The sequence below is a fragment of the Streptococcus sp. Marseille-Q6379 genome, assembly GCF_965119505.1.
Genome location: NZ_CBCPLV010000002.1, coordinates 288,357 through 519,042 on the forward strand (window position 1 = coordinate 288,357; position 230,686 = coordinate 519,042).

Below are 230,686 nucleotides of genomic sequence, written 5' to 3' on the forward strand. Positions count from 1 at the left end.
GATTCTATCTGGGGTTTTAGGTGCTTTCACAAATACATTTTTCGTACTTATTGGCATCTACTTCTTAATCCCTAACTTCTACACAGCGGGTGGAAAAACACTAATGGCAACCATTTTCACAACAAATTCGATTGCTGAAATGATTATCGCTGGCCTGATAACCCTAAGTATCACACCTGTGTTATTAAGATTGAAAAAATAAAGAAAAAACATGGTGATTACCATGTTTTTTTCTTTTAATTATGGTATAATGTAAGCGTTTAAAAATATAAAGGAGATTGCTATGTCTTACACTGAAAATTATCAAAAATGGCTCGACTTCGCTGAATTGCCTGCTTACCTTCGTGATGAGTTGGCCGCAATGGATGAAAAAACGAAAGAAGATGCCTTCTATACCAACCTTGAATTCGGTACTGCAGGTATGCGTGGTTTGATTGGTGCTGGTACTAACCGTATTAACATTTACGTTGTTCGCCAAGCAACTGAAGGTTTGGCTCAATTGATCGACTCAAAAGGGGAAGAAGCTAAAAAACGTGGTGTTGCTATCGCTTACGATAGCCGTCACTTCTCTCCTGAGTTTGCATTTGAATCTGCTCAAGTTTTGGCTGCTCATGGTATCAAATCTTATGTATTTGAAAGCCTACGTCCAACACCTGAATTGTCATTTGCTGTTCGTCACCTCCACACATTTGCAGGTATCATGGTAACAGCTAGCCATAACCCTGCTCCATTTAATGGTTACAAAGTATACGGTGAAGATGGTGGACAAATGCCACCTGCAGATGCGGATGCATTGACAGATTACATCCGTGCTATCGAAAATCCATTCACTGTCCAATTGGCTGACCTTGACGAAAGCAAAGCCAGTGGCTTGATTGAAGTTATCGGTGAAAACGTCGACGCTGAATATTTGAAAGAAGTAAAAGGTGTTAACATCAACCAAGACTTGATCAATGAATACGGTCGCGACATGAAGATTGTCTACACTCCACTTCATGGTACTGGTGAAATGTTGGCTCGTCGTGCTCTTGCGCAAGCTGGATTTGAAGCAGTTCAAGTTGTTGAAGCTCAAGCTGTTCCAGATGCTGACTTCTCAACTGTTAAATCTCCAAACCCTGAAAGCCAAGCTGCTTTTGCTCTTGCTGAAGAACTTGGTCGTAAAGTAGACGCTGATGTATTGGTTGCAACTGACCCAGATGCTGACCGTCTTGGTGTTGAAATCCGCCAACCAGACGGTTCTTACCTCAACCTTTCTGGTAACCAAATCGGAGCTATCATTGCTAAATATATTCTTGAAGCTCACAAAACAGCTGGTACGCTTCCTGAAAATGCTGCCCTCTGTAAATCAATCGTATCAACTGAGTTGGTAACTAAGATTGCAGAAAGCTACGGCGCGACTATGTTTAACGTTTTGACTGGTTTCAAATTTATCGGTGAAAAAATTCATGAATTTGAAACACAACACAACCACACTTACATGCTTGGTTTCGAAGAAAGCTTCGGTTATCTAATCAAACCATTCGTACGTGACAAAGATGCTATCCAAGCCGTTCTTATCGTAGCTGAAATTGCTGCTTACTACCGTTCACGTGGTATGACTTTGGCAGACGGTATCGAAGAAATCTACAAACAATACGGCTACTTCGCAGAAAAAACAATCTCTGTTACCCTTTCAGGTGTTGACGGAGCTGCTGAAATTAAGAAAATCATGGATAAATTCCGTGGAAATGCTCCTAAACAATTCAATAATACAGACATTGCTAAGACAGAAGACTTCTTGGAACAAACAGCTACTACTGCTGACGGCGTTGAAAAATTAACAACTCCTCCAAGTAACGTACTTAAATACATCTTGGCTGATGATTCATGGTTTGCCGTTCGTCCTTCAGGTACAGAACCAAAAATCAAATTCTACATTGCTACAGTTGGTGAATCTGAAGCAGATGCTAAAGAAAAAATTGCTAACATCGAAGCAGAAATCAATGCTTTCGTAGGCGAATAATACTTAAGACTTAGAGCTAAGCTCTGAGTCTTTTTTATACATGACAATACTAGGATTAGGTAAGCAAGTCACCTTTTTCATACTAAAACCACGAAACCACCTATAGATAGATCTATAGGTGGTATTTTTATGATTCAATTATAGAGCACCAACTTGTGAATGATGCTTAAACAAAGAATGAGTAGCTTCATGAATCTGACGAGCAGTTTCTGCATTATTCATGGTATAGAGGTGAACGCCTGCAACATCTTGCGTAACAAGGTCGACAATCTGGTCAATAGCATAGGCAAGACCTGCCGCTCTAAGTGACTCAGGATCATGTTCATACTTATCCAAAATGGCACGAAACTTACGTGGCAAATGGATATTTTCACAAGTCTTAAGCAAACGTAGAGCTTGGTTACGATTCAAGATAGGCATAATCCCAGCATGAATTGGTACGTCAATACCTGCCAAGGTACATTTATCTTGAAAATCATAGAAACGTTCATTGTCAAAGAAGAGTTGGGTTACAAGACTAGAACAACCTGCATCAACCTTTTTCTTGAGGTTTTGGATATCAGAGATTTGATTTGCTGAATCGGGATGCCCTTCAGGATAGCAGGCACCGATGATATCAAATTGAGGAGCTTTGTCCTTGATAAACTCAATCAAATCAGTGGCATATCTAAAATCTTTAAGAGGTTCCACACCTGGAATAATATCGCCACGTAGGGCTAAGATACGGTGTACACCAACAGCATCCAAGTCACGTAAGGTATCAGCAACCTTTTCTTTACTCAAATAGATAGCTGGAAGGTGAGCAATCGTTGGGATAGCTAGGTCATTTTGAATATGATCTGCCAAAGGAACCGTCGTCTCTTTGATATTATATTTGTTATTACTAGCTGTCACACTGATAAAGTGTGGGGCCAATCCTTGCATATCCTCGAGGGCACGTAGAATTTTTTCATTACCCACTGCTGGGTTAGGTGGAAAGACTTCAAAAGAGAGTGATGGTGTTTGGCTTGTCATATTTTATACCTTCTTCTTTTTAGATTTTTGTTAAGACAAAAGCAGTTTTAAGTGTCTACTGACTTCATAAGTAGCGTACACTTGTTAATCATAGCCTGCTTGCAAAAATCTTTAGAATATTATTAGCTATTGAAAACCTTCTACACTTAAGGAAGAAGGTCTTCAACGTATGATAACTTCTGCTTACAAGTTTTCGCGAGCTGCTTTTGCAGCTTCTACAAGCTTGATCAAGCTTTCTTTAGTTTCTTTGATTCCGCGAGTCTTCAAACCACAGTCAGGGTTAATCCAGACTTTACCACTTGGTACTTTAGCCAAGATTGCTTCAATAGTGTGGTCAATTTCACCGTCTTGTGGGACACGTGGTGAGTGGATATCGTAAACCCCAGGTCCAACTTCTGTTTGGAAGTTTTGTGCTTTAAGTTCATCCAAGATTTCAAGATTTGAACGACTAGCTTCAAATGAGATAACGTCAGCATCCAAGTTGTCGATGGCTGGAATGATATCTGTAAATTCTGAGTAACACATGTGAGTGTGGATTTGTGTGTCTGGTGCTACAGTTGAGTGTACCAAACGGAAAGCTGGAATTGCCCAGTCGAGGTAATCCTCATACCAGTCACTACGACGGAGTGGCAATTTTTCACGAAGAGCAGCTTCGTCAATTTGGATAATTTTTACGCCTGCAGCTTCAAGGTCAAGCACTTCGTCTTTGATTGCAAGAGCAATTTGAAGAGTTGAATCCTTAATAGAGATGTCCTCACGTGGGAATGACCAGTTAAGGATAGTTACAGGTCCAGTCAACATACCTTTAACAGGTTTATCCGTACGGCTTTGTGCGTAGCTAGACCATTTAACAGTGATTGGGTTAAGACGAGTGACATCACCCCAAATGATTGGTGGTTTAACCCCACGCATACCGTATGATTGAACCCAACCATTTTTAGAGAAGAGGTAACCTGACAAGTTCTGACCGAAGTACTCAACCATGTCATTACGTTCAAACTCACCATGAACAAGAACGTCAAATCCAACTTCTTCTTGCCATTTAATCCATTCATCAGTGATTTCAGCAAGGAAAGCATCGTATTCTTCTTGTGACAATTCATTCTTACGGAAAGCCAAACGTTTAGCACGAACTTCCTTAGTTTGAGGGAATGAACCGATAGTTGTGGTTGGAAGCAATGGAAGTTTGAAGGCATCCTTTTGAATCGCTTCACGTTCTGCAAATGCTGGCAAACGAGTGTAATCAGCTTCAGTCAAACCTGCAATACGAGCACGAAGCTCAGCATTGTCACCAACACGCTCAGTCGCAAAGAGTTCTTTGTTAGCAGCAAGGGCTTCTGCACCTTGACCATTGCGGATGGCATCCAAGTCACGCAATTCACCCAATTTTTCAACCGCAAAGGCGAAGTGGTCCAAAATAGCTGGTTCAAAATCTTCATTAGCAGTTGTAAATGGTACGTGGAGAAGTGAGCAAGAGGTTGTCAAAACAACATTTTCAGCTGGAACTTGTTCAAGAATTGCGAGGCTCTTCTCATAGTTGTTACGCCAGATGTTTTTACCATTGACGATACCGGCATAGAGAATCTTATCAGCTGGGAAACCACCTTTAACCAATTCAAGTGTTTTCTTACCTTCAACAAAGTCAAGACCAATACCATCAACTGGCAAGTTCACAAGGTCATTGTAGACATCACGAACATCACCAAAATAAGTTTGAATCAAAACTTCAAGGCCTTTCTTATCAGCCAAGAGCTTGTTGTAGAGGTTCAAGAAGAGAGCTTTTTCTTCAGATGTCAAATCTTTAACAAGAGCAGGCTCATCGAGTTGAATACGAGTAGCACCAAGCTCTGCCAATTTTGCAAAAACATCTTGGTATGCAGAAACAAAGCTATCTACGAAGTCTTCAGCTTTTACACCATCTTCAAAGTCAGACAATTGAAGGAAAGTGAATGGTCCAACCACAACTGGACGTGTATTAAGACCCAATTCTTTTGCTTCTTGGTACTCATCAAAAATCTTGTGACCAGCAAGTTTAACTTCTGTTGTTTTTTCAAATTTAGGAACGATGTAATGGTAGTTAGTATTAAACCATTTTTTCATAGGAAGGGCACGAACATCCCCTTTTTCACCTTGGTAACCACGCGCCAAAGCAAAGTAACGTTCAAGATCTGTCAAATCCAAGTTTTGAACAGATTCAGGTACGACGTTGAAAAGGAAAGCTGCATCAAGGAAGTTATCGTAATGTGAAAAATCATTTGAAGGAATTTCAGTGATACCCTTCTCTTTAACAATATTCCAGTGTTTTGCACGCAAGTCTTTGGCTGCTGCTAAAAGTTCATCTGCAGTAATTTCATTTCTAAAGTATTTTTCTGTTGTAAATTTTAATTCGCGGAATTCACCCAAACGTGGGAAACCAATGATAGTAGTTGACATCTTGTGTCCTCCTCTTTGTTGTTGAACTTATCTTACCAAAGAAATGGGTAGCTGTATAATTGCTATTAGTTTTCTCTATATATAGTTTTAGACTATATCCTATAAAATGTAGGGTTTCCGACTTCTGTTATCTCCTTTTGCTTAGATATCGTTATAGCTAATAACTATATATCGACTTACTAAATCCCTTTTTATATCAAAAAATCCCTAGACTTTTGTCTAGAGACTCTATTATTTACTAGGATCAGAACACTAAGCTCTATAAGTGCTCAATACCCTCTCTTGAAGCCAAGATGATGTATAAGACATATTCTCACTATTGTAACTATTCCAAATAAAATAACCAAAAATAGCCAATACTAATAAGAAACAAATTCCCAAGACGGCTAACCATATGATTTGTTTCTTTAAGCTATCATACTCACTCATATAGCCATTATGAAGTTTAATGAGTTCATTTCTTTTTTTGTTACTTGACTCTTTAGCAATAGCTATTTCTAGCTCGTACATCTGGTGCTTCCATGAATTCTTAGAAGTGCCTTTTTTCATTTTATTGTTTGAAAGGTTGCTGTTGCCTTTCTCAAAGTTATTTTTTTCAGTCATATTTCCCTCTAAAATCTTCTTTTAGTCCCTATCATTATAACATATGTAAAACTGTCTGAAAAGTTCATTTTTGGTTAAAATTTTGAGAAAGATAATTAAAACATGAAAAAGAACCAGAGGGAAACTTCTTATGTTATACTCTAAGTATGCATAAGAAAACTGTTATTGATTTTAAAGAACTTGGTGGCAGACAAATCTTTACAGACGCCATTAAAGAACTAAAAACAAAGGACATTAAGGAAGTCAAACCCCTTTTAGATGAACTCGAAGCCTATCAAAATGAAGGTTATTATGCAGTAGGTTATGTTTCCTATGAGGCAGCCCCTGCCTTCGAGACAAAATTTCAGGTTATTGATGGTCCATTAATGTCTGAGTATCTCCTCTACTTCACTGTTCATGAAACTGTTCAAACAGAGCCTATTCCACTTACTTATGACCCTATTACCTTACCAAAATCTTGGCAAGAGCTAACTTCTGCTGAGGAATACAAGGCTGCTATTGAGCATATACACCACCATATTCGACAAGGTGATACTTATCAGGTCAATTATACTGTTCAACTTCAACAGAACCTGACAGCTGATCCCTTTGCCATCTACAATCGATTGGTTGTTGAACAAAATGCTCATTACAATGCCTTTATTCAGCACGATGATGTTTCTATCATTTCTATAAGTCCAGAACTCTTCTTTAAAAAAGATGGCGATAAGTTGACTACTCGTCCTATGAAAGGTACTACCAATCGAGGTTTAACAACTGAAACTGACCTTGCACAAGCAAGATGGCTAGCTCAGGACCAGAAAAATCGCTCTGAAAATATGATGATTGTCGATCTTCTTAGAAATGACATGAATCGTATTTCTAAAATAGGAAGTGAAGATGTCAAGAGCCTTTGCCAAGTTGAACAATACTCTACAGTTTGGCAAATGACTTCGACAATTGAAACGCAACTCCTGACAAATAGAAGTTTATGCGATGTCTTCCAAGCCCTTTTTCCATGCGGATCGATTACAGGTGCCCCCAAAATAGCAACCATGGAGATTATTAAGAAGGTTGAAAAACAGCCTCGAGGTGTTTATTGTGGGGCTATTGGAATCTTGGTGCCACAGGGACTTAGTATTTTCAACGTAGCCATTCGGACACTACAAATGGAAGAAACCAAGGCTATCTATGGTGTCGGAGGGGGGATTACCTGGGACAGTAACTGGGAATCCGAATACGAAGAAACCAAGCAAAAAGCTGCAGTTCTGTACCGTCAGAACCCAAAATTCGATCTCATTTCTACCGGTCGTATTCATCAAGGAAAACTCCTCTTTCTGGAGGAGCATATAAAACGTTTACAAGAGAGTAGCCGATACTTTGACTATCCTTTCAATGCAGAAAAAGCGCACAATCAAGCCACAGCTCTGTGCCAATCACTAGACCTTAACACAGACTACCGTCTTAAATTGTCCCTTAAAAAAGATGGTGAACTGAAGTTTGAACATAGCCAATTAACAAACTTATCTGATGACTTTTGCCAAGCAAGATTAGTTGAGCAAAGACATCCGTTGGATAGCCCCTATACCTTCTTTAAAACAAGTTACCGTCCTCACCTTAGTATCGAACCTCACGAACAAATCTATTATAATCACGAGGGACAACTCCTAGAAACCTCTATCGGTAACATCGTTCTTAAAATCGAAGACCAACTCTACACACCACCAGTTCACCTCGGCCTCTTAAATGGCATCTACAGACAAAGTCTTATAGCTGAGAATAAGCTGAAAGAAAAAGTCCTGACTGTAAAAGATCTGAAACAGGCTCAGGCCATCTACGGATGTAATGCGGTAAGAGGGTTGTATGAATTGAAGGTGGAGGGAGATAATTATATCTAAACAAAAAAAGCGAGTTCTTTGTTCTTTCCTACTCTTACTAAAGAAACTTCAATATTCTATTGGTAAAAAAATCAACCATTTAGTAGTAAAATAAAGTATAATACTTACTGATAGTTATTCCAGTTATCTTGACTGAAATGACGAACTATTTGGCTTTAAATTTATTAGACTTAAAACTGAGTAACAATTTAGAAAGGATACAAACCTTAAATGAAAAAATTTAAAGGCTTGACTTCTGCTGAAGTTCAAGCAAGTAAAAACGCTCATGGCGATAATAGGCTCTCTAGTAAAGAGGCTAACTCGCTCCTCTCAATCTTTATCGAAGCCTTCCAAGATCAATGGATTCTTATCCTCTTGGCTGCCTTAGGATTAAAAATCATCTTCAACTTTGTTGGAATGATTTTCCCTGCTATTGGTGAAGCTAATTGGTACGAGGCTATCTCACTAATTTTCGCCATTTTGATATCTACTGGATTCTCAGCAGTCTCACAATACCGCAATGAGCAAAAATTCAACACTCTTCAGGAAGAGGCTTCGAAAACTAATGCAAAAGTTTATCGTGATGGTAAACTTAAAGAGGTTCTCGTTGATGATATTGTAAAAGGTGATCAGATTCTCCTTCAATCAGGGGACAAGATTCCAGTTGATGGTATCATCTTGGAAGGTGAGTTAAAAGTCAACCAAGCTGTCCTTAATGGTGAAAGTGAAGATGCTAAAAAAATTCCTCTTGGTAATCAAAAAGAGCCAGACTCTTCGGATCTCTTTACAGAGCTCAAAGTCTTCCGTGGTACAGTTGTTACTTCGGGTGAAGCTGTTATGGAAGCTACACAAATTGGTGATAACACCGTTCTTGGAAGCATCAATACTTCACTTCAAGAAGATAGTAAAGATTCACCATCTAAAGAGAAACTTAACAAGCTTGCTGGTAATATCGGTGTCCTCGGTTATAGTGCAGGTGCTGCATACTCAGTAATCAACCTTGTATTAGGCTTTATTGCCCTTAATAAGGCTAATAACCTCAATGGTGGTTCAATCTTCCTTCTTATCATTGAAACGATTCTCTTTGCAGTTACAATCATCATCATGGCTGTTCCAGAAGGTCTACCAATGATGTTGGCACTCGTTTCTTCAATGAACTCAGGTCGACTTTTAGCACAAAATATCTTGGTTCGCCATCCTGATACCATTGAAACAGCCGGATACATGAATATCCTCTTCAGTGATAAGACTGGTACCATCACAGAAGGTAAACTATCTGTAGTTGACTTTTTCCTTGCTGATGGAACACTTTATGCGGCTACTGGTGAAACTGATGCACCTGATTTTGACACAATGTCAGATAGCCTTAAAGCTGAGATGATTAATGGTATCGGTCTTAACAACGATGCCATGGTAGCTGATGGCAGTGCTGTTGGTAGTAACGCCACTGACCGTGCACTTCTTGATTTCCTTATTGGTCGTTCTCAACTTGATTTCGATACGAATACAATTACTGAGAAGCAACAATTCAACTCAGCAACAAAATTCGCAAGTGTAACGACTAAGGACGGAAAAACTTACATCAAAGGTGCTCCAGAATTCATCCTAAATGACTGCTACTACTATCTTGATAAAGATGGTAATAAACAAAACTTTACAGATGATATTAAAGCTCGTTTCCAAGAATTGTCATTGGAACAAGCTAACCGTTCAATGCGTTTGCTTGCTATCCTAAATACAGATGGTAATGATAAAGTCTTGATTGGTATCGTATGTATCCGTGATAACGTTCGTTCTTCAATTAAACAAACTGTTGAAACAATGAACCGTGCGGGTGTTCAAGTAGTTATGGTAACTGGTGACCGTAAAGAAACCGCTGTTGCTATCGCTAAAGAAGCCGGTATCGTCACTGGAGAAAATGACCTTGTCCTTACTCACGATGAACTCTCTGCCCTCTCAGATCAAGAACTTAAACAACAATTGCCTCACTTAAAAGTGGTAAGTCGTGCCCTTCCAATGGATAAAAAACGTCTTATTGAGGCAGCTCAAGACCTTGATATGGTCGCTGGTATGACAGGTGATGGGGTCAATGACTCACCTGCCCTAAAATCAGCTGATGTCGGTTTCTCAATGGGTGATGGTACTGAAGTTGCACGTGAAGCTTCAGATATCGTTATCTTGAATAACTCATTGACTTCGATTGAAAAAGCCGTCCTCTATGGACGTACTATGAGTAAGTCAGTAAGTAAATTCATTATATTCCAGTTAACCGTAAACGTGACGACTATTGCCATGTCGCTTCTCTCACCACTTTTGGGCCTCAAAGAGCCATTTACAATTATCCAAATTCTCTGGATTAACCTTATCATGGACACACTTGCTGCCCTTGCATTTGGTGAAGAGCCTACGCTAGACCGTTATATGAATGAAAAACCAGTTCCTAAGAAGGCAAACATTCTTACTGGATATATGAAATCTGCTATTGGTGTAGCCAGCGTCTTCATTACTCTTGTATGTTTAGCCATTCTAAAAAATGTTGGTGGTATCCAAGACTTTATCACAAATGGAACTGGCAACTTTGAAATGGTAACAACATTCACATTTACAGTATTTATCTATGCTGTCATCTTCAACTCACTTAACACACGTAGTAATGGATTCAATGTTTTTGAACATATCAGCGAAAACAAGAAATTCTCAATTGTAATGATTTCTATTGCTGTCGTTCAAACCTTGATTATTCAATTCGGTGGTAAAGTATTTAGTACCGTTCCAATGGATGTTGAACACTATATCGTTGCTCTTCTTATCGCGGTTTTGATTATCCCTGCAGATTTAATTCGAAAAGCTCTAACTAAAAACAAATAAGATCTGTTTAAGGCAATACAAAACTTCAAAGTGACAAAAAGGGGCTCTTTGTCAACTGTAGTGGGTGACGAAAAGCTAACATCTAGAGAGGACCAGATAGGTCTTCTCTTTTTGTATATTCAGAGTGATGAAAACACGCTTCCTAAAGTTGATAAAATTTTTAAAACCGAAGCCCAGACGTTTAATATCTTTGATAAGCTTATTGGTCCCCTCCAATTTTGCATTTGAGTAATGTGTTTCTAGTGCATTTTTGATGTATTGTTTATGTTTACGAAAAGTCCTAAAGACTGTTTTGAAGTAATGATTGACCTTGCTTATATTCTCCTCTATGAGTTCAAAAAACTCATCCCCCCTCTTCTCCTGAAAGTGAAAAAGCAAAAGCTGATAGAGGTTATAATAATTGGCGAGTTCTTCTGAGAAATTCAGTGTCTTCTCAACGACTTCATGTGGACATAATGTTTGATGGAAGGTCTTTGAGTAAAAAGGGTTGAGAGATAACTTACGGCTGTCCTTTTGGAAGAGTCTCCAGTGATTTTTTAAAGCTCGATAAGGTAGTGACTTCTTATCAAACTGGTTCATAATCGCAATTCTTGTCTTTAAAAAGGCTCGACCAAGGTGCTGGATGATGTGGAAACGATCAATAATGATTTCGGCATTTGGAAAAAGTCTTCGAGCTAGTGGGATATAGGCTCCTGACATGTCCATCGTGATAAACCGTACCTTTTGTCGTACTTTCAATGGATACTTCAAAAAGTAGTTTCGAATCGTGGTTTGACGGCGATTATCAAGGATGGTTATGAGTTTGTTGGTCTCATAGTTTTGCGCCACAAAAGCGAGTTCACCTTTCTTGAACCCAAACTCATCCCAGGACATAACCCTTGGGAGTTTGTCAAAATGTTCCTTGAAAGTAAACTGATCAAGCTTACGAATGACAGTGGAGGTCGACACACGAAGTCTTCTGGCAATATCTGTTAGTGACACCTTTTCAGTAAGGAGTTGTGAGACCTTTTGACGGACTAGATTTGAGATTTGGCAGTTTTTCTCAACGATTGATGTCTCAGCCACCGTGACTCGTCTACAGCCTTTACATTGGAAACGACGTTTCTTAAGACGTAGTAGAGTTGGAGTTCCCGCTTGCTCGAGAAGAGGGATTTTAGAATGTTTTTGAAAGTCGTACTTGATCATCATTCCATGGCAATGAGGGCATGATGGTGCAGGGTAATCGAGTTTTGCTTGAATCTCGATATGAGTGTCAGTTTCGAAAACAAGTGAAATCTTGATATTTTGGTCTTTAATTCCGATTAATTCTGTGGTATTCTTAATAAGTCTCATAAGTTCTTCCTAATGATGGTTTGGTTGCTTTTCATTATAGTTCTTATGGGACTTTTTGTTTACACTCAAAAAGCTCTATAATCTCTACAGTGGTTTTACCCACTACAGAAATTATAGAGCCCAAAAAGGATTGGGTTAATCCCCAATCCTTTTTAATAAATTCTGAAGGTACCTATAAAAAATAATAAGAGCAATATTATTCTCCTATTACTCTATAACAAAAAGGCTTATTAAAGCCTATTTGTTATATCCTGATTTATTAAGTAACACTACTTAAACTGACTAGGAGCCCCTGTATAACCTGCCCAATCCTTACTATAAAAGCGGTCGTTCAAGTTATAGCTAGGTGCAGGTGTTGGATTACTTACAAATGGATCAACAGCCTTGTCAAAGGCTACCCATCCTTTCCATCCCATATGAATGGTGTCTTGCATAAAGTAAGGTTGATCTCCATCTTTTGAGAAGTCTGCAATATTGGTAAAGCCTTGACTTTCCAATTGATAACGGATTTTAGAAACCGTAGCATCATACATTTCTTGACTAAGTCCCGTATAAGCCATCCACTTGCTATTAACAGGTGGGATGACAAAAATGACATTAGTATTTGACTTAGCAAATTGATTTAGCACCAACTGTAGGTCACCGTATTCTTGTGAAACTTCATAAGAAAGATTTTTCTGGAAACCTTTAAGTTTACCAATCTTCTTAGACAAACGTTTCTTATAGAAACGGTCATCGATACCAAAGTCGTTTGACTTGGTATGGGCTTCTGCATCTCTTACAGCAACCTGATCAAGTGCCTCATAAGAGAGCTTGTCTGGCAACTCTTTAAGATAAGGAAGAACTTTCTTCTCGTAATTAGCGTTATTTGAGGCTGCTAAAGGACTAAACAAGGCATCTTCTCGCTTATTAAGCTCTGCCATAAATTGAATATAAGTCTTATCAAGTGAATTTAACTCTTGCCCCTTAGCCACTTTAGAAAGTTGAGATTTCATAGTAATCTCAGGCTTCATCTCTAAGATACGTTGAGCTGCATACTGAGAATTTGCATCCGTCTGAGTTTCACTTAAGAAACTACTAAGTTGGTCGTTATTGTAGAACTGCTGAAAAGCTGCAGAATTATACCCCTTTTTAGTAAACCATTGTGGAGACAAGACGTACACAGCTGTACCGTTGTGTAATTCTGGAAGCATTTGTTGCATTCCCAAATATTGGTTTAGAGATGCAGCACCACGTTGTCCAATAAAGTATGGGCGATAGTTACGGTCGTACTTTTCAGCTAAAACAGCTGGATGAAGAGCATCAAAACGCAACCACTCACTTGACCCAAAGAAAGGGACAAATCGATGCTTCTTATCTGAAAGAGCTGTAGTTTTGTTCATCCGACTCTTAAAGTTTTCATTTGTCAGTGTTACTGCACTACGTTTTTCAGCCACATAACTATGTTTTCTGCCTTGTGGGTAGGCATATATAACTACCACTACCAAGACCAAGGCACAAATTACTGGACCAAAAATCTGCCATAAACGCTTAAGCATTGCGAAGCTCCGTTACCCCTTCAACAATCTTATTAGCTGTGTTCCAGTCATCACGACCAAATTCTGAAACTGGTACACGAATATCGAAACGTGATTCCAATTCAACGATAAGCTCAACTGTTCCCATTGAATCGAGAACACCAGCATCGAAAAGGTCTTCGTCCATCATGTCAGAAACATCTTCCATGAAAAGTTCATCAATAATTTCAATAACTTCTGATTTTACATCCATTTTTATAATTCCTTTACTTATTTTTTAGCGAACCAGAGGTCATTCAAGAATCCAGAGAAAATCAAGAATGACAACATAACAGTGTTAAATGTAATAAAGATTCCCAAAGCCTTCGTCCATCTATTTTCAGGAAGTGGCTCAAGACCAGCTTTCTTACGTTCTTTATTAATGGTCTTCTTCTTGCGCAACCAGGCATCATTAAGGCCTAGACCAATACCATGGAAAATACCGTAAGCAATGTAGTACCAAGTAACCCCATGCCAGAATCCCATAACCATCATATTAATGACATAGGCCACATTTGAAGTCGTGTTACGATTTTTGAAAACTTTATTTCGCATCAAAACCATAACCAAACGCATAAAGATAAAGTCACGGAACCAGAAAGACAAGCTCATATGCCAACGATTCCAAAATTCTTTCAAGTCTCGTGAGATAAAAGGTTTGTCAAAGTTGATTGGGCTCTTAATCCCCATAAGGTTAGATGCTGCCAAGGCAAACATTGAGTAACCCGCAAAGTCAAAGAAGAGATCAAAACCGAAAACATACATGACACCAAGTGTTGGTAAATTAAAGATACCACCTTGAGCCAAAGCTTGTGCTTTCAGTGAAGGCAAGAGCATACTTCCGAAAATCTGCGCCAAAACAAACTTATAGAGGAAACCAAGCATGATATATTTTACAGCTTGCTCCAACATATTCATCAGCTCGTCTCGCTCAGGAATTGCTTGATAGTCTTCGTTAAAGCGTCTGAAACGATCAATGGGACCACTCGTAAAGGTTGGCATAAAGAGCATAAATCGGAGGAACTCTCCAAGTGTAAACTCTTTAAGGACACCATCCCGCATCTCGATAATCATTCCAACTGATCGAAAGGTCAAGTAAGAAATACCAAGAAAGTTTAAAAGCGACTGAGTACCATTTATCGCAGGCTCTACCTTAACAAAAATCAAGGGAAGGACTACAAGAAACGAGTGTAAATAGAAAACCCATTTATTATCCTTTTGACTGCGGTAATGTTTGTATGAATAAACCCAAATGATTTGCCAAACGATATAGAAGAGTAAGGCTAGTAATTGGCTAGCATGTGTTCCTGTCAGAGCGAGAACAATAAAGGCTAGACTTACCAAACACTCATAAATCGCAAAACGCTTTTTAAAGAAGAGACCCACAAAGATTGGCAATAGAGCTAATCCAAGATAGATAAAATAGAAGGGGTTACCGTAGGCTTCTAAATGGGGGAGCTGTTTCAAGAAGTCAATCATCGGTTGTTAACCTCACTGATAAGACCCTTGATATCAATTTTCCCATTTGGTGTTAAAGGCAAGCTCTCACGATAGAGGAACTTAGTAGGCATCATGTAAGACATCATGATATCTTCTAAGTCAGCCTTAATCGCCTTGGTGATATCAATTTCACGTTCAAACTGCTCACGAACACCATCCTTAAGAATCACATAAGCCAAGAGATTCTGAACCTTATGGTCTTTATTGTAACGTGGCACAGCTACTGCTGAATCAATATACTTAGACTTATTAAGGTTTTGTGAAACATCCTCTAGCTCAATACGGAAACCATTAAATTTAATCTGGAAGTCCATACGACCACCGTAAAGAAGGAGACCTTCATCAGTCATCGTTCCTACATCACCAGTATGGTAAGCAGGAAGGCCATTAAACTCGAAGAAGGCTTCCGCAGTCTTTTCAGGATTGTTCATATATCCTTTTGAAACTGCTGGTCCTGATACGATGATTTCACCCTGTTGACCATTTGGAAGGATATTGCCATCCTCATCGATAATATAAGTCGGTGAATCTTCCTTGGTATAACCAATCGGCAAGCGCTTAAGGTTAGCCAGCATCTCATCAGTTACTGCTACTGCTGATAAGGCGACAGTTGCTTCAGTTGGTCCGTAAGCATTAATAATACGTGCTTCTGGGAAACGTTGGCGAAGCTTTTGAGCAGTCTTGACAGTCAACTCTTCTCCGTCAAAATAGAAATGCGTAATTTCTGGCATCTTCTCTGCATTGAAGTCTTCTGACAACATTGCCATATCTGCAAATGATGGTGTGGATGTCCAAATGGCAATTGGAAGAGAGAAAATCGTTTCAAAGAGCTTCTTGAAGTCCTGTGTAATGGCTGAAGGAAGCGCATAAAGTGTTCCTCCAAGTGCCAATGTTGGTGCCCAGTACATTACCGATAAGTCAAATGAATAAGGCGGTTGAGCCAGCATTTGAGGACGTTTTGGAGTTGCAAATTCCTTGTCCGTAATCATCCAGTTAGTGAAACTGAGGAGATTATTGTGTGAAATTTGTACCCCTTTAGGCTTACCTGTAGTTCCTGATGTAAAGATGATGTAATAAGTATCATCCCCCTTAACAGGATGAGTCACTTCGTAGCTAGTCTTGCTTTCAAAAGCTGTTGTCACTTGGTCCAATGTTAAGATTGGAGCTTGGATATCCTCAAGTGGGAAGTCATTGATAGCAATAATCAGACTAGGCTCTGCTACTTCAACAATTGCCGTCACGCGCTCAAGAGCTGAGTGACTGTCAATTGGAATATAAGCGTGACCAGATTTAGTCAAAGCGACAAAAGTTGCCAACATTTCATACTCTTGACCACCATAAACCACAACAGGTGATTTTTCTGGAATATCAAGACTATCAATCTTGGCAGCTAGGCTATCCGAATCAGCTTTTAAGTCACCGTAAGTGTGAACTTCCCCTAAAATATTGTAAACAGGAAAGTCAGGTTGTGATTGGGCAAACTGCTCAATCGTTTCGATCATATCTTTAATTTTTGTATTCGTCATTATTCTTCCTAAAATTCGTTATAGATAAAATTACCTTGACCTTGTCCTAGGTAATTGTAGAGATAAATTAGGGCCATAAAAATGGCGAAATAAAGCAAGGTTTGTCCTAAAAATACCAGGACGTTTTTATGTTTTAACATTCTAATTTTCGATACTTTTTTTTATATAATATCCTCTTTAGTTTACCATCTTATCAGTATTTTTTCCAATAAAAAAGAAAAAATAACTAAATTTCATTTCTTTTTCATCAATAGTTTTTAGTGATAAATGGTTAGCTAAAATGATAAAATCATAACCACCCGTCTAACGGGTGGTTTGATCAAGGGCTATAAGCCCATATTACCAGCCAGCGCCTAAAGACGCTGGCTTTCACTTTGTTCAAGCCTTATTGCTTTTGACTCGTCACAAGCCTCTCAAAGAGGCATTCGCATTACTTACCATTATCCCTAAAGGGATTTTCATATTCTTTAACGCTTAATTTGTCCAAAGCGATATCATGCTTCTCTTGTTCCTGGATATATTTCTTAATTGTGGCTTCATTTAGTCCTACCGTACTTACATAATATCCTTCTGCCCAAAAATGTCTGTTCCCAAATTTATATTTTAAATTGGCGTGTTTATCAAACATCATTAAGGCACTTTTACCTTTTAAATATCCCATAAAACTAGCTACACTCATTCGTGGTGGTATACTTACTAGCATGTGAACATGATCTGGCATTAAGTGGCCTTCTATTATTTCAACGCCTTTATATTGGCATAGTCTATGAAAAATCTCTCCCAGACTACTCCTATATTGATTATAGATTATTTTTCGTCTATACTTAGGTGTAAATACAATGTGGTACTTACACATCCATTTTGTATGTGATAAACTGTGAGCTTTTTGCGCCATAGTCTTAACTCCTTTCGTTTTACAATTGGCTTGAACACCCATATTGTAACTCGTTTGGAGTGTTTTTGTTATGACGGTATAACCTTCGATGCGCACCCGCATAGCGGGTGGTTTATTTGTTTCGCACCTTCGGAGCGAAACGGACTTAAAGTCACAAAAAGAAAACAGAGCTTAAAAGCTCTGTTGGATTTAACTATTTTGTGTCTTTTGGGCCGTCTGCATACGATAATACATTCCCTTAGCTTGCATCAGTTGTTCATGGGTTCCGTGTTCAACGATATCCCCATTATTCATGACCAAAATTATGTCCGCATTTTCGATGGTAGACAATCGATGGGCAATGATGAAACTTGTTCGACCTTTCATTAATTTAGCGAAGGCCTCTTGAATGAGGAGCTCTGTACGAGTATCAATACTAGAAGTGGCTTCATCCAAGATTAAGATTTTAGGCACATTGACAAATATGCGGGCAATAGTCAAAAGCTGACGTTGTCCCTGAGAAAGGGATTGCCCCGCGTCATTCAAGTAGGTGTCATAGCCTTTAGGCAACTGCTGAATAAAGAAATCTGCATTGGCAGCCTTGGCCGCTGCTATGACTTCTTCACGACTGGCTTCTGGATTTCCATAGGCAATATTATCATGAATAGTGCCGACCTCAAGCCAAGTTTCCTGCAAAACCATCCCAATCTGTTTCCGAAGACTCTCACGGGTATAATCTGTAATAGGTCTACCGTCCAGTAGAATATTTCCCTTGTCCAAATCATAGAAACGCATGAGCAAGTTAATCAAGGTAGATTTTCCCGCTCCTGTAGGACCAACAATGGCAACAGTACTTGCGGCAGGGATATCAATGCTCAAATCCTTGATAAGAGGTTTATTAGGCAAATAGCCAAACTGGACATGGTCAAATTGAAAACATCCCTGCACATCTGCTTCTTCCAAGACCGCCTTACCTGTTTCTGTTATTTCCTCTTCATCCAATATCATATAAAGGCGATCAGCACAGGCCAAAGCACTTTGAAGTTCAGATAGGACAGATGAGATATCATTAAAAGGTTTCGTATACTGAGTCACATAATTTAGGAAGGTGGTCAATTGTCCCACTGTGAAAGCACCACCCGACATGATTCGATAGGCCCCAACACCTGCAATAAGAGCATAAATCAGACTATTGACAAAACGTGTAGCTGGGTTAACCGCTGACGAATAAAAGATAGCCCCCTGTGAATAATCAGCATACTTACCATTGACGTCTTTAAAACTCCTAACCATCTGGTCTTGAGCATTTAGACTCTGAACCAAAGCTTCTTGAGTTAAACTTTCCTCAATCAACTGAGTCTGCATGCCTCGCCATTTAGTTTGATTGCGATAGAGTTGGTAGCTCTTCTTTGCGATAAAACGTGCCACAAGCATTGAGAGAGGCGTCATCACTAGAACTAAGAGCATCATGAACCAGTCTAAACGAGCCATGGTAATGATTATGACAAAGATAGTTAAAAGCCCAACGAAAAATTGGTTAAAGACCATAAGAAGTCCGTTGTTTAACTGATCACTATCTGTAGTCACACGGCTAACCATGTCTCCAGTTCCTTGACGGTCAAGGTAACTAAGAGGCATAGCATGAATTTTCATCATGACTCGTTCACGTAAACTTTCGCTATATGAATAAATCAATCGATTATAAATCAAAGGGTTAAGCCACTGGATCGCACTATTAGCTAAGATAACTACAAGCATCTGCCAAATTAAACGTGACATCAATAGAACGGCGTTCATCTTAAGAACAGCGTCCACTGCATCACCAATTAAGATAGGTAAGTAAACCGTTAAGGCAACTTGAATAATGGTCCCAACAGTTGCTAAGGCAAAGAGGTAACGCTGACTTAAGATATCTCTACTTAAACGTTTAAGCGTTGATTTATTATTTCTAGCCTTCATCAGCGACCTCCTTTTGGTGTTGAGAATAATGAATGTCTTGATAGAGTTTATTAGTGTTAAGCAATTCTTCATGATTACCCAAGCCAACTTGATGTCCCTTATCAAGCACCAAAATTTGATCAACAGCTTTTAGACTATTTGTTCTTTGCGAAATAATAATCAAACTCATTGATTTAAGATTGTCTCTGATAGCCGCTAGTAGGCGGCTTTCAGTCAAGTAATCTAGGGCTGAGGTGGAGTCATCCAAAATCAAGAATGGTGCTGGTCTCATCAACGCACGCGCAATAGTCAAACGTTGACGTTGCCCTCCCGAAAAATTACGGCCAAATGACTCAACTGGCTCATCTAAACCAAGGTCCTTATCCCTTACAAAATCAGCAGCCTGAGCCATGTCAAGCGCATGCCACAGTTCTTGCTCACTCGGTTCATGGTCAAGTCCTAATGACAAGTTTGAACGAATGGTTCCTCTAAATAGCTCAGCTTTTTGCGGGACGTAGGCAACCCAAGAACGCCACTCTTTAAGGGTTTTTGGTGATTTTTGATCTTTGAAAATAGCTAGCGAACCAATCTGAGGCTGATATAAGTTCATGATTAAGTTCACCAATGTCGATTTACCCGAACCTGTACCACCAATAATACCTAGTGACTGACCTTGAGTAAGACTTACATGAATCTCTTGAAGTGATGGCTGACTAGCCGTAGGATAGGTAAAGGTCATCTGATCAATAGCTAGCACTGTTGAAGCCTGACTAGAAGTTCGGACTTCTAAAGGTGCCTCAATATCCTCATCTTGAAGTTCAAAAATAGCTTGTACCCGTTTTGCTGAAATAAAGCTTTGATTCAGATTGGTCAGCATCATGGCTAATTTAAGAAGCTCCGTCAAGATTTGCAAGAGATAATTGACCAGAGCAATCAGCATACCTTGAGACAAAAGGCCAGCTTGAATTTGAAGATTTCCTTGCCAAAGGATAGCAATCAAGGTCATATTAACAACCAAGAAAGTCAAAGGACTAATGAGACTTGCTATCACTCCTGTTTTGAGCTGCCACTTCTTCAAGTCTTTATTGACAGTAGTAAAGTTATCTAATTCACGCTCACTCTGATCAAAAGCCCGAATAACCCTCATACCTTCAAGTTGTTGACGCGTATTGGTAACAATTGATTCATTAATCAATCGAATCTTGGCATATAAAGGATTGACGATGCGACTGGCTAGTACAATAATAAGGGTCAATACCAAGACCATGCCAAGAAACCAAAGGGTCAAGCGTGGACTGATTCGGAATGCCATAATAATGGCTCCCGTCACGATAATCGGTGCCCTCAAAAAGAGCCTCAAAAATTGATTGATGCCCGTTTGGATTTGAAAGGTATCACCAGTCAAACGTGTCACCAAACTTGACGTTCCAATCTCATCCCGCTTTTCCTTTGATAAACGCATGATCTTCGCATACAAATCATTGGTTAAACCTCGGGCATAGCCAACGGCTGCTCTGGATGAAAAATACTGTGCTGAAATAGCAACAACAACCCCAATAACGGCAAGTCCGAACAAGAGAAAAATCATCATAAACAGATGATTTTGGTCTTTATTTGGAATAGTTGTGTCGACAATTCCAGCAATCACTAGAGGGACCAAGAGTTCGAAACTGGCTTCGATTAATTTAAAAACGGGTCCCAGGATACTGTCTTTGATGTATCCTCTAAAATACACTAATAATGCTTTCATTTGTCTTTCCTAAGTTTAACGTCCTTACTCTTAGAGGCGCGAGAACATACGCATCAGAAAGAGATTAAACTGTACTTCCTTAGCGTAGTAAATATTTCCGCCATTTGTATAAAGTTTTCCGCCACCATAATACATGGCAACTGGTTGGTAATAGGTGTAAGTTTCCCCACTGGTATTTCCTAGACTAGGAGCAACGACATTTTTAGAGTAAGCCTTTGCGAGTTCGACGGTGTTCACTCCACCATTATCAGCCACATAATCAATATAGGCCTTACCAAAATTATAGGCTTGTACTGCTGTCCAAGGATCCACCTTATGGTGGGCAGCTTCTTCCAGATTTTCCGACAGCACCGTCACCCCTTGACGAATACTTTCTTTTCGATCTGTTATGGAGTTGGTCACCCCTGTAGAACTTTCACTGGACTGCATCACGTCATCTGTCTTCCCCTTGGTTTCTGTGTAGATCATAGCCAGAACCAAATCGACATTGGTTGTATTATCAATGTCGTCCTCTGCCAAAACCTCCTTAACCATGGATTCATAGGTTAAGACATGTTGAATATTGGCATGGATTCGATAGCATTGGATACCTATGATGAGGACTACGACAAAAACCGCCAGACGTCTTATCCATTTAAACATATTATTTATTGATGATATCCTCGATATTTTTGATGAGAATAGAGTAGGTACCATCAGGATTTTGAATAAACTCAACACTATCAGCATCCTGATACACATTATTAGGCACGATTAACTCAATTCCGTTTGATAACGATAATTTTTGATTCTCCAATTTCTTAATTTGACGCGAATGGTCAATATCTGATACCGAGATAGGCTCAGGTATGGCCTCTTTGAGCTCATCAACGAAGGTCAAACGAGCTGTCAAATTGTTATCAAAGAGCTGGTCTGCCAATTTTTCAGGTGATAACTCTTGATCTTCTTCCAAATTATTGAAAATAGCAGATTTCATTTTCCCTTGGAAGTTAAAGTCATCCTGATTAAAATTCTCGGCAATCTTCTGGGCAGTATCTTCAACCATCTTAATCGATTTCTTGACAGATTGTTCAGGCTGGACTTGCAACAGATTTTCAGAGAAATAATTGGCAAAGCTTCCATTATGCTTGATTCGCTTTTCAATCAAATAATACTGCTTACTACTACGATTGATTACCAAAGCTTCATCAGGTGTCTGGGCCGCAGAAGGCAAATTATTTTGTGACAATTGAATAGGATGTTGGCTATCTCCCAAAGAATGAATCAAACTATCCTTGAGTGCAATACGCAAGAAAGCAAAATATTCTTGCCCTTCTTTGTCAAACTGAATAAAGACCAAATCATTGGTCTTTTGATCTTCAGAAATGACAAATTCTTCCTTCCAAAGTTGGGCAATCTTGACTGAGCTTTCCATCAAGTCATCTCCTAGATGACTGATAAAAACATTTTCCGCATCGAAATAGCCCCGTTTAGCCTCATCTGAGAAAACCTTAGAGAGTTTCTTTCGAAAATACTCATCTAAGCGAGGCGTTATTTCAAGAGGCCCTTCAGCTAAAACCAGCTCCGTATCATTTGGCGAAAACTGGTGAATGATAATGCGTTTAATATATAAATCTAACATAGTCTTTTAATAGAGTGGGAAGGCATCTGTAAGAGCTTTAACTTCTCCACGAATGCGTTCCAAAGCTTCAGGTTTATCGTGATTTTCCAAAGCTTCAACCATCCACTCCGCAATCTGACGGCTCTCAGCTTCACCCATACCACGACTCGTAATGGCTGGACTACCAACACGGATACCAGATGTCTTGAATGGAGACAACTGCTCGTAAGGGATACCATTCTTGTTCAAAGTAATATTAACTTCTTCAAGAACGTTTTGCGCAACCTTACCATTTTCAACAACCTTAGTGACATCAACCAAGAAAAGGTGATTGTTCGTACCGCCTGAAATAACGCGGAAATCTGGATGTTGATTGAAAACGTCAGCCATGGCAGCTGCGTTCTTGATAACATTTTCCCCATATTCCTTAAAGGCAGGATCAAGTGCTTCTTTAAGAGCAACAGCCTTAGCAGCAATAACGTGTTCCAATGGTCCACCTTGCAAACCAGGGAAAACCGCAGAATTCAATTTCTTAGCGATAGCTTCATCATCAGTCAAAATCAAACCACCACGAGGACCGCGAAGCGTCTTGTGGGTTGTTGTAGTTGTCACATGTGCATGAGGAACTGGACTCGGGTGATGACCAGACGCTACAAGACCTGCAATGTGAGCCATATCTACCATGAGGTAAGCACCTACAGCATCGGCAATTTCACGGAATTTAGCAAAATCAATGATACGAGAGTAAGCTGAAGCACCAGCCACGATGAGTTTTGGTTGCACTTCTTTAGCCTGCGCAAGAATGGCATCATAATCTAGGAGTTCAGTTTCCTTATCTACATTGTAAGCGACGAAGTTATAGGTCTTACCAGAGAAGCTAACTGGTGCACCGTGTGTCAAGTGACCACCCGCTGACAAATCCATTCCCATAACCGTATCACCTGGTTGGATTAATGACATGTAAACAGCAGCATTGGCTTGGCTACCTGAGTGAGGTTGCACGTTGGCAAATTTTGCTCCAAAAAGTTCTTTGGCACGCTCAATAGCAAGAGACTCAACCACATCAATCACGTCTGTACCACCATAGTAACGTTTACCTGGATAGCCTTCTGCGTACTTGTTAGTCAAGAGAGTTCCTTGAGCAGCCATAACAGCTTTAGATACTACGTTCTCAGAGGCAATCAACTCAATATTGTTTTGCTGACGTTCTGCCTCAGCATCGATGGCTTTCCATAGTTCAGGGTCAAATGCTTTGTAATCTTCTTTATCAAAAATCATAGAGGTCTCCTTTGAGGTCTAATGGGCTTTCAATCAACTCGCCCGCATATAGTCGAAAGTTATCTCACACTTCCATTGGTCTCTGTTAGTCATTTATTCTATGGTCAACTCTGGGAGAGCCGCCAATAGGTCTTCTCCTTTTGTCAATTTAATAAACCGTTTCTGCATCTTATCACAAGTATAACCTACTTTTTCATAAAATGCATGCGCACCCAGACGATGGTCTGCAGAATTTAAGCGAATAAACTCATAACCGCGTCTTTTTGTTTCTTGCTCCAACCCTTCAAGTAAAACTTTACCGATCCCCATCCTTTGTCTTTGAGGTAAAACTGCTAAGGCTAAGATATTAAATCCTGCATTGGAATAGAGAGATTCATAAACCTCTGCATGAACGTAGCCAAGGAGTTCATGACTAGCCTCATCCTCATAACCTAGTAGAAAATGATGTGAGTCTTTGGATAATCTGGCTAGTTGACTAGCCGTTTCTTCTGAACTAAAAGCATAACCTAAAGCCTCTTTGTTTATCTTACAAATTGCTTCAACATCTGTTGCTATCAAATCACGTAGCATGTTATACCTCCTCAAAAGGGATTTTGGGTAGCTTGGCAAGAATGTCTTCTTGAGTGATAGAACCTTGCCGTAAAATTTTTACCTTGTTGCCAGATAAGTCTAAAATCGTCGAATCTACACCTAACAAGGCATCATCATCTTGATAGCCAGTCACCTGAAAATCAAATTGTGCTCTAATATCGTTGAAATACCGACCACTAGCCTTCCCAGACTTATTGGCTGAGGGGCCAATCAAAGGCCCTTCCGCTTGGATCAACTCTCTAGTAACAGTATGATTCGGCATCCGAAATCCAACTGTCGTCAATCCTGAATTAATCCACTTAGGTACTTGATCATTAGCTTTTAAAATGATAGTCAAAGGTCCAGGCAAAAAAGCATCGTACAATTGTTTCAAATACTTGGGCTGATCTTTTGAATAGGACAAGATATCTTCATAAGAAGCGACATTCAAATTCATGGCTTTATCTCTGGGACGATTTTTTAGCTCATAAACATGGTCAACAGCTTGCTCATCTAAAGCCTTAGCAAATAGACCATAAACAGTCTCTGTGGGAAGGACAACCGCTCCACCGTCAGCCAAGATTTCTCTTAACACTTTATTACTTTTCATCATCCATCACGACCATTCTATCTTGCCCAAATTGGTCCTTAAGAACACGCACACGCTTATCAGGAAAATGTAGAGACAAGAGTTTCTTCAAATCACGGCCCTGCTTATAGCCAATTTCAAAGTAGAGCTTTCCTTTTGGAGTTAAATACTTATCTGCGTCCTCAATAATCTGTCTATAAATGGCAAGCCCCTCTTCATCAGCAAACAGAGCCATTTTGGGCTCGCTAGCCAAAACATTGATACCAACTTCGTTCTTATCATTTTCAGAAATATAGGGAGGATTTGACACAATGATATCAAAACTGCCAGAAATATTTTCGAAAACATCCGATTGAACAAAGCTAATGTCTACCTGATTTAGCTTAGCATTCTCCTTGGCAAGCTCTAGCGCATCCACTGATAAGTCACTAGCTGTTACTTGCCAAAGGGGGCGACTCTTTTTCAGGGATACCGAAATAGCACCACTCCCAGTTCCGATATCAAGAACCTTAAGCTCTGTGCTTGGATTTTCCGCTAAAATCAAGTCCACTAGTTCCTCAGTTTCAGGACGTGGAATCAAGACACGCTCATCAACCTGAATACGTAAACCATGAAAGTCTTCATAGCCCAAGATATACTGAGCAGGCTTGTGTTTCTTTAGTTGGCTAAATGCATGAGCTAATAGCTCAGCATCTTCCTCTGAAACTTCCTGACGCAATTGAAGAACAAAATGAGTCAAGTCCCACTGCTTCAAACCTCGATAAACAAAGGAAAGGGCCTCTGGCTCTTCTCCAACAGCCTCAAGCTGCTTCTCATAGTCAGCCAGAACATCCGCTAGAATCATTTGTTAAGCTCTTCCAATTTTTGAGTTTGATCGTAAAGAACAAGAGCATCAATGACTTCATCCATTTTCCCAGCCAAAATCGTATCTAATTTTTGAAGGGTCAAACCAATACGGTGATCCGTTACACGGTTTTGTGGGAAGTTGTAAGTACGGATACGTTCTGAACGGTCCCCTGTACCAACAGTAGATTTACGCTCAGCATCTTGTTCATCTTGAGCGATTTGTGCAAAGTGGTCCGCAACACGCGCACGGATAATCTTCATGGCTTTATCACGGTTCTTCTGTTGCGTACGTTCTTCTTGCATCTCTACTTTGATTCCAGTAGGAATGTGAACCATACGAACCGCAGTCGCAACCTTATTGACGTTCTGACCACCAGCACCAGATGCGTGATAGATATCGACACGAAGGTCCTTAGGATCAATTTCGTACTCTACTTCTTCAACTTCTGGCATAACCAAAACAGTTGCTGTCGAGGTATGAACACGACCTTGGCTCTCAGTCACAGGCACACGTTGTACACGGTGTGCTCCTGATTCATATTTGAGTTTTGAGTAGACTGATTGTCCTGAAACCATGGCAACCACTTCTTTGATACCACCAACACCATTGTAAGATGCTTCCATAACCTCAAAGCGCCAACCTTGTGTTTCTGCGTATTTTTGGTACATAGCTAAAAGGTCACCTGCAAACAAGGCAGCTTCATCACCACCTGCGGCTCCACGAATTTCGAGGATAATATTCTTGTCATCATTAGGGTCTTTTGGCAAGAGAAGAATTTTCAAACGTTCTTCATACTCTTCTTTAGCGGCTTTGGATTCTTTGAGTTCTTCCTTAGCCATTTCTTCCAAGTCAGGAACACCGCTTGCTTCCTTAATCATCTCTTCAGCATCTGAGATACTTTGGATGACTTGCTTGTACTCACGGTAAGCTGTCACAGTTTCACGAGTATTTGCTTCTTCACGTGACAACTCCATGAAGCGTTTAGTGTCTGAAACGACTTCAGGGTCACTAAGCAATTCACCCAATTCCTCATAACGGTCTTCAACCGCTTGTAACTGATCATAAATATTCATTTGTTATCTTTTCTCCTTATATAACTGATAGTCATTTTTAGGCCTTATTCAAAGGGATTATGTTTTCGTGAGGTGGATTAAACCAGTGCTTTCGGCAAACAGAGATATAACTCTCGTGTCCTCCAATTTGAACTTGTGCTCCCTCATAAACTGGCTTCCCATCTTCCATACGAAGAACCATAGTTGCCTTTCTCGAGCAATAATGACAAATGGTCTTAATCTCATCAATCTTATCAGACAAAAGCAAAAGGTATTTAGAACCTTCAAAGAGATTGTTCTGAAAATCATTTTTGAGACCAAAAGCCATCACTGGGATATCTAACTCATCAACAATTCGTGCCAAATCATAGACATTCGCACGGGTCAAAAACTGAGCCTCATCAACTAAAACACAGTAAGGTCGTGGATCCATATTAGCAATGTAACCAAAAATATCCGTATCATCACCAATAGGATATGCCTTCCGTTTCATGCCAATACGACTAGAGATATAGCCAACCCCATCGCGATTATCCAAACGACTGGTCAATAGTACCACTGGTTTTCCTTGTTCTTCGTAATTATAGGCAACCTTAAGAATTTCAATGGATTTCCCAGAATTCATGGTGCCATAGCGAAAATAAAGTTGTGCCAAACCAGTCTCCTCTAAAATATGTATTGTACTTATTTTATCATAATTCCAAGCGTAAAAGGGAGGGAGACTGAACAATTTTTGAAAAAAGTTCGCCTCACTCCCTTATTTTTATAATAGGTTTGACTTGTCTTTCAAATGGTTCAATCTTATCATCCTAATAACATTTCACCAGTCTAATAGCTTCTTATGAATAGGCTTTAGCCAATTTTTCTAGAAGTTCTTCTTTCTCCTCGTCACTAGCAAATGAAGCTTCGATTGCCGTCTTATTATGAGCATAAAAGTCTTGCACTGAGCTATCAAAATGCTTGTGATAGAGTTCGTATTCCTTGGTTAAGTTTGTATCAGAAACGGTACGATTGTCTGTATTAATCGTAATGTTAGCACCTGCTGCTTTCATTTTTAGATAAGGAAAATCAGCAACTGTAACGGCTGCTTTAGTCTGCAGATTACTTGTTAAACATAACTCTCCTGTGACACCATTTTTGACAAACTCTTCCAAAAGCTCAGGCTCTTGAGCCAAGATCGTTGCATGGCCATTACGCTTAATTCCCATGGCAATCGACTCAGCCAAAAAGGCTGGGCAACCACACTCACCAGCATGAAAAGTCATGGGACGGTTGTAACTTTGGACTTGTTCAATTAGAGGTTTAATCGCTTTAGGTCCATAATGATGCTCATCTCCGGCAAAATCAAAACCAACAAAGTCACTATCTTCAACCTTATTTGCTTCATTAAGAATACGAGCCGTTAAATCTTGATTTGATTGACGCATGCCACAAACTAGGGCCTTAGCTACAATTCCAAATTCTTCTTGAGCTTGACGTAAGCCTTGACAAACGGCATCAATGGTTTCAGCGACAGTCAACCCCTTATCCATTGACAATTCGGGAGCAAAACGCACTTCAATATAGATAACATTTTCAAGAGCAGCCTGTTTAGCGACATCATAAGCCGCAATGGTCAAAGCTTCCTTTGTTTGAAGCAAAGGACGAATGTAATCAAAAGCCTCTAGATAATCTAGGAGACTCTCACAGGTAGCCGGGGCTGTCACATGGTGTCTGAGCTCCGCATCGTCCTTAGGTAACTCAATCTTTGCTAAGTCAGCTAGGTGACGAATAGTTTCCAATGATAGAGAACCATCCAAATGGCAGTGTAGTTCTGTTTTAGCCAACTTATGAAAATCAATAGCAGTCATTCTTTTCTTCCTCTCTAAACAATATGTTTTTATCAGATAAAAATTAATTTTTACTATCTTATCATTCTTATAGAAAAAGTCAAGCTGTCGCGCTAATAGGACGTAGTAGATTCTTGAAATGCCATTTGCATTTTGTTAGGATGTAACTATCAAGAATACAAGGAGAAACTTTATGTCTGACTATATTTTACCAGAAGTTTGGCAAAATCCAACCTCTATGGGAGGTGCCTGGGGCGGCCTCAATCAACCTACAGCTGGTGCACGTTTTGAACAAACTTTACCTAAAGGTGACCAACCTTTCCAACTCTATACTCTTCCAACACCTAATGGTATCAAGGCAACTATCATGCTTGAAGAACTGAAAGAACTCGGTGTGACTCAAGCGGGCTATGACGCTTATCGTATTAAGATTGGTGATGGTGACCAATTCGGATCCGACTTTGTTTCGATCAATCCAAACTCAAAGATTCCAGCCATGATGGATTACTCTGAAGACCAACCGGTTCGTGTCTTTGAATCAGCTAACATCCTGCTTTACTTGGCTGAAAAATTCGGAAAACTCATTCCAACTGATTACGCAAAACGTACGGAAGTGCTCAACTGGCTCTTTTGGCAAACAGGTGCTGCTCCCTTCTTAGGTGGTGGCTTTGGGCACTTCTTCCACTATGCACCTGAAAAAATCGAATATGCCATCAACCGTTTTGCCATGGAAGCCAAACGCCAACTTGACTTGCTAGATAAAGAATTAGCAACCAAACCTTATATTGCTGGTGATGAATACACTATCGCTGATATCGCAATTTGGTCTTGGTATGGCCGTCTTGCTCAAGATAAGATTTGGGACAAGGCTGGTATTTTCCTTGAAGTTAAAGAGTACAAGCACCTTCAAGCATGGACTGAAAAAATTACCAACCGTCCAGCGGTTAAACGTGGACTTGAAGTCGACTATAAAGATATCTAATTTTACAGCGGTTTGCCTAGGCTAACCGTTTTTCTATTGTTTCATGATATAATAGAAAGAAAATCACAAGGAGACATTCATGACTGTATTTCAAGCTATTTTAGAAAAAATTAAAGCCTATGACACTATTATTATTCACCGCCACCAAAGACCTGACCCTGATGCCATTGGTAGTCAGGTAGGACTGAAGGAAATTTTAAAAACAAACTTTCCAGATAAAAAGGTTCTTGCGACAGGTGTCAATGAACCTACCTTATCTTGGATTGCTGAAATGGATAAGGTAACTGACCAAGACTATGAAGGAGCGCTTGTTATTGTTACCGATACAGCCAACACTCCTCGTATCGACGACGACCGTTTTGATAAGGGGGACTTTCTTATCAAAATTGACCATCATCCTAACGACGATGCCTACGGCGACCTCCTCTTAGTTGATACGACTGCTTCAAGTGCCAGCGAAATTGTGACTGACTGGGCTCTCACTCTTGGCCTTTCCTTGTCAGATGCCGCTGCTCGTGTTCTTTACAATGGTATTGTTGGCGACACAGGTCGCTTCCTCTTTCCGTCTACGACACCTAAAACACTTCAAATTGCGGCTAAACTTCGTGAATACGACTTTGATTTTGCAGCAATGGCTCGTCGTATGGATAGTTTCCCATTCAAAATTGCTAAATTACAAGGTTATGTTTTCGATAATCTAGAAGTCGATGAAAATGGTGCGGCTCGAGTTGTCTTGACACGAAAGGTTTTGGATGAATTCAATGTCACTGATGCTGAAAGTTCTGCAATTGTTGGCACTCCAGGTCGTATTGATTGCGTCGAATCTTGGGCTATTTTCGTAGAGCAGCCTGAAGGGCATTACCGTGTACGTCTGCGCAGTAAAAGCATTGTCATCAACGAGATTGCTAAACGTCATGACGGTGGAGGCCACCCACTTGCTAGTGGTGCCAATTCCTACAGCTTAGACGAAAACGAACAAATCTATCAAGAAATCAAGGATACCGTTGCCCATGCAACTCACTAATCGTCGTGTACGTCTCATGGGGACTGTGATTGACGTCTCTATCTATCATGAAGAACCAGAACCCCTGCTAGACCAGGTTGAAGCACTTCTACATACCTACAATAAGCGCTTCTCAGCCAATGACGACAGTTCTGAACTCATGAAAATTAACAAGGCAGCAGGCTTACATTCGGTGACGGTTCACCCAGAGCTTTTTGAACTTATTGCTCTTGGAAAATGGCATAGCTGCCAACCTGGAAGTCACCTTAACATTGCCATCGGACCTCTCATTCAGACTTGGCGCATTGGTTTTTCGGATGCCAAGCTGCCTCTGCCTGAAGAAATTCCTCCGCTCCTACAAATTATCAATCCCAATGCCATTGTTCTATCCGAGGAAAATCAAAGCGTTTTTCTCAAAGAAAAAGGGATGAAAATTGATCTTGGTGCCCTGGCAAAGGGATATATTGCAGATCGTATTGCAGATTTTCTTAAAGCGGAAAAAGTGACCAGTGCCCTAATCAATCTTGGAGGTAATGTTCTAACCTTTGGACCAGCTCTCCATAATCCTGATAAAAAATGGCGGATTGGTATTCAAAATCCCAAGGAGGCTAGAAACACAAATCTTATGGTGCTTGCTATAAGAGACCAGTCTATTGTCACTTCAGGAATCTATGAACGCACTTTTGAAATAAATGGCAAAACCTATCATCATATTTTCGATAGTCAAACTGGCTACCCTGTCTCTTGTGATTTAGCTAGTCTTACCATCATTTCATCCCTCTCAGTCGATGGTGAAATTTGGACGACACGTTTATTTGGCTCAAGTCTAGAACGCATTTTCCAGGAAGTTAGTTCACAACCAAATCTTGAAGCTATCATCGTTGATAAAGATAATCGATGCTTTCAGACAAGTGGCATTTACAAAATGCGAATTTCCTAAAAAATAGTAAAAAAGACTTGTCAAGAAGACCACCTTTTGATAAACTAAAATAGTTAAAAAAACTATGGTGCGGAAAGTACCATGGCAGAAAGGAAATATTTTAACATGAAAAAAGATATCCATCCAGATTACCGTCAAGTAGTATTCATGGACACAACTACTGGTTACCAATTCCTTAGCGGTTCAACTAAACACTCAAACGAAACAGTTGAATTCGAAGGTGAAACTTATCCACTTATCCGTGTAGAAATTTCATCAGATTCACACCCATTCTACACTGGCCGTCAAAAATTCACTCAAGCAGACGGACGCGTGGATCGTTTCAACAAAAAATACGGTCTCAAATAAGCAACATCTTGTTGTCAAGCCATTCCAATTGGAATGGTTTTTTTGTATTCTCTTGGCTATAATCTCTCCTACTCCCCTCCTTTAAAATAAAAAAACAGCTTCCATATGGAAACCGTTTAATCCTATTAACCTGCTTTACCAATAGCCAAAGCCCAGATAAAGAAGAGGGCAAATCCGAACAAGAAAATCAAACCTGCAATAGCAAGTCCTTTCAACCAAGTTGGAAGGTCTCTCTTTGCTTTTGTAACAAGTACATAATTCAAAAGCGCAAAGAAAGGTGTTGTAAGGAATGAACCAATCATGGCAAAACGAAGCATTGTTGCTACTTGACCTTGGAAGAAGAAAATAATGATGAGACCAAGAATAGCTGTCAATGTCATCCAAACATTCAATGGTGTTTGATTTTTCTCTTTTTGGTTAAACAAAAGACGAAGAGAAATTTCGTTAACACGTGAATAACCATCAATAACAGTAATCACAGTACCAAAGATACATAAGAAAGCGATAAAGGTAATCAAATAGCGTGACCACTCACCAAGCACTGAGGCATACATACCAACAAACTGAGCAATATACTTAGCTGATGCTGCTTCTACTGGTTTACCAGTTGGATACTGGATAAGAGCACCGAGTGCTACAAAGAATACTGCAAGAATAGCTGTTCCGATGAAACCAACGTTAAAGTCAAAGAGGGCATCATCAGTGTTAAAATCAACCGTTTTCTTTTTCTCTGCTGACCAAAGTGAGTTAATGGCTGAAATTTCAATTGGAGCTGGCATCCATCCAAGAAGTGAAACGATAAATGGAAGGGCTGCTAACTGCCATGGTGTTTTCTCAACAAAGTCAGCACTGTACTCTGGGTGTTTGATTGCTGCAATAATAACTGCTGCTACTGTTGCGATAGTCAAGGCTGACATGATCCATTTAGCCATGCCATCAAGAAGTTTGTAACCACCAAAGAGTAACATACCCCAAATGATTGCAACCAAAATGATTGACCATGTGGTAATACTCAAACCAAGCATTGGAAAGGCACTAGCAATGATGGCTGAACAAAGAATAGAAACACCTGCAGTATTAACCAAGGCTGAAAAGACATTCAAAATAAAGAAGACCCAAAGATAGAACTTACCTTTCTCAGCATAACCTTCAACAAGGGTTTTACCTGTATCTGCGGTATACTCAGCACCAAAACGGAAGAATGGGTATTTGAAGAGGTTAGCCAGAATAACCAAGCCTAACAAGGCCCATCCATAAGAACCACCCGCTTGGGTTGATGAAACGATGTGGGAACCACCTACGGCCGCTGAAGCCATTAGGATACCAGGTCCCATTGCTTTTATTTTACTACGCCAGGTAGACTGACTAGATATACTTGTTTGTGACATAAGAGAATCTCCTAAAACAAATTTTCAGAATAATCTGAATTGATGTTTACCATTTTACACAATTGTTGGAATAATTTCAATATAATTTCACATATTTTCTGAAAAATAGAAAAAAGCCATCCAAATGGATAGCTCTTTTACTATTTAGAAAATCCAGTAAAGAAATCTACAATCGCCTGCCAAATCTGTGCAAAAATATTTTTGCTATTCTCAAGTGTTTTGTTGGCATTGAAGTTTAAGTTAATTCCAGAGAAGCTATTACCAGCTTTCGAAACGATAGAATCCTTAAGTGAACTCAAGCTCGACTTGAAACTAGCACTATCAATGATTGAAGACTTAGACAAATTCAAAGCAAAATTCACCAGAAGATTAATTTGCGTATCTGAAAGATCCAAGTTATAGTTATTGACTGTTTGCTGAACAATCGTTTTAGCTTGGTCTTCTGTTAACTTATCCCCTTTATCAGCAACAGCTGACTTAATATCAGTCATAGCTACATTAAGCTTGTCTGCATCATAGTCAGTCTTACCAGAATTTTCCTCATTGATTTGAGAAAGGGTTTTAAGTTCCTCTTGCGCAAGCTCTTTGCTTTCATCTGAAACTTTAGCCCCATTTTGCTCAAGGGAATAGTAAATACCAGCCAAGGCACTTTCTCCTGTAACTGCAATTGGTGCTGCTACCGTAATCTTAGCATGTTCAATACCAAGTGTCGTGGCAGCATTACGGTACATATCTGGAGTGATTTTCGTGATATTTTGCGGTGTCACAATCTCTACACTCAAGGTTTCCTTAGCACCCAGCTTAGCAATCTTAACCGAAGAATATAGCTGAAGACTAGAATCGTCAGCCACATTCATGATATTGGCGTAAGCAGATGTCGTCAAGGTCTTGACATTAGTATCCTTACTACTATCATACCCTAATAAATTCAAGGTTTCATTTCGTTGCTCTTCCGACAATGAGTACCCCATCACATAGTCTGGTTGAACATAAGATTCATCAATAACCTTTTGGACTTGTGATGATGTTGCTGCTTGAGCAACCGAAGTAAAGGCTGTTACTGAAGCCAATATAGCCATCCCAGTAACAAGAAGTTTTTTCAATTTCATGTGTGTTTCCTTTCGAAAATAGAATAGTATTCCATAATCTCCTAAAGGACGACTGACTCTAGGCCCAGCCGCTCACCTATTATACCATGACTTAAAAAATTAAGGTAAAAAAACTACTCGTGCAACTCCAAAGGAAGACCATCTGGATCAGCAAAGAAAGTCATCTTTTCACCGGTAAAAGTGTCCTTGCGAATAGGTTGGCAGGAGATACCCTTTTGTTCTAACTCTTTGACGACCTCTTCAATATTAGTCACTCTGAAAGCTAAATGACGTAAGCCACATGCCTCAGGATAAGACCGACGTTTTGGGGGCTCCACATAGTTCGGATCACTGGTTTTATTGCCGAAGATTTCAAGTTCTATACCTCCACAGCGTAGGTCTAACTTATAATCATGACGTTCCGGACGGTGATTTTCCCGAATAATCTCAAAACCAAGTTTATTGACATAAAAATCTCGAGACAAGTCATAATCAGAAACAATAATAGCAACATGATGCACTGTATTTAAAAACATATTTTCCTCCATTGAAAAAGGCCCGAAGGCCCTTTCTTAACTTTGAAATTGATTGTATGACTTATTAAAGGCTTCAATAATATCTGAACTTGCCTTGTCAAAATCTACCTGTGATTTCAATTCACCTTTGACGATTGTACGCTGAGTTGCTTCGGCATCCGTACAAGTTACAAGGGTAACTTCAGACTTGCCAGGTGTATCATCAACTACTGCTACTTCAGTTGGTTGAACAACCTTCACCTCACTAATAACATAGGTATAGACTTTATTTTTATCCGTAAGATAAATCTTCATACCTTCCTTAGCCTTATCTAGCGGTGAAAATAGCATATCAGATGCACCGGCAATACCAAAGACGTGGTGGCTAGCTAGTGAATAGTTATTTTCACCACCCATGACTTGATCTTCTTTCATCGTTCCTGCACCGTAAGTCAACTCTGTATTGCCAAGTCCTTTGAAAATAGGGAGATTGATACCTACCTCTGGAATAGCAATACCACCAACGACAGGAAGCTCTTGAGCATCCATCTGTGCCTGCAAGACAGACTCTGTACTAATCGATTTAACGGTATCAAAGTCAAAGCTAGTCTTAGCTTCCTTGTTTTTCTCAATAGTCTTTTTAGAAACCTTGCTCACTTGATACTTATTTGTATTCCAAGCAATCACTGTGTTTCGAATAGACTTATTGAAAATCAAGGCTAGACCAACAACTAAGAGAACAACAATCAACACCCAGCGAAGAATATCAAGCCACTTACGGCGTTTTTTTGTTACGTTATTTTTCTTATCTTTGCTCATTAGTTGTCACCACTTTCTTGATTTTCGGAAGCTTGTTCAACTTCTTCTGGCTCAACTAAAGCAAAGGTTACAATACGAGCAGAGTCATCCAAACGCATGACCTTAACCCCTTGAGTGGCACGACCAGTTTGTGAAATATTAGCAACGGCAGTACGGATGATAACACCTGTATCGGTGATGACCATGATATCCTCATCACCAGACACTGTTACAATACCTGCTAGGTTACCATTCTTCTCTGTGATATTGGCAGTCTTGATACCTTTACCACCACGACCCTTCGTTGGGTATTCAGTAGCTGAGGTACGCTTACCGTAACCTTTTTCAGTGATAATCAAGACTTCTTGGTCTTCTGTAATGGCTGCTGCACCAACAACTTGGTCACCATCACGAAGAGTTACCCCTTTAACACCGGCAGCCATACGACTCATGCTTCGAATAGTATCCTCTTTGAAACGTACACTGTAACCAAATTTAGTACCAATGACAATTTCTTCATTACCAGTAGTCAAGAAAACATTGATTAGCTCGTCACCTTCTCTAAGTTTCAAGGCAATCAACCCATTTTGACGAATGTTCTTAAATTCCGCTTCTTTTGTACGTTTAACTAAACCTTGGCGAGTTACAAAGACAAGGTGATTATTTTCAGAAGCTTCATCACTCTTGGCATTAATAACTGTTTGAATGGTCTCACCTTCGTCCAACTTCAAGAGATTGACGATAGGTAAACCTTTGGCTGTGCGACCGTATTCTGGGATTTCATACCCCTTAAGACGGTATACACGCCCCTTATTAGTCATGAAGTAAAGGTGATCATGAGTGCTTGTTGAGACAATATCACGAACAAAGTCATCATCGTTAACACCAGTACCTTGGACACCGCGACCACCACGTTTTTGTGAACGGAACTCGTCTTGGGCTAAACGTTTAATATACCCTTTATTTGAGAGAGTGACAACAACATCTTCTTCCTCGATGAGGTCCTCATCTTCAAGAGAAATAACTTCTCCGACCATAAGCTCTGTGCGGCGAGCATCTGCAAATTTACGCTTGCTTTCGTCCAATTCTTCCTTGATGATAGCAATGACTCGTTCTGGTTTTGCCAAAATATCAGCTAAATCAGCAATCAGAGCCAAGAGATCATTGTACTCATTTTGAATCTTATCACGTTCCAAACCTGTCAAACGACGCAAACGCATATCAAGAATAGCTTGACTTTGACGTTCCGTGAGTTCGAAGCGAGCCATCAACTCAGCTTGAGCCTCAGCATCAGTTTGACTGTTACGGATAATCGTAATCACTTCATCCAAATGATCAAGGGCAATCAACAAACCTTCTAAAATGTGAGCACGTGCCTCAGCCTTATCCTTGTCAAACTGTGTACGACGAACCACAACTTCTTGTTGGTGAGCAATATAGTCAGCCAAGATTTGACGCAAAGAAAGAATTTTAGGAACACCCTTTTCAATGGCTAACATGTTGAAGCTGAAGTTAGTCTGAAGTTGCGTTAATTTGAACAAATTGTTCAAGATAACATTGGCAGAAGCATCACGACGCACTTCAATGATAAAGCGTACGCCTTCACGAGAAGACTCGTCACGGACTGTTGTAATCCCCTCAATACGTTTTTCTTGAGCTAAACGAACGATATGTTCATGAACCTTGGTCTTATTGACCATGTAAGGAAACTCAGTGACAACAATACGCTCACGACCTGATTTAGTTGTTTCAATTTCAGTACGCGAACGAAGAACAATAGAACCCTTACCAGTTTCATATGCACGGTGAATACCAGATTTCCCCATGACCAAGCCACCAGTTGGAAAGTCTGGACCAGGAAGAACTTCCATCAGTTCACGTGTTGTGACTTCAGGATTATCCATCATCAATTTGACAGCATCAATCGTTTCAGCCAAATTGTGTGGTGGGATGTTAGTCGCCATACCAACGGCAATCCCTGTCGCACCATTGACAAGAAGGTTTGGAATACGTGACGGAAGAACGATTGGCTCACGTTCTGACCCATCATAGTTATCTTGAAAATCAACGGTATTCTTATTGAGATCACGAAGCATTTCCAAGGCGATTTTAGACATACGCGCCTCAGTATAACGCTGAGCGGCAGCCCCATCACCATCCATAGAACCAAAGTTCCCGTGACCGTCAACCAACATGTAACGGTAGCTCCACCATTGCGCCATACGAACCATGGCTTCATAGATAGATGAGTCTCCGTGTGGGTGATATTTACCCATGACATCCCCGGTAATACGGGCAGATTTTTTATGTGGCTTATCAGGTGTCACCCCAAGCTCATTCATTCCATATAGAATACGACGTTGTACAGGTTTTAAACCGTCACGAACATCTGGAAGAGCACGAGACACGATAACACTCATGGCATAATCGATAAAGCTCGTCTTCATCTCAGACGTTAAATTAACGTCAATTAAATTATTATCTTGCACTCTAAAAATGCCTCTTTTCTTTCATTCAAATCATTCCAAACTCTAATAAAAGAGTATAGAAAATTTCTATAATATTATACCATAAAACGCTTTACTTTTCAGTTGTGTAAACGCTTTCATATATTATTTCCTTATTATTTCGTGACATCCATCACTTAAAATGGTAGAATAAGCAGTGTACGGGGTAACCCAATTAAAAAATAAGGAGATGTTTAGACCCATGACTGCAACTAAACAACACAAAAAAGTCATCCTCGTTGGTGACGGTGCCGTAGGTTCATCTTACGCTTTCGCACTTGTAAACCAAGGTATCGCTCAAGAACTTGGTATCATCGAAATTCCACAATTGTTCGAAAAAGCTGTTGGTGATGCGCTTGACCTTAGCCACGCGCTTGCTTTCACTTCACCTAAAAAAATCTACGCAGCTAAATACGAAGACTGTGCGGATGCTGACCTTGTAGTTATCACTGCTGGTGCTCCACAAAAACCAGGTGAAACTCGTCTTGATCTTGTTGGTAAAAACCTTGCTATCAACAAATCTATCGTTACTCAAGTTGTTGAATCAGGCTTCAATGGAATCTTCCTTGTAGCAGCTAACCCAGTTGACGTATTGACTTACTCAACATGGAAATTCTCAGGATTCCCTAAAGAACGCGTTATCGGTTCAGGTACTTCACTTGACTCAGCTCGTTTCCGTCAAGCACTTGCTGAAAAGCTTGGCGTTGATGCTCGTTCAGTTCACGCCTACATCATGGGTGAACACGGTGACTCAGAATTTGCCGTTTGGTCACACGCTAACATCGCCGGTGTAAACCTTGAAGAGTTCCTTAAAGACACTCAAAACGTTCAAGAATCTGAATTGGTTGAATTGTTCGAAGGTGTTCGTGATGCCGCTTACACAATCATCAATAAAAAAGGTGCTACTTACTATGGTATCGCCGTTGCCCTTGCTCGTATCACTAAAGCTATTCTTGACGATGAAAATGCAGTACTTCCATTGTCTGTTTTCCAAGAGGGTCAATATGGTGTAAGCAACGTCTTTATCGGTCAACCTGCTATCGTAGGTGCACACGGTATCGTACGTCCAGTAAACATCCCATTGAACGATGCGGAACAACAAAAAATGAAAGCTTCTGCTGACGAATTGCAAGCTATCATTGATGAAGCATGGAAAAACCCTGAATTCCAAGAAGCTTCAAAAAACTAATCTAACATTAGTTAAATAAAAGTCTCCAGTAGGAGGCTTTTTTCGTATTAAAAAAGAAAAAAACAGCTAATTCGACTGAATTAGCTGTTTAAGATTATTTAGCTGAGATAGCTGCTTTAGCAATATAGCTAAGCGGTTGGTTAAAGTGTGGCAAGAAGAACAAATCAAGCAATTGAAGACGGTCAATAGTTACACCTTCTTGGATAGCCAATGAGAACATGTGGATTCCCATAGAGATGTCCATGCGTGATACCATTTGAGCACCAAGAACTTTGCGTGTATCTTTGTCATAAACGATCTTGATTGTAACGTCTGCATTTTCATCTTCCATAAAGGCAGCTTTTTGAAGATCTGTTGAAGATACTACTGCTGGATTGAAACCAAAGCGTTTTGCTTTTTCTTCTGTCAAACCAGTTGATACCATGTTCAAACCATAGATTGAGATACCATTTGATCCTTGAACACCGTTTGATTCAACATCGCCACCACCGGCATTATGACCACCGACAATACCTGAACGAACAGCGTTTGAAGCCAAGGCAATGTAGTTCACATCATCAAGGGCATTGTCATAAACGGTAGCACAGTCACCAACTGCATAAACATCTTTGATTGATGTTTCTTGTTTCTTATTAACAAGGTAAGCGCCATTACGGAATGTTTCCAACTTACCAGCACCGAGAGCTGTGTTAGGACGGAAGCCAACAGCAAGAACAACCATATCGACATCGTAAGCATTTTTATCTGTAACGATGCGTTCTACCTTAGTTTCACCTTCCACTGCTTTAACAGTTTCACCAAATGCCAATTTAATACCGTGGCTTTCCATATTTTTAGCCATAAGGTCAGTCAAGTCATGGTCGTAGTAACCTGCCAAACATGTATCAACAACGTCGATAAGGATAACTTCTTTTCCATGACGTTGGAAAGCTTCAGCCAATTCAACACCAATGTAACCAGCACCTACAACCGCTACACGTTTGATATCTTGGGATTTGTCGTTCAACTTATCAATAACTTCTTGAGCGTTTTGGAAAAGTTTAACGAATTGAAGGTTTTCAAGCGTAGCTTCGAAAGTACGGCTACCTTCTTTAATTTCAGCACCTTGGTTTGGAGGCAAGATTGGTTGAGAACCTGTAGCCAAAATCAATTTGTCATATGATTCAACATGCTCTTTACCTTCTACGAGGGCTGTAACAGTTTTACCATCAAAGTCAATAGACTCAACTGGTGAGTTCATATAAACTTTAGCGCCTTTGCTTTCAAGTCCTTCTTTGTTGGCATAGAAAAGACCATCAGAACCTGAGATTTGATTACCGATCCAAAGGGCCATACCACAACCCAAGAATGAAATATTAGAGTTTTGGTCGAAAACAACTACTTCATTTTGGTCTCCGTAATTATCGAGAATAGTATTAATACTAAAAGTACCAGCGTGGTTAGCACCAACAACTACGATTTTTGACATAAGTTTGTCCAACTTTCTTTTGATAATAGTTTACTGTTTTATTCTACCATAATCAGAAAACGGTTACACCTTTTATGCTCAGACTTTGTTACTTTTTGAACAAATTAAATTTGTATGCTCAAAACCCAAATAGGTCACGACAAAATCTGTAGAAAAACACTTTATGATGATGACGACCTTCCTCTACACCATCTCCGTCTTATCAAGTCTTAGTAAGTCTACTCGTCTCTTTAACATAAAAAAAGAGTGAACAACTCTCTCTTTAGAGAATGCCAACACTCTTTTATCACTATACTAACTCATTAAAATCCCAAACATCTGTCCAACCTTCATAAAATTCGGGTTCGTGACATACCATGAGGACACTACCTTTAAAGGCCTGAAGGGCACGCTTCAATTCATCCTTAGCGTCAACATCCAAGTGGTTGGTCGGTTCGTCCAGAACAAGGACATTATTTTCACGATTCATAAGGAGACAGAAACGAACCTTAGCCTGTTCTCCACCTGAAAGCACCTGAATTTGACTTTCAATATGCTTAGAGGTTAATCCGCATTTGGCTAGAGCTGCACGAACCTCAGCTTGATTTAGAGCTGGGAAAGCGTCCCAAACCGCTTCAAGAGGTGTCTGACGTGAGCCTTCTGCTTCTTGTTCAAAATAACCTAGATCAATAAAATCACCTGTTTCAACTTCTCCTTCGAGTGGTTGAATAATACCAAGCAGGCTCTTAAGCAAAGTGGTCTTACCGATACCATTGGCACCGACAATAGCTACTTTTTGATTACGTTCGAAGGTAAGATTCAAAGGAGCCTTGGTCAAAGGGCGGTCGTAACCAATAACGAGGTCTTTGGTTTGAAAAATAAAGCGTCCAGGCGTACGACTTTCCTTGAAATGGAATTCAGGTTTTGGCTTCTCAGCCTGCAACTCGATAATTTCCATCTTATCCAATTTCTTCTGACGAGACATGGCCATATTTCGAGTAGCAACACGTGCCTTGTTTCGGTTAACGAAATCTTGAAGGTCTGCAATTTCCTTTTGCTGACGTTCATAGGCAGCTTCTAATTGAGCTTTCTTCATAGCATAGACAGATTGGAAATTGTCATAATCACCTGCATAGCGAACCAAGTCTTGATTTTCAACATGATAGACAATGTTAATCACATCGTTTAGGAACGGAATATCGTGCGAAATGAGGACAAAGGCATTTTCATACTCTTGAAGATAGCGTTTAAGCCAAGCAATGTGTTCAGCATCCAAATAGTTGGTTGGCTCATCGAGAAGCAAGATATCTGGTTTTTCAAGCAATAACTTAGCCAAGAGAATCTTGGTACGTTGACCACCTGAAAGGTCCGTGACATCTGTATCCATACCAAAATCCATGACACCTAGTGCACGCGCAACCTCATCAATCTTAGCATCTAGTGTATAGAAATCACGCGTTTCCAAACGATCCTGAAGCTCACCGACTTCTTCCATCAGAGCATCAACATCGGCCCCTTCATCAGCCATAGACATATAAATCTCGTTGATACGTTCTTCAGTTTTAAAGAGTTCATCAAAAGCCGTACGAAGGACATCACGAACAGTCATCCCCTTTTCAAGAACAGCATGCTGATCCAAGTAACCCGCTGTAACGTACTTAGACCACTCTACCTTACCTTCATCTGGCTGCAATTTTCCAGTAACGATAGACATGAAGGTTGACTTTCCTTCACCGTTAGCACCGACAAGACCGATATGCTCACCTTTGAGCAAACGGAATGAGACATTTTCAAAAATAGCACGGTCACCAAATCCGTGACTAAGATTTTTGACTTCTAAAATAGACATAGCATATCTGGGCTGAACCTGCCTTCAGCCCTTTCCTTTCTTGACATTAACTTTACTATTTTACCATTTTTTAGTGAAAATTTGGACCTCTGCTTCTGGAAAATTAAAAAGAAAAAGCAGGACTAACCTGCTAAATCTTTAGTTTCTCTGTAAAATACGTTTGAAGACAGGATATAGGAGAGGGACCGCAATGATCGTCACTACTGATGTTCCAAAGGTCCCACCAATTTTAGTAAGTGCCAATACCATAGCTGCATTGAGTGGTAAAGCCGCAACAACACTATTAATAATCGTATACTTAACAAAATTTAAAATAATTTTGGTCACTGCCGCTATGACTCCAATGATTATGATGTTAGCCATTTTGTCATTTGATTTTAAAAACTTTTTAAAAACAAGATAGAGAACATAACAAACAATCAAAGATTCTAAAATAGTAATCCAGACCTCGGCAGCATAACCATTGAAAATATCAAATAGCCCTAACCCTACTGTTGCGACTAGCGCACCTTTTCTGGCTCCGAAAATCAAAACAGCAATCACAACTAGGGCATTTCCCAGATGGACAAATTGAGCTCCAAAAGGAATACGAATAAACTGTACACTCACAATAATTAAAGCTGCATACAAACTTAATTCAACTAATTCACGTGTTTTATCATTTTTCATTTTTCTCCTCCAATAGGGCATTAAAACCACTGAATAAATAACCGATATGAGGCTCATAGCAAAGACCATATTTTAAAGGACGACCATCAGACAGTGTTGACGAAAGAACCCTATCCATAACATCCAAGGCCAAATCACAAACCTTTAGTAAATCAAGATTATAAAAGTAACCTGCTGATAAGATTGCCGTTAGCAAATCGCCGCTTCCATAAAAATGATAGCGATAACGTTTTTGCATGCGATAAATCGTTCGATTAGTCTCTTTATCAAAATAAGCCAGCCCAATTTTATCTGTCTTAAATGAGATACCTGTCAAAATAACTTTTCGAGGTCCAAGCTTGCTCAACTCTCTCAGAAGCTTTTCAATAGTGGCCTCATCATAGGAACCTTCTTCAAGATATGGAGTATCCGTCAACAAGGCAGCTTCTGTCAGATTGGGAATGATGACATCTGCCTGTTGACAGAAATCCTTCATGGCTTCTACATAGTTTCTATCAAATCCTTGATAGAGACGACCATTGTCACCCATAATAGGGTCAACAAATAGAGCTATCTGTTTATCGCGAGCCAATTGACCTACACGTTTTAATGCTTCTTCTGACTTAAAATAACCACTCACAAGGCCATCTACTATAAAATCCAAGTGCTCCCACTGCTTACAAAATCCCTTTAGATCATCCGTTAGATTCCGTACATAGATATTTTCAAACTCACCTGTATGCGAAGATAAAAGGACTGTTGGTAGGGGAAGGACTTCAGTTTGACAAGCTGACATGATAGGGAGGCTACTAGTTAAAGCAACCTTACCTAGACCAACCAGGTCATTGGCAACAATTACTTTGGTCATCTATTTTCCTTCCCAGGTCTTTTTAAACTGTTTAACAAAACCTGTGTGGAAATAAATGTAGTAGGCCACTCCTAAACCAAGAATAGCAGCTACAATGTCAAAAGGAATCTTCATAATAGCATAGGCAGGAGTTCCATAGATAAAGGCTCTTCCTAGGCCATATCCGACTAAGTCAATAATAGCCCCAATCAAGAGACCTAAAGCTGCCCTAGACTTACTCAATTTTCCTAAGCGTCCTCCAACAATGAGTGCAATAGCAAGAACTTGAAGGCTGTGTGTTACTAGAGTTACCCACATAGGAAGAGGATAAAAAAGAAAATCTCCAATAAAGGAACCTACTCCGGCAATAATAACTGCTTCTGTAGGTGGGAAAATTAAACCAACTAGGAAAATAATAATCCCGTTAAAATAGAAATGACCTCCTGGCACAGGAATAGATAAGAGACTCGAGCTCAAAATAATGACAAGTGCCATGAAAAATGCGGAAATGGTTAAACGTTTTGCTGACATACCTAAAACTCCTTAGTCAATAAATATAGTATAAGTTTATGAAAATTCTGACGATTAAACAAGATAGTATTTTCATTACTGTATGGGTACAGATTTAAGACAATAAAAAACACCACACATTCATGTGGTGATAAAACTTATTGAGCTTTTTTATCAAAGTATTTGACAGGTGCCTTTTCAAGATTTTGTAGTGAAAGCTTGGCAGTCGCATTTGCCTCAGTACCGTAATCAGAGAAATCAATGCTTAGATCATGATCAAAATCAGCAACGGCATAGTCAACAACGATTTCTTTAACTTCCTTAGGAGCAATCTTGGTCTTATTTGCAATCTTATCTCGGTCATCATCTTTAGAAAAGACCAATGTAGCAACCTTCAATTCTTCCTTCTCTTGTTTCACATCAAGGACCACCTTCATCAAAAGAGTGTAGGCATTCATTGTCTCTTTACTTGAGTTGCTAAGTTTATAGTGAACACGAACAGCTTTTTGACCTTCTGGTGATTCGATTTTAGTTGCAGAAAGAACTTGTACACTAGCATCTTGTCCTGTAAATAGCATTTTGTTTTTATCGTAGGTCCAAGTAGGCTCTTTCTCTGGTGTGCAAGCTGACAAACCGATAATGGTTAAGCATGCAAGAGCCAGAAGTCCTAAGATTTTCTTAAAAGTCATTCTTACAATCTCCTTAAACTTGTTTGGGATGGAAATTTAGTATTTCCTAATAACCTTTTTATTATGTCAAAATCTAATAATCTTGTCAAATGTCTCCAGACATCTTGCTCTCAGAGGACAAGTAGGGTACAATAAGGAAAAATCTGTAAGGGGTCAGTTATGAGTATTTATCAAGATATTGTCGAGACCATCATCAAAGATATCCAAAATGGGACTTTGAAAAAAGGGAGTAAGCTCCCCTCTATTCGTCAACTAAGCCAGACTTATGCCTGTAGTAAGGACACAGCCCAAAGAGCACTCTTGGAACTAAAGTATCAAAACTATATTTACGCCGTACCCAAAAGTGGCTATTACGTCCTCGAAGGTCGCAATGAAGTCGATAATAAGGTTCTTCTTAACCTTAACGACTACAATCAATTGGCCTACGAGGATTTTAAGCTGTGTTTAGATGAAAGTTTGGCGGGTCATCAAGACTATCTCTTCAACTATTATCATGAACAAGCCGGACTCAAAGATTTGCTTGAAGCCTTAAAGAGTCGATTAATAGCTGACGATATTTATGTCAATTCGGATCAGATTGTCATAACCTCAGGAAGCCAACAGGCCCTCTACATCCTTTCACAGATGGATTTTGGTAATGGTGGCTACAAAATTCTCTTAGAACAACCTACCTATCATCGCATGAACCAGCTCGTCAACCGTCAAAATCTAGCTTACGAAACGATTAACCGTGGTTTTGATGGTTTAGATTTTGACCGCTTGGAAGAGTACTTTAAATCTGGACAGATTAAGTTCTTCTATACCATCAGTCGTTACTCCAATCCTCTTGGATTAAGCTATTCTGCCAGTGAAAAAGAAAAGCTGGCCCAACTTGCCAATCAGTATAATGTTTATATCGTTGAGGATGACTATATGGGAGACTTTAGCGATAGTAAAAATCTCCCGATTCACTACTATGACACCCAAAATCAGACCATCTACATCAAATCCTTTTCCATGGCTCTTTTTCCAGGTTTACGTCTAGGTAGCCTTGTCTTACCTCCTAATCTTAAGCCTACCTTTTTGAGCCACAAGGGACTTATTGACTATGATACCAATCTCATCATGCAAAAAGCACTTTCCGTTTATCTCGAAAATGGCATGTTCCAAAAAAACATTAAAAAACTTGGTGACCTCTTCCAACAAAACATGAGTAAAAGTCAAGCCATCATTGACAAATCTAAGGTTAGCATTCCTTTTCAGATTTCCCCTAGGCATGTGACCTGGCAACTTCCTAAAGAGTTTTCACTAGAAAAATTCAAAGCCCACAAACAGATTCGCTTTTTAGAATCCTCATTTATTAGACCAACTTCTGAAACTTATCTGCAGATAGGTCATGGACAGGAACTGGAATCCTTTATAAAACTTTTAAAAAAGACAAAGTAACAATCAGACACAAAAAAAGCCATCGCTTGATGGCTTTTCTTATTTAGTCTGCTCAAAGCGTAGGTGGACAATGACCTTGTCACCATAACCGTTACGCTCCAAATCTCGTTGCAAACGGTATGAAATATAATGCTCAGCAATATTGATAAAGCCTGCTTCCATGAGACGATTTTCAACCAATGACTGAATCATGTTAATGGTTGGGCGTTCCACCTGAGCATCTTGAAGATCAAGCACTACTTTTTTCGTCACTTGAGCAAGGTTTTGGCGCCAAGTATCATCAAGAACATACACAGTCTGTGCTGCTTTTAAGATGGCTTGGTAAATTTTATCAGGATCAAATTCAGCAACTTGACCATTACGTTTAATAATTTGCATGGCTACCCTCTTTTCATGGCTTTTTCTTTTATTATGCAGAGAATTTACATATTTGTCAAGTGCAAATCCCTGAAAGAGCTATCCAGACTGCTTATTCCCAGAATTTAGAAATGTAAACTGGTTTGCCATGTTTATCAAAGGAAAGGGTTGCTGTGTAGGACTCTGACTTATGATGGCGCATATAATTAGCGATTCTCTTGTCACCGTTTATCAGGTGAATGTCATAAGTCTGCCCGTCAGAGCTTACAAAGTGAGCATTAATCCTAGCACTACTCGTTTTTGTCCCAACATGACTAATATCTATTTTTTCCACTTGACCATCAATGGTTTTAGCTATAGGACCTCTATAGTCTTTGTAAATAGTGACGGTAGCCAAAACATCTTCAACTAAAACATAGGTCATTCCGAAAACGAACAGATAAACTATTGGGATGACAATGAAAGATAATTTACTTTTACGGAACGTTTCTTTATGCCAAGCCCAAATATCCTGAGGTGACATGGTTAAAAATTTTTTAAAATATTGATGAACGAGTAACCTGTAGACTAATAATACAAATATTACTTGCCCCAAGGGATAAGCAAAACTGGGTAAACCATCAATCAGAACATTGACTTTATCAGATTCAAAAGTGTAATGTCCTAATACCCCATCAAAAAACTCTAAAAACAAATTAACTCCTTTTTGTAATATAGTCTAGTCACTTAAAAATCCATCTTCTCAGATGGATTTTTTAACTATTAACGTACTTCTGCTTCGACTTTCTCAGTAAGAGCTTTGGTGATTTTTTCCATGTATTTAGCAACTTCTTCGTCTGTGAGGTTGTCATTTGGATTTTGGAAGGTAAGGCTATAAGCCATTGATTTCATTCCAGCACCAAGTTTTTCACCTGCGTAAACATCGAAGAGTTTAACGGCAACCAAGCGTTTCACTCCTGCAGAGTAGATAGCATCAAGAACTTCTTGATGAGTGATTTCTACCTTGAGAAGAAGGGCGATATCACGTGATACTGCAGGGAATTTTGTGATTTCAACAAATGGTTGAGCCGGTTGCAAGGCTGCTTCTACAGCACTAAGGTTAATTTCAGCCACATAAGTTTCTGGAATACCGTAGTTTTTAGCAGTTTGTGGGTGAACTTGACCAAGGAATCCAATCGTTTGACCATCCAGGACAATAGCAGCTGTACGACCTGGGTGCATACTTGCTAGGTCTTTTGTCGGTACATAGTCAACTGAAACTTCAAGTTTATCAAAGAGAGCTTCAACAATCCCTTTAGCATAGAAGAAATCAACTGGTGTTGCTTTAGTTTGGAAATCTTTTTCAGCTACAAGACCAGAAATAGCGAAGGCAAAGGTATTGATTTCATTTGGCAATTCCTCTTTTGGATTACCATTTTGTTCAAAGACCTTACCGATTTCGTAAATAGCAACGTTACTATTCTTACGGTTAACATTGTAAGCAACAGTATCAAGCATGCCAGAAACCATATTCTGACGAAGAGCTGAACGGTCAACAGTCATTGGCCACATCAACTCAGTCAAATTACTTGGTGTCGCAGCAAATTCAACGGCTTTTTCAGGTGTTGTCAAAGCATATGAGATGATTTCAGTCAATCCAGCACCTTCAGCAATGCTACGAACCTTACGGCGAAGTGCTTGTGTTTCAGTCAATTCACCTGCTGTTCCTGCTGCTTCTGGAAGTGTCGTAGGCAATTTTTCATAGCCGTAGATACGTGCAATTTCCTCAACCAGGTCTGCTTGGATACTGATATCCCAACGACGACGTGGTACAGATACTGTGAATTTATCGGCATCACCTGTCAATCCAAAACCAAGTTTCGCAAAGACATCTTCAATATCTGCAAAAGTCAATTCTGTACCAAGGCGAACATTCACATAATCAAGACTTGTAGAAACTTGAACTGGCTCTGTATCAACTGATCCCGCTTGAACACGGCCTGCAAGCACCGTTCCATTTGCCAATTCTTGCAACATTGCTGCAGCAAAATCAAGCGCTTCAAGGACAGTATCGTTATTGATACCTTTTTCAAAACGTGATGATGATTCTGAACGAAGGTTGAGACGACTACTTGTCTTACGAATTGATTTACCATCAAATACAGCAGCTTCGAGAACAACATTTTTAGAATTGTTGTCAATTTCAGTTGATGCGCCACCCATAACACCTGCTAGGGCAACTGGTTTGTCAGCAACTGTAATAACAATATCTTCAGTAGTCAATTCACGTTCTTCACCATCGAGAGTCACCAATTTTTCCCCCTCACGGGCATCACGGGCAACGATTCGTGAATCTTCAAATTTGTCCAAATCAAAGGCGTGCATTGGTTGTCCAAAGTAAAGAAGAACATAGTTTGTCACATCTACCACATTGTTGATTGGACGGATACCAGCATTCATAAGAAGGTTTTGTAACCATTGTGGACTTGGTTGAACAGTAACATTCTCAACCACACGGCTAGCATAAGTAGCCACTTTATCGCTTTCGATAGCTACTGAAATCTTATCAGAAGCTGGCTTGCTGTCTTCTGTGACTGTTTTTTCTGGGAAGTGAACAGATTTGCCATAGATTGCAGCGACTTCATGGGCCACACCACGCATAGAAAGAGCATCAGCACGGTTAGGTGTGATTGACAATTCGATGATTTCATCGTCAAGGTCGAGATATGGGAAAATGCTATCTCCAGGTACAGCATCTTCAGGCAAAATTTGGATTCCATCTGCAAATTCCTTAGGAATAATGCTATCTGGAAGTCCAAGTTCTGCCAAAGAACAGATCATACCGAGAGATTCCATGCCTCGAATCTTCCCTTTTTTAATTTTGTAATTGTCCGCAATGCGTGCACCAGGAATGGCAACAATGACCTTGATTCCAGCAGTGACATTTGGAGCTCCACAAACAATTTGACGTGGACCTTCAGCATCTCCTGTATCTACTTGACACAAGTGCAAGTGTGTTTCAGGCACATCTTCACATGACAAGACATGACCAACAACCAATTTAGACAAGCCTTCAGCAGGTGTTTCAACACCTTCCACTTCAATACCTGTCGTCGACATTTTTTCAGCGAGTTCAGCAGTGGTAACATCCACATCAACCAACTCTTTTAACCATTTATAACTAACTAGCATAATTATGATATTAAGACCGTGTCCTTGCAGAGCAAGGACCAAAGTGACAAGATTTTAGGAAGTCGCCTGAAATCCTAATTTCAGTAGCGACTTATCTAAATCTCGAACTTTGAGGTCGTATTCAAATCCTTTCTGTAAAATTATCAGTTCAACTGATAAATGAGAGAAGAATCTAAACCTCTACTTAGGGCGGGTTCAAATCCTTTCTGTAATTTAGGAATATGTATAGCTGATATAAGAGGAAGACGAACTGACACGTTTAATCGCCTTATAAACTCCTCTCTATCAACTTAATAATCGGTTTATAGTTTTAATTTAAGCAACCAGTCACAGTCTACTTTACCGTCACCAACCGGAAAATTGTGTTCTGCAAATTTTTCAAAGCCATATTTATCGTAAAAAATCTGTGCTTTGAAATTTCTTTCCCAAACACCCAACCAGGCCCAATCACAACCTAGATCACGGGCTTCCTGCAATGCAAATTCAAAGAGTTGCTTACCCAAACCCATGCCTTGGAAGGCCTGACTGATATAAATTCGTTGAATTTCAAATGCATTGTCCAAATGCTGCTCTGTTTGAGCAGAACCAACATTGGTCTTTAGAAAACCTGCCTTTTCACCATCAACGAGAATGAAAAAGTATCGCGATTCTTCATGAGTGATTTCATCTAAGAGAACTTCTTCAGAAAGTGCGGAGTCGAAGTAACCTTGCAACTGGACCTCGGTATTATCATGAGCAAAAGTCTCTCTAAAGGTATCTTCGGAAATAACTTTTAATTCTGCTACTTCTTCCGGAAGAACCTTACGAATAACTACTGACATGACAACCTCCTAAATCTTATTTAAACTGTTCTGAGAAACGAACATCCCCTTGATAGAAACCACGGATGTCGTTGATACCATAGCGAAGCATGGCAATACGTTCTTGACCAAGACCAAAGGCGAAACCTGAATATTCTTCAGAATCAACACCTGACATCTCAAGCACTTGTGGGTGAACCATACCAGCACCAAGGATCTCAATCCAACCTGTCTTTTTACATACGTTACATCCTTTACCTCCACACTTGAAGCATGACACGTCAACTTCAACTGAAGGTTCAGTGAATGGGAAGTAAGAAGGACGCAAACGGATTTGACGTTCTGCACCAAACATTTTTTGAATAATCATCTCAAGCGTTCCCTTAAGATCACCCATTGAGATGTTTTTACCAACGACCAAACCTTCGATTTGGTGGAACTGGTGGCTGTGAGTCGCATCATCGGTATCACGACGGAAAACACGTCCTGGTGAGATCATCTTAAGAGGACCCTTAGAAAAATCGTGTTTATCAAGTGTACGAGCTTGAACAGGACTTGTGTGAGTACGAAGCAAAATTTCTTCCGTAATATAGAAAGTATCTTGCATGTCACGCGCTGGATGGTCCTTAGGCAAGTTCATACGTTCAAAGTTATAGTAATCTGTTTCAACTTCAAAACCATCAACGATTTGGAAGCCCATCCCCAAGAAAATGTCTTCGATTTCCTCAGCTGTTTGGCTAAGAATATGACGGTTACCGAGTTTGACTTGGCGTCCTGGAAGAGTTACGTCAAGACTTTCAGAGTCAAGCTGTGCTTGAATCTTAGCTGCTTCAACAATTTTAGCAGCTTCATCAAAAGCTTCAGTCAAAACGTCACGAACTTCGTTGACCATTTTACCAACTTTAGGGCGTTCTTCATTAGGAAGGTCTTTAAGACCCTTCAAAAGATCCGTCAAAGAACCTTTTTTACCTAAAACTGCAACACGCAATTCTTGTAATTCTTTAGAGTGTTCACCACGCATTTCAGCCAATTTAGCCTGCGTTGAGGTTTTCAACTCTTGCAATTGTGTTTGTAAATCCATGAGATTCCTTTCTGATGTAACAATTTCGAATCGCAAACAAAAACCACATGCCAAAACTCCAACCCGGAGCGTTGACACGCGGTACCATCCGTTTTTTATCTGGTTAACCAGACCTTGATTCGCCAGCCGTCTTCATGAGTGAATTCGCCAAACTTCCCTTGAGGAGGCTTCCAGTCCATGGCCCCCAATCCCTGTCAATTTCCATAAGGTTACTAGTCTCTACGACTTCTATTCAATTACCATTTATTTTACCAAAAAAGCAAAAAGCTTTCAAGAGCTGACAAAGAATCCTTTAGTTAATACCAAATTAAAATTATGTCTAAGATAATTGACATATCTATAGGAACTTGCTACAATTATGTCAGATAAAGTTGACATAATTAATAAATTGCGACTTACAGCAACACATTAGCTTGTCTTTCAGAAGGAGGCCCATTATGAATCATGTCAGGGAATTTAGAAAAAATATGGGGCTTTCGCAACTAGAACTCGCAAAGTCTATTGGTGTTTCCCGACAGACCATTAATATGATCGAAAACAACAAATATAATCCAACACTGGAGCTCTGTCTTAATCTAGCAAAAGTTTTAAATACAGACCTGAACAGTCTCTTTTGGGATGGAAATGGCGAATAAAGATAAAAGATAGAAAGAGGTAAATCATGGTTAAAGAAACCTTCACTGACAAACTAATCAAACGTTTTTACGGTATTACTGGTCCTTTAGATGAACAAAAGCGCCAACAGGTTGATCGAATGGGTAACATAGCTTTCATAGTTCTTTTCTTTACCTTACTTTGTGGTAATTGTATTGCCTTTCTTATAGGCTTTAAGTATCCCGAACTTGTAGCTCGTATTTATCCTATCCTCCTCTTGATTATCATTCTGTTAGTTAGCAGCATCCTTACTTATAAGTTAAAGATAAGTGCTGTTAATGCTTTTGACGAGGAAGAACTGACTGAGAAAGAGAAAAAACAACTTAAGCACGTGGGGCTTAAGTCAGGTTTATACTTTGGGATTAGCATGTTCTTAGGCATGCCCCTAGTTCACTTCTTAGTTGACAATAAAGACTATTTGACAGAATTATTCTCAATCCATAATATGCTATCAGGCATTTTTGAAGCTATCCTTTTTGGGGCTATCATGCAGGGCTTGGTCAATGCTGGTATCAAACAAGCCAAATCTCAAGCTGAAAAAGATGACCAATAAACTAAAACAGACAAAGAAAAAATCCAGGTTTCCCAGCCTGGATTTTTTGCTCGAAAGAAGACTTCTTAGACTTGTATATGCGAAGCCTAAATGTGTCCAGAAAATCGTATCTTAGCACATACACTATAACTAACTTCAAAAAACACCATATCCCCATATGACATTTCCTTAAATATTGTAACATGTCAGTGGGAAATGACAAGTCGCCCTCTCTCTCATAAACCCTAAAATCCTAATCAAAGCCTTTATTATAGCATTTTACGCAATCGATTGCGTAATTTTGAAAGCGCAAACTTAATTATTTTCTGAAAGTCCTTACAAATTTTTTGAGACTATGAAAAAAGATAGTGATAAAGCTATCAACTATCTTTCATGAAAATATAATCTATTTTTAGTCTAAATCAAGGTCTTTCAGTTTGACTGAAACGATTTTCGAGACACCTGACTCCTGCATGGTTACTCCATAAATAGAGTCTGCTGCAGACATAGTTCCCTTACGGTGGGTAACTACGATAAATTGACTTGACTTGTCAAAACGATTAAGGTAGTCACCGAAGCGTTTAACATTAGCTTCATCCAAAGCCGCTTCTACTTCGTCTAGGATTACAAATGGAATTGTCTTAACACGAATGATGGCAAAGAGAAGGGCCAAAGCTGACAAGGCTTTCTCGCCACCTGACATAAGGTTAAGCGATTGAATTTTCTTACCTGGTGGCTGAACTGAAATTTCTACTCCAGCCTCTAGGAGATTGTCTGAGGTCAAAATCAAGTCAGCTGAACCTCCACCGAACATCTGCGTAAAGGTTTGTTTAAAGCTTTCTCGGATAGACTCAAAGGTTGCTTTAAAGCGTGATTTCACTTCATCATCCATGTCATTAATGGTATTCAGAAGGAGACTCTTGGCTTCGAGCAAATCATCCTTTTGGCCGTTCAAGAAATCTAAACGTTGCTTAACCTCTTCAAATTGGGCAATAGCATCCACATTGACTGGCCCCAAAGCTTTAATCGAACGCTCAAGACCTTGCAGATTCTGGCGGGTTTGTTCGACATTGTCAAGAGGGCTAGCCTGACCTTTGGCTGCTTCGAGCGTCATCTGATAATCTTCAGCCAACTGAGTCGCAAACTTACGAAGTGATTGACTAATCTGACTTTCACGTTCTTCCAAGCGAGTCTGTTGACGAATCAAATCCTCGTTACGATTGCCAGCTTTTGCCAAACGCTCCTCCAAATCCTCCAACTGACCTTCGTAATCTTGCACCTGAATCTTAGCACGGACAAGAGCTTGTTCCAAATCGTCTTTACGTTGAACAGCCTCTTTATGCTGTGCTTGCAGATGGGGAAGGCGGTCAGTTTGGTCTTCATCAACATGGTTGTTAAGGAGCGCCTTAAGACTATCCGATTCTTTCATTAACTCAGATAAGTCAGTTTGAAGACGATTGCTTTCTGTCTTCGCAAAACGCAATTCTGCCTGCAAGTCACGTTCCTTCAACTGAAGTTCAGATTGCTTGTCTAGGAGAACCTGTTTTTGTTGACCAAGAGCATCTTTATCTTCCTTAATGGCCTCAATACGGTCGTTAATGGCCTCACGCTTGGATGCAATTTGCACTAACTCAGCTTTAAGTTGCTCAGCCTTATCTTGCAGATTTGCACCTTCAGATCCCTGAGAATCCTGTTTGAAACTATTTACTAAGACTTGATTTTTCTCTAAATCTGACAAGGCTTGTTGATGTTCTAAGCCTAGTTTTTGCTCTTGCAGACGAGCATTCTCACCATCTACCTTAAGATCTTCCAGCTCTTTCTGTAGAGCCTTACGTTTAACCTTAAGGGCTTCAACTTTGGCTTCACTATCACTTAATTGAGCCTTAATCTGGTTAATTTCAGCAGTCAATGCATCTAGTTCAGGCTTGATAAAGAGACTATTATTTTGTTTGTTGGTACCACCAGCAAAGGCACCACCTGGACGAATCTCAGAGCCATCAAGAGTAACCATACGCACTTGGAAACGAACCGCTCGAGCCGCCTTATTGGCATTGTCAATGGTATCAAAGATTGCTGTCACTCCTAGGAGGTTTTGGAAAATATTAGATAAGCGGTCCTCATAGGTAACCAAATCGGAAGCCATACCTATAAAACCTGGTGCATTGGCAAGACTTTGAGCAAATTGTCCATTAAGTTGACGTGGCTTAATAGTGGTCAAAGGCAAGAAGGTCGCACGTCCCTGACGATTTCGTTTCAAGTAGTCAATCGAACGCTTAGCAGCCGCTTCGTCCTCAACAATAATGTTTTGCCCGCTAGCTCCCATAGCAATCTCAAGAGCCGTCTGATAACGCGTGTCAAAGGTTAAGTGTTCACTGACTGCGCCAATAATTCCCTGAATGGATTGGGCATTTTGAAGGACAGCCTTCACCCCTGCATAGAAATTAGAATGATTTTTCTGGATAGATTCTAGACTTTGACGACGGGCATCTTTACTTTTAAGATAATCCATGAGGTCAAACATCTTCTTTTGAGCTTCTTGGTAGTCCTTATCAAGAGTTTGATAAGCCTGAGCCTTTTCTTTGTAGCTAGCTAAGAGGTTTTGAAGACTCGCTTGGGCTGCTTGATAAGCTTTTTGGGCTTCGCTAGCCACTTCCTGAGCGGAAAGTAAATCCGCTTGAGCTTGTTTATATTCTTCAGCCTGTGCCTCGAGCGCTTGTGTCTGACTGTCCATGTCGTGAGTGACCTGAGTCAAACTGTTGGAAACCTTGGCTTCCTCCTGCATCAGACCAACATAGTCCTCACGTAAACGTTCAATAAGCGTATCTGGATCATCAGAAAATTGCTCCAGTTCTTTTTGAATAGCAATCAGCTCTTGGGCAAGGCTATCCAACTCCGCATTCAATTCAACTTGGCCTTGATTAACCTTATTAAGTGCTGCCTGAGCTTCTTCTTTCAAATGCTCTAACTCACTGAGACGAGCTTCAGTTTCTTCTTTTTTCTCTGAACGCTGCTGACTCTCCATGGTATAAAGATCAATTTGACGCTCAAAATCACTAATAAGACGTGTGACATCCACCAAGGTTTGTTGGTCAGAAGAAATTTGTTCTGAAATTTGATGGCGTTTTTGCTTGAGTTCTTGATTTTCAGTCTCTAGACGATGACGTTCCTCATAATAGCTAGTTAATTTTTCCTTGACCGCTGCCAAACCCTCTTGGGTCTGGCTCAAATCAGATTTACCAACTTCAATATCGTGGACCAAAAGATTAAGCTGAGTCTGTCTACGTTCCTCATCTAATTCCAAATAACGTTTGGCAGTCGCAGCTTGCTTTTCAAGCGGTTTAACCTGACCATCTAACTCGTAGATGATATCTTCCAAACGATCAAGATTATCTTGGGTTTGATTAAGCTTGCTTTCCGTTTCTTTCTTACGTGTCTTATATTTGAGAACCCCTGCTGCTTCTTCGAAAATAGCGCGGCGTTCTTCAGGTTTGGCATTAAAAATAGCCTCAACACGACCTTGGGAAATAATGGAAAAAGAATCACGCCCTAAACCTGTATCCATGAAAAGGTCATGAATATCACGTAGACGAACCTTACGACCGTCAATCAAGTAATCATTGTCACCGTTTCGATAAATGTGGCGTTCCACACGGATGGTTTCGCCAGCACCTGCGATAAAACCATCACTGTTATCAAGTGTGACCGCTACTTCCGCATAGTTGAGAGCCTTACGAACCTCTGTTCCCGCAAAAATAACGTCAGGCATCTTGCCCCCACGCAAGCTCTTGGCAGATGATTCACCCAGTGCCCAGCGCAGACTCTCTGTAATATTTGATTTTCCCGATCCATTTGGACCTACAACGGCTGTTACTCCCTTGTCAAAGATGACTTGCGTCTTATCCGCAAAGGATTTAAAGCCCTGCATTTCAATTGATTTCAAATACATGCTTAATTTCCTAGTTGTTCAAGGGCAGCCTTTGCCGCTGCCTGTTCAGCTAATTTCTTAGATTTTCCAAGACCTGTGCTGAGTTCCTTACCATCAACAGCTACCTGCATAGTAAATTCTTTGGCATGAGCTGGTCCAGACTCGTCGATAACAGTATAAGTAATATCAACCGTACCATTGACCTGAAGACGCTCTTGAAGCGCTGTTTTATAGTCCGTGACGCGGTCAAAGTTTCCCTTTTCAACCTGAGGAATCATGACCTGATTCAAGAATTTCTCAACAGCAGGCAAGCCTTGATCCAAATAAAGGGCACCGAGGAAGGCCTCCCAGAGGTCACCTAGGATAGTGGCACGTTCACGTCCACCGGATTTTTCTTCCCCTTTACCAAGACGAATATACTGCTCGAATCCGCAAGACTTTGTAAAACCTGCCAAACTTTCTTCACGAACGATAGTACTACGCATCTTAGACATTTCCCCCTCTGGCTTGTTAGGGTAGCGATTGTAAAGATAAACGGAAATGACTAATTGCAGAGCCGCGTCTCCTAAAAATTCCAAACGTTCATTATGTGAAATGTTTAGGAGGCGGTGCTCATTGGCATATGAGGTATGGGTAAATGCTGTTTCTAAGAGGTCTTTTTGGCTAAAAACAATACCAAAATCCTGCTCAAGTTTTTGTTCAAGTTGATTCATGAAACTTCCTTTCTTTTTAAGCACACTAATTATAATTATATCAAAAAAAGCTGATTTTCATGATAGAAAACTGCTTTTAGAACCTAATCTGCTGATTTTGTGAGATTTAACCTATTCAACTAAAAAAGCTGAGCAATCTGAATCTGCTCAACTTCATTTTATTAATAATCTGGACGAACAACACCTGTAACTGTCTCACGTGTTGCTTCGACATCTTCTTCAAGGACAACCTTGATGATACGTTTAGCTTCTTCTGAAGTACATGCAACCAATGGCAAACGAAGTGGTCCAACTTCGAAACCAAGATGGTTAAGAACAGCCTTGACAGGTGCAGGACTTGGTACTGAGAAGAGAGCGTTAACTTTAGGAATAAATTTACGTTGGATAGCTGCTGCTGTCTTGAGGTCACTATTTTCAATAGCTTCAAGCATGGCATGCATCTCATCACCATTTGTATGAGAGGCTACTGAGATAACACCGTTAGCTCCAAGGTTCATAGCGTGGAAGGCATCCCCATCTTCACCGGTATAAACCAAGAAATCTTCTGGTTTATGTTCGATAAGGTAGGCCATATTAGCAAGGCTGGTACATTCTTTAACCCCGATAATATTTGGATGTTCAGCCAAACGAAGCATGGTATCAGGAGCCATTTCAACAACCACACGACCAGGGATGTTGTAGATGATAATTGGCAAATCAGAAGCATCCGCAATAGCTTTGAAGTGTTGGTACATACCTTCTTGTGATGGCTTGTTGTAGTAAGGCACGATAGCAAGACCAGCTGCAAAACCACCAAATTTGGCAACTTCTTTGGCAAACTCGATAGAGTCTCGTGTATCGTTGGTACCGACACCAGCAATTAATGGCACACGTCCATTAACGATTTTCTGAACAGCCGCAAAGAGTTCCAACTCCTCATCGTGAGTAAGTGTTGGACTTTCAGCTGTTGTCCCCGCCAAAAGAAGAGCTTCTGTATGGTGAGCCAAAAGATGCTCAATCAATTCTGGAAGCGCATCGTAATTGATAGAGCCATCTTCGTGGAAAGGTGTAATAAGGGCTGTGATCAGTTTGACATCTCTTAATTGATCAATTGACATAATATTCTCCTTCAACCGTTTTCTAATCCTTTCCATTTTACCATAATTTTGACCAGACAGACAGATAAGTTAACAATTTTCTGAAAACGGGAGGACTGACTGTTTCAATATGATAGTCAAAACACAAAAAAACAGAGAGAAGTCTCTCTGCTTTATAGGATTCAGCTTAAATTTAGTATTCAAATACAATACTAAATCCTTACTGATTCCTGAATCATAACGCAGTGTTTGATTGGAACTACTCATGTCTGCAACATTCGTACTTCCTAATTAACTGTGCGGGGGGAGTATAAAAGTCCGGTGGACTTTTATAGCCTGAGCCTTAAATTATAAAAGCGAAGGAGAAATCAAACTCTTCGAGTTACTGATTTCTGTTTCTCTCCCTATTTCAATTCAAATTTTAATTCTGAAGTTGGGCGAACCAAACCGCGTTCGTGAAGTGTTTCTGCGATTTGGACTGAGTTCCAAGCGGCACCTTTAAGGAGATTATCTGAAACAACCCACATGTGGATACCTTTTTCAGCATCCAAATCTTTACGGATACGTCCAACGAAGGTATCACGTGAACCTACAGCGTTAACAGCTTGTGGGTAGACTTGGTTAGCAACGTCGTCTTCAAGAACTGCACCAGGGAATTCTGCAATAGCAGCTTTCACTTCGTCAATTGGTGCCACTTCTTTTGTTTCAATATAGACTGACTCTGAGTGAGCTGACAAAACTGGGATACGTACACATGTTGCTGATACAGCAATGCTGTCGTCTTCCATGATTTTCTTAGTTTCGTTTGTCATCTTCATTTCTTCGTAAGTATAGTCATTTTCAGTGAAGACGTCGATTTGAGCCAAGGCGTTGAAGGCGATTGGGAAGTGTTTTTTATCACCACCACATGGCAAGATTTCAGCTTTAACATCATGTGGGTTAACGCCGTCATTCAAAACTTCTTTCAACTCACGTTGTGTTTCAAGGATTGCTCCCATACCAGCACCTGATACAGCTTGGTAGGTTGACACGATGATACGGTCCAAGCCCCATTTTTGACGAACTGGCTCAAGGGCAACCATCATTTGGATTGTTGAACAGTTAGGACAAGCGATAATACCGTTGTGAGCATCGAGTGCATGTGCATTGACCTCAGGTACAACCAATGGCACATCTGGATTTTGACGGAAGTAAGATGTGTTATCAACGACTACTGCACCGGCTTTAACAGCGTATGGTGCATATTTAGCAGAGGTAGATCCACCAGCTGAGAAAAGTGCAATGTCTACACCTTCAAATGCGTCTTCCGTCGTTTCTTCGATGGTCACGTCTTGACCTTTAAACTGCAAGACTTTTCCTGCAGAACGAGCAGACGCAAGGTAGCGAATTTTATCGATTGGAAGTGTTGATTCTTCCAACATTTTGATCATTTGAGCACCAACGGCACCTGTAGCACCGACAACAGCAACTGTGTATCCCATAGTTAAACCTCTTTCGGAATTTTCTATCAATTTAGTTTAGTGAATCTATTATACTACGTTTAAGTCCAGTTGAAAAGGGTAAAAAAGCCAAGAATAAAGAAAAATCCCCTACCAAAGGGCAAGGGATAAGAGGCATCTTTCGATGAGAGTAGCAGGTTCACACAACTACTCAAGGTCCGCTCCTGCGTTACAATCTAATGTAGACCTCCTCAGCGCAAAAGGCTCTAAAGAGCCAATCGACTCATCGCATACTCCTATTCTAGCATATTAAACGACAGAGTCAAGTACTTGATTTCTATAAATACTTACTTGCCTCACGAATGCTAAGAGATGCCATTTGACTAGCATGTTGATCAATAAAAGCCCGAACCCAATCAGGATTTACCTTTGAGTAATTGCGCAAACTCCAACCGATAGCCTTATTAATGAAAAACTCCGTCTGCCCAAAGTTGTTACAGATAACCTCTGCTAGGAGATCAGTATCTGTCAAATCTTTACGCATAAGCTGGTGGTCGATGGCAATACGTCTTAACCAAAAATCCTCATCAAGACTCCATTTGCGCATGATATTCTTGGTTTCTGGATAGTGAAAAGTAATCTCTCCGATGATAAGGTCCAATTGATCTATACTGTCCCACCATGATTTGGTTTGAGCCAATTCCTTTAGCTTTGGAAAATCTTCAGGTCTAAGCTCCTTCTTCTTTTTATCCAGATAATCCATAGCAATATATTGAAACTCACGGTAGGGTTGCTGCCAACACTCTTCTACAAAAGTCCAATCAATTGGATCCTTTATAAAAGGCTTAAAATACTCTCTTTCGATCTTTTTGAGAATTGGTTTTTGAACGCCAAGAAAGCTGAATTTATTTTTCATATAGGCTTCCATGGGTAGTACTTTAGCTGGATCAGCTTGGTCTTCTAACTGTTTCAAAAGAATTTTTGCATCCATATGAACACTCCTATATTACATCAAAGGTCCAATCAGAGAAAAGAGATAGCCACCTAGACGATGAGCCATAGGTATTTTAGACAAACTTTCCAGATTGACTTCCTCTGAGAGTGCCTGGGTTTTCTCAAAATCTTGTTCAATGTTAAGCACTTCCAGATTTTTATAGAGATAGACCCCATCTTCAAAATTTTGATAGAGGCTCCGGTAATCAGTGTTAATGGTACCTACCACAGCTTGTTTGGCGTCAGAAACATAAACTTTAGCATGGATAAAGCCTGGGGTATAACGGAAAATACGGACGCCAGCATCCAAGAGCACTTTAAAATAGGTAGTCGCAATATCAAAGGCATACTGCTTATCTGGAATCCCTGGCATAATGATACGAACATCTACACCTCGTCTAGCAGCAAAGGTCATAGATTGAACCAATTCATCATCCAAAATCAGATAAGGTGTCATGATATAGACATAATCGGTAGATGTATTCAGAAGATGTAAATAAACATTTTCTGCAACCTTGTGGTAGGTCAAAGGTGAATTGGCATAAGGGAGAACCAAACCCTGACTCTTGCTTTTTTGAGGTTTTTCTTGTAGATAGTGCTCCATATCTGTCTTGTCTTCTACTCCAGTCACCGTCCACATGGTCAAAAAGAGAGCTTTTAGCGTTTGAACTGCTGAACCATCTAGGCGAAGGGCTGTATCCTTCCAATGACCAAAGCGTTCACGTTTATTGACATACTCATCAGCGATATTTACACCACCAGTATAAGCAACTTGACCATCAATCACAGTAATCTTCCGATGGTCTCGGTAATTGTAATAGGTTGATAGGATGGGCTTGACTGGTGAGAAGGCTTGAGCTTTAATACCCACCTTGTGTAGTCGCTCAATATAATCGTAGGACAAGGTGGTCATCTCAATCATCCCATCAAACATGACACGAACGTCCAGACCTTCCTTGGCCTTTTCCTCCAAAATGGCTAAAATCTCACCCCACATGATACCTTCGTCAATGATGAAATACTCCATAAAGATATAACGCTCTGCCTTTTTCAAATCCTCCAACAGTGCTGGAAGCATGTCGTCTACAAGTGGAAAATAGGTCACCTCAGTATCTCTGTAGATAGAAAACTGAGCTGGACTATGCTCCAGAAAATAAGCTAAACGCTGTAGTTGACGATCACCATGAGATAAATAATCAGCTACTTCTGGATCGGTGCTTAAATAATTAGAAGCTTGCACTGTAGCATCCTCAAGTCGTTTCTTCAACCGTCTCACACCCAAATCAGCAAGTGAAAAGTAAAGCAAGGCTGTCCCAAAAATTGGGAAAAGAGCAATGATAATCAGCCAGGATAATTTGGAACGAGAATCCATGGAACGATTCAGCAAATAAAAAAAGGTAAAAACACTCAACAAGTGTTCCCATAAGATAATGGATGGAAAATGCTCTTGTAGACTGAGATATGAGAAAACGAGAAAAGCCAATTCCAGTAAGAAGAACAGGAAAATAGGTACCTTGCGATTAAGAAGACTTTTAGCCCATCTGGAGGGCTTTTGGGGTAACAGTCTAGCACTGGTTACTTGAGTCATATAGGTTCCTTTCATGTATGGGAGACCACCACAAACTTTTCGGTCTCTCCCAGTGATTTTATTAGTATCATTTTAGCATATGCAAAAGGCAGGGATAATTAGCCATTGTGATTTAAGATTGATGGGGCACCTACTGTATCTTTCTAACAGGTCCATCCAAGTTTTTTTGCATCCAGACGATATCGTGCCATTGCTCAAACTTGTAGCCAACTTTTGGAAAATGGGCAACTTGGACATAACCCCGCTTTTCATGCATAGCAACGCTGGCCTCATTAGGGACTGCAATGCAGGCTAAGAAACGCAAGAACCCTCGCTTCTCAAGTTCCTCCTCAAGGGCATCATAGAGCTGATTTCCCAAACCTCGACCACGCGCATCTTCATGAAGATAAATAGACAATTCTGTTGTCCAATCATAGGCTGTACGAGCATAATAGGTTGAAGCATAAGCATAGCCGAGAACTCGGCCATCCTCTTCTACCACTAGATAGGGGAATTTTTCAAGCGTCTTGCTGATGCGTGCTTCAAACTCTTGAACGCTGGGAACCTCGTATTCGAAAGTAATAGCTGTCTTTTCAACATAGGGTGCATAGATGGCCTGAATAGCTGGTGCATCGGATAACTTGGCTGGACGAATAGTTAACATCATTTTCTCCTTCGACTTCATTACCTTTATTTTAAACTATAAGAAAAGAGGGCTCAACCCTCTTCTAACACAAATTGTCACTACATCAACGGAGCAACTAATCTAGTCAATAATCCTAAAGCCTTTTGATGGAACGGCAGATTTTCAATCTCAGCGACACTAACTCGATGACACTTGGCTTTGGTCGCTTGGAAATCTTCCTCAATGGAAACCACTGATGACGTCCTATAAAGATAAGCCGCACACTCAAAGTGATGATAAAGACTGCGGTAATCCAAGTTGATTGTTCCTACAACAGCCCTACTATTGTCACTCACAAAGATCTTGGCGTGAACAAAACCGGGTGTGTACTCAAAGATCTTAACACCAGATGCTAAAAGTGTTGGGTAGTAAGTCTTAGCTAAGTAATAAGCTGACTTTTTATCAGGAATACCAGGCATGATGATACTAACATCAACTCCACGCTCAGCCGCAAACTTCAAAGCATGTAGTAACTCGCCATCTAAAATAAGATAGGGCGTCATGATATGAACAAAATCACGCGCATGATTAAGAATATCAATATAAACATTCTCACCAACCTTATCCTTATCCAGTGGGATATCCCCGTAAGGAACAACAAAACCAGGAGTATCAAAGGTCTCATGCTCAACCATATATGGTGTCACATCCAGTGTTTCATGTGAGTAAGTCCACATTTGAAGGAAGAGGACTAAGAAAGTATCAACCGCTGGCCCCTCAACCATGAGTGCAGTATCTTTCCAATGGCCAAAACGCTCAATCTTGTTGATATATTCATCAGCTAGATTAACCCCACCTGTAAAGGCTACCTTACCATCAATCAGCAAGATTTTTCTATGGTCACGGTAATTGTAATAGGTTGACAAGAAAGGCGTTACTGACGCAAAAACACGAGATTGAATGCCAATTCTCTCCAAACGTTTCTTATAGTCGAAACTCAAGGTTGAAAATTCAATCATACCATCATACATGACACGTACTTCCACCCCTTCTTGAACCTTCTGTTTCAAGATAGCTAGGATTTCACCCCACATCTCACCTTCGTCAATGATGAAATATTCCAAGAAAATGTACTTCTCCGCTTTAAGGAGCTGTTTCTTCATTTCCTCAAATTTGGCTTCTCCGCTTGGAAAATAGGTCGTCTTACTATGACGATAGACAGGAAAATGCCCATTAACATTTTCAAGATACTGAACCAAATTGTAGTTACTCGTGTGACGTTGCTTAAGCTCTTCGAGAGCTTTATCATCCTGTTTCAATATTCCACAACTGCGGTCAATATTGCTCTGAATCGCACGCTTCATCCCTGTATAGCCCAAATCTAGTTTTGTATAGGCTAGGAGTAAGGTTCCGATAATAGGGAAAGGTAAAACAATCAGTAACCAAGTATTAACAGCCGTTGATTCCATATCACTTTGGAAGAGATAGATGATGGCTAGAATACGAAGGACCACTTCTGTCACCTGCAGGTGCACTCTATACTGACTCAACCAAAGGTAAGACATAGCTACAACAACAAGCTGCAGTAAGATGATAAGGAAGATAATCGTAGCACGACTAAAGATACCTCGAAGAAAGCCACGACGCCCCCTATCATAAAGACGTTCAATTTTAGCTTCGTTTTTGATAGCAGGACTCCTTTCCTTTTTAATTATTCTTATTATAACAAAAAAATGGCTTAATGAATTTAAGTTTCTTTAATTGTTATCTTCGCCTAACTTATCCAATAGAGCCTGTGCTACTTTTTCAGGAATGCCAAGGGCTTGGATATCCTCAACGGTAGCTTTTTGGATAGCTGTCATAGACTTGAAGTGTTTGAGGAGTTTTTGTTTGCGCTTAGGTCCTAGCCCCTCCACTCCATCAAGTTTGGAACTGAAACTGTTCTTACTACGGACTTGTCGATGGAAGGTGATGGCAAAACGGTGTACTTCATCCTGAATACGGTGAAGGAGGAAAAATTCCTCGGATTGACGTGGCAAATCAATAATCTGTAAGGGCTCTCCAAAGAGCAATTCATTGGTTTGGTGCTTGTCATTTTTCTGAAGCCCCGCAACTGGGATAGATAGATTAAGCTCATTACGAAGTACGTCCTTGGCGACATTGACTTGACCTTGACCACCATCCATGATAATAAGGTCTGGTGGCGTTAAACCATCGCGTTTGACACGACTATAGCGGCGACGAATGACCTCACGCATACTGGCATAATCGTCAGGACCTTCAACAGTCTTGATTTTATATTTGCGGTACTCTTTTTTATTAGGTTTACCATTTTCAAAGACAACCATGGCAGAGACAGGGCTAGTTCCCATGATGTTAGAGTTATCGAAAGACTCGATACGGACTGGTGTCGGAATCCCCATGAGCTTGCCTAGATTTTCAATAGCTCCTTGGGTCTTAGCCAAGTCTTTTTCGAGGAGATCAAATTTTTGGGTCAAACTGACACGGGCATTTTTCGTTGCCAGATTAACCAACTGCTTCTTCTCTCCACGTTGAGGTTTAAAGACCTTGACCTCATCTCCGACTAGGGCTTCTACAGATTCTTGATCAATATCTCCTGGAATGAAAATCTCCTTAGGCTTGAGATGACGACTATCCAGATAAAACTGACCCATATAGGTTAGAAAATCCTCCTCGGCGTCATTATAGTAAGGAAACATATTGACATCACGCTGAATGAGTTTTCCTTGGCGAACAAAGAAAACCTGAACACACATCCAGCCCTTGTCCACGTAGTAACCGAAAATATCACGGTCCTGCATGTCTTGACGGATAACCCTTTGTTTGGTCCTGAGCGTCGACACTGCCTCAATCAGGTCTCGATACTCCGCTGCACGCTCAAACTCCATCTGATCAGACATGTCCTTCATCTTGCCCTTGAGCTGGTTAACGATTTTATCATCATGACCGTTTAGGAAATTCTTGACATCCTCAACCAAACCTTGCCAATATTCCTCAGTGGTGTGACAGATGGTGTGGGCATTACATTGACCAATATGGTAATAAAAACAGACCTTGTTGGCAGGATTTTTACATTTCTTAAAGGGGAAAATACGGTCCAAAAGCTTCTTGATTTCATTGGCTGCACCAGAGTCTGGGTAAGGGCCGAAATAAAGACCACCATCCTTTTTGACCTGGCGAGTAATCAAGAGTCTTGGATAGAGCTCCTTGGTAATCTTGATAAAAGGGTAAGATTTATCATCCTTGAGGCGAATGTTAAATTTAGGCATATTCTCTTGGATGAGGTTAATTTCCAAAAGCAGGGCCTCGATATTAGACTCGGTTACGATAAATTCAAAGTCTGCAATCTCAGATACCAAAAGTTCCGTCTTGGTATCATGGCTTCCACGAAAATAGCTACGCACACGATTTTTTAGATTTTTAGCCTTACCGACATAAATAATATTGCCGAATTTGTCCTTGTGGAGATAGCACCCCGGGTTGCTTGGGAGTAGTTCCAACTTATGTTTAATCAGATCATTCATGCTTTCATTGTAGCAAAAAAAGAGCTAAAAAGCTCTTCGGAATCATGGCTATCATAGCCTTACTTGGACAAAATCTTCAGGATTTCCTCATAACTTTTGACTTGATAGGTTGGAACTGCTGGAGTCTCATTGACTAGGTTACTTGGATTGAACCAGACACTATCAATACCCGCATTATTACCACCCTGGATATCAGCAGTTAGACTATCACCAATCATGAGAGCTGAGCTTGGGTGAAAATCATGGACCTGATTGGCAATTTTATCAAAAAAGTCTGTGGACGGTTTGTGGGCACCCACCTCATCAGAGATGAAAACATCGTCGAAGAAAGGTAAAATACTCGAAGCCTGCAGACGACCACGTTGGATATAGCTAACACCGTTAGTCGCTGCATAAATCTTGTGGCCACGGTCTTTAACGTTTGATAAGAAAGCATGGGCCTGAGGCAACTCCTGCCCCTGTTGACTCAAGAAATGTTGGTAACGGCCTGCTAAGTGACTACCATCAACCTCCTGTCCAAAATGGTCAAAAAGACGAGAAAAGCGCGTGCGAAGCAATTCCGGTTTAGTGATTAAACCATGATTGAGGTCTTCCCACATGGAACGGTTCATGGGAATATAGTGGTCCTTGTAAACTTTAAGATCTTGTGAAGCCACACCAGCCTCTTCAAGCAAGTAGTTTAAAGCCAAATCTTCAGCACGGTCGAAATCTAGGAGTGTGTGGTCAAGATCGAAAAGTAAATGGGTATAGGTCATGGCGTATCCTTTCTGATACTTGAATCTTTAGGCTCTATTTTACCACAATCTAGCTATATATGAATAAATAAAAAAAGACGACCCACAGGCCGCCCTCTCTGATTTATGAAAAATAAGTATTGCTTACTTAATAGGACATTATTATATCTATTGAACCTTAAAGAAACCTTAAAATAAGTTATTTTTTATGGTTTCAATAGATTTTTACTTAAACAGCGAATCTCTCTAATTCATGGTATACTGAAAATACAAGATTAATCAAACGAGGCGTGTTATGAAAAATTTAAAATTTCAATCCGTTTTTGACATTATCGGTCCTGTCATGGTAGGACCTTCCTCTAGTCATACTGCAGGAGCTGTTCGTATTGGAAAGATTGTTTCTGCCATCTTTGGTGATATACCCACTGAAGTAGAATTTCAACTTTTTAATTCCTTTGCAAAGACCTATCGAGGTCACGGGACTGATGTGGCTCTTGTAGCTGGTATTTTAGGAATGGAAACTGATGACCCTGATATTCCGCGTGCACTGGACATTGCATACGAAAAAGGCATTAAAGTCTACTGGAAAATCAACAAAGATAGTAATGCACCGCATCCCAACACCACTCGTATTACACTAAAAAATGCTACAAAAACTATCTCTGCCACTGGTGTTTCCATCGGTGGGGGAAATATCCAAGTAACCGAACTCAATGGTTTTGCGGTCAACCTCAAAATGAATACACCTACACTTATTATTGTTCACCAAGATGTTCCAGGAATGATTGCTCTTGTGACCGATATTTTATCTCGTTATGGTATCAATATCGCTCAGATGACCGTCACTCGAGAAAATGCTGGTGAGAAGGCCATTATGATTATTGAAATTGACTCGCACCAGTGTGATGAGGCCGTCAATGAAATCGCTAGAATTCCTCATCTACATAATGTCAACTTTTTCAGCTAAGAGGGGGATTGCATGTTTTACACTATTGAAGAATTAGTTCAACAAGCTGACCGAGATTACCAAGGTAATATCGCAGAGCTCATGATAGCTACAGAGACAGAGCTAACTGGACGGGAACGTCCTGAAATCCTAGCTCTCATGACTCGAAATCTTGAAGTGATGATAGAGTCTGTTCAGGCTGGTTTGTCCCCAGAGAAATCACCAACTGGCTTAACCGGGGGAGACGCTGCCAAGCTGGATGCTTATATCAAAAATGGAAAGACTTTGGCTGAGTCTGCTGTCTTAGGGGCTGCTAGAAATGCCATGGCCGTCAATGAATCTAATGCCAAGATGGGGTTAGTTTGTGCGACACCAACGGCTGGTTCAGCAGGTTGTTTGCCCGCTGTTCTAACAACAGCTATCGAAAAATTGGGCTTGAGCCAATCACAACAATTAGATTTTCTCTTCACTGCTGGCGCATTTGGTCTAGTCATCGCAAATAACGCCTCAATTTCTGGAGCAGAGGGAGGATGTCAGGCCGAAGTTGGCTCTGCCTCTGCTATGGCTGCTGCCGCTATCACAATAGCTGCTGGTGGAACACCCTTCCAAGCTAGCCAGGCCATTTGCTTTGTGCTTAAGAATATGTTGGGGCTCATTTGCGACCCTGTAGCTGGATTAGTCGAAGTTCCTTGTGTCAAACGTAATGCTATGGGAGCAAGCTTTGCCCTAGTAGCTGCCGACATGGCCTTGGCAGGTATCACATCTGCCATTCCAGTCGACCAGGTAGTTGACGCTATGTATCAGGTCGGTTCAGCTATGCCAACCGCCTTTCGTGAAACTGCTGAAGGTGGCTTAGCAGCAACTCCGAAAGGAAAAGCACTCGCAAAAGAAATCTTTGGTTGATTTTTTTAGAATAATCACAAAAAAACTTAGAAGTATGAGTGCTTCTAAGTTTTTTCTTCTTATATAGCCTTTTCAACGTTTTGATCTTAGCTGAATAACCAATTTGTCAAAAAGTGCCATGTTTCTTTGGCAATATTTGCAAGGAAGGTTGAGAGACTAAATGCGTTGAATTTTTTGAGGAGGTTCTCAACTAGTGGAGTGACAGTCTTAGGTGTTCCCACTGGAGTCTTATTTTCTTCTTGCTTATCAGTATTATCCTGAGATGGGGCTGGTACTGTACTTGTATTGTCATGACTATTATTTTGTCCAGTTGGTTCAGGCTCTGGAGCAACCTCAGGCTGATGCTCAGGTTCATCCGGTTTATTTTCCGGACTTGGTTCTGGACTAGGTTGTGGCTGAGAGTCAGGTTTAATCGGTTCGTCAGTGGTGTCACTGCTTGTGTTTGTCATTTTTTCAGTAACGAAGAAGTTTTTGAATTCTACTGCTCCATCCCAAAGACCGACACCTACATGGGCTTGATTGAAGTAATTATCCACGGCATCAAATTGATGATGGAGCACTTCCTTGCCATCGACATAGACTGTCATGGTGTCCTTGCCTTTCACAACCTTAACATGGTGGTACTGACCATCATTGATTGCCTTATCCAAGTGAGCTTCAGCGATGGTTTCACCACCAAAACGGAAGAGACGAACAGTATCATTGTCGGCAAATTGGACAGAGTAGGCACGACCTGGTTCTTCACGTTCCGCAGCTACAAAGAGGTTTACCAAACCATGTTGGTATTTGACATCGATGTCATAGTCAAATTGCTTGAAGCCATTACTTTCATAGGCCATGAAGAAGTCATTGGCACTGACATTGCTATCGTAAAGGGTATCGTCATCAATATACCAATTACCAGTGACAGCTTTCAAGCCTTTAAGGTTGGTCGCAAAATTGTTGAGCGTGATGGCAATATTAAAGGTTTTGGTCAATGAAGGATTTTCAACTGAGGTTGCTGTGACAGTTAGATGACCTTTGTGAAGGGCTTTGAGAGAAAGTTTATTGTCATGTTCAGTATAGGACACCAAACTTGGATCACTTACTGTCCATGTCACATCTTGCTCTTCAGAAGCCGGTGCGAGATAAACCTGCAAGTCCTTACTTTGACCAACTTCAAGAGCCAAATGACCTGCAACTGTGGTGTTCATGGCAACAGCCTTAGTGACTTCCTTCTTGTCAGTCCAAGTACTCTTAATTGGGTAGATAGCAATGTTTGCTTTGGCTGGACCACCTTCAACCAAGACACTTGCTCCAACGGCTCTTGGGCTTGGGAAAATCTGATTAGCACCAGCTACTGTATTACCCTTAGCAAAGACTTCCACACTCGCACGGTCCACATAAAGATGCAAATCAATAGAACCATCTTCATTGCGAGTCACTTGTTGACTATTAACCTTAGTAAAGGCATCTGAAAGGATAGTACCAGATTGGCTACGGTCAATAGACAAAGTTTCCTTAGTTAAATCGTAAATGACCTTAGTAGCTTGACCATCACCGACGCGTAGATTAAAGCCAACTGCTGTCGTATCCTTGCCTGGTACAAAGTGAGAAACCACTTCATAAGTGTCACCTTTAAAATCTTTAAGCAGTTCATTGTCAGAAGCTACTGTGACATTTTCAAAATACTGAGCGTCGTCTGTATCACGAAGGCTTTCGTAGGCCTTAACAGGAGTTTGGGTTAAGAGGTAACGGTCGCCTGATTTAACCAAACCAAGGTCAAGATTAAGGTTAAAGGTACCATTAAATTTTTGACCTACAGTATCTGCAACCAGATTGCAATAATCTTCCCAAGTGTTCATCCAGTTGATTTCAGTCAATTGTGGGATGTTTGGATGGTCAGCTGTTCCAAAATCATGAACATAATAAGTCATGGCAGCATAGGAATCCTTACCAAAATTCATGATTTCGTCATGATCTTGGTAAACATCATCAGCTACAAAGGCCCACTTGCCATCCACTTGTTTAAAATCACCAACCTTGTAAGAACGACCGCCACGTGAGAGAACCCACTTGAGTGCGCCATCATTGGCTACAATCGGATAGAGGTCAGGACATTCCGTATGCAAATCCTTATAGGTTGTTTCCACTTGCCAGTTCTTCAAGTCTTGTGATGAATAAATGCGGAGTGGACCACCTGCAAGGACCATAAACCATTGGTTATCCCAGCGGAAAACCTTAGGGTCACGGAAATCTTGGTTTTGAAGAGGATCCTGAGACCAGTCGGCAACTACCTTGTCATATTTTTGCCAGGTTCTACCCTCGTCCTCACTATAGGTGATTTCAATCCGTTGCCCATTACCATTTGAAGTGATAATAGCCACCAGGCCACCTTCCGGAGATTTGAAGAGGCCTGAGCTATTGGTACTATCAACCACGACAGAGCCTGAGAACATGTGACCTGTCGCATCTGGATAAAAGGCTATCGGCTCTTCATCCCAATGAAGCAAGTCTCGGCTGGTCGCATGGGCCCAGTGCATTGGCCCCCATTTGGTATCATCGTAAAATTGATAGAAGAGATGGTAACGTCCCTTGTAGAAGACTAAGCCATTAGGGTCATTAGCCCAGCCATCCTTGACAGAATAATGATACTGATCACGGTAAAGCTCGTTGTAATACACATCATCACTTTGTCTTCGGTGGATATTAACACGATAAGTCAAGGTCACAGGACGACCTAGTGAGTCAGTCACACTACTTTCAACAATAAAGTAATTGGCACCTACAGCCACTGGCAATTGTGAAATATCTGTGTAGACATTTCCCTTGGCATCTTCTACCTTGATAACAGCATTTGGATTATGCTTAGTGATGTCAAAGCCTACTGTCTCAGCATTGTGTCCCACATATTGGATATGGAGTGGTTCTTCAGAGAAGAATTGGGCTTGTTTTTCAACAGAACCTGTCTTTGAGGTCACCACAAGATTGTCAATCAAAGGAAGACTGGCATCATCAAGATTAACATAGCGGGTGTTTTTGAAAATGACATTGGCATTCCAATTAAGAAGTCCAAAGTAACCTTCTGGAAGGACTTGAGGTTGGCCCTTGTCACTTTTTTGAAGAACAGCGTCACCTGTACTTGCGACAAGCACATCATTGACATAGTAAGATAGCCACTGATTAGCCGCAACTACTCTAAGATTGTAGGTTTCATCGGCAGTTGGTGTCACATCTTTCTCATCTACAAGTTGAATATCATGATTATTGACCCAACGCCAAAACTTAACCTTATGGTTACCAGAGTCTACATTGACCCCGTACATATTTTTATCGCTACTATCATTGTTACCACGGAAAATGAGGGCAGCGGCACCACCAGCTTCCTTGAAGGTCACATCTGTTGAATAGATAAAATTCTTGCCCTCGGATTGAGAATAAAGGAAAGAGTCTCCCTTGTCTTTGGCTTCTGAATGAATACCGTCAGCCTGCATTTCCCAGTGACCATTTTGGTCTGCGGTCATCCCTTCAAGATTGGTAACTGCTTCATTATTAGGCAAATCCGTTTTTTCCTCTGTCACATGAACAGGACTGGTGCTATTCGTTACAACTGGAGATTGTTCTTGATTGGTCTGATTCAAATCGGCTTCTTGCGTTTGGTTAGTCACTTTCTCAGCCTCGCTAGCCTGTGTTTGTACTTCCTTTGACTGGTCAGGGATAGGCTGAGTGGGATTCTCTTGAGCTGTTTGAGCAGATTCGGAAACAAGAGACGGGCTCGGCTCTACCACTTGGGGGACTTCCTTGGTCGTGCTAGGAGCAAGCTCCGCTTGAGGGGCAACTTGATGGTCAGTTTGAGCTACCACTTCTTGAGGTGTTGGGCTCACAGTTGCCTGTTCCACTTGGTCCGCATAGACAGGACCAGCCAGAGCCAAGCCTGCAAAACTTACCAAGGCACAGCCATAGACCCATGTCTTCCCACTTTTACGCATAAACCAATTTTTACAAACAGTATCATTCATGACTCTTCTCCTTCTTTAGAGCAACATTAAATGTTAACTCAGTTTTCATGAAAATTCAAAGTCAATACATTCGCCTTTATTAATAAGCCTATCAAAGTTTCCGGAAATATCTCTAGGATTTAAATTAAAACGGTAAACGCTTACTTTTAATATCATTATAGCACTATAATCTGAAAATACCATCTTTTTCTGTAATATTTTTCATATAAATGAAAAACTTCCGAATTCGCCATTCGAAAGTCTCATACTTATGCTTAATCTGAGCCTGTTAGCAAGCTATTTCCAATAATACCAATGGTTACAATAGCAATCCCAAGGAATCCCAAAAGGCTAGGTAGACTATCTCCGAGGAAGAGGCAACCACCCAAGAGGGTAAAGAGAACTTCACCAGCCTGAGTAGCCTCAACTACTGCCAGTTGCTTATGGTTATGCTTAACCAGATTAGTCGCCTCGAAGAAAAGCAAGGTTGCGACAACTCCAGAAAAGACAGCTACAATTAAAGATTGTAAAATCTGTCCCCCTGATGGAAGTCCAGAATCCGTTACAGCAAAAACTGATAAGATCACCCAAAAAGGCGTACTCATCAAGGTCATCCCAAACACGCGCTGCGTCGTTGAAAGCTGATCCTCTTTACAGTGGACCATCATCTTACGATTGCCCAAAGGATAGGCAAAAGCAGCCAGTAAAATCAAGAGACTGGCACGGACCACACCGCTACCAAGACCACTACCAAAGTAAGGAATCTGGATGAGAATAATACCTAAAAGGATAACCAATGTCATAAGCAGTTGCTTACCAGGTACCCTCTGACCAAAGAGAGGTGTCAAGAGCAGACCAGCTAGAATGGTAATCTGCCAAGTGGCTGCCACAAACCAGGACTCGCCATAAATGGAGGCTAGAGACAGTGGCCCATAGAAAAGTCCAAAACCAACCGTACTCCAAATCAACCAAGTCAGGGGTGCTTTCTTAATGGCAGACAGAACACCTGCCAGCTCACCCTTACGCCAGGCCAAAACAGCCAGCATAGGCAAGCTAAACAAATAGCGTAGACTAGCACTCCACATCCAGGACCCACCTGAAAGGTTCATACTACGGTTGAAAATAAAAGTAAAAGCAAAAAAGAGAGCACCAAGAATACCATACCAAATCGCCCTCGCAAATTGAGATTGTTTCATAATTGTAAACTCCTGTAGATTCTATTATACAGTAATTGAAGCAATAGAAAAAGGAGGTCATTATGATGACTTCCTTAGTTTCATTTCAATTTTTACTTATGGACCAAGTAAACAATCTATATTTTATTCACCTTTTAGCTGCACTTGTGTATGTGCTAGCAGGTCTCCTAGATGTCTCTTATCTTTCCGAAACATCGTCATTGCCAGTAAGGAAACTGCGAGGAGTGTCGCCGAAATAGAGAGGATAATGGACAATACATCAAAATTACTATAGAAACCATGAATCGTGCCCATATGACCTATTTGCCAAGATAAAAATTTAATGGTATTTCTGATCAAGCTAGCCTGAACTGTTTTTTTCTGGTAGACCAGTTGAAGTCCCGCTTTTGCCTTTCCAAAACTGCCATTTTTTGCATAATCCAAGAATGTGAAAAGGAGCATGATTGGCAAAACAGAGGTGAAAAATACAAGCCACTGCGACTGAATTTCTGTAAACTCTGGGACGCCATTAAAAAAAATAATGTATATAAGCATAGAACCTAAAAACAGAAGACCTAAATAAGCTAGAATGAAAAGATAATCGAATAGAAATTCAATCATTCTTTTTTTAAACGAAATAGGATTGATTGCTATAATTTTCATCATCGACTCCCCCTTTCTCATCTCCTATTATAACATTTTTAATATTCTAAATAATATTTGAGAGGAAAAATTGAAGGCTATTGAGCTCGCAAATTGAGATTGTTTCATAATTGTAGACTCCTGTAGGTTTTATTATACACTACTTCTATTATGGCTTTTGGACTTTATTTCAATTTTACGTTATATTATTATTAAAAATCTAAATCATAAGGAATTATGTATGTCAGAAGATATTAAAATCAAGATTGGAAAAAGAATTCGTGAAGAACGTGAACGACTAGGTTTAACACGTGAGCAAGTTTGTGATACTGAAGATGAATTAACTGTCAAACAGCTGATGAGAATTGAGCTCGGTCGCTCATTACCAACTATTGTAAAACTTCAATATATCAGTGATAAACTAAATGTTTCCCTAAATTATTTGTTGGGAGAAACTAATTTAGACATTCCTGAAGACTATTATCAGGCTAAATATAAACTCATGAAGTCTCCTGTCTATGGCGACCCCGAACGTATCAAGAAGAAGCTAAAAGACATTGAGGAACTCTACGACAACTATATTGAGATTTTACCTGAAGACGAACTTTTAGCTATTGATATTATTGAAAGAACATTAAATTTCATAGCTAAAGGGGAGGGAGAAGACCTTGTTGAAATAGTATTTGAAGATTATTTAAATCAAGTATTGAAAAAGGAACAGTACACATTGAATGATCTTTTATTGATAAAATATTATTCTGTACAGTGCCAATCATCTTCATATGATGAATCTATGATCGAGAATTTTCGAAAAAAATTGATAAAACAAAGATTGCAAGGAGATGAATTAACCAATGTGGAACTATTGGGAGCATTATCAGCTATAGCTGGGATATATGTTATGCACCATGAATACGAACATATGAAGTCTCTCGTCGATAAGATGTATGAAATCATACATTCCATTATGCAACACTCATATCAGCCAGGTATAACAATGCTTGAAGCAAAATACTATCTCTTCTATGAGAACAATAAAGATAAAGCAACTGAACTTTACAAAATGGCTACCGTACTAGCCGAAGCCTTCGGTGACCAAGTCTTCATCAAAAATCTTAAAATGGAAATGAAAAAAGACTTAAATACGAAATAACAAATCTAAGTGACATAAATGTCCTTTAGATTCGTTATTTTTTTGTTTATACTCATTCATATAATCAAATAGGAGAAATCAAGATATGACAAACCTTATCGTAGCAAAACAGTTAACCAAAGAATTTCAAAAATATAAAGCAATCGAAAATCTAAACTTCACAGTCGAAAAAGGTGAAATTCTAGGTTTCCTAGGGCCATCAGGATCTGGTAAAACGACAACGATCAATATCTTAACAGGTCAACTCACTCCTAGTCAGGGAGAAACTTATATTTTGGGCAAATCATCCCTTCAGTTAAAAGAAGATGATTTGTCAAAGATTGGTTTAATCACTGAAAATAGTGGTTTTTATGAAAAATTGACACTTTATGACAATCTTCTATTCTTCGCAAAACTCTATAATGTTTCGACAGAGTATGTTGATGATTTGTTAAAACGTGTAGGTCTTTATGACCATCGTAAAACCTTGGCAGAAAAGCTCTCCACAGGGATGAAACAACGGATGCTTTTAGTGAGAGCTATCATAAACAAGCCAAAAGTTCTCTTTCTTGATGAACCTACTTCTGGACTAGATCCATCAACGTCTCAAACCATTCATTCTCTTATTGAAGAACTAAAACAACAAGGAACAACCATTTTTCTGACGACACATGACATGCACGAAGCTACCATTTTATGCGATAAGATTGTACTTCTAAATAAAGGAAAGATTGTCGAAGAAGGAAAACCTGCTGAGCTTATTCAGAAATATAATACAAATAAGATGGTAAAAGTGACCTACTGTTCAGGTCAAGAGAAAGTGATTCCCTTCTCTGAATTAAATCATATTACTGCAACTCAAGATATTCAAACCATCCATTCATGTGAACCAACTTTAGAAGACATCTTCATCCAACTTACAGGAGGAAAACTTAATGTTTAACCAATTGAAATCTTTACTATGGCTTAGAAAACGAGTTATCAAATCTAACAAAACCATTATCCTACAAATCCTCCTTCCTTTAGGATTTGCCTTTCTATATAAACATATCTATGAGATTCAAGGTAGTCTAAACAACTCAATGAAAGTCAATCTATTAGTCAATTGTTTAGCCTTATCTTTGAGTTTATCAGTTGGGAATCCAATCAGTACTATTGTTTCCGAAGAAAAGGAAAAAAATATTTTAAGAACTTTGTTTTTAAGTGGTGTTAACAGTACAAACTATATCCTTTCAGTTTTGTTTTACCCAGTGCTTATTAGCTTAGTGATGACAACTGCTATTCCGAGAATACTAGAACTAAATATTGAAAATAATTATGGTGCTTATCTTATCATCTTACTTGCTACATCTTTAGTAATGATGCTGATCAATCTTTTCATTGGCTTAATCAGCAAAACTCAAGTGTCTGCCCAAGTGATTAGTCTTCCAGTAACAATGATTAGTGTGTTTATTCCAATGCTTTCAGGGATCAGTAAAGGTTTTGATAATGTCACGAAGTACAGTTATATGGGATTGTTCTCAAAATCTATAAGCCAGCTTGAAACCTTTAAGTGGCAGGACCAAGTAGCAAGCTCACTATCCCTTCTAGTCTGGTTACTCCTATTTACTGCACTGACCATTCTACAGTCTAAGAGATTACGAAAAATAGCTTAATTCAAAACCATAACCATCTAAACTAAGTGTTAGATGGTTATTTTGTTTACTCTCCATCATTTGCTCTAACTAGAAACACAGACAGCTTCCTAGAGTCTTTTCATTCACATGATTTTAAGGTATATTATTATATAATTAAAACTCAAGGGGAATACAGATGTCTGATGATATTAAAATCGAGATTGGAAAAAGAATTCGTGAAGAACGTGAACGAATAGGTTTAACACGTGAGCAGGTTTGTGACACAGAAGAAGAATTAACCGTCAAACAACTGATGAGAATTGAGCTCGGTCGCTCATTACCAACTATTGTCAAACTGCAGTATATCAGTGATAAATTGGGAGTTTCCCTAAACTATTTGCTAGGTGAAACAAAACTAGACATTCCTGAAGACTATTACAAGGCTAAATATAAACTCATGAAGTCTCCTGTCTATGGCGACCCCGAACGTATCAAGAAGAAGCTAAAAGATATTGAGGAACTCTACGACAACTATATTGATATTCTACCAGAAGAAGAACTTTTAACCATTGATATCATTGAAAGAACCCTGAATTTTATATCTGAAGAGAAGAAAGAAGATCTTGTTGAGATTGTATATGAAGACTATTTGAATCAGGTATTAAAAAAAGAAGAGTACACCTTGAATGACCTTCTGCTAATAAAATACTATACCTTTCAATGTCAAGTTGGTGACTATGATAAAGAAATTGTTGAAAGTTTTCGATGTAAATTAATTAATCAAGAATTACAAGGGGAAGAGCTAGTTAATGTTGAGCTACTTGGAGCATTGTCAACTATAGGTGGAATCTATGTGATGCATCATGATTATAGAAATATGAAAACTATTGTCGATAAAATGCATACTATTATTGATAAGACACTACAACATGCTTACAAACCCGCTGTACTCATTTTTGAAGCGAAATATTATCTCTTCTATGAGAACAATAGAGATAAAGCAACTGAACTTTACAAAATGGCTACCGTACTAGCCGAAGCCTTCGGTGATGAAGTATTTATAAAAAACCTAAAAATGGAAATAAAAAAAGATTTAAACATAGAATAGAAAATATATCAACAATATTTTAAACGTGATTTATTCTATAAATAATACCTACCAAAGAAGCATCTGAAGTTAAACTCAGATGCCTCTTTTATTATTTCAATTTTTTACTTTCAGCTGATATTATGCTTCTTCAAATACTTTTTCCCATACCAGTCTTCTACTGACTTGCCTTCCCAGTCACGGTATTCTTCGGGATATTTCCATTTGTAGAAACCTTCTAAAAAGAAGGGCAACTCCATGAAGATAACCATTGCCAAGAATCCAATATCTATGATTATCCATGTCAAGAACATACCTAACAAAGTCATTCTTTGCGAGATGGCGATGCCCGTGTGCGATAAGATTATTTTGATGATTACAGCAAGCCCTAGCACTCCTGAACCATAGGTGGCGATTAGGCCTGCTATTCTATCAACAAGAGTTTCTCTCGCCTCTTCACCGAAAAAACAAGTGCTTAAACTTCTTTTCTCCATAAGAAGGAATATTAGGGCAATGATAAACAGGATAATGTAAATGAACCATATTCCAACTGAGGTTAGGGTAGGGAGGGCTATAGTTATTCCCAAAAGATTAAATTCAAGAAAGAACCAAATCATAAAGGTCTCAACATGAAAGCGAAATCTGTATGGTCGAAGAAATGGTTTTCGCACAAATTTTCCAATAAGAACTAGTGATAACCAAATAAAACAACAAATAAGGAATAATTCAGGGGTCAAGAGTGACGGCTTGTGAACTGGCAGAGTTAAATCCTTAGGCTCTGCAACATCCAAAGAAGAGGCAAATATGACCAAGAGAAAGTTACATCCGAATACAAACAAAATACTGTAGAGAATACTTTTTATTCTAAAACCAATACTTGGCTTTCCATTATTTAAGCCTTTTCCAAGTTTTTCGTAATAGTCTTTCTTTATATACTGAAGAGAAGCATCGTCTAATAAATTTAAACTCTCTTCAAAACTTGCCTTAAAAATTGATTTCTTCATTTTTACCTTATCAATAATTCCTTGTGTTTTTTTAGGCACTTTAATCTCTATTTCTATTGGTTAAATCATAAAGAGCGAGACAGACCTTTTTAGTTTTCTCAGCTAGTGTAGAGTCTGTGTTTAACTGAGCCTCTAGCTATTCTCTGGACAAATCAGGATCTATCAGCACGATTGAAAGAATGAGATAACTCTCAAAAAGTTCTTATATTTCTGCTTTAATTCCGTCTGACTGATTGCTTCTCTAGCATCCTTTATGACAGCATCAAAATCTCCTGACCTAGACTTTACGAGTGCCTTGCTCTACCAACTGAGCTAAATTGGCTAACACTTTTATAGTATAGCACTCTCAATTTTTTGTCAGGAAGTTTTAAACGATTTTCTTTATCAAAATCTGGCAAGGATTTTGGGGATCCCATAGTTGAGGAAAAATCTCTAATTTTTTAAAACCAACACTTCGATAAAAGACATTTGTTCGGTCATAATCTTTATTTGAACCTTCTGCCACTGTTTTTACCTGTAGGTAGTCCACTTGTTTGACTGCTTCTCTTTCTATAGTCGTAATTAATTCCCTTCCAATTCCTTGACCTTGGAATGATTTTTTCACGCCTAGACAGTCAATTTCAGCACAATCTTCACTCGAATATGATAAACTTATAAACCCTACTACATCACTTTCTTGATAAGCAGCCCAAACTCGTAAATCCTTGGCTCCTTCGGTGTAGGCTTGCGTGCTTTCAGGTATTCCAAACCATTCTGGCAAATCCTTTAAAACCTCATCAACAACTGCCATTTTTTGATCTTCATCCTTGACTTCTTCAATTGTAAACATCATAAGTTCCTTTCTTGATTTTAGTCTTACTTTAGCTCTTACGATCCCGCACTTTCGTAGGCATCCAAGCCCCTATCCCAGAGTTTGAGGGAAATGAAAAAGAAGACAAGGGAAATCAGAATCAAACCACCGATATTAAAGAGCCCATTCTTACCCTGCAAGAAATAACTGGCAGGATAGTAAGCCGTAAAGGCAAATGGCACGATAAAACTGATCAACCAACGAAGGAGCGAATTGTAAATGGAAATCGGGTACTTGGCAAAATCATTGAACATATAAAAAATATAAATCATGGCGCCTGACTGTTTAGTCCAAAAAGCGATACTGGCTGTCGCTATTTTCAAGGAAGTATAAATCAAGGTAGCAAATGGAATACAGACTAGGAAAATCAGGAATTTGGGAAGCGTCCAAGCAATGCTTGATACTGTTGTTCCCAATAGAATGCAGCCGACCAAAAGTTCCCCCAAGGCATCAATCTGAAAGGTCTCAACCAGAATATGAAAGAGAGGGTTGATAGGACGAGTCAAATACTTGTCAAATTCCCCTTTTCGGACTAGTCGTTGACCTAAGGCCCAGAGATTGTCAAAAAAGAGATGGTCCAATCCCTTGGGAATCAAGGAAAATCCATAGATAAAGGCAATCTCTTGAAAAGTCCAACCTTCTAGGGATGGGATATGTTGAAAGATAACATTGAGAAACAAGAGGTTCAGACCTTGAGTCAGAAAGACTCCCAAGACACCTACTACAAAATCAACCTTGTATTCCATGATTTGCTTGATGTATTGTCTGATAAAAATCAGATGCATGCGTTGATATTTTTTCATACTAACCTCCTTGAATAGTGATAAATGACTGGACTCGTTTCCAAATCAACTGAGACAAGCCCACCATCACTATAAGCCAGAAGAACTGGAGCAAAAGCGCTTGAAGAATCTGACTGGCATCGTATTTCCCAACAATGATCATAACCGGAGTGTAAATCAAGGATGAAAAAGGCAAGAAGGAGAGAATAGCTGAAACCACCTTTGGAAAAAACGTCAAGGGAATCAAACTGCCAGACATAAAGGCCACTATTGAAGTCTTGAGTAGATTAGAACCCCATAAATTTTTAAATACAAAGGCTGAAAATCCAAAGCAGATATTAAAGAAAAAGTTAATCAGATAAGCCAGCGTTAAGCTAAAGAGATAAAGGACAGTTAATCCCAGCACTTCTACAATACCTTGCCCAGATAAGATTTTCATCAAAACAATGACACTTAAAAATGGCAGTCCAACAGAGATAAAAATCAACCACTTGGAGCCAAGTTCGGTGAAAAGGTAAGAGGCCGCAAAATGCACTGGTCTCAGCAAGCGCATGATAATGGAGCCATCCTTGACCTCCTCCCCAATCATAAAGGAGCTATCAGACCTGGTCAAGAGATTGGTCACAAAACTCATGATGATGTAGAGAGTGATATCTGCCATACTAAAGCCCTGAATCAAAGGCTCCTGGGAGGAGTCAAAGACAGCCTTCCAGAGATAGAAAGCGACAAAAGCCCCCATGACATCACCAATCCGATAGAGAATAAAGTTGACTCGATAGGTAATCAACTCCTGAATCCCTGCATTGATAAAGGGTTTATAACGTCTCCACAATTTGACCATCTTAGAGCTCCTTTCGGTAGAAGCGACGGATAATATCTTCAATGTCCGTATCCACCATCTTCAAATCACGGATTTCAAAATCAGACAGGGTTTGCTTGATAATATCGGCCGACTGGTAGCGGGAACTATCGAATTCAATAGTCAGGCTATTTCCTTGCCTATCAATGGTCATATCAGGCAAGCCTTCATAGTGAGAGATGAGATGACTTTGACCTGGCATCAGATCGAAGGAAAGAGTCTTCATCTTGCCAAAGGTTTCCTTGAGCTGGCTAACCGTTCCATCAAAAATCTCTTGCCCCTTGTCAATCATAAAAATCCGATCACAGAGTTGCTCAATATCACTCAGATCGTGAGTGGTCAAGAGAATAGTTGTTTCTTCCTCTTGATTGATTTGAGTTATAGCCCGGCGAATGTTATCCTTGACCGACACATCCAAACCAATGGTAGGCTCATCTAAAAAGAGAACCTTGGGATTGTGAAGCAAGGAAGCCGCAATATCCGCCCGCATCCGTTGACCTAGCGAAAGAGTCCGCACGGGATCCTTGATAAAGTCCTTCAAATCCAAGACTTCATTCAAAAAATCCATGCGCTTGTGGAAGAGCGAATCTGGGACATCGTAAATCTCCTTCAAAACCGTGTAAGTCTCTTGCAGGGCCAAGTCCCACCATAGCTGAGTTCGTTGTCCAAAAACAACCCCAATATCCTTGACATAATCCTGGCGATTATCCTGTGGAATCTTGCCATTAATCCGACAAAAACCAGATGTCGGTTTCAAAATTCCTGTCAGCATTTTAATGGTTGTCGACTTCCCAGCACCATTTGCCCCGATAAAACCTAGAATCTGCCCCTTGGGCACCTCAAAGGTCAAATCCTTGACCGCTTCAAAGGTCTGCTTTTCAGGATGAATAAAGGAACGCAAAGCCCCCTTCAACCCCGGTTCCTTGACTGTCTTCACAAAATTTTTCTGAAGATGTTTCACTTCTATCATTGCCATATCTATCTCCTACAGTAAAAAATCAACAAACCGTGTCCTCTAAACACAAAAAGCCAATTTCTCATCTCCTAAAATCTGCCTTCTTTATCACAGCAGAAGACCTTAGTATTACTCTATTATAAAGCAGTTAAAAAAGGAAACCAAGTGTTATTCTCGAAAAAGAGAAAATAGTTTTGATACTTGAAAAAATCAAAACCACCCGTCTAATTCACTAAACAAAATGACACAATTCAATAATTCATCAAAGCCTCTACATATTCCTGTAGAGGCTCATTTCAACTTCTCTCATTCTTGCTTGTGAATGTTTAGATAGATTATAAGGTACAAAAAAGCCACCATATGGTGACTTAATGATAGACAATCTAAAAAGAATTGGAAATAATTCCTTTTTTGAGTGCTGTAAGTATAAATCCCTACTTTACACACTAAGTTCATTTATCACATCTAACAATAACTCTTTGTCATTCTTCATAATGGCTAACAATGCATCCTCGTCATCTTCCAAAATGGCTAAATATATCTTTCTTCGAGCTTCAAACTTTTCGATTTCTTTTTCAATCTCTTTAATCCGTCGAGTTTCTCTTAATTTCATAGAAAAAAGAATTCCCAAAGCCATAAAAGTTAATACATCAATTGTAGCGAAAAATATGATAAGATTCATGATAATTACTCTCCCTCTAAAATAAATTTTCTTAGTTCTCAACTAATGAATGGATTTCAACACTTCACACTAAAAAGATGTGTTTTCCCTGTCTATGTTCATTATCAGTGTTAACTATTAACAAACATATACTCTAGCAAATAAATACAAATCATCTAATTCATTATGTTCAGGTCTTGAGGTTGTATGAAATCCTGCACAATAATGACAATAATAAGTACGAATGGTTTGATCCTCACACAACATGACTGCACGAAGCGCTTTGGCATTAGTCTCATAAACTATTTTATTTTTTTTAGCTCCATGACAATAAACACCTTTTGTTGAGTGTCTGTTCTCCATTAGTTTCATTTTGTTTCTATAAATAATTTTTCTAATTTTAGACATTTTGCTTTCCTCCTTTTGGTAATAAATGCTGTACTTTTGTTTTGCATTATTTATTTACAACTATATTTTATCACCAGAAATACACAATACAAGTACCTTAAACATATCATTGTCCATCTGTTTTATACTTTCAAACAATACAACAAAAAAAGTACGTATAAAACGTACTTCTGTTTTTTTGCGAAATGCTATTTAAAAAAAGTGTCAATTTTACTTATTTATTTTTTCTAGTTCAAGTATAGTAAATACCCCATTAAATCGATCAATATAACGTTGAAAACTATCTCTGCCATAGGTTTCAATTTCATATATTACCCTAGGAACTGTACTCCTTGTATCTTTCTCGATAACTTTAAGTGCAGGGATATCATCTTCAAGTACTTCCCAAAACTGACCAACATATCTGAATCTAATGCGAAATTTTTCCGTATCTGAAAACATCAAGAAAGTATGATAACGAACATCACTATCTGACAAAATTTGAGTTAATTCCTCAGAACTTAATATTAATTCTGTATTATGCTTCGAACGATGAACAGTTTTAAAACGATCCAGTCGAAAATTACGCAGACTCCTTGTATCTATTTTTAATCTTCCATCTTTTTCTTCAACTTTATATGCCATACAATAAAAATAATGGTCATTAAACATAATCGAGACCGGTAACACATCATAATCGGCATCCTTACCTTGGTATTTCGTATACTTAAAAGAAAGAGGCTTCTGATTCTCAATAGCATCAAAAATAGCGGATAGATGAGGCAAGATTGATTTACTCTTATTGTCCCTGTAAATCGATAATTCCTTATACTCCTCTAGTTCCCGTTCCGTAAAGTTTCTAATACGCTGACGTTCCCTATCATCAACAGCTCTCTCTACAAAGGTATCAATGATTTCTCTAACTTCCTCAACACGTAGTGCTCTACTTTCTAAAAGAATCTTAGACAAGATGACGGCCTGGTTGTACTTTAAGTTACCATAACCATGGTTATATTCTGCCTCATAGGTTCCTGCAAGTCGAGAATACTTTATTTTCATGTCATCTCTAAGTATTTTTAGATTTTCCTTTAATTCCCTTAAATCATCTTTAAAGGTTCTCTCGGCGATATTAAAACGTTTAAGGTACTCAGTTTTATTAACCTTATGCCCCTTTTCCAATTCAGACATAAAATATAAGAGACGACTGGTTTTCCCTTGCAAATTATTTTCTTCTTTCATTAATCGACCTCATGCTTGATTATAACTTCTAGAATAGAATATCATTATCCTCATTCTATTCGTAATTATCTCAAGTCTTTTTTATACTAGCTTAAAATAAAAATTGAGATTTAATACACAAAGGCCAGTGTGAACTTCACTAGCCTTTGTGATAATATTAGTGCAATTTATTATTCAAGTATTCTGCTATATCCAAAAATGATAGCGTAGGATCAAAATGTTCTTCCTCTGCTTCTTCACCACCTATTAAATTAAGGCTAAAATGATTTCCTCGAAATCTGACTTCATATACTTCGTTTACATAAAGAATCCTATTGGTACTTTCAATCCCTTTCTCTCTTTGATAATAAGATTGTATTCCTAATTCCTTTAGTTTTTCTTCTAGGGCTATCAAATGAATATCATAGTTTCTAGCACTAGAGCTCTTATTGGGAATTAACAACATCTCTTCTGACCGATTAAGCCAGAACGGAGATTTCATTCTATATTGTTTAGGAGTCATTTTACTAAACATGGTTTCATAGTAAGCAATGAAGGCATAACGCCATTCTTGAGGAGATATATTACTAATATTTTCTTGGATAATACGACGATACTCACCATCTAGTGGCTTGGTAATATCTACTTCATCAAGTAATCTTTTGACATACTCATTTCGAGATGAAAATAAACTTTTAAGGCTTGGTGCATACCCAGAAGACTCATTTGAATTATCCCGATACAGCGTTTTATAATTATTAGCTGTAGTCATTGTGTAGTCTCCTAGAGACAGCAAAGCTGCTCGCATTAATAGACCTTCTTTAGGCTCTATTTCAGTAAACATTTTTGATATTTTATTCCAATAGATTGAAATAACATCAATCTTTCTGCTTGGCAAATCATCCGCTTCGAAGTAAAAGCAACTTCGAATCTGACCATCAAAATAGGGATGATTTTCAGCAACTTCTATAATCTCTCTATAGGAATCATCTGCAGTTATCAATTTAGCTTTTTCAATCTCTTCGTCAACTTGGTCAATACTGAAACCATTAATTCTATTTCCCTCGGCTAGATATTCTAGCAGGTCTGAAGTATGTTCGATTTGTTCATTAATCCCCTTGATTGCCCGTTCATATGACTCTTGAGAATCTATAACTGAGTTATTAATCAAGTTCCTAAAGATACGATACCAATTTTTATAGCTAGTATCTAATGAATCACCGTGATGTTCTAAGAATGTTGAAATAACGTGAAAATAAACCCTATCCTTCAGTTTTTTGTCGACTATTGAACCTTCTAAGATAGATGAAACCTCAGGCACTTTATTCTGAGAGAGAAAGTCAAGAACAGATACAATTATTTTTATATGACTTATTTCTACAGTTTCAAAGTCGATTTCAAGAGTCCAATCGTCGCGTTTAGAATAATCAAGGCTATCTAAATTATTGATAAGCACAATTTCAAATAAATTTAAAAAGTTGGTATCAAAGGCATTTTTATCAATATTCCAAATAACATCAGTCCATTTTGTATCAATATTTTGGGAAAATTCCCTTTCTAAATGACTATCTATTTTCTTTATTCTATCAATTAATCTTGCTTTAAAATTTTCAAAGTCAGTTAATGGGCGCCCTCTAGAATTCAGTTTGATATAGAGCTCATCTTCTGAACCAAGTTTATCAATATCTAGAAAATTGAAGACAAGTTTTTGGTTATTAGAATCTGATAAAACTGAAACATAATCAAACCCATAATCAAAAGAATCAGAAATGTCATCTAGTGTTTTCAAGGCACCTTGTACAGTTGGATCTAACTGCCATGAATCTGCAAACCATGGCTGATCTGTTATGATTTCTGAAGAACTTTCTGTTTCTGTAAAGATATTCTTTCTGTTCTCAAATAGACTCTTGAAAAATTGTGTAGAAGACTTTCTAGTTTTATAAGAAAAATTACCTAGAAAGTCACACTCGTCATTATCTCTATAGGCAAAAAGATAAACCAGAAATAAGGTTGTCAGACGTTGTTGCCCATCTAATGGAATAAACTTCCCATTAATTGATTTTCCATAAATAAAATTCAAATCGAGTGGTCCAACGTTTGTGTCAAGTAAGGCAGTATTTATATCCTGGAGTAATTTTTTTCGAACTTCTGTGGTTCTTTTATCCTTTCTTCCTTGTGCATAGTCTCGCTGAATCAATGGAATTACGACTCGATAATTTTCTAACAATGATTTTAAGTTATATTTTACATTAATCTCTTGCATGACTACTCCTCATAATCTCCAAAAAATTGGTTGAATTCCTGTTTTATCGCTTGAATATAACTGTCTTTATCCTTATCAGTCCAGTCGTCAAATCCATCTACCTCATTGCTATAGACTTTCAAGAACACATTGCGCGTACAAACAGGTACAAATTTTCCTTCCGCATCAACCTCAAGAATAATTCTACGCTTTTGGTCAAATGGGCTATTTCCATAAGAGCGATTCGTATTAGAGTCTAGCAAGGTTAAATTAGCTAGACTATCATCAGCCTCAGCAGTCTCATCAGCCGTAGCATGAATATGCTCGATATCCCATTTCTCTTTCTTATAAATATCAAAAGGAAATCGATATTGTTTTTCACTCTTATTAATCAAAGTAACGAGATTAAACAGTAAAAGTAGATCCTTAATTTCTTTTTTCTTACTACTGTAGGAAAAATCTTCGATAGAACCTATATCTTTTTTCAAAGTTTTATAAGCAATTTTTTTTAATTCATAAAAAGCTTCTGACTTTTTCTTCCCTCTTGTAGCCTCAAAGACCTTTTCAATATTCTTATCGTCAACCGATAAGAGATAGCCGATTAAATGGTACCTATTTAGATCCTTGTACCAATTGGTCAAATCTTCAAATTTTAAGTAGACTTCATTCCAGTACTCACTTATAAAAATCGATTTATTTTCAGCATTTTGATATTTTGCGTAGATTGAGTAAAAAGTTGCATAAATATCATTTTGAGGTATTTCTAAAGTTTCATGTTCAAGTAGGTTAAACAAAAGATCTATCCTAGTGACATAATTCTCACTATTTGTAAGAAACTTCCAAAATGATTCCTCTTGAAGTCTATGTTCAATAATATCCCATTCTATTCCCCTTTGAATCCTTTCACTATCATTTTCAGATTCATAATTAGTTTGATCTAACAATAGAGCCTTAATAAGTTCAGCATTTGTCAAAGGAATCTTACCCAAGTTAACTTTTGTAAATAGTTTTATAGGATCCTCTGTCTCATCAATTTCATACCAAATAAAGAAAACAGCCTCTGTTAAAACTTGATAAATATCGTGTAGAGCATTATCCGAATTAATGTCTTCTCGTTCCACCCATTTATCGATAGCAGCAAAAGCCTTACTGATATGATGTGCATCAATATCATAATCCTCGATTTCTTGATAAGTATCAAAATTTAATTCTTTTAAATATTTAGCACTCTGTTCTCTTGTTTCATAAACCAACTCAAAGTAATCATATTGATTACTTCTTCTACGGCCACTACTAAATTCAGCAGACATAAATTTCAAAAAAATAAAGATCGTTGTTAGCCTCTGTTGACCATCAACTACATCATAAGTATTATCTGAAACTTTCTTAACAATCAAGGGCTGCAAACAGTACTTATAATCTCTGTTTTGTTTACTATGTGTATAGAGGTCTTCTAAAAGAGTTGTAACCTCATGTTCAGTCCAGCGATATCCCCTTTGATATGAAGGAACATTAAATTTTAATCCTTTTAAGTCTTCAATTCGTTTTTCAGAAACTACCATTTGATATCTCCTTTTCATCCAAAGGTTGTTATTAGAATTGACAAAATTATTATCTACAATTATAGCACTATTATAAATCAAATTATTGAAAAAAATGTAAAATACTTTCTATAGAGTGACAGGATAATGAAAAAAGCCACCATATGGTGACTTCATTCTTATCTATTTCTCCTCACCCTAGCCAGTCTTTTTCTTTGGCAATGCGGACGGCTTCTGTTCGGTTGCCTGCATCGAGTTTAGTCAGGATGGCTGTCATGTAATTTCGGACAGTTCCATTTGAAAGAAAGAGGCTTTCAGCGATTTCTTGGTTGGTTGACCCTTGAGCTACCATGGCCAAGACTTCTTGTTCACGTTGGCTGAGTGGATTATTGTCAAAGGCGACACCTTCGACAAGCTCTGGTGAGTACTCCTTTTGACCTGCTAGGACGGTATGGATGGTCGCCATGAGGTCACTGATGGAACGCTCTTTGAGAACGTAGGCATCCACCTGGGCTGCAAGGGCTCGTTTAAAATAGCCTTTACGTTTGAAGGTGGTCACAATAACGACCTTCGTTTCTCTTTGGTTGGCTCGAATCCACTCAAGAACATCAAGTCCTGTTTTAACTGGCATCTCAATGTCTAAAATAGCCACGTCAACTTCTTCCTTTTCCAAAAGAGCAATGGCTTCTTGACCATCACTGGCCGCATGGACTTCTTCGACATCGTCCTCCAACATGAGGAGTTGGCAGAGGGCATCCCTCAACATTGACTGGTCTTCGGCGACTAATAATTTCATGCTTTTCCTCCCTCTTTCAAATGCACACGAATGATTGTTGGATGCGATTGAGACAGTATTTCCAAGTCTCCATCTACCAAACTGAGGCGCTCTCTGATACTGTGTAGTTCTTGTCCTGTGACCTCCTTAAAGCCACAACCATCATCCTCGAACTCAAGGACAATACCATGGTCACGTCTTAGACGAATCTGACAGCTCTCGGCCTGACTATGTTTGATAACATTATTGGCCAGTTCACGAAGCACCATGGACAAGGTAGACTGACTAACTGGTGACAGGCTGTCTAAGTCAAGGATACTATCCACGGTCAGGACGATATCAGATAGGTCAAAGAGCCGCTCAAGTTCCAGTAGCTCCTCGGCCACCGTTCGGTACTTGAGCTTATTGACAATCTCACGCACCTCGTACATGGAGTCACGGCTAATCTGGTTCAATTCTTCCAGATTCTTTCTAGCAGCATCATACTGCTCCTTGTCCATCTGTTTCAAAGCCAACTCAGTTTTGAGACTCATCATGGCAAAGGTATGCCCTAAGGTATCGTGCAAATCACGACCGATACGATTGCGTTCATTTTCAGCTGACAGGATATTAATGGTCCGGTTCTGCTCTGCAAGGGCTTCTTCCATCTTTCTCTCCTGACGTATACGGTTTTGAAAATAGTACATTCCCAAAGAAAAAAGAGTAATAGCCAGAGACATGAGGTGGGTGCTCAAATCGTCTGTCAGTTGGAAGGATGATGACGTCAAAATCAAGAGTGTCGCTAGAAAGGATAAGAATCGATAAGAAGATATGCTATCCTCAAAGTGCCAAACGAGAAGATTAACGTTGAAAAAGATAAACCACATCATGCCACCCTGGAAGGTCACTGACATAAAGATAATGTAAGCTAGAGTGTAAAACCACAGAAAGGGAATCCACTTGCTATAGGCTTTTTTCAAATACACTATAAGGAGATAAGCCAGAGTAAAGGCCAGCGTCAGACCTAAAGTCCAAACTGGGAAATCCCCACCAAACACTCCTAAGATCGGGAAGACTAGGAAAATCAGACTAACAAAATAAGCAAAATCATTTTTCTGGTATGTTCTAAACATGGTCACTTTCTCTGTACGATTTGATAAAAAGGGCTAAGCCTGTAGCTATTGTAGCATAGACCAAGATAAAAATGAGTGATTTCCATGAAAATTCCCCTTTTTTCGCAAAATTGACTACCAACTGATTAATATGATAAATGGGTGTCCACTCCGAAATGTGCTGAACCCATTTTGGAAACAAGGTTACTGGCATCCAAGAACCACCAATAATAGCTAGACCAAGAAAGACGATATTTCCGGCGATAGCCATGATTTGTTGAGACTTAATTTGGGCTAGGAGTAAGCCAAAGGATAGAAAGACTAGACTTGACAAGAGTAAAAGAGCACCTGAACCGAGCCAATGTGATAATGGCATCTTAACATCACGCACAAAAGCTCCCACACAGAAAGTTACGATGATAGCAACCATAAAGTTCATAAGAACTCGGAAGATTTTAGAGAGGTAATAGGCTTGAACACTGATTTTTGAATGTTCGATATAGGTTAACCAGTGCTCCGTTTGGTCCTCTCTAAGCATGTAGGGGAAGGTAAAGAAACCAAAGCTGGACATAGAGAATCCTGTCATGGTCAACATATAGGACAATATAAAGGCTTTTTGTGACTCTGGGTCAGGACTCATTTCCATTCCTGAATACAAGAGGAAAAATCCGACGGGCATTCCGATAGACATGATAAAGACGGGCCAACTGCGCCATGTTTTTATCCATTCGATTTTAAGTAGTGCTTTCATGACTTGCCCTCCCTTGTGCTATCAAATAGGCTATCTAAAAGTGTCTTATTTTGAATTTCAATGTCAGAAATGCGACAGCCTTGAGCTTGTAAACTACTCCATACACTTTCAATATCTTTAGTCATAAAGGTTACAACATCACGTTTTTCAGTTACTTCATAAATCGCCTCAAGTTTGTCAAGACTTGGAGCAAAGCGACTTGCTAAAGTGACTTGTTTTTCCTTTTCCTCGCTACGCATGGCATGTGGCGTAGTATCCCTGATGAGTCTCCCCTGATGAAGGACCAAAATGCGGTCAGCTGTGTGCTCGACTTCTTCGATATAGTGGGACGAATAAAGAATAGTCACACCTGACTTTTTCAGATCATTGATGATTTCCCAGAAACGTTGGCGTGTCGTAGTGTCCATTCCTGCTGTCGGCTCATCTAAAAAGAGAATATCAGGCTTGCCAATTAGACAGAGGACAAAGGCAAGAAGACGTTTTTGTCCCCCTGAGAGTTTGTTCGCAAACTGCTGATACTGATCGTCTTTGAATTGTAAGAGTGCTTGAATCTCTACTTTAGATAATCCATTTTCAGAAATATCTTGGAAAAAAGCAATCAGTTCCCTAACTCTTAATTGTGAAGGAATAGTATTTTCTTGAAGGAGAACCGCAATTTGATCTTGCGCTTTTCCCTTTTTACCCTTGATAAAGACTTGACCGCTACTGGCTTTCTTATCGCCAAGAATACAGGACATTAAGGTCGTTTTACCAGCACCATTTGGCCCAATTAAAGCAAGACAGTCGCCTTGTCCTACCTCAAAGCTAATATGGTCTAAAATCGTTTTTCCCTTAATCTTTTTGACAAGATTTGTGACTTGAAGGATTGTTTCACTCATGTTTGTGATTTCCTTTCTTTTGATAAAAAGCTAAAAAAACATAACAAGCTGCAACAGACACACCCATAACACTATAGAGAATATCACTGCTGCCATGAAGTAGGACATAAGCAAAGAGGATGGTCCAAGTTGTTGCTAGGAGCATAATGCTTAGTATTTTCAATAATTTCATACTGAGTCTCCTAGTTTTTCAATTCTTTAATGACAAGGTCGATAAAACTTTTAGCCATCGTGATGAGAATGTAGGCTGAGATAGACAAGCCAATAATCATGCCCAAATTTGAGAAGATAGCTTCAAAATTGCCTTTTTCAAAGATGTCAGTAAACATGCTAAGTCCAGCAAAGACAGTTCCGATGACAGCGTAGATAAGGTAAGATGTTTTGATTTTCATGAGATGACCTCTTTCGTTTTTTATTATTTCTAAGTTATGACTAAAGTATATCTTTTTGGTCATTCTCTTTTTAGCACCAGATGTCATGACATGACATGACATTTGTCATGTGACGTAAAAGAAAAAAGAGCTGACTTATCAGTCAACTCAACCTGAATTTATGGGCAAAAAGAAGTTCTTACGTAATCTTGACACTGCTAATGACATTATAATTTTAAAGCCAGCATGTTAACTGTCATACCTGCTGCTGTTCCCAAAAGGTAGACGACATCTCCTTCTTTAACTAATCCATGATCTAATGAATAAGCCAAACCAAATGGAACAGATACAGAAACCATATTTCCGTAGTCAGTAACTATATTAAGGTATTGGTCTTCGGCAATACCCAATTTATCCATAACCAAAGATAAGGCACGGCTAGCTTGATGGGGAATGATGTAGTCCACATCGGCGAGAGCTAAGTGGGTTTTCTCTTGGAATTCTTGGAACATATCAGGAAGCTTATGTGCTGATAAGAGGAGAATCTTCTTGCCCTTCATATCAAACATAAAGTCCGTTTTTGTCTTTTCTGAATATTTTTTAGGATGGTAAGAAGTCAAACCTCCACGGATTTCAGTATCATGGGCACCTTCTGACCAGGTATGTTGAAGACTTGCAATAACCCCTTTGTCTTGAGAACTTGCTTGGAAGATAAAGGCTGCTGCTCCGTCACTAAAGAGTTCAAAACTTTCTTTTTGTTTCGGATTAAGCCCCAAACTTCCAACTTTACTGGATACAATCAAAACACGATAGTATTCACCAGCCTCAATCAAATAAGACATTGTTGATAAAGCTGAGATAAAACTTGTACAAGTCGTATTGATATCCATGGCTGGAATAGAAAGTCCTTTTGCCACGCGCTCATGAATCAAGGCTGCTGTACAAGGAATAGGCTGCACACCAACTGCACTGGCTGAGACAAGACAATCAATGTCTTCAATTTTCAAATTGGCACTTTCAAGAGCTCGTTGGATAGCCACTTCAGCCAAATCTAACTGTGTTTCTTCATCTTCTACAACACGATAACGTGTTTGGTTTTTGAATTGTACGGTTTGTTTTGGAAGACAAACGCCATAACCTGCGATTTCAACATGTCTTTTTACTTCTGTCATTGTCATTCATCCTTTCATAAACGCTGAATACGTTTGAGTTTTCGACTGGTATCCCAATGATAATCGGAAAAATGGATTTCCGGAACCTTAAACTGTTTTTGCTGCGCCAAGAGTTGAAACTGAGCTGTGATAGCTGCTTCTACTTGTTCGTCTCGTTGGCTGAGGCAGACTTCAACAATCTTCTCTGAATGTTGCTTGACTTGATAGTCTCCAACATTTTCCACAAAGAGAATACAACGCCTGATAAAATCAGGATAGATTGTCACCTGTCCTCCATCCTGACCTTCAAAATAGAAGATGTCATCGGAGCGACCTTCGACCTTGTCAATCCTTGTATAATGATAACCACATGAACAAGGTTCAGGATTTTCAACCAAGATATCATTAAGTTTGTAGCGGTAAACAGGTTGACTGCTTCGCTTGAAATCCGTTATCACTGGATAAAATCGATGTTCATCCATATACTCTTTCTCAACAAAAATGATATCTTCATTGAGGTGAAGATGTCCTGCAGAACAAGTGCAGGCTAGAAAACCTTCCGTCGCTTGATAAACCTGGTCAATAATGGGGAGCTTAAAAGCACTCGAAATGCGAATTCTATCACTATCCTCTAAAATTTCTGCCACAGAGACAATTTTTTGCGGTGAGATAGACAAGTCTCCTGCCCTAAGACGCTTGCTCAACTCTATCAGCATGGAAGCTGGTGCCACAACAATCGTCGGTTGATAATGATTAAGACGTTCAATATGTTCATCAGTATTTTTGAAAATATCGAAGTATTCTAATCGTATCAATGCTGTATTGATAGTCTGGTAGAGTTCATTATCTGCTCTCAGGAAAAAGGCAATTCGGTGGCCAAAAAGATGACCCTTGGGCAACATCTTAGCTAAAATAGCTGCCGCCCACATGCTTCGCTCTTTCTCAGTCGTGATGAAGAGGCCACGATGTCCCGATGTTCCTGAAGATAAACCAACAGCTACTTCACCTTTAAGTTCGGTGAAGTCACGAGTCTTTTCACTCTCAATAGCTAAGGCTAAAGCCTCATCGCGATCGATGCCTTGAGTGTTTAACTCATTAAAATGCGCCATCATAAAGGTCTTATCCATATGGTCAAAGTCAGTAGGGACACCATTTTTGAAATAAGGAGACTCTCGCTTTAGAAAATCCATATAGTTAGATAATTGCTTTTTCTGATAAGCTTCTAAAGCTGCTCTCGTTTTGAAGTTGTGAAGCCATCTGGTTTGGATAAAGGTTTTAAGAAAGGTTATTTTTTTCATACAAGATACGCTCTATCCTTTCTACAGGGTCATGGCTAACTAGTACTTCCGTCCCATCTTTTAGGATGTCCTCCAGTAACTCAGTCCCCTTGATATAATCCGCCATATTATCCTGAACCAAGGACGGAATGATGTGCATTTGTTTAGTATAAGGAAGCAAATCGACACCCCAGCACAAGTCCGCTGCGATAAAAAGATTATAATCTGGAATATAGAGACAAGCCTGACCCTTGGCATGACCATCAACAGAGGCTACCAAGATACTTCCATCTCCAAATAAATCACAGGTCGGACGATAAGGAAAAGTTGAGTTTTGCTGATCAGCCTTGATTACTGTTACCTGTTTCTCAAAAGACGCTGGCAAAAATTCCTTAAAAATCAAATCCTTCAACTTAGGCTTCTGATAAACCTCATAAACCTCCTGAGTCAGAAGGAAGCTCGCATTAGGAAAGAAGCCAGCCCCTCCCAAATGATCAGGATGCAGGTGGGAAAGCATAACATAAGTAATGTCCTCAGGTCTAATCCCCTTCGCCTTCAACAAGTTTGAAATCTGATCCTTTTCTGTCATCTGCACCGGCGTTCCTAAACGATACAAGCCATAGCGAAGCTGGGTCTTAATATCGTAGTGATAACCTGTATCATAAAGCAGATAGCCTTTATCTCTGTGTTTGATTAGAAAGACACCGGCTGGAAAGGTCATCTTTTTATTCTTGACTTTCTTGAACAAAAGACCAGTATAGCTAGTACAATATCCCGCAGGAAAATAATCAATGCTTTCGATAATCTTGGACATATTGTTCAATCCCTTCTGAAATCGTTATTTTAGGCCTATATCCTAAGTCACGCTCTGCCTTGCTAATATCCAAAGTCTGACTATAGCGCAGCAAATAATAGGTATAGCGTGTTAGGGCTGGCTCTCCTTTAAGCTTTAAGCTCTTATAAATAAACTCCAAACTACTTGAAATAGCAGATACAAGTGGAGCTGGGATTTTGCGATAACGGATGGGATAGCCCAAACCTCTCAAGGTTTCTTCAATCAAGTTCCTAAATGCTCTGGGTTCTCCATTGGTAATATTATAAACCTCTCCAGCTGCTTGAGGAGTTTCCAAAGCCAGACGAATAGCCAAAGCAACATTTTCCACACAGGTCATATCCATCAGTTGGCGACCATCACCAATCAAAGGAATACCGATCTTCTGACTAAGATTAAGAACACGTGGCAAAATGCTGGTGTCTCCAATTCCAAAAAGTCCTCGAGGTCGCAATATGACACTAGACACATCAGGATAATCTTCAAATAGTTTTTCTGATGCCAATTTACTTCGAATGTAATTATTAAGCCTATTTTCCTGAGGGGCATCGCTTTCTTTGATACCAAGCTGGTCTCTAGGCGCTGCATAGATACTTGGAGACGACACATATACCAAGCGCTCGATATTAGCCTCACTGCAAGCTTCAAGGATGTATTTAGTTCCTAAGACATTCGTTTGGTAAAAGTCTTCCCAAGGACCCCAAACCGTTGACAAAGCACCGGCATGAACGACCATATCCATTTTCTGACAAGCCTTAGTCAAATCCTCTTGGTTTGTCAAATCTCCTTGAATAAAGGTCACAGAGGCATTTACCAGAGACTGGCCAATTGCACGATTACGACCAAAAGCTCGGACTTGATAACCGTGCTCAACCAGTTCTTCCACAACATATTTGCCTAAAAAACCTGTAGCCCCCGTTACTAAAACTTTCTTCATTGTTTTTTCTCCTTGTCTGCCAGCAGGCGAGCTATTTCACCCTCCACTACTTCTGTAGGATGATATGACTTGGCAGCATGACTTAAAGCCTCTAGCTCAGACCAATCTTTCTTAGCCAACAATGCTTCAAAAGCTTGCCCAATTGCCTTGTCATCCTCTCTTTTGGCAGTCAAAGCCACACCTGCCTCAAGTCCACGAATAGCATAGTCATACTGGTCATAATCGTGAGGAAGTATTAAGGATGGCTTTTTATTTATAATACATTGGAAAAAAATACCTGAACCACCGTGGTGAATGACATAATCCATCTGAGGAATGTATTCATTGTAGGGAAGATAAGAAACCACTGAAACATTATCCATTAATTTTTGGCATTGGAATTCTTGCCCTCCAAGACCTAAAGTTACAAAAAACTGGCACTCTGGATGAGACTTAGCTAACAGCTTCGTTTGGTAAATTAAATTGTCCTTTGCCCAATCCAATTGGGTCCCACAAGTCACAAAGACAATTTTACGATTTGCAAATGGCGACAAATCAAGAGGATAATCCTCACATCGCTCAACTGAACCTCCAGTAGGACCCACCCAGTGGTAATGTTCTGGGAACCCTTTCTTTATCTCCAACTCTTTCATTCCTATTCCTAAAATAGAATACGGTGAATAGATACTCTCTTGTCCCTTATGGTTGTACATTTTAAAACCATAACGCTTTAAACGATTTCGTAATAAAAAAGTGGCGGAATACTTCAAGAAACGAGTCAGTTTTCTGCCTAGCCATTGTTGAATCAATTGATTGCGATTCTTCGGACTTCCCATTCCTCCGAAGAAACAAGGAGGACCATCCGTCGTTTCAATAGCAAATTGTGTGGCCATTGTCGTTATCCACGGAATCCCCATTTGCTCTGCAACAAGTCCACCCGACAAACTGACATAATCGGCAATGACTAAATCAGGTCGGCTTACTTTCCATTCCGATAGTAATTGATCGGAAACAAGATTAATAATATCAAGACTAGCTGATAGTTGACGATAAGCAGAAAAAAGGCCCAATTGCTCCTTATTATTAGCCACCCTTTCAAAGTCCATTTCATGACCTTCAAGAATAGTAACAACCTTAAAGCCTGCTGCCTCAGCTACTGCACGTTTCTGCTGTCCCGTGAATAAACGAATATTATAGTGAGGATTTTTTAATAAAGGCATTAGCAGATTCATGGTTGGATAAAGATGCCCACTTAATGGAACGATAACCACATCAATTTTTAGTTTTCCCATAACACTAGAATAGCAAATTTTTTTTGAAAGAACTACTCAAAACCAAATACTATCTATACTCATTTTCTCTGAATAGATACACTTCTTCAGTAAGATTTTTCATCCATTAATCAATCAAAGCTTGCCACAAATACTTTAACATAAAACTTTTCAATATTTTTTAGCAAGAATCCCCTAACTTACCTCCATCATAACAAATATTCTTTCCAAAGGAATTGAGAAGTAGTTTTCTGTCTCAGTAAAATCTGATAAACTAGAGTTATGCAAACAACAGACTCATTTAGTAAGGCAATTATTTTGGGAGCTACAGGAGGGATTGGACGTCACCTAGCAAGTGAACTGGCAAAACATCTTGATTTTCTGGTTCTAGTAGGCCGAAATCCAGACAAACTAGTCCAACTGCAAAATGAATTAGCTGGAAGCAAGGCACAACTTTCAATTAAGGATTTAAATCTGTGTGATAAGGAAGCACTGGAGAATTTTGGAAAGGTATTAGATGCAGACCTTCTGGTCAATTGTGCAGGACTAGCTAGCTTCTCCATAGGAAGTGATTTAGCCACAGAAAAGGAACAAGAGCTCTGGCAGGTAAACTACCATGCTCCAGTCCAGCTAATGAAATTGCTAGTGCAGAAAAATCGGAAAATCCGGCTAGTCCAACTTTCTTCACTGGCAGCTCTTTTTCCTCATCCCTATCTAGCAGCCTACAGTTCCAGCAAGGCTGCCTTGCAGACCTACACTCTTGCTCTCCAGGAGGAACTAAGTCAATCAGATTCCCCAGCTCAGCTAGGTCTCTATATTCTTGGACCAGTCCAAACGTCCATTTTCTCTCAAAAACTAGTTGATGCTCTAGGAGGTAGTCGTTTGCAGATGAAGCCTGAGAAAGTCGCTCAGCAGTTGATTCGATTCATAGAAAGGGGTACTTCCTATGCTGTTATCGGCCTTCGCTATCGCTTGCTCGTTTTGCTAGGTCGTCTGCTTCCCCAAAGATGGATTATTCGTCTCCTTGCAAGGTATTTACGAAAGGGACTTATTAATAGATGAAATTTATATTTATATTTTTAGGCGTTGCTTATCTTCTCTTATTTCTCATCCGTTGGTTGTTGTCCTTCATTTATTATAAAAAAGGCCAGTCTCATATTGCGGACTTCCCAGAAGAGCTTTTTACAGTGGTCCAACCCATCCTCTCTGGGGATCCTCGTTTAGAGAGTGATTTGCGGGTCAATCTCCAGCAAACAAAAGTAGTTGAGTTTTACTGGTTAATTGACCAGTCTGACACAGAAGCTCAGCATGTAGCGAACAAAATTTGCCAAGATGAGTCATTTGCCCAACGTATCCGAATCTTTCTCATTGAAGACGTCCCTCAGGGAATTAATCCCAAGAGTTACAAGATTGAGCAGGTTGTAGAGGAGCTGACCCGGCCTTATCTGATTGTTTTGGACGATGATAGTGTGATTGATTTTTCTAAAATGGGTGAGCTGACTACCCATCTAGGTCAAGAGGTCATTCTGACAGGTATTCCCTATAACCAAGAAAGAAGTAATTTCTGGTCCAAGCTGGTTGCAGCATTCGTTAATGGCAATTCTTTTATTACCTATTTTACCATGGCACAAGTTGAGGCAAATCACTCCATCAACGGGATGTTTTATATCCTACCGGTAGAACTTGCAAAAGATCAGGGGCTCTTCACAGCGATTAAGGACTATCTATGTGATGATTTAGCTGTGGCCGATTTTTTAAGGAGTAAAGGAGTGTCCATTGTTCAAACTCGAGTTACCTGTAATGTCCGTACGACCATCAAGAGTGCCACACAGTACTTGCTCCAGATGAAACGGTGGCTTCTCTTTAGCTCTATCTATCTCAAAGAACACCTAGACTGGAAGGTCTTTTGCCTCATAGGTTTACCGAGTTTTCTACCTCTTCCAGGTTTGATCTTAAGTCTTATTTTAGGTTGGCCTTATCTTCTTCTAGCCTTAAGCTTACTGGTATTCAAGGCAGTTTGGATGCTCCTCTATCGACAAAGCATTCTAACCAATCGCTTACACTTGGATGAAGTCACCTACGAAGTGCTGAATAATCTCCTGCTTCCTTGGCTGTTTGTCTATGTTCTAATGACACCTCCTGTGATTAATTGGCGGGGGCGGAAGATTCGAGTGACGGATGGAAAGATTCGTTATGAGTAAGATGAAGTCCTATCTAGACCGTTTGTCTGCTTTGTCTCCTGATCAGACCATGCTAGACTCTGATCGCTTGGTTCTCTTTCTTAGTGGGAGCAGTGATATTACTTGTAACGGGCTGACAGCTGGGCAACTAGACCTCCTCCATGCAATTTGTCCATCTGGCTATTCAGTGGTAGCCAGTAATTTTCCCTTCAATCAAGATTTTGAACATATAAAGTCTCCACAAGTATCCCTCTTGTCAGCTTCTGCATCCAATATCATCTACTATTGGCATACGATTTTGAACCTTCGTTTCCAAAAGTTGTTACAGGAGCACTTGTCTCCCTTGTTGGAAGCGCAGGAAGTAGTTCTTGTTTGTAAGAGTTCAGGTGTCAATATGCTGACCCAGTGGTTGAATAATTTGGGTAATGAGATATCCCTTCCAAGATTTCGCATAATCGCACTTGGTCCTGTCTCCCAAAAACTCTTAAACAACAAAAAACTAGAGGTACTGGTGATTAAAGGAAAAAAAGATCCATATTCTAAATTCTTGGATTCCCACCAAGCGGATATCCTAGTGGATTCGGATCATTATAGCTATGAATACAAAGAAGATGTGAAAGGAATCATTCATGACTGGATTGAACAAAGTAATAAAGATAGATGTGATTAGCGTACCATTTAGTGGTCATTTATTTCCGACCTTGACACTGGTGAAACCCTTGTTAGAAGACCCTCGTTTTCAAATACGTGTCATCACAGGTTATCAAAAGAAGAAATTAGTTGAAAAAATTGGCTTTGACTGTGTTGCCTTATTTCCTGATCGTCCGACGGTGATGGAAGATATAGCCAATACATCAAAGCAAGCAAATTTATTTATCATGTATCAACAATTAATGGCTAATAGCAGACTGGTCCCTGAAGTTTTCGACGAAATTAATCGAATTTGGGACTCTGAGGGAAGACCAGACTTGGTTATTGCAGATTTTGTAGCAGCTCCTGCTGGTATGTTAGCAGATCATTTGGGAATCCCCTGGATTACGACCATTCCAAGTCCAGTAGCTATTGAGAGTCGCACGACCACTCCTGCTTATTTAGGAGGGTGGAAACCCCATCAGGGAATCCTCTACAAATGTAGAGATGCACTGGGTAGGCAGATTATCCGCATGGCAAAAAGAATTGGCTTTGCACTTGTTAAAAGAAATCTTAAATATTTACAAGATTTCAAACTTTATAGAGAGGATGGTACAGAAACCATCTATTCTCCTTATTCAATTCTGGCTCTGGGAATAAAAGAGTTGGAGTTTAGAGATGATTTTCCACCCCATCTTAAGTGGGTTGGTTATCGCTGTCTTTCTTTTGACAAACTCCCCAAGGAACAAGAACAGTATTTCACGACCTCTAAAAAACGCGTGTTAGTGACTTGCGGCACCCATTTAAAATGGGAAAAAGAAAGAATGGTGAAATTGGCCCAAATACTAAGTCAAGAATATCCTGACTATCATTTTTATGTCACACTAGGTAACCCAAGTGGTTTACAAAATTCGCCACATCATCTAAATAACAATCTTTTACTTTTTGATTATCTGCCCTACACAGACATTCTAGATAAAATGGACTTTGTGATACATCACGCTGGTTCCGGTATTCTAATGGGATGTATCGAACAAGGCATTCCTAGCCTTATTCTTCCTCAAGATTTTGATCAGTTTGACAACGCCTTACGAGCTGAGTTAGCCCAGGTAGGACTTGTCTCTCGAAAAAAGACAGATTCTGAAGTCTTAGATTTATTCCAAGCATTAATTTCTCAAAAAGATTGGCCTAAATTACACTCTCTAACTCAGATAAGCAAAGCCTATCAACCTACAGAAATACTTTATCAAGAGATTGAAAGACTCTTAAACATAGATAAATAATCTTATTTAACAAAAACTTAGGAGAGGACCTAAGTTTTTTTGTAAATTTTAGTCAGTATAAAAAGCCAACCCAAGGTCAGCTTCTTACTGTCTAATATCGCCCAGCGAGTTCATAGTAAGTACGGACAACACGTCCTTTGTAATGCACTCTGACTTTCCGTAGCCAAAGGCTATCACCTTTTTCAAGAATATTAAAGTTAGATTGGCTGACGAAAAAGTTACGCTTGGTTTCACCAACCTTAACCACTAGAAAATGATTAGCCCTTGTTCTTGGTGCTTTGGCAATTCTCTTTCCAATGATGACGCCAACAACCTTAGACCAATCCTCGCTATAATAACCCATCTTGGTTAAAATAAAGAGAAGAAATTTATCCGTTAGTATCCAAATACCAGAAGAAAGAGCAAGTACGAAAAAGACAAATATTCCTGTCACCAAGCCCAGACTACCACTCTCACGTCCACTGTCAAACCAGAGATGCAAACCTTTCTCATTTCCAAAATACAGCAGGGCTAGAAAAATACCTGTAAGAAGGAGAGAGAAGACTCTTTCACTATTTCTTAAAATAAAATCTTTCATGTCCTACTCCTTCTCTACCGTAGTGTAGCTACCATTTTCACTCTTGATAGCAATATCTGATGACATGGAAACTAATAAAGTAATTGGACCACGGACTTGGCCGTCACTATCTCTAAGTTCCCAATTGCTACCGTCAGTTGTTGTTGCAATCCCCTTGGTCTCTTGAGCATTCTCATAAACCGGCAAAACATAAACTTCTGTCACACCTGGTAGTTCTTGACGCTGTCCTGTCGAGCTATCCTCAATCACAAAGGTTGAACTGGCCTGGTCGTATACCACCTTTTTGGTGTCAGAAATGGGCTTGCCTGACTTTTTAGCCAAATCAGAAATAGCAGATGCTGCTTTATCTACCGTCCCCTGTGAGACCAGTTCATTTCCTGTAAGCCCTGTAATGACTTGTATCTTCTTAGGTTGCGATTTCAGCATTTCTCGGGTGAAAAAGCCATTGGCGAGGAAAAAGATACCACATATCATAATGAGAAAATAGACGACAATAATCTTTTGCCCTGTTCGGGTGGGCTCGGTCACTTCCGTCACTTGACGTATCGGACGTCCCTGCCAAACATCTTGCTTGTATTTCTTATCCAAGAGGTCACAAAGGTAGGCCTCCAACAATGTGAAATCAAACTCCTTGGCTAACGTTTCAAGCCCTTCCAAGGTCTCATATTTCAGGCCGCCTCTTTCGAGTATAGCTCCTATAGTCTTAGTCAAACGGTAGGCAAAATCCTGATCACCCAACCAGCCCAAATCAGAGCACTGATTGATATAACCTTTGAGTTTAGAAATAGTCAGAGGATTGCAAAGAAAATACTCCTCAACAACTTGAAGAAAACTATCCTGATCCTTAATAGCTAAATCTTCTCTAAGAACAGAGTCCTCGCTAGTCCTTGAATAAGGCTCACTATGATTGAACGTTTCATGAATATCAGATAAGGCTAACTCATCCAACTGTTCCTGTTCTTCCTCAGAGATCACCTGCTGAAAGTCATGTTCTGTCACTTGCTTGTCTTCGACTTCTTCCGTCGCAGAAGCCGTAAGCTCAAGTTCTTCAAAACTTTCTTGATTTTGACTAGACTTACTAGCATCTGCAGCTTGTTTAAAGGAAGCTTCTAGCTGAGAGGCAGATACCAGACCGACCACGCTGCCATCGGCCTGTTTATGGCCTATGACGGCATCCATATCCTCATTTTCAGAATGCGATTTTTGCCAGGCAAGGGCCTCTTGATAAGCCTTTTGCAGGCGTTGGAAATTTTCAGGGTCATCCTCAGGGTGATAGACCTTACTCTGTTTGGCATAGGCTCTCTTGATGTCTTTAAGATTATTGGTTGGTTGAATGCCCAAAATCGACCAAAAATTCATGCGTCACCTCCTATCTCCAGAAATTAGGGTCATCAGACCTATCAAAGGGCTCACCAGTCTCCTCATGGTCAGCTTCTTCTTGACGGAAAATATCCAAATCATCTAGTGACATGATATTTTCAATGCTATCAAGATAAGCTTGGTAGCGTTTCACGATTTCTTTTCGCTTCTTGATATTGTTAATAGCCAACTGATAGCCTTTTTCAAAATCTTCCATTTGCCACAAAAAATGTAATTGCATCTTATAAGGCATTTCCATGACTAAACGATAGGCCCGCTCAGACTGCGTTTTAAAGTCGGCCTCAAAGGACAATTGATCAGAGACAAACTTGATATTCTCCAGATGCTCACTCTTATCGACTTCTTCGATTTTACTTTGACTACCGATACGATACGTTTTAGTCTCGCCTGTTGACCCCAGTTTAACCTCTATATAGAGCATGGAATTAATATCGTAAGTAAAGGTGGTCTCAAAAAATTCTGTCTTAGTCGCAGTTCCAGGAACATCGATAATAAACTCATCCAAAAAGAGATTTGCCTCAGGGTCGAGTGATTCTCCCTGATAAATCATAAAGCGACACTGTTTCTGTCCCCGACTGGCATAATAATATTTACTTGCAGAGGTCGGAAGGACAGACAGCTTATTAATGACCTTTGAAAAGATATTTTTATCAAAGTCAGAGTCATAGGCACTGATTCCCAATGAGAAAGGACAAATATCTGTAATCACCAAATCTTTGACCTTCTCCTGACGCTCTTTGACCGCCAAGTAAGTCCCCAAACCACGCGCAACCAACTCATCCATATCCTTCAGACGCTTAATAGGAAGATTGAGCAGATTCGTGATATAAGATTGAACCAAAGGCATCATGCTAGACCCACCGACCAAGATAAAAGCATCCAGCTCATGTGCCTTGTAACCACTATCACTCACCGCCCTACCAATAACTTTCTTAACACGGTCAAGAACAGGTTGAATGATGGTCTTAAGCTCTGCCTGATTGTATTGTTTCATGTAATATTGGTCATCATAGGTCAAGGATACCGCAGCCACCTTTTCCTTTTGCAGCTTAAGTTTGCATCGCTCTGCGGATAAGAGGAGGCTAGATTTTTGCTTCCTATCTAATTTCTCCAAATCAATTCCTTGCGACTGACAAAAATCTTCAGCAATAGCCTTATCAAAGTCACTACCTCCCAAGAAGTTATCCCCTGCAATGGAAACAATTGAAATCACATTGTCAAAACAATCAACCACAGAGACATCAAGCGTCCCACCTCCAAAGTCGAAGACAATGAAAGACTCGTCCTTACCAATCTTATGACAAGCAATGGCTGCCGCAGAAGGCTCGTTAATCAAACGTTCTACCTTAATGCCCAATCGTTGTCCGATAGCCTTGGTCGCAGAGCGTTGCTTCTCGTTAAAATAAGCCGGCACACTAATGAGTACCTCATCAACCCTTTCACCTAAGTAGTTTTCAGCATCTGCCACCAACTGTTTAACCACCAGAGTTGACAAATCCGTTGCCGAAAAAGGGCTCCCATCAAGGTAAAAAATTTCATTGGTCCCCATTGAACGTTTAAAGAGTTGGGCCGTGTTATCAGGATCAGTCACTAAGCGTTCCTTGGCAATTTTTCCAACCGTCAAGACATCATCAGACACATGGACCACGCTGGGTGTCAAATATTCTCCAAAATCATTTGGAATCAGCTCAACCCCACCCTCACGATAGGTAACCGCTAGACTATTCGTCGTTCCCAAATCAATACCAATTGTTGCCATAACATTCTCCTAAACTGCTTTTGTCTTTCTATTATAACATAGTCAAAAATGTCCTTTTCAAGAAGTAAATCAACGTTTTCAAATACGCCATGAACTATGAAGGCCTGCATATAATGACATCACATTCTTTTTGAGAACAAAGTGAGTTTAACTGAGACTTTCCGCTGTGATAAAAACCCCTGAAGAACTTAAACTTCAGGGGTTCGGAAGTTTCGAGACCTTATACTCTAAGCTTAGGTATGGAACTTCCTTGACGTTCGCTGACGTCCATCATCACCTAAGGACAGTCTCGAAAAAGATTCTTTATTAGTCAAAACCACCCGTGAGAACGGGTGGCTTGCTCTTCGGCTGAAAGCCTCTGCTACCGGCCGAGGCCTAAAGGCCTACCGAATGGTTTCCCTTCAGCACCACCTTTGCTAGCTGACCCGTCTAGCGGGTCTCTTTAAGATTACTTTCTTTTATTCTTCTCACCTGTAAACGGATCATACTCCTCAAATAGACTTAGCTGATCTGCTATCACGTCTTCTTGTAATTGATTACGAATATATTCTTCAATTCGCTTCTGATTTCGTCCAACCGTATCAACATAAAACCCTCGACACCAAAATTTGCGATTCCCATATTTATACTTTAAATTAGCGTGTCGATCAAATATCATTAAGCTACTTTTGCCCTTTAAATATCCCATAAATGAGGAAATACTTAGTTTCGGTGGTATACTCACCAACATGTGAATATGGTCTGGGCAAGCTTCTGCTTCATGAATTTCAACACCTTTTCTTTCGCATAATAATCGTAAGATTTGACCAATACTTGCTTTGTATTTCCCATAAATTATCTGACGTCGATATTTGGGTGCGAACACAATATGATACTTACAATTCCATGTAGTATGTGCTAAACTATTATTATCCTGTCTCATCAGGGGTCCTCCTTTTGTATATTAGTTAGCGGTCGGGAAACCTTATCTAATATAACACTTTAGGGGGACTTTTTTGATACATCGCTAAAAGCTTTTCGGAACCACTAGCACAGCTAGTGGTTTTCGTGAGACAAGAAAAAATAAAAGCCAACCCAAGGTCAGCTTTTCATTTATCTTAATGACTATTTTTTGAATGGTTCTTCCACCATGATGAGAGGATAGAACCTGAGATATTGTGCCAAATACTAAAGATGGTTGATGGGATGGCAGCTTGTGGCACGAAATATTTCATGGCAAGAGTTGCTCCAAGACTTGAGTCTTGCATCCCCACTTCGAAAGTAATGGCTTTTTGTTGTGGTTCTTCCAAACCAAGGATTTTTGAAAATCCAAAACCAAGGGCATAACCACAAAGGTTATGAAGCATAACAACTGGGATAACAAGGGCTGTCGCTGCTGTGAAAATATTGGCATGGTTGGCAGAAACAACTGCTCCAACAATCAAGAGGATGGCGGCTTGTGAAATCAAAGGCATAATCTTGATGATGGCATCGATTTTCTTACCAAAGATTGAGTGAACGAGCACACCCAAGATAATAGGGACAACCACGATACGCAAGGTACTTAGGAAGAGGCTTTGGGCAGGGACACTCACGTACTGACCAGCCAAGAATGACAAGAGGGTTGGAATCATGAGTGGTGCCAAAAGAGTTGAGAGGGTTTCAATAGAGACATCCAAGGCAACATCCCCACCTGAAAGGAAGGCCATGACACTCGATGAAGTCCCACTTGGACAAGAGCCAACAAGGATAACCCCTGCTGCTGTCGCACCTTTCAGATGGAAAATCATACAAAGCAACCAAGCCAAACCAGGCATGATGACATAGTGAGCTACAGTCCCAAGAACAACTGGAATTGGACGCTTAGCAATACGTTTAAAATCTTCAGTTGTCAACGTAAGCCCCATACCAAAGAGAATCAAACCAAGCAGATAAGCCGTATTGGGAATGACCCAACTACTAGTTGCAGGAAGGGCGTAGTTAAAGGCCGCCCAGAGGATAACAGCTACAGTAAACCATTTGCTGAGCCATTTACTAAAAGATACAAGTGACTCCATAATGAAACCTTCTTTCTATTTTCACGATATAGTATAGCACTTTCATTTTTAATTTCAAGGTAAATTTCGAATTTTCTGAAATTAATTTTAAAAAATAAATCCTCACACTTAACATGCGAGGATTTTGTGATTTCTATAAACCTTAAGCCTTGTCTTGCGACTTTTCTTCAAATTGTTGAGCCCGTTCTTCTCCCCACCACAGTGGCAACAATTCGCCCAAAGTAATGGTCTGACGTGTTTCGTAGTCAACCATAAACTCTAAATTACGATTGTCGGGATGGAGTTCCATTAAAAATTCTCGACAAGCTCCACAAGGCATGCCAGATGGTCCACCATGAGGTGGCTGGTCACGAAAGGCGATAATACGCTTGACCTTAGTCTGACCAGTTTCTTGATACATATTGAAAAGGGCAGCCCTTTCGGCACATAGATGGAAAACACCACACGTCCCTTCCATACAAAAGCCTGTGAAAATTTGCCCATCTTCAGCCTCAACGGCAGCCACAACGTGCCTAGCATAGACAAAGTCTGAGACTTCCTGTGGCTGATACAAAGCTTGAGCCTTTTCATACATCTTCTGCCAAATATCCATTATTTCTCCCTTAACCTCGATCACTTTCTCTATGAGACTTGATAAAGAGTGCAAGCACTATTGATACTGCCGTATAAACCAAAATAAACAAAAGTGATTTCCATGAAAATTTCCCATTGATAGCAAAATTAACGACTAATTCATTGACATGATAGACAGGTGTCCACTCAGAGATACTCTGAACCCACTTAGGGAACATGGAAATAGGAACCCATGAACCACTCACTATAGGCAAGACAAGGTAAATAATATTAGCTACAAGAGACATGATTTGTTGAGATTTAATCTGAGCGATAAGTAAACCAAAAGCTAGAAAGAGTAGACTGGACAAGAGTAAAAGAGCACCTGATCCTAGCCATCTAAAGAATGGCATCTCTACATCTCGGAAAAAGGCACCTACACAAAAGGTCACAATGATAGCAACCATAAAGTTTAGAAGCACACGAAAAATTTTAGAAAGATAATAAGCTGCGATACTAACCTTTGAGTGCTCGATATAGGTCAACCAGTGTTCAATTCGATCCTCTTGTAACATATAGGGAAAGGTGAACAAACCAAAACTAGACATAGAAAAGCCAGTCATGGTTAACATATAAGACAGCAAAAACTCTTTTTGGGCTTCTGGAGTAGGCGCTGAGAAAATACTTGAAAAAAGGAGGAAAAATCCGACGGGTATCCCGATTCCCATGATAAAGACTGGCCAGCTACGCCATGTTTTTATCCATTCTATTTTTAATAATGCTTTCATGCCTTGTCCTCCCTTGTTGAATCAAATAGGCTATCTAAGAGTGTTTTATTTTGAATTTCAATATCAGAGATTCCACAGCCCGCTTCTTCAAGACTTTGCCAGACCTTTTCGATATCTTTGGTCATGAAGCTGATTACATCTCTCTTCTCAGTAATCTCATTGATGTCAGGCAACCCATGAACAATGTTAACAAAGCTACTTGGAAGAGTGACTTGTTTCTCTTTCTCCTCATGTCGCATAGCGTATGGTGTGGTATCTCTGATAAGTTTCCCTTGATGGAGGACTAAGATACGGTCAGCTGTGTGTTCCACTTCTTCGATATAGTGAGAGGAATAGAGAATGGTCACACCTGATTTTTTCAAGTCATTAACAATTTCCCAGAAACGCTGACGAGTGGAGGTATCCATACCAGCTGTCGGTTCGTCCAAAAAGAGGATTTTTGGTTTATCAATCAAACAAAGGACAAAAGCCAGAAGACGTCTTTGACCACCTGAGAGTTTGTCCGCAAACTGCTGGTACTGGTCTTCCTTAAATTGCAGGAGTTCCTGAACCTCTTGATTGGTCAAGGGATTATCAGAAATAGATTGGAAGAAGGCAATCAGCTCTTCCACTTTCAAACTATTTGGAATGGTATTTTCCTGAAGGAGAACCGCAATTTTATTTTTGGCCTTACCTGCCTTACCATCAATGAGGACCTGACCACTGCTGGGCTTTTTATCTCCAAGAATACAAGACATCAAGACAGTCTTACCCGCCCCATTAGGTCCAATCAAGGCGACACAATCTCCCTGGTTAATCTCAAAACTAATATCCTCTAAAATGGTCTTTCCCTTGATGCGTTTTCCAAGGGATGTGACTTGAATAACCGTTTCACTCATACCTGTGATTTCCTTTCTTTTATAGAAGCCATACTAATTGCCAATAGAGCTGATATCATTGGACTCCCTTAATACTCCACTTCCAGCTCAGTGCAGAAGAGACTTCCGCTCAGATGAAGCCTTGTTTCAACTTGCTCTAAATCAGATTCAAAACGATCCACCTTTACAGATGATAGGGGATGTGAGATTCCAGTGGTGTCCATGACACAGCCATGAGGAAGTCGAATATGAACTTCACCAAACTTAGCATCAAGATGAACTGCTACCTGACTTGATGCAAAGCTGGCTTGACTCAAATCCAGCCACAGCTCACCGAAAGCCATATTCATATCAACCGTTTCGACTTCTTGAGAATAGATGCGATACCTATCCTCAGCCATATATGTCTTAACAGAAATATGTGGTCCTTCTTGGTCGTTCTTATTGACCTTATAGTCTTTAGTGAGACCCTTCTTTTGCCTATTGCCATAGAGCAACTCTAAGGCCAAACCTATTAGAAAGATACCGCTAAAGAGATTCCACTGTGCAAAATCGAGGTCTAACAAGTCATGAACATAGGGCGATAAGAAGGCCAAACCAAGAAAAATGAGGAGAGGTCGCCTATTCAAGATACCAAAACAAAAGAAGGCCACGAAGAAGACCAGATTATAGTTGACCATGATCCAAAAATCTGGAATAAAGGCACTAGCGATAAAACAAGCTGCTAGTAAAAACAACAAGAAGGACCGAAGATTAAATCGTTCCATAAGAAAACTCCTTTCTAGTAAATGATTGCAATTTTCTAATTATTTCCACTACCAGTATAGCACTATTTGTAAGCGTATTCAATGTTATACAAGAAGGATTTGCAAGAAAAAAAGAGCTTTCGCTCTTTCATTATTTTCAATATTTGATAGTTACTTGTCCAAAGGATACCGAGCCTGTTAGAGCTACTGTAGTACTTGATAATTCTCGCTCTCCTAGACCATCATAGCCTTTCACTCCTGCTAGGCTAGTATGAAGTCCGTGGGTATCCACTTGCCAATCCTTGGGCACTCGAATGATAACCTGAGAAAAATTGGCCTGAACCACAATCTGAGGTCGGTCTGTCATAAACTGAGCCTGACACAAATCCAAGGTCAAACGCCCAAAATCAGCATTGGCATAGACAGTTTCGAGGTTTTGAGAAGTCACCACTTGCACAGACTCTGAAAAAAGAGTCTTAGCAAAAATCTCTCGCTCATGTTCTTTAGACACCTTGTAAGAGAATTTTTTCTTATAATTTGGCTTGCTCAAACGGTCCACTGCAATCCCCAAGATAAGAATTCCTACAAAGAGTGTCCATTCCGAATAGTCCAATCTAAAGAGGTCATGGATATAGGTCGATAGAAAAGCCATCCCCAAGAAAAAGAGAAATTTTCCCTTAGATTGCCAGCTCAAAAGCACAAAAAGCAAGGCTAAAATCAACTTATAATTAAAAGCCAAATACAAATCTGGAATAAAAGCTGTTGCGATAAAATAGGCAGCAATGATAAGTAAGGTAATAACACCTGAATTAAAGCGTTTCATAACAGTTCCTTTCTAAATCCTATCCTTGAGTTTTTCCACAAAAAGGTAGGCTGCTGGACAGAAAAGCGTATTTTTGATAGTCAGATGATTGATCTGATAGATTTTCTTACGATCCGTGTGAGGAAAGGCTGCACAGGCCTTAGGACGGACATCATAAATATCACAGAGATTATCAGGCCCTAAGAAGGGACAAGGCATAGACTTGAAGACCTTGTCGCCATCCTCATCTACCTGAAGGTACAGCTCCTCGAAGGCAGGTAATTTCATTCGAAAATGCTTGGCAATGCGAGTAATGTCCTGCTCTGTGAAGTCGGGACCAAGCGTCTTACAACAATTGGCACACTGAGTACAATCAATTTCTTGAAAGACTTCATTGTGTACCTGCTGAACAATCTTATCTAAATTTTTAGGAGCCTTCTTCTTGAGTTGTGCTAGAAACTTTCGGTGCTCCCCTTGCTTTTGACGTGCCAATTCCTCATAACGTTTGACATCAATAGTCTGTGACATGTATTTTCTCCGATAATTTATAATTCTGTCATCTATTATAGCATAAAAGAAATAGAGCCTAGCTTGAACTAGACTCTATGTCAGTTACATTGATACGATTCTACGATAAGAACGCGACGTTAGGACGAAAACCAAGATATAGGCTAGGAAGAATACGCCACAAACAATGATAGTAACCACTAACATAAGACTTGGATTAAGAACTCCAATGATACGCACAATCAAACTGATCATATGATAGGCAAAGGCCAAGTGAATAAAGGCAAAAATCAAGGGGAGGAAGAAGACAGTAAGGACTTGCTTTCCAATGGTTTGCTTGACTTGGAGGTCGTCCAAGCCAATCTTTTGAAGAATAACAAAGCGCTCACGATCCTCATAACCCTCGGAAATCTGTTTATAGTAAATCACGAGAACTGTGCCAAGCATGAAGATGATGGATAGGAAGATGCCGATAAAGAAGGTTCCACCAACAAAGCCATTTACCATGCCTTCTGCATCATATCGGCTATTTGCAGTGAAGTAAGACTTAGGGAGGCCAGTAGTTTGTCCAGCTAACTGTTGTGTTTCTTTATCCGTGATTTTGTCTAACAAATCTGAATTTTTCTTGGCATCATGTGAAGGGTCTTTGACATTAACACCAACATAGGTAGCTTGGGTGGTTGCTGTTCCTTTGATACTTTCTTGAAAATCATCCATATCAGGAACAACAAGGTAGCTATAATCAGAAACTATGATTGTGAAGAGGTTGGGTACTTTACCTTTAAGAAAGTCATTAAGGCTATCATGGATCTGGTAGGTTTGACTGTTGACAGACAAACTCTTTTGATCTTTTAATGTTTTATTTTTAGTAAATAAGCCAACTTGATTCGAAGTCAGATTGAGGTCTTTACCTGTTAATTGTTTATAAGTAGATTGTGAGAAGACAAGAAAAATTGACTTTAGTAGAACTTTTCTTTCATTCTCAGAAAAGATGGTTAGCTTGTTTTTTTCTTGTTCTTTGATACCAAAGTAGAGGTAACTTGCTTCCACTTTTCTATTTACCTGATTTCCCGTCTGTACTAAGAAATCATCTATAGCTCTCCGTGTACTTGTTAAATCTACATTCGTCCCTGTAACTGAGTAATCATGCGGAGCAGAACTCGCCAGATAGTCTTTTTTTCCAGCATAAATACTTGCAGCACCTACAAGTGTCACCAAAACAATACTTGAGAGAATGGCAATGGTCGCCAGCCCAACTGCATTTTTTTTCATCCGAAAGACAAGGTTGGAAATGGAAATCATATTATTGGGCTTGTAATAGTAGCTCTTCTTCTTTTTCAAGAGTTGCAGAACAACTGTTGTCCCGGCATTAAAGAGAAGGTAAGTCCCTAGAATGACCAGTAGAACAGCTAGGAAAAAACTCATAATAGCCGTTACTGGATTCTGAACAGAGAGAGCAAGATAGTAACCATACCCCATAGCACCAAGTCCCAAAAGGGTTTGAATAACTAGGAAACGTCCCTTTTTTTCACCCTTAAGGCCATCTTTAGTTAATTGTAAAGGATTAAGCCGTAGCAATCGGAAACCATTTACCAAAACCAACAAACCAAAAATACAAGCAAAGATGACAAGAACAATAGGAATTGTCATTACTTGAAAGGTCGAAACTAAACCAGTACTTTCACCGATAAGCCTTTGAAGAAAAGCATAAATGAGTTTATCGAAAAGTGCCCCCACACCTATACCTAGAAGCAAAGTCACAAAACTCATAATCACTGTTTCTTTTAGAATCATACTAAAGAGGTGACGCTTCTCTAAGCCTAGCACACTATAGAGACCAAGCTCCCTTGAACGATTTTTCATAACAAAGCTATTGGCATAAAGAACAATAATTCCAGAGGATAGGGCGACAATTCCAAGTCCCATCCCCAAAACCATCTTGATAGCATCTGCCCCAGTCAAGTCATCCAGATGTGGATTAAGCGTTAAAGACGTAAAAATATAGGTAATGGCAATAGCCAGAATTGTTGCTAAAGCAAAAGGATAATAAAGCTTACGATTTTTTATGAGATTGGACAAAGCCAGTCTATTGGTTAGACGAAACATATTAGTTCACCTCACTTGCCATTGCAGTTAGTGTATCGGAAATTTCCTGGAACATTTGATGTTCAGACTTATCTCCTTTGAAGATTTGATTATAAAGAATACCATCCTTGATAAACAAAACACGCTTCGCTCGACTGGCGGCCGCTGTCGAGTGAGTTACCATGAGAATGGTCTGACCGCTGGCATTAATAGCATCAAAGACATCTAAGAGTGCCGCTGAAGATTTGGAATCCAGAGCACCTGTTGGCTCATCTGCTAAGAGGATTTCTGGTTGAGTGATGATTGCACGCGCAACCGCAACCCTTTGTTTTTGCCCACCTGAAATTTCATAAGGGTACTTCTCTAGTAAGGAATGAATTCCCAGTTGACGACTGATTGCATCAACTTGTGTCATCATTTGCTTAAGTGGGCGACGAGAAAGAACCAAAGGTAGCAAGATATTATCTTTAACGGATAGGGTATCTAAAAGATTGAAATCCTGGAAAACAAACCCTAATCTTTCACGACGGAAACTGGAAGCATCCTTGTTTTTGATGGTTGCTGTGTCCATACCATTCAGATAGACACGCCCTGCTGTTGGTTTATCAAGCATGGCAAGGATATTAAGCAAGGTTGATTTTCCTGAGCCGGACTCACCCATGATTGCAACATAGTCACCTTTATCAACCGTAAAATGGATATCTTTAAGGGCTTCAACCTGATTTCCTTTGAAACGTGTTTTATAGATTTTTTTAACATGTTGAACATCTAGTAATGTCATAATAAGCTCCTTTATTTAATAGATATGGAAGAGATTTTAGGAACCTCTTACTTAACTTCTGATACCATTTTATAGAAAAAGCAAGGTCTTAACCATAACCCTTGCTTTCATTTCTAGCCTTATTTCTTACACTTTTGTAAGTTATTAATCAATAGCCAACTTCTGCTTTTGAAAATGAATGGAAACTGTGGTTCCTTGACCTACTTGGGAACTAATACTAATATCATGTCCAAGCTGATCAGCAATTTTCTTAGAAAGATAGAGTCCCAGTCCAGACGACTGCTGAGTCAAGCGGCCATTGTAACCTGAAAAACCACGCTCAAAGACACGTAAAATATCACTATCCTTGATACCAATCCCAGAATCTTTAAGATAAAGCCTATTATCTTTGAAGTAAATGTCAATGCCACCACTTTTTGTGTACTTCAAACTATTTGACAAGACTTGCTCTATGATAACCAAGAGCCATTTTTCATCTGAAACGACCTTAACATCCAAGTCATGTAGATTAATAGTCAATCCTTTTTGAATAAAGAAAAGACTATGCTTTTTAACAACTTCTTTAACTAAGGGGTCTAATGCAACCTGCCTCAACTGCAAATCATCATGAAAGTTTTCCAAACGTAAATACTGCAAGACCAGATTGGTGTAGGCATCAATCTTGAAGACCTCTTGCTCCAAGAGAGCCCTCGTTTTACTATCTGTAACATCCCCTAACAATAATTGACTGGCTGCTATTGGCGTCTTGATTTGATGCACCCAAAGGGTATAGTAGTCCATCAAATCTGTATAGCGCTTGCGCTCCTCCTCAGTCTGAACCATTTGACTCTCCTTAGCATTTTCCAAGACCTGAGCTAGATAAAACTCTAAAGGACTTGATGGTGTCATTTTCTCATAGAGATAGGCTAAGTTATAAGACTGATAAGAGCTAACCAAGTCCCAAATAACTATGATGATAGCCACAAATGTCAGTATGGTCAAGGCATAATGAAGAATATCTGCTGCCTCTTCAAATAAAAAGGCAAACAAAACCAAGATGATTCCATTAAAAATAAACAAAAGATAGAAAGGTAGACGAGACCTAATCTGATATTTGATAAATTGACGCTTATCCATCATGACGCAACCCGTAACCGACACCTTTCTTGGTTTCAATAAAATCCTTCAAACCAACTGCCTCTAACTTCTTACGTAAACGTGCCACATTGACAGACAGGGTATTATCATCAATAAAGAAGTCACTGTTCCAAAGCTCCTTCATGAGGTCTTCCCGACTAACGATATTTCCAGCATGGTCGAAGAGAACTTGTAAAATCTGAAACTCGTTCTTGGTCAAAGAAACGACTTCTCCCTGATAAACCAGATCCATGGCCTTAAGGTTCAGAATCACACCCATATATTCCAAAAGACTCTGATCCTTTCCAAACTCATAAGATCGGCGCAAAAGCCCTTGAATTTTTGCCAAGAGAACATTTTGGTCAAAGGGTTTAGTCACAAAGTCGTCCCCACCCATATTGATTGCCATAACGATATCCATGGCCTGATCTCTGGAAGACAAGAACATAATAGGCACCTTGGAGACCCTACGAATTTCCTGACACCAATGATAACCATTAAATAGAGGTAAACCAATATCCATAAGAACCAAGTGGGGCTCTACTTTTACAAAAATAGATAATACTTCCATGAAATCTTCAACAAGAAAAACTTCGTAACCCCACTGTTCTAGCATTTTCTTGACTTGTTGACGGATAACCTCGTCGTCCTCCACTAATAAAATCTTATGCATAACTCAACCTCTTTCATTTCCCACTATTATAACAATAAATACCCCAAGAAACGACCTTTCTCAGCAAATCTTACAATAATGTTAGATTAAATTTTCCAACTTTTAAAATAGTGCGTTTTCATAGAAAAAATCCTTTGAGTCTTCAAAGAAAATATAGTATTATAATAGAGTTGATGTTGGTTTATCACCAACCAACGACAGCTTCATCGAATAATGAGAACATTACTTATTTATGTCACGAATTGGCGTGACGTTTCTACAAGGTGCCGTAACACCTAACAATAAGTAAGTCATAAAGTCATCAAAAGATTTTACCGTCTTTTTATGATTTTAAAGGCTTGCTTGGCAGGCCTTTTTCTGTTATTCGATTGGTTTGATCTTTGTCAGAGTCTCAATGGAATCTGAGAAAATCAAAATACACTTTAGTTTTATTTTTTATAGGAGGTAATATGAAATTACTGGAAGACCGCATTCTCAAAGATGGGAATGTCCTTGGGGAGAACATCCTCAAAGTTGACTCTTTCCTTACTCACCAAGTGGACTTTGATCTCATGCGTGAGATTGGAAAGATCTTTGCTGAAAAGTTCAAGGATGCAGGCATCACCAAGGTGGTGACTATCGAGGCATCTGGTATTGCTCCAGCCCTCTATGCTGCTGAGGCTTTGGATGTCCCTATGATCTTTGCAAAGAAGGCTAAAAATATCACCATGAATGAAGGGATCCTCACTGCTGAGGTTTACTCCTTCACTAAGCAGGTGACTAGCACTGTCTCTATCGCAAGCAAGTTCCTCACTCCTGAAGATAAGGTTCTCATCGTTGATGACTTCCTAGCTAACGGCCAAGCTGCCAAAGGCTTGATTCAAATCATCGAAGAAGCTGGCGCACACGTCGAAGCGGTCGGTATCGTTATTGAGAAATCTTTCCAAGATGGTCGTGCCCTTCTGGAAGAAGCTGGTTACCCAGTCGTTTCACTTGCTCGTTTGGATCGTTTTGAAAATGGTCAGGTCGTATTTAAGGAGGCAGACATCTAATGCAAAATAAAGAGAAACATTCGCAGGCAGCGGTCCTAGGGCTGCAACACCTACTTGCCATGTACTCGGGATCAATCCTGGTTCCAATCATGATTGCTGGAGCCTTAGGCTATTCAGCTCATGAATTAACCTACTTGATTTCAACCGACATTTTCATGTGTGGTGTAGCAACCTTCCTCCAACTTCAACTTAATAAATACTTCGGTATCGGTCTTCCAATTGTTCTTGGGGTTGCCTTCCAGTCAGTAGCACCACTTATTATGATTGGTGAGAAACACGGTAGTGGTGCTATGTTTGGTGCCCTTATCGTTTCAGGGATTTATGTTATCCTCGTTTCTGGTGTCTTTTCAAAAGTGGCCAATCTCTTCCCTTCTATCGTTACAGGATCAGTCATCACAACTATTGGTTTGACCCTCATCCCTGTGGCTATCGGAAATATGGGAAATAATGCTGATAAGCCTACTGGTCAAAGCCTCTTCCTTGCAGCTATCACCGTTCTCATCATCCTTTTGATTAATATTTTCACTAAAGGATTTATCAAATCCATCTCAATCTTGATTGGTTTGATTGTCGGTACTGCCATCGCAGCAAGCATGCACTTGGTTGACTTCTCACCAGTAGCTGCGGCACCTATTGTTCACGTGCCAACACCATTCTACTTCGGAATGCCTAAGTTTGAGTTGTCATCAATCATCATGATGTGTATTATCGCTACAGTGTCTATGGTTGAATCAACTGGAGTTTACTTGGCCCTCTCTGATATTACCAAAGAACCACTCGATAGCACTCGCCTTCGTAACGGTTACCGCGCTGAAGGTTTGGCTGTTCTCCTTGGTGGACTCTTCAACACCTTCCCATACACTGGTTTTTCACAAAACGTTGGTCTTGTGAAATTGTCAGGTATCAAGACTCGCTTGCCAATCTACTATGCAGCTGGTTTCCTTGTTCTTCTTGGACTCCTTCCTAAGTTTGGTGCCTTGGCTCAAATCATCCCAAGACCAGTCCTTGGTGGCGCTATGCTTGTCATGTTCGGTTTTGTTTCTATCCAAGGGATGCAAATCTTGGCACGTGTTGATTTCGCCAACAACGAACACAACTTCTTGATTGCTGCGGTATCAATCGCTGCAGGGGTTGGTCTTAACGGCAGCAACCTCTTCAACAGCCTACCAAATGCTTTCCAAATGTTCTTCTCAAACGGTATCGTCGTTGCAAGTTTGCTTGCCATCGTCCTCAATGCCATTTTGAACCATAACAAAAAAGAAAAATAACACAAGAACACCTGAGTCACTTGACTTAGGTGTTTTCTTTGAAATTAAAATCTTCAAGTTGTAAAGCAAAAGAAAAGACTAAGCAACTACTCTGTCTTGCTTTTACTGAAAGTAGCTCATGCTATTTAATTCTTACGATTGACTTATTTTCAATTCTATAGACAACATCGTAATCTTCCAGTTTATAATGATGGGCAATTTCAATAATATTATTAGGCAACTGTTTCAAGACATTTCTTATTTCTCTTGAACTTGCTACATCTAAAGAAGCCATCATCTCATCCGCAAGTAAAACTTGCTTGCCTCTCAAAATAGCACGTGCAATCTCCAGTTTTATGATTTGACCACCTGAAAAGTTATCTCCAGTTAATTCATAGTCTAATTGGTGACAACAAGCCTCCCATAGTCCAACTTTTTTTAGTATTGAAATGAGCAATGAGTCAGAATAATCTTGATAAAGAGTTAGATTATGTCGCACACTTGTATGAAAGACATAGGGATTTTGATGAATAATTGCAATGTAATCTAAATTTGGAGTCAGCTCCCTTCCATCAAGGCTTTTAAAAATGATTTCCCCACTATATGCCTTATCTTGTCCTGATATTAACCTAAAAAGTGTTGTTTTTCCAATACCACTATCACCAACTATAAGGTTATGCTGAGACAATGAAAAAGTAACCGTAACATCTCGAAAAATCTCTTGATTATCATAAGATTTAGTGACGTTTTTTAACTGAATTTCTTCTAAAGTATGTATGTGAAGCCCTTTTGAAGGAATTTCTGACTCACTTCCAAATATCAATAATTTATCTTTTATCACTTGACTTGATTGAATACTTGCAATAGCCTCCAGAATCTGTTGTAAGGGGTTAATAAGATATGTTGAAGCAGACATCATAGCAATAAGTGTAGTAATTGAATTTTGTTTCATGACAAGACCAATCACAAATGGTCCAATCAAGCCGACAGCTTTCAGAGGTCCTGTCCAAAACATAACTAAATTCTGAAGCGTATAATACTTAAATTGTGTCGTCTCCATCTCACTAAGGGTTATGAGAGTTTGCTTTACATTCTCTTTTTCTGCTTGGTTGAAAATAATCGTTTCAATCCCTTTACCAAAGTCTGTAATAGCTCTTAAATTTTTCTCTTTTGAGCTACTTAGTAATTCTCCTGACTCTTTTAACTTTCTCTTAAATATAAACTGAGGCAAAATCATCAGAAAGGCACCTACAGTAAAAAGACTACCTACAATAATATTTTGTTTGAGCAGATAAATTACAGATACTAGGACAGAGGCGCCCCACACTGGCGAGATAAGAAAAGATTGGAGGAACTCCTGGTCTACAATTCCAAGATCTTGTGTCAAGAGTGAGCAAAGCTCAGAATCCGAGATGTTTTTACAAAAGACAGCATGATTCTTTAAAATATTTTCTGACAGTCTTACATTAAACGCTCTAATAATAGAACGAAGCAGAATATTCTCTATATACATAAAAGCGTACACAGCCACCCAAAGAGAGAGACTCGAAAATGTAAAAACTACTAAATCCCGACTATTACTACTATCTAAATGACCTGCCATCTGGATAATTACAGGAATAACAATGCCTTGACAGGAATAAAGAAGTGCAAAAATGATATAAAGTACCATTTCCTTCTTAGGAAGTAGCTTAAAAAATTTAACCATCATTGTGATACAGCAACTGATTTATTTTTTTCAATAATCATTGCTTTTACCTCCTTCCTTTTGATACTATTATTTTAGTTTATTAATAGTATCAACTATTGAAATTTCGGAAATCCGATAAGGAAATATTATATGGAACTAGGTCAAAAATTTAAACAGATTCGGAAACAGAGAAAATACACTATCCAGAGACTCGCTCAAGTAGCTGGATCTGTAGCGAGTCTTTCAGACTTTGAAAATAACAAAACATCACTCTCAAATGATACTCTTTTCAAACTTTTAAAACACCTAAAAGTCGAATATAATGAATTTTTCGGACAAGAATATCTTGTGGACGAAACCTACATAAAACTTGCTAATCAATACAATCAAGCTTCAAATAACCTAAATTTTGAAGCACTGGAGCAAGTCGCAGAAAAGTTTCGCATTTTAGGAGAAACCAATTATAGTGATTATCTGATTAGTCTTTGTATTGACTGTCAGGTTTCAAAACTTCAAAACCAGTCAGTTAACCAAGATATTGCTACAGAACTTCAAAACTATTTCTTTTCAATTGATATTTGGACACTTCTCGATATTGATTTACTGGATATGGTAAAGGATATCTTCACAGAAGATGCGCTAAAAATCTACATTAAGGAACTCCTATCAATACTCAATAAAAATCCTAGAAATAATTTAGATCGAATCGCTTTAGATGTTATCAGTCGTTGTATTTTCCAAATCATTCTTTACGGAAATCAAGAAGATAGTGACTACTATATAAACGAACTAAAAGCTATTCAATTACCAGACTATTTCATGTTACAAAAACTCTACCTTAAAGAACTAGAAGCCGCTTACCTTTATAAATTTATCGATAAGAACATGGGAAATTCATTACATAAAGAAGTTCTCCACTGCTTGGCTTTTATGGGAGATGACGAAAATTTGAGAGAGTGGACCCAAACTTTCCGTCGATTATAGACTTTATTGGATAACAGTTGTACAATGATTATATAATTTGAAAAATTTAGAAAGGAAAACAGAATGCACGAAACACACTCTCTCCGTGAGCGATTCCTTGTTTTCTTCAAGATTTTTGTGCCCATACTGATTTATCAATTTGCCAACTTTTCGGCAGCCTTTGTGGACACTACCATGACTGGTCAATACGATACCCTACACTTGGCGGGGGTAGCCATGGCAACGAGTTTATGGAGTCCTTTTTTCACCTTTTTAACAGGTATCGTCTCTGCCTTGGTTCCTATTATCGGACACCATCTAGGGGCAGGTCGCAAGGACCGAGTGGCACCTGATTTCTATCAATTTCTTTATATGGCTTTGAGTCTATCACTTATCCTTTTTGCTCTCGTTTTTCTGGGGGCTCCCTTGGTTTTGAATCATCTAGGTCTGGAGCCTTTGGTCAGAAAGGTAGCCCTTGGTTATTTACGCTTTTTGAGTCTTGGTATCATTCCCCTCCTACTCTTTAGCGTGGTTCGTTCCTTCCTTGATGCTCTTGGACTCACACGCCTTTCCATGTACCTCATGCTTCTGCTCCTACCTCTCAATGGTTTCTTCAATTTCCTCCTCATCTATGGCATTGCTGGTTTACCAGAGTTAGGGGGAGCTGGAGCTGGGCTTGGAACTTCATTGGCTTACTGGGCCCTTCTCCTTATTTCCATCGCGGTTATCAGAAAGCATAAAAAGATTAAGCCCTACCACATTGAAAAGGTTCAACCCCTTGATAAAGCAGCTCTGCTTGACGCCCTTAAACTAGGTCTCCCTATTGGTGGAACGGTCTTTGCGGAAGTCGCCATCTTCTCAGGTGTTGGTCTGGTTATGTCTAAGTATCCGTCACTAGTGATTGCTAGTCACCAAGCGGCCATGAATTTCTCAAATCTCATGTATGCCTTTCCTCTCAGCATTTCCAGTGCCATGGCTATCATTATTTCCTACGAATTTGGGGCCAGACGCATGGATGCCGTCAAGAGCTACAGCAAACTGGGACGGTTGACAGCCCTGGGATTTTCTATCTTTACCTTGATTTTCCTTTATTTCTTGCGTTATGATTTGGCTGAACTTTATGGGCATGAGCCTGACTTTTTGAGAATGACGGCCATTTTCATGACCTATAGCCTCTTCTTCCAAGTGGCAGATGTCTTTGCGGCTCCACTTCAGGGAATCCTGCGTGGCTATAAAGATACCAAGGTACCTTTTTATCTCGGTGTCCTAACCTACTGGGGCATCACCCTCCCAGTTGGCTTCCTGCTTGAAAAAGTCACTGGACTTGGTCCCTATAGTTACTGGATTGGCCTGATTACCAGTCTTATCGTCAGTGGTCTCTGTTACCAATGGCGCTTAAATAGAATCGTCAAACGATACGAATCACAACAGTAACACACCTGAAGCAGTCTTTTCCGACTGCTTTTTCTATGTCCAAATCTCGATAATACAGAAAAAACCTCCTGCATATTAAAAACAGATAAACTGTTATCAATACACAGAAAGCTTCTTTTGATGAGTGATTAATTAAATTCAGATTTTCCTGACCTATTACCAAACTGGATTCATTAATGAAAACATAGATGTTTAATATTGAAAAAAGTATCACAGAGACCAGCTGGATTAACTAGGGCAAAATAAATCATGACTAAACCACACAGAGCTAGGAAATGATAAAGATAAACTACTTTCTCCCCTGTTTTAGGAAGTAAAAGAAAAGACCAGAACCACAAGACACAAATGGCTATTAATATGATTAGTTTATTCATCCATTCCATAATAATCTCCGTCAAAAAGGTTTAGCACAATAAAATAGTCCTTAGGACTATCTGAATGTTATCACAAAATCTAACAAGCGCTGTCATTACTTCTTAAGGAAATATCTTAGTATTCTCTTGCTAGTCTTGTTTTGGTAAGTTAAGACATATAAAATCATATTGGGAGGTTGGGAAGACTCATTATTACACAAAGTACAATAATGTTTACAGACGCCAAAACCAGCAAAAGCCAAGGAGAAGGACACATTTACACTTGTCAGATTTCTCACTATTATAGTGTACTATTTTTTCTATATACGAAGTAAAACAAATTGGATAAAATTGTAAAAAAATGTAATGAAAGGTCACTTTTTTGTCCTGAACGGTTAGGTAACATGTTATGTTAGCTTTAAAGGGCTTTCAATAAATTCTTTTACAGGTAAAAGAGGCTGGTAGCAAGCAGTACCAACCTCTTATTTTATGATAAGCTTCTGCTAGAAAAACTCTTAATACTAGTGAATAATCAGTCTACTTGGTCAAGTAAGTAGGCGTAACCTTCTTTTTCCATATCGGCTTTAGGCACAAATCGTGTCGCTACGCCATTGATACAATAGCGTAAACCACCCTTGTCACTTGGACCATCTGGAAAGACATGGCCAAGATGAGAATCCCCCACACGACTACGGACCTCAATACGATCCATATTGTGAGAATGGTCTTCCTTGTAATTGGCTACCTCAGGACTAATAGGACGAGAGAAACTCGGCCAGCCACAGGCTGAATCAAACTTATCCTTGGATGAAAAGAGTGGCTCGCCAGTCACCACGTCAACGTAAATTCCAGGCTCAAATTGATTCCAAAGCGGACTAGTAAAGGCACGCTCCGTTCCATTTTCCTGGGTCACAGCATAGGCTTCTGGACTCAAGCTTTCCTTAAGCTCCTCCTGATTTGGCTTGTGATAAGCACTGGCATCAATGACCGGACTAGCTGCCTGATGGACATTGATATGACAGTAGCCATTAGGATTCTTCTTGAGATAATCTTGATGGTAATCCTCTGCAGGAATAAAGTGCTTCAGAGGCAACAATTCAACCGCCAAAGGCTGGCCGTATTGCTCAGTCATTTCTTGGAAAACTTGCTCGATAATTGGCAAGTCATTTTCATCGGTATAGTAAACACCCGTACGGTACTGACTACCCACATCATTGCCCTGTTTATTTTTGCTTAGAGGGTTGATGATACGGAAGTAATGTAGCAAAATCTCTCGCAATGACACTTTGCTAGCATCATAGGTTACCTGAACAGTTTCAGCGTGGCCCGTCTGACCAATAAGTTCATAGCGAGTCGTCTCACTACGCCCATTAGCATAACCCGAAACAGCATCTAACACACCTGACACACGAGAGAAATACTCCTCAACACCCCAGAAGCAGCCACCAGCAAGATAAATAGTATGATTATTAGGATTTGACATTTTTAACACTCCCTTCAATAGATACTTGCATCTCCACGCCTTAAGTGTAACGCTTTTGAGAAGATTTCGCACTTATGGTGACTTGGAGAGACAAAAAAATCCCACCACATTGTGATAGGATTCAAATAGATGACTTTATCACCTTTATTATTCTACAAATAAACAGATTGACTGGTAATCAATACATCAGGTAACAACTGGACAACAATACCTTCATCAGGATTTTCAGAATCATCAAATAGGAATGCTAGTTCTCCAGTTCTTTCGATGGACAATTCACTTAAACTAAATCTCTGTTTACTTTCAATACCAAATTCAGCTATCAACAAGGCTTGAAGCTTTTCTAACTGTTTATCTTTTTCCTCTAAAAACAGAGAGTATACCGATTCTTGTTGTTCTGTAATACCATCATTTTCATAGTATGCCGAAAAAGCCACTGGCACATTTTGAGACTGTGAAAACAAATTCACCTCAAGCTTGGTGTAATACCCAAAATCAAATTCTAATTCACCAAATTTTGACTCTATCATGATTCATTACCTTTCTTTTCATTTAATTCTTTACATTTAGCGATTCCACCTTTATGTGGAATTGCACCGTGGGCATCTATAGGTACCAGATCTAAGGTTTTCATGTCACTTCTTTCATGATAGGTAAGCCTATGTTCTTTTCTATAAGCTTTTGCCTCTTCAGGACTGACTCCCATTTTGATAGCTAATTGTAAATCAGCTTGTTTAAAATTTTTATCCCTATTTTCTGTAAAGTTTTTTATTGTAAAGCTTTCTTTAGCTATAGGTGTAAAATCTGGTTCCCCATTCTTAAAGGTAATTCCATCAATACCATATGGTTGAAATATTTCCTTAATCGTTTTCTGTTCTGGATTAGTTTGTGTATTCTGCGGAACATAGTTTGGATCAGGAATCCATTTCGAATTTCCAGGCTCACCAGTCCAGTTACCATTTGTGCTAGGAATAAATTGCTTTTCAATATTATTGTCATTTATTTTAAAAAGTGATTTTGTAAAACTTTTAATGTCTTGTCCAGACAACTTATCCTGTGGGAGAATACTCTTAAAATTATCGGCAGTATTTTTCACTGCTTCAAGAATTTTTCCTTCCATTAGTATACGCCCCCTTCTTTTGTTTGAACTTCAACAAAACGTTTAAATAGATTTTCGTAGGAAGAATCTCGAAACTGTTGTTCTTCAATTACCAATGCCAAGATGATATTAATGATTTCTTTAGAGTAAGATTCAATAGGTAGTTGGAAATTATGTACAACAGTATCAACCCAATCATGAATCTCGTCTTTATCCTTTGATTTTTCAATGGCTTGATTGGCATCTAGCAATTCATATACAAGTTCTCTAATACCCTTCAAATTAACGTCTCCACCAGCATCATTGACTTCCATAAGAAGCCGTTTAATTTTTGAGCTGATATTTGAATTTACAATCAATTCACTCACACTAGAATAATCTATATGATTACCTTCGGACATCCAATTTGTTATAAGATAATCTAAAATAACCGATTTGACATTATCGACTTTGAAGCTTTTAGGCGTAGCACTTCCTACAAACGTATTCTGAAATGTATTAGAGTCATACTCAACTTTTTCAACCTTACATAAAACTGGTTGAATCCATTCATTTTGATAGACTGCCGCAACTCCCTTTGGTAATTTGGCTAGTTCTATGATTTGGTCATCGTTTAGATTAGCTGACTTACCTACTAGCTCACGATCTGAAAAATCAGGTAATCGCATGATAATCTTAGTATTAGTATTTCGGATAACTGACAAATCCATTAGACCTGGTGCTTGATCAGCAATAATAAATCCTTCCCCATAAGTGCGCATTTCAGCAATGGCATTTGCCAACATCTCCACACTCTTACCCAAGAGATTAGCTGATTCAGACATTTGTTCTGTTGATGTGCGTTTTAAGAGATTATGCGCTTCTTCAAGCACAGTGATGTGTTTTAATTCTGCATTCATATCCCCATTAGTCATGCGATACTCTTGTAATTTCAAGACCAAAATACCCATTAGCAAAGATTTTGTCTCAGTGGAACCGACTCTACTAAGATCAACAATGACATTCGTATCAAATAGATGCTCATTGGTGAGTTCCTCATTTGAGAAGATAAGTCCATTAATACCGTTTGTAAGAGATTCGATTCGAGTTATTAATGCTCCCTTGTAAGCACCTTTATTCTCATCATCATATTCACTGGAATCAATTATCGTCTTAATATTGTCTGCTATATCATTGAAATTTGGATACAATCTACCATAAGGGTTGGTTGATTCAAGGAGATTCCATCCACAATCCTGATAAGATTGTTCTACAGCTTTTTTTAAAACCGCTGGCATAGCCGCATACATTGGCCAGCACACATTGAAAATTTCGACTAGCCTATCTAGATGCTCTAAGATATGAATTTCTTTAGGGAAACTAAAAGGATTCAACCTCAACAAAGGTGTTAACTGAGGATTCGTTCCATAAACTGAAACGTCGTCGTGATTACCAAAGACATGCTTATATTCTCCTTTTGCAGGTTCAACAACTAGAAATTTCAAGCCATTCTTTATACCTTCATTAAGAAGTTGATAAATCGTATTACTCTTACCAGAACCCGTACTCCCTGTCACAAAAACATGTGAAGCTAAAGAGTTTTGGCTCAAATTGACTGGTATATCTTCCTTATGATACATATGGAAAATATCACCTAAATGAATCGTCTTATCAGTAACAGATTCTTCATCAAATTTAGCAATATTTCGTCCGAATTCTGCACACTCTAAAATCGGTAGTCCTGGGATAGATTTTCTAGGAAAATTCAATGAAAAGGCCAATTCTTGACCAGTAAGAGGTACTGTTGGAGTCACAATAGATGGATAGACATTAAAGGTTGAATCAGCTAATAACAGATTAGGATTCAGTCCAAATAAGGGATGGCGTAATTCTCTTAGATAAGCAACTATTTCTTCTGCATCACCACTGCTCTCACCCAAATCTCCTCTCCATAAATTAACTGAAGACTGACTCATAAATGACTCTTCTCCTTGGGTCAAGGCTAGGTATGTATGAGCAACATTATTCGCAATATTCTGGTCTTCACTTAGTACATAGGCAGCAAACTCCCACATGCCCATAGCTGTTCCTTTTTCGAAACGTTTCATCTGTTCTTCAAGGACCTTAAGGGCGTGAGAAATATTATGATTGGTAAAGGACTGGGTAATGCCCTCGTTTTTACCAACAGTAGCAGTCACATTTGAGGCACGCGCAAAATTAGCACCGATATTAGAACCTAAGTTAACACCACTTGAAGAGCCCAAGGTCTGACCAACTGTTTGAGAAAAGGCACGACTAGCAGTTTTAGCAAGCGCACGGCTAACAGTTTTTGCAGTCGATTGACCAATAGAATCTGCAGTACTTGTCCCTTGATTCCAAGTATGATGACGGTCTAATGTTGCCTTAAATAATTTGCCATCAGCTCCAATACTACCACCAAAACTATCTGATGATCCTTTATTTGTACCATCTGTATGGGAAGTATTTGTACCCTCAGTCTGTCCAGACGAATCCGTTTGAGATTGACCACTGGTTTGTGTGTCTCCCGCAGATTGGTTAACTGACTGATTCTTACCGTGTTGAATACCTGCACTAGCTCCTACATTAACACCAAAAGTAGCCATAGAGGTCGTTGCATCTGAAGCAGTAAAAGTATAGTTGGTTTGCCATTTTTCATATGGTGCTAAGGCTGAAAATAGCTCAGATAAGCGCAACTTTCTATTTTCTATATCTTGGATAGGACTTGCTAAAAGGATTAAGGTATAGTTTTCGGATGGTTGTGACGGAATGATACCATCAATCAATTTTTCGATGGTTTGACTAATAAATTTTTCAGATTTGGCAGTGGGTAAATTAGACACTGTTGCCACTGAATAAGGCTTAGAGTTTGCTAGACAAGGAATCCTACCAATTCCCTTTTCATTTTGAACTGTAGATCCAGGAAAGTTACCTTTAATGGCTTCTAACAATCGCTTGCGATAATTTTCGACATTGACATTATCAGAATCATTCTTAGTATTTACTACAGCCAGAAATACTTCTGTATTAGTCTCGGTTCGATTGAAGACGAGAGCAATATTACAGTCTTCGTTAGAAAGTACTTCATAAACATTAACCAGTTTTTCTAAACTATTTTCTTTTTTGTCAACGACCCATTTTGTGATATTGAAATACCTAATATTATATGATTCCTGAAAGTCTGTACCAAATTCTACCTTATTTTCTATAGGAACATAGAGTTCTTTTATTTGTTCCAAATACGAATTAAAAATTTCTACTCCACATGAAGCTAATAAACGGTTCGTTAATTCCTCATCGCTAATATTAGGTTGATCTGCCAGATACTTCTCTCTTTGCTCCTCAACTTGTTTGAGTTGCTCAGGGCTCAAAGCTGAAAGTTTAGCAACTTTATCTGCGGCCTTAGCTCCAGCCTTATTAATAATGTTTTTTATTCCCATAAGATTCACCTACAAAAAAAATATTTCCAAGTAATCATTTGTTTAATCTGGTTAGTATAATTTTCAATTTGTTGCTGTTGCTCCTCTAAGCTTGCAACTTCATTTCTTGTTTTCTGAATTTTCGTATTCAAAGCACTTAATTCTGGACTAAATTCAATAATATTTTGAACAATTATACTTGTAAGATTTACTAGCCAAATTTTAAAAGCTTTCTCGTGTTCCGAACAAATACTTCCTGAAAATTCTGTCATCTTTGATTTAAATAAATCATTATAGGTCTTCTTAAGGCCAGATGCGTTAACTTTACTTGATTTCAAAGTAAAGTCTCCCAATCTAAAGACATAACTGAGTTCTTCTTTACTAAACTTTTCAAGATTCAATTGAGTAAAATCTATCTCTTCATAAGATAAAATCAATTGAGAAAGCTTTTGACGTTTTTCTGGTTCAAGCCCCATATCACCTGAAATAATACGCTCAAAATGAGATTTTATTTCAGAAGCATGATTTGACCAAAAACTGCTAGAAATACGTTCAAAGTCTACCCTTGAAAAATAAAGTTCTTCTACAAATTTATTTCTAAAATAATCGACTGTTTGTGCAGAAGCTAGATTCTCTAAATTGATTTTCTTTGTCTTGTTCTCACGTGTAACACTGAGATAGTTACTAAACTCATTACTGATATTGCCTAATTTTAGATTACTAATATCTATTTGTTGATGCTCAGTTAAATTTAAAGTTGGATTTAATGAGAGTATCTCTTTGTGTATTTCATTATAACGGTCTAGAACATCCCCTTTTTCAATCTGTTTCATTAGACGCTCTTGGAAAATCTTCATTTCTTTTGGATACTTGATCAAAAGGTCATTTTTTTGGGATAATGAAGTGGATTTCAATCTTTCAACAATGACAGATTTTTGGCCATCAAGATTAGCCTCTAATTCTGCCTCTCTACTACGTAAATCTTCGTTTTTCTCTGTAATTACTGCAATTGTTCTCAATAGTAGTTTATCTAATAAAGCTTTTGCCTGTTGACACTTGTCATAGTGTGAATAGCGGTCAACAAAAGTTTTTATGGTATCTTCAATAGTCAATAAACCACTGTTTGCATAGATGAGGTCTGAGCTTTTTTCAGCAGTTGCTCGAACAGTATTAGACATTTGTCTTGGAAGAATATCAAACTCATACAACTTCTTATAGTATTTCGTTTCAGGATTCGAGTATTTTTCTCTATAAGTATCAAATTGCTCAGAGTAGAATTCTCCCTCTAAATGCCCTTTTAACTTGGCTCCAAGTCCTAATATTGATGAAACATAATAAATACCTTGAGCATACAACTCTCTTGGAATGGCTTGATTCATGATTCTATCTCTAAAAGAATCACTTTTAAGATTAGTCGAGCTTAAAGCCGCTGCCTCGGCCTTATTAACCACAATCATGGTGAACCGTTCATCTAATCCTTCTACTGAAATTAGCTTTTCTTTTAAATTACTGTTGTCAGTGCTGTCTAAGGAACTACTGTCAGTAACAAAGACTGGCAAACCATTTGACATACCAGCCATGGCATTTACAAGAACTTCTGAATGCTGACTATTGGTTGATGAATTAGAACCCGGGGTGTCGAATATTGTAATTTTTGAACCTACATCTCCTAAAATACCTTTCGAAAATGGGACATGTACTTCGATTAAATCTCCAATATCTTTATCAGTAGAATCATTGATAGCTTCTAATATTGCATATAGCTTTGAAATAATTGAATCAAAAGAAGTATTCAAGATACCATCGACTTTCTTACCAAATGAATCATTCATATTTAATCCATCATAAAACACTTGATCATCATAGAAACTGAGAACAACTCTCTCTTCTTTATATACAAAAGAGATTTTAGCACGATCTTCATAAGTACTAGCCGTGATTTTATAGATTTTAGCGGTCACGGGAGTCTCAGCACTTGGAAGTAATTCCTGTCCAATCAAAGCATTAATAAAGGTCGACTTTCCTGCACTATAAGTTCCGAGCACACAGATAGGAACTGTATCTCCCGAAGCATCCGAAAAGCGTTTTAACTGTGCTTCAATTTCCTTGTTGCTCTCACCAATATTCTTTATAATCAGTGGCTCAAGATTTCTAAAAATACGATTAATTTCTGGCAGAACATCACGTGCATTCTCTAAATAGTTTGTTGATGATGACAAAATAATATTTGAAAACCGCTCATCTTTTAAAGCCTCTTCTAACTGTTGCTTCTCATCATTAGGCCCTTCAAAAATTAATTCTAGTTTTTCATCAGGAATAGAATATTCATTTTCAATTTCTTTTAAAATATCATATACCTTAAAGGGAAAAAAGCCACGTTGAAAAACGGCTGAAACTAGCTTGCTATTTGAGTTATTATCACTATTTATTGTCACCCAATTATCACTAGATAAGTCGTAGCGACTGAAAGTTACTGTCTTTTCGTAAGGATTACTTACCACTTTAATTTTATTCATAATTACTCCGATTATTTAAAAATACAAGTGTATTATATCACAGCAAATGGTTTTCTGTATGCGCTTTCTATAAAATCTAACTATTTTTATTTATCTAATTCAAATTTAATCTATCCCCCACACAAAAAAAATCCCACCACATGTTATGTGATAGGATGTCATTTTTATTCCATTTCGAAGCTTTCGCTCTTGATCTTATCAGGTAAGATGAGAGACAAAAGAATACACAAGATGGCTGGTATCAACCATGGCAGTGATGCTCCTGATAATGGGAGGAAGTTAATAAGGGCATTGAGTCCCGAAAGTTTAAACTGGCTTCCAATTACACTAAGCAAGGCAATCAGCGTGACTACTGCAACTGTCACTTGCATACCAGGTTTAGACAAGGCCACGAACTTGTTGGCAATCACAATCATAACAATCGTGATGGTGACTGGGTAGAGAATCAAAAGCACTGGCACTGAGAAAGCAATGATATTATTAAGTCCCAAGTTGGCAATCGCAAAGCCAATCAAGGTAAAGATAATGGCGTAAGCCTTGTAAGATAATTTCGGAAATGCCTTGTGGAAGAATTCCCCAGTCGCAACGATAAGTCCTGCGGTTGTTGTGAAGCAAGTCACTGTCACCATGATAGCTAGGAAAATCTGAGCCGCTGGTCCAAAGATGGCTTGTGTGGCTTGTGACAAGACACTTGCACCAATATTGGCATCTTTTGGTAATCCCGCCACTTGGAGTGGGAAATGATTCCCCAAAAAGGCTAATCCCAAATACAGAGCACCGAAGAGGATAGTCACTACGAAACCAACGACCCAAATCGTTGAGATATACTCTTTTTTAGACTTGAAGCCTAATTGGTTGAGTGTGACTACTGCTACTACACTGAAGGCCACAGAAGCCAAGGCATCCAAGGTGTTGTAGCCTTCCAAGAATCCTTTACCAAAAGCAGAAGCCTGATAGGCTTGACTTGCATCCTGAGGATTGTGACCACCATATTTAAATGCTCCTGCCACGATAACGACAACAATCATGATGGCAAAGATAGGCGTCAATATACGTCCAATACTATCTAGAATTTTAGATGGATTCATGGCAATCCAAAGCGCTAGAGCGAAGTAAATCACAGTGAAAGCAAAGAGCCATAGATTTGTATGTCCACTTCCAATCAAAGGCGAGAAGCCAATTGAAAAGGCGGTGGCCGCTGTTCTAGGAATGGCAAAGAAAGGACCAATGGACAGATAAAGTACTGCCAAATAGACTAGGGCAAACTTAGGCGAGATTTTTTGAGAAATCTCATGAATGTAACCCTTAGGATTTAAAGTCCCGATAACCAGTGTTAGGATGGCAATACCAACACCTGATAGGACAAAGCCGGCAATGGCTGGCCAAAAATGACCTCCAGATTCAAAGCCTAACTGAGGGGGAAAGGTCAGATTTCCCGCTCCAAAGAACATACCAAACAACAATAAAGCTGTAAGGCTTCCCTTTTTTAACATAAGTTTCTCCAATCTAAAACAAACAAGATCTTATGCCCCAAATAGACACAACTTGTTTATTATAATTTTAGTCAACTTATTTAGTATGACATGATTAGTTTGGAACTTCAAGCTATTGAAACGTATTTACAAAGGTTTTTAAAATTGCAAATTTTCTGTATCCTTGTACGAAAAAACTAGACAAGATTCTCATCTCGTCTAGTTTGATATTTTGATTATGGGTGACTGACAATTAGTTCAAGGTTTCCCTTAATTTGCCATGCTTCAACATCGCTAGGAAGAATAAAGTGGCTACCTTTTGCAATGTCATAATCTTGCCCATCTACTTTAAGGCTTCCTTGACCGTCAAGTACACTAAACAAACTGTAATCAGCAGTCTTTTCAAAATCAGCCTTACCTGAGATTTCCCATTTGTAAACAGCGAAGAAATCACTTGCTACTAAGAGCGTTGATTTGAGATCATCTACTTTTGTTGTGACTGGTCGACTGTTGGCTGGCTCACCGATAGTAAGCACGTCGATAGATTTTTCAAGATGGAGTTCACGCAGGTTACCTTGATCATCTTTACGGTCAAAATCATAGACACGGTAGGTCGTATCACTAGATTGTTGCGTTTCAAGAACCATGATACCTGCACCAATAGCATGCATGGTACCACTTGGCACATAGAAGAAATCTCCTGCTTTAACTGGAACCTTAGTCAAAAGATTTTCCCAATCCTTACTTTCAATTTGCTGACGTAGTTCTTCTTTTGATTTGGCGTTATGACCGTAAATGATTTCAGCGCCTGGTTCAGCAGCAATGATATACCAACACTCTGTTTTACCAAGCTCACCTTCATGTTCAAGTCCATAAGCATCATCTGGATGGACCTGCACACTAAGCCAATCATTAGCATCCAAAATCTTAGTCAAAAGTGGGAAGACAGGTTCCTTGCGATTGCCGAACAATTCACGGTGCTCTGCATAAAGAACATCTAAAGTTTGACCGGCATAACGACCATTCTTAATGGTAGAAACACCATTTGGGTGAGCAGAAATAGCCCAGTACTCTCCGACATGGTCGCTTGGAATGTCGTAGCCAAAGACATCACGCAAATGCGTACCGCCCCAGATTTTTTCTTGCATAACAGATTGTAAAAATAATGGTTCAGACATAAAAACTCCTTATATAAGAATGAATAGACTCAAAATCTATGTCTTAACATAGATGATTACTCACATCATGATAAATGAATCAGTTCCACTTTAAAGCGGATGTTCCAAAAATCACCTATAGCCAGTAAGCTCCATCATCAGCAAATCACAAACAGACTTTGACGAGTAATTACCTCAATTATAAGCATAATTTGTGAAAATATCAACAGAGTCCTTAAAGAAATCATAAGATTTTGGCTTAATGGCTGCAAGTCATTTCAATAGCAAATTTCCTTTAAGAATCCTACTCATTCCTTCATTTTTCGGATAGATTGATTGAATTTAAAGACTTTTTAACCTATAATGTTATTGATATTATGAAAGGAAATCTCTCAATGAAATTCTATTCCTATGACTATGTGCTAAGTCAGATTAGCCAACAAAACTGGGTTATGGTTGCCATTACTGCAGGACTTATTTTAGTGACCGGTGTATTTGCTTTTAAAGCCTTCAAAGAACGCCATGATACTAAGTTTCGTGAACTCTCTATTATTTCTATTTTAACCTTAGTTGCCGTGGTTCTAATTGCTATCAGTAATTTCCAAAGCAATCAATCTAACAACGACCAATTTAGAGCATCTCTTCACTTTATCGAGGTTGTGTCTAAAAATCTTGACGTTGATAAGAGCAAGGTTTATGTCAATACTTCTACTACTACAGATGGCGCTATCCTCAAAGTTGGAAACAAGTACTATCGTGCCATCTCAGGTTCAGAACCTGACAGCTACTTGCTAGAACAAATAAAACTTTACAAGTCTGATGTTGAACTCGTGGAGGTTAAAAAATGACATCTTTTTATCTTACTGTTGCAATTAAACTAGCTTTGGGGCTTATTTCACTCGTCTTTGTTATCAATTTAACAGGTAAAGGAAACCTAGCACCTAGCTCAGCTACTGACCAAGTACAGAACTTTGTTCTTGGTGCAATCCTCGGTGGTACAATTTATAGTAGTACCGTTTCAATCCTCCAATATATCGTGATTTTGATTATTTGGACGATTTTGATTTTACTTCTAAAATGGCTAATTACCAATATTCTCTTTATCAAACATTTGATTGACGGTAAACCAACTGTCATCATCAAACATGGTCAACTAGATCCTGAAGCTTGTCGCTCTAAAGGACTTTCAGCCTCTGATGTCGCTTTAAAATTACGTTCCCAAGGAATTTTTCAACTTAAAGAGGTTAAACGTGCAGTTATTGAACAGAACGGCCAATTGATTGTGGTTCGTGCGGGTGATGAAAATCCGAAATACCCAATCGTTACTGATGGGGTCATTCAAACAGAAATTCTTGATACTATTGGTAAAACGGAGGATTGGTTAAATGAAGAGCTTCAAAAAATGGGATATGACAACATTTCAGATATCTTCATCGCTGAATATGATAAAGGAAAGATTAATGTTGTCACTTATTAAACAAAATACTTGCATTACCGTTTAATATTGTCTACAATGGTCTCATCATAAAAAGGAGGTTCTATCATGGGAATCGAAGATAAATTGAATCAAGCTAAAGGTGCTCTTAAAGAGGGTGCTGGTAAACTGACTGGCGACAAAAAGACTGAAATTGAAGGTGCTGTTGAAAAAGTTGTAGCTAAAGCAAAAGATGGTTTCGAAGACGTTAAAGATAGCGTTGAAGGTGCTGTTGAAGGCCTTAAAAATAGTTTTAAAAAATAAGTAAAAAAACTGTATCTGTTCATCAGGTACAGTTTTTTTATGCTTTAAATGAGAGATTACTTACGAGAATGCTTGCTTCCCTTAAGTGCAAACGATGTTGTCATGAGTACAGCTCCTAATGCGCCTAGTCCCAAGCTACTCACATCACCAGTATTTGGTAGGCTAGATTTACTTGTTTGGTTCGTTTGTGAACTTTTATCAGACTGATTAGCCTTAGAACTTGTTTGGGTATTTTGTTTTTGTGCAAGATTCGTTTGTACGACTGGGCTTACATTTTCCTTTTGACTTGAAACTTCTCTTGGCTGACCTTTTGATGCTTCAGGAGTTTGATTTTGAGCTTGGATCTTATCCAACTTTTCAGCAGTCTCTTGACCTTCTTGTTGAGCACCACTTGTCGCATTGGTCATAGTTTGTGTCGGTTGTTCTTCTGCAGACTGGTTAGCAACTGTTGTTTGTAATTCAAGAGACGATACTTCAGGGCTTGAAGTTTTTGAAGTTGATGTACTTTGATTTGATAAGGCTGTGTTTGTCGCTGTAAGTACTGAAGCGTTGGTAGCTGGTTGACTAGCACTGTTGCTTGCTGTGGTGCTAGTATGTGTAGAGCTTGAGCTACTTGTTTGACTAGCAAAGTTTGGTGGGGTAGGACGTCCTGTATTAGTCGTTTGACTTGTTGAACTTGTAGTACTTGTGCTAGACGTATTCTCAGAACTGGCCGAACCAGATTGGCCCCATAGGGTGTTAATGCTACCAGTATTGGTAGAGCTTCCACCATAGCTAGTCGGTCCCCCATAGCCTCCGAAATTATCAGACATTGAGCTATTACCAAAACCTCCACCTGGGAAACCACCCATTCCACCTGCACCAGGACCGTTGTTTGTGCCTTCTTCAGTAGCTGTTGCAGTGGCACTTGAACCACTTGAGGTCGTGATGGTATAGGTTTCACCCGAAGTTAGACTCTCGGTACTAAAGACCACATTTCCAAATGAAGACGTCGCTGTCGTTGTGGCAATAACATTTCCAGAGCTATCAGTGACTGTAATGGTGTCCCCTGCACTACCTGAAATGTTGGCCATGATGTAAGATTGGCTTGAACCTGTTGTAAAGGCCTGAGCCATTCCTTGGTTACCAATGGCCCATACGGTACCGCCAGAGATAATACCTGTTCCATCGTAGTCGATAGCGGCATTATCTGCACTTGTCTGAGCGACATAGAGAGAACCACTTTTAACTGTCACATTCCCGTTACTGTCGATACCATCACCGTCTGCTTGGATTGTAACCGTTGCACCGTCAATATTGATGGCAACTTCATTTTCCAAGTCAGAAGTTGAGTTGGTTAGGCTTGAAGTGTCAGCACTGTCCTTGGTCGTCCACTCAGTGGCGTTAATACCGTCATCTCCAGCAGTGATGTCAACAGTTCCACCTGTCAAGTTAATATAACGTCCTTCAAGGCCTTCGTCTCCCGCCACGACCGTTACTTTAGAATTGCCTTCAACGGTTAATTCATCCGTAACTGTGATACCTTTATCAGTCGCATTAATCGTTACCGTTGAGTCGGTAATTGTCAAATCACCACTATTCACATCTGTTTCGTCTTCGACTTGAATACCATCATCAGTTGCTGTGATGTTGACTACGGCATTTTTAATGATTACAGCTGTCGTCGCATTGATGCCATCCTTGGCCTCAGAAGTCAAATCAAGCGTTACAGAGTCAACCGTTACACTATCAGCCTTAATGGCGTGCTTTTCAGTACTTGAAAGGGTCAAGCTACTTCCAGTACCACTGGTAATGGTCAATGCTCCCGCTGCTTCGATGGCATTGGCAGAGGTTGAAGAGATAGAACTGTCTGAAAGAACATTCACCGTCAATTCTGCTGAGGAATTAGAAGTGATTGAGGAATCTGTTAAGGTCACACCATCCAAGTAGATTGTAACTGGATCCGTCACACTACCAGCAACAATAATAGTATAACTTGAACCATTACCTGTTAGAGTATATGAACCTGATTGATTAATGGTAACGGTAGTGCCGTCAACTGTTACTGTGCTACTATCACTCGTTACCACAGTTGTCCCATTAAAGGTAATCGTGGTCGTCGTGCTTTCTGAATCAGCACTGCTAGACTCAGTTGTTGTTGTCTCAGACGTAGTATCTGAAGCATTGTTGGTTAAAACTGAAGCTGTCTCTGAAGCAGTCGCTTCAGTGGAGCTTGTGCTTGTATTAGTGCTACTACTTTCATCTGTAGTAGTTGTTGCCGTTTCTGAAGTTTCATTAGTTGTTGTTGCAGCATTTTCAGAAGAACTGGCTTCTGAAGTTGAAGATGTGCTTGACTGATCAGATGTTTCACTACTTGACGATGTATCTGTTGTGTCTGCTGTTGTACTTGTTGCTGACGAAGCCGTGTCGGATGTCGTAGTTGTAGTACTTGTATCAGTGTCTGTACTTGTCTCAGTAGTATTTGACGAAGATTCTGTCTGAACACTTTCTTCAATCAAATCGGCAGTGGTTTCACCCGTCGTAACCGTTGAGAGTGTTGATTCGGTGTTTGCCTCATCGGCTGAAGCCTTATTTTCATTTAAGACGACCGAGCTACCAAAAATTAAGCTCGCTACTAGGACTGAACCCGCTGTTTTCCATTTTGATGATTTTTTAATGGCGTAACGTTCTTGTGTTTGTTTCGTATCTTTGTATGTCATATGTTAGACCTCTTTCTTACTTTTGAGATGCCTCTATTAAACACAAGAAACCTAAGACAAGACTTAAAGAAAGGTTAATCTTTCCTTAAAGTAAAAAAAATCCCCAAAACTATGGGAACTTTCAATCTCTAGGATAGACCACTCTAAATTCTTCCAACACAACTAGACTGTCCTGACTAAAATGTAGTCCAACCTCATGCAACCATTTGCTAAAGAGGTTTTCATGAAGCTTTTGCCAGTAAGCTAGGGTTCGATCTCCTTCACCTTCCTTGTAGGCATGGTTTTCAGAAACCTCTTTAAATGGGATGACCTCAACTTTCGTCGTTTCAATAATACAAATAGCATTCTCCTTACTATCAAGAATGACGCTCAGTTCATTTTCCTTGGGCAATGGTTCATTCCCCACTGCATACAAGTCAAAAGCTGAACTGGTTGCTGTCTTTTGCCCCATCAATACGAGCTCTGCCAAATAATCTGCTTCCACGCCAAAGGCCCAGGCATCAATCTTATCTCCGATTGTCTGATTTAAAATCTTATAGGCTTGCCACATCTGGTCTGATTTCATCAATCTACTCCTGCTTTTACTTTCCTTCCATTATATCAAAAAATGATAGGCCAGATGGCACTATCATTTTCATCTTAATACTTAGAATGTTTGTAACCGTAAAAGGCATAGATAACTGAACCGATTAGCACTGCCAAACCAAAGGCTAACCATGTCTGCCAACTGTACTGACTCATAAAGGAGAGACAGACGATAATTGAGATAATTGGTAAGACCGGAACAAATGGAACCTTGAACTCGTCCTTCTGTGGCAAGCCCTTGTCCTTACGAAGAATAATGAGAGCAATAGCCAAGAGAACTAAGTAAGCCAAGGTCGCAATGTTAACCAAGGATGCCATGTTGGCCAAGGAGAAAATTCCTGCTGAGATAGCTGACAATACGCCTGTCAAAAGTGTCGCATGATGTGGAACCTTATTAGTCTTTGAAACCTTTTGGAAGGTTTGGGGAAGGAAACCATCACGCGCCAGGCTATAAACCATACGACTAAGGGCATAGGCCATTGAAATACATACCGTAATCAAGGTCATAATAGCAACGACAGAGACGTAGTTGGCTGCCCAAGAAATACCGATATAGCGAAGGGCATAAGCCACAGCATCGTCGACATTCAACTTGGTATAGTGAACCACTCCTGTCAAGACCAGCGAAACCACTACATAAAGTGAAGCCACGATAATCAAGGCAAGAACAATACCTCGAGGAACGTTCTTTTGCGGCTCTTTAATTTCGTCTACTGTCATAGAGATAGACTCGAAACCAAGGAATCCAAAGAACATGAGAGAGGCACCAGCCATAATCCCAGTTTTTCCTCCGTAAATCTGACCAAAGCCAAATGGCGCAAAATCAGCCCAGTTGCTAGGATTCAAATGGAAGAGGCCCACTAAGATAAAGACCGCCAAGGCTGAAAACTTGAGCACTACCAAGAGAGAGTTCAAACGTAAAGCCTGCTTAGAATTCATAAGAAGAAGGGCTGTCACCAAGACCAAAACCAAGACTGGCAAGAGGTCAATGTAAGTGCCTTGGCTGGGATTAAAAGGCCCACTGATGGCTTGAGGTAACTTAAGACCAAAGCTAGCCAGTAGCCCCTTGAGATAGGCACCCCAACCAGAGGCAACACTGGATACGGCATTCATAAAGACAATCATGGTCAACCAGCCACCCATCCAGGCAGGATACTCCCCCCAGACAGCATAGAGATAACCGTAGACACCACCGGCTGATGGGTAACGTGAGGCAAACTCAGCAAAGAAAATCGCTGACATCCCAACACACACGGCTGAAATCAAGACTGAAATAATCAGGGCAGGACCAGCCAGAGTCGATGCTGCGGTACCAGTAATCGTAAAGATTCCTGTACCAACCATGGCACCGATTCCCAGCAGGACCACATCCCTAAGGGTCAGATGCCGTTTCATCTCAGTCTGAGCGAGACCGACATCCTTTTTACGAAAAATACTCATTTTTATACTCCATTTTTTGCGAAATACCGAACTATTATACCATATTTCTTGGTCTAAATGGACCTTTTTCTGTATTTTTATACTTTTATTGGGGAATGCTATGTTGAAGATGGGGACTTCCAGTGCTTACTTTTTAATTTTCCATACATCTCGATTAAAAGAAGCTTGCTAAAGTAGTCCTTTAGCATTCTTTTTTGTTTCTCAAATCCTTATCTGGAAAGAATTTTCAATTTTTAGAAAAAAACATGAAAATCTTATGAATGCGTTTGATTCTTCTAATGAAAGATGTTAGAATGGGGTCATTAAAAAGGAAAAGGGGAACTTTTATGGAAAATAAAGTTCATTTTAAACTTCATAAAGTGAAAAAACAATGGGTTACCATTGCCGTATTTGGTTTGGCACTTGGTGCCTCATTGATTGGAGTTGGTGTCTCTGCCGACGAACAAGCTGCGAATCAAGTCACCTCAGCAAGCACACCTGAGAGCGTCAGCCAAGATCCTGATTTTGTCGTCACAGAAACAACTGTAGCTACGACAAAAGCTGATCAAGTCGCAACCAATAATGCAGCTGATACAACTGCTACTGTTACAACGGAAAAGCAGCCAGTCCTTAAAGAAGATCAAGCAAGTAGCACTTACAATTTGGCTAGTGGCGAAACGAGAACTGCAACTTCAGAAACAGCTAGCACAGTCACTGAAGTAAACAGTCAAGCACCAGAATCTGTTGAAACTACTGTCGTTTCTGGCGGTCAATTCAAGAGTGATGCTGAAGGCAACTGGTACTACCTTAAAGACGGGAAAAATCTGACAGGTGCCCAAAACGTTGACCATTTCGACCTTTATTTCCACGAGGATGGAAAGCAAGCCAAAGGTGAGATTATCACTGAAAATGGACAATCTTTCTACTATGACAAAGTCAATGGACGTAAGGTAACCAATACCTCTATCAACATCGATGGTCAAGCCTACAATGCTGATGCCCAAGGTCGTTTGACAGCAGTTCTCCCTGAAACGAACAAACGCAACCAGTTTATCGAAGATAATAACCACAACTGGTATTACCTCGGCAAAGATGGGAAACCCGTCACTGGTGCTCAGAACATCGATGGCTTTAACCTCTACTTCCACGAAGATGGTCGACAAGCTAAAAACGAAATCGTTACTATTAATGGTGATAGCTACTATTTCGATAAAGACAATGGACGTCGTGTGACAGGTCGCCGATATCTTGATTATGCAAACCATAAATACTTTGGTTACTACTACTTCGATAAAGATGGCAAGATGGTAAAAGATGACTTTGTTACCGAGAATGGTAATCTTTACTACTTCGACGCTACTGGTAATCAACCTAATTTTGTCTTTGTTTCGGATAAAGCTGGGAATTGGTATTACATGAGTGACTTCAAAGCAACTAAAGGCTTCTCAGCCCCATTTGGTTTCCAAACCGAATTCCTAGATCGTAGCCAAGCTGACTACAAGACAAGTGTTCAAAACCTAAACGGTCAACAGTATTACTTTGATCCTAAGACTGGTATCATGGTAACCAATCGTTATGTTTCTGATGATAAAGGGAATTGGTATTACTTTGGTAAAGATGGTAAAGCGCTTCACGGTTTTCAAACGGTGGACGGCAACCTTCACTACTTCAATAATAATGGACAACAAGTCAAAGGGAACTTCCTTTACTACGATAACGATATCTACTATCTAGATAAAGATAATGGAAATCCAGTAACTAACCAATTCGTTAATAGAGATAACTCTTGGTACTACTTCGGATCTGATGGTAAAGCCGTGTCTGGTTTCCAAACCATTAACGGTCAGAACCTTTATTTCCACGAATATGGTGTCCAAGCCAAGGGACAACTGGTTACCATTGACGGCAAAACCTACTACTTCGATCCAAATACAGGTGACAAGTGGGTTAATCGCTCACTTACCTTAAACGGTACGGTCTATAACTTTGATAGCAATGGTGTGGCGACTCTTAAAACTGCTCAAACCTCAAATCGAAACCAATTTGTTCAAGGTAGCGATCAAGAATGGTACTACTATGATGCTAATGGTAAAAAGGTCACTGGTTTCCAAACCATTAACAAGGACCTCTACTACTTTAACGATAAGGGCCAACAAGTCCGAGGTGCTTTCTTTACCCTAGGTGATAACCAGTATTTCGCTAACAGCGAAACTGGTGCTGTTCTTCGCAATGCCTTTTATCATGATACATCCACTGACCATTACGGTGACTTCTCTGAAACTATCTACTACGCAGGAAGTGATGGTGCCTTCAAGACAGGTTGGTTTGAAGTTGATGGCAACCGTTACTATGGTAGCGACTATTCTGATAATGATGCCTTTAAAGGAAGTCTCTACACAGGAGTCGTCAACTCCCAGCTCTTTAGCCCAGATGGAAAACTCTTGACAAACGGTCTCTATCCTGAATTCAAGCGTACTGGTGAAAATGCTTATGACCTTGAAGGCGTTTATATCACAGATTCCGATGGTAAAATCAAAGAAGGTCCTTATCAATATGATGGTAAGATTATTGGATCTAAATATAGTAACGTCCGCCAATCCCAATGGTCAACTTTTGACGAATGGGACATTCTTAACGGACACCTCTACCATTTCGACTCTACACCAATGACCTTCACAGCACCAAATGGTCAAAAAGTGACCACAAACGTTGCCATTGCAACAACTAACAAGGCCCTTACCTATCGTGGTGTAACCTTTAATTTTGATGCCAAGGGTATTGATGCGACAAAAGAAAAAGCCATCCACTTTGACCAATTGAAGACAGATCCTAGCGGTACAAGTTATCTCTATGAAAATGGCCAAAAAGTCACTGGTTTGAAGACCTTTGATGGCGTCAGTTACTATTTCTATGAAGATGGCCGTCAAGCCAAAGGCACAGAGGTTACAATCAACGGTAAGACATACCAATTTGACCAATTGACTGGTATCATGACACGCAACGCCTTTTCAAAATCATACAACTACGAAGGTTCTCCACGTTTTCCATACTACCCAACACGCTACTATGGCAATGACGGAGCTGCTCTGACAGGTTGGCAAACCATCAACGGCAAGGACTACTACTTCCGAGATAGTGGAAACCTTGAAACAGGACGTTTTGTCATCGGAGACAGAGCCTATAATGCTGATGACAATGGTGTAGTTGCTGACCGCAAGGGTGAACCAGCTTATCGCAATCGTATTGTCTACGATAAAGGTGACAACTATTACTACAATGATAAAGGTGAGAAAGTGACCGGCTTCCAAGAAGTTGATGGTAAGGTCCTCTACTTCGACGCTGAAGGCAAACAAGTCCTAGGACGCTTCGTCACAGTCGATAACCACACCTACTATTTGGACCCTAAAACAGGTGAAAAATACACAAACCGCTCTGTTCTCATCGACGGTAAACTCTATACCTTCGACAAAGACGGACATGTCGTGTCATAATATGGGATGAAACCGAGACGAAAGTCTTGGTTTTTTTGTGGGAGTTAAGGACTATATAAACTAACATTACATATAGGAAACATAAAATAGGCTGAGAAATAACCTCAGCCTATTTTATTTATACAAGAATTATATACTCTAATTACAACTTATTAATGATGGATCAAATCATATATTCCAAATCATAACTAGCATCAGAAAGAATACGTGCCAAAAATTGTTGGGTACGTTTTTCTTTTGGTCTGTAAAAAATGTCTTTTGGACTCCCCTCTTCGATGACATGACCACCATCCATGAAAACGACATGATTAGCTACATCTCGTGCAAACCCCATCTCATGAGTCACAACTACCATTGTTGTTCCTTCATGAGCAAGTTGTTTCATGACATCCAGAACATCCCCAACTAGTTCTGGATCAAGGGCCGATGTTGGTTCATCTAACAAGATAACTTCTGGTTTTACTGCTATTGCTCTAGCTAAACCAATACGTTGTTGTTGTCCTCCTGAAAGTTGTGATGGGTAGTAATCTTTAAAATCCAGAAGACCAACTTTTTTAAGTGCTTCTTCAGCAATCTCTTGTGCTTCACTTTTGGGAACTTTCCTAGCAATCACTAAACCTTCCAAGATATTCTCAATGGCAGTCTTGTTTGCAAATAAATTGTAATGTTGAAATACAAAAGCTGTCTTCTTTCTGATATCTAAAATATCTTTCTTTGATAACTTATCCAAAGAGTAGTCCTTACCTGAAATTGTTAATTGACCTCCATCAGCTTTCTCCAAATGATTAAGGCAACGTAAGAAAGTTGTTTTTCCTGAACCTGATGGTCCCAAGATGACAACCACATCTCCCTGTTTCACTTGTAGATTGACATCAACAAGAACCTGACGATCTCCAAATGTTTTTGATATATGTTTAGCTTCTAGCATAGTGACTCCCTCTATGTAAATTGCAATTTTCTTTCTCCAAAGTTAAAGAGAACTTGAATGATACCACAAATGATTAAATATAAAATGAAGATGACAAAATAAGATTCAAAATATTGATATCCATATGCTGCTTCGACTCGTGCAATTGCGGTAATATCTTTTATCGTCATAACAAAGACAAGTGACGTTCCTTTTACAATATTGATAACTAAGTTACACAAATTTGGAAGCGCAGCCTTAAGTGCCTGTGGAAAAACGATTCTAAGATAGGCTTGTCTTGTTGTTAAACCTATGGCTTGTGCAGCTTCTAGTTGACCTTTATCAACAGTTAGTAATGCTGATCGAATGATTTCTGATAAGCTTCCTGTTGTCATCAAGCTATAGATAATAAAGGCATAGTAAAGCGGATTAACTTTGAAGACATCTATGTGACTCCCAATACCTTTAAAAAACTGATTTAACAAACTAGGGAACAAACTATAAAAGAATAAAATTAAAAGAATTGGAGGTGTTGCACGAATAAACGCAAGATAAACAATTGAAAAAGTCTTAACACCTCGTACCTTATAAATTTGACCCAAAGCGAGAAATAAAGCAGGTAGAAAACTCAATAGAATAGCCACAACCATGATTCCCAGTGTTACCGGAACACCATATAAAGCCTTGATAAAGGTATCTATAATAAAAGTAATATTCATTTTTTACCTCTCTTTTACACTCAATTGTTGCTCTGCTATCCTAGAAATCAACGATAGAATTAATGCTATTCCCCAATAAACAAAGGCAACAGCTGTATAAGTCTCTAAAGAATAATTTCCTAAATGGCGACTAATCAAAAGGTTCCCTTTGCCCATAACATCAATAAAACCAATCGTATAAGCCAAAGCTGCATCACGCATAAGGTTAAGTATAGCTGTTGTAATATTTGGTAAAGCAACCTTAAATGCTTGAGGGGCAATAATTCTTACAAAGGTTTGTTCAGAAGTAAGCCCAATACTAAGCCCGGCTTCTAATTGTCCTTTAGGAATTGCTTGATAAGCCGCTTTAAACACTTCTGATATCATTGCTGAAAATAGGAGAACCATAGTCACAAGAACAAATATCAATTTAGACCAATCATTTATATCTAATCCTAACCACCAATTAAGAAATTCTGGAACTCCGTAAAATACCAAGAATAATAGCACAATAGGTGGGGTACAGCGTAAGATAAAAACATATCCCTTAGCTAAATTCTCTAAAGCTTTATCCTTAGAAAGGCTTGCCCAAGCAATTAATCCTCCTAATAACGACCCAAGTAAAGTCGTTAATAAGATAACCAATAATGTCATCGGTAAGCCCTTTATGATTTCAGGTAATGCTCCAAAAACTTTTGAAATGTCATAATTGACCATAATTTCTCCTAACTAAACTCACTTCAGAAGCTTATCAAAACATCCTACTTTACGACGTTACAATTACTTATTTGTCTACGTATGAGAAGACATCCTCACCAAAGTATTTTTTAGATAACTTTTCAAGTGTACCGTCTTCTTTTAGTTCTTTAATTGCCTTAGTATATTCTTTTGAAAACTCTTCATTCTTACTATCACGATGCAAAAGTGGATATGTTGGAATTCCTTTATAAGGGAACCAAGTCAATTTATCTGCATATTGATGATACGCACCATCTTTATCAGTTACAGCCTTTTCAAAAGATAATTTAATATCAAAGTAAGCATCATAACGATTTTCCAAAACCCATGCATAGGCATCTGAAACTTGGAAAGATTCCGCAGATGTCAACTCGATTGGTTGATCTTTATGCTCATCGTTGTAGTCTTTGATAACATTCCACTGAGCATTTTGTGGTGAAATTGGCACCAATCGACCATTTTGTTTTGCAAAATCAGAGATATTTTTATATTTATCTTTATCATCCTTACGAATGGTAAATCCAATAATACTTGCTCCAATTGGATCTTTAGGAATAATAAACTTTTTAGCACGTTCATCTGTATACCACGCGCCCTTAGTACCAATGTCATATTTACCTGACTCTAAACCAATCAAAAGGTCATCATCACTTGTTCCAGTATATTCAAATTTGTACTGTGGAAGCTTTTTATCAATTTCCTTTAATACAGCTACCTCATAGCCATCAGAATTACCATCCTTATCAACAAAATCATAAGGAACATAGTTTTGAGTATGGGCAACCTTTAATGTTGTTACCTTTCCAGAGTCTGATTTTGCTTTTTTATCTCCTGTTAAGCTACGTCCAATAACTGTAGCCCCAATAAGTGCTACAACAACTGCTCCACCAATAATCCATGTCTTTTTACTCATATTAATCTCTCCTTTTTCTTACAAAATTGCTGCTTCACGTACCCATTCAATACGCTCATGGTTAACATCACTTGGAATCGTGCAATCAGCACCAATGATTAACCCATGGGTTCCAGTATCAGCAATAATCTCCCTAACCTTTTCTTGAATAGCTGTTTTAGTTCCAGTATATAGAAGACCATCTTTTCCATTTTCAAACCCACCAAGAACTGTGCGACCTCCAAAAATGTTACGGCCTTTTGCCAAACTAATTCCTTCAGGACCAACCGCCCAATTAATTACCTGAGCAGAATAATCTTTAAAGAGTTCGATGTTATTACGAGCCCCTTCGTAACCGCAAATATGTAGAATATTGTGACCCTTGACCTCATTAGCTGCATCTAAAACCTTTAATTCACTTGGAGAAATGATTTCCTTATAAGTCTCAGCGCTAACACGATTATCTTGAATACTTTGAACACTTAGGTAAATACCATCAGCACCAGCTTCTTTAATCACTCTCTGACTAAGACTTGCGATGTCTTCTCCAATAACATCTAAAACATGCTTCAAAGCTTCACGGTTCTCCTCAATGTAATCTGCGATAGCGTCATCTCCACCCGAAACCTTTCCAACTAACCATTTAAAATAAGTAACCGGAGCGAAGATATTGTAAATTGCAACGATATCTTCAGGAAAATCAGCAATCAAACTTTTTACAAGTTCAACTTGGGCAGAAATCCAAGGATGATTTGCACCTAAAGGTTCAATTGTTTGCAAATCACTGATTGACTTAAAGTCTTTAAAAGCAGGTTGTGGGTATGCAAAGAAACCATCACTCATCAATTTAACAAAATCGGGTTTGACTTCTTCTATAAATTTTTTATGACCAGCCTTATTTTTATCAATAATTTCTGGATTTTCAAAACCATGTAACCACTCTGCTTCAGTAGTAAAATGATGCCAAAATCCCACCGGGACACGATCAACACTTTCTCCACGAAATGCTTTCAAAACTAACTCTCTTTTTTCTGACATAAGAATCTCCTTTTCTCTTATCCTAATATCAACAGCTAATGAACATACCTAAAATACTTTCAACTCCTATTATCACTAGCTGCTTCAAAACTGAATGACATTATCTTATCAGAGATTATCACATCCGAAAAATAAAGAAATTTTATCCCTAGCCATAAATAAAATTTATGATATAGTAACCCAAATAACGTTAAAACCTATTGTTAACTTCTTTTAAGTACATATCCTTACATAGTATTATTACCGTCAGCTATAAGTAATTCTTAACGCCAATATAAAGAATTACTATCACAAACACCATTTAATCTCTATTCTTCCTGAATAACCACTTCTCTAACTAACTTTGCTATAATAGTCTCAACTAAGCCAAAGGAGTTTTTTATGACAACCTTATACGATTTTACAGTTTCAGATCAAGCTGACCAGCCCGTATCCCTAAATGATTATAAGGGCAAGGTCGTCTTAATCGTCAATACAGCAACAGGTTGTGGTTTGACGCCACAGTATCAAGGTTTGCAGGAACTTTATGACAAATACAAAGACCAGGGTTTCGAGATTCTTGATTTTCCTTGTAATCAATTTATGGGGCAGGCCCCTGGTAGTGCTGAAGAAATCAATACCTTCTGCACCCTCAATTACCATACTACCTTCCCTCGTTTTGCCAAAATCAAGGTCAATGGTAAGGAAGCAGAACCACTTTTTGATTGGCTAAAACAAGAAAAATCTGGACCGCTTGGGGCTAGAATCGAATGGAACTTTGCTAAGTTTTTGATTAACCGTGAAGGTCAAGTCGTCGAACGCTTTTCTTCCAAAACTGAACCACTAAAAATGGAAGATGCTATCAAGGCTCTTCTTAGTAACTAAAAACAAAAAACGAGAGTGAAACTAGAACGACAATCTTTAACTGTCGCTAGTTCTGCTCTCGTTTTCTGCGTTAAGAAAAAAAGTATAGAAAGAAATTTTGCTTTATTTTAGAACAAAGCTGTCAATGCTGTAATTAAACCAAAGATAATACCTGGTGCATTGGCCGCAGCAAGGGGAAGGTCACGTTCTTTTTTAAAGAGACCATAGTAAACCCAAAGGCTACAGTTGACTGCAGCTACCAATGGTTGGATAAAGTTTCCTTTATGACCAGACAAATTGTCCATGATTTGTGGTACGTATGATACATACATCATAACTGACATGAAGGTTGCCACCCAACCAAGGGTTTTCATTTGTTTATCTGACATTCGAGACTCCTCTTTCATAAAATTCTATTTGCCTTATACATCTAGAAATATTTCAAGACATGTTTTAATGCACTAAAATTAAAACAGTGTCTATCTTACGCTTTAACAATAGAGAATGCAAGAATTTCGGGACAATGTTAAGAAGATGTAAACTATCACAAGATTGTGATAGTGCATTTAGTCTCTTATGTAGCGTTTTCATAAGAGAAAAAGACCTCTTTAAGAGGTCTAAAGTCAATGAATCTTCTATTTTTTCTCATTAAAAAACACTGATATTAAGGATTACTGTCATAAATCATTCAGCTAAAAGTACTTCTTTGATGGTTTGCTTTTGGAGTTTTCTGTTGGATAGATAAAACAGGCTTTCATAAACCACAGCAAAGCCAATCAAGGTCCAGAAGCAAACATTCCAATCAAAGCTATGCTCAATCTTTTCAGGAACTGTATCTTTGATTACACCAATCAAGATTTCCATGATGCCATATTGATAAACCGTCCCAAGAACAAATCCTAAATAGGCCCAAAAACGATAGGGAGCGAGAATATGATTTTGGCATTCACGATTGGTGTAGCCAAAAGCCTTCATCAAGGCTAAGGTTTCGCGACTTTCTGAGACGACAATCCCCAATGACAAAAAGAGAATCGAGAAAGAAAGAATTAAGCCAATCATAATCATCATGGTTTGGATGATGTCATCTGTGTAATCTCTTAAGCCAAAGGACAATTGAACCATGGCTGCAAAACACATGGAGCCAAAGACCACAAAGAACAAGATAGATTTTCTCCCCCAAATCAGTGACGAAGACAGCTCTTTTAAGAAGGATTTGTCTTTCTTGAAAGCCCTCTTTCTCCTTTTGACCTTGATCGGACTTGGGGACTTTTTCAATAAGCGAAGAGCCGGCGTTTGTAGTTGTCTTCTAGCATAACCAATCGCGAGAAGCATAAAAAATGCCGTTGGAAGGATCACCAAAGCAAGCAAAAGCTGCCAGTGAAAGTGAATGGTAATTTCTGGCAAAATCCTCTTCTCATTACGAAAGTCGTAAAAATGTCCCATCATAAGAAAAGAAGCAAAATAGCCAAGAAGCGCCCCAGCTCCAAAACTGAGCCCAAAAGCCCAAAATCGTTTAGCCAACTGGCCATTGCTGTAGCCCAAGGCCTTTAAAATCCCTAATTGTTCCTTGTGGTCATCAACAAATTGTTTGATATAAAAACACATGAGAAGGACCGACGTCAAGGACAAGACGACTCCACTGACCATGGCCACCATCCAGGAAAGCGAAACCTGGGCATCATAGTAGGTCTGAATCATGGGATTGGTTTTCGAAATCTCCAACTGCTCGATGTCCAGGTAAAAATTCAAGAAGAGATTGGCCACAAAGACCGCACAAGCCCCAATGATACTGACGACAACTAATTTTCGAATATCTTTTACTGAAAACATAGCTTACCATCCAATCTCATAAGCAGTCTGAGGCTGATCATTGGTCACAACTTCGGTAATCTTACCACTATTGACACGAATGATGGTTCTAGCCATATCCGCAATATTTTGGTTGTGCGTCACCATGATTAAAGTGAAGCCCAGTTTTTCCTTCAGTTTCCAGATATAGTCGAGAATCTTGCGTCCTGTTTCTTCATCGAGGGCTCCCGTAGGCTCATCTAAGAAAAGAATCTCTGGCTTTTTGGCCAAGGCCCGAGCAATGGAGACTCTCTGCTGTTCCCCACCAGACAATTCACTCGGATACTTGTCCAGCTTATCGCCAAGTCCCAAATCCTCGATAATCTGCAAAAAATCATGATTGTTTGCCAGGTCAGCTCCCATCTTTACATTTTGTCTAACCGTTAGATTAGGCAATAGATAATACTGCTGGAAAATAAAGGCAATCTTCTCCCGTCTAAAGGCTGTCAATTGAGCATCCGTGAGTTGTGATAAATCTTGTCCTTGAATAAGGATATGCCCCTCGTCTACCTTTTCTAAGCCTGACAGCACATTTAAGAGAGTTGATTTCCCCGATCCAGAAGGGCCGAGGATAACCACATCATCCTGGTCTTGAATCTGCAAATCAATCCCTTTTAAAACCTTGGTTTGGCCGTAACTTTTGTGCACATTTTCTAGTTGAATCATTTCTTTCCTACCATTTCTTTGATGAGAGATTGACAAACCTCTGTCAGTAATCCAATCACTTCTTCCATGCTGAACTGATAAATACCAGAAGCAACCATCGAGGCCATCCCGTGTGAGTAGATAAATAGATGCTGGTACAAGCGACTAGCCTCCTCTACAGTCAAAGGATAGTCTGCGACAATCGAATCCAGAACCATTTGGTAACTATGATCCTTCATGGGAAGAAAATCTTGAAAACGACGAATCGGATCTTTGCTAGGATTTTGGAAAAGCAATTGAAAGAGTTGGGGCTCTTTTGAGGCGAAAAGGATATAGGCAACCCCGACAGATCGGAAAGGTTTCTCATCTTCTAAGGCCTTGCGAATATACTCCACCACCACCATCTCCGCAGCACCAATAACCTCTGCTTGTAACTCAGCCATATTAGCAAATTGCCCAAAAATGACTCTTGGTGTAGCTCCCAGTTTCTCCGCTAATGCTCTAGCTGTCAAACTAGACATGCCCTGTTCGCGTACCAATTGTAAAGCTGTCCCAATGATAGTCTCTTTACTAAATTTAACCTTGGGTGGCATAAGACTCCTTTCACGCAACGTTCGTTGCGCAACACATGTTGCCTAAAAGATATCATAAAAAGGAAAGGCTTGTCAAGAAAAAACTGAAGACCACAAAACAAAAAACCAGACTACCGATAAGAGTGTAATCTGGTTTGATAACAAGATTCTAAGGCAAATCATTTCCTGCAGCTAGGTAGATTTGGTACCATTCCTTGCGCGTTAGGGTAACTTCTGCTGCTTTCCCTGCTTCAAGGACATGTTGTGGCTTGGTCGTTCCAATGACTGCCTGCATCTTACCTGGATAGCGAAGGACCCAAGCAAGGGCGATAGCTGTCGGAGTGACTTGGTATTTTTTCGCCAAGTCATTGAGGACGTGATTGAGGTCCGCAAACTCTTCATTGCCGACAAAATTTCCCTTGAAATAGCCATGCTGGAGGACAGACCAGGCCTGAATCACCGTATCGTATAAGCGACAATACTCAAAGACACTGCCATCTCTCACGGCTGCTTTTGACCCTTCCATATTGACATGAAAACCAGCTTCAAAGCTAGGCGTAAAGGCGGCACTCAACTGCAACTGGTTGACCTTGAGAGGTTGTTTGACAGCCGTCTTAAGCAATTCCATCATCATAGGATTTTGATTGGATACCCCAAAATGACGGACCTTGCCCGCTTGCTCCAAGTGATCAAAAGCTGCTGCCACTTCTTCCGGCTCCATGAGGACATCCGGTCGGTGAAGGAGGAGACTATCTAAGCGCTCGATCTGCAGACGCTCGAGGATGCTATTGACGGAGTCCAAAATATAGTCCTTAGAAAAATCAAAATAGGTAAAGCCATCTTTGCGAATCCCACACTTGGACTGGATCCACATCTGGTCCCGAAGATCCGGACGGCGCTTGAGAACCCTCCCCAGCAAGACCTCACACTGGCCATCGCCATAGATATCTGCCAGATCAAAGGTGTTAATGCCAATCGACAAGGCTGCCTCCACCAATGCCTCCACCTCATCTTCACTCATCTGACTGATCCGCATCATCCCAAGGACAATGGTTGATAAACGCTCATTTTCAGCAAAATCAATATACTTCATCTCTGCCTCCTTTTCTGTATCTCTATTGTAGTGAAAAGGGTTTCAAAAATCAATTGAGAAATAAAAGCCCCTCAGCTGTAACTGAGAGGTTGTTTGATTAGCGATAGCTGAGAGCACGTTTGATAGTCTTCAATGGTCCGAGGTCATCGGTCTGGAGGATTAAGCTCGCGTAGATTCGAGCGGTGAGAACTGTTCCCACGATGGTAAAGAGCACCGCAATTCCTAAGGAAACCCAAGATTCAAGACTAGTCGCATAACCATTGATGGTACGGAAAGGCATGAAGAAGGTTGAGAAGAAAGGAATGTACGAACCGATCTTCAATAAGAAGACATCACCGGCACTTCCCAAGGTGGTTACCCCAAGGAAGCTAAAGATAACTAACATCATTAGTGGAGAAATCGCTTTCCCTGAATCTTCAGGTCGTGCAACTGTGGAGCCTAAGAAGGCAGAGAGCACCACATACATAAAGATCCCAAGGATAATGAAGAAGACCGTATTGAGGGAGATTGACTCTGCTAGGTGCTGGGTAATTGGAGAGTTTGGAGCGAGAAAATCCTTGACAACAGGGATATCTTCTCTAAAGATCCAAACAGCTACTAAACCAATCACATAGACAAAAATATGAGTAAAGATCACTCCGAAGAGTCCGAGCATGCGTGCGAAGAAATAGTCGGTTGCCTTGATACTAGAGAAGACCACTTCCATGATCTTGGTTCCCTTTTCACTGGCCACTTCTTGGGCTGTGATACTAGAGTAGAAGATCAAAATCATATAAAGCAACATTCCTAGACCACCTGCAACCATGGTCTGCACCATTTTTAAGCCTTCTTTTTTCTCATCAATTTTTTCTTTGAGAGAGACCTGTTGAGACAAGGCTGTGACTTGCTCTTTACTTAGATTGGCACGCGCTAGATTAATCCCTTGTTGAACTTGGCTTAATTTTGCGGCGACAAGGGTTTTCAATTCTGTTTTCATGGCTTGGTCGCCCACATAAGTGGCTTCTAGCTGGCCATCTTTTTCATCGACCGTTAGGTAAGCAGCGGCTTTTTCATCCTTGATGGCTTTTTTAGCTGCACCTTCATCTTTGTAGTCTAAGGTCAAGCCATCGGTTCCTTTGAGGCTTTCTTTGACAGCTGGCACTTCGGTCACCAAGGCCACCTGATTCTTCGCATCTGTAGAAGAATCCGTTAGATAACCGATTCCAACGCCCAACCCTAAAAAGATGAAAGGGCCCAAGACCATGAAGAGAAAACTCCATGATTTCACTTGTCTGATATAGGTTTCTTTCATTACGACAAACATCTGTTTCATACTTCTACTCCTGATTCAAGTTTAAAGATCTCATCAATAGTTGGGGCTTGGTGGTCAAAGGTCGCTAGGTAGTGGCCCTTGGTCAAGCGGTCAAATAATTCTGGACCCGCTGACGCGTCATCCAAGATCAACTTCCAAGTTCCTTGCTTGGTCATGCTGACCTTGGTCACGTGTGGCAGAGCTTCTAGCTCTTCTTTGCTAAAGTCGTTAGAGACAAAGAGGCGAGTCTTGCCATAGCTATTCCGGACCTCTTGGACAGGCCCTGAAAGGACAACCGAACCATCACGGATCATTAGGATATCATCACACAACTCTTCGACGTTGGTCATGACGTGGTCAGAAAAGATAATGGTGGCCCCACGCTCTTTTTCTTCAAAGATGACCTGCTTGAGCACTTCTGTGTTGACCGGATCCAAGCCACTAAAGGGTTCATCTAAAATGATCAATTTAGGCTCATGGATCAAGGTGATGATCAGTTGAACCTTCTGTTGGTTCCCTTTTGAGAGGCTCTTGATTTTATCAGTCAATTTTCCTTTTACTTGGAGTTTTCCCATCCAGGTCGGTAATTTTTCCTTGACCTCGGCAGTGCTCATTCCTTTTAAGGCAGCCAAATAGCGGACCTGCTCAAAAATCGTGAGTTTTGGCATGAGACTACGCTCTTCCGGCAAATAGCCAATTTCTTTGTAAGTTTCTTGCGTAATCGCTTTGCCATCTAGGCGGATCTCACCGCTGTAGTCCAAAAAACGCAGGATGCTGTGGAAAATGGTGGTTTTCCCAGCCCCATTTTTCCCAACCAAACCAAGGATATGCCCTTGTTGAGCTGTCAAATCCACTCCAAAGAGGACCTGCTTATTCCCAAAACTTTTTTCTAAATTTCTAATTTCTAACATGAATGACTCCTTTACTCTTTATAATAACGTTTGGTAATCTTGTATTGTGAAATAAGGATATAAATATAGAGAATGGATACGACCAACAAAGCCAAGAGGATATCCGTCTGGAAGGCAATTCCAATGATTAAGAGAGCAATGAGAAGGCTCGGCAAGATATAATTGCTTAACTTAACCACCACTTCGAAATTTTCCTCGTAGCCAATCTGTTTTTCAGCTTCATCCATCCTACTCATCATAAATTCCCGCACTTCCTTGGCATTGGCATTGCGAGGGATTTCCATACCATAAATCAATTTAAAAGTCTTACGATAGAGTTGGTCAGCCACAACAAACATAGCAAATAGGCTAACAAAAATATAAAACATAGTGTAACTTCCAAAGATATGCATATACGTTCCTGTCATCTTATCATCAAGAGAGTACTGTTGAGTATAAAAGATAATCACAAACATATAAGGTATCAGCAGAATCCCTTTGAAAATCGTAGCCAAGTCGTAACATTTTTTCATCTGACTTTCAAATCTATAAGCCTTCCCATCTTCTGTTTCACTCATCTTGTAATAAGATTTTCGTGACATCAAAAGTAAGGACAATACAATCGCAAAAATGATTAGAAAAAGAATGAAACTCCCTACATACAAGTCCTCTTTATCAAAAAGATTTTGCAATTCAATACTTGTTTTCGATCCAAACATGCCTGTCAAAACTCCGATGACTCCTCCGATCAAACCAGAAACTGTAATGATCCCTACATTTCTCCAAAAACGGTAACGTGGAGATCGTTCTTGTTGTTGCTTTTTCATAATCATTCCTCTTCCTCTACAAGACTAAAAACATTTTCCACAGGCTCTTTAAAAACCTGGGCGATGGTGATGGCAATAATTACAGAAGGGGTATATTCCCCTCGCTCCAAGAGACTGATGGACTGGCGCGAAACCCCTGCTAGCTTAGCTAGCTCGGATTGGTTGAGCCCATCACGCGCCCTCAGCTCTTTCAGTCGATTTTTTAAAATCATGGCTTTCGCCCCCTTATAGTTGAATACCTTGAATATCTTCGATGCGGACTAATTTGGTTTCCCTCTGTTGTTTATGATTCACACGAGTCAGTTTGACCCAATCTTCATCGATATCTATAATTTCATACTCAAATCCAACACCATCTACTGTAACAGTGGCCGTTTGGCCTTTCAATTCTTCTAAAAGTCTAGACATTTCTTTATTTCCTTTCACTTGTTTTTCTAATCGTCTGATACGTCTGTTCAATCCTTTTATCTTCTTTTCTGAGCTTGCATAAAATATAACTATAAAAGGGATAAAAAGAATCCATATGGCTCCCATAAGAATACCTCTCCTTCTTTCGTCTAAAACTATTGTAACGCTTCTTTTTATTTTTGACAAGTATCTTTGTCAAAAATAAAAAGAATATTGTCAAAATCATTGGAAATATGATATAAATAACACAACTTTTCTAACATCTTATAGCACTTCTCCTTCAAAAAAATGACTTGGAAAAATTGATATGCAAGATGCCGTTACGCAAGCGCCCGAAACCAAATAGTTTCAGATACTCGGAAATTGGGAAAATTGTCTTAGCCCGAGCCTAAAAATTTAAAATCGAGGATTCAAACTTTACTCATAGAACTTCTTAGAAGGCCGCTGACATTTGCTATCACCTAAGGGAAGTTTTAAAATTCAAGCTATAACTTTCCTTGGGTATTACTATTTTTAAGATAAAAAAATAACAAGATTTCTCAACCCTGCTATTTTTTTGTCTTATCATTATGATTTTGTTCAGTCAGTATGTAGCCTACTGCCAAGCTGACTGACTAAATTAAAGTGATTATTTGTCGCCAAAAACTTTGAAACGACCTTCTGTTTGGATGTCTTTATCTCCTGCTGGTGCAACGATTTGACCAAATGGCGCTTGAGCACGGAGTTTCCAGTTAGCTGGAATGTCGTATTTTTCAGCCAATTGAGCATCAACAAGTGGGTTGTAGTGTTGTACGTTCATGCCGATATTCTTCTCAGCTAAAGCCAACCACGTCGCATAAAGGGCGATTCCATGACCCTGCTCTGACCAAATTGGGAAGTTTTCAGCGTAAAGTGGGAATTGCTCTTGAAGGCCTTTCACTACATCTTGATCTTCATAGAAGAGGATTGTTCCCTTAGCTTGGCCAAAACCTGCCAAACGTTCTTTTGTTGCCTCAAAGGCTTCTGCTGGCGTTACTTTTTCAAGCTCTGAATAAGCGATTTCATTCCAGAAAGCATCTGATTCTTCATCTAGCAAGATTACCACACGTGATGTTTGTGAGTTGAAGGCTGTCGGTGTGTTAAGAACAGCCCCTTGAATGGTCTCAATCAATTCTTGGTTAGAGAGCTCAAGGTCTTTTCCTAATGCGTAGATAGAACGGCGTTTTGTTTGTAAGTCTGTAAAGTAGGTCATAGTTATTCCCTCTTTCTTTGTGATGAATGTTAATTGTTAAAATTGTTAAGTTTATTTGTAATAACTTTGATTACAAAAACCATTATAGACCTTTCAAATGTAATGTCAATAGTTACGACTCAAAAATCACTAATTATTAATATTTTCTTCTTACCCGTGTCAAAATACCATCATTATCCTCGAAGATTAACGCATTAGAAGATAACCATTTGACCTCTGCTCCACGATTCTTAGCACGTTCAGCTATGGTAATCAAATCTTCTTTGTCTTCTACTTCAAGGACGTAGTAGGCAAGACCAATCATCCCTTTTTCACGTTTGGCTAAGTTTTTGCCACCCCATTCATTGACAGCCAAGTGGTGATGGTAATCACCTGAAGCAATCCAACTAGCACTTGGAATGGTATACTTATCTGCCAGCTCCAAAACATCCTGATAGAAAGCCGTTGCTAGCTGACTATCTTTGACCGATAAATGAATATGCCCCATGCGAGTAGCCTTAGCTATCACAAAAGGCTCAACCTTGCGTCCCATCTCGTAAATTTCTTGAGCTGATAGTTCTTCTGTTACACCAACGATGCGACCATCCTCACGAATATCCCATTCAGCAACAGGCTTGTCTCTATAGAGCTCAATACCATTGCCTTCAAGGTCTTCCAAATAAAGGGCTTCACTATAACCGTGGTCAGCTGCACCGACAAAAGGATAGTCCAGCTCGGCGATATGTTTGAAAACATCTGCCAAATCCTCGCGAGAAGGTAACAAAATCGCCATATGGTAAAGACCGTAACTGGACTTGACCACTTCCTTTCGATTGGTTTGAATCAAGTGGACCAAGGGCTTGTTTCCAGCTCCCAAGATAACCTCTTTTTCCGTTTGGGAGAGGATTTCAAGTCCTATAACCTGTGTATAAAAGGCTGTCTGGCGTACCAAGTCCTTCACATTGAGTACCGTCTCCGCGAGGTAAATCTTACTATTGTAGTCGTATGTCATATGTTTTTCTCCTTTGTTGTAATTATATGAATTACATTATAATTTTTTCTATTGTCACGTCAATTATTACAACCTGCAAATAAAAAAGAAACCGAATAGCTTTCGATTTCCTAGCGTTTACTGACTAAACAATCAATCACCCACTTCTTTCCAGTTTACCTTGGCATCTTTTAAAATACCAGCCAGTGTTTTCTTTTCAAGCTCTTTTTCCATCGCCATTTGAACGTCTTCTAGGCTTTGGTCCAAGATTCCATGAATATTTCGTCCTACTGGACAGGCTGGGTTAGGATTGTCATGGAAACTAAAGAGTTGACCACTTGGGCCGATGCTATCCACAGCACGATAAACCTGAAGAAGGTTGATTTCTTCTGGGTCCTTGAGCAAGCTAGCTCCACCTGTTCCCCTTTGAACTGAAATTAAGTCTGCTTTCTTTAGTTGCGACAAGGTTTTGCGGATAATAACAGGGTTAACTCCCACACTATCAGCCATAAAGTCACTGGTTAACTTAGTTTCATTTCCCTTATTTTGTGCTATAAGAGTCAAAATATGAACGGCAATGGTAAAGCGACTTGGAATTTGCATATCAGAACCTCTCATTCATCTTTTTCTTTTCAATCAATTATAACAAAACCAACGTTGTAAAACAAGGAGTTACAACAACTTAAAGAGTTAGTCTTACACTAAAAAAATAGAGCCATCGTAGACTCTATTCTTTTGTATTTGATAATAACTAACTAGACTAATAATACATAGTATTCTAGCCTATTGAGGTTCTAGATTGGTCTTTTGCTTCTTACGAACACCTTGTCCTTCGATATGTTGTTTGATTAGTTCCACTACTTCATCATTGGTTGGTAAATCCGAGTGTTGGGCATCTTCACCTGTAACAGTGATTTCAGTATAACTTTTTGCCTGATTCTGATAGATATACTTCCCAGCGGACACGCTACCATCTGGAACCAGCTCGTCCGAATCATAGGTGATGGTTCCCGCTACCGAATAGACATGTAGGGTAGTCGGAATATTCTCCTTAGCAGCTATAAAGTCTGCTAGCATGACCGATTTATTTTTAATATTGGTTTCAGTGAAATTATAGGGTGTTCCGATAGTCATCAAAGAATTTATCTTGACATCGTAGTTGCTAAGATAATTTTCAATAAAAGCCGTATAAATCAAGCCACCATTTGAATGCCCCAACCCTTTAAAATTATTGAAATTGTATTTATTCTGCAAGGCTTCAAATGCCTGATTTATCATCTTGGTTTGTTTCTTGATATTGTTATAGCCATCTTTGTTATTCTCAAATCCAATAACAATGACTGGCTCATTATCCTTATCCTTGATTTTACCCTCAAAGGTAATCCGTCCATTGTTCCAGACCTTGACTTTGAGAAGGCTATGCTTGACACCACGACGGTCTTGATTGAGTTTACGTACTAGGCCGTCGAATCTATTTTCTGTAGCGGAGCTCCCTGGAATCATGATAATGGGAGACAATTTTGAATTATAGAAAGTCTCTATTTCCTTGACATTTTTCCTAGTCCAACTATAGGATGGGACGGCTAGCCCAATGAGAAAGAAAGCAACAAGGATAAAGACCAACTTAGTTTTTTTATTTAGTTTCAATGCTCTCTCCTTCCTCTTTTAGACCGTGTTGGACTTTATTAGACAGACGCACAAATGGAATAAAGATAACAATGTCGACTGCAAAACAGAGCAGACTTACAGCAAGAGCTCGTAAACTACCCCCAGTTCCGATAAAGGCGAAAAGAAGACTTGGTGTACCATCTGGAACTGGATAAACCGCAGCTGGCATAAGATGAATAGCCAAGGCCACCGCAGCAATACCCATATTGATTATAGGTGCCAATAGGAAAGGAAACAGATAAACTAAATTAAGCAAGACTGGTATCCCCACCATAAATGGAGCCCCATTGTTAAAGAGACTAGGAAAGACACTTAGAAGACTCACCTTCTTATCCTTATAACTGGTTGATGCTAAAAGCAGAGCCACCAAGAGGGCTAGCCCTGAGCCAATGCCAGCAACCAAGCCATAACTATGATAAAGATTTGTTAGTGTGTAAAGGTGGGGAAGCCCAGTCGTCGTATGATGGGAAACAGCATAGGTCAAATTTTCCAAGGCAAAACTATCCTCGGCAATTGAATTTAGGGCAAAAGCCTGACTATTTCCAATCCAAGCAGAAAAAGTGTTCAAAAGTCCCATCATAAAGGTTGAGAACAGGTGATTATCAGTTACAGTAAAGGTAGAGGTAACCTGCCTAATCGTCAGAAAAACATTATCTTGCTCTCCAATCACAAAGAGAATGTTAAGTCCAATAGCTAAAATGAGTGACAAAAAAATGGGACGGACGGTCTTTGGTTGATAAATATAGTCCTTGTCCACAATCTGATCATCACTAGCTCTTGAAAAGCGAAAAATCTGGCCAACCAGATAGCCCACAAAGATAGCCAACATAATGTTGATTGAAGCCGGTAAATTGATACGAGTCAAAACACCATCGTTTAGCGGTGACAGCAACAACTCCTGCGATCCTATAATTAAGCTAACCAAAAGGGATGTCACACCAGCTGTACCAGTACTTCTACCATAGTGACCAGCTGTGTATTTTCCTGCAAAGTAGGTTGATAAGGGCCCGGCTAAGCCACCAAGAAAGTTGGAAAGATTAATGAGCACCTGCCCAGTTATCTTAAAGGCCGGTAACCAGTCAGAAACTGAAAACAATTGGTTAATATAACCAAGCTCCGAAAAGACAGATAGCGAAATCACCCGAATAATTCCTGAAAATAGGAAAAAGGGAAAGAGCGAAACCAAGGTTTTCTGCGTAATTTGGACGAAGCCTCGCTCACGAAACCAGAGAAACCTCTGGACCAAATAGTTTGTCATAAAAGACTCCTAGTAAAAGGCAAAATAAACTTTACATTCAACATTTTTCTTCATTATAACACAAAGAGAGAGGCCTTACCTTAATCGTGAGTTAAAGCACACACTATCAGAATTTAGTCACCACCATTTTCATGATTTCTTGAAAAATTTAAGAAATATTTGAGAATTTCTTGATGTTTATTTAATGACTTTATACTACAATAAAGATGAAAAGAAAGCGGTATCAAATAAGCAAAAGGAGGCTTATCATGAAAAAGGTACTTGAGGTCAGACATCTGACTAAACGTTACGGCCAACACCTAGCACTCGACAATGTAAACCTGACCTTAGAAAAGGGTGAGGTCTATGGCCTTATCGGAAGAAACGGGGCAGGGAAGACAACACTGATTAAAGTCATCACTAAACTCATCCGCCCTAGCCAAGGCAGTGTTTCCCTCTTCCACTCTACCTCCAAATCAGAGTGGACTCACGCACTGAAACGTGTTGGTTCTGTGATTGAAACACCAGTTGCCCTGAATCATCTCAATGCACGTCAAAACCTACGTTACTACTGCAAGATTCATCACGTTCCAAATCCTGACAAGGTCATTGATGAAATCCTTGATACAGTTGGACTTGGACACACTGGCAAGAAAAAATTTCGGAGTTTCTCACTGGGTATGAAGCAACGTCTAGGTATCGCTATTGCACTGATTGCAAAACCAGACCTACTTATTTTAGATGAACCGATTAATGGTCTCGACCCAGTTGCTATCAAAGAATTCCGCCAAATGATTAAAAAATTGAGCGAAGAGCAAGGTATGACAGTTCTCATCTCTAGCCATATCTTGTCTGAACTCTATCAAGTTTCAACCCGCTTTGGCATTATTGATCACGGTCACATCATCCGTGAAATCACTAAGGACGAATTCGAACATCTCAGCGAAGACTATATCGTTCTTAAGACAAATCAATTAGCCCTGGCTAGTCGCATTCTCCAAGACCAACTCCATCAACACTTCAAAGTTGTTAACAGCGACAATGAAATTCATATTTTCGATAAATCCCATGTGATTAAAGCAATTGTCAAAGAGCTGGTTAAACAGGAAGTCGATATTGATGAAATTTACTACAAACGCCAAGACTTAGAAAACTACTTCACACAACTGGTTGATTCAGAAAGGAGGTAGAGCCATGTTACACACTATTCACGCCGATTTCTATCGACTCTTCCGATCTAAAGGATTTTGGATTTCTGAAATTATCCTAGCCCTAAACATTATTTCTGGTGTCCTATTGGGAGGTACAGGGCATGTAGGCGTAGAAACTGGGGCAAAACAAGCCGTTCGAAGCGCCTCTTCATGGACTGGTGTCGGATCACTGATTAATTATTCTAGTAGTATCTCTATGACAGTCCTCTTCACTTTGATTGTAGTCTCTATTATATTGGGCGTTGACCTAGCGCAAAAGCTATATAAGAATAATCTCACCTCTGGTATTTCACGGAGCGGATTCTTCTTTGCCAAGGCAACAGTCATTGTAGCGATTACTTTAGGACAACTCCTCTTGTCTTACGGTCTTGCCTTCGTCCTTGGTACACTTTGCCATGGTCTTGGAACTGTACCTGACCACTTTGTTAGAAACTTTGCCTTGACCTTCCTTCTCCAATTCTTGTGTAATTTGGCTTGGGTAAGTCTGACAACTGTTGCCCTCTACCTCACACATTCCATCGTGACAACCTTTGTGACTTACACCCTTGGTTTGGTAGCTTTAACCGTACCAGCAGCAATCTTCCCTAAAGTAGAAATTTTGAAATACTTGTCACTCAACTTTAATTACGCCCTGACCGCAGATAAAACTATCATTCAAAATACTGCGATCGTGGCAGTAGGATTTATCTTAGCATTCACAGCTTTGGGCTTAATTACCTTTGAAAAACAAGATTTGTGAAAACAAAAATAACATCGTGCGAAAGCGATGTTATTTTTCTTATGTGACTTCAAATCCGTTTCGCTTCGAAGGAGCAATACAAATCATATTTTTGATGTAGAAATGTTTATTTACTTTGAAGATATCTATTTTATTTACGAGAGTTGATTTACATTTATAATTGCTTGCAAAGTTTAAAATATAAAAAAGTCACCAACAAAAGTTGACGACAACTAAAAAAGAGGACCAATGTCAGTAAGGGTTCTTTACAGTCCGAAGCTGAAGGTAGCACCGCACCCGTACCAGAAACTGGTACCTTTGAACGCTCTGTTACCAGTCGTCCTACGATATCCTCTCAACATCTTCATTCTATCACTGATTGCAAATAGAATCAAAGATTTTTTGCTAAATCAAATCTGTGGTTGAGTTGTTTTCCGAGCAATACCAATTTCTTTAAAGTCTCTCTTTGGCTAGGAAAAATGACATAACTGTCGCTATCAATGTCTATTCCTGCAACATAGGCATCCTCAGATAACCATTTTTTATCTAGGATATTGCACCATTGAGGAACAATTTCATCCTCATCAAACCATTCATCTGAGAGTTCCAGACCTGCTGCATCAACTAAAGGTTGAAAGGCATATAGAAAATCCTCCAGTTCGACTCTACAGTCTAACTCAACAACCTTTCCAGTCTCTAATAGTTCATCCACAATAGCAATCCAAACGATATCGTGTTCGTTATCATCTTCATCTATACCACGCTCATCAAAACGGTCAAAGTTAGAAATAAGATAACCCTTTGGAGATTCAAGACATTGTTCTAAATTTTCGTGAACGGTTGTATTGTCAGTTAGTAAATGTATAATATCACGATAAATTGATTTTTCTTTATCAGTCATTAGTTTGTCCCCCAAAATATCTTTTATAAAAATTAATACTTTTACAGATTAAATTATATCATACGATCCATGCGATAACATTTTCTATTAAGATAGGGAGCTCTGCATCTGTTCGGAAAATAGATATTTGTTGAATACACATATTAGTTATGAATAATGAATATTAAGTTTATTTTGATTATGATAGCGAAAACTAACTCAATTAAAAGTCACATGACAATTTGAAGGAATTGTAAAACCACTTGGTGATTTTGTTTAGATATAACTACTTCTAATTTTAGTTATTATAATCTCACAGTTAAATAAAACCATTCATTCTCATAGGCCAGATGCAACTCACCCTCTAAGACTTGAACTAAGTGTTCGGTGATATAAAGTCCTAGTCCAGAGGAATCTTCGGTGTCTGACAAGTTTTCAGAATAAAAGCGGGTCGTTAGTTGGTCCAGATGCTGTATCGGCTGTTGTACCATATTACTAACTGACAAATAAATGCCATCTTCCACTTTCTCTAGTGTCAGTCGAGCTTGAGTCTTACCATGTTTTAGAACGTTACTGATAATATTCTGAAATAGGCGGTCAAAAATATCAGGGTCCATTTCACATTGGATTTCAGGGTCTACTTGAATATCTAGTACAATCCCTGTCTCCTGAAACATGTCATAGTAAGGCAAGATAGACTTAACTACAAGTTGAGAAAAGTCCAGATCTTGAAATTGTGGTTGGATGGCACCCTCTGTTAATCGTCGATATTCCAACAAGGCTTCCAAACGCTTTGAAACAGTCAGTAGATTTTTAGAAATCTTCTCCATAGCCATGTCATCTTCACTACTACTGCGAAGACTTTGCTGAGCATAGCCGCTGGCTACTGTCAGTGGCGTTCGGATATCATGGGCAATGTTACTGATAGCCATGTCCATGGTTTTCTTTTCTTGAAGAGCGACAAGATTAGTCTTTTCAACTTGGTTAAAGAGAGACTCAACCTGATTCGTTAGGGTAACTAAAGATTTTGGCTGATTTTTCAGAGTAATCCTTCTATGGCTTTCTTCAACTAGCTTTTCTTCAATCTGCTTTGAGAGAGATTTTATAGCCAAATAGTAACGGGCGAGATAGGTAGTCACTCCCAAAAGGAGTAATGTTAATAGAATGAGTAGACCTTCCATCAGTCGTCTCCTTTAAGTCGCACACCTAAGCCCCAAATCGTTTCGATATACTCCGTACTCCCATCCACTTGGGCTAGTTTCTTTCGTAAATTACTCAACTGTGCATTCAATGTATTATCACCTGATAGATAGGGAGCTCCCCAAACCGTCTCGTAAAGGTCCTCTTTAGTAAAAATTTTCTTTGGATTTTCTAGGAGTGTGTGGAAGATTTGAAACTCTTTCTTACCCAAACGAATGACTTTTCCCTGGCAAGAGACTTCAAAACTGTCTGGATTTATCGTGATATTTTTGACTTGATAAATGTTATCGGTCGTACTACTCGGATGATTGTGTTCACGTAGTTGAACGGAGACACGCGCATAAACTTCTTCAAGATCAAAAGGCTTCACAATATAATCATTTGCACCATCAAGTAAGTACTGACTAATCAAGTGCTTATCACCCAAGGCTGTCAACATAATGACAGGTACCGCGCTTCTTTGCCTGATAAACTTAAGCACCTCTTCGCCACCCTTACCTGGTAACATGATATCTAGGAGAACCAAATCAATCTCTTGACTTTGAAACAAAAGCTCTCCTTCGGTCCCAGAGTAGGCTTGGATAATATCATGTTCTTCAGAAAACAAGTTAAAAAGAATATTCTGGATATCCTCATTGTCCTCAATCTGTAAAATACGTGCCATGTCATAATCCTCCAACGGTGCTACCAATTGTATACGCTCACTTTTTCTTTCATCTTAACAAAAAGCTCATTTAATAACAAGGTGAATCACTATTAATTAAATCAAAAAAGACAAAACAAAAACCATAAGTCTCCACTTCCGAGACCTATGGTCGATTATTTATTAAGCAAAAGTTGCCACATCAGAGGCGTCCAAACGAACAGACTCAAAGCCTTCTTCATTGGCTTTCCCAAGAGCAATGAGCAAAACTGGTACATGACGGTCTTCATCAAGTCCAAAGGCTTTGGCGAGACCTTCTTTTTTATAGCCACCAATGGCATTAGTATCGTAACCATAAGAACGAGCGACCAACATCAACTGCATAGCAGCAAGGCTAGCATCAATGTGGACAATTTCATTCATCATTTCTCGAGGAGCATTTTCATACATTGGTACAATGCTTGACAGTTGTTTTTCTTTGACTTCTTCAGGCATTTTTCCTTGAGCAACAGCCTTACCGTAGATATCTTCAGCTCTTTCTTGGCTCTTCAAATCGGCAAAAATAAGGACCATGGCTGATGATGTTTCATTTTGCACAACATTGTAGCTGACGAAAGGTGTCAATTTTTCCTTGCCCTCTTCGCTCTCAACAACAACAAAACGCCAAGGTTGCATGTTGACTGATGATGGTGCTGTAACAGTCTTATCTAGGATTTCCAACAGTTCTTCTCGCGGAATCTTAACAGATGGATCAAAGTTACGAATGGAACGACGATTATAAACGATATCTGAAAAATCATTGCATACTACAGGCATCTTATGTCTCCTTTTTTTGATTAAATGAAAATAATATAATCAAAATTATAACATAAGACAATTGTTATCAAAAATATTTGCTACAGACGACTAAAGATTAGTTTCCTTGAGCCCTAGCCGTTTCACTTCAGATGAATAGTAAACCATGATGATAATAAGACTGAGTGTGATTACCCAGATTGACTTAAGGTGTACAAAATGCATCAGAACGGCTGAGACGATAGCGCCAACGACAAAGCTCCCTACGATAAAGCTATAATTGACAGCCTGACGACGATATTCTCTCTGATCACCACTTCCCTGAATGGCATAATAGAGGGCCGTTAACATCCTTCGATAATTTCCTGAGGTCATAAATATCACGAAGGGATGATTCTCAATCTGACTGCCAGTAAAAGTCTTCATCATGATACCTGCAGAAAAAGCGATAATCGGGAGCTCAATCAAGGCATTTGAAGGTAGAAAAGGCAGGATAGCTGTCATCACACAAAGTGGAAGAAGACCATAAACTCGCCAATAGGCATTCTTACGCTGGTCTTTAAACCACATACCAAAAAGAAAGCCTAAAGAAAAGAATAAGATTGAAAAGCAACGCAACAAGTTATAGTACATACTACTGTTTCGCCAGTCAGCGACCAAGAGAAGGATATTCCCAGTCTGTGTAGCAACCAAACTATGATAGTACATATGACAAAAGACATCCAAAGCCCCTCCCGAGAAACTCAACAAATTAGCCATCAGACGCGTATTTTGAGGAAGAAGGTTCCGCGATTCCATAGCATAACTTCCCTTCTAATAGTAATTGATATGATAGCCTTATTATAGCAAATTCGGGCACACACAGTAGAAAAAAGCAACCCTCACGAGTTGCTTCTATCCTATTAAAAATTAACGGAATCTGGGATATTATAAGTCTTGATACTAATAGATATCACGTCTATGACCGACTTCGAGGGCAAGTATGATTAGTTCATTGTCCTGAATATTGACAATAACACGATAGGCACCAATACGATAGCGCCATTGTCCAGTGCGATTGGCAACCAAGGCCTTACCCTTGGCTCTTGGATTATCTGTGACACGATTGAGATAAGCCTTAATTTGTTTTCTGACGAAAGGATCCAACTTTTTTAAATTTTTGGCAAATATAGGGGTGGGTACTATCTTATAGGTCATCCCAATTTAGCACCTCCCCACCATTTTCAAGATAGTCTTCATATTCTACCAAAGCCAAATCGGCTACTCTAGCGTCATATTCATCCTCAATGGCTTCTAAAGTTTTGGTACGAATTAATTCTGACAAGGATACCCCTTCAAATTTCGCAATGGCCTGCATGAACTTCTTATCTGCTTCTGAAACCTTCAATGTAATTGTTGTCATATCCTTAACCTCGTTCTCTTTTGTAACACCATTGTATTACCACTCCTCCTTTTTGTCAATTTTGATAATAGGTTCATACTTTTATTCGTAAAACAATAGAAAAAGCAACCCTTACGAGTTGCTTGCAGTCCTATTAAAAGTTAACTGAATCAGGATCATCCTGAGTTTTAATGCCTTGAATCTTATCCAATACTGCCATATCTTCCTCTGACAAATCAAAGTCAAAGATATCCAAGTTGGCTTCGATATTTTTTGCTGTCACTGACTTAGGTAGTGGCAAGAAACCTTTTTGAAGGCTCCAACGTAAGGCAACTTGAGCAACAGATTTTCCGTTACGTTCAGCCACTGCTTCTACGTCTTCATTTCCAAAAATGCTACCAGTACCTAGTGGGCTATAGGCTTCAAGAAGAATATCACGCTCTTGGCAATAGGCAACCAAATCTTCTTGGGCACAACCTGGAGCCAAAAGAATTTGATTGACATGTGGCACAATTTCAGCCGTTTCAAGGAGAGCATCAAGGTGATGCTGCATAAAGTTAGACACACCGATAGCACGCACCTTACCATCTTTGTAGGCTTCTTCCATTGCCTTCCAAGCACCTGCATTGCCAACCTTCCAAGCATCATTCTCTCGAAGAGCCTTTGGATTAGGCCAGTGGATGAGCAAAAGATCCAAATAATCCACACCTAGTCTTTCAAGAGACTCGTCGATAGAGGCCTTAGCCAAATCGTAATCGTGCTTGTCATTCCAGAGTTTAGTCGTTAGGAAAATATCCTCACGCGCCACATCACTATCTACAATCGCCTTACCTACAGAAACCTCGTTACCGTAGATTTGCGCCGTATCAATATGTGTGTAACCCGCCTTAAGTGCGAAACTAACGCTGTTATAAGCTTCTTCCCCTTCCGGAATCTGCCAAGTCCCAAAACCAATTTTAGGAATCGTAACGCCATTTGAAAGTGTATATGTTTCCATCCTGTTCTCCTTTTCAAGTTGTAACAGAATTATCTTAAAGGATATAAGATAAAATTGCAAAGATTTGCTATGACTTGTTTGATAAATAGTTCCTTACTTCTTTTTCCGCTTCTTTTTAAAGACAACACCATTTTCTTTAAGGATTTCCATGCTCACCTTTCCAACTCCTCTAATCGCTGCTACTTCCTCTTCCGTTTTCTTTTTAAAATCTTTAAATTCTATTAAGCTATGTTGACGAAGTATACGCTCCACACTTATTGAAAGTCCTTGGAGGGCTTTGCTTGGTTCTATACTTTTTTCCAATTCTCTAATTAGTTTGTGCAATCCTGGATTTTTCTTTTTCGCAACATGTCTTTGTGGACGTTTTGCACGATATTTTTCGATTAACCAAGTAAAATAATATTCTGACTGGGACAGATCAACGACTTGATTAAAAACCATCAAAAGACTTTGCATACTATTGGCTTCAAATAAGACAGGGTTGACTTTAAGCGTTTCGGCAACTAGACGCTCTTCATCACCTTGTTCAATCATTTTTAAATAATTTTCGAACTCTGGATTTTTTGCATAGAGAAGATCAAAATAGAAATCCGCATCCTCAATATGTCCCGTCATTAGAGAGACCGTCATCATTGGTACTATCATCAAATCTTCTTCGTGATATTCCATTTGCTCACATTCGAAAAAGTTTTTAGCCTTATCATAGTCCTCCAGATTGCAATAGGTAGCCATCAATTCGTAACAGACTCCCATGTGATCTTGAACATCTATCTCTAGAATCTCTTCAAATTCCTTAATAGCAAACCGCTTCATACTGTTGCTTAAATAAAATTTAGCAAGATTATACTTCAAAGACAAATAAGGACGCTCGTCAAGATTAGCCCAGCCCATTTTTGGACCTTGCTCCCACTTGGACCTTTGCTCTTTTTCTAAAGCAATTAAGCCTTTTAGATGTTCAAGTGGACTTTGAAAAGTTAAGAGCATTTGTTTAGCATCAAGATTTTCAGGATCTAGTTTTAAAGCCTCTGTCAAAAATTCCTGACTTCTTGAAGGATCGTCCTCATAATAATGATAAGCCTCTTCAATAAGTTTCCAGGCTCTCTCCTGCTTTGAATCAGGGGAAGTAATCTCATCAAAAAGCCCTTGGTTGTATTGTCTTGCAAAATCTTCAAGAGCCATGTCCACACTGAGATACTCTGTAATATGTTCTTCTAAGAATGCTTCTGCTTTTTCTGTGAAGTCTTCAAAAGATGGTGTCATCAATCTACTCCAATCTATGTTTTATTCTCTAATTGCTATTGTACACGTTTTCATAGAACATTACTATAGTCTCAGTGAAATCAACAACCTCCTAAATTTTTATTGACAAGAATAGTCGCCAATCACAATACAGATAAGAATCCATAGAGTCTTATTTTGGGACATCTAAACTCAAAGTTGTATACTTATATTAGATAGAGTGCCATTGGATGATTAACGTCAAGGCATAATCTTCAAGTTTCATTTAAAGCTACAAAAAATCATTAACGTCTCGGGAGTGGTTTAGTCCCTTTTCTATATCAATAACTTTAACTCACTTTTTCATAATTTTACTTGACCACTCCTATTTTTAAGGGAATTGAAAACTGAGTTATATTTTAAAAGGAAACAGAGATCTGTTTCCTTTTTTCTTACTTCAAACCATGACAAAAGGAAACCCTTTCGAGTTTCCTTTATCAAATATATCGTTGGAGGCAAAGTCCAATAATACTTTAGTTGAGTGGTTCAATCACGAAGCTCAATTGATAGCTATCTGCTGAGCTAACCAAGAATTCGTCATGAACTGGAGCACCCCATGAGTCGTCACCACCGACACCCATTTGAGCAGCAAGAACTTTAATCCATGTAGCATCAGATTGTTGCAATTCATATTGATGACGAGCATTTTCAATTTGTTCAGTACTGTTACGCAAAGCACTGAATTCGAATGCCTTATTAAGTGCGGTGAATTTAAGACCATTATGGTTATCATCAGATACTGTAAATTCACGAGTACCATAGTGATTACCAGATTCTTGTGGCATTAGATATGGAGCAAATGTCTTTTCAACAGATGTTTCATATCGACCAAGATAGGCACCAGGAAGTTTATCAAGGTAGCTTTCTTCTGCACCGTATCCATAATAGCTTAGGTTTGTAAATTGTGAACCGATAGCAAATTCTAGACCAAATTCAGGGAAGTTTGGCAAACCTGCTTTACCATCATAGTTTGCAGTAACAAAGATTCGACCCTTGTAATCAACTTGATAAGTTACCTTAACTTCGACATCAGAAAAGCCAGGCAATTCATGAACATAAGTCACTTTAACAGAGTCATCTTCAATTTGAATTTGAGTATCTGTAACCTTACTATAGTTTCCAGCAACTTTCCAGCCTGCCATTTCGAATGGATATCCAGCACCACGATCGTTGTCAGTGTAAGCACGAGTAAAGTTAAGTTTAGGACCTTTCTCAATGAATTCAACACCGTTATACTTAGCAGATACTAGCGTATTTTGTGCACGTGAAAGCAAGATAGAGAAGTTTTGTCCGTGGATTCCGATGTTGAAGTCGCCTTCAACAACATTCAAAGGAGCCTTAACTGGTGTTTCAGTGCTAATCTTTTCAGCAACATATTGACCACGAACAATTTCATGTCCTTTTGGAGCCCATTCAGTTGCTTCATTCTGAACACAAGCAACTTCATAAATTCGTTCAGCATTTGAAGATCCAACAGCGAATTCTACTGGGAATGTTGCTTCTTCACCTGGTTTAACATCAAAGTGATATTCACTTTCGCTAACTTTTCTACCATCTTCGTAAACTCTAGCTAGGAAAGTATAAGCAGAAAGATCTTCAAAGACATTATCATTCTTGATAGTTACTGATTTTTCATCAACAGCAATCTTAATATTAGAGTAAAGATGTTTAACTGTTTGAAGTTTTGGAGTTAGGGTACGATCTGCGAAGACAATACCATTTCCACAAAATTCGTAGTCAGAAGGTCTATCATGCCAGTCACCACCATATGATAGGAATTCGCTACCATTTGGAAGTGGTTTGTAAATAGCTTGGTCAATGAAGTCCCAAATAAATCCACCTTGGTATTCTGGATATTTCTCTAAATCAGTGTAGAGTTTCAATCCACCACCAGAGTTACCCATTGTGTGCATGTATTCACATGAAATATAAGGTTTTTGAGGATTGTTAGTGAGGTATTCTTCAATATCAGCTGGTTTCGCATACATACGACTTTCGATGTCTGTAATGTAATCAAATTCACGACACCATGTAACACCTTCATAGTGAACTGGACGAGTATTGTCAACACTACGGAAGTAATCAGCCATGTCAGCAATATCTTTACCAGCATATGATTCATTACCACAAGACCAAATGATAACACTAGCATGGTTCTTATCACGTTGGAACATGTTATTGGCACGATCCAAACAAGCAGGCAACCATTCTGGTTCACTAGCTGGGATATTCCATGAAGGTTCGCTTAGACCAAGTTTTTGCCATGTACCGTGTGTTTCAAGGTTGGCTTCATCGATAACATAAAGTCCATATTCATCACACAATTCATACCAACGTGTTTGGTTCGGATAGTGAGAAGTACGAACAGCATTGATGTTATGTTGTTTCATCACTTTGATATCCCAAAGCATATCTTCTTCAGTGATACAACGTCCTGTTCTAGCGTTAAATTCGTGTCTGTTAACCCCTTTAAAGACAATTCTCTTACCATTCAAAAGCATGAGTTTATCTTTAATTTCAAAGTGTCTAAATCCAACCTTAACTGGAACGACTTCAACAACTTGGCCATCATCCAAAACATGAAGGGTCAAATTGTAAAGTTTAGGACTTTCAGCACTCCAAGGTTTGATTTGCAAATCTTCAAGACTTACAGATAGTTCACCGTCAGCATTAACAGATGCATCACCTTCTGTAACGATGCCTTCATAATCTGAAAGAACATATTTAATTTTCTTATCTTCGTAATCACCAACAGTCTTCAAATCAATATCCAATTGACCTGCTTTTGTTTGGTAATCATAATCTCCCTTAACAAAGAGATCTTGAACGTGAACTTTTGGAATAGCGTACAAGTAAACATCTCTGAAAATACCGTAAAGTCTCCAGAAGTCTTGGTCTTCCAACCAGCTTGCTGTAGAGTAACGATAAACAGCTACCGCCAACTTGTTATCACCTTCAACAAGGTAATCACTGATTTCAAATTCACTAGGTGTAAATGAATCTTCACTGTATCCTACGAAGTTACCATTGACCCATACAAAGATGGAAGTGGCAACCCCTTGGAATGAGATAAATACTTTTTTATCTTTTAAAGCATCATTCAAGGTAAAATGTTTAACGTATGATGCAACAGCATTTGATTCTTGAGGAACTTGAGGTGGACGAAGGAATTCTTTACCATCCCAAGGATATTGGGTATTCACATATTGTGGAGAACCAAAACCTTGAAGTTCCAAATGACCTGGTACATTGATGAAATTCAAATCAGTTTCATCAAATTCTGTTTTATAAAAGTCTTTTAAAACTTGATTTGTATTCTGAGCATAGTGAATTTTCCATTTTCCATTAAGAGATTGTCTTAACTTCATCTCCCCTTCAGAAAATTCTGCAAGAGATTCAAAATACTTATGATCTGAGTGAGCGTCAACAGTATTAACGCTAACAATCTTTGGATCGTTTAAGTAAGTTTGAATTTTTTCAGTCGTGTTCATAGATTATTCTCCTTTTTTGAAGGTAATAACTTCAGACAAAGCTTCTACCTTTTCTCCAACTTCTTGTTCAAGATGGAAAGCACTGAATTTTTCTGAATTGGTTACAGTGACAAGTACTGTGTCATCAAGACCGTTTTTCTCAATAATTGGTGACCAGAACTCAAGAAGTTTTTGTCCAACTTCAACACGATCACCTTGTTCTACGTAACTAATGAATCCTTCACCTTTAAGTTTAACTGTTCCGATACCAACGTGGATAAGAACAATGACACCATCTTCACTTTCAATACCAACTGCATGGCGAGTAGGAAGAACTTGACGAATGGTACCACTAATTGGTGCAAAGACAGCTCCATCAGTAGGTTTAATGGCGAAACCTTTACCCATGCTACCTGAAGCAAAGTGTTCATCATTAACACTTGAGAGGTCAACCAAATGGCCAGTTGTAGGGTTTACAAGAGATACGACGTTAGCTTTAACTTCATTTTCAGAAGTTGCTACGCTAAAGCGATGTTCCAATTCTTCAACAATTTCAGCGTGACGTGCTTCAGTCAAAGTGATTTTACGAGCAATAATGAAGGCTCCGATAAGCATTGCTGCTGCTGGGAAACCAAACATGCTAAGCTTAAAGATAGACTGTTGATGTGTTGTAATTGTTGATGCTGAGGCACCTGTTGTCATACCAGCAGCTACGGCAATTGTAGAAACAAGCCAGTTTGACATCGCACCACCAAGTTTATCAACAAGTGGACGAACTGACAAAGTAAGTGATTCATCACGGTGTCCCAATTTCCATTGACCATATTCTACTGAGTCAGAGATAATCATGAGGATAACAAGGAACACAAGAGGTTGTGGAATAAAGAAGAGTTCAGCAGCAGTCAAGATCATTGGAAGTGATGTTCCTGCAATACTAAAGATTCCGATACCACCGAGCATTACTGCAATACATCCATAGAACAAACGTTTACGGTTGAATTTACCAGCTAGGCTAGGGAAGAGTGAAACTGAAACCAAACCAACAACTGTATTCAATCCGTAAAGGATTGAGTATTTCCCTGGATCACCAAGGATAAATGTGAAGTAAAAAAGTTGAAGAGCATTAAGTGTATTAATACCAAGACCATAGAACCAATATCCGAGAGACAACCACATCAATTGGTCGTTTTTACCAAGAACTTTAAAGACTTGTTTAAGGCTAGTTTTTTCTTTGTTATCACGAAGTTTTGACTCAACTTCACGTGTACCAATACCAACAGCAATTGATGTAATCACACCAATGAGAGCAACGATAAATGCAAACCAGAACCATCCAGATTTATCTCCAGAGCCACTACTGTTCGTCATAGAGAAGAACAAAACGATTGGCATGATGGCAACACCTACAATATTGGCACCAATCGTAGAACCAATACGGGCAAAAGTTGCCATTTTTTCACGTTCATGACTGTCAAGAGACAAGGCAGGAATCATTGACCAGAAACCGATATCTTTAATTGAGTAGAAGACATCCATTACAAGGTAGATAATTCCGAAAAGTACAAGGTACAAGAAAGGATTTGTTTTATTCAAACCACCTAAATCGGTGAAGAGAAGCAACAAGGCGATAGAACTGATGATACCACCACCAACTACCCATGGTTTGAATTTACCATACTTAGTATGAGTGTTATCAATCATGTTACCGATCAATGGATCGATAAATACTTCCAAGATACGCAAAATAGCGATAATGTTAGTAATTAATAGTACGTAGTGACTATTTTGCTTTGGATCACCTGTGTTAAACAAGTGAGTTGTCACAAACATGATAAAGTATGTTGACAACGTTGCATAGAAGACGTCGTTACCAAAAGCACCAGCTGAATAGGATAGACGAGACTTCATTTGACCTTTAGATTTTCCCATTACGAAAACCTCCTGTTAGTTGTTTTTTGAATACGCTTACATTATATAAGTATTAGTTTAAACCGTCAATAGTTTTAGTTATTTTTTACTAAACTTTTACTAAAACATGATTATTTTGATGAATTAAAATATTGGAAACCGATTTCATAGCTTACACTATGACCCTCCTCCAAAATGATATCTCCAAAATATGTATGATTAACGGCATCTGGGAGTGTTTGAGCTTCCATAGCTATAGCTTCTCGTCCTTTTGCAATTGTTCCTCGATCTCTCGCAAAGTAAATATTATCCTCTATAATATCCATAGTATAAATAACTAAACCATTTCTGTTAGAGAAGATTTCAATACCATCTCCGCTTTCTTTGTCATGCAAAATAGCTACTTCTTTCACATGATCACAAGTTTCCCCTCCAACTACAAAGGCATCATCAAAACCATTATTTGCTTCAATTCGAGGTAGCAAGTCAGTTGTCTTTCTGAAATCATAATTCGTTCCATCTACATTAATTTTTTGTCCTGTTGGAATTAACTCAGAATCCAACTCTAAACGATAGTCTGAATAGATTTGTAACTCATGACTTGATAAATCCTGTTTGTCGCTAAGATTAAAGTAAACATGGTTTGTCGGATTAAAGACTGTTGACTCTGTAACATCGAAGGCTTCAAAGAGTATTGTTAAGCGGTTATTATTGTTAAGTCTATAACTAATAGAGACTGTAACATCACCAGGAAAGCCATCTACACTTGAATAAAGTCTTCTAATAAATTTTGTCTCAACATATTCATCATTCAGGTTTGTGACATAGTTCCAATTTTGAACCTGCATTCCTTTTGGACCGCCATGTAAACAGTTTTCTCCCTCATTCTTAGGAAGGCTATAAAGAACCATATTATGAGTATACGAAGCTTTCCCAATTCTTCCAGCAACCCTACCAATAGACTGGCAGGCACATAAATTATTCTTATAGTAATCCTCGTAAGCACTGAAACCAAGTACTATATTTTTAAGAGCACCAGTTTCTGTTGGAACCAAAAACTCCTGAAGTGTAGCACCTGTTGTGAGTGTGGAAATGACAACACCATTATTATTTTCCATTGAAATTTTACTGACATCGCCTGAATCAACTTTTCCAATAATTTCGCAGTTTATTTTCATACTATTTCCTCAAAAAACAAAGAGTACAATAATTATATATACTCTTTGACCCTTTTTTTATTATCCTCGATCATCGTACCCTTTTGGATGGCTAGAATGCCATGCCCAAGCACTTGCGATGATTTTTTCGATGTTATCAAATTGTGGTTTCCATCCAAGAACTGTACGTGCTTTTTCAGATGAAGCAATCAATGTATCAGGATCACCAGGACGACGATCAGCTTTCTCAGCTGGGATTTCTTTACCAGTTACCTTACGAGCGGCTTCAAGAATTTGAAGGTTTGAGAATCCCGTTGATGAACCTAAGTTAAAGGCTGTAGATTCATTACCTTTACGAAGATATTCAACAGCAAGGAGGTGAGCATCAGCCAAGTCAAATGGGTGAACATAGTCACGAACATTTGTACCATCAGGAGTGTTGTAGTCATCACCAAAAATCATGATTTTTTCACGAACACCTTGAGCTACTTGAAGGATAATTGGGAGAAGGTGAGTTTCTGGACCATGGTCTTCACCGATAGATCCATCAGGTTTTGCACCAGCAACGTTGAAGTAACGAAGTGGCACATATTTAATACCATAAGCTTTATCAGACCACTTCATGATAGTTTCCATCATCAACTTACTTTCACCATATGGGTTGATAGGATTTTGTGGTGTTGTTTCAAGAATTGGAATTTCTTCTGGGATACCGTAAGTTGCTGCTGTTGATGAGAAGACAATGTATTTAACACCGCATTCGTTCATAACTTCAAGCAATTTAACCATTCCAGCTGTATTGTTATCAAAATATTTGAGTGGTTTTTCCATTGATTCACCAACCAATGAATAGGCCGCAAAGTGAATAACGGCATCAACATCAGGATTTTCTTTGAAGACCTTTCTCATAAAATCTTGATCAGAGAGATCGCCTTGGTAGAAAATAGCATCTGGATGTACGGCAGCACGGTGACCGGTTACCAAACTATCTACTACTACTACTTTTTCTTGACCTTTTTCAACTAAGCGATCAACCATGTGAGAACCGATATAACCAGCTCCACCTAATACTAAAATTGCCATTTCTTATCTCCTTTCTTCAGAAAAAACAATTAATCAGCTAAATTTACAAAATCTACAAATGCTTTAAACTGATCTAAGCCTTCACTATTAGTCTTATAAACACCAGCATCTTCCAACACACGAGCGAAAATATCAGCAACTGATTGGCGAACAACTTTCTTCGCATCATCAGCTGTCACATTTGGATTTTCAGCCTTAAGTTTATCCGCCCATTCTTGGTGCATTGGAGCAACTTGGTTACCTTGACCTAATAGATAATCTTCAACATCTTTAAGTTCTGTTTTCAAACGAGGAGGAAGAATGGCCAATCCCATAACTTCAATCAAACCAATGTTTTCTTTTTTAATATGTTGAACATCTTTATGTGGGTGGTAGATACCGTCTGGATGTTCTTCAGAAGTTTGATTGTCACGAAGAACCAAATCTAATTCAAATTTACCGTCTTTTCTACGAGCAATTGGGGTAATGGTGTGGTGAGGTTGTCCATCAGACTCAGCCAAGACACCAGCTTTTTCGTCTGAATAACCACGCCAACAATTTAAAATTTTGGTTGCAAGAGCAATAAGTCTTTCCTTGTCTTCACTTCTAAGACGAAGAACAGACATAGGCCAATTAACGATACCAGTCTCAACATCAGAGTATCCATCAAAGCTAACTTTTTCTTTAATGCCTGCTACTTCCATTGGGAAAGTGTGGCGACCACCTTGATAGTGTTCGTGTGTAAGAATTGAACCACCTACAATTGGAAGATCGGCATTTGAACCTGCGAAGTAACCAGGAAATGCTTCAACAATTGATAGGAGACGACCAAACGTCAATGGACTGATGTGCATTGGTTCGTGCTTACCATAAAAGAAGATAGAATGTTCATTAAAGTAAGCATATGGTGAATATTGGAAGCCCCAGTCATTTCCTTCCATTTGGAAACGAATAACACGGTGATTACTACGTGCTGGGTGATTGATGCGACCTAGATAACCTTCATTTTCCATACAAAGTTGGCATTTTGGATAATCAGAAGCTACCGCATTTTTAGCTGCAGCGATGGCTTTTGGATCTTTTTCAGGTTTTGAAAGGTTAATCGTAATTTCCAAGTCACCGTATTTAGTAGGTGCTTTATAAGCAATGTTTTGTGCAATAGCTTTAACTTTTACATAATCATTTCGTTTACTTTGTGCATAAAAGTCAGCAATTGCTTGCTCTGGGTTTGATTTATAGGTATCCCAGAAGTTACGATTGACAGCACTAGGGCTTGGTGTAATCAAGTCCATGAGTTGAGCACCGATGATATCTTGTTCTTCATTAAGTTCACCTACAGAACCAGCTTTAACACCTGCTTGAAGCAACTGGTCTTTAAGGTCAATCAATTCAGAGCTTTCAGTTTCAACATCAGCAACTCCTTCTCCAACCAAAGCAAAAACTTTGTTTGTCAAATAGATACGGTCCAATTCCTCATAATCACTATTTTCAATAACCAGAGTTACAAAAGTGTTTACTAAATTTTCAGCCATAATCTCTACTTCTTTCTCATTAATCAAGTACTCGTGAACCGCCAGCTACTTCAGCAATATAGAAGCTTGGTGCATAACCAACGACTTCTTCATAACGTTGACCAACTGCTTTTTTGAAATCTTCAACTTTATCTTTGTTTACAAGTGCGATGGCACATCCACCAAATCCCGCTCCTGTCATACGAGCTCCAAGAACACCTTCTTGTTCCCATGCGGTGTGTGCCAAAGTATCAAGTTCAAGACCTGTCACTTCGTAATCATGTTCCAATGACACGTGAGAAGCATTCATAAGGCGTCCAAAGCCTTCCAAATCCCCTGATTCAAGAGCTTTACGGGCTTGAAGTGTACGTTGATTTTCAAGAACTGCATGGCGTGCACGTTTGATACGATTTTCATCTTTAATCAAGTAGCTGTATGCATCAAATGTCCAGAGGTCCAATTCACCAAGTGTTTGGATATCAAGTTTTTCTTGGAGTTCAGATACTGCTGTTTCACATTCAGCACGACGTTCATTGTATTTAGAATCAGCCAATTCACGACGTTTGTTAGTGTTCATGATAACAACAACATTGTCTTTAAGGTCAAGTGGTACCAAGTCATACTCTAAAGTATTTGTATCCAAGTAAATCGCACGTTGATCAGCTCCCATACCAATAGCGAATTGGTCCATGATACCAGAGTTAACGCCGATAAAGTCATTTTCAGTTTGCTTACCGATTTTAACCAAGTCAAGGCGTTCCAATTTAAGGTCATAAAGTTTTTCAGCAATAACACCAATCAACAATTCCAAAGATGATGATGATGACAAGCCTGATCCATTTGGAATGTTACCATAGATGTAAATATCCATACCTGAATCAATCGTATGACCAGCCTCTTGCAAGAAATGAAGAACACCTTTTGGATAGTTTGTCCAGTTGTGTTCTTTTTCAAAACGAAGATTTTCAAGTGGTACTTCGATGATGCCTTTATCCTCAAAGTTACCTGAGAAGAAACGCAAAACTTTGTCATCACGTTTACGGGCCGCTCCGTAAGTACCTAAGGTAATAGCTGCTGGGAACACATGTCCACCGTTGTAGTCAGTGTGTTCACCAATCAAATTAATACGACCTGGAGAAAAGAAAGTATGTTCTGCTTCTACACCAAAAACTTCTTTAAACTTTTCTCTTAACTGTGATGTCTTCATAGGATGTACCTCGCTTATTCTTTTTTACACTAACAGTGTAACCCCTTTCACAAGGAAAATCAATATTTTTACTGTTTTTTTTAGTAAAAAATAGGTAAAATTTTAGAATTTATGATATACTTTGGATGAAAGGAGAACAATATGGCTACATTAAAAGATATCGCAAAATTGGCTGATGTATCAATCGCAACTGTTTCACGTGTTCTCAACCAAGATGAAAACCTCTCCGTTACTGAAGAAACCAGGCACCGTATTTTAACTGCGGCAGATGAAATCGGATATACCAAACATCAGAAAATCGGAAACTTGAAAAAAGAAAAACATCAAGTGGCAATTATCCAATGGGTAAGTGAGGAAGATGAGTTAGACGATCTCTACTACTACAACATTCGGCTTGGAATTGAAACAAGAGCCCATGAGCTAGACTACGAGATGCTTCGTTATTTCAATGACATTCCTTTTAGTCTCGCTGAAGAAGTCATAGGTATACTTTGTATCGGAAAGTTTAGTCGTGAACAGATTACTGAATTGGAATCATTGGGTAAATCACTGGTCTTTGTAGATAGTGATACCCTACTTCAGGGACATCCTTGTGTGACAACTGACTTTGAAAATGCTGTTCAAACGGCACTAAGTTATCTCACTGAGCAAGGGTGTAAGAGCATCGGTCTTTTAACAGGGCAAGAAAAAACAACGGATTCAACTGAAATCGTTCCGGAGCCTCGTTTACGTTCTTATCGTAACTACTGTATTGAAAAGAGCATCTATGACCCTCTTTTGATTCTTTCAGGTAATTTTACAGTTCGATCTGGCTATGACCTTTTAGCCTCTAAAATAGCAAGTGGTACACCCCTACCAGATGCCTACTTTGCAGCTAGTGATAGTCTGGCTATCGGTGCTCTTAGAGCCCTTCAGGAAAATGGCATTAATGTCCCAGAAGATATCCAGATTATCTCCTTTAATGACACCAGTCTAGCCAAACAAGTTTATCCGCCACTTTCTAGTATTACTGTTTATACCGAAGAAATGGGACGAACTGCCATGGATGTCCTCAATAAACAAGTCTTGGCTCCAAGAGAAATCCCGACACTTACTATGTTGGGCACTAAACTGACTCTGAGAGAAAGTACGAAATAACAATCATTTAATAGACAAAAGGTGGTCGCCAACAGTTAGTTGGCAACCACTTTTCTTTTTATTTCATCTTCACACAAATAGCATCCCAGGCTTGGAGTTTGCCTTGGTCTGTAATTGGCTCTAATTCGGTATTTGCAATGACAACTTCTGCTCCTTCGAAATCATAACAGAAGTCTTGTTCTTGGTCTGATAGGTTGACTACAACCAGATAACTGCTATCTTTGGTTTTCCGAATATAAGCAAACACTTTGTCAGTTGTCTCCAAGAGTTCAAAGTCAGCATCTACCAACCAATCTTGAGTCTTACGAAGCTCTACGAGCTTCTGATATGTATAGAAAATTGATTCTGGATTGGCAAGGGCTGATTCAACATTTATGTCCTTATAGTTTGGATTAACAGGTAACCAAGTCTTATCCGATATGCTAAATCCAGCATTTTTAGACGTATCCCATTGCATTGGTGTTCGAGCATTGTCACGACCCACCTGACGGATTTGGTCCATGATAACTTCTATCGATGCCCCTTTTTCGAGAGCTTCTTTGGCATAGTTGAGAGATTCAATGTCATTCAATTCTTCCAAAGTTCTAAAAGTATAATTGGTCATGCCGATTTCTTCACCTTGATAAATGTAAGGTGTTCCTCTCATCAGATGAAGGAGGATAGCCAAGGCCTTGGCTGACTTCTCACGATAGACTCCAGTATCTCCCCACATTGAGAGAATACGAGGCAGATCATGATTATTCCAAAAAAGTGAGTTCCACCCTTGTCCCAACTCTAACTCGGTTTGCCATTTATTAAAAATAGTCTTAAGTGCTGAAACATCCAACTCCTTCTCATACTCCCATTTAGGACTATCTGGCTTATGCTGAAGTCCAATATGTTCAAACTGGAAAACCATGGAAAGTTCTTGATTATCTGGGTTTGAATACTGTTTAGCAATTTCAGGTGTTGCTCCCCAGGTTTCACCAACGGTTAGAAGGTCGTGCTTTCCAAAGCTTGCCTGGTTCATCTCCTTGATGTAATCGTGAAGTTTTGGACCGTTTGTATCAATCAGTTGATCTGGGATCTTACCAATCATATCAATCACATCCATGCGAAAACCACCGATTCCCTTATCAATCCAGAAATTCATCATGTCATAAACTTTCTGGCGCAACTGTGGATTTTCCCAATTGAGGTCTGGCTGTTTCTTACTAAAGAAATGCAGATAATATTGACCTGAGGTCTCATCATATTCCCAAGCAGATCCACTAAAGACAGATACTAACTCATTAGGTTCGTCTCGCCAGATGTAGAAATCACGTTCAGGACTTTCTGGATTGTCACGCGCTTCGATGAACCATGCATGCTCATCAGACGTATGGTTAACCACCAAGTCCATAACAATTTGAATATCACGCTTCTTGGCTTCCGCCAAAAGCTCATCCATGTCACTCATATCCCCAAAAATATCCGCAATAGCCTCATAGTTAGCAATATCATAACCATTGTCGTCCATTGGGCTATCATAAACAGGAGAAAGCCAAAGAGCTGTAATTCCGAGTTTTTGAAGATAATCTAGTTTACTTGTAATCCCCTTGAGGTCACCGATTCCATCACCGTTGGAATCCATGAACGACTTGGGGTAAATTTGATAAATCGTAGCTTTATGCCACCAATGTTTTTGCATATTTGTCTCCCTTTTGAAAATCATTCTTTAGTTGTTTTGACTGCTTACTAGCCAGATTAACTTTCTTGAGTTAAGGTAAGCATTTTTCATTACTAGTTATATTTTACGCTTCTTATCTATTTGTGCAAGCGTTTTCGTTTTTTATTTTGAAAAAGTTCTCCTGGAGATAGGGGAGAACTTTCATATATCTGTTATCAATCATCGATAACAAGGATAACATAATTAAATTGTGAAGACTTTTTCCTGACCATCTTCCGTGTAAGCCACACGTCCAGTTTTAGCTTTCAAATCAATGGTTAAACTTGCACGTTCAGCACCATTTTCCCAAGAGAGGACCAATTCGGTCGGACTTGGAGCTTGAGCAGTGAAATCACCTTCGAAGGCTGGGTGTTGATTTCGGAAGCGGATAAGGTTAACTAAACGTTTAACCACTTCAGTTTCTGCCGCTGCCGCGATTTCTTTTTCATCAAAATTATGACGGTTGATTTCACGACCATCACCTCGTGCTTCGACTGCTTCAATATCGTTCTTACCTGCAAGTAAACCAACGTAGTAAATTTGTGGAATACCTGGTGTGAAGACTTGTAGAGCTCGTGCAGCGAGATAAGTATCATCATCTTCATCAAAGAGAGAATAAATCGTTGAGCGAATTTGATGGACATCAAAGCCATCTTCATCCTTATGCTCATCCGATACGATAAGACTGAGGTTAGCACCACGATCCAATGCCAAGTCAACCAACTTACGGGCCTCTTTACTATCGATAAGTCCATCTAAGTCTGGTTTAACCGGAAGGCCATCATGGCAATCAAGCATCGTAAATTGACCATGTGGACGTGTTTGGAGATAATCAACAAGGAACTTAGATTCTTCATTACTAAGAGCCTCAAAAATACGGTACGGCAAGATAAAGTCATAAATCCAGCAACCATGCTCTGCCAATTTGTATTGAATAGAATAATGGGCGTGCACCTCTGGCAAGAGAGCAATATCGTAAGATTTCGCCACACCAAGAATCCAGTCAAGGAAATCATAGATATCAGGCTCTACAAAGAAACATGATGTTCCAAGTTTTTTCAAAACATAGCCGACAGCATCTAGTCGAATAATCTTAACGCCATTGTCATGGAAATGTTTGAAAATATCGACAAACAGTTGTTTTACTTGCTCTGAGTGTACATCCAAGTCAATTTGTTCAGATGGGGTTGTTTTACCAAAAGTTGTCCAAACTTTTTCTACTTCACCAGTTTTTTCAATAATGAACTCTGAATACGGTACTTTGCGACGCAAGAACATTTGATCGATATCAGATTGAACTGGCACACCATCTTCCCAGATTTTTTCAAGCGTCAAGAAATAATCAGCATATTGTGAATCACGGCCATTCTTCAAGAAATCTTGGAAATATGGAGATTTTTGAGAAATGTGGTTAACCATAATATCAAGAAGAATATCGTAATCCTCTGCTAGATTTCTCACATCCTCCCAGTCACCAAACTGAGGATCGATTTCAAAATAGGTTAATGGTGCGAAACCACGGTCCCCTGAAGAAGGGTAGGGGGGCAGAATGTGGATTCCACCTTCAAAAAGGTTAGGGAAGTAAGTATCTAGATTTGATAGGATTTAAAATTACAAAAAAGGCCTATTCTCCTAAAAAACACTATTCTGGCATAAAATTAAATACAAATAGACCTTTCAAATATAGAAAAATGCAGTTACCACTTCATCGTGATAACTGCATTTTATTCTTTCTATTTCACCTTCACACAAAGGGCATCCCAGGCTTGGAGTTTGCCTTGGTCAGCGATTGGTTTCAGTTCGGTATTTGCGATGGCGACTTCTGCGACTTCAAAATCATAATCAAAGTCTTGTTCTTTGTCTGATAGATTAACTGCAATTAGATAGCTGCTATCCTGAGTCTTACGGATATAGGCAAAGACCTTATCGGCAGTTTCCAAGAGTTCAAAGTCAGCATCAATCAACCAATCCTGTGTTTTGCGAAGCTCAACCAGTTTCTGATAAGTATAAAAAATCGAATCTGGATTAGCTAGGGCTGAAGTAACATTGATATCTTTATAGTTAGGGTTAACAGCTAGCCATGTTTTATCTGCTGAACTAAAACCTGCATTTTTAGATCCATCCCACTGCATTGGTGTTCGGGCATTATCACGTCCCACATGGCGAATCTGGTCCATAATCACTTCCAGTGGTGTCCCTTTTTCAAGGGCTTCTTTGGCATTGTTAAGCGATGCAATATCATTAACCTGATCTAGCGTTTGAAAAGGATAATTGGTCATGCCGATTTCTTCGCCCTGATAAATGTAAGGTGTCCCACGCATAAGATGTAGGAGAATAGCCAAGGCCTTGGCTGACTTCTCACGATAGGCACCAGTATCTCCCCACATTGAGAGAACACGAGGTAAGTCGTGGTTGTTCCAGAAAAGTGAGTTCCAGCCCTGTCCCAATTCCAACTCAGTCTGCCATTTGTTGAAAATCGCTTTGAGAGCTGGCACATCAAGTTCCTCTGCGTACTCCCATTGCGAGGCGTCAGGTTTATGTTGAAGGCTAATATGTTCAAACTGGAAGACCATGGAAAGCTCTTTATTGTCAGGATTCGAGTATTGTTTGGCAATCTCAGGTGTCGCTCCCCAAGTCTCACCAACCGTTAAGAAATTAGGATCAGTCAGGCTTGCTTGATGCATTTCCTTGAGGTAGTTGTGGAGCTTTGGACCATTATTGACAATCTCTTGATCTGGAATCTTACCGATGATGTCAATCGCATCCATACGGAAACCACCAATTCCCTTGTCAATCCAGAAGTCCATCATGTCATAAATTTTCTGACGGAGCTGTGGATTTTCCCAATTTAGATCTGGCTGTCTCTTACTAAAGATATGAAGGTAGTATTGGCCTGAAGGTTCATCATATTCCCAAGCTGACCCACTGAAGATTGAGGTTAACTCATTTGGCTCATTACGCCAGATGTAGAAATCACGTTCAGGACTTTCTGGATTTTCACGCGCTTCAATAAACCAAGCATGCTCATCAGACGTATGGTTCACCACCAGATCCATGATAATTCGGATATCACGCTTCTTGGCCTCCGCCAAAAGTTCATCCATGTCATTCATATCCCCAAAAATATCCGCAATAGCCTCATAGTTAGCAATATCATAACCATTGTCGTCCATCGGGCTATCATAAACAGGCGAGAGCCAAAGGGCTGTAATCCCTAGCTTTTGAAGATAGTCTAACTTACTTGTAATCCCCTTGAGGTCACCGATGCCATCACCGTTGGAATCCATGAATGACTTGGGGTAAATTTGATAAATCGTAGCCTTGTGCCACCAGTATTTTTGCATGATTCTACTCCTCGTAGTTATTATTATCGTGAGTCTGATAGTTCTATTTTACGTTTTTCTAGAAGTTATGCAAGCGTTTTCTTTTGCTGTTTAAAACATTTCAATGACCTATACTCCAGACTCCTTAAACTTTTGGTAATATTGAAAAATAATAGAGTTGAAATGTAAGGTTAGCCTTTGCTTATTTTAACAATACAAAAAAAACGATGGTTAATAGCTTAACCATCGCTTTTTACTTTTTGGGCAAGACCATAACAAAGCGCCTCCCCGTAGAACTTTCTTCAAATCTATAGCTAAGTTCCTCATGCTCTAAAAGGTATTTGACCACAAAAAGGCCTAATCCTCCTTCTTTCTTAGACTGAGCTTTAGTTGAAATATTTTCTTTAGATACACTCGTATTTTCAATGACAAAATCAGTTCCTTCATTTTCTAAACCTATTCGAATCACTCCACCCTTATCAGAATGCTTGACTGCATTACTGATGATATTTGAGAGAACCAATTTCAAAATAGGTAAATTCATGAAAATACTAGTTGCCGGAAGATAATTGTCAATTGATAGGGAGCGATTCTCAACCAACACTTGATTTTGAGTGAGTATCCGATTTACCACATCATCTAACTGAATCCACTCCTTATCACCACCTAATTCTTGAACAGAAGATAAAGACAGGATCTCTAGGACAATCTGGTTCATCTCATCGACGATATCGAGGGAGACAGACAGATAGCGGTCCCGATCCTTGTAGCGACCAATTTTATCTCGCATATTTTCTAGGATAATCTTCAAGCTGGCCAGAGGTGTCTTGAGCTCATGCGAGGCCCCTCGTAGGAATTCCACCTTCATCTGCTCCAACTTCAGATTTTCCTGTTTCTGCTGTTCTAGATTGTCAATCACCTCTAGGAGATGATGATAGAGGTCGTTGATCTGTTGCTTAAGGACACCAATCTCATCCTGCGAGTGAATAGGAAGACTGGCTGTTCGATCCAGCCGTTTCATCCGCTTGGTCATCTGCTTGATCTCAAGGATCGGAGCAGAAATCATGCGGGCATAGAGATAGGAGGCAATTAGCGACAGAACAAAGGAAGCAAGGAGACTATAGGGAAGAAAGCCTAGACTGATGTCCCGCGCTTCCTTTTGCGAATCGACGGTCGCTAAGAATTGCAAGGTTAAGTCTTTCCCTTCCTTGGTCTGAATCTTTCGCTCTTCAATCACCAGGGAATTATTCTGGCTGTCAGGGTTCACGAGCAGGTCATCCTTGACCTCTAGGGCATTTTGTTTTTCCTTGCCCTTAATCGAGACCTTGATATCATTGGTCTTGGAATAAAGGTCGATGACCGACTCAATGGTCCCTTCTTCCTGACCCTGGAAACTCTTAGCCAGGGCTTGCGATTTCTTCAAAATCGTCTGGCGCTGGGACTCGATATAGGACGATGGAAAAATAAAGTAAACCGAAGCATGTAGAAGGATGACTAAGCTACTAAAAAGGGCAAAGGTGATCAGAAAGATTTTTGCAAAGATACTCCGTTTGGTCATGGTCTCTCCAATTTGTAACCTACATTGCGTACCGTAACGATACAGTCCAGCTCCAGTTTTTTTCGTAGTTCCTTGATATAGACATCGATCACCCGGTCAAAAGGAATCTCCTCTGTCTCCTTCCAGACGGCATCGAGGATCTGAGAGCGGGTCCGGGCCTTGCCCTCATGCTGGAGCAAGTATTCCAAGATTTCCAACTCCTTAGCGTTCATGGAAATAGCTTGCCCAGCTAGGCTGGCGGTATAACTCTCAAAATCCACCCGTGCCTCTCCATAGGTGAAGACCCGGGAAGGCTGGAGCTTTTTAAAAATAGCTTCGATACGGACCTTCAAGAGGGACAAGGAGAAGGGTTTTTCCAGGTAGCCATCTGCCAACTCCCCAAAGGCTGTCAACTTATAGTCCTCGTCATGGAAGGCCGTCAGCATGAGGACAGGGACTGAGCTGGTCTTCCGGATGGTCTTAAGGACTTCTAAGCCATTGAGAATAGGGAGCTGGATATCCAGCAAGACCAGATCCGGCGCTTCTCTGTGAAAGAGGTCCAAGGCCTCCTGCCCATCGCCTGCTTCAAAGACCTCATAGCCACATTCCATGAGATAGTCACTCATCCCTTCGCGAATCAGGACTTCATCTTCTACGATTAGTATCTTCATACACTTTCCTTTTTATCTATATATAGTCGCTTTCTTTCATTATACCGTTTTTTATAGGTGCAGCAAACTTATCATTCAACATCAACTAAGAGGTCTTTGGGTTTCTTGTGAAGAAGCCAGCGAGAAGAAATTAAGGATACCAAGCTTAAGATAAAGCCACCGACTAGAATGACTACCAAAAGTTGCTTAGGTTGGACTGTCATATGAATCTGAGTCAGAGTCTTACTGAAGCTCTCTGCCTCAGCCCCTCCACCGAGATTTGCAGCTAGAGATTCTTTTGTCATTTGCTTATTGATACCTTCCGTAACATTGGAAAGGACTGTTTTACCAACTTTTTCGGCAAAGAAACTCGCTAAACCATATGATAAAAGAAAGGCTGGTAAGGCAATCATCAGTAATTCCATTAAAAATTGACCCGCAACCTGTGTCTTTTTAAGTCCCAAGGCCAAAAAGATACCAACTTCTCTACGACGAGCATTTAACCATAAAATCAACAGAAGGGTTAGCAATAAACTTGTAAAAATGAGACTTCCAATAAACATACGATTTGCCACACGATACATCCCAAGAATAGATTCCTGTAAAGCAGGGTAGTTTGATGAACTCTTAACAAGATCGTAGAGGGTCCAGTTAATGTCCAATTTTTGAATCTTTGCTATCAAGGAATCAATATTTTGATCACCTTTAGCAAAGAAAGTGGCATCCTCATAAGTGGCAGTTTCTACGGTATTACCATAGAGTTTTGCAGCTGTGTCTAGATCAGTGATGAGGGTGTTTTCATACAACTCCTGAGCATAGGTAACGGCAGCTTGATTTTGACCAGAAAATAAACCTTTGATAGTCACTTCTACTGTTTCATCAGCCCTTTTTTCGTTATCAGCATCATAGAGATTAGATTTAAGCTTTACTTTATCTCCTACATTAAGACCATTCTTTTTAGCTAAACCTTCGTGCATCAAGATTTGATTATGGTCCTTATCGGTTAGATGTTCTCCTTCAACTAGTTTATAAGCACCTGAAACAAATTTATCTTCTTTTGATGAGTCATTGACTCCTGTCAACATCAAGGTAGACTTAAAATTTTTAGCACGTTCTGGCGATTGATTTTGTAGCGTTTGCTCTGTTTCAATAATCTCATAATCTAGTAAATCAGCAATACCATTTATCCGTTTAATAGTCGAAACAATTCCTTTAGTCTCACTAATCTTTTTAATATCTTCTCCCTTAAGATTTCCAGCCCCTCGAGGAGTTCCAGGATTCGTGTTACGATTAATCTGCATTGAAAAACTATTGGTAATTGCCCCTAGACTCTTGGATGCAGCTTCTTGGGTTGCACTTCGCATAGCAAGTCCTAACAAACTAAGAGTACTCATCAAAAGAATAATAGTTAACAGTAATAGTGACTCTGACCATTTTCGTGTAATATATGCAAAAGCGTTTCGAAACATAAGAGCCCTTTCTTTATTTTTTCTTTTCTATGAGTTGTTTCTTATTCAACTCTAAAACCACATCAGATGCCTGAGCAACTTCCTTACTGTGCGTGACAACTATAACACATTTTTGGCGATCTAAGGCCATTCTTTTAAGGATAGCAATAATATCCTTGGCAGTTTCGTCGTCTAGATTTCCTGTCGGTTCATCTGCTAAGATAATCGGAGCCTCTGAAACCAAAGCCCGTGCAATAGCTACGCGTTGTTGTTGCCCACCTGAAAGTTGCAGGACATTTCGATTAATTTGTTTTTCATCTAATCCCAATTCAGAAAGTATCTTCTTATCAGCATTTTTATTAACAAGTCGTACATTTTCTAAAGGTGTAAGATAATCAATGAGATTGTAATTTTGAAAAACAAGCGCAACATGGTGTCTACGATGATAACTAGAGCTTTTTTTCTTAATATTTTCTCCGTTAAACAAGATCTGCCCCTTCTTGGGATAATCAAGACCTGCCAAAAGGGAAAGTAAGGTCGTTTTTCCCGCTCCAGATTGCCCAATAATACTATAAAATTTACCTTTCTCGAAACGATAATTCACCTTAGAGAAGATAGCTTCACTTTTATTTTGATAACTATACGTAACATCTTTGAGTTCTAACATAATGTTCCTTTCTCCTTAACTCATATTAGATAAGATTTCTTTTGGAGTTTTGCGCCAAATGAGACCTGTTGTCACACCGAGCGATAATATTACCAAGACTAGAAGACATAGATAAGATAGCCCTAAAGGTAGTCCCTGAGGAATTTGATCTAATAACTGAAGAACCTGCTGCTGTCCTTGCTGTCCTATAAATTCTTGCAAAAACAGTCGACTTAGTAGTCGTCCAATAGCAAGGGCTGGTAGCAAAGACATAAGGGACACCAACAATATCTCCATAAGAAATTGAGCAAAAATGCGTCCCTTGCTCTTCCCAATTGCTAAAAGAATACCTATCTCATGATTTCTCTCACGCGTCCATAGTGCCATTAAAAACGAGAGGATACCTGCTCCTGTAACAATTAAACTAATCATCATCGTTCTGACTATTTCTTGTAGTGCTTGAGACGATTCCTTCAAGGAGTCAAAAGCCTTTCGGTCCTCGTCCAAACGTAGACGATACCAATCGATATCTAATTGTTCCACTTGTTTAATGACTTGGTCGATTCTATCTGGATTCTTAATACCAAAGGATAATTTTGTCACTAACTTATCAGTCAAATTAAGCAGCTGACTAGAGTCCTCATAATAGAGGAAGACTTGGTTTTCACTTAAATCTGAGGACATTCCAGTAAATGTCTCCTCCTTCTTGCCAGAAAAAATACCAACGATATCAAAGCTCATTTTCTTAGCTCTATTTTCAGTCCCCTGAAAATTAGACAAGGTCAGCTTGTCTCCGACGCTTAGCTTATTTTTTCTAGCAAGCGATTCATGAATCATAATTTGACCTTTAGCAGATAAGTGCTTTCCCTTAAGGAGTTGAAAAGCACCACTCCTAAAATCAACACTTTGCCCCGTTCCCTTAGTGAAAGTGGCTCCCAAGGCTTGATTAGCCTCATTATCAAGGTCATCACGTTTCACCGTTTGTTTTCCTGTAACGACCTTCTTATCGATTAGTCGTACTGGGCTTATATATTCAGGTATCGTTGTCATCACATCAGATAGATGACTAATCTTTTCCCCCTCTTTCCAGGAAAATGCACTGCCTCTTTCTTTACTTACCAGAGCAAAACTTGCCCCACTTGACTTCCTGATTTGTGCTTTCATTCCTCCACCAACTTGCATGAGAGAGAAACAAAAATACAAGCAAGATAATATCAAAAATAAAATGAGAAAAAGGATAAAATTCCGAGTTTTTTTGCGAAAAATATAAGCAGTTGCCTGTTGTAAGAGAACCATCTTCCACCTCCATTTAAGACATTAGCCCTCAGCTATACCAAAGATAAGTGAGGATGCTTTAATTTCTTATTCTAATTATAGACGACAAATGTGAAACCTTTATGAAATTAAATATTCTAATCATGATTGACTTTAAACTCTTTTTCTCCAACAAATCGACTTTCGCTAATAGCATTTACCTCAGGCATTTGATATAATTTTCCTCAGAGGTATTTTTATTTATGAAGAAACAAGCTTTTAGTTCTGAACAGTATTTGAATCTGCAACGCGACCATATTTTGGAGCGTATTAACCAGTTTGACGGGAAACTCTACTTGGAGTTTGGTGGTAAAATGTTGGAGGATTTCCACGCTGCTCGTGTCCTTCCTGGTTATGAGCCTGACAATAAAATCAAGCTCCTTCAAGAGCTCAAAGATCAGGTTGAAGTGGTCATTGCCATCAATGCCAGCAATATCGAGCACTCTAAGGCTCGTGGTGACCTTGGCATTTCTTACGACCAAGAGGTCCTTCGTCTGATTGATAAATTCAACGAGCTCAATATCTATGTGGGTTCTGTTGTTATTACGCAGTATTCAGGTCAACCTGCAGCCGATGCTTTCCGTAACCAATTGGAAAAAAATGGCATCACATCCTACATCCACTACCCAATCAAGGGCTATCCGACGGATATGAACCATATCATTTCTCCTGAAGGTATGGGAAAAAATGACTATATCAAGACTAGCCGTAACCTTATCGTCGTTACTGCTCCTGGTCCTGGTTCTGGTAAATTAGCGACATGTATGTCTAACATGTACCACGACCAAATCAATGGCATCAAATCAGGTTATGCAAAATTTGAAACCTTCCCAGTTTGGAATTTGCCACTTCATCACCCAGTCAACTTGGCCTATGAAGCTGCCACTGCCGACCTTGATGATGTCAATATGATTGACCCATTCCACTTGGAAACTTATGGCAAAACTACGGTAAACTACAACCGTGACATCGAGATTTTCCCAGTCCTCAAACGTATGCTTGAACGCATCCTTGGTGAGTCACCTTACGCTTCACCTACAGATATGGGTGTTAACATGGTTGGTTTTGCCATTACGGATGATGAGGCAGCCAAAGAAGCTTCCAAACAAGAGATCATCCGTCGCTACTATCAAACCGTTCTTGATTTTAAAAATGAACGTGTTCCTGAGACTGCTGTCAAGAAGATTGAGTTGCTCATGAATGATCTTGGTATTACTCCTGAAGATCGCCAAGTGGTTGTTGCAGCACGCGCTAAGGCTGAAGAAACAGGTGGTTCTGCTCTTGCCCTCGAATTGCCAAATGGTCAAATCGTAACTGGTAAGAATTCAGAACTCTTTGGTCCAACTGCAGCTGCTTTGATTAATGCTATCAAGACTTCTGCAGGTATTGATAAGGATACTAAACTTATCGAGCCTGAAGTGGTTAAACCTATCCAAGGTCTGAAAATTAACCATCTGGGTAGCCGTAATCCTCGTCTCCACTCCAACGAAATCCTTATCGCCTTGGCCATTACTGCTGCCAACAATGCGGATGCGGCGCATGCCATGAAGGAACTTGGTAACCTCAAAGGTTCTGAAGCTCACTCAACAATCATTCTTACCGATGAAGACAAAAATGTTCTTCGTAAGCTCGGTATCAATGTGACCTTCGATCCTTACTATCAATACGACAAATTGTACCGTAAGTAATTCATGATTTAAAACAAGAAAGACCTCAGTTTTACCAACTGGGGTCTTTTCGAAATCACTTTAGCTGGAGAAAGAAAAAAGGGAAGCTCTATCGAGTTCCCTTTTTGATAACCCACTCTTTCGTCTCGACCCGTTCCCAATGAAAAGGGAGTGGCCTAGCATTATTATGAAAAAGTGAGTTAAAGGTATCAAACAGAGGGCTAAGCCACTCCCGATTCTAATCAGCCTACGATTTCTAACTTGAGAAAAGGTAAGCTAAAAAGCAAAATTATAGTAGATAGGACAGCAACAAGTGGGAGATAACGACCTCCAACAAGATAAAGTAACAATGGCGCTATCGCTATAAAGCGATTTAGATAATTGCTAGTAACACGGACAATTTGCCCATCCTCCACCGTAATAGTGTTAGACTTGTAACCCAATTTTCCGACACTCAAACGAGCTTTTGACGATGGTAGGGAAACGCTCACGTCTTCCACTCCAGAAACTGTCCCCACAAGACTACTGTCTACGCGAATAGGACTCTTTCTAGCTACCTTGCTCGCTTCTATTGTAATACTAGCCACTAGTCATCTCCTTTTCCTATCTTTTCATTTATAGTATACACCTTTTGAAACGCTTACACAAGGGAAATGACTGTTAAATCAAGATTTCTTGAAAATGTTTTATGTTTTCAAAAGTTCTTAAACCGCTTTGAGGGACTTTGGAAATATTGGTTTTTAAATAGTAAAAAGGGCTCAGTCCTATCTAATACAGAACTGAACCCTTTCCTATAACAATTTGTCTATCCTGTTGGGATAAGTGCCTGAGGGGGATAATATTCCTATACGGGAATGGTGGCACTTTCCCTACAAAAGACCAAATTTACTTAGGCTAATCCATGAACATAAGCATCTACAGCAACGATGGCTTGCGCAATATCAGAAGCTTTCACTTCAAATGGCATTTGATGGATAGTTTCTCCTTCAATAGTCGCTTGTTGACCAACCTTGAGAAGATCTTCATAGCTTGCATTTTCAAGATGCATTTCTTTAAGAGTAGTTGGCATGCCAATTTGTTGATAGAAGCGAATGTATTTATCCAAAACTTCTTTTGGACGATTTTCTAAGAACAATTGCACAAGAGTTCCGTAGGCTACTTTTTCACCATGAGTCAAATGGTGAATATCGCCAGTGAGAGCTGTGAAACCATTATGGATGGCATGAGCAGCAGCCAAACCACCACTTTCAAATCCAATACCACTAAGAAGGGTATTAGCTTCAATAATATTTTCCAGGGCAGGCGTTACCACTTTAGCTTCACAAGCGGCCATGGCTTGTAGACCATCTGCAAAAAGAATCTCTTCACAGCGTTCAGCAATGGCAACCCCTGCTAGAGTTTGGTGTTTACCTAGCATAGTTTTTCCGTTGGCTTGCATAACTGCTCGAGCTTCTACCCAAGTTGCTAAGCCATCTGCAATACCAGATGCTAACAAACGTTTTGGTGCTTGAGAGATCACTTTACTATCCACCAAAACCAACTCTGGGTTCTTAGAATAGAAGATATAGCGCTCAAAGGCACCCTCGTCAGTATAGATAACAGACAAAGCTGAAACTGGAGCATCTGTAGATGCGATAGTTGGGGCAATAACAACTGACGATTGTAGAAGGTCTGCAATAGCTTTAGCACTATCGATAGTCTTACCACCACCGAGTCCAATAACTAAATCACAGTCTTCTTCTTTGGCTAGGCTGACCACACGATTAATTTCATTATCCGATGCTTCTCCATTAAAGAAGACTGGTACAACTGTGAGTCCATTTTGAACAAGGTATTCTTCGAAACGTTTACCTACAATATCATAAACTATTGAGTCACATAGTAAAACAGGATGAGTTCCCAATTCTGAAATGGCTTTTGCATTTTCAAATAAGGCATTTTCACCTTGAATGTAACGTGACGGACTTGCAAAATTTCTCATGTCTTTCTCCTTTGACATAAATGTATTTATATAGAATCGGTTAAATGGACCTATTCCTATCTTATGCAGGGCTAAATCCTTTTAAGAGACTGTCTATCTTTTGTAGTCAGTACATTATACTGGTCTTGTTTATCATCTAATCGCTACTCTTCTTCTGGGTAGACCAAGCCCCAATCTTTGCGGAGTTGAGTCATGAGCTCCATGACATCTCGGCTGTAATTGAGGTAGGTATGATCATCCTCGCCTGCAACAGCTGCTTCCATGTCTAGGACCTCATACTGGAGGGCTTTGGCGGTTTCTCCGGCCTCGATGACTTCTTGTGAGCCATCTTCTGTATAGGTGATGACTGCCTTTTGCCCACGTGGGTACTCGTAAAGTTCGATATAGCCCTTGTCATACGCAATGGTGCCACGTTTAGGTTGTTTAGCATGAAGACTTAGCGTTACCGTCGCCATCTCCCCTTCTGCATTGGTAAGAAGAATGCCCGCTTGCTCATCAACGCCAGTCGGAGCTAATTTGACCTGTGAAACCATCTCTGTCGGTTGTGAGGTCATAAACCAACGCACAAAGGATAGGGCATATACTCCGATATCAAGTAGAGCACCACCAGCCAGATTACGATTGAAAAAGCGGTTGGTCATGTCATATTCTTTATAAGAACCGAAGTTCATCTGGATGACCTTGAGAGGCCCTAGCTTACCACTTTCCACGATTTCAGATAGTTTTCGATAGATAGGCATATGGAAAATGGTCATGGCTTCTGCCAGTTTGACATGATTTTCTTCGGCGAGCTGGATAGCTTCTGCCAATTCCTCACTATTTAAGGTGATAGATTTTTCACAGAGGACGTGTTTACCTGCTGCGAGTGCCTTGCGAAGAAAATTGATATGCGTATTGTGAGGCGTTGAAATGTAGATAATATCCACTTCAGGATCTTTAAACACTTCATCAATCTCTTTATAAACCTTTTCAATGCCGTATTTTTCAGCGAAGGCAACACCCTTATCATAGGTGCGATTAGCAACGGAATAGAGTTTACCGCCAAGTGCTGCAAGGGCTTGCGCTAATTCATTGGCAATAACACCCGTACCAAGACTAGCCCATTTATACTTAATTTGATTTGTCATAGTTTTCCTTTATTCTATTTTTGAATGGTTAATTCATTTATCTGTGATAAGATTTCAACTTCACTCGCTCCTGCCTGAAGCAAGGCTGATGCCGCATAGGCCCCCTCAATGAGAGGTACCTGCTGAATAAGGATTTCCTTGTCTGAAAATTCTTCAACCATCTCCAAATTCATGCGAGCACTGCCCAGATCATAAAAAGCCAAGAGACGTTTAGCAGGTTGACTATCCACTGCTACTTGAACATGGTCAAAACTAGATCCCAGTCCACCATCTTCAAGACCGCCTGTGGCCGTTAAAGGAATATCTGGTGCAACTTCACGAATCAGACTCACCAAACCTTTAGCGATATCAGCAGAGTGGGATACAATCACAATTCCAAGTTCTGGCATGTCCTATTCCTCCGCTTCTAGTAAGGCTTTGAAGAGTAAGCCAGACGAATACGAGCCTGGGTCAATGTGACCTATAGAACGCTCTCCTACATAAGAGGCGCGTCCCTTGGTAGCCGCAACTTCCTTGGTTGAAAGAACAGCTCGGTCAATAAGGTCGTTGGTTAGTTGACCTTGTTTGACAGCTTCAACAACCGGATGCCAAACATCCACCATGGTCTTTTCACCAGCTTGTGCATGACCACGTTTTTTAATCATCTCGAGACCTGCCTCAAGCACTCCTGCCAAATCCTGTCCAGCTTGTTCAGCCTTCATCATGCCCATAAAGGCAGACCCATAGAGCGGACCTGAGGCACCACCAACCTTGCTTATCAAGGCCATTGAGACTGCCTTAAACACTTCTGCTGCACTTTGTGGTTCCGTGCTCTTAATAGCCTCAATGGCTGCCGCCATACCACGCGCCAAGTTAGTACCATGATCACCATCTCCAATAGGACCGTCTAATTCAGACAAGTGGTCTTTTTCTGCTTCAACTTTTTGGTCAAAGTCTTGCATCCATTTTACTGCAACTGTTTTATCCATAATATACCTAATTTCTAGTTCTCACGTCAGACTACCAAGCAATAGTCTTAACTGGACTCTCCAAAGCCTCAAGCCAAGCCTCATCTTCAATCTTCATCAGAGTCAATGAGAGGCCTGCCATATCAATAGATGTCATGTAATTACCTAACTTTTTATATGCCACATCTAGTCCGGCATCTCCAAGAATGCTTGCTACATCATTAGCAAAGACATACTGCTCCATGAGTGGTGTCGCACCCATACCATTGATGAGAAGGGCATAGCGTTCACCTGACTTAGCCTCAAAGGCTTCAAGGAGCTTCCCTGTCAATTCTTCAGCTAACTGTCGAGAAGGTTGCATAGACTCCTTGCGATAGCCTGGTTCACCATGGATACCAATACCGTACTCTATTTCATCCTCTGCTAGGACAAAACCAGGTTTACCAACCTCAGGAACTGTCGCACCACTAAGGGCCAAACCAATGGTGTGGATATTAGGAACAATCTTGTCAGCCAAGTCTTTGATTTCAGCCAGAGACTTACCTTCGCGAGCCGCATGACCTAGGATCTTATGCACGAAAATGGTACCTGCAACCCCACGACGACCTTGAGTATAGAGGCTATTTTCCACAGCAATATCGTCGTCCACAACGACACTGGCAACCTCAATACCTTCCATCTCAGCCAATTCTTGAGCCATCTCAAAATTCATGATGTCCCCAGAATAATTTTTAACAACCATGAAGACACCAGCCCCTTGGTCCGTTTCCTTGATGGCTTCCAAAATTTGATCAGGCGTTGGTGACGTAAATACTGCACCTGCGATGGCTGCTGAAAGCATACCATCACCTACAAAACCAGCGTGAGCTGGCTCATGACCACTTCCGCCACCAGAAATGAGACCAACTTGACCAGCAGCCTGCTCATTTCTTACAATGATGTCAAAGCCGTCAACACGATGCACCAAATCACTGTGAACATAAGCCAAACCATCTAGCATCTCTGTCACAACATTTTCAGGTTTATTGATAATTTTTTTCATGGAATTGTCTCCTTTTCAAAGGTATCATCTATTTGCACTTACATTTGTTCCCTTCTTTAATTGCTTAGACCCCTATAAATAAAGGACTGCAAGGCTTTGTGAGAAAGGTAGCGTAAAAGTATGTAAACGCATACATTTTATGATTTAATTGTAGCATTTGCCTCTACCAATAGCAAGGCAAAAGGCAGGCCCTCCATTTTCCTGCCCCCTATCATTAAGTAGAAGAAAAATCTCATAAAAAGACGCATTTTAGTCGTCAAAACTATTGAAAAACCACCATTCAAGCCTTATAATGGAATGACGAATTAAGCGATAAGGAGGTTCAAATGACCATCGATTTTCCAAGAGAGACAGAAATAGAAACCAAAAATGAAATGGATGCCGTCCTTCAGGCAGGCCGTGTCCTTATGGAGAGCGGTGCCGAGATTTACCGTATCGAAGACACCATGGGGCATATGGCCAAGTCTCTTGGTATCAGAGACTTCTCCACTTACGTGGTCAATCGGGGAGTCATGATTTCTGGACTCAACCGCTCAGGTCTTAAAGAGTCTCGTGTCCTAGCTACCTCAGTCCCGTCTATCCATCTAGGTAAACTAGAGGAAGTAAACCGCCTGTCTCGTGAACTGGCAGAACAGCCAAATCAGCCTGTTTCTAGCATTTTCCAAAAGCTGAAAACCATTGAGCAGAAGACTTTCTATCGTCCTTTAGAGGATATTATAGCCTGTGTCATTGGTGCAGGGAGCTTCTCGCTAGCCCTTGGAAGTAGCTGGATTGATGGAACTGCTGCGGCTATATCGGGAGTTTTTGTAGGGATTGGCATGCAACTCTTTTCCCGTTTTATTCATACCAGTTTCTTGCAGATTATCCTTTCTAGTGCCATTGCCGCTTTATCAGCTAACATTCTCTATTATTTGGGTATCGGGCAACATCGTAGCGTGATTATTCTGGGCACCTTGATGATTTTGATTCCTGGGGCCTACTTTGTAAATGCCATTCGAGAATTCACCCAGAACAACTACTATAGCGGTCTGGCCCTGATGTTGTCAGGGGTCTCCACTTGTCTATCTATCTCTGTCGGTGTTCTTGCCATGATTTCCATCCTCCCCTTTGCGGAACAGTTATCAGGCATGTTCTCAACACCGTCAACCTCATGGCTGGGGGTCTTGATTCAGACCTTCATGGCAGGACTAGGGACAGCAGCCTTCTCCGTGCTTTATCGAGTGCCTAAGAAATACTTCTTAGACCTCGGAACCCTAGGAGCGGGCTCATGGCTCCTCTACCTCTTGATTTGGAATAATACCCATCACGAGGTCCTCGCCATCCTCTTCCCTGCCCTATTAGTCACTATCACCTCACGCTTTTTGGCCCACTACCGTAGATGTCCAGCTACAGTCTTCCTAGCCTCAAGTATGTTCCCACTCATCCCAGGGATGAGCTTCTACCGTGCTGTCTACTTTCTCTTGATTGGAAATGCAGACCTCGGCCTCAGCTTCCTACGAGCTTGTTTCCTGGCCTCCTTTACCATCGCCATCGCCGTCAGTTTGACACAACAAATCCCTAGCCGCTATTTTGTACTAGGGAAGAAGAAATAGATTGTTAAAAGCCATTGGTTTTATATGCCAGTGGCTTTTTTGGTGGCGTTCTAAAATCAGTGAATAGCATATTATGAATATCAAAAATACCCTACTCAAGGATCTATCCGCTGCTAACTTAAAGCAAATACATCATTAACTCTCTTTAATGAAAGTTTATCATTCATATACTATCAGTTTTGTTTAGAGTAGAGTTGGAAAGAGTTTATACAAAAAATAAAAACGCTTACACAATTCTTTGATTTTATTAAAATGTGATGATAAACTTGATATGTAAGCAATAGAACTATAATACTAACTTAATTTTACTCATGAGTTAACCATATCCTTGCTAACATTGTTCAGTTTAATGAAAGGAGCATTATCATGGAAAAGAAAGTATACTTTAAACTTCACAAAGTAAAAAAGCAATGGGTAACCATTGCAGTAACTGGTCTAGCTCTAGGACTTAGTTTTGCAAGCTTGGGCTATGTGTCCGCAGCTGAACAGACTCACCCCACCTCAGAACCAACTGTTGAAAACAGCATCCAAGAAAACGCAATTGATGTCGTAAGCTCGTCAACTAATGAAGTTATTACTAAACCAGAAGAAAACAAATCTTTCGACGCCCCCAATACAAGAGAAAACATCACTGAAACTACTTCTACTGAATCTGACCTAAGTACCACTGAAGCAACTGTTCCAGAAACAAGTACTTCTGAAATTAACTCTCAACAAGCTCTTCGTTCGGAAGTCTCTACTGTTACTAGCAGTGAAGTCGTAAGCTCTGAAACATCACATTCTGAAACAAATACGGCCCATGAAGTAGAAGAAAGTCCCGTAATATCCGGCGGTCATTACACTAGCGATGATCAGGGCAACTGGTACTATATTAAGGATGGGAAAGCACTTACTGGTATGCAAAATATTGATAATGTGAATGTCTACTTCGATGCCGATGGTAAGCAAGTCAAAGGAGACACCCGTCATGTTAATGGAGCAACATATCACTTTGAGAAAGATAGTGGACGACTTACCCGTAATGCTTTTGCATCTGATAAGAATGGAAATTGGTACTATTTAGGCCACGATGGGAAAGCACTTACTGGTAGCCAAGTTATTGACAATATTCCACTCTACTTTTACCCTAATGGTGTTCAAGCTAAAGATGCCTTTGTCATCCTAGATGGAAATTCCTATTATTTTCAAAAAGATACTGGCCAATTGGTTCGTGACCGTTTTTGGTCGGATGACGACGGCAACTGGTACTATAGTGATAAAGAAGGGAAACTTCTAACAGGCGAACAGACTATAGATGGCTTCGACATGTATTTCTACCCAGACGGTGTTCAGGCCAAGGGTGAAATCGTTACAATAGGTATCGAACCCTATTACTTTGATAAGGATAGTGGTCATAAGGTTATAAATACCGACATCACTATTAATGGAAAAACTTACCACGCAGAAGCTAATGGACTTTTGATTGAAACTGAGCAGAAACTTCCACAACTTCCACTTGTTTCTGGTGGCCATTTCCAAGAGGATTCCTCAGGGAACTGGTATTATTACACCGCAACAGGAGAGAAACTAAGAGGATGGCAAAATGTAGATGGAGTAACTCTTTACTTTGATGAAGAAGGTCGTCAAGCGAAAGATGGCGAAAGAATCATAGACGGCTTCCATTACTATTTTAGTCACTATTCAGGTGCTGTAAAAACCAACTATTGGCATACTTGGTCTATTGAAATCAGAAGATGGGAACCATTTGCAAAAACGTATAACATCTATTATGGTTCTGATGGTCGACGTTACTATGGATGGCATCGAGTTGGCGATCAACTTTATTATTTTGATCATACTGGTCGAGTTGAAAATGCTCTTACTACCTTCAAAGGACAAGACTACCTCTTTGATAATCATGGAAAATTGGTAAAAGATGCCTTTTATATTCAGTCATTACGTGTCTTTGCTGGAACTTTAAATACTAGTTATCGCTCCAATAAATTTGGTCAAGTACTAACCGGAGAACATCATATTAATGGTGATGACTACTATTTTTCAAATTCTGGTTCAGCAGTCACTGCTATTGTCACAAAAGGTGGCAAGGATTATTATTATTTTGAAGGTAAACTTCTGAAAAACTATCTCGGACCTTTACTCGTACGTCAGTATATGGATGATTATACTTACTACCATGGCATCGTAGGTACAGATAAGGATGGGAGGGTACTTACTGGTGTTAGCACTGCAAATAATGGTAAACTCTATTATTTTGAAAATAAAGGAGATATTTACCATGAAAGATATATCCCCCAAATGGTTACAGTTACAACACCTACATGGAAAACGATTGATGGTAAGCTATACCACTTAGAACCTAGCATAAACAGAACTTACAAATCTGGAAGAAGCCGAACCTATACCGTCAGAGAAGAAGTAGACATTATTAACCACGGAGTACGAACAAAGACCGATAAGATTAAACGTATTATTGATGATGATTTTGGTAATCTATACTATCTTGATGAAAACAATGATTTTTACATCGGACATCTACTTCCAGAAAACACAGATTTAACCAAGATTGAAGAAACTGTAATTCAAAGTGACAATAAATTCTATGCTTTCAATAGAACAAGTTCGCTTTCCGAAACTTCCCCTCTTACAGTTTCCAAGACCTTAGTTTACAATAAAAAAGCCTACCTCATTGATGATAAAGGAGTAGCGACCGAAACTAAACTAACAAATCGTTTCGAACACGATGATGCATGGAATTGGTACTACTTTGATAACGAGGGAAAAGCTGTCACCGGACTCCATTCAATAGATAATGTCACTCTATACTTTGATAAAGAGGGCAAACAAGCTAAGGGACGACTTGTCGAAATTGACGGTCAAACACATTATTTCGATAGAGACAGCGGAGCTATGTGGACTAACCGAACACTTGAACTTAATGGTATTCGTTATGTCATTGACCAAAATGGTTATGTAACGATGAACAAACCTGGACAATTTATTCAAGATAAAGATGGTGATTGGGCTTATATTAAAGAAAATGGACAGTTAGCCACTGGACTTCAAATTATTAATCATCAAAAATACTACTTTGATCCAACTGGAAAACAAGCCAAAGGAAAACGACTTCTGCTTGATGGAAAGTACTATTTCTTCGATAACGATACTGGTGCTATGTTCGTAAATAAATTCCATGAAACAGGCGATTACTTTTCTAAAAAATATACTTATTTTGGCGAGGATGGAAGCCAGATATTTGGTTGGGCAACTATTGACGGTAAACGTGTTTATTTTAAAGAAGATGGCTACCAAGTTCGAAATGATACATACAAGATAGGTGGTTTCGATTATTTCTTCAAAAAAGACGGTAGTATGCTTGCTAATGATATTGACGGCAACTACAAATACTATTATGCTGATAAGGACGGTCATCTACAGTTCGGGTGGGTTAATCACAATAATGAAACCTACTATATTAGCCCACCATGGGGAGCTGAAGACCGAACATATCTAAAAACTATCAATGAAAAGACCTATCTTTTGGGCCCTAAAGGACGACTTCTAAGGAATACAGCTACAGACACCTCGACCTCTTGGAATGGTTTCTGTATCTCTGATGAAAATGGAGTTGTAAAAACAGGTGTCATTCGGTTAGAAGATAATAGGCTTTATTATTTCAACCCTGAAATTTATATGACTACTCCTTTTAGTGGCGAATGGGCAGAGTTTGATGGTAAACTTTATCATTTTGAAATGCCGATATCAGTTAGTCCATACTCAAAAGGTTCTCCAATTACCACTAACACTACGCTTGAAAAAGATGGAAAAACCTATATTATTGACGAAAATGGCGTAGCTACAGAGAAAAAGGATTAATATCAAACTAACAACTGTAAGCATTTAAAAATACCTCATTTTTGCCAAAATGTATTCAAAAACACCAGAAATCATTTTTTCTGGTGTTTTCTTTTTGTCTAAAACCTAGTAAGGCTACCGGCAAAATCTCTATCATCAATCTACTTCAAGTCAAAATATTTCTTGACATCTTTAGCATAGCCATACTGTTGATTTAAACGCTCGAGCAAGTTTTTATTATGGCCTGGATAATTGTCATTTCTTCGTAATTCTTGATAAAGCTCGATATAAGGCAACTGTTTGTCTTTGGCTAACTGCAACTCTGCTTCATAAGCATAGGCAATCTTTCGAAATTGGAGATTAGTAACACCATCTTCTTCGACATCGATTATGGCATACTGAGCCCTATGATTTTGCAGGGGTGACCAATCAAAATAGGGCATCCCAATCGTACCAGGATTAAGAATCTGTTGCCCCTTACTACCATAACGAAGCAATTGCTTATGCACATGACCGTAAATCGCCATATCTGTTTGATCATCTAATAACTGATCAAAATGACTGGTATCATTAGCTGGACGTAACTCACCTCCGTAGTTCTTCTCCGGTAAGTGATGCGTCAAAGAAAAACGAATCCCATTGATTTCCTTCTTCAAAACCAGAGGCAGAGAACGTATCCAATCAACATATTCAGTATCCAATTCTTCCATCAAGTACTGGGTAAGTCGCAAGAGCTGAACTTCTTGTGGATTCTCCAGACCATATTCCCCATCTAAAGCCTCCAAAACACAATCATCCCAATTTCCTCGAACGGTAGCTGTTATCGGGATAGAAGACAGAAGCTCAAAGAGTTCATTTCTTCCTGGTCCAGGTAATATAATATCCCCCATTAACCAATATTCTGTTGCACCCAACTCTTGTGCATCCTTAATAACTGCTTCAAGAGCTGTTGTATTCCCATGAATATCTGACAAAATTGCAATACGATGTTTCATCTATACTCCTTTACTGATGGTCTACAAAGTTGAAACTAGTATAAGATTAACTATTCTTCCTCACCATCACCCTCATACAAACATGCCACCAAACGTTCAAAGGGCTCTATATGCTCCCAGTACTCAAAAGGGAGATTTGAGATTTTACTTAAATCATTATCATCAAAATGATACACGAGATGGCGTAGTATTTGATTTTCAATATAATGAATATCTCTCAACTGCTCTAGGCTGATTGTATCCAGTTCTATGATGTAGTGACACAAATCATCAAGTGCCTTTACGTCAAATTTTTTCTCCTCGTGTAGGAAGTAGAGAAAGCTTTGATTCTCACCTCTTTTATTATCTTCTATCAGATTCCTTTTATGCTTCATTCTTGAATCCTTTCCTTAATAGCAACATTATAACACTAGAAAATGATTCCCCAAAGCGACAACATAAAAAGAGAATCTGGAATGTTTCCATTTCAAATTCTCTTCTTCTTGATTTCCAAAATAGCAAGACTTTTTACCACAAACTAATGCGTTTACTTGGTGCTAAGTACATAGCATCCCCTTCTTTGATTTGAGGGTAGGCCTCATAAAACTCAGGAAGGTTTTTAAGTTGTTGGTTAACACGTAACTCATTTGGTGCGTGGACGTCTTGTACCATGGTATATTTATTGTACTGTAGGCTAGCCTTTTGTTTCCAAATATTTGCGTAGTTCTCAAAGTAATCCTTGAGGTTAGGTTTTGTCATATCTGTTTTGAGCACTTGGAGTGTGGATGAAAGACCGCCAGCATCTGCGACATTCTCAGTGACTGTGAGTTTTCCATTTACCTTAGTCCCGTAAATTTCCAAACCATTCCACTGGTCTTCAAAGGCTTTGATCCTCTTGTCGAAAGCTTTACTATCTGCTTTTGTCCACCAGTTATGCATGTCGCCGTTCTCATCATAGTCGGCACCATTGGAGTCAAAGGCATGGGTAATTTCATGTCCAATCACGACACCGATACCACCATAGTTCTTTTCAGTACTTTGGTTCTTGTCATAAAATGGAGCTTGCAAAATGCCAGCTGGGAAGTTGATGCTATTGCTTTCTGGGTTGTAATAGGCATTGATATCAAAAGCAGAACCAGACCATTTATTCTTATCAATAGGCTCATCAAAATGGTCAATGGTATAACGTTTTCCGAACTGGGCAATGTCTTCTGACAACTCAAAGAAGGACTTGTTAGGGTCAAGATGTAATTCTTTGGTTCCAGGATCCACATCTTCCTGATAACCTACAAAAACCTTCATTTTATCCAACTTTTCGATGGCCTTGTTACGTGTTTCTTCCGTCAACCAATCATTCTGTTGGAGACGGCCACGATAGACATTTTTGATTTTATCAATCATGCCTGTCACATCAGTCTTGGCTTCCTCACCAAAGTATTTACGTCCATAATAGACACTCATGACATCGCTAAACAGATTGACACTCATCTCGTAAACCGTATCTTCCTTAGAAATTGGCTTCTGTGTGCCCATAATAGCCATACTAATCGATTGAAAATTTAAGCGGTAATCTTCTGTTAGAGAATTTGACGCTGCCATAGCTTCTTGCACCAACATCCATGATTTTATTTTAGAAAAATTGTCCTGATTAACGACCTTACTATAATTCTCAAAATACTTGGTATTAGGGACATTGATGGTTTCTAAATCACGTCCCATAATGCCTTTGATGACATCATATAATTTGAAGGAACCAGAGTAGGCATTAATCTCTTCTGCCGTTTTAGGATGAACCAAATTCTTACTCTCAGACATCTCTTCGTTACTGAGACTGTACCTAGCAATGATTTCGTCGAACTCCAGTGCTTCTTTGACAATGCGTTTACTATTTTTTTCACTATATCCAAGCATTTCCAAAGCTTTTTGCGTGGCTGTCTCGATTGGAGTCAAATATTGTTTCTTGCTCGACTCATCTTTATAAATAGACACATCTGGCAATAAGATGCTTGGAGGGGTCAATTGGATTTGTTTCTGGCTGGTATTCTCTGCGTTAGTTCCTACGTCATAACCAAATGGAATAGGAATCCCTTTATCAGTTAAGCTAGCAGATTTATTGGCCAAATCATTTAGATCCTTGATATCCTCAATTTCTTTTAGATAAGGTTTGAGAGGTTCTAGTCCATCTTTCTCACGCTGCTTGTAATCACTAGCAGCCTTGTAGAAAGTGATAAACTCAGACATCCCCGTAATGTCTGAAGATTCCTTTCCTTCCCCTAAATTTTTGATATCCTTCTTTAGCTTCCCTTTGACATCTTCATCTAATGTATAAAAACTATCAATGCTTGGAGAATCAACAGGAATTTTGGTTTTTAGGAGCCAGTCCTTGTTAACAGCTTGGTAAAAATTTGAGGCTACAGTAGCATTCTTGTCAATCGGTGTCTCTTGTGGGACAAAGGTTTTATAGGCCCAAAAACCGCCTCCAGCAAGAGCCAAGGCCAAAGCTCCCGTTATGGAACCAAGAATAATTTTCTTACGATTTTTCATAAATACTCCTTAGAAAATTAGATTAATACACTTGTATTATATCATTAGAACACTGATTTTAGCAAGATGTTTTTGGGAGACAAAAAGAAGTAATCAAACGATTACTTCTCTTTATTTTCTTAAATAGCGAAAATTGGGTATTATGACACTTAAGATAAGCACAATAAAAGATCAACTAAATCCAACTTAGCAGGTTGAATTCAGTTGATCTTTTTGGTCATTTTACTAATCATCACAAGCAGATAAATCATTTAAAAGACAAACTGCCGAGTGATGTTAATCCTATTGCTAGATTAATGTTACGCTCTGATTTTTCTTGGAATTCTGTAAGAGTCTTACTCAAGTCACTCACTCCAGAACTCAGTGATTTGCCTTTAGAAAGATTGCTAACTGCTAGAACTTGAATAGCTCTGCATAATTCTGCAAGAAGTTCATCATTATCCTTCTTTCCAACTTCTATTTCATTTTTAAACGTTACGAGCAATTCTCTCTCATTTTCAGTTGTTTCTGGATTTACAATCAGATTATAGATATTGTTTAAGATATCCGTAATTTGCGTGTTATTGCTTTTTGTCATCTAGATTACCTCCTATAACCTGTAGCAAGATTAGGTCGAGCAAGTGAATTAAATTGGTTAATTGTTTGTGTTGTCATGAGCAACGACCTCTTTTAATAGTTCGCTGTGACATCATTATACACATCTAGCATATCAAATTCAAGAACAAAAATATCCTTCTGCCATAAATGGTCCAATCTATGACACAGACGGACAAAAAAAGTAATCAGACGATTACTTTCTTAAACTGCGAAAATTGGGTAACAAGACACTCAAGATTAGAACTACAAAAACACCTAAAATAATAATTGTAGTATAGGGGTTAAAGCATAGGCTGATTAACAAGGCAAGACTCATTGCAACCATTAGGTAACCTAACTTTCTCGCTACTGAGTTACTGCTCTCACTGTGATTTTTAGTAGCTAGACCAATACTTTTAGGAAGATAATTTCCGATTACTAGAAAAATGAGTGCCACTAACCAAATGACAGTCAATCGAACTTGGACATGTCCGCCCATGGCAAAAGTCAATATGAGACCTTGGATGACGACAGAAAAAATTGGGATAAGCCATAACATAAACTCTTTTAAGAATGGAATGGTTATTTGTTTAAAGAATGAAAATAAGAGATTATAAATGACAAGAGCAATAAAAGGAAGGACAACTATTGCTAGATTACGATCCATAAAACCATTGGCTTGTTCTTCCACATTAAAATGGATAGCCACCTGATTTGGGAGTTGATTGTAAAAGACTAGTCCGACTATAACCGGTGTGAGTATTACTAGATTGCCAATGACTCTTTGCATATTATTTTTCATCTTCTTTTCCTCCAAGTGACTGAATCCACGTTAAAATTTCTTCAAAAACGGTTAAGTTCAAACTATAGTAAATAAAATTCTTCTGCTTTTCTTCTTCAATAAGTCCTGCTTTTCTCAAGGTAGACAAATGATGAGAAACTGTTGCGGGAGCCAAGTCAAACTGCTGGCTGATTTCACCTGCAGACTTGGGCCCAGACTTTAGATAGTCTAAAATTTCTCTCCTCACAGGGGCAGAGATGGCTTTTAAGGTTTCAGATAAGCCCATGAGTTTCCTCCTTTTTCCAAATTTGGCGTGTCACAAGTCCGACACCTAGCACATAAATAGCTAACATGACTTCGATTAATAAGATATTTCTGACTATCCCTTGTTGATAAGCACCTGCCAAAAAATCAGTGGCAGCATGGAGTATAATCGCCCAGAAATAGAATGAAAGCTTATGCTTAGTGACTGCCAGAAAATCCCAAGCTGTAAGCAAGACTTGTAACATCAAGGCAACTAGTCTTTCAAAAAGAGACATAACCACAGCAAAGCCTGTTAGTTGGTTGACCTGACTCACAAGAAGTGGTGGCAATTGACTGGTCTGACCTGAATGAATGGCCTGTAAAGCAATGATGTAAGTGAATAACCCCATCACTCCAAGCAAAATAAATTCACTAAGTCCATGTCCAAAACCGTAGGCAACAATATCAGATGTCATCAACCTTCTTTTCTTAGCAAGGACCTTAAACACCACATAGCGTGTTGTTTCTTCGACAAGGCCAGCCATAAGTCCTCCATAAATAATGGTCAACCATTTAGAAGAGTGAGCAAGACCAGAAACAGCCACAGCATTGATAGGTCCTTCAATCATCATGACAGGTAAGGCAAAACCAATCAGACCTACTAAAAAGAGCTTGATTGAAAATTGCCATTTTTTCTTCAGAACGATAAAACTTATGATGGCGATAACTAACATGGCAAGAATTGTCATAAAAAGGAATGTTTCCATTTGATTTATCCTTTCCTTGATACGGAGCATCAGTACGACTTAAGTCATAATACCTATTTCTATACTTTTCGAAATAGATTCTACGCTTTTCTGAAAGCACTGTCAATAGTATTTCGAAGAAAATCGAAATAGGAGTACAGTCAAAACCACCCGTGAGAACGGGTGGCTTGCTCTTCGGCTGAAAGCCTCTGCTACCGGCCGAGGCCTAAAGGCCTACCGAATGGTTTCCCTTCAGCACCACCTTTGCTAGCTGACCCGTCTAGCGGGTCTCTTTAAGATTACTTTCTTTTATTCTTCTCACCTGTAAACGGATCATACTCCTCAAATAGACTTAGCTGATCTGCTATCACGTCTTCTTGTAATTGATTACGAATATATTCTTCAATTCGCTTCTGATTTCGTCCAACCGTATCAACATAAAACCCTCGACACCAAAATTTGCGATTCCCATATTTATACTTTAAATTAGCGTGTCGATCAAATATCATTAAGCTACTTTTGCCCTTTAAATATCCCATAAATGAGGAAATACTTAGTTTCGGTGGTATACTCACCAACATGTGAATATGGTCTGGGCAAGCTTCTGCTTCATGAATTTCAACACCTTTTCTTTCGCATAATAATCGTAAGATTTGACCAATACTTGCTTTGTATTTCCCATAAATTATCTGACGTCGATATTTGGGTGCGAACACAATATGATACTTACAATTCCATGTAGTATGTGCTAAACTATTATTATCCTGTCTCATCAGGGGTCCTCCTTTTGTATATTAGTTAGCGGTCGGGAAACCTTATCTAATATAACACTTTAGGGGGACTTTTTTGATACATCGCTAAAAGCTTTTCGGAACCACTAGCACAGCTAGTGGTTTTCGTGAGACAAAAAAAGACCGTTTTCACGATCTTTCTTCTTGAGAATTTTCCCTCATTCTCGGCTGTGTGTTCTCTAGTCAGTCACATGGGCTACTACTGCTTATCTTCCTGGGACATATTCGCCAGTGTTAGCATCGTAGTAACGGCGTTGGCCGTTGACTGTGACGTAGGCGCCTTTAACTTGGCGACCTGATTGGTCAAAGTAAAGGTGTTGGCCATTGATGACTTGTTCGCCTGTTACGGCATAGCCATCAGCTCCGAAATAAGCCCAGACGTTAGGCTCGATTTGAGCGAAGCGGTTGGTTACAGGTTGGCCATCGTTTTCGTCATAGTACTTGTAACGACTACCGACCTTAACGGCTTTGCCCTTGTATTGGATACCATTTTGGTCAAAGTAGTATTCCTTGCCATTGATAGTCCACTTGCCTTTAAGGGCTTGGCCATCAGTATTGAAGTAAGACCATTGGTTTGGTGCAATCTCGGCAAAGCTGCTTGTGACAAGAGCTCCACTGTGGGCATCATAGTAATAAGTCTTACCATCTTCAACAATGGTTTTACCCTTGACTTGGATACCATTTTTATCAAAGTACTTAAGGTATCCATGATCAGCACGAACTTGGCCGATAGCCAGTGAACCGTCTTGTTTGAAGTACATCCACTGGTCATCACCAACTTGGAGGTAGCGTCCGCTAGCAAGAATACCTGATTCTGGCTCATAGTAATACTTAATACCGTTTTCCTCGATAATTTCACCCTTGGCTTGGCTACCATCTTCCTTGAAGTAATAGAGGTGACCATCAATGTATTGACGTCCAGTGACACGGTTACCTTCTTTATCAAAGTAGTTCCAAGCCTTAGTTGCTGGGTTGTAGACAAAGATGCTACGTCCGATTTCGCCTGCTGGTGTGATGTAGCGCGCCTTACCATTTTCAAAGATAATAGAATCTGCACGATTGCTGTAGGCCGTACCGACACTACCATCTTGGTTAAAGTAATAAGTCTTACCGTCAATGACACGTGAACCAGTCACAGTGTTACCATCAGCATCGAAGTAATAACGTTTACCTGTGCTGCTATCAGTCGCAAAGACGTTACGTCCCATGTCACCTGTTTGGGCAGCATAGTAATGCAATTTGCCATCATCGGTACGGACAATGCGATCCTTAGCCTGAAGACCAGTTTCACGGTCAAAGTAGAAATGGTGACCACTCCAATGAAGGTTACCCACTACCATGGTTCCTTGTGTTGTAAAGGCACGGACTTGCTTACGTTTATCATCAAAATCAACGAAGGCATTCTTAACCATGGCACCGTCTAGACCGTAATAGTAAGTATAGCCGTTGTTAGCACGACGCAGGGCATTACGCAATTGAACACCATTATCAAAGAAATAGTAATCCTTGTTATTGATGTTTTGGGCACCCTTGGTCATCTTACCGTCAGCACCGAAGTAATACCAGTTACCGTTACCGTCTTGAACAAATTCATTCTTGATGACTTGGTTATCACGAAGGAAGTAAACATCTTGTCCACGACGTTGGAAGACTTGAGTGCTTGTGATGGCACCTGTGTCACGAAGTGGTGTTGGCAAGAGTTGGCCGTTGGCTGAAGTATTAAAGTACTGGTTGGTCTTGTCATCACGAAGGACATAATTGATACCTCGTCCAAGGATGTTGGTTCCGTTGAAGTACTTAGCAGACCATTTTGTAATCTTTTCATTCGTAGGCAATTGCTTACCATTTGAGATTTGCACACGGTTGAAAATAGATGGGTACTTAGCTTTAAGCTCATCAAGGAAGGCACCACCATATTTACCTTGATAGTCTGTACCATCTGTACGGGTATTTGCCACATAGGCTTGGTCCACAATTTGATAACCTTGTTGGTGATAACCGTAGCCGTTAACACGTGTGGCATTAACTACTTCTTTTCCTGGAAGGTTATAAATTTGGTCTGGCACCCAGTCAGCAATGGCTTGAATACCATCTTTGTGGAGGGCACGAAGGACATTAAGGAGGTCCTCAAGTGAGCCATACTTGTTATTTTGACTCAAGGCCATGTCATAACGGTCATCAAAGGCATAACCATTGTCAATTGTTGAATCAAGGAAGGTACCATCCTTACTTGAAACGTACTGTGGTGGAAGTCCAACAGACGTAACACCCCAAGCTTTGAGCAAGTCAGTGTGCTTAGCCAAGACACGATTCATGTAGAGTTCTGGCTGATCGTCCGCAAAAGCTTGGAAGTTTGAGAAGGCTTCATACATGACTTGCGAATCAAGGGCTGCTGAAGACTTGTAAACTTGACCATCGCTATTGGCACGGTTACTTGGCTGTGTACGTGCGTCTTGGTTAGCCTTAGCTCCGACTGGTACCCAGACACCGAGATAACCTGAGACTTGGACATTTTCAACACCAAAAACATCGTTGGCATTGAAGGTCAAGTTCCCATTCCAGTCGGTACGTTTAAGAAGGTTTGAAGGTACATCAGAATCGTTGAGGTAGGTTGCTAGACCATCCTTAGTCGTCAAAAGCAATGGACGGTAAAGCTGATTACGGTGGGCTCTACCCATATTCATCGTTACAGTTTCATTGCTACCCAATCGGAAATCATAGTTGTTGGTCATGATGACACCCATCCCTTGCGTACGGGTTTCAGCAGTTCCCCAATCAGTTCTGTTATTGGCACCTTTACCATAACGAACTGATGTCAAGAGGCCGTCATTTCCGACTTTCTTCACTTCCATGTCTTGACCACCAGCTACATACTTGATACGGGCACGCAAGAGGGTGTCGATAGCATCAAAGTAAGGCGTCTTTTTCGCCATGTAGTGACCATCCTCACGGTAGAGGTCACCGTAATAAACACGTGTTACAGAGTCCTTGTTGGTCAACATGAGGGCATAGACAGATGGCAAGTTGTAAGACGCATAAGTTTTATGAGCCTTATCAATATCCGCATTGTAAATCTCGAAGGCCTTCTTGATTTCATCACGGGTGAAATTGTAACCAAACAGACTTGGGTTGATACGATCACGGATGATACGTTGGATAATGGTTTGCGCTTCAGTATCGTGGGCACGGGTGAAAATATAGTTGGCCATACGTTCACCGTTCTTATCGTTAGCACCTCGTGGATTCAAACTACTATTCATAAAAGCAGTCATGTCCCCAAGCTGCATACGTGTATTTTTATCACGCATCAAAAGGTTGGTAAGAGCATTACGAAGGGCATTATCAATCGGCAGTTGTGCCCCCTTAGTGTCCTTGTTGTAATATGGGTCGTTGGCAGACCACGCTTCCAAGTATGACAAGTGTTTGATCGCATTGGCTTCAGACTTGTCAACACCATAGGCTGCTTTGAAGTAATCTGAAGCGATTTGGAGAAGGTCGGCATCCACATTGTCCAAGGCATCGACACGCAAACCGTCAAAGTTGGCTGTTGGATCGTTGGCCATGATACTTCCGATATTCATCATAAAGTGGAGCCAGTTAAGTTGTTCCGCCTGAACAGCTGGGTTTGAGTTATCAATATCGTTGGCAAGCAAGAACTCAAGACCACCGATAGAATTGTCCTTGAAGTACTTACGTGTACCCGTCTGATTAGTCGGTGTGCGGTTAAGCAAACGATAGTCAGAGTTGGCGTAGCTAGTACGGTTACCAGTATCACCCTTACTGTTGTTAAAGAGCAACTGTCCACCTTGCAAGTGGTCGTAGGAACTATTTTCAGTGCTACTATTCCAACCTGGCTGAGTCTTGATGAACTGGTCGATACTTGTACGCAACCAGTTTGTATTGCCTTCACGCGCAATACGTTCTTCAATCTTAGTCTGAACAGCTTTAGCAGCTAGATTTAGACTTTCCTGGCTAGAGTTGGTTGAAAATGATCCCGCACCAAGACCTTGATTTTGCATGTAGTTTAGGTAGTTAACCTGAGTTGATTTGTCAGGCCACCAAACCATCAAGAGTGGACGTTTGTCCGCTTCAGTTGAAGCTGTCCAAGTCTTACCATCCTTGAGAATACTCTTTGGACGGTACCAAGCATCTGCTGTGATGAAGGTGTCGAGTTGGTCCAAAGATTTGTTATCGTTTTTGTAGAGCTGATTTCCAGATGAAAAATCCACAGTTGCCTTGATAGGTTCTGTTGAAAATTCATCCTGTGACTTGGTCGCAAGAGCCCCTGTTTCAGCATCAAAGTAATATGACTTCCCATCTTGCTCAAAGACGAAGTTCTTACGCACACTACCGTCACTATTGACATAGTATTGTTTGCCGTTAATCCATTGGATACCAGTCGCTGTATTGGTATTGGCTTCACGAGTTTCTGCCAAGGCACGACGACTACGTGTACGAGCTTCTGTATTTGCCGTCTCAGTTGTTGCTGCACGGTCTGTAGTAGCTGTTGCAGTCGCATTATTTGTATCTGTCGTTGTAGCACTCGTATCAGCTGCAGCTGCTTGCACATTTGTACTTGGTGCAGCTTGACCTGAGTTAGTATCAACTGTCGCTGCAGTTGTAGTAGGTGCCGCTGCCCTATCTGTAACATCGGTTGTCGTGCTAGTCGCATCTGCGACAGGAATAGCCACGCTCGCAGTATTAGCATCTGCTGAAATAGTTGGTGCTACTGTAGTTGCTGCATCATTAGTTGTGGCAGGCGCTTCTCGAAGCAAATCTTGACTGCTATCACCCGACTGATTGGCAGCATTTTGCTCATCGGCCTGAACCTGTTGGTCCGCCAACAAAGTGCCACCAGCAACAGTAACCATTGAGAGTGCTGTCACCCCAATAGTCACCCAATTCTTCTTCACTTTATGCATTTTAAAGCGTACTTTTTGTTCCATAATATTTACCTTTTTCCCTTATATTACTTCTATCATAAGCTATTTGACAAGGGAATACAATTACACAACTGTAATATCAGTTTAATGTATCTACCTTCGTTTTCTCAGAAAACGTCCTTTAATAATCTGCCTAATAAATACACCTTGTGAACAAATGCACTAAGGATAACATAAAACCAGCTAAAATCGTTAGGACTAAGACTTTTTTAGACGATAGAATCATCCAACAATATTAATTTATTTTTAAATAAAAAAACCTTCATTTCTAAGATGAAATAAAGGCTTGGTTACGGGGACTAGCAAAATCCTGCTAAAGTATGCGTGGTTTATGGGTTAGGAGGTCGCGATGCTTTCCATATTTAGTAGTCCACAAAACGCTTGATTGCTATTTTTTACTCATTTTCCATGTACTACCACCTAGTGAAAAAGGCACCTATGGTTTCAATAATGGCATAGAGTAATGGGGATTTTCGTGGTCTGAAGTCTGTTTTATAAAAGTAATAATTCGAAATGAAGATAAATAATATGACAATGATACTCCAAGCCAAGATAACCATGATTTTTCTCCTTTAAGAAGTCAGTTACACCTCGAGCTTAACGAAGATGGTTCCCCATAACTACCTCTAACTCTCTTTTCCTACATGCAAATATAATACCCATTATAACACGGCTATAGCTCCTCCTTGCGAATATGAGAGGGACAAAATTATTAGGATTTAAGCATGAAAAAGCATCTGGGTGTACACTGACAGTTTCTCTAAAAAAACTCAAAAACCAGCTAATGCTGGCTTTTTCGTCTATTTATTCATCTAGAGTTATGATAGGAAAATAATAATAATTTAGATAGGAAAAGGAAAAATTCGCTCTAGATTTTAAAGTACATAGTAATTAACGACGCTGTCTCAATTCACCAGTTTTGGCATCGCAGAAGAGGCGTTTACCACCAACATAAACATAACGTCCTTTAACTTGACGACCTGAACCGTCAAAGTAAAGCTGTTTGCCATTGATGACATGTTTTCCAGTCACTGCTTGGCCAGCTGAGTTAAAGTAATACCAGCAACCACGTCCAGCTTCGACAAAGCGGTTTACCACTTGCTCACCAGTGTGGGCATCAAAGTAACATTTCTTACCTTGGACAGTGAGCAATTTACCTTTGACTTGAGCACCATTGCTACCAAAGTAGTAAACTTTATTGTTAATATTTTGAAGACCTGTAACTTTGTGACCATCTTGGTTTAGGTACGCCCATTGGTTAGCCGCAATTTGAATGAATTGGTTGATGACTGCTTGACCAGTGACGGCATCATAGTAACGGCCTTCAGCCCAGCCACCTTTTAATTGGCTGTGGTCTTTGTTGAAGTAATAGAGTTTACCATCAATCACTTTTGCACCTTGAACGAGACAACCAAAAGCATCCGCATAATACCAGTTGTTGTTTTCAAAGATAAAGCGTGACACAGCCATTTCACCTGTTTGGGCAGAAATGTAGTATTGCTTGTTGCCTTGTTGCATCATCTGACCTTTGATTTGACGGCCTTCTGAGTCAAAGCAGTATTCTTTACCATTGATGATACGTTTTCCTGTCACAGCGTAACCATATTCATCTAGGTAGTACCAAGCTTGGTTTTCTTTATTTTGAACAAAGGTATTTACAGCCATATTACCAGTATCAGGGATGAAGTAACGGATACGGCCATCTGAGAAGCGAATAAATTTGTCTTTAGCTTGGATACCTGTTTGTGTATCAAAGTAGAAGGTTGTGCTACCCATTTCAAGGAGACCAGTAGCCATGTGACCATAACAATCGAAATAGCGTACATCCTTACGATAACCTGCAAAATCATAGAAGCCGTTGATAGCTTTCACACCATTTTTATCATAGTAATAGGTGTAACCATCGCTACCTTTAACAAGTGAGTCACGAGCTTGAAGTCCATTTTCAAGGAAGTAATAAGCCTTACCATCGATAACCTTTTCGCCTTTGACCTTTTGACCATATTGATCGTAATAATACCATTGATTTTCGCCTACACGGACAAATGAAGACTTGGCATTGTTCGAATCAACACTTGGTTTAGTCTCACCTGTGATGATTTGGTAACCTGAGTTATTTTGCTGGTTACCTTGTGAAATGATAGTGACATTAGCATTTGAACCATTCGAATGCCCTACTGATATGTTTGGAAACAGTTTATTAGAATTCGAAATGATAGTAACATTCGGCGTAGTTCCTGAGGCCGTGATGGTGATAGTCGTGTTTCGACCACCATTCCAATGAATGCCGTTTGAGTCAGACGAACTCGTTGTAATTGTCGCAAAACCGCTAGCTGACGATGATGAAGACCATGATGATGAAGATGAGTAAGAATACCAAGCTGAACTTGATGAGCTTGACGAACTTGACGCACTAGCACTTACTGATGCTGAGCTGCTACTTGATTGGTAAGCAGAACCCGTTTGTGATGAATTAGAGCTTTGTGTTCCTACTACTTGTGAAGTTTGTGATGAACTGACTTGACCAGATCCACCACCAACTACAGTCTGTGACGAGCCTCCTGTTGAGGCAGATGATGAAGACTCGTAGCCTGAGCTTGTTTGACTTCCATAGTTAGATGGCACTGCTGACACATAAGTAGCACCTTCTGTTAAGGTTGGTGAATAGCTTTCATTAATCAATGATGCACTTGATTCAATCCCAGCATCCGTTTGTTCAAAACCATCACCATTAGGTAGTGACACTTCATCTGCTTGTGCAGATTGGTCTGACAAAAAGGCTCCACCCGCAAGTGCAACCATAGACAGCGTACTAACTCCAATGGTTACCCAATTTTTCTTGACCTTGTGTAACTTAAATCCAACTTTCTTTTCCATAACATACACCTTTCAATATAACTTTATTTCTCTATTCTATGTTAAGGGATTTTGGGAGCGAATACAATTACAGATGCATAACTCTAGTCTCATAAGACTAACCTTATGCCCATAATAGATTTCAAAAAACAAGTCTAAGATACATGGTTAAGCCTTTTATATGTTAGAAATCGTTTCCAAAAAACGTTTAGTTTTTTTAAAAAGTACACAGAAATTCCGACTTTTAGCACTTTCACCACCTTCTTCATTAGAATGACTGAGCATAATTTAAAGCTAAAGTAAGCAGTCTATTGACGATTCTCTTAATCAAACTCATTTTTTGCTTACAATCTGCTTGTCATATCAAGAGATAGTAATAAAAGAAAAGCACTTGAAACAAAATGTTTCAAGTGCTTAAAAGCGGTGAGACTGGGAAGGTACCTACTGAATTTTAATCTAAAAGCATCTAGGATAGTCCCAAAATCACATTTTCTTCTGCCCCTTATCGATTTCTGACCCAAGCTCCAGTATTGGCGTCATAGTAACGGCGTTGGCCTTTAACCCAAACGTAACGGCCTTTGACCTGACGGCCTGAAGCGTCAAAGTAGAGGTGTTGACCATTGATGACTTGCTCACCCGTTACGGCTTGACCTGAGGCGTTAAAGTAATACCAAACACCACGAGAAACTTGGATAAAGCGATTGGTTACGGCTTCACCACTATTGGCATCAAAGTAGTATTTCTTGCCTCTGTATGTCAGAAGTTTCCCTTTAGCTTGGACACCGTTGCCTTCAAAGTAGTAAAGTTTACCATTGATATGTTGGAGACCAATTACCTTTTGACCATTTTGGTTGAGATAAGCCCATTTGTTGGCACCAACTTGGACAAAGCGGTTGGTTACGGCCTGACCTGAGTCACCATCATAGTAACGGCCGTTGGCCCAGGCACCCTTGACTTGGCTATAATCATTGTTGAAATAGTAGTGATTACCATTGATGACTTGAGCACCTTTAACCAGTTTACCATAGCCATCGACATAGTACCACTTGTTGTTTTCCGTCACAAAGCGTGAGCGAGCAATTTCACCGCTATCACCATCAAGGAAGTAACGTTGGTTATTGATTGTGACAAAGTGTCCTTTAACCTGACGGCCTTCATTGTCAAAGTAATACTGCTTACCGTTAATAGTTTGTAGTCCTGTCACGGCATAACCGTTGCTATCGAGGTAATACCAAGCCTTGTTCTCAGGATTTTGCGCAAATCGGTTGACTGCGAGATTTCCTGTATCTGGGATGAAGTAACGCGTGCGGCCGTCTGCAAAGCGGATGAACTTGTCTTTGGCTTGAATACCAGTCTTTTCATCAAAATAGAAGGTTGTGCCATACATGTCGTGGAGGCCACGATACATTTGACCGTTGCCATCGAAATAGCGAACGTCTTGGCGAGGACCCGCAAAGTCATAGAATCCATTAAAGGCTTGAACCCCTTTAGGATCGTAGTAATAGACGTGGCCATCACTGCCTTGGCGAAGGACATGACGTAGCTGGAGACCATTGTCTAGGAAGAAATATTTCTTACCATCAATGACCTGATCACCTTTGACCATGTTGCCGTTCTTATCAAAGTAATACCACTGGTTGGCACCGACTTGAATAAAGGTATTCTTAGCAAGGTAGCCACCAATTGAGAGGTATTGGACATCATCTCCAACCCTACGGAAACCACTTCCAGTAATTTCAGTCATTTGTTTAGGAAGGAAGGTTTGACCTGCTTTGACGCTGAAGTATTGGTTGGTAGCGTTATCTTGTAGGACATAGCGAGCTCCAGTACCTTGGATATTGCTTCCATTGAAATACTTGGCTGACCATTGCGTGATTTTCTCATTGGTAGTCAATTTACGGCCGTTTGAAATCTGCACGCGCTCAAAGATTGCTGGGTATTTTGCCTTCAATTCATCAAGGAAGGCACCACCGTACTTGCCTTGGAAGTCATTTCCAAAGGTACGTGTTTTAGCTGCGTAGAGGCTATTGTAGATTTCAGCATTTGGACGTGGCGTTCCGTAGCTATTGGTACGAGAAGCTGTTACCACTTCTTTTCCAGGAAGATTGTAAATTTGGTCTGGAACCCAGTCAGCAATGGCTGAGATACCTTCTGCGTGAAGGGCACGAAGGGCATCCATGAGGTCTTTGAGCGAACCGTATTTGTTGTTCTTACTCATGGCAATATCGTAACGGTCTTCGAAGGCATAGCCATTTTCAATGATAGAATCCAAGAAAGTGCCGTCTTGGCTAGACACGTATTGTGGCGCAAATTCAAAGGAAGTAATTCCCCACTCTTTGAAGAGTTTGGCGTTTTGTGCAATAACATGGTTGGTGTATTGACTTGGTGTCTTAACGAAGTCTTGGAAGTTTGAGAAGCCTTCATAGATAACCTGTGAGTCGAGAGCTGCTGAGGATTCAAAGACCTGCTCACCCTTCTTAGTCGTCGAAGCCTTGGTGCGGGCATCTTGGTTTTCTGAAGCACCTACTGGCACCCAAACCGCTAAATAGCCTGAAACTTCAACGGTTGAATGACCAGTAATATCGTCTGCCGTGAAGGTCAAGTTCCCTTGATTGTCCGTATAGCGAACCAATCCAGCTGGCACATCAGCATCCTTAAGGTAGGTCGCAAGGCCCGTAGATTTGCTGAGGAGCAATGGACGATAGGCTTGATTTTTGTGGGCAGCTCCCATATTAACCACCAGACGGTCATTGGCTCCCAACTTCATATCTGGACGGTTGGCTGTGAGGACTAGCATTCCTTGGTTACGTGTTTCAGCAGTACCAAGTTGATTAGCTTCTTCTGCACCCTTACCATAACGTACAGATGACATGATTTCATAGCCATTGAGCTTAGTAACCTTCATGTCTTGACCACCTGCTACATATTTAATACGAGCACGGAGCAGGGCATCGATGACATTATAGTATGGTGATTTTTGAGCCATGTATTGGCCATCGTCGGTAAAGAGATCACCGTAGTAAACACGAGTGATACTGTCTTTATTGGTCAACATTGTGGCATAGGCAGCTGGGATATTGTACTGAGTGTACTGTTTATCAGCCTTGCGCATGTCCGCATTGTAGATTTCGAAGGCCTGTTTGAGCTCGTCCATGGTGAAGGTGAAACCATCTGTTTTTGGATTAATCTGCTTACTGATGATATTAGCCAAAACAGCTTGCACTTCACTATCATGAGCACGCACGAAAATGTAGTTGGCATCACGAGGCGTGTGTTTCTGCTCACTTGAACGGTTGTTAAGAGAGTTAGTAATGACACGTTCCAAGCTACCACGGTAATTGCTCTTACGCAAGAAAGTCGTCAAAAGCGTTTCACGTAGCGGATTGTCAATGGACAACTGAGCACCCTTGGTATCCTTGTTGTATTGATGGTCGTTGTAAGACCAGGCTTCAAGGATTGACAAGTGGGCAATAGCGTTGGCTTCATTATCAGCCACACGGTATTTTTCCTTGAAGTAATCAGAAGCAATCTGCAAGAGGTCCGCATCCACATTGTCCACCGCATCGATACGAACACCGTCAAAGTTGGCGCTTGGATCATTGCCAAGGATAGAACCAATGTTCATGATGTAGTGGAGCCAGTTTAGTTGCTCAGCCTGAACAGCTGGGTTAGAGTTGTCGATATCGTTAGCCAAGAGCAATTCATAACCACCATTTGAACGGTCGATATGGTATTTGCGTGTCCCTGTTTGGTTAGTCGGTGTGCGGTTCATGAGACGGAAATCTGAATTGGCATGACTTGTCGTACTATTATTGAGGAAGGTCAGAGCGCCTCCTTGCAAGTGGTCCTTACCAACTAAAAGATTGTCCTCACTCTCAAAGTTCCAGCCAGGCTGTGTTTTAATGAAGTCTGACATCAACTGACGAAGCCAAGTGGTATTGCCCTCACGACCGATACGTTCCTCGATTTTAACTTGAATCAAGTCAGCAGCAGATGCTAAGTCGTAACTCATCATATCTGTCGTATAGGTCTTATCACTAAAGCCTTGTTGACTCATATAGTTGAGGTAGTTGACCTGTGTCACCTTGTCTGGCCACCAAGTCATCAAAAGTGGACGATAATCTTTCTCAGATGAAGCTGTCCAATTTTTTCCATCCTTCAAGATCTGTTTTGGACGATACCAACTATCAGCTGTCAAGAAATTGTCCAAGTGTTCGAAACTCTTGCTTGATGTGTCGTAGGCTTGGTTGTAAACCGCATTGATAGAGTTATTCGGAATGGCATCGGCACGATACAAAGGTTTACTTTGATCCACCATAGCTCCAGTCTCATCGAAATAATAAAGACGCCCATCAAGTTCAATGGCTGCGTTCTTTTTCACAACGCCATTTTCAACATAGTACTGCTTGCCATCAATAATCTTCAAATTCGAAGCTACTGGTTTATAGTCAAGACTTGGCTGATTTGGTTGGACCGGCTTGTTAGGTTGAGACGGTTGACTTGGTTGAACAGGTTTGTTGGGTTGATTTGGCTGCGTTACAATGGTCACATTGGGTTTTGTGCCATTTGGACTTGTCACCGTCACGTTTGGTTTAGGAGTGTTTGGCCCTGTGATAATGGTTACATTTGGTATCGTACCGCTGGCCGTAATTGTGATGTTCGTATTGCGGTTGGCATTGATACGAATAGTGCTATCAGCAGCGCGTGTGGCGATTGATGGCGTTGCATTGGTCAATACTCTAGGAGTGGACTGAGCACTTGTTTGCACACTTTCAGTCTCAATTCTTTGGCTGGTTTGAACCTCAGTCTTTTTCTGATTTTGACTGTTTGCTTTAGCTGTTGCATGCAATGTTGCTACACGACGCCCACCACTGCGAGTGGCTTTGTGGCTAGGAGTAACTGAAGATTCCGATTGTCCTACCTGATTGCTCGGCGTTTCTGACTGAGTTCTTTCTTGAACAGTTGCCTGTGTTGTTGCCTGACCTTGTGAGACCTGTTCAGCGGTCTGTGTTTCTTGGGCATTAGCTTGAGTTTGTGAAGAAACTGCCACTCCCTGACTGGCAACTTGACTAGTTTGTGCTTGAGCAGTTGTTTCTTGGCTAACCGCACTTGTCACCACCTGAGAGTTTGTTTCGTGACTTACGCTGGCTGTTGCTACTGCTGACACACTTGCTTGAGCACTCGCTTGCTCAGCAACAGTTGTGGTCATCACTAGACTGGCAGTGCCATCCTCACTCAGTTGCTGTAAGCCATCTCCATTTGGCGTGCTTGTCTCATCGGCCTCTACTTTTCCTTGAGCTAGGAGACTTCCACCTGCCAAGGCAACCATTGAGAGCGTTGTCACCCCGATAGTTACCCAGTTTTTCTTAACCTTGTGTAGTTTAAAACGTACCTTATTTTCCATCTATATCAATTATCCTTTTTCTGTTGTTGTCTCTACTATATGATATATTCAGACAAATTACAAATAGGAAAAAATCATCTTTTCTTCATAAATCTCTGCCACGCGCTCAGTTTTATTAACTTTGATCACTGAAAATGAGACCTTACACCGCATGTAAGGTCCTAAATAGAAAGTTTTCGATTTTCAAACACCTTCAAATGCTTATCCTTAAAGGCTTTTGAACATTAAAGTAAGCTTCAATTAACCTTAAGAGATAGCAAAACTATGAGAGAAGTAACCCTTAAAAAGATAATTCTGAAAAGAAATTTTTAGATAGAAAGACTACTTTTTTTCATCTGACTAAGACCATAGTCTGTCTATGAATAGCAAAAATTAAAAATATAAATGATTTACACAGGTGAATTCTTATTTGACTAACGAAACTAAATATAGAATCTTTTATGTCACTTCTTTAACATTTTTGATAATTCTATTAGTTTCTATTGTTTATTCTTAAAAAAGGATTATAATGAAACTAGGTGGACGTGTAAGCGTTTTAATTTTGCTTCAAAGGACACTTGGGGATTATCTAAAAGATTAGCATTAGTTGACTAATACCTAAATAAGAATCATAGTAGGATGACCATTCCTGAGTCACTTTGAACCATCAAACTAGGGCTCATTTCTAAAAATACAGCATCATTTCAAACTAGAGCTCTAGAGGAGACACCTCATACTAGGAAGCTCTAGTTTTTTGTGTCACATAGATTAAAAAAAAACGAGATATTCTAAGCATAGAAAGGAGAACATATACCAAACCATTCTCGTGTTACAAAGAATTATTTATCTATAACTCATGTTTGCCTTGAACAGCCTCACAATACCGAAATTGAGGAGACTTGGAGAAATAAGGATTGTCATTAAGAAAATTGCCCCACATCGTTAGGGACTCTACCCAATGCTCACTTTTCATAAACTCTTATGACAGCCCTTATTTTTTGATATGTAAAAAGTTTAAAATGAAAGGAGAATTACCATGGAAAAGAAAGTACATTTTAAACTTCACAAAGTTAAAAAACATTGGGTAACTATTGCAGTGACAGGACTCACTTTGGGATTGTGTTTTGCAGGACTCAGCTACGCTTCAGCTGAAGAACAACCTACCCCTGTTAATGAAGCGACTGTTGAAGCCATCATCAAAGAAGGTGCCATTGACGTCGAGGCTCCATCGACTAATGAAACCACAGCTAAACCTGCAGAAAACACACCTGCTACCGCTTCAAGCGAGGCTGCCACAGTATCAGAAGCACTATCAGCTAACTCTGAAGTGGCTTCAACAGAAACAGTCTCTGAAAAACCAAGCTCTGAAGTGACAAGCACAGCTAGTTCGGAAGGAGCTAGTTCTGAAACTGCACATTCTGAGGTATGTACAACAAATACACCTACAAACAACGAAAACCTCATCATAAGTACTACTCCTGATAAAACAACTTTAGATACCTCACAAAAAGATGGCGATTTCACCATCACTGTTGAAGCGGAAGGTATCACAAAAAAGACAGATAAAAGAGAGAGTTTCGTTTCAGATGCAAATGGTGTTACCTATTATGTAGATGCAAAAGGGCAACTGGTTACCGGACCAAAAGACATCAACGGTTTCCAATATTACTTTAACGATGATGGCACTATGGTAAAAGGGCAGCTTAGAAAAGTTGACGACAAACTACACTTTTACGATGGAAACGATGGCAAGCTAGTAACAGATCGTTTTATTACATTCAAAGACAACCACTATATTCCAGAAGAAAACTATAGTAAAGTTGTTTACTTCAATGAACCTGCTTATATCGAACCAAACTATTATGTAATGCCTGGACTAGAACGTTACTATTTCGATAAAAATGGTAATACACTTAAGAAAGGTCGTCAGACGATTTTAGGTGATGACTATTACATCTATGACAATGGCCAAGTTGCTGTTCATAGACTAATGGAATTAGACCACAAACGCTACTACTTTGACGACAAAGGGACCTTAGCCAAAAACAAACAATTTCCTATCATCGAAAAGGGTCTATGGAAGTCTATGCCATATGTATTTTATTCAGACCACGATGGGGTGGCAGATTATCTCAATAAAAAACTAAACATTGTAACTTATCCGTTCCCAATTTACTATACTCTTCCTTCAGAAAATAATAGAGAATATCCAAAAAATCAATTTATGATGGACTACGAAGGTCGTTGGTATTACTTCAACAAAGACGGATTTCCTATCACTGGACCTAAAACTATTGATGGCTTTGAACTCTACTTCCATGAATCATCTCGTCCAGAAGGACATCAAGCTAAAGGCGAATTCATTAATATTGATAATAAAATCTACTACTTCGACAGAGACAATGGTCGTAAAGTCAAGGACACATCTTTTGAGTTAAACGGTATCCATTATATCGCAGATAAAGAAGGGAACATCACTATCCAAGGTGATTCTAGATTCCATAACCAATATGTCAGCGATGATAAAGGCAACTGGTATTACTACAACTCCGATGGCAATAAACTCATTGGCGAACAAACCATTGATAATGTCAAAGTTTACTTTAAGGATAGTGGAGTCCAAGTTAAAGGACACTTCGCTCCAAATGGACACTTCTATGACAAGGATAGTGGTGAACTTGTTACCAATGCTTATGTAGAAGACAATGGAAACTGGTATTATGTCGACGAAAATGGTCAAAAACTCATTGGAAACCAAATTGTTGATAGTTATCATGTTTGTTTTGACGGTAATGGTCGTCAACTAAAAGGTGAAGCTAGCTACTCAAATTCAGGTCTACCAAAACATTACTATGATTTGCATAATGGACAAATGGTTATCAACTCACTTATTCAAATCGATGGTAAGACCTATAAATCTGATAATGAAGGTAAACTCTCTGAAATACCATATGCTTTAAACTATCGCAACCAAATTGTTACCGACGAATTTGAAAACAGCTATTATTATGACTACCAAGGAACGATGGTCAAAAATCAATACGTTACTATCTATCACCTAGAAAATGACTATCTTAACCCAAAAATTAAAAAAGTCACCTATTATGCAGGATATGACGGAAAATTCCTTCACGGTCCCCAAACAATAAATGGTGTTGCTACTTATTTCAATGCCTATGGTGAACAAATCAAAGACCAGTTTGCAGACGATGGCTACTATTATGATAAAGATACCGGTGCTCGTGTTAATTTAGGAGTCAACCAATCAGCTATGATAAATGGTAAATGGTATTATGTTGACCATAATGGAAAGCAATCTAAAGGCGAGTTTATTAAACAAGGAGGAAACAAATACTATTACGATAAAATTAATGGTGAGCGTGTCATTGGAACACTTTTTGAAGTGAACGATAAACTTTATATTTCAGATCAAGAAGGTATCATTACT

194 protein-coding genes, 1 pseudogene and 1 riboswitch (2 of these 196 only partly in view) are annotated in these 230,686 nt (G+C 39.6%); of the genes and pseudogenes, 38 read left to right on the plus strand and 157 right to left on the minus strand.

The window, feature by feature from the left end; genetic code table 11:
* Both ACWPVZ_RS08095 and ACWPVZ_RS08100 read left to right on the plus strand, forming a co-directional pair.
* Nucleotides 1–202: the 3' portion of an ECF transporter S component gene (locus tag ACWPVZ_RS08095; RefSeq protein ID WP_084914458.1), read on the plus strand. Its footprint begins 371 nt before the window's first position; only the last 202 of its 573 coding nucleotides appear in the window; its start codon lies beyond the left edge, outside the window; the stop codon is at nt 200–202.
* 81 nt (nt 203–283) lie between these two features.
* Nucleotides 284–2,002: a phospho-sugar mutase gene (locus ACWPVZ_RS08100; protein ID WP_347104991.1), complete on the plus strand. Its 1,719-nt coding sequence runs from the start codon at nt 284–286 to the stop codon at nt 2,000–2,002.
* A gap of 138 nt (nt 2,003–2,140) precedes the next feature.
* Here the strand turns inward: ACWPVZ_RS08100 and metF are convergent, their stop codons facing one another.
* From metF to ACWPVZ_RS08115, 3 genes are all read right to left on the minus strand, one after another.
* On the minus strand, nt 2,141–3,016 hold the full coding sequence (metF, locus tag ACWPVZ_RS08105; protein WP_347104989.1) for a methylenetetrahydrofolate reductase [NAD(P)H]: 876 nt from the start codon (nt 3,014–3,016) through the stop codon (nt 2,141–2,143).
* Between the two features lie 183 nt (nt 3,017–3,199).
* Nucleotides 3,200–5,449 carry a 5-methyltetrahydropteroyltriglutamate--homocysteine S-methyltransferase gene (gene metE, locus ACWPVZ_RS08110; protein WP_454381777.1) on the minus strand — a complete coding sequence of 750 codons (2,250 nt, stop codon included), beginning with the start codon at nt 5,447–5,449 and terminating at the stop codon, nt 3,200–3,202.
* Nucleotides 5,450–5,701: 252 nt separating this feature from the next.
* Entirely contained in the window at nt 5,702–6,052 is a 351-nt protein-coding gene (locus ACWPVZ_RS08115; protein ID WP_037600816.1) for a hypothetical protein, read from the minus strand.
* A 146-nt stretch (nt 6,053–6,198) separates the two neighbouring features.
* Here ACWPVZ_RS08115 and pabB point away from each other — a divergent pair, with 146 nt between their 5' ends.
* Both pabB and ACWPVZ_RS08125 read left to right on the plus strand, forming a co-directional pair.
* The gene (gene pabB / locus ACWPVZ_RS08120; protein ID WP_454381778.1) at nt 6,199–7,929 is read left to right on the plus strand and encodes an aminodeoxychorismate synthase component I; all 1,731 of its coding nucleotides are present in this window, start codon (nt 6,199–6,201) and stop codon (nt 7,927–7,929) included.
* A 210-nt stretch (nt 7,930–8,139) separates the two neighbouring features.
* Nucleotides 8,140–10,776, plus strand: coding sequence for a calcium-translocating P-type ATPase, PMCA-type (locus tag ACWPVZ_RS08125; RefSeq protein WP_454381779.1), 2,637 nt, complete (start codon nt 8,140–8,142; stop codon nt 10,774–10,776).
* A gap of 82 nt (nt 10,777–10,858) precedes the next feature.
* On the opposite strand, the pseudogene ACWPVZ_RS08130 reads toward ACWPVZ_RS08125, so the two are convergent.
* From ACWPVZ_RS08130 to add, 18 genes and pseudogenes are all read right to left on the minus strand, one after another.
* Nucleotides 10,859–12,108 (minus strand): annotated as a pseudogene (locus ACWPVZ_RS08130) (ISL3 family transposase).
* A 269-nt stretch (nt 12,109–12,377) separates the two neighbouring features.
* Nucleotides 12,378–13,646 carry a D-alanyl-lipoteichoic acid biosynthesis protein DltD gene (gene dltD / locus ACWPVZ_RS08135; protein WP_454381780.1) on the minus strand — a complete coding sequence of 423 codons (1,269 nt, stop codon included), beginning with the start codon at nt 13,644–13,646 and terminating at the stop codon, nt 12,378–12,380.
* Nucleotides 13,639–13,878, minus strand: a complete 240-nt coding sequence (gene dltC / locus ACWPVZ_RS08140; RefSeq protein WP_002891149.1) for a D-alanine--poly(phosphoribitol) ligase subunit DltC — start codon at nt 13,876–13,878, stop codon at nt 13,639–13,641. Before dltC ends, dltD begins: the two co-directional genes overlap by 8 nt.
* Before the next feature lie 17 nt (nt 13,879–13,895).
* Nucleotides 13,896–15,143 (minus strand): D-alanyl-lipoteichoic acid biosynthesis protein DltB, encoded by a 1,248-nt coding sequence (dltB, locus tag ACWPVZ_RS08145; protein ID WP_454381781.1) that lies wholly within the window; start codon nt 15,141–15,143, stop codon nt 13,896–13,898.
* Nucleotides 15,140–16,690 carry a D-alanine--poly(phosphoribitol) ligase subunit DltA gene (dltA, locus tag ACWPVZ_RS08150; RefSeq protein WP_454381782.1) on the minus strand — a complete coding sequence of 517 codons (1,551 nt, stop codon included), beginning with the start codon at nt 16,688–16,690 and terminating at the stop codon, nt 15,140–15,142. Before dltA ends, dltB begins: the two co-directional genes overlap by 4 nt.
* Before the next feature lie 8 nt (nt 16,691–16,698).
* Nucleotides 16,699–16,830 carry a teichoic acid D-Ala incorporation-associated protein DltX gene (locus ACWPVZ_RS08155; RefSeq protein WP_002885174.1) on the minus strand — a complete coding sequence of 44 codons (132 nt, stop codon included), beginning with the start codon at nt 16,828–16,830 and terminating at the stop codon, nt 16,699–16,701.
* A 290-nt stretch (nt 16,831–17,120) separates the two neighbouring features.
* The gene (tnpA, locus tag ACWPVZ_RS08160; protein WP_002883780.1) at nt 17,121–17,585 is read right to left on the minus strand and encodes an IS200/IS605 family transposase; all 465 of its coding nucleotides are present in this window, start codon (nt 17,583–17,585) and stop codon (nt 17,121–17,123) included.
* 189 nt (nt 17,586–17,774) lie between these two features.
* Nucleotides 17,775–19,523, minus strand: coding sequence for an ABC transporter ATP-binding protein (locus ACWPVZ_RS08165; protein WP_454381783.1), 1,749 nt, complete (start codon nt 19,521–19,523; stop codon nt 17,775–17,777).
* A complete protein-coding gene (locus ACWPVZ_RS08170; RefSeq protein ID WP_454381784.1) occupies nt 19,513–21,252 on the minus strand; it encodes an ABC transporter ATP-binding protein in 1,740 nt (579 codons plus the stop codon). The genes ACWPVZ_RS08165 and ACWPVZ_RS08170 overlap by 11 nt, the downstream gene beginning before the upstream one ends.
* Nucleotides 21,253–21,282: 30 nt before the next feature.
* Entirely contained in the window at nt 21,283–21,894 is a 612-nt protein-coding gene (locus ACWPVZ_RS08175; RefSeq protein WP_037600791.1) for a lysozyme family protein, read from the minus strand.
* 1 nt (nt 21,895) lies between these two features.
* Nucleotides 21,896–22,873: a nucleoid-associated protein gene (locus ACWPVZ_RS08180; RefSeq protein WP_004182031.1), complete on the minus strand. Its 978-nt coding sequence runs from the start codon at nt 22,871–22,873 to the stop codon at nt 21,896–21,898.
* A 6-nt stretch (nt 22,874–22,879) separates the two neighbouring features.
* Nucleotides 22,880–24,130 carry a serine hydroxymethyltransferase gene (glyA, locus tag ACWPVZ_RS08185; RefSeq protein ID WP_454381785.1) on the minus strand — a complete coding sequence of 417 codons (1,251 nt, stop codon included), beginning with the start codon at nt 24,128–24,130 and terminating at the stop codon, nt 22,880–22,882.
* Between the two features lie 93 nt (nt 24,131–24,223).
* The gene (locus ACWPVZ_RS08190) at nt 24,224–24,700 is read right to left on the minus strand and encodes a GNAT family N-acetyltransferase (protein ID WP_454381786.1); all 477 of its coding nucleotides are present in this window, start codon (nt 24,698–24,700) and stop codon (nt 24,224–24,226) included.
* Nucleotide 24,701: 1 nt separating this feature from the next.
* On the minus strand, nt 24,702–25,313 hold the full coding sequence (locus tag ACWPVZ_RS08195; protein WP_454381787.1) for an L-threonylcarbamoyladenylate synthase: 612 nt from the start codon (nt 25,311–25,313) through the stop codon (nt 24,702–24,704).
* Nucleotides 25,300–26,133, minus strand: coding sequence for a peptide chain release factor N(5)-glutamine methyltransferase (prmC, locus tag ACWPVZ_RS08200; RefSeq protein WP_454381788.1), 834 nt, complete (start codon nt 26,131–26,133; stop codon nt 25,300–25,302). The genes ACWPVZ_RS08195 and prmC overlap by 14 nt, the downstream gene beginning before the upstream one ends.
* A complete protein-coding gene (prfA, locus tag ACWPVZ_RS08205) occupies nt 26,130–27,209 on the minus strand; it encodes a peptide chain release factor 1 (RefSeq protein ID WP_342988553.1) in 1,080 nt (359 codons plus the stop codon). Before prfA ends, prmC begins: the two co-directional genes overlap by 4 nt.
* Nucleotides 27,210–27,246: 37 nt before the next feature.
* The gene (locus ACWPVZ_RS08210; RefSeq protein WP_155197910.1) at nt 27,247–27,843 is read right to left on the minus strand and encodes a thymidine kinase; all 597 of its coding nucleotides are present in this window, start codon (nt 27,841–27,843) and stop codon (nt 27,247–27,249) included.
* Nucleotides 27,844–28,027: 184 nt separating this feature from the next.
* Nucleotides 28,028–29,038, minus strand: coding sequence for an adenosine deaminase (add, locus tag ACWPVZ_RS08215; protein WP_201036413.1), 1,011 nt, complete (start codon nt 29,036–29,038; stop codon nt 28,028–28,030).
* A gap of 172 nt (nt 29,039–29,210) precedes the next feature.
* On the opposite strand from add, the gene yghU reads away from it, so the two are divergent.
* The 4 genes from yghU (at nt 29,211) to ACWPVZ_RS08235 (ending at nt 32,290) form a co-directional block, all read left to right on the plus strand.
* Nucleotides 29,211–29,999, plus strand: coding sequence for a glutathione-dependent disulfide-bond oxidoreductase (yghU, locus tag ACWPVZ_RS08220; RefSeq protein ID WP_454381789.1), 789 nt, complete (start codon nt 29,211–29,213; stop codon nt 29,997–29,999).
* A 79-nt stretch (nt 30,000–30,078) separates the two neighbouring features.
* On the plus strand, nt 30,079–31,023 hold the full coding sequence (locus ACWPVZ_RS08225; protein WP_060971339.1) for a DHH family phosphoesterase: 945 nt from the start codon (nt 30,079–30,081) through the stop codon (nt 31,021–31,023).
* Nucleotides 31,010–31,942: an FAD:protein FMN transferase gene (locus ACWPVZ_RS08230; RefSeq protein WP_454381790.1), complete on the plus strand. Its 933-nt coding sequence runs from the start codon at nt 31,010–31,012 to the stop codon at nt 31,940–31,942. Before ACWPVZ_RS08225 ends, ACWPVZ_RS08230 begins: the two co-directional genes overlap by 14 nt.
* A 105-nt stretch (nt 31,943–32,047) precedes the next feature.
* Nucleotides 32,048–32,290, plus strand: a complete 243-nt coding sequence (locus tag ACWPVZ_RS08235; RefSeq protein WP_003093591.1) for a type B 50S ribosomal protein L31 — start codon at nt 32,048–32,050, stop codon at nt 32,288–32,290.
* Between the two features lie 125 nt (nt 32,291–32,415).
* Here ACWPVZ_RS08235 and ACWPVZ_RS08240 read toward each other — a convergent pair whose 3' ends face one another.
* The 5 genes from ACWPVZ_RS08240 to gyrA form a co-directional block, all read right to left on the minus strand.
* Nucleotides 32,416–33,678 (minus strand): NRAMP family divalent metal transporter, encoded by a 1,263-nt coding sequence (locus tag ACWPVZ_RS08240; protein WP_454381791.1) that lies wholly within the window; start codon nt 33,676–33,678, stop codon nt 32,416–32,418.
* Between the two features lie 140 nt (nt 33,679–33,818).
* Nucleotides 33,819–34,787: a DUF1002 domain-containing protein gene (locus ACWPVZ_RS08245; protein ID WP_454381792.1), complete on the minus strand. Its 969-nt coding sequence runs from the start codon at nt 34,785–34,787 to the stop codon at nt 33,819–33,821.
* Nucleotides 34,788–34,900: 113 nt separating this feature from the next.
* A complete protein-coding gene (gene gloA2 / locus ACWPVZ_RS08250) occupies nt 34,901–35,302 on the minus strand; it encodes an SMU1112c/YaeR family gloxylase I-like metalloprotein (protein ID WP_454381793.1) in 402 nt (133 codons plus the stop codon).
* Between the two features lie 36 nt (nt 35,303–35,338).
* On the minus strand, nt 35,339–36,100 hold the full coding sequence (locus ACWPVZ_RS08255) for a class A sortase (RefSeq protein ID WP_037600766.1): 762 nt from the start codon (nt 36,098–36,100) through the stop codon (nt 35,339–35,341).
* Nucleotides 36,100–38,568, minus strand: coding sequence for a DNA gyrase subunit A (gene gyrA, locus ACWPVZ_RS08260; protein WP_454381794.1), 2,469 nt, complete (start codon nt 38,566–38,568; stop codon nt 36,100–36,102). Before gyrA ends, ACWPVZ_RS08255 begins: the two co-directional genes overlap by 1 nt.
* Before the next feature lie 220 nt (nt 38,569–38,788).
* Between gyrA and ACWPVZ_RS08265 the strand changes: the two genes are divergently transcribed.
* The gene (locus ACWPVZ_RS08265) at nt 38,789–39,775 is read left to right on the plus strand and encodes an L-lactate dehydrogenase (protein ID WP_037600761.1); all 987 of its coding nucleotides are present in this window, start codon (nt 38,789–38,791) and stop codon (nt 39,773–39,775) included.
* 94 nt (nt 39,776–39,869) lie between these two features.
* On the opposite strand, the gene nox is transcribed toward ACWPVZ_RS08265, so the two are convergent.
* The 6 genes from nox to ACWPVZ_RS08295 form a co-directional block, all read right to left on the minus strand.
* Nucleotides 39,870–41,243, minus strand: a complete 1,374-nt coding sequence (nox, locus tag ACWPVZ_RS08270; protein WP_454381795.1) for a H2O-forming NADH oxidase — start codon at nt 41,241–41,243, stop codon at nt 39,870–39,872.
* Nucleotides 41,244–41,532: 289 nt separating this feature from the next.
* Nucleotides 41,533–43,071 (minus strand): ABC-F family ATP-binding cassette domain-containing protein, encoded by a 1,539-nt coding sequence (locus ACWPVZ_RS08275; protein WP_003096870.1) that lies wholly within the window; start codon nt 43,069–43,071, stop codon nt 41,533–41,535.
* A 138-nt stretch (nt 43,072–43,209) separates the two neighbouring features.
* Nucleotides 43,210–43,740 carry an ECF transporter S component gene (locus ACWPVZ_RS08280; protein WP_454381796.1) on the minus strand — a complete coding sequence of 177 codons (531 nt, stop codon included), beginning with the start codon at nt 43,738–43,740 and terminating at the stop codon, nt 43,210–43,212.
* Nucleotides 43,730–44,587, minus strand: a complete 858-nt coding sequence (locus ACWPVZ_RS08285; RefSeq protein ID WP_002891180.1) for a pyridoxamine kinase — start codon at nt 44,585–44,587, stop codon at nt 43,730–43,732. Before ACWPVZ_RS08285 ends, ACWPVZ_RS08280 begins: the two co-directional genes overlap by 11 nt.
* Nucleotides 44,588–45,097: an ECF transporter S component gene (locus ACWPVZ_RS08290; protein ID WP_002891181.1), complete on the minus strand. Its 510-nt coding sequence runs from the start codon at nt 45,095–45,097 to the stop codon at nt 44,588–44,590.
* Between the two features lie 137 nt (nt 45,098–45,234).
* Nucleotides 45,235–45,765, minus strand: a complete 531-nt coding sequence (locus ACWPVZ_RS08295) for a DUF5067 domain-containing protein (RefSeq protein ID WP_002891182.1) — start codon at nt 45,763–45,765, stop codon at nt 45,235–45,237.
* A 159-nt stretch (nt 45,766–45,924) separates the two neighbouring features.
* Between ACWPVZ_RS08295 and ACWPVZ_RS08300 the strand changes: the two genes are divergently transcribed.
* Nucleotides 45,925–47,190 (plus strand): aminotransferase-like domain-containing protein, encoded by a 1,266-nt coding sequence (locus ACWPVZ_RS08300; RefSeq protein ID WP_002891183.1) that lies wholly within the window; start codon nt 45,925–45,927, stop codon nt 47,188–47,190.
* Between the two features lie 39 nt (nt 47,191–47,229).
* Here the strand turns inward: ACWPVZ_RS08300 and ACWPVZ_RS08305 are convergent, their stop codons facing one another.
* The 5 genes from ACWPVZ_RS08305 to pheS all read right to left on the minus strand — a co-directional run bounded on the left by ACWPVZ_RS08305 (nt 47,230) and on the right by pheS (nt 52,599).
* A complete protein-coding gene (locus tag ACWPVZ_RS08305) occupies nt 47,230–47,568 on the minus strand; it encodes an ATP cone domain-containing protein (protein WP_002891184.1) in 339 nt (112 codons plus the stop codon).
* A gap of 91 nt (nt 47,569–47,659) precedes the next feature.
* Complete coding sequence (locus ACWPVZ_RS08310; protein ID WP_368404237.1) at nt 47,660–48,241, minus strand: hypothetical protein; 582 nt, start codon at nt 48,239–48,241, stop codon at nt 47,660–47,662.
* A gap of 68 nt (nt 48,242–48,309) precedes the next feature.
* Nucleotides 48,310–50,724, minus strand: coding sequence for a phenylalanine--tRNA ligase subunit beta (pheT, locus tag ACWPVZ_RS08315; protein ID WP_454381926.1), 2,415 nt, complete (start codon nt 50,722–50,724; stop codon nt 48,310–48,312).
* 296 nt (nt 50,725–51,020) lie between these two features.
* A complete protein-coding gene (locus ACWPVZ_RS08320; protein ID WP_104021074.1) occupies nt 51,021–51,539 on the minus strand; it encodes a GNAT family N-acetyltransferase in 519 nt (172 codons plus the stop codon).
* A 16-nt stretch (nt 51,540–51,555) separates the two neighbouring features.
* Complete coding sequence (gene pheS / locus ACWPVZ_RS08325) at nt 51,556–52,599, minus strand: phenylalanine--tRNA ligase subunit alpha (protein WP_014633009.1); 1,044 nt, start codon at nt 52,597–52,599, stop codon at nt 51,556–51,558.
* Nucleotides 52,600–53,036: 437 nt separating this feature from the next.
* On the opposite strand from pheS, the gene ACWPVZ_RS08330 reads away from it, so the two are divergent.
* A complete protein-coding gene (locus ACWPVZ_RS08330; RefSeq protein WP_454381797.1) occupies nt 53,037–53,234 on the plus strand; it encodes a helix-turn-helix transcriptional regulator in 198 nt (65 codons plus the stop codon).
* A 26-nt stretch (nt 53,235–53,260) separates the two neighbouring features.
* Nucleotides 53,261–53,806, plus strand: coding sequence for a DUF3278 domain-containing protein (locus ACWPVZ_RS08335; protein ID WP_454381798.1), 546 nt, complete (start codon nt 53,261–53,263; stop codon nt 53,804–53,806).
* A 391-nt stretch (nt 53,807–54,197) separates the two neighbouring features.
* On the opposite strand, the gene smc is transcribed toward ACWPVZ_RS08335, so the two are convergent.
* The 10 genes from smc to ACWPVZ_RS08385 form a co-directional block, all read right to left on the minus strand.
* Nucleotides 54,198–57,731 carry a chromosome segregation protein SMC gene (gene smc / locus ACWPVZ_RS08340; protein ID WP_454381799.1) on the minus strand — a complete coding sequence of 1,178 codons (3,534 nt, stop codon included), beginning with the start codon at nt 57,729–57,731 and terminating at the stop codon, nt 54,198–54,200.
* A gap of 2 nt (nt 57,732–57,733) precedes the next feature.
* Nucleotides 57,734–58,423, minus strand: coding sequence for a ribonuclease III (gene rnc, locus ACWPVZ_RS08345; RefSeq protein ID WP_454381800.1), 690 nt, complete (start codon nt 58,421–58,423; stop codon nt 57,734–57,736).
* A gap of 161 nt (nt 58,424–58,584) precedes the next feature.
* Nucleotides 58,585–59,520: a 4-hydroxy-tetrahydrodipicolinate synthase gene (gene dapA, locus ACWPVZ_RS08350; protein WP_013990425.1), complete on the minus strand. Its 936-nt coding sequence runs from the start codon at nt 59,518–59,520 to the stop codon at nt 58,585–58,587.
* A 383-nt stretch (nt 59,521–59,903) separates the two neighbouring features.
* Entirely contained in the window at nt 59,904–60,980 is a 1,077-nt protein-coding gene (locus ACWPVZ_RS08355) for an aspartate-semialdehyde dehydrogenase (protein WP_454381801.1), read from the minus strand.
* Between the two features lie 295 nt (nt 60,981–61,275).
* The gene (locus tag ACWPVZ_RS08360; RefSeq protein ID WP_454381802.1) at nt 61,276–61,929 is read right to left on the minus strand and encodes a DNA alkylation repair protein; all 654 of its coding nucleotides are present in this window, start codon (nt 61,927–61,929) and stop codon (nt 61,276–61,278) included.
* A 15-nt stretch (nt 61,930–61,944) separates the two neighbouring features.
* Nucleotides 61,945–63,519 carry a cardiolipin synthase gene (gene cls, locus ACWPVZ_RS08365; protein ID WP_454381803.1) on the minus strand — a complete coding sequence of 525 codons (1,575 nt, stop codon included), beginning with the start codon at nt 63,517–63,519 and terminating at the stop codon, nt 61,945–61,947.
* A 130-nt stretch (nt 63,520–63,649) separates the two neighbouring features.
* A complete protein-coding gene (locus ACWPVZ_RS08370) occupies nt 63,650–64,162 on the minus strand; it encodes a GNAT family N-acetyltransferase (protein WP_049528923.1) in 513 nt (170 codons plus the stop codon).
* Between the two features lie 80 nt (nt 64,163–64,242).
* Entirely contained in the window at nt 64,243–65,793 is a 1,551-nt protein-coding gene (gene cls, locus ACWPVZ_RS08375) for a cardiolipin synthase (protein WP_454381927.1), read from the minus strand.
* Nucleotides 65,794–65,880: 87 nt separating this feature from the next.
* Entirely contained in the window at nt 65,881–67,668 is a 1,788-nt protein-coding gene (gene uvrC, locus ACWPVZ_RS08380; RefSeq protein ID WP_454381804.1) for an excinuclease ABC subunit UvrC, read from the minus strand.
* A 59-nt stretch (nt 67,669–67,727) separates the two neighbouring features.
* Nucleotides 67,728–68,423 carry a YjjG family noncanonical pyrimidine nucleotidase gene (locus tag ACWPVZ_RS08385; protein WP_211180723.1) on the minus strand — a complete coding sequence of 232 codons (696 nt, stop codon included), beginning with the start codon at nt 68,421–68,423 and terminating at the stop codon, nt 67,728–67,730.
* A gap of 274 nt (nt 68,424–68,697) precedes the next feature.
* Between ACWPVZ_RS08385 and sdaAB the strand changes: the two genes are divergently transcribed.
* Both sdaAB and sdaAA read left to right on the plus strand, forming a co-directional pair.
* The gene (gene sdaAB / locus ACWPVZ_RS08390) at nt 68,698–69,369 is read left to right on the plus strand and encodes an L-serine ammonia-lyase, iron-sulfur-dependent subunit beta (RefSeq protein WP_454381805.1); all 672 of its coding nucleotides are present in this window, start codon (nt 68,698–68,700) and stop codon (nt 69,367–69,369) included.
* A gap of 12 nt (nt 69,370–69,381) precedes the next feature.
* Nucleotides 69,382–70,251 (plus strand): L-serine ammonia-lyase, iron-sulfur-dependent, subunit alpha, encoded by an 870-nt coding sequence (gene sdaAA, locus ACWPVZ_RS08395; protein WP_347099992.1) that lies wholly within the window; start codon nt 69,382–69,384, stop codon nt 70,249–70,251.
* Nucleotides 70,252–70,337: 86 nt separating this feature from the next.
* Here sdaAA and ACWPVZ_RS08400 read toward each other — a convergent pair whose 3' ends face one another.
* From ACWPVZ_RS08400 to ACWPVZ_RS08410, 3 genes are all read right to left on the minus strand, one after another.
* Nucleotides 70,338–74,249 carry a GH32 C-terminal domain-containing protein gene (locus ACWPVZ_RS08400; RefSeq protein WP_454381806.1) on the minus strand — a complete coding sequence of 1,304 codons (3,912 nt, stop codon included), beginning with the start codon at nt 74,247–74,249 and terminating at the stop codon, nt 70,338–70,340.
* 254 nt (nt 74,250–74,503) lie between these two features.
* Nucleotides 74,504–75,424: a DMT family transporter gene (locus tag ACWPVZ_RS08405; RefSeq protein WP_347105538.1), complete on the minus strand. Its 921-nt coding sequence runs from the start codon at nt 75,422–75,424 to the stop codon at nt 74,504–74,506.
* Nucleotides 75,425–75,547: 123 nt separating this feature from the next.
* Complete coding sequence (locus ACWPVZ_RS08410; protein ID WP_454381807.1) at nt 75,548–76,069, minus strand: RDD family protein; 522 nt, start codon at nt 76,067–76,069, stop codon at nt 75,548–75,550.
* Between the two features lie 217 nt (nt 76,070–76,286).
* Here ACWPVZ_RS08410 and ACWPVZ_RS08415 point away from each other — a divergent pair, with 217 nt between their 5' ends.
* The 4 genes from ACWPVZ_RS08415 to ACWPVZ_RS08430 all read left to right on the plus strand — a co-directional run bounded on the left by ACWPVZ_RS08415 (nt 76,287) and on the right by ACWPVZ_RS08430 (nt 79,901).
* A complete protein-coding gene (locus ACWPVZ_RS08415) occupies nt 76,287–77,198 on the plus strand; it encodes a helix-turn-helix domain-containing protein (RefSeq protein ID WP_454381808.1) in 912 nt (303 codons plus the stop codon).
* An 85-nt stretch (nt 77,199–77,283) separates the two neighbouring features.
* Nucleotides 77,284–78,120, plus strand: a complete 837-nt coding sequence (locus tag ACWPVZ_RS08420; RefSeq protein WP_014632991.1) for an ABC transporter ATP-binding protein — start codon at nt 77,284–77,286, stop codon at nt 78,118–78,120.
* Nucleotides 78,113–78,832: an ABC transporter permease gene (locus tag ACWPVZ_RS08425; protein ID WP_002891215.1), complete on the plus strand. Its 720-nt coding sequence runs from the start codon at nt 78,113–78,115 to the stop codon at nt 78,830–78,832. The genes ACWPVZ_RS08420 and ACWPVZ_RS08425 overlap by 8 nt, the downstream gene beginning before the upstream one ends.
* A 157-nt stretch (nt 78,833–78,989) precedes the next feature.
* Entirely contained in the window at nt 78,990–79,901 is a 912-nt protein-coding gene (locus ACWPVZ_RS08430; protein WP_454381809.1) for a helix-turn-helix domain-containing protein, read from the plus strand.
* A gap of 110 nt (nt 79,902–80,011) precedes the next feature.
* Here ACWPVZ_RS08430 and ACWPVZ_RS08435 read toward each other — a convergent pair whose 3' ends face one another.
* The 21 genes from ACWPVZ_RS08435 to ACWPVZ_RS08535 form a co-directional block, all read right to left on the minus strand.
* A complete protein-coding gene (locus tag ACWPVZ_RS08435) occupies nt 80,012–80,884 on the minus strand; it encodes a hypothetical protein (RefSeq protein ID WP_064525685.1) in 873 nt (290 codons plus the stop codon).
* Nucleotides 80,885–81,251: 367 nt separating this feature from the next.
* On the minus strand, nt 81,252–81,713 hold the full coding sequence (locus ACWPVZ_RS08440; RefSeq protein WP_454381928.1) for a GNAT family N-acetyltransferase: 462 nt from the start codon (nt 81,711–81,713) through the stop codon (nt 81,252–81,254).
* Between the two features lie 38 nt (nt 81,714–81,751).
* Nucleotides 81,752–82,537 carry an ABC transporter permease gene (locus ACWPVZ_RS08445; RefSeq protein WP_002891220.1) on the minus strand — a complete coding sequence of 262 codons (786 nt, stop codon included), beginning with the start codon at nt 82,535–82,537 and terminating at the stop codon, nt 81,752–81,754.
* A 1-nt stretch (nt 82,538) separates the two neighbouring features.
* Nucleotides 82,539–83,357, minus strand: a complete 819-nt coding sequence (locus ACWPVZ_RS08450) for an ABC transporter permease (RefSeq protein ID WP_201552185.1) — start codon at nt 83,355–83,357, stop codon at nt 82,539–82,541.
* A 1-nt stretch (nt 83,358) separates the two neighbouring features.
* The gene (locus tag ACWPVZ_RS08455) at nt 83,359–84,351 is read right to left on the minus strand and encodes an ABC transporter ATP-binding protein (protein WP_454381810.1); all 993 of its coding nucleotides are present in this window, start codon (nt 84,349–84,351) and stop codon (nt 83,359–83,361) included.
* Nucleotides 84,352–84,769: 418 nt separating this feature from the next.
* Nucleotides 84,770–85,012, minus strand: a complete 243-nt coding sequence (locus ACWPVZ_RS08460; protein ID WP_060971937.1) for a hypothetical protein — start codon at nt 85,010–85,012, stop codon at nt 84,770–84,772.
* Nucleotides 85,013–85,129: 117 nt separating this feature from the next.
* Complete coding sequence (locus ACWPVZ_RS08465; protein WP_175062943.1) at nt 85,130–85,399, minus strand: hypothetical protein; 270 nt, start codon at nt 85,397–85,399, stop codon at nt 85,130–85,132.
* A gap of 210 nt (nt 85,400–85,609) precedes the next feature.
* Entirely contained in the window at nt 85,610–86,617 is a 1,008-nt protein-coding gene (locus ACWPVZ_RS08470) for a helix-turn-helix transcriptional regulator (RefSeq protein WP_048788452.1), read from the minus strand.
* Nucleotides 86,618–86,774: 157 nt separating this feature from the next.
* Nucleotides 86,775–88,859 carry a DUF262 domain-containing protein gene (locus ACWPVZ_RS08475; RefSeq protein WP_454381811.1) on the minus strand — a complete coding sequence of 695 codons (2,085 nt, stop codon included), beginning with the start codon at nt 88,857–88,859 and terminating at the stop codon, nt 86,775–86,777.
* Nucleotides 88,860–88,861: 2 nt separating this feature from the next.
* Nucleotides 88,862–90,400 carry a DUF262 domain-containing protein gene (locus tag ACWPVZ_RS08480; protein WP_454381812.1) on the minus strand — a complete coding sequence of 513 codons (1,539 nt, stop codon included), beginning with the start codon at nt 90,398–90,400 and terminating at the stop codon, nt 88,862–88,864.
* A 172-nt stretch (nt 90,401–90,572) separates the two neighbouring features.
* Entirely contained in the window at nt 90,573–91,175 is a 603-nt protein-coding gene (locus ACWPVZ_RS08485) for a response regulator transcription factor (protein WP_003094426.1), read from the minus strand.
* On the minus strand, nt 91,172–92,266 hold the full coding sequence (locus tag ACWPVZ_RS08490; protein WP_454381813.1) for a sensor histidine kinase: 1,095 nt from the start codon (nt 92,264–92,266) through the stop codon (nt 91,172–91,174). Before ACWPVZ_RS08490 ends, ACWPVZ_RS08485 begins: the two co-directional genes overlap by 4 nt.
* Nucleotides 92,259–92,996 carry an ABC transporter permease gene (locus ACWPVZ_RS08495; protein WP_201709665.1) on the minus strand — a complete coding sequence of 246 codons (738 nt, stop codon included), beginning with the start codon at nt 92,994–92,996 and terminating at the stop codon, nt 92,259–92,261. The genes ACWPVZ_RS08490 and ACWPVZ_RS08495 overlap by 8 nt, the downstream gene beginning before the upstream one ends.
* Entirely contained in the window at nt 92,993–93,874 is an 882-nt protein-coding gene (locus tag ACWPVZ_RS08500; protein ID WP_454381814.1) for an ABC transporter ATP-binding protein, read from the minus strand. Before ACWPVZ_RS08500 ends, ACWPVZ_RS08495 begins: the two co-directional genes overlap by 4 nt.
* On the minus strand, nt 93,867–94,046 hold the full coding sequence (locus ACWPVZ_RS08505; RefSeq protein ID WP_049528118.1) for a hypothetical protein: 180 nt from the start codon (nt 94,044–94,046) through the stop codon (nt 93,867–93,869). The genes ACWPVZ_RS08500 and ACWPVZ_RS08505 overlap by 8 nt, the downstream gene beginning before the upstream one ends.
* Before the next feature lie 10 nt (nt 94,047–94,056).
* Entirely contained in the window at nt 94,057–94,266 is a 210-nt protein-coding gene (locus ACWPVZ_RS08510; protein WP_014632978.1) for a hypothetical protein, read from the minus strand.
* A 206-nt stretch (nt 94,267–94,472) separates the two neighbouring features.
* The gene (locus tag ACWPVZ_RS08515; RefSeq protein ID WP_454381815.1) at nt 94,473–95,417 is read right to left on the minus strand and encodes a 3-oxoacyl-[acyl-carrier-protein] synthase III C-terminal domain-containing protein; all 945 of its coding nucleotides are present in this window, start codon (nt 95,415–95,417) and stop codon (nt 94,473–94,475) included.
* A 14-nt stretch (nt 95,418–95,431) separates the two neighbouring features.
* Nucleotides 95,432–96,694, minus strand: coding sequence for a F390 synthetase-related protein (locus ACWPVZ_RS08520; RefSeq protein WP_454381816.1), 1,263 nt, complete (start codon nt 96,692–96,694; stop codon nt 95,432–95,434).
* Entirely contained in the window at nt 96,672–97,487 is an 816-nt protein-coding gene (locus tag ACWPVZ_RS08525; RefSeq protein WP_316583361.1) for an MBL fold metallo-hydrolase, read from the minus strand. Before ACWPVZ_RS08525 ends, ACWPVZ_RS08520 begins: the two co-directional genes overlap by 23 nt.
* On the minus strand, nt 97,462–98,442 hold the full coding sequence (locus ACWPVZ_RS08530; RefSeq protein WP_454381817.1) for an NAD-dependent epimerase/dehydratase family protein: 981 nt from the start codon (nt 98,440–98,442) through the stop codon (nt 97,462–97,464). The genes ACWPVZ_RS08525 and ACWPVZ_RS08530 overlap by 26 nt, the downstream gene beginning before the upstream one ends.
* Nucleotides 98,439–99,713 (minus strand): glycosyltransferase, encoded by a 1,275-nt coding sequence (locus ACWPVZ_RS08535; RefSeq protein ID WP_454381818.1) that lies wholly within the window; start codon nt 99,711–99,713, stop codon nt 98,439–98,441. The genes ACWPVZ_RS08530 and ACWPVZ_RS08535 overlap by 4 nt, the downstream gene beginning before the upstream one ends.
* A gap of 261 nt (nt 99,714–99,974) precedes the next feature.
* Here ACWPVZ_RS08535 and ACWPVZ_RS08540 point away from each other — a divergent pair, with 261 nt between their 5' ends.
* From ACWPVZ_RS08540 to ACWPVZ_RS08555, 4 genes are read left to right on the plus strand one after another with little or no spacing between them, the layout of a single operon-like run.
* Nucleotides 99,975–100,754, plus strand: coding sequence for an SDR family NAD(P)-dependent oxidoreductase (locus ACWPVZ_RS08540; RefSeq protein ID WP_454381819.1), 780 nt, complete (start codon nt 99,975–99,977; stop codon nt 100,752–100,754).
* The gene (locus tag ACWPVZ_RS08545; RefSeq protein WP_454381820.1) at nt 100,751–101,893 is read left to right on the plus strand and encodes a glycosyltransferase; all 1,143 of its coding nucleotides are present in this window, start codon (nt 100,751–100,753) and stop codon (nt 101,891–101,893) included. The genes ACWPVZ_RS08540 and ACWPVZ_RS08545 overlap by 4 nt, the downstream gene beginning before the upstream one ends.
* Nucleotides 101,886–102,542: a hypothetical protein gene (locus ACWPVZ_RS08550; protein WP_454381821.1), complete on the plus strand. Its 657-nt coding sequence runs from the start codon at nt 101,886–101,888 to the stop codon at nt 102,540–102,542. Before ACWPVZ_RS08545 ends, ACWPVZ_RS08550 begins: the two co-directional genes overlap by 8 nt.
* Nucleotides 102,502–103,785: a glycosyltransferase gene (locus tag ACWPVZ_RS08555; RefSeq protein ID WP_454381822.1), complete on the plus strand. Its 1,284-nt coding sequence runs from the start codon at nt 102,502–102,504 to the stop codon at nt 103,783–103,785. Before ACWPVZ_RS08550 ends, ACWPVZ_RS08555 begins: the two co-directional genes overlap by 41 nt.
* Nucleotides 103,786–103,876: 91 nt before the next feature.
* On the opposite strand, the gene ACWPVZ_RS08560 is transcribed toward ACWPVZ_RS08555, so the two are convergent.
* From ACWPVZ_RS08560 to ACWPVZ_RS08630, 15 genes are all read right to left on the minus strand, one after another.
* Nucleotides 103,877–104,362, minus strand: coding sequence for a hypothetical protein (locus ACWPVZ_RS08560; RefSeq protein WP_454381823.1), 486 nt, complete (start codon nt 104,360–104,362; stop codon nt 103,877–103,879).
* A gap of 3 nt (nt 104,363–104,365) precedes the next feature.
* Nucleotides 104,366–105,721 carry a J domain-containing protein gene (locus tag ACWPVZ_RS08565; RefSeq protein WP_201709651.1) on the minus strand — a complete coding sequence of 452 codons (1,356 nt, stop codon included), beginning with the start codon at nt 105,719–105,721 and terminating at the stop codon, nt 104,366–104,368.
* Between the two features lie 10 nt (nt 105,722–105,731).
* Nucleotides 105,732–107,501, minus strand: coding sequence for an Hsp70 family protein (locus ACWPVZ_RS08570; protein ID WP_454381824.1), 1,770 nt, complete (start codon nt 107,499–107,501; stop codon nt 105,732–105,734).
* A gap of 448 nt (nt 107,502–107,949) precedes the next feature.
* Complete coding sequence (gene tnpA, locus ACWPVZ_RS08575) at nt 107,950–108,423, minus strand: IS200/IS605 family transposase (protein ID WP_002891962.1); 474 nt, start codon at nt 108,421–108,423, stop codon at nt 107,950–107,952.
* A 175-nt stretch (nt 108,424–108,598) separates the two neighbouring features.
* Nucleotides 108,599–109,537: a bile acid:sodium symporter family protein gene (locus ACWPVZ_RS08580; protein WP_037602152.1), complete on the minus strand. Its 939-nt coding sequence runs from the start codon at nt 109,535–109,537 to the stop codon at nt 108,599–108,601.
* Nucleotides 109,538–109,679: 142 nt separating this feature from the next.
* Nucleotides 109,680–110,129, minus strand: coding sequence for a cytidine deaminase family protein (locus tag ACWPVZ_RS08585; RefSeq protein WP_118057929.1), 450 nt, complete (start codon nt 110,127–110,129; stop codon nt 109,680–109,682).
* A gap of 10 nt (nt 110,130–110,139) precedes the next feature.
* The gene (locus ACWPVZ_RS08590) at nt 110,140–110,877 is read right to left on the minus strand and encodes an ABC transporter permease (protein ID WP_193757458.1); all 738 of its coding nucleotides are present in this window, start codon (nt 110,875–110,877) and stop codon (nt 110,140–110,142) included.
* The gene (locus ACWPVZ_RS08595; protein WP_193757459.1) at nt 110,874–111,755 is read right to left on the minus strand and encodes an ABC transporter ATP-binding protein; all 882 of its coding nucleotides are present in this window, start codon (nt 111,753–111,755) and stop codon (nt 110,874–110,876) included. The genes ACWPVZ_RS08590 and ACWPVZ_RS08595 overlap by 4 nt, the downstream gene beginning before the upstream one ends.
* A 68-nt stretch (nt 111,756–111,823) precedes the next feature.
* The gene (locus tag ACWPVZ_RS08600; RefSeq protein ID WP_193757460.1) at nt 111,824–112,501 is read right to left on the minus strand and encodes a hypothetical protein; all 678 of its coding nucleotides are present in this window, start codon (nt 112,499–112,501) and stop codon (nt 111,824–111,826) included.
* 136 nt (nt 112,502–112,637) lie between these two features.
* Nucleotides 112,638–113,303: a hypothetical protein gene (locus tag ACWPVZ_RS08605; RefSeq protein WP_201709649.1), complete on the minus strand. Its 666-nt coding sequence runs from the start codon at nt 113,301–113,303 to the stop codon at nt 112,638–112,640.
* Nucleotides 113,304–113,315: 12 nt separating this feature from the next.
* The gene (locus tag ACWPVZ_RS08610) at nt 113,316–113,810 is read right to left on the minus strand and encodes a YkgJ family cysteine cluster protein (RefSeq protein WP_037600991.1); all 495 of its coding nucleotides are present in this window, start codon (nt 113,808–113,810) and stop codon (nt 113,316–113,318) included.
* 84 nt (nt 113,811–113,894) lie between these two features.
* The gene (locus ACWPVZ_RS08615; RefSeq protein ID WP_454381825.1) at nt 113,895–115,895 is read right to left on the minus strand and encodes an FtsX-like permease family protein; all 2,001 of its coding nucleotides are present in this window, start codon (nt 115,893–115,895) and stop codon (nt 113,895–113,897) included.
* Nucleotide 115,896: 1 nt separating this feature from the next.
* Nucleotides 115,897–116,655 (minus strand): ABC transporter ATP-binding protein, encoded by a 759-nt coding sequence (locus ACWPVZ_RS08620; RefSeq protein ID WP_201709647.1) that lies wholly within the window; start codon nt 116,653–116,655, stop codon nt 115,897–115,899.
* Between the two features lie 144 nt (nt 116,656–116,799).
* Nucleotides 116,800–117,774, minus strand: coding sequence for a sensor histidine kinase (locus ACWPVZ_RS08625; protein WP_414079888.1), 975 nt, complete (start codon nt 117,772–117,774; stop codon nt 116,800–116,802).
* Nucleotides 117,764–118,444 (minus strand): response regulator transcription factor, encoded by a 681-nt coding sequence (locus tag ACWPVZ_RS08630; RefSeq protein ID WP_454381826.1) that lies wholly within the window; start codon nt 118,442–118,444, stop codon nt 117,764–117,766. Before ACWPVZ_RS08630 ends, ACWPVZ_RS08625 begins: the two co-directional genes overlap by 11 nt.
* Nucleotides 118,445–118,650: 206 nt before the next feature.
* Nucleotides 118,651–118,746, plus strand: a riboswitch (purine riboswitch).
* Between the two features lie 147 nt (nt 118,747–118,893).
* Here ACWPVZ_RS08630 and ACWPVZ_RS08635 point away from each other — a divergent pair.
* On the plus strand, nt 118,894–119,475 hold the full coding sequence (locus ACWPVZ_RS08635) for a xanthine phosphoribosyltransferase (protein WP_002885204.1): 582 nt from the start codon (nt 118,894–118,896) through the stop codon (nt 119,473–119,475).
* Entirely contained in the window at nt 119,475–120,743 is a 1,269-nt protein-coding gene (locus ACWPVZ_RS08640) for a nucleobase:cation symporter-2 family protein (RefSeq protein WP_454381827.1), read from the plus strand. Before ACWPVZ_RS08635 ends, ACWPVZ_RS08640 begins: the two co-directional genes overlap by 1 nt.
* A gap of 121 nt (nt 120,744–120,864) precedes the next feature.
* Here ACWPVZ_RS08640 and ACWPVZ_RS08645 read toward each other — a convergent pair whose 3' ends face one another.
* On the minus strand, nt 120,865–122,433 hold the full coding sequence (locus ACWPVZ_RS08645; RefSeq protein WP_454381828.1) for an ATP-binding cassette domain-containing protein: 1,569 nt from the start codon (nt 122,431–122,433) through the stop codon (nt 120,865–120,867).
* A 129-nt stretch (nt 122,434–122,562) separates the two neighbouring features.
* Here ACWPVZ_RS08645 and ACWPVZ_RS08650 point away from each other — a divergent pair, with 129 nt between their 5' ends.
* Nucleotides 122,563–123,396 (plus strand): helix-turn-helix domain-containing protein, encoded by an 834-nt coding sequence (locus ACWPVZ_RS08650; protein ID WP_454381829.1) that lies wholly within the window; start codon nt 122,563–122,565, stop codon nt 123,394–123,396.
* Nucleotides 123,397–123,459: 63 nt separating this feature from the next.
* Nucleotides 123,460–124,809: an MATE family efflux transporter gene (locus ACWPVZ_RS08655; RefSeq protein WP_454381830.1), complete on the plus strand. Its 1,350-nt coding sequence runs from the start codon at nt 123,460–123,462 to the stop codon at nt 124,807–124,809.
* Nucleotides 124,810–125,694: 885 nt separating this feature from the next.
* On the opposite strand, the gene msrB is transcribed toward ACWPVZ_RS08655, so the two are convergent.
* From msrB to manA, 7 genes are all read right to left on the minus strand, one after another.
* Nucleotides 125,695–126,645: a peptide-methionine (R)-S-oxide reductase MsrB gene (gene msrB / locus ACWPVZ_RS08660; RefSeq protein ID WP_454381831.1), complete on the minus strand. Its 951-nt coding sequence runs from the start codon at nt 126,643–126,645 to the stop codon at nt 125,695–125,697.
* A 152-nt stretch (nt 126,646–126,797) separates the two neighbouring features.
* Nucleotides 126,798–127,175 carry a DUF6985 domain-containing protein gene (locus tag ACWPVZ_RS08665; protein ID WP_454381832.1) on the minus strand — a complete coding sequence of 126 codons (378 nt, stop codon included), beginning with the start codon at nt 127,173–127,175 and terminating at the stop codon, nt 126,798–126,800.
* Complete coding sequence (locus ACWPVZ_RS08670) at nt 127,172–127,765, minus strand: HNH endonuclease (RefSeq protein WP_454381833.1); 594 nt, start codon at nt 127,763–127,765, stop codon at nt 127,172–127,174. The genes ACWPVZ_RS08665 and ACWPVZ_RS08670 overlap by 4 nt, the downstream gene beginning before the upstream one ends.
* The gene (locus ACWPVZ_RS08675) at nt 127,765–131,181 is read right to left on the minus strand and encodes an ATP-binding protein (protein WP_454381834.1); all 3,417 of its coding nucleotides are present in this window, start codon (nt 131,179–131,181) and stop codon (nt 127,765–127,767) included. The genes ACWPVZ_RS08670 and ACWPVZ_RS08675 overlap by 1 nt, the downstream gene beginning before the upstream one ends.
* A gap of 5 nt (nt 131,182–131,186) precedes the next feature.
* Complete coding sequence (locus tag ACWPVZ_RS08680) at nt 131,187–133,676, minus strand: dynamin family protein (RefSeq protein ID WP_454381835.1); 2,490 nt, start codon at nt 133,674–133,676, stop codon at nt 131,187–131,189.
* 164 nt (nt 133,677–133,840) lie between these two features.
* Entirely contained in the window at nt 133,841–135,169 is a 1,329-nt protein-coding gene (brnQ, locus tag ACWPVZ_RS08685; RefSeq protein ID WP_454381836.1) for a branched-chain amino acid transport system II carrier protein, read from the minus strand.
* A 215-nt stretch (nt 135,170–135,384) separates the two neighbouring features.
* Complete coding sequence (gene manA / locus ACWPVZ_RS08690) at nt 135,385–136,326, minus strand: mannose-6-phosphate isomerase, class I (protein ID WP_454381837.1); 942 nt, start codon at nt 136,324–136,326, stop codon at nt 135,385–135,387.
* Nucleotides 136,327–136,700: 374 nt separating this feature from the next.
* Between manA and ACWPVZ_RS08695 the strand changes: the two genes are divergently transcribed.
* From ACWPVZ_RS08695 to ACWPVZ_RS08705, 3 genes are all read left to right on the plus strand, one after another.
* Entirely contained in the window at nt 136,701–137,153 is a 453-nt protein-coding gene (locus ACWPVZ_RS08695) for a DUF3290 family protein (protein WP_002885310.1), read from the plus strand.
* Entirely contained in the window at nt 137,150–137,782 is a 633-nt protein-coding gene (locus ACWPVZ_RS08700) for a DUF421 domain-containing protein (RefSeq protein WP_002885232.1), read from the plus strand. Before ACWPVZ_RS08695 ends, ACWPVZ_RS08700 begins: the two co-directional genes overlap by 4 nt.
* A 66-nt stretch (nt 137,783–137,848) precedes the next feature.
* On the plus strand, nt 137,849–138,043 hold the full coding sequence (locus ACWPVZ_RS08705; RefSeq protein ID WP_118189262.1) for a CsbD family protein: 195 nt from the start codon (nt 137,849–137,851) through the stop codon (nt 138,041–138,043).
* 56 nt (nt 138,044–138,099) lie between these two features.
* Here ACWPVZ_RS08705 and ACWPVZ_RS08710 read toward each other — a convergent pair whose 3' ends face one another.
* The 3 genes from ACWPVZ_RS08710 to ACWPVZ_RS08720 all read right to left on the minus strand — a co-directional run bounded on the left by ACWPVZ_RS08710 (nt 138,100) and on the right by ACWPVZ_RS08720 (nt 142,767).
* On the minus strand, nt 138,100–140,742 hold the full coding sequence (locus ACWPVZ_RS08710; RefSeq protein ID WP_454381838.1) for a carbohydrate-binding domain-containing protein: 2,643 nt from the start codon (nt 140,740–140,742) through the stop codon (nt 138,100–138,102).
* Nucleotides 140,743–140,863: 121 nt separating this feature from the next.
* Entirely contained in the window at nt 140,864–141,307 is a 444-nt protein-coding gene (locus ACWPVZ_RS08715) for an ASCH domain-containing protein (protein ID WP_454381839.1), read from the minus strand.
* Between the two features lie 74 nt (nt 141,308–141,381).
* Nucleotides 141,382–142,767, minus strand: coding sequence for an amino acid permease (locus tag ACWPVZ_RS08720; protein WP_343086407.1), 1,386 nt, complete (start codon nt 142,765–142,767; stop codon nt 141,382–141,384).
* 326 nt (nt 142,768–143,093) lie between these two features.
* Between ACWPVZ_RS08720 and ACWPVZ_RS08725 the strand changes: the two genes are divergently transcribed.
* Nucleotides 143,094–146,237, plus strand: a complete 3,144-nt coding sequence (locus ACWPVZ_RS08725) for a KxYKxGKxW signal peptide domain-containing protein (RefSeq protein ID WP_454381840.1) — start codon at nt 143,094–143,096, stop codon at nt 146,235–146,237.
* Nucleotides 146,238–146,400: 163 nt separating this feature from the next.
* On the opposite strand, the gene ACWPVZ_RS08730 is transcribed toward ACWPVZ_RS08725, so the two are convergent.
* From ACWPVZ_RS08730 to ACWPVZ_RS08750, 5 genes are all read right to left on the minus strand, one after another.
* Nucleotides 146,401–147,165 (minus strand): amino acid ABC transporter ATP-binding protein, encoded by a 765-nt coding sequence (locus ACWPVZ_RS08730; RefSeq protein ID WP_021143941.1) that lies wholly within the window; start codon nt 147,163–147,165, stop codon nt 146,401–146,403.
* An 11-nt stretch (nt 147,166–147,176) separates the two neighbouring features.
* Entirely contained in the window at nt 147,177–147,863 is a 687-nt protein-coding gene (locus ACWPVZ_RS08735; protein ID WP_004182287.1) for an amino acid ABC transporter permease, read from the minus strand.
* Between the two features lie 3 nt (nt 147,864–147,866).
* The gene (locus ACWPVZ_RS08740; protein ID WP_048790057.1) at nt 147,867–148,559 is read right to left on the minus strand and encodes an amino acid ABC transporter permease; all 693 of its coding nucleotides are present in this window, start codon (nt 148,557–148,559) and stop codon (nt 147,867–147,869) included.
* A 67-nt stretch (nt 148,560–148,626) separates the two neighbouring features.
* A complete protein-coding gene (locus tag ACWPVZ_RS08745) occupies nt 148,627–149,493 on the minus strand; it encodes a transporter substrate-binding domain-containing protein (protein ID WP_004182285.1) in 867 nt (288 codons plus the stop codon).
* Nucleotides 149,494–149,511: 18 nt separating this feature from the next.
* Entirely contained in the window at nt 149,512–150,510 is a 999-nt protein-coding gene (locus tag ACWPVZ_RS08750; protein WP_084871272.1) for a uroporphyrinogen decarboxylase family protein, read from the minus strand.
* A gap of 381 nt (nt 150,511–150,891) precedes the next feature.
* Here ACWPVZ_RS08750 and ACWPVZ_RS08755 point away from each other — a divergent pair, with 381 nt between their 5' ends.
* On the plus strand, nt 150,892–151,374 hold the full coding sequence (locus ACWPVZ_RS08755; RefSeq protein ID WP_084871271.1) for a glutathione peroxidase: 483 nt from the start codon (nt 150,892–150,894) through the stop codon (nt 151,372–151,374).
* Between the two features lie 107 nt (nt 151,375–151,481).
* On the opposite strand, the gene ACWPVZ_RS08760 is transcribed toward ACWPVZ_RS08755, so the two are convergent.
* From ACWPVZ_RS08760 to ACWPVZ_RS08830, 15 genes are all read right to left on the minus strand, one after another.
* Nucleotides 151,482–151,742 (minus strand): SemiSWEET family transporter, encoded by a 261-nt coding sequence (locus ACWPVZ_RS08760; RefSeq protein ID WP_002885327.1) that lies wholly within the window; start codon nt 151,740–151,742, stop codon nt 151,482–151,484.
* Between the two features lie 295 nt (nt 151,743–152,037).
* Nucleotides 152,038–153,183: an FtsX-like permease family protein gene (locus tag ACWPVZ_RS08765; RefSeq protein WP_454381841.1), complete on the minus strand. Its 1,146-nt coding sequence runs from the start codon at nt 153,181–153,183 to the stop codon at nt 152,038–152,040.
* A 3-nt stretch (nt 153,184–153,186) separates the two neighbouring features.
* Nucleotides 153,187–153,867: an ABC transporter ATP-binding protein gene (locus ACWPVZ_RS08770; protein WP_004182281.1), complete on the minus strand. Its 681-nt coding sequence runs from the start codon at nt 153,865–153,867 to the stop codon at nt 153,187–153,189.
* A complete protein-coding gene (locus tag ACWPVZ_RS08775; protein WP_084871269.1) occupies nt 153,864–154,439 on the minus strand; it encodes a TetR/AcrR family transcriptional regulator in 576 nt (191 codons plus the stop codon). Before ACWPVZ_RS08775 ends, ACWPVZ_RS08770 begins: the two co-directional genes overlap by 4 nt.
* A gap of 148 nt (nt 154,440–154,587) precedes the next feature.
* Complete coding sequence (locus ACWPVZ_RS08780) at nt 154,588–155,511, minus strand: aldo/keto reductase (protein WP_454381842.1); 924 nt, start codon at nt 155,509–155,511, stop codon at nt 154,588–154,590.
* Between the two features lie 97 nt (nt 155,512–155,608).
* The gene (locus tag ACWPVZ_RS08785; RefSeq protein ID WP_454381843.1) at nt 155,609–156,823 is read right to left on the minus strand and encodes an ABC transporter permease; all 1,215 of its coding nucleotides are present in this window, start codon (nt 156,821–156,823) and stop codon (nt 155,609–155,611) included.
* Nucleotides 156,820–157,713, minus strand: coding sequence for an ABC transporter ATP-binding protein (locus ACWPVZ_RS08790; protein ID WP_454381844.1), 894 nt, complete (start codon nt 157,711–157,713; stop codon nt 156,820–156,822). The genes ACWPVZ_RS08785 and ACWPVZ_RS08790 overlap by 4 nt, the downstream gene beginning before the upstream one ends.
* Nucleotides 157,714–157,724: 11 nt before the next feature.
* The gene (locus tag ACWPVZ_RS08795) at nt 157,725–158,525 is read right to left on the minus strand and encodes a DUF3169 family protein (RefSeq protein ID WP_454381845.1); all 801 of its coding nucleotides are present in this window, start codon (nt 158,523–158,525) and stop codon (nt 157,725–157,727) included.
* Nucleotides 158,522–158,731 (minus strand): helix-turn-helix transcriptional regulator, encoded by a 210-nt coding sequence (locus ACWPVZ_RS08800; protein ID WP_021143931.1) that lies wholly within the window; start codon nt 158,729–158,731, stop codon nt 158,522–158,524. Before ACWPVZ_RS08800 ends, ACWPVZ_RS08795 begins: the two co-directional genes overlap by 4 nt.
* Before the next feature lie 13 nt (nt 158,732–158,744).
* On the minus strand, nt 158,745–159,053 hold the full coding sequence (locus ACWPVZ_RS08805; RefSeq protein ID WP_049553591.1) for a PH domain-containing protein: 309 nt from the start codon (nt 159,051–159,053) through the stop codon (nt 158,745–158,747).
* 502 nt (nt 159,054–159,555) lie between these two features.
* Nucleotides 159,556–160,158 carry a nitroreductase family protein gene (locus ACWPVZ_RS08810; protein WP_073687545.1) on the minus strand — a complete coding sequence of 201 codons (603 nt, stop codon included), beginning with the start codon at nt 160,156–160,158 and terminating at the stop codon, nt 159,556–159,558.
* 136 nt (nt 160,159–160,294) lie between these two features.
* Complete coding sequence (locus ACWPVZ_RS08815; protein WP_454381846.1) at nt 160,295–161,149, minus strand: VOC family protein; 855 nt, start codon at nt 161,147–161,149, stop codon at nt 160,295–160,297.
* Nucleotides 161,150–161,281: 132 nt separating this feature from the next.
* Nucleotides 161,282–161,731, minus strand: a complete 450-nt coding sequence (locus ACWPVZ_RS08820) for an Rrf2 family transcriptional regulator (RefSeq protein WP_073687547.1) — start codon at nt 161,729–161,731, stop codon at nt 161,282–161,284.
* Nucleotides 161,732–161,911: 180 nt separating this feature from the next.
* Nucleotides 161,912–162,775 carry an alpha/beta hydrolase gene (locus tag ACWPVZ_RS08825; protein ID WP_454381847.1) on the minus strand — a complete coding sequence of 288 codons (864 nt, stop codon included), beginning with the start codon at nt 162,773–162,775 and terminating at the stop codon, nt 161,912–161,914.
* Nucleotides 162,762–164,054, minus strand: coding sequence for a PTS sugar transporter subunit IIC (locus tag ACWPVZ_RS08830; RefSeq protein WP_454381848.1), 1,293 nt, complete (start codon nt 164,052–164,054; stop codon nt 162,762–162,764). The genes ACWPVZ_RS08825 and ACWPVZ_RS08830 overlap by 14 nt, the downstream gene beginning before the upstream one ends.
* 248 nt (nt 164,055–164,302) lie before the next feature.
* On the opposite strand from ACWPVZ_RS08830, the gene ACWPVZ_RS08835 reads away from it, so the two are divergent.
* A complete protein-coding gene (locus ACWPVZ_RS08835) occupies nt 164,303–165,223 on the plus strand; it encodes an ABC transporter ATP-binding protein (protein WP_021151675.1) in 921 nt (306 codons plus the stop codon).
* A gap of 4 nt (nt 165,224–165,227) precedes the next feature.
* Entirely contained in the window at nt 165,228–165,983 is a 756-nt protein-coding gene (locus ACWPVZ_RS08840) for a hypothetical protein (protein ID WP_073687551.1), read from the plus strand.
* Nucleotides 165,984–166,353: 370 nt separating this feature from the next.
* On the opposite strand, the gene ACWPVZ_RS08845 is transcribed toward ACWPVZ_RS08840, so the two are convergent.
* From ACWPVZ_RS08845 to ACWPVZ_RS08915, 15 genes are all read right to left on the minus strand, one after another.
* Nucleotides 166,354–166,863 (minus strand): DUF6630 family protein, encoded by a 510-nt coding sequence (locus ACWPVZ_RS08845; protein WP_084914367.1) that lies wholly within the window; start codon nt 166,861–166,863, stop codon nt 166,354–166,356.
* A gap of 284 nt (nt 166,864–167,147) precedes the next feature.
* A complete protein-coding gene (locus ACWPVZ_RS08850; protein ID WP_084914366.1) occupies nt 167,148–168,023 on the minus strand; it encodes a sensor histidine kinase in 876 nt (291 codons plus the stop codon).
* Nucleotides 168,023–168,706, minus strand: coding sequence for a response regulator transcription factor (locus ACWPVZ_RS08855; RefSeq protein ID WP_084914365.1), 684 nt, complete (start codon nt 168,704–168,706; stop codon nt 168,023–168,025). The genes ACWPVZ_RS08850 and ACWPVZ_RS08855 overlap by 1 nt, the downstream gene beginning before the upstream one ends.
* 162 nt (nt 168,707–168,868) lie before the next feature.
* The gene (locus tag ACWPVZ_RS08860; RefSeq protein WP_454381849.1) at nt 168,869–169,501 is read right to left on the minus strand and encodes a nitroreductase family protein; all 633 of its coding nucleotides are present in this window, start codon (nt 169,499–169,501) and stop codon (nt 168,869–168,871) included.
* Between the two features lie 90 nt (nt 169,502–169,591).
* Nucleotides 169,592–170,278 (minus strand): YoaK family protein, encoded by a 687-nt coding sequence (locus tag ACWPVZ_RS08865; RefSeq protein WP_145517254.1) that lies wholly within the window; start codon nt 170,276–170,278, stop codon nt 169,592–169,594.
* 144 nt (nt 170,279–170,422) lie between these two features.
* On the minus strand, nt 170,423–170,677 hold the full coding sequence (locus ACWPVZ_RS08870; RefSeq protein WP_145517253.1) for a type II toxin-antitoxin system RelE family toxin: 255 nt from the start codon (nt 170,675–170,677) through the stop codon (nt 170,423–170,425).
* On the minus strand, nt 170,667–170,882 hold the full coding sequence (relB, locus tag ACWPVZ_RS08875) for a type II toxin-antitoxin system RelB family antitoxin (protein ID WP_070438100.1): 216 nt from the start codon (nt 170,880–170,882) through the stop codon (nt 170,667–170,669). Before relB ends, ACWPVZ_RS08870 begins: the two co-directional genes overlap by 11 nt.
* 133 nt (nt 170,883–171,015) lie before the next feature.
* Nucleotides 171,016–171,858, minus strand: coding sequence for an aldo/keto reductase (locus tag ACWPVZ_RS08880; RefSeq protein WP_201709621.1), 843 nt, complete (start codon nt 171,856–171,858; stop codon nt 171,016–171,018).
* Nucleotides 171,859–171,951: 93 nt separating this feature from the next.
* Nucleotides 171,952–173,118 carry a hypothetical protein gene (locus ACWPVZ_RS08885; protein ID WP_236652951.1) on the minus strand — a complete coding sequence of 389 codons (1,167 nt, stop codon included), beginning with the start codon at nt 173,116–173,118 and terminating at the stop codon, nt 171,952–171,954.
* Between the two features lie 491 nt (nt 173,119–173,609).
* Entirely contained in the window at nt 173,610–176,627 is a 3,018-nt protein-coding gene (locus ACWPVZ_RS08890; protein WP_454381850.1) for a glycoside hydrolase family 2 TIM barrel-domain containing protein, read from the minus strand.
* 3 nt (nt 176,628–176,630) lie between these two features.
* Nucleotides 176,631–178,535, minus strand: coding sequence for a PTS sugar transporter subunit IIA (locus ACWPVZ_RS08895; protein WP_014632923.1), 1,905 nt, complete (start codon nt 178,533–178,535; stop codon nt 176,631–176,633).
* A gap of 110 nt (nt 178,536–178,645) precedes the next feature.
* Nucleotides 178,646–179,692, minus strand: a complete 1,047-nt coding sequence (locus ACWPVZ_RS08900; RefSeq protein WP_195914669.1) for an aldose epimerase family protein — start codon at nt 179,690–179,692, stop codon at nt 178,646–178,648.
* 60 nt (nt 179,693–179,752) lie between these two features.
* The gene (galE, locus tag ACWPVZ_RS08905; protein ID WP_002888050.1) at nt 179,753–180,754 is read right to left on the minus strand and encodes a UDP-glucose 4-epimerase GalE; all 1,002 of its coding nucleotides are present in this window, start codon (nt 180,752–180,754) and stop codon (nt 179,753–179,755) included.
* Between the two features lie 29 nt (nt 180,755–180,783).
* Nucleotides 180,784–182,265 carry a UDP-glucose--hexose-1-phosphate uridylyltransferase gene (galT, locus tag ACWPVZ_RS08910; protein WP_195914670.1) on the minus strand — a complete coding sequence of 494 codons (1,482 nt, stop codon included), beginning with the start codon at nt 182,263–182,265 and terminating at the stop codon, nt 180,784–180,786.
* 19 nt (nt 182,266–182,284) lie between these two features.
* Nucleotides 182,285–183,451: a galactokinase gene (locus ACWPVZ_RS08915; protein WP_060934054.1), complete on the minus strand. Its 1,167-nt coding sequence runs from the start codon at nt 183,449–183,451 to the stop codon at nt 182,285–182,287.
* A 141-nt stretch (nt 183,452–183,592) separates the two neighbouring features.
* Here ACWPVZ_RS08915 and ACWPVZ_RS08920 point away from each other — a divergent pair, with 141 nt between their 5' ends.
* On the plus strand, nt 183,593–184,588 hold the full coding sequence (locus tag ACWPVZ_RS08920; RefSeq protein WP_195914671.1) for a LacI family DNA-binding transcriptional regulator: 996 nt from the start codon (nt 183,593–183,595) through the stop codon (nt 184,586–184,588).
* 58 nt (nt 184,589–184,646) lie between these two features.
* Here ACWPVZ_RS08920 and dexB (ACWPVZ_RS08925) read toward each other — a convergent pair whose 3' ends face one another.
* The 8 genes from dexB (ACWPVZ_RS08925) to ACWPVZ_RS08960 form a co-directional block, all read right to left on the minus strand.
* The gene (gene dexB, locus ACWPVZ_RS08925) at nt 184,647–186,257 is read right to left on the minus strand and encodes a glucan 1,6-alpha-glucosidase DexB (protein WP_454381851.1); all 1,611 of its coding nucleotides are present in this window, start codon (nt 186,255–186,257) and stop codon (nt 184,647–184,649) included.
* 222 nt (nt 186,258–186,479) lie between these two features.
* Complete coding sequence (gene gtfA, locus ACWPVZ_RS08930) at nt 186,480–187,880, minus strand: sucrose phosphorylase (RefSeq protein ID WP_316695849.1); 1,401 nt, start codon at nt 187,878–187,880, stop codon at nt 186,480–186,482.
* 128 nt (nt 187,881–188,008) lie between these two features.
* On the minus strand, nt 188,009–189,619 hold the full coding sequence (gene dexB, locus ACWPVZ_RS08935) for a glucan 1,6-alpha-glucosidase DexB (protein WP_145517246.1): 1,611 nt from the start codon (nt 189,617–189,619) through the stop codon (nt 188,009–188,011).
* 232 nt (nt 189,620–189,851) lie between these two features.
* Nucleotides 189,852–191,156, minus strand: coding sequence for a sensor histidine kinase (locus ACWPVZ_RS08940; protein WP_037601086.1), 1,305 nt, complete (start codon nt 191,154–191,156; stop codon nt 189,852–189,854).
* Entirely contained in the window at nt 191,153–191,806 is a 654-nt protein-coding gene (locus tag ACWPVZ_RS08945) for a response regulator transcription factor (protein ID WP_009731294.1), read from the minus strand. Before ACWPVZ_RS08945 ends, ACWPVZ_RS08940 begins: the two co-directional genes overlap by 4 nt.
* Nucleotides 191,807–191,877: 71 nt before the next feature.
* The gene (locus tag ACWPVZ_RS08950; protein WP_454381852.1) at nt 191,878–193,254 is read right to left on the minus strand and encodes an ABC transporter permease; all 1,377 of its coding nucleotides are present in this window, start codon (nt 193,252–193,254) and stop codon (nt 191,878–191,880) included.
* 13 nt (nt 193,255–193,267) lie between these two features.
* Nucleotides 193,268–193,900, minus strand: coding sequence for an ABC transporter ATP-binding protein (locus ACWPVZ_RS08955; RefSeq protein ID WP_145517244.1), 633 nt, complete (start codon nt 193,898–193,900; stop codon nt 193,268–193,270).
* A gap of 15 nt (nt 193,901–193,915) precedes the next feature.
* Nucleotides 193,916–195,175 carry an ABC transporter permease gene (locus ACWPVZ_RS08960; protein WP_454381853.1) on the minus strand — a complete coding sequence of 420 codons (1,260 nt, stop codon included), beginning with the start codon at nt 195,173–195,175 and terminating at the stop codon, nt 193,916–193,918.
* 221 nt (nt 195,176–195,396) lie between these two features.
* Here ACWPVZ_RS08960 and ACWPVZ_RS08965 point away from each other — a divergent pair, with 221 nt between their 5' ends.
* Complete coding sequence (locus tag ACWPVZ_RS08965; RefSeq protein WP_454381854.1) at nt 195,397–196,881, plus strand: DUF1846 domain-containing protein; 1,485 nt, start codon at nt 195,397–195,399, stop codon at nt 196,879–196,881.
* A gap of 221 nt (nt 196,882–197,102) precedes the next feature.
* Here ACWPVZ_RS08965 and ACWPVZ_RS08970 read toward each other — a convergent pair whose 3' ends face one another.
* From ACWPVZ_RS08970 to dhaK, 6 genes are all read right to left on the minus strand, one after another.
* On the minus strand, nt 197,103–197,447 hold the full coding sequence (locus ACWPVZ_RS08970) for a hypothetical protein (protein WP_454381855.1): 345 nt from the start codon (nt 197,445–197,447) through the stop codon (nt 197,103–197,105).
* A 302-nt stretch (nt 197,448–197,749) separates the two neighbouring features.
* A complete protein-coding gene (locus tag ACWPVZ_RS08975) occupies nt 197,750–198,841 on the minus strand; it encodes a glycerol dehydrogenase (protein WP_454381856.1) in 1,092 nt (363 codons plus the stop codon).
* Between the two features lie 143 nt (nt 198,842–198,984).
* Entirely contained in the window at nt 198,985–199,968 is a 984-nt protein-coding gene (locus tag ACWPVZ_RS08980) for a Gfo/Idh/MocA family protein (RefSeq protein WP_454381857.1), read from the minus strand.
* Nucleotides 199,969–199,982: 14 nt separating this feature from the next.
* Nucleotides 199,983–200,357, minus strand: coding sequence for a dihydroxyacetone kinase phosphoryl donor subunit DhaM (gene dhaM / locus ACWPVZ_RS08985; RefSeq protein ID WP_014634742.1), 375 nt, complete (start codon nt 200,355–200,357; stop codon nt 199,983–199,985).
* A gap of 3 nt (nt 200,358–200,360) precedes the next feature.
* A complete protein-coding gene (dhaL, locus tag ACWPVZ_RS08990; RefSeq protein WP_454381858.1) occupies nt 200,361–200,936 on the minus strand; it encodes a dihydroxyacetone kinase subunit DhaL in 576 nt (191 codons plus the stop codon).
* Between the two features lie 31 nt (nt 200,937–200,967).
* Nucleotides 200,968–201,957, minus strand: coding sequence for a dihydroxyacetone kinase subunit DhaK (dhaK, locus tag ACWPVZ_RS08995; protein ID WP_454381859.1), 990 nt, complete (start codon nt 201,955–201,957; stop codon nt 200,968–200,970).
* Between the two features lie 326 nt (nt 201,958–202,283).
* On the opposite strand from dhaK, the gene ACWPVZ_RS09000 reads away from it, so the two are divergent.
* The gene (locus ACWPVZ_RS09000; RefSeq protein ID WP_060972003.1) at nt 202,284–203,549 is read left to right on the plus strand and encodes a threonine/serine exporter family protein; all 1,266 of its coding nucleotides are present in this window, start codon (nt 202,284–202,286) and stop codon (nt 203,547–203,549) included.
* A gap of 366 nt (nt 203,550–203,915) precedes the next feature.
* On the plus strand, nt 203,916–207,422 hold the full coding sequence (locus ACWPVZ_RS09005; protein WP_084871244.1) for a KxYKxGKxW signal peptide domain-containing protein: 3,507 nt from the start codon (nt 203,916–203,918) through the stop codon (nt 207,420–207,422).
* A gap of 140 nt (nt 207,423–207,562) precedes the next feature.
* Here ACWPVZ_RS09005 and ACWPVZ_RS09010 read toward each other — a convergent pair whose 3' ends face one another.
* From ACWPVZ_RS09010 to ACWPVZ_RS09060, 11 genes are all read right to left on the minus strand, one after another.
* Nucleotides 207,563–208,396 (minus strand): metallophosphoesterase family protein, encoded by an 834-nt coding sequence (locus tag ACWPVZ_RS09010; RefSeq protein ID WP_070577005.1) that lies wholly within the window; start codon nt 208,394–208,396, stop codon nt 207,563–207,565.
* Between the two features lie 50 nt (nt 208,397–208,446).
* Nucleotides 208,447–208,770, minus strand: a complete 324-nt coding sequence (locus ACWPVZ_RS09015; protein WP_342988597.1) for a hypothetical protein — start codon at nt 208,768–208,770, stop codon at nt 208,447–208,449.
* A 133-nt stretch (nt 208,771–208,903) separates the two neighbouring features.
* On the minus strand, nt 208,904–210,919 hold the full coding sequence (locus tag ACWPVZ_RS09020) for a M13 family metallopeptidase (protein WP_454381860.1): 2,016 nt from the start codon (nt 210,917–210,919) through the stop codon (nt 208,904–208,906).
* Between the two features lie 247 nt (nt 210,920–211,166).
* A complete protein-coding gene (locus ACWPVZ_RS09025) occupies nt 211,167–211,496 on the minus strand; it encodes a bacteriocin immunity protein (RefSeq protein ID WP_183135768.1) in 330 nt (109 codons plus the stop codon).
* Nucleotides 211,497–211,709: 213 nt separating this feature from the next.
* The gene (locus ACWPVZ_RS09030) at nt 211,710–212,297 is read right to left on the minus strand and encodes a DUF1648 domain-containing protein (RefSeq protein ID WP_454381861.1); all 588 of its coding nucleotides are present in this window, start codon (nt 212,295–212,297) and stop codon (nt 211,710–211,712) included.
* Nucleotides 212,287–212,562: an autorepressor SdpR family transcription factor gene (locus ACWPVZ_RS09035; RefSeq protein ID WP_002891308.1), complete on the minus strand. Its 276-nt coding sequence runs from the start codon at nt 212,560–212,562 to the stop codon at nt 212,287–212,289. Before ACWPVZ_RS09035 ends, ACWPVZ_RS09030 begins: the two co-directional genes overlap by 11 nt.
* A complete protein-coding gene (locus tag ACWPVZ_RS09040; protein WP_454381862.1) occupies nt 212,549–213,286 on the minus strand; it encodes a YhfC family glutamic-type intramembrane protease in 738 nt (245 codons plus the stop codon). Before ACWPVZ_RS09040 ends, ACWPVZ_RS09035 begins: the two co-directional genes overlap by 14 nt.
* Nucleotides 213,287–213,564: 278 nt before the next feature.
* Entirely contained in the window at nt 213,565–214,038 is a 474-nt protein-coding gene (gene tnpA, locus ACWPVZ_RS09045) for an IS200/IS605 family transposase (RefSeq protein WP_002891962.1), read from the minus strand.
* A 224-nt stretch (nt 214,039–214,262) separates the two neighbouring features.
* The gene (locus ACWPVZ_RS09050) at nt 214,263–219,002 is read right to left on the minus strand and encodes a glycoside hydrolase family 70 protein (protein ID WP_454381863.1); all 4,740 of its coding nucleotides are present in this window, start codon (nt 219,000–219,002) and stop codon (nt 214,263–214,265) included.
* Nucleotides 219,003–219,890: 888 nt separating this feature from the next.
* A complete protein-coding gene (locus ACWPVZ_RS09055) occupies nt 219,891–221,876 on the minus strand; it encodes a KxYKxGKxW signal peptide domain-containing protein (protein WP_454381864.1) in 1,986 nt (661 codons plus the stop codon).
* Between the two features lie 481 nt (nt 221,877–222,357).
* Entirely contained in the window at nt 222,358–227,259 is a 4,902-nt protein-coding gene (locus ACWPVZ_RS09060; RefSeq protein WP_454381865.1) for a glycoside hydrolase family 70 protein, read from the minus strand.
* A gap of 1,015 nt (nt 227,260–228,274) precedes the next feature.
* Between ACWPVZ_RS09060 and ACWPVZ_RS09065 the strand changes: the two genes are divergently transcribed.
* Nucleotides 228,275–230,686 carry the 5' portion of a KxYKxGKxW signal peptide domain-containing protein gene (locus ACWPVZ_RS09065; RefSeq protein WP_454381866.1) on the plus strand. It continues 1,152 nt past the right edge of the window, so the window shows 2,412 of its 3,564 coding nt (coding positions 1–2,412); it begins with the start codon at nt 228,275–228,277; the stop codon falls past the right edge of the window.

Excerpts from the sequence above, each read along its gene's own strand:
- ACWPVZ_RS08695 (WP_002885310.1), top strand. The coding sequence starts at position 136,701 with ATGAAATTCTATTCCTATGACTATGTGCTAAGTCAGATTAGCCAACAA.
- ACWPVZ_RS08720 (WP_343086407.1), bottom strand. The coding sequence starts at position 142,767 with ATGAGTATTTTTCGTAAAAAGGATGTCGGTCTCGCTCAGACTGAGATG.
- tnpA (WP_002891962.1), bottom strand. The coding sequence starts at position 214,038 with ATGAGACAGGATAATAATAGTTTAGCACATACTACATGGAATTGTAAG.
- cls (WP_454381803.1), bottom strand. The coding sequence starts at position 63,519 with ATGACTCAAGTAACCAGTGCTAGACTGTTACCCCAAAAGCCCTCCAGA.
- sdaAA (WP_347099992.1), top strand. The coding sequence starts at position 69,382 with ATGTTTTACACTATTGAAGAATTAGTTCAACAAGCTGACCGAGATTAC.
- ACWPVZ_RS08435 (WP_064525685.1), bottom strand. The coding sequence starts at position 80,884 with ATGAAGAAATCAATTTTTAAGGCAAGTTTTGAAGAGAGTTTAAATTTA.
- prfA (WP_342988553.1), bottom strand. The coding sequence starts at position 27,209 with ATGAATATTTATGATCAGTTACAAGCGGTTGAAGACCGTTATGAGGAA.
- ACWPVZ_RS09000 (WP_060972003.1), top strand. The coding sequence starts at position 202,284 with ATGACCATCGATTTTCCAAGAGAGACAGAAATAGAAACCAAAAATGAA.
- ACWPVZ_RS08815 (WP_454381846.1), bottom strand. The coding sequence starts at position 161,149 with ATGACATACGACTACAATAGTAAGATTTACCTCGCGGAGACGGTACTC.
- ACWPVZ_RS08565 (WP_201709651.1), bottom strand. The coding sequence starts at position 105,721 with ATGAATTTTTGGTCGATTTTGGGCATTCAACCAACCAATAATCTTAAA.
- ACWPVZ_RS08115 (WP_037600816.1), bottom strand. The coding sequence starts at position 6,052 with ATGACTGAAAAAAATAACTTTGAGAAAGGCAACAGCAACCTTTCAAAC.
- ACWPVZ_RS08790 (WP_454381844.1), bottom strand. The coding sequence starts at position 157,713 with ATGTTAGAAATTAGAAATTTAGAAAAAAGTTTTGGGAATAAGCAGGTC.
- ACWPVZ_RS08335 (WP_454381798.1), top strand. The coding sequence starts at position 53,261 with ATGGTTAAAGAAACCTTCACTGACAAACTAATCAAACGTTTTTACGGT.
- tnpA (WP_002891962.1), bottom strand. The coding sequence starts at position 108,423 with ATGAGACAGGATAATAATAGTTTAGCACATACTACATGGAATTGTAAG.
- ACWPVZ_RS08945 (WP_009731294.1), bottom strand. The coding sequence starts at position 191,806 with ATGAAGATACTAATCGTAGAAGATGAAGTCCTGATTCGCGAAGGGATG.
- ACWPVZ_RS09015 (WP_342988597.1), bottom strand. The coding sequence starts at position 208,770 with ATGAAGCATAAAAGGAATCTGATAGAAGATAATAAAAGAGGTGAGAAT.
- ACWPVZ_RS08960 (WP_454381853.1), bottom strand. The coding sequence starts at position 195,175 with ATGGTTCTCTTACAACAGGCAACTGCTTATATTTTTCGCAAAAAAACT.
- ACWPVZ_RS08880 (WP_201709621.1), bottom strand. The coding sequence starts at position 171,858 with ATGGAAACATATACACTTTCAAATGGCGTTACGATTCCTAAAATTGGT.
- metE (WP_454381777.1), bottom strand. The coding sequence starts at position 5,449 with ATGTCAACTACTATCATTGGTTTCCCACGTTTGGGTGAATTCCGCGAA.
- ACWPVZ_RS08430 (WP_454381809.1), top strand. The coding sequence starts at position 78,990 with ATGTCTGATGATATTAAAATCGAGATTGGAAAAAGAATTCGTGAAGAA.
- ACWPVZ_RS08810 (WP_073687545.1), bottom strand. The coding sequence starts at position 160,158 with ATGACCTACTTTACAGACTTACAAACAAAACGCCGTTCTATCTACGCA.
- ACWPVZ_RS09010 (WP_070577005.1), bottom strand. The coding sequence starts at position 208,396 with ATGAAACATCGTATTGCAATTTTGTCAGATATTCATGGGAATACAACA.
- dltC (WP_002891149.1), bottom strand. The coding sequence starts at position 13,878 with ATGGATGTAAAATCAGAAGTTATTGAAATTATTGATGAACTTTTCATG.
- dapA (WP_013990425.1), bottom strand. The coding sequence starts at position 59,520 with ATGTCAATTGATCAATTAAGAGATGTCAAACTGATCACAGCCCTTATT.
- ACWPVZ_RS08635 (WP_002885204.1), top strand. The coding sequence starts at position 118,894 with ATGAAATTACTGGAAGACCGCATTCTCAAAGATGGGAATGTCCTTGGG.
- ACWPVZ_RS08680 (WP_454381835.1), bottom strand. The coding sequence starts at position 133,676 with ATGAATAAAATTAAAGTGGTAAGTAATCCTTACGAAAAGACAGTAACT.
- ACWPVZ_RS08820 (WP_073687547.1), bottom strand. The coding sequence starts at position 161,731 with ATGCAAATTCCAAGTCGCTTTACCATTGCCGTTCATATTTTGACTCTT.
- ACWPVZ_RS08730 (WP_021143941.1), bottom strand. The coding sequence starts at position 147,165 with ATGCTAGAAGCTAAACATATATCAAAAACATTTGGAGATCGTCAGGTT.
- ACWPVZ_RS08655 (WP_454381830.1), top strand. The coding sequence starts at position 123,460 with ATGCACGAAACACACTCTCTCCGTGAGCGATTCCTTGTTTTCTTCAAG.
- ACWPVZ_RS08640 (WP_454381827.1), top strand. The coding sequence starts at position 119,475 with ATGCAAAATAAAGAGAAACATTCGCAGGCAGCGGTCCTAGGGCTGCAA.
- dhaK (WP_454381859.1), bottom strand. The coding sequence starts at position 201,957 with ATGAAAAAAATTATCAATAAACCTGAAAATGTTGTGACAGAGATGCTA.
- ACWPVZ_RS08670 (WP_454381833.1), bottom strand. The coding sequence starts at position 127,765 with ATGGAAGGAAAAATTCTTGAAGCAGTGAAAAATACTGCCGATAATTTT.
- ACWPVZ_RS08320 (WP_104021074.1), bottom strand. The coding sequence starts at position 51,539 with ATGTCAGTAGTTATTCGTAAGGTTCTTCCGGAAGAAGTAGCAGAATTA.
- dltB (WP_454381781.1), bottom strand. The coding sequence starts at position 15,143 with ATGATTGACTTCTTGAAACAGCTCCCCCATTTAGAAGCCTACGGTAAC.
- ACWPVZ_RS08415 (WP_454381808.1), top strand. The coding sequence starts at position 76,287 with ATGTCAGAAGATATTAAAATCAAGATTGGAAAAAGAATTCGTGAAGAA.
- ACWPVZ_RS08630 (WP_454381826.1), bottom strand. The coding sequence starts at position 118,444 with ATGCATAAGATTTTATTAGTGGAGGACGACGAGGTTATCCGTCAACAA.
- ACWPVZ_RS08870 (WP_145517253.1), bottom strand. The coding sequence starts at position 170,677 with ATGACCTATAAGATAGTACCCACCCCTATATTTGCCAAAAATTTAAAA.
- ACWPVZ_RS08355 (WP_454381801.1), bottom strand. The coding sequence starts at position 60,980 with ATGGGATACACAGTTGCTGTTGTCGGTGCTACAGGTGCCGTTGGTGCT.
- ACWPVZ_RS08485 (WP_003094426.1), bottom strand. The coding sequence starts at position 91,175 with ATGAAATTATTAGTCGCCGAAGACCAGTCAATGTTGAGGGATGCCCTC.
- ACWPVZ_RS08410 (WP_454381807.1), bottom strand. The coding sequence starts at position 76,069 with ATGATGAAAATTATAGCAATCAATCCTATTTCGTTTAAAAAAAGAATG.
- ACWPVZ_RS08860 (WP_454381849.1), bottom strand. The coding sequence starts at position 169,501 with ATGCCTGTAGTATGCAATGATTTTTCAGATATCGTTTATAATCGTCGT.
- ACWPVZ_RS08540 (WP_454381819.1), top strand. The coding sequence starts at position 99,975 with ATGCAAACAACAGACTCATTTAGTAAGGCAATTATTTTGGGAGCTACA.
- ACWPVZ_RS08560 (WP_454381823.1), bottom strand. The coding sequence starts at position 104,362 with ATGAAAGATTTTATTTTAAGAAATAGTGAAAGAGTCTTCTCTCTCCTT.
- ACWPVZ_RS08535 (WP_454381818.1), bottom strand. The coding sequence starts at position 99,713 with ATGGGAAAACTAAAAATTGATGTGGTTATCGTTCCATTAAGTGGGCAT.
- ACWPVZ_RS08835 (WP_021151675.1), top strand. The coding sequence starts at position 164,303 with ATGAAAAAGGTACTTGAGGTCAGACATCTGACTAAACGTTACGGCCAA.
- ACWPVZ_RS08305 (WP_002891184.1), bottom strand. The coding sequence starts at position 47,568 with ATGCAAATTATTAAACGTAATGGTCAAGTTGCTGAATTTGATCCTGAT.
- sdaAB (WP_454381805.1), top strand. The coding sequence starts at position 68,698 with ATGAAAAATTTAAAATTTCAATCCGTTTTTGACATTATCGGTCCTGTC.
- pheS (WP_014633009.1), bottom strand. The coding sequence starts at position 52,599 with ATGGATTTACAAACACAATTGCAAGAGTTGAAAACCTCAACGCAGGCT.
- ACWPVZ_RS08550 (WP_454381821.1), top strand. The coding sequence starts at position 101,886 with ATGAGTAAGATGAAGTCCTATCTAGACCGTTTGTCTGCTTTGTCTCCT.
- ACWPVZ_RS08750 (WP_084871272.1), bottom strand. The coding sequence starts at position 150,510 with ATGTCAGAAAAAAGAGAGTTAGTTTTGAAAGCATTTCGTGGAGAAAGT.
- ACWPVZ_RS08765 (WP_454381841.1), bottom strand. The coding sequence starts at position 153,183 with ATGTTTTCAGTAAAAGATATTCGAAAATTAGTTGTCGTCAGTATCATT.
- galE (WP_002888050.1), bottom strand. The coding sequence starts at position 180,754 with ATGGCAATTTTAGTATTAGGTGGAGCTGGTTATATCGGTTCTCACATG.
- ACWPVZ_RS08425 (WP_002891215.1), top strand. The coding sequence starts at position 78,113 with ATGTTTAACCAATTGAAATCTTTACTATGGCTTAGAAAACGAGTTATC.
- ACWPVZ_RS08975 (WP_454381856.1), bottom strand. The coding sequence starts at position 198,841 with ATGAGAAATTTTGCAAGTCCGTCACGTTACATTCAAGGTGAAAATGCC.
- pabB (WP_454381778.1), top strand. The coding sequence starts at position 6,199 with ATGCATAAGAAAACTGTTATTGATTTTAAAGAACTTGGTGGCAGACAA.
- ACWPVZ_RS08295 (WP_002891182.1), bottom strand. The coding sequence starts at position 45,765 with ATGACTTTTAAGAAAATCTTAGGACTTCTGGCTCTTGCATGCTTAACC.
- ACWPVZ_RS08755 (WP_084871271.1), top strand. The coding sequence starts at position 150,892 with ATGACAACCTTATACGATTTTACAGTTTCAGATCAAGCTGACCAGCCC.
- add (WP_201036413.1), bottom strand. The coding sequence starts at position 29,038 with ATGACTGCTATTGATTTTCATAAGTTGGCTAAAACAGAACTACACTGC.
- ACWPVZ_RS08255 (WP_037600766.1), bottom strand. The coding sequence starts at position 36,100 with ATGAGCAAAGATAAGAAAAATAACGTAACAAAAAAACGCCGTAAGTGG.
- ACWPVZ_RS08225 (WP_060971339.1), top strand. The coding sequence starts at position 30,079 with ATGACTGTATTTCAAGCTATTTTAGAAAAAATTAAAGCCTATGACACT.
- prmC (WP_454381788.1), bottom strand. The coding sequence starts at position 26,133 with ATGATTCTAGCGGATGTTCTGGCTGACTATGAGAAGCAGCTTGAGGCT.
- ACWPVZ_RS08965 (WP_454381854.1), top strand. The coding sequence starts at position 195,397 with ATGAAGAAACAAGCTTTTAGTTCTGAACAGTATTTGAATCTGCAACGC.
- dexB (WP_145517246.1), bottom strand. The coding sequence starts at position 189,619 with ATGCAAAAATACTGGTGGCACAAGGCTACGATTTATCAAATTTACCCC.
- tnpA (WP_002883780.1), bottom strand. The coding sequence starts at position 17,585 with ATGGCGCAAAAAGCTCACAGTTTATCACATACAAAATGGATGTGTAAG.
- ACWPVZ_RS08570 (WP_454381824.1), bottom strand. The coding sequence starts at position 107,501 with ATGGCAACAATTGGTATTGATTTGGGAACGACGAATAGTCTAGCGGTT.
- ACWPVZ_RS08455 (WP_454381810.1), bottom strand. The coding sequence starts at position 84,351 with ATGGCAATGATAGAAGTGAAACATCTTCAGAAAAATTTTGTGAAGACA.
- ACWPVZ_RS08495 (WP_201709665.1), bottom strand. The coding sequence starts at position 92,996 with ATGAAAGCACTACTTAAAATCGAATGGATAAAAACATGGCGCAGTTGG.
- ACWPVZ_RS08955 (WP_145517244.1), bottom strand. The coding sequence starts at position 193,900 with ATGTTAGAACTCAAAGATGTTACGTATAGTTATCAAAATAAAAGTGAA.
- ACWPVZ_RS08400 (WP_454381806.1), bottom strand. The coding sequence starts at position 74,249 with ATGAATGATACTGTTTGTAAAAATTGGTTTATGCGTAAAAGTGGGAAG.
- ACWPVZ_RS08710 (WP_454381838.1), bottom strand. The coding sequence starts at position 140,742 with ATGACATACAAAGATACGAAACAAACACAAGAACGTTACGCCATTAAA.
- ACWPVZ_RS08865 (WP_145517254.1), bottom strand. The coding sequence starts at position 170,278 with ATGGAATCGCGGAACCTTCTTCCTCAAAATACGCGTCTGATGGCTAAT.
- dltD (WP_454381780.1), bottom strand. The coding sequence starts at position 13,646 with ATGCTTAAGCGTTTATGGCAGATTTTTGGTCCAGTAATTTGTGCCTTG.
- ACWPVZ_RS08125 (WP_454381779.1), top strand. The coding sequence starts at position 8,140 with ATGAAAAAATTTAAAGGCTTGACTTCTGCTGAAGTTCAAGCAAGTAAA.
- ACWPVZ_RS08405 (WP_347105538.1), bottom strand. The coding sequence starts at position 75,424 with ATGAAACAATCTCAATTTGCGAGGGCGATTTGGTATGGTATTCTTGGT.
- gloA2 (WP_454381793.1), bottom strand. The coding sequence starts at position 35,302 with ATGTTTTTAAATACAGTGCATCATGTTGCTATTATTGTTTCTGATTAT.
- ACWPVZ_RS08440 (WP_454381928.1), bottom strand. The coding sequence starts at position 81,713 with ATGTTTACAATTGAAGAAGTCAAGGATGAAGATCAAAAAATGGCAGTT.
- ACWPVZ_RS08600 (WP_193757460.1), bottom strand. The coding sequence starts at position 112,501 with ATGGAACGATTTAATCTTCGGTCCTTCTTGTTGTTTTTACTAGCAGCT.
- ACWPVZ_RS08370 (WP_049528923.1), bottom strand. The coding sequence starts at position 64,162 with ATGTTAACTATTCGTCCAGCCAAGTTATCCGATGCACCAGCTATTCAG.
- yghU (WP_454381789.1), top strand. The coding sequence starts at position 29,211 with ATGTCTGACTATATTTTACCAGAAGTTTGGCAAAATCCAACCTCTATG.
- manA (WP_454381837.1), bottom strand. The coding sequence starts at position 136,326 with ATGTCTGAACCATTATTTTTACAATCTGTTATGCAAGAAAAAATCTGG.
- ACWPVZ_RS08920 (WP_195914671.1), top strand. The coding sequence starts at position 183,593 with ATGGCTACATTAAAAGATATCGCAAAATTGGCTGATGTATCAATCGCA.
- ACWPVZ_RS08800 (WP_021143931.1), bottom strand. The coding sequence starts at position 158,731 with ATGATTTTAAAAAATCGACTGAAAGAGCTGAGGGCGCGTGATGGGCTC.
- ACWPVZ_RS08240 (WP_454381791.1), bottom strand. The coding sequence starts at position 33,678 with ATGTCACAAACAAGTATATCTAGTCAGTCTACCTGGCGTAGTAAAATA.
- dhaM (WP_014634742.1), bottom strand. The coding sequence starts at position 200,357 with ATGCCAGAACTTGGAATTGTGATTGTATCCCACTCTGCTGATATCGCT.
- ACWPVZ_RS08515 (WP_454381815.1), bottom strand. The coding sequence starts at position 95,417 with ATGACAGAAGTAAAAAGACATGTTGAAATCGCAGGTTATGGCGTTTGT.
- ACWPVZ_RS08275 (WP_003096870.1), bottom strand. The coding sequence starts at position 43,071 with ATGTCTATTTTAGAAGTCAAAAATCTTAGTCACGGATTTGGTGACCGT.
- ACWPVZ_RS08650 (WP_454381829.1), top strand. The coding sequence starts at position 122,563 with ATGGAACTAGGTCAAAAATTTAAACAGATTCGGAAACAGAGAAAATAC.
- ACWPVZ_RS09025 (WP_183135768.1), bottom strand. The coding sequence starts at position 211,496 with ATGACAAAAAGCAATAACACGCAAATTACGGATATCTTAAACAATATC.
- ACWPVZ_RS08170 (WP_454381784.1), bottom strand. The coding sequence starts at position 21,252 with ATGAAAGCATTATTAGTGTATTTTAGAGGATACATCAAAGACAGTATC.
- ACWPVZ_RS08580 (WP_037602152.1), bottom strand. The coding sequence starts at position 109,537 with ATGGAGTCACTTGTATCTTTTAGTAAATGGCTCAGCAAATGGTTTACT.
- ACWPVZ_RS08235 (WP_003093591.1), top strand. The coding sequence starts at position 32,048 with ATGAAAAAAGATATCCATCCAGATTACCGTCAAGTAGTATTCATGGAC.
- ACWPVZ_RS09035 (WP_002891308.1), bottom strand. The coding sequence starts at position 212,562 with ATGGGCTTATCTGAAACCTTAAAAGCCATCTCTGCCCCTGTGAGGAGA.
- ACWPVZ_RS08610 (WP_037600991.1), bottom strand. The coding sequence starts at position 113,810 with ATGTCACAGACTATTGATGTCAAACGTTATGAGGAATTGGCACGTCAA.
- smc (WP_454381799.1), bottom strand. The coding sequence starts at position 57,731 with ATGTATTTGAAATCAATTGAAATGCAGGGCTTTAAATCCTTTGCGGAT.
- ACWPVZ_RS08675 (WP_454381834.1), bottom strand. The coding sequence starts at position 131,181 with ATGGGAATAAAAAACATTATTAATAAGGCTGGAGCTAAGGCCGCAGAT.
- ACWPVZ_RS08420 (WP_014632991.1), top strand. The coding sequence starts at position 77,284 with ATGACAAACCTTATCGTAGCAAAACAGTTAACCAAAGAATTTCAAAAA.
- ACWPVZ_RS08915 (WP_060934054.1), bottom strand. The coding sequence starts at position 183,451 with ATGAAGACATCACAGTTAAGAGAAAAGTTTAAAGAAGTTTTTGGTGTA.
- ACWPVZ_RS08845 (WP_084914367.1), bottom strand. The coding sequence starts at position 166,863 with ATGACTGATAAAGAAAAATCAATTTATCGTGATATTATACATTTACTA.
- ACWPVZ_RS08850 (WP_084914366.1), bottom strand. The coding sequence starts at position 168,023 with ATGGAAGGTCTACTCATTCTATTAACATTACTCCTTTTGGGAGTGACT.
- ACWPVZ_RS08230 (WP_454381790.1), top strand. The coding sequence starts at position 31,010 with ATGCAACTCACTAATCGTCGTGTACGTCTCATGGGGACTGTGATTGAC.
- ACWPVZ_RS08885 (WP_236652951.1), bottom strand. The coding sequence starts at position 173,118 with ATGACACCATCTTTTGAAGACTTCACAGAAAAAGCAGAAGCATTCTTA.
- ACWPVZ_RS09005 (WP_084871244.1), top strand. The coding sequence starts at position 203,916 with ATGGAAAAGAAAGTATACTTTAAACTTCACAAAGTAAAAAAGCAATGG.
- ACWPVZ_RS08785 (WP_454381843.1), bottom strand. The coding sequence starts at position 156,823 with ATGAAACAGATGTTTGTCGTAATGAAAGAAACCTATATCAGACAAGTG.
- brnQ (WP_454381836.1), bottom strand. The coding sequence starts at position 135,169 with ATGTTAAAAAAGGGAAGCCTTACAGCTTTATTGTTGTTTGGTATGTTC.
- glyA (WP_454381785.1), bottom strand. The coding sequence starts at position 24,130 with ATGATTTTTGATAAAGAAGATTACAAAGCATTTGACCCTGAACTATGG.
- ACWPVZ_RS08700 (WP_002885232.1), top strand. The coding sequence starts at position 137,150 with ATGACATCTTTTTATCTTACTGTTGCAATTAAACTAGCTTTGGGGCTT.
- ACWPVZ_RS08625 (WP_414079888.1), bottom strand. The coding sequence starts at position 117,774 with ATGATGGATAAGCGTCAATTTATCAAATATCAGATTAGGTCTCGTCTA.
- ACWPVZ_RS08520 (WP_454381816.1), bottom strand. The coding sequence starts at position 96,694 with ATGAAAAAAATAACCTTTCTTAAAACCTTTATCCAAACCAGATGGCTT.
- ACWPVZ_RS08735 (WP_004182287.1), bottom strand. The coding sequence starts at position 147,863 with ATGAATATTACTTTTATTATAGATACCTTTATCAAGGCTTTATATGGT.
- ACWPVZ_RS08940 (WP_037601086.1), bottom strand. The coding sequence starts at position 191,156 with ATGACCAAACGGAGTATCTTTGCAAAAATCTTTCTGATCACCTTTGCC.
- ACWPVZ_RS08300 (WP_002891183.1), top strand. The coding sequence starts at position 45,925 with ATGAGTATTTATCAAGATATTGTCGAGACCATCATCAAAGATATCCAA.
- ACWPVZ_RS08950 (WP_454381852.1), bottom strand. The coding sequence starts at position 193,254 with ATGTTTCGAAACGCTTTTGCATATATTACACGAAAATGGTCAGAGTCA.
- ACWPVZ_RS08705 (WP_118189262.1), top strand. The coding sequence starts at position 137,849 with ATGGGAATCGAAGATAAATTGAATCAAGCTAAAGGTGCTCTTAAAGAG.
- ACWPVZ_RS08740 (WP_048790057.1), bottom strand. The coding sequence starts at position 148,559 with ATGGTCAATTATGACATTTCAAAAGTTTTTGGAGCATTACCTGAAATC.
- ACWPVZ_RS08280 (WP_454381796.1), bottom strand. The coding sequence starts at position 43,740 with ATGAAAAATGATAAAACACGTGAATTAGTTGAATTAAGTTTGTATGCA.
- rnc (WP_454381800.1), bottom strand. The coding sequence starts at position 58,423 with ATGAATCAACTTGAACAAAAACTTGAGCAGGATTTTGGTATTGTTTTT.
- ACWPVZ_RS08505 (WP_049528118.1), bottom strand. The coding sequence starts at position 94,046 with ATGAAATTATTGAAAATACTAAGCATTATGCTCCTAGCAACAACTTGG.
- ACWPVZ_RS08195 (WP_454381787.1), bottom strand. The coding sequence starts at position 25,313 with ATGATGAAAAGTAATAAAGTGTTAAGAGAAATCTTGGCTGACGGTGGA.
- ACWPVZ_RS08895 (WP_014632923.1), bottom strand. The coding sequence starts at position 178,535 with ATGGGAAAATCTAAAGGTCAAATGAAGTCTCGTCTATCCTATTCAGCT.
- ACWPVZ_RS08265 (WP_037600761.1), top strand. The coding sequence starts at position 38,789 with ATGACTGCAACTAAACAACACAAAAAAGTCATCCTCGTTGGTGACGGT.
- metF (WP_347104989.1), bottom strand. The coding sequence starts at position 3,016 with ATGACAAGCCAAACACCATCACTCTCTTTTGAAGTCTTTCCACCTAAC.
- ACWPVZ_RS08585 (WP_118057929.1), bottom strand. The coding sequence starts at position 110,129 with ATGGATATTTGGCAGAAGATGTATGAAAAGGCTCAAGCTTTGTATCAG.
- ACWPVZ_RS08830 (WP_454381848.1), bottom strand. The coding sequence starts at position 164,054 with ATGACAAACTATTTGGTCCAGAGGTTTCTCTGGTTTCGTGAGCGAGGC.
- ACWPVZ_RS08470 (WP_048788452.1), bottom strand. The coding sequence starts at position 86,617 with ATGAAAGAAGAAAATAATTTGCAAGGGAAAACCAGTCGTCTCTTATAT.
- ACWPVZ_RS08245 (WP_454381792.1), bottom strand. The coding sequence starts at position 34,787 with ATGAAATTGAAAAAACTTCTTGTTACTGGGATGGCTATATTGGCTTCA.
- ACWPVZ_RS08840 (WP_073687551.1), top strand. The coding sequence starts at position 165,228 with ATGTTACACACTATTCACGCCGATTTCTATCGACTCTTCCGATCTAAA.
- ACWPVZ_RS08360 (WP_454381802.1), bottom strand. The coding sequence starts at position 61,929 with ATGGATGCAAAAATTCTTTTGAAACAGTTAGAAGACCAAGCTGATCCA.
- ACWPVZ_RS08100 (WP_347104991.1), top strand. The coding sequence starts at position 284 with ATGTCTTACACTGAAAATTATCAAAAATGGCTCGACTTCGCTGAATTG.
- uvrC (WP_454381804.1), bottom strand. The coding sequence starts at position 67,668 with ATGAATGATCTGATTAAACATAAGTTGGAACTACTCCCAAGCAACCCG.
- ACWPVZ_RS08615 (WP_454381825.1), bottom strand. The coding sequence starts at position 115,895 with ATGTTTCGTCTAACCAATAGACTGGCTTTGTCCAATCTCATAAAAAAT.
- ACWPVZ_RS08595 (WP_193757459.1), bottom strand. The coding sequence starts at position 111,755 with ATGAGTGAAACGGTTATTCAAGTCACATCCCTTGGAAAACGCATCAAG.
- ACWPVZ_RS08855 (WP_084914365.1), bottom strand. The coding sequence starts at position 168,706 with ATGGCACGTATTTTACAGATTGAGGACAATGAGGATATCCAGAATATT.
- ACWPVZ_RS08460 (WP_060971937.1), bottom strand. The coding sequence starts at position 85,012 with ATGAATCTTATCATATTTTTCGCTACAATTGATGTATTAACTTTTATG.
- msrB (WP_454381831.1), bottom strand. The coding sequence starts at position 126,645 with ATGTCAAATCCTAATAATCATACTATTTATCTTGCTGGTGGCTGCTTC.
- ACWPVZ_RS08155 (WP_002885174.1), bottom strand. The coding sequence starts at position 16,830 with ATGTTAAAACATAAAAACGTCCTGGTATTTTTAGGACAAACCTTGCTT.
- ACWPVZ_RS09050 (WP_454381863.1), bottom strand. The coding sequence starts at position 219,002 with ATGGAACAAAAAGTACGCTTTAAAATGCATAAAGTGAAGAAGAATTGG.
- ACWPVZ_RS08165 (WP_454381783.1), bottom strand. The coding sequence starts at position 19,523 with ATGAAGGCTAGAAATAATAAATCAACGCTTAAACGTTTAAGTAGAGAT.
- ACWPVZ_RS08890 (WP_454381850.1), bottom strand. The coding sequence starts at position 176,627 with ATGAACACGACTGAAAAAATTCAAACTTACTTAAACGATCCAAAGATT.
- ACWPVZ_RS08745 (WP_004182285.1), bottom strand. The coding sequence starts at position 149,493 with ATGAGTAAAAAGACATGGATTATTGGTGGAGCAGTTGTTGTAGCACTT.
- ACWPVZ_RS08620 (WP_201709647.1), bottom strand. The coding sequence starts at position 116,655 with ATGACATTACTAGATGTTCAACATGTTAAAAAAATCTATAAAACACGT.
- ACWPVZ_RS08490 (WP_454381813.1), bottom strand. The coding sequence starts at position 92,266 with ATGTTTAGAACATACCAGAAAAATGATTTTGCTTATTTTGTTAGTCTG.
- ACWPVZ_RS08290 (WP_002891181.1), bottom strand. The coding sequence starts at position 45,097 with ATGTCAGCAAAACGTTTAACCATTTCCGCATTTTTCATGGCACTTGTC.
- ACWPVZ_RS08285 (WP_002891180.1), bottom strand. The coding sequence starts at position 44,587 with ATGACCAAAGTAATTGTTGCCAATGACCTGGTTGGTCTAGGTAAGGTT.
- ACWPVZ_RS08645 (WP_454381828.1), bottom strand. The coding sequence starts at position 122,433 with ATGATGGTTAAATTTTTTAAGCTACTTCCTAAGAAGGAAATGGTACTT.
- ACWPVZ_RS09020 (WP_454381860.1), bottom strand. The coding sequence starts at position 210,919 with ATGAAAAATCGTAAGAAAATTATTCTTGGTTCCATAACGGGAGCTTTG.
- ACWPVZ_RS08900 (WP_195914669.1), bottom strand. The coding sequence starts at position 179,692 with ATGAAAATAAACTGCGAAATTATTGGAAAAGTTGATTCAGGCGATGTC.
- ACWPVZ_RS08480 (WP_454381812.1), bottom strand. The coding sequence starts at position 90,400 with ATGGTAGTTTCTGAAAAACGAATTGAAGACTTAAAAGGATTAAAATTT.
- dltA (WP_454381782.1), bottom strand. The coding sequence starts at position 16,690 with ATGACGAATACAAAAATTAAAGATATGATCGAAACGATTGAGCAGTTT.
- ACWPVZ_RS08715 (WP_454381839.1), bottom strand. The coding sequence starts at position 141,307 with ATGAAATCAGACCAGATGTGGCAAGCCTATAAGATTTTAAATCAGACA.
- ACWPVZ_RS08525 (WP_316583361.1), bottom strand. The coding sequence starts at position 97,487 with ATGTCCAAGATTATCGAAAGCATTGATTATTTTCCTGCGGGATATTGT.
- ACWPVZ_RS08175 (WP_037600791.1), bottom strand. The coding sequence starts at position 21,894 with ATGTTTAAATGGATAAGACGTCTGGCGGTTTTTGTCGTAGTCCTCATC.
- nox (WP_454381795.1), bottom strand. The coding sequence starts at position 41,243 with ATGTCAAAAATCGTAGTTGTTGGTGCTAACCACGCTGGTACTTTTAGT.
- relB (WP_070438100.1), bottom strand. The coding sequence starts at position 170,882 with ATGACAACAATTACATTGAAGGTTTCAGAAGCAGATAAGAAGTTCATG.
- ACWPVZ_RS09060 (WP_454381865.1), bottom strand. The coding sequence starts at position 227,259 with ATGGAAAATAAGGTACGTTTTAAACTACACAAGGTTAAGAAAAACTGG.
- ACWPVZ_RS08605 (WP_201709649.1), bottom strand. The coding sequence starts at position 113,303 with ATGAAACGCTTTAATTCAGGTGTTATTACCTTACTTATCATTGCTGCC.
- ACWPVZ_RS08775 (WP_084871269.1), bottom strand. The coding sequence starts at position 154,439 with ATGCCACCCAAGGTTAAATTTAGTAAAGAGACTATCATTGGGACAGCT.
- ACWPVZ_RS08770 (WP_004182281.1), bottom strand. The coding sequence starts at position 153,867 with ATGATTCAACTAGAAAATGTGCACAAAAGTTACGGCCAAACCAAGGTT.
- ACWPVZ_RS08795 (WP_454381845.1), bottom strand. The coding sequence starts at position 158,525 with ATGATTATGAAAAAGCAACAACAAGAACGATCTCCACGTTACCGTTTT.
- ACWPVZ_RS08180 (WP_004182031.1), bottom strand. The coding sequence starts at position 22,873 with ATGTTAGATTTATATATTAAACGCATTATCATTCACCAGTTTTCGCCA.
- ACWPVZ_RS08780 (WP_454381842.1), bottom strand. The coding sequence starts at position 155,511 with ATGAAGTATATTGATTTTGCTGAAAATGAGCGTTTATCAACCATTGTC.
- ACWPVZ_RS08510 (WP_014632978.1), bottom strand. The coding sequence starts at position 94,266 with ATGAAAATCAAAACATCTTACCTTATCTACGCTGTCATCGGAACTGTC.
- ACWPVZ_RS09040 (WP_454381862.1), bottom strand. The coding sequence starts at position 213,286 with ATGGAAACATTCCTTTTTATGACAATTCTTGCCATGTTAGTTATCGCC.
- dhaL (WP_454381858.1), bottom strand. The coding sequence starts at position 200,936 with ATGGATAAAACAGTTGCAGTAAAATGGATGCAAGACTTTGACCAAAAA.
- ACWPVZ_RS08445 (WP_002891220.1), bottom strand. The coding sequence starts at position 82,537 with ATGAAAAAATATCAACGCATGCATCTGATTTTTATCAGACAATACATC.
- ACWPVZ_RS08500 (WP_454381814.1), bottom strand. The coding sequence starts at position 93,874 with ATGAGTGAAACAATCCTTCAAGTCACAAATCTTGTCAAAAAGATTAAG.
- ACWPVZ_RS08665 (WP_454381832.1), bottom strand. The coding sequence starts at position 127,175 with ATGATAGAGTCAAAATTTGGTGAATTAGAATTTGATTTTGGGTATTAC.
- ACWPVZ_RS08760 (WP_002885327.1), bottom strand. The coding sequence starts at position 151,742 with ATGTCAGATAAACAAATGAAAACCCTTGGTTGGGTGGCAACCTTCATG.
- ACWPVZ_RS09055 (WP_454381864.1), bottom strand. The coding sequence starts at position 221,876 with ATGGAAAAGAAAGTTGGATTTAAGTTACACAAGGTCAAGAAAAATTGG.
- ACWPVZ_RS08450 (WP_201552185.1), bottom strand. The coding sequence starts at position 83,357 with ATGGTCAAATTGTGGAGACGTTATAAACCCTTTATCAATGCAGGGATT.
- ACWPVZ_RS08530 (WP_454381817.1), bottom strand. The coding sequence starts at position 98,442 with ATGAAGAAAGTTTTAGTAACGGGGGCTACAGGTTTTTTAGGCAAATAT.
- ACWPVZ_RS08805 (WP_049553591.1), bottom strand. The coding sequence starts at position 159,053 with ATGGGAGCCATATGGATTCTTTTTATCCCTTTTATAGTTATATTTTAT.
- ACWPVZ_RS08465 (WP_175062943.1), bottom strand. The coding sequence starts at position 85,399 with ATGTCTAAAATTAGAAAAATTATTTATAGAAACAAAATGAAACTAATG.
- ACWPVZ_RS08190 (WP_454381786.1), bottom strand. The coding sequence starts at position 24,700 with ATGCTACGTGATTTGATAGCAACAGATGTTGAAGCAATTTGTAAGATA.
- ACWPVZ_RS08475 (WP_454381811.1), bottom strand. The coding sequence starts at position 88,859 with ATGCAAGAGATTAATGTAAAATATAACTTAAAATCATTGTTAGAAAAT.
- galT (WP_195914670.1), bottom strand. The coding sequence starts at position 182,265 with ATGGCTGAAAATTTAGTAAACACTTTTGTAACTCTGGTTATTGAAAAT.
- ACWPVZ_RS08330 (WP_454381797.1), top strand. The coding sequence starts at position 53,037 with ATGAATCATGTCAGGGAATTTAGAAAAAATATGGGGCTTTCGCAACTA.
- dexB (WP_454381851.1), bottom strand. The coding sequence starts at position 186,257 with ATGCAAAAACATTGGTGGCATAAAGCTACGATTTATCAAATTTACCCC.
- ACWPVZ_RS08385 (WP_211180723.1), bottom strand. The coding sequence starts at position 68,423 with ATGACCTATACCCATTTACTTTTCGATCTTGACCACACACTCCTAGAT.
- ACWPVZ_RS08590 (WP_193757458.1), bottom strand. The coding sequence starts at position 110,877 with ATGAAAGCATTATTAAAAATAGAATGGATAAAAACATGGCGTAGCTGG.
- ACWPVZ_RS08980 (WP_454381857.1), bottom strand. The coding sequence starts at position 199,968 with ATGACAAATCAAATTAAGTATAAATGGGCTAGTCTTGGTACGGGTGTT.
- ACWPVZ_RS08545 (WP_454381820.1), top strand. The coding sequence starts at position 100,751 with ATGAAATTTATATTTATATTTTTAGGCGTTGCTTATCTTCTCTTATTT.
- ACWPVZ_RS08725 (WP_454381840.1), top strand. The coding sequence starts at position 143,094 with ATGGAAAATAAAGTTCATTTTAAACTTCATAAAGTGAAAAAACAATGG.
- ACWPVZ_RS09030 (WP_454381861.1), bottom strand. The coding sequence starts at position 212,297 with ATGAAAAATAATATGCAAAGAGTCATTGGCAATCTAGTAATACTCACA.
- ACWPVZ_RS08555 (WP_454381822.1), top strand. The coding sequence starts at position 102,502 with ATGACTGGATTGAACAAAGTAATAAAGATAGATGTGATTAGCGTACCA.